This is a genomic window from Thiorhodovibrio winogradskyi (assembly GCF_036208045.1).
Taxonomy (GTDB): Bacteria; Pseudomonadota; Gammaproteobacteria; order Chromatiales; family Chromatiaceae; genus Thiorhodovibrio; species Thiorhodovibrio winogradskyi.
Genome location: NZ_CP121472.1, coordinates 3,780,564 through 4,011,249, shown reverse-complemented (window position 1 = coordinate 4,011,249; position 230,686 = coordinate 3,780,564). Strand labels below are relative to the sequence as shown.

Sequence of the window (230,686 nt, the reverse complement as noted above, 5' to 3'; positions counted from 1 at the left end):
TCCGCCGGGCCTGGGGTCGTACCTTAGCGATACAGCCGCCCCACTGAGGCCAAGCTTGAGACCCTCGGCCGGCGAGTTGAACCATAGGCCCGCGAGCCAGCTGTTGGCGTCGCTTTGGATGCTGCCGTTGAAGTCGCCAGTTAGATAGGCAGCCTCGACATTGTCATCCACTACCGGCTTTCCGGTGGCCAACGAGGCGGATAAGGTGCCAAATGGTTGGTAGAGATCGGTATGCAGGAGAATGCCATCCGATGAAAGGACCAGATTCCGCACCTTATCGAAGTAAACAACCTGTGGCAGAAAAATGCCCGGATGGGTAAAGGGTACATCCCGGGTTTCGTTATATAAGCCGAGACGATTTTTAATTCGACCAAGCTGAATACCAGCCCGGTAGCCTTCATTCGCCACCAGATTGATATCAGCGAGCGCAAAATCAATTTCTGGCGAGCCATCGCTCATGTCCCCGGCACGTCGCGAGAGGATCTGTGCCGCCAGCATGAGACGCGGGCTAAAGCGCAAAGAGCTGTTGATGCCGATCTCGGTAAAACCAAGAGAGCCATCTGGGCTGTCGCCATAATAGCGATTGGTGCTGGTCCAGAGCGCGGCCTGACTGGCAAAGCCATGGATTTGTAGGCGCTCGAACAGGCTGGGGATCGTTGCTTCGCCCCGAGGCTCGGCCACCAGAGCGGCGCTTGTGAGCACCAGGAGGGAGGCAAGAAGCGTGCGTGGCTGATGCAGCATTACTTGATCTCGATGACCTTAACCTGAGCCGAGTCTGGTGTCTTGCTGACATAGCCAAGGGCGCCAGCGGTCTGGCTGACCCGCTTGATCATCTCCTGCTCATTGGCCACTTGCCGCGGCGCCTGACCGGTTCCGGTAAAAACCTGGCGGTCCCAGGTGCGCCTGAGCTGGTAGGGGTAGACGTCCAACACGCGCTTGGCAAAGGACTGATGCAGAGGATTGCTGTCGGGGAGAACAAAGACGGTCACCGGCCGCTTGTCCGGCCACTGCGGCATGCGCATGGTGATCAGCAGGCGTGCGACATTGCGGTCGATACTGGCGAGACTGACGTCGGGGTTGACGATCACTTCCTGTCCCTGGGCCAGTCCGGTCATGAGCGCGAAGCAAAGCGCAAGGGTGCGGAGCAAATGCGCCTTCACCAAGCCGCTGTTAACGGCAGTGACGAATAATCGCGCGGGCTTTGCGAAAGAAGACACGATTGACAGGGTTGCTCAGTCCGTCGCGGCCAATTCGGGCGCGGATGTCGATCCTCACGTTGACCGGCAAGCCGCAAAGATTGCGTGAGAGTGGGTCGAATCAACGCGGGGCGCTGCAGTTTTGCGTTCTTCCAATGCTAAGGGTATCCGCCTGCCGAGGCAACTGATTGTCGTCGTCTGGTGCCGATGCCGTCAAAAGCAGCCTCCAGAATGAGCAGTCGGAGGTCGAGGTGGTATTGTTCGCTGTGATGCTCACCGGTCGAAGCCCCAGGATAACATCCAAGACGAAAAACCAACGCGAACCTTGCTCCCGATGACCGGCTGGGCTATCTTTGGGCGCCGACACCGCAGGGGCGGGTCTAGTTCCTGCTCTGAATACAAACAACACAACGAATGGCAAACAACCGGGCCCACCACCGAAAGCTTCGGGCCCCTTGGGCGTGCTACCCGATGCCTGAGTGCAATTTTCAGGTATCAGAACCCTAGCGAGGACCTTCTCGATGAAAGATTTTCTGATTATTGTCGTGCTTTTGCTGATCGGTGCGGGATGGTTTGCCTTTGTAGGCTATTCCCACGCCACCAAGTTGCGTTACGAGTGCGGTGTTGCCTATCCTTGGTACGATGCCTTCTTCCTTGACACCGATCACTGCCCGGGCGATACGCCGCAGTCCTGATCGATTCAGCAATCTTTAGCTTTATCGTTGTCTTCAGTCATTCCCTCGGTTGTCAATCCGGTCATCCTCCGGATGACTGGTGTTCGGCAGCCGGGGCTGCTTGAGCGACCTGACGAGGCTGCGAGAACCCAGTATCCGCGAGACTTAATGGCAGCGCCTTTGTTTCCGTCATTCATGCTGTTGCGGCGGCTGCCCCGGTTTTTCGCGTGGCGGACCTGGGCTTACGTGCTTGCTTGGGTTCTTGCCTTCATCTTACTGAGCGGATGCGAGACCACGCCTGACACGGAGATTGGCCTGGGCGGCGTGGACGGCACACTGCCGCCGAGCATTCCAGGGCTTAGGTCGCTGCAGGATGGCGGAGCAGCGCAAGAGGCCGCTACCCAGCCCTCGGGTGGCGGGTTTCTTGCTGGCTTCATGGGGGGGGCAAGCTGTCCGGAAGGAGAGTCGAATGATTGTGCCGAACAGGAGGCGACTCAGGCAGACGACTGCCTGCGCCAGGCAATCGAGCTTCCACATCCAACATCTGATCGAGACGCAAGGATGCGCCGGCTGTTGGACTGCGCCGAGCGTCATTACAAGCAAGCGTTGCAGGAATCTGATTCGAAGCAGGGTAGCAACCGACGGGTGGCTTACCATGGTGGATTGCTGCTTACACTGAGCGAAAGGCGGAACCGACTCGATGATAATGCCAGGGAGCCGCGAGTCGGGCGCGAGAATGACAAATTGCTGAAGGCCGCCGATGCCGCGCGCGCCGAGGCACCCGAAAGCGCGCTTGGTTTTCTCTACGGTGCCTCGGCGCGGCTTTTTCGTGCGACCTTACTGGACGATGATAGCAGTCGCTGCGAGGATTTGCGTGAGGCGTCGGCGATGCTGTCAGCCTCGCCGACACCGCCGGAGGCTTTGGAGAGGGAGCAGAAGCGGCTGATCGAACTGGCCGACTCGGAGCTCGAGCGCTGCGCCTTGCTAAAGCAGGCCGCTGCCCGCGGCTCGGACGCTGAGCTGACCTCGGCGGACGTGGATGTGATAATTCAATCGGACGCGATTCAATCGGACTGAGCCGAGGGAGTTGGCGATGCAAGATAGCCTTTACCCCGTGATCGAACCCTACGCGACCGAGTTCGTCGAGGTTGGCGATGGTCATGAACTCCATGTCGAGCAGTGCGGTAATCCTGAGGGATATCCGGCGTTGTTTCTGCATGGCGGACCGGGTGCGGGGTGCAGCCCATCGCATCGGAGATTCTTCGATCCCGCGCGCTACCGAATCATTTTGTTCGATCAACGTGGCTGCGGACGCTCACGGCCGCATGGCAGTGTTGATTTCAATACCACCTGGAACCTGGTGGCGGATATCGAAATTTTGCGGGCACACCTAGGCATCGATCATTGGCTGGTCTTTGGTGGCTCCTGGGGGTCGACCCTGGCCCTGGCCTATGCCGAGCAGCATCCCCAGACCGTGGCAGCCTTGGTGTTACGCGGGATTTTTCTCTGCCGCCCCGAGGAAATTCACTGGTTCTATCAGCAGGGTGCGAGCCGTCTGTTTCCCGACTACTGGCAGGATTATCTTGCCCCGATTCCGCCGGAAGAGCAGGGTGACCTGCTACGCGCCTATGCCGAGCGACTTTTCGGGCCGCCCGGCGATGAACAGACCCGGGCGGCGCGTGCCTGGTCGCTGTGGGAGGGCCGCTGCGCCACTCTGTTGCCGGATCGCGAGTTGCGCGACAGTTTCGCCGCCGATGCCTTTGCGCTGGCCCTGGCGAGGATCGAATGTCACTACTTTTTGCACAACGCCTTTCTGCAGCCGCATCAACTACTCCGGGACATTGATGCCGTGCGTGGCATTCCTGGTGTTATCGTGCACGGTCGCTACGACGCCATCTGCCCGCTGGCCTCTGCCTGGGAGTTGCACCAGGCCTGGCCCGAGGCGGCACTCAAGATTATTCCCGACGCCGGTCACGCCGCCTTCGAGCCCGGCATCGCGCGCGAACTCATCGCCGCGACCGATGGCTTTGCCCAACAGCTGGCATGATAGGCCTGCTCCAGCGCGTCACCCAGGCACGGGTTGATGTGGCTGGGGAGTCGGTTGGTGCCATCGACCAGGGCCTGCTGGTGCTGGTTGCCGTGCAGCCCGAGGATAACGCAGCCCGCGCCGAACGGTTGCTCGGGCGCCTGCTCGGCTACCGCGTCTTCCCCGACAACACCGGGCGCATGAATCTTAGCCTGCGCGACACTGGCGGCGGACTGCTGTTGGTGCCTCAGTTCACCCTGGCGGCCGATACCCGCAAGGGCACACGAGCGAGTTTCACTAGCGCTGCCGCGCCCGAGCTTGGTCAGCGGCTGTTTGCCCATCTGCTCGAATGCGCGCACCAGGCGCATCGGCCGGTGGCAAGCGGACGATTCGGCGCCGACATGCAGGTGAGTTTGACCAACGATGGCCCCGTGACCTTCTGGCTCGAGTCCTGAGGTGCTTTCTGTTGGTATCTGCCTGGTGATGTTTGTTATCTGGTTGCGTCCCAATGATGGCTTGAGCGCAATCCCGGCTGTGATCAGGCCTTGGAAGGGATCGCGCCCGGGCTCGCGTTCAGACCAGCTACCGTCGTGTTGAGCGATAGGAATCCGCCGCGCGGCACGCTACACTGCAAGGTTTACCTTGCCAACTCTTGAGAGGAACATCCGTGCTCGCGCCCCAGCCCAATTTCAGCCGCATTGAGCGGCTTCCGCCCTATGTTTTCAACATTGTCAATGAGTTGAAGGCAGCGGCGCGAGCGCGCGGCGAGGACATCATTGATTTTGGCATGGGCAATCCCGATCAGCCCACGCCCCAGCACATTGTCGATAAGCTGGTCGAGGTCGCCCAGCGCCGCGATACCCATCGCTATTCGGTCTCGCGCGGTATCCCGCGCCTGCGCCGCGCCATTTGCCGCTGGTACCAAGACCGCCATGCTGTCAGCCTCGACCCTGAAAGCCAGGCCATAGTCACCATCGGCAGTAAGGAAGGGCTCGCCCATCTGGCCATGGCCACCATGGCGGCGGGCGACACCGTGCTGGTGCCCAACCCGGCCTATCCCATCCATCCCTATGGCTTCATTATCGCCGGAGCCGATGTCCGCCACGTCAAGCTCACGCCCGAGGTGGATTTTTTCGAGGAACTCCAGCGTGCCATCCTTGACTCCTGGCCGCGGCCGAAGATGCTGGTGCTGAATTTTCCCGGTAATCCCACCGCCCAGTGCGTGGAGTTGGAGTTCTTCGAGAAGGTCATCGATATCGCGCGCGAGCACGGCATCTGGGTGGTGCACGATCTGGCCTATGCCGACATCGTTTTCGACGGTTACAAGGCGCCCTCCATTTTGCAGGTGCCGGGCGCCATCGACTATGCCGTGGAGTTTTTCTCCATGTCAAAAAGCTACAACATGCCGGGTTGGCGCATTGGCTTCATGTGTGGCAATCCGACCATGGTCGCGGCCCTGGCGCGCATCAAGTCCTACCTGGACTACGGCACCTTCACGCCCATTCAGGTTGCTGCCATTCACGCGCTTGAGTCTTCGCAGGACTGTGTGGCTGATATTTGTGACCAATACCAGCGCCGGCGCGATGTGCTCTGCGAGGGGTTGGACGCCGCCGGCTGGCCGGTCGAGAAGCCACGCGCGACCATGTTCGTCTGGGCGCGCATTCCCGAGGCCTATCGTGCCATGGGTTCGCTGGAGTTCGCCAAAAGGCTGTTGCGGGAAGCGAAAGTGGCCGTCTCGCCGGGAATCGGCTTCGGCGACTATGGCGACGATCATGTGCGCTTCGCGCTGATCGAGAACGAACACCGCACTCGCCAGGCGGTGAAAGGTATCAAACACATGATGCGCGAGGATGCGCGGAATGGCTTAGCCGCGACAGCGGCATGAGTGCGCGACCTGTGGCTCTAACACCATAACATTCTGCAAGATTCTGGAGGACGCACTATGGAGCCCGTGAAGATCGGACTCTTGGGCTTGGGCACGGTCGGCGGCGGCACCGTCACCGTGCTGACCGGCAATGCCGAGGAAATCGCCCGCCGCGCGGGCCGCGAGATTCGCATCGCCCACGCGGCGGCGCGCGAATATGACCCGAGCCGTATCCAGGGACTCGAGCGCATCGACACAATCTCCGACGATGCCTTTGCCGTGGTCGATGACCCAGAGATCGATATCGTCATCGAGCTGATCGGCGGCTACTCGCCGGCGCGCGAACTGGTGCTCAAGGCCATCGCGAACGGCAAGCATGTGGTCACCGCCAACAAGGCGCTAATTGCCCTGCATGGCAACGAGATTTTCGCCGCCGCCCAGGCCAAGGGTGTCACTGTGGCGTTCGAGGCCGCCGTGGCGGGTGGCGTGCCCATCATCAAGGCGCTCCGCGAGGGTCTGGCCGCCAACCATGTCGAGTGGATCGCTGGCATCATCAACGGCACCGGCAATTTTATCCTGACCGAAATGCGCGACAAGGGTCGTGCCTTTGCCGAGGTGTTGGCGGAGGCGCAACAGCTTGGCTATGCCGAGGCGGACCCAAGCTTCGATGTCGAAGGAACGGATGCCGCGCACAAGCTGACCATTCTCGGCTCGCTCGCCTTTGGCATCCCGCTGCAATTCGATAAGACCTTCACCGAAGGCATCTCCCGCATCGAGCCCCAGGATGTCGCCTATGCCGCCGAACTCGGCTATCGCATCAAGCACCTTGGCATTGCCCGCCGCGCCGCCGCCGGTATTGAACTGCGGGTGCATCCCACGCTCATCCCGCACCGCCGACTCATCGCCAATGTCGATGGCGTCATGAACGCCGTGCTGGTCAAGTGCGATGCTGTCGGCCCCACCCTATACTACGGCGCCGGCGCTGGCGCCCTGCCAACCGCCTCCGCCGTGGTGGCCGACGTGGTGGATATCACCCGCGCCCTGACCACGGACCCGACCAACAGGGTACCGCATCTCGCCTTCCAGCCCGACGAGCTGAGCGACACCCCGGTGTTGCCAATGGACGCGATAGAGACAGCCTATTACCTGCGTCTGCTCGCGCTCGACCGACCCGGCGTCATGGCCGGAATCGCGGGCATTTTGGGCGAGGAAGGCATTAGCATCGAGGCGATCAAGCAGAAAGAACCGGGCGCGGGCGATACCCATGTGCCCCTGATCATGCTCACCCATCGCATCAAGGAGGGTGACATGAACCGCGCCATTGCTCGTATCGAGGCACTTGAGGCGGTCCAGGGCGCCGTGGTGCGCATTCGCATGGAATCCCTGGAAGGGTGATCCCGGAAGCTTGATCCCGGCTTTGGGCTCACCGCGAAGGATGCCAACTTGGACCAGCAATTCCAAATTCGGGTGTTTCATCTGGTGTAGAAGCGGCTTCCAGCCGCTTCATGACGCGCCAAGATGGCGTGTCTACTGATCACCGGGTCAACAACCGGGGGTTGGAAAACGAAATTTGGAATTGCTGGCCTTGGACAAGAGCCAGCCTGGCCGCATCTTGTCCGCGGACCAATGACAAACCGCAAGGCACAACTCGCAAGGAGCCCCGATGGAAACAGAAGCCGTGACCCAACTCATCCGCGCTGGCCTGCCCGACGCAGAGGTGCAAGTCAGTGGCGATGGCAGTCACTTCGACGCCATTGTCGTGAGCAAGGCATTCGAGGGACTCACACCCATAAAAAAACAACGCCTGGTCATGGACAGCGTGCGCGAGCAAATCGCCAGCGGCGAATTGCATGCGCTGTCCATCAAAACCCTGACCCCGGCGCAGTCAGCCGCCGAGCATCGGTTGTAATCCGGGTAAGGCCCAAAACTCAAACTCATGAGAACTTCTATCTCATGAGAATCCCTATCCCATCGGATTTAGATCTCGACACTTTTGGGGAATGCTGGGCATCGCCCTGAATAGGGCAACTCGCCATGGCCACCATGGAAGGTCATCTCTCCTGTCTCGGCGCAAATCCACACCTCGTCAGCTCCCTGCGCGAAATACAGAAACATTTTGTCGCGCAATTCGCTGAGGCGGTTACTTGGCGAGGCAACTTCAATGACGATTTCCGGTGCGCGTGCATAGGGCGTCGTCACGCCGTGAGCCATGAAGAACTCGCGCGAACACCATACTACATCGGCTACTTTCACGTTCTTGGTTGTCTGAATACTGCACTCGACAAAGGCTTTGCCCGTTGGCAAATGTTGCCTGAGCAGGAACAGAATGGCCGTCTGTAACAGACTGTGAGAATTCGTCGCTGGACTCATCTCAATCTTGCCCCATTCGTTGAGTTCAACCTTGAATGGAAGTTCCGCCAAAACGGGATCAGCGATGACCGAGGACCAGTCCATACTCTCTCCCTCCAGTAGACTGTCAGCTTTGGTGCGAACCCAGCGCTGGCGACTCTGGGATCTGCTGTCGTAAATCATCAAGCCACACTTCCGCCACCGCGTCGCTTGGCGCGCGCCAGTCTCCGCGTGGTGAGAGTGAACCGCCCGAGCTGACTTTTGGCCCATTGGGCATGCAGCTGCGTTTGAACTGACTGCTGCCGAAAAAGCGCCGGACAAAGACCTCGAGCCAGCGGCGAATGCTGCTCAGATCATACTGATGCCTTTCCTCGGCGCTCATGCCCTCCGGCCAGGGCTCGCGGTTGCGATCATGCCAGGCATGCCAAGCGAGAAAGGCCACCTTGCTTGGGCGCAGGCCATAGCGGCTGATGTAATAGAGGTTGAAGTCCTGCAGCTCATAGGGCCCGATGATGTCCTCGCTGCGCTGAATATGCCCCTGCGCATCGGGCGGCACCAGCTCGGGTGAGATTTCCGTCTGCAGAATGCGCAGCAAGACGGCCTTGGTGGCATCATCGAATTGATCGCCCGCGATCAGCCAGCGGATCAGGTACTGAATCAGCGTCTTGCTGACCGAGGCGTTCACATTGTAATGCGACATCTGGTCACCCACGCCATAGGTGGACCAGCCAAGGGCGATCTCCGACAGGTCGCCGGTGCCCAACACCAATGCCCGGTGATGGTTGGCCAGCCGGAACAAATGCGAGCTGCGCTCCCCGGCCTGTACGTTCTCGAAAGTTACATCATGCACCGGCTGTCCATTGGCAAAAGGATGGCCAATATCTTGTAGCATTTGCAGGCAGGAGGGGCGGATGTCGATTTCCGCCGCGGTGACGCCCAGCGCCCGCATCAGCGCCCAAGCGTTGGCGCGGGTCGCCTCACTGGTGGCGAAGCCGGGCAGGGTGTAGGCCAGCACATGGGTGCGCGGCAGACCGAGTCGGTCCATGGTGCGCGCGGCCACCAGCAGCGCCTGGGTCGAATCCAGCCCGCCCGAGACGCCGATCACCAGTTGCTCGATGCCGGCGGCCGTCAGCCGCTTGGTGAGTGCCTGCACCTGAATGTTGTAAGTCTCGTAACAATCCGCATCGCGCGCGCGGCTGTCCGCCGGTACGAATGGAAAGCGCTCGATGCGGCGCTTGAGACCGAGATCGCCGCCTGGCAACTCAGGCGTGAAACCAATCCGTCGCAGCCCGCGCAGGCGCTCGACCTCAGTTGCGGCGGCGTCGGCAAAGCTGGTGCGTCGGCGGCGCTCGGCAATGAGCAAATCCAAATCAATATCAGCCAGAATCATCTGCTCGCCGGGCGCGAAGCGTTCGGACTCAGCCAAGAGTTGGCCGTTTTCGTAAATCACCGCTTGGCCGTCCCAGGCAAGATCCGTGCTCGACTCTCCGGGTCCGGCGGCGGAGTAGAGGTAAGCGGCCAGGCATTTGCTGGATTGGGCCGCGCACAGGGCATTGCGCTCGGCCGCCTTGCCGATGGTGATGTTGCTGGCGGACAGGTTCAGCAGCAGGGTGGCGCCGGCCAGGGCGGCATGGGTGCTGGGTGGGATGGGCGTCCACAGATCCTCGCACAGCTCCAAGTGCAGCACGCAGCCGGGCAGGTCGCGCGCCTCGAACAACAAATCATTGCCGAAAGGGACCGTCTCGCCGAGCAGCCGGATCTCTCGGCTCAGTGCCTCGCGCGCCGGGCTGAACTGGCGCTTTTCGTAGAATTCACGAAAATTGGGCAAGAAACTCTTGGGCACCGCGCCCAGCAGTCGGCCCTGGTGCACCAGCACGGCCGTGTTGAACAATCGCCCATCCACCGCCAGCGGCAAGCCGACCGCCAGCAGGGTGGCAAGGTCGCGGCTGGCCGCGCGCACGTCCTCCAGCGCTGCCAGGCTGGCGTCCAAGAGCGCCTGCTGCTGGAACAGATCCTCATTGCTGTAGGCCGAGAGTCCCAGCTCGGGGAAGAGGGCCACCAAGGCGCCCTGATGCGCGGCCTGCCGGGCAAGGCGCAAGCTGGCGCGGGCGTTGGCAACGGGATCGGCCACGATCACCTCGGGCACGCAGACGGCCACCCGCACCAGCCCCTGGTGGTAGAGGTTGAAAAAATTGCCCGCGGCGGGGCAGGGTGTCTTTGCTTCGGTCATCCGCCAGATTCCGGTGGCGCGGCTGTCACCGCGATGTCTTGGGGCCTTGTGCGTGAAATTTGGCCTTGCAGCTGCAAGCTCAGCTAGTTTCGGTGGCGGCATCGCCGGGGCAGTCGTGGATTGTATCGGCTGTTTTTGGAATTATTATCCTAATTCGTGTACCACGGCCAAGCTCGGAGCGAATCCAAAACCGCCCGCCAAGTTGGGTGCAAATGAAATAGGCCTTGGTTAATCCCAAGCCGCCGCCCATGGTGCGGCGATCCTGTACATTGGACGCCCGGTGACCGTAATCGATCACGAACTCGATTTCATCTTCGGGTATACCCCGGCCAGAATCCTCCACGCTAATGCAAAGTTGGCTGTCATCGCTCCAGATGCCTGCATTGATGCGACCTCCTGGGCTTGTGTATTTGCGTGCATTGGCTAGCAGATCTCGTGCCACATCGATGAGCGCCGCCGGCATGCGGATCAGTGGATCCTCGCTGCTGTGGATTTTAAAGTCGAGGTAATAATCCCGCGACTCCTGCGCGGCGATATTATTGGTGAAACGAAAACGCCCTTTGCTGTTTTTCTCGATCGCACCAAAGACCGCCTGAAAATCCTCGAGCACCCGCGCAATGTCAAACTCTCGCCAGCTGGTAAGTTCGTCAATACGTGCCTTAAGATCGGCAATACGCTTGCGCAGTACCAAAAAAATCGAATCCAAACTCTCCAGCGCATCGCGCACTCTCGCCGAATCACGCAACACCGGCTGGGTGCTAAGGTGCTCATTGATTTGCTGCTCAATTGCCGCCATGTCCTGATCAAGCCCGGCAATACGCACATAGGCTGTATCCGGATTCGACATCTCATTGGCCAGGACGAACAGGCGGTCGATATGGTTCTGAAGGACATTCTCCATTGAGCACAACTCGGCAATGTTGGAGAGTTCCAGATTTAGCACATTCAGGATGTTCAAAAATGAATGCGTATCCAGGGCAACAATCTGCGACCTGTCCAGCTGCAGCGGGCGAGTGATTTCGATTTCTTTCATTCTTGGCGAAATGTCATAAAGTTGATGGCTTGGCTCAGGTTACCACTGGCGCGAAACCTGAAGGTTTTGGGCCGCTGAGCCAGTCTGCTCTAAGACGGATATTGATGTATACCAAGATGCGTTAAAGGAATTTCCCAGCCCTGGCTGTTGCAGGCATTGACCAGAATGCGCTGAATGCTGGCCTGGATGATGGGTGTCATGGAGGCTGCCTCGCCGCCGAGGTCGAGGTGAATCAGATAGTCCAGGGAAGCGCCGCTGGCCTGGGCGAAGAGGACATTGATGGCCTTGATGACCTGCTTGGCCTTTCCTTGGCCGAAGGCATTGTCCAGTGCCGTGGGAAGTTCCTTATCCAGGGCTTCGAGCAGGCGCTTTGGCACCTCGGTGGTGGCGATTGCCTGATGGCGGTAATCGATGCCAAAACGACTGACGACGCGGAATCCCTGTGAGAGCTTGCGCGGATTGAGCGCGACAAAGCCATCGGTGGGGTAGCGCACCTCGGCACCGCCGGGTTCTTGCACAATCACGTTGGCGGGGCTTTGGTGGATGACCTGGCCGAGGCGACCATCGGCCAGCTCGACCCAATCGCCCTGTTCGGTTGGAAACCATGGCTCCTGCTCGCCGGGCGGGCGGGAGATGTGGCCGACCAGATGTTTGACTGGCATCTGCTGGAGGCCGCCGTCAAGCAGCGGGTTGACCAGCCGGGCGGTGAAGGCCAGGGACTCTACGCGATAGGGCAGGCCGTTGAAAACCAGGCGTTCGCCCTCGCGCACCGGGCCGATGTTCAAAATGAGTTTGACTGTCTCGATCTGGCTCGGCAGGGTGTTGATACTGGCCCAACCGATGCCGATCAGGAAGATCAGAATAATGCCGAGCATGAACCAGTCGCCGGCCATGTTGAACACCAGCAGCATGGCGATCAGGCCGCCGAGCACGCTGAAGGCATGCAGCAACAGGGTGGTCAGGCGGGTGCTGAAGCGGTTGTCCGCCGCCGGCGACAGGCGCCGCAGTGCATTGGCGAGCCAGCGCACGCCCAGGAACACCAGCGCGAAGGCGGCGATGGCCATGACCAGATTCAGCCCCCGGGTGCGGAAGAAGCGCTTGGCGTAGCCGGTGGTTTCCTCCAGCACCGACTGGCGTTGCGCCAGGCGGTTGTTGAGTTGCAACTCCAGGGCCGCATAGTTGTTGCTACTGTCGGTGGCGATCCGTTGCCAGTTGTCCAGACGTTCCTGCAGGCGTTCTTGCAGGGCTGGGCTTGGATTTTGCGCCAGCAATTGTTTGAGGCGGGTGCTTGCCTCGGCGGCGAGCCTCTTGCGCTCCTCGACCTCATTCATCTGCGCGCGCAATTCGCCAATGGCGCGTGATTCCTTGGTGGCGTTTTCCAACTCGGCAATGATGGGTTTGAGCAGCTTGCTCAGTTCATCCTGCCAGTTGAAGGGCTTTTCTTCCTCCTCGATAAAAGGGCGCAGGTCGATATTGACGGCGAATTTCTCGAATTGGCGGCGTTGCTCCCCGAGCTCGTCCTTGAGCTTGCGCAGGCGCTCGCTCAGTTCCTGTTGGGTCACGCTGTCCTCGGCGGCGATCAGTTGCCGTTGAACTTCGCCAACCTGTTCCTCCTTGCTGGCCAGGGCGCGGTCGAGGGCTTCAAGGGAGCGCAGTTCATTGGCGCTTGGGCCCCGTTGGCCTTCGCCGAGCAGTGGATCGGAGATGAGGGTGTCGCTTTCTGCTGGCCTGTCGTCTTCCCGCGCTGACTGCCCATCCGGGTTGGTCGCTCCATCGGCCGGTGTGGCGGGCCGCTCCTGGGGCGGTGCGCTTTGGGTGTCGGGCTCGGCGGCAATGTGAGCCGTGATGACCATCAGGCAGAAGCTAAGCAAGAGCTTTGTGAGAGCTCCTGGGCGTAAGCCCGTGGGGGATGACTTTGGATTCAAGATCATGATCGGTTCCTGCCATGCGACTCAGGAGGGTGATATCAGGCCCATCGCACCCGAGGGTGGGCGAGCCTTCGCCAGGGCTGGGATGCTATTGCTGCTCCCATATTACACCGCAAAGCACCTCGAGAAGAACGACGGTGGTTTGGCGCAGTTGTTTGATCACGGCGGCGCGCCCGGAATGGCCGAGGTGCGGCGCCACCCCTTCCGGTGGCAGTTGCTGGAGCACCACGGCGATGAAGCCCTCGGCCTGGTTCTGGCCAAGCTGACCTTGCGCAAGCGCTTGGGAAAAGGGATCGGGGGCGAGTTGGACCAGTGCCGGCAGCGCGGCCTCAAGGCTGCGCTGGTGGTGGGCGAAGCCGCGGAGTTCTGCCCTGATCTGAGCTGGGATCTGAGCTGGGATCTGAGCCGGCTGCAGACCCGGTAGCTGAGCCGGAAGGCGGGCTTTGTGTGCCAGATCGGGCGGGTCGCTGCTGCTCGCGCGCAGCAGTTCGACAACCAGGTCGGGTTTCAGATCACGCAGGCGACCGGGGAGCAGGCGTGGCAGGCGCTCGCGGAATTGGGCGCGGGCTTGCGCGAGGAGTTCCCGTCCCGGCTGGCTGAGTGCTCGCAAGACCACGGCGGCATGGGCGCCGGTGGCGGCATTGCGATGGCTGCCAAGCTGCACCGGAGTAAAGCCGCTGGCGCGCCAGAAAGCCAGCAGCTCCGGGGTGGCTCCGAAGCTGGCGCCAATCAGATCCAACCCATCGGTGGCAGCCTGATGGATCAGCGCCTGGAGCAGCGCGCGGCCATGACCCTGACGCTGTGCCGCCGGATGCACGGCGATGCGCACAATACGCGCGTATTTCAGTCGCGGTGCGTCTGCCAACCCAGCGTGCGCCGACAGGGTTTGAGGCAGCAGATGGCCGCGGGGGCGGCGCTCGCCGGCGAAGATGGCGGCGCTTAAGCTGTCATCGAACCCGCCTTCCTTGGCAACCAGGGCGGTGGCGAGCAGGCTGTCGCCGCGTCTGAGAATGGTCAGACCCAGATTCGGCCCGTCAAGCAGCTGGCGCAGATCGCTCGGGCGGGTCTGATAGTGCGCGAGCAGCAGCAGGCCAAAGACTTGGCGCAGGCGTTCTTCCTGCCGGCTCAATTGCCGGCGATCAATCCATTCGATATGTGGCGGCTGGTCCGCGCTGGCCTTGATCTGCTCATCCGTGGCCGGTTCGGCATCCAGCAGCAGGAGCCGGTCAATCAAGGCTTCGAGCGGGTCGCCGGCGGCGAAGCGCACAGGCTGCTTGAGTTCGAGATGGCGCCAGCCAGGCTTGCGCTGGTCAAGCAGGGGAAAGAAGCGCAGCGCGAAGCCGCGCCCGGTGCCTTCGTAACCCTGGGTGGTGGTGGCAAAAACGATGCGCGGATAGCAATCGAGCAGCGCTTGCACCAGGGGCGCGGGAATGCCAGCGGCTTCGTCCACCAGCAGCAGGTCGGCGTCAGGCTGGTCGCGCAGGAGCTGATCGGGCGGCAGGAAGACCGGGTATCCTCGGCCTGGCTGCTGGCGTGCCTGGGCCTGTGCGAGCAGGGTGCGAGCCGCGCGATAACACGGGGCTGTCACCAGGACGCGTGCTGTTAGGGAGTCGCACCAGTCGGCCGCGGCCAGCCCAAGCGCGGTGGACTTGCCGCGTCCGCGACCAGCGCTGACCACCAGTGGACGCGGGTCGCTTGTTGTCATGAGTTCGCCGATGGCGCCGAGAACTTGCTGCTGCTCAAGGGTGAGTTCTGGGGGGATGCCTGCGGCTATGTTGAAAAAACGCTTTGTTACCGGGGCGAGCTTGGCTTGGCGAATGATTTCGCATCTGCGGCTTGCAGATGCGCCGGTGGGTTCGGGCTGATCGGCAGTGTCCGCGCTCGCGCCTTGGACGATGCGCCGGCTGCCAGGGGCCGTTTCCAGCAGGGCGGCCATGCGGGTGAGAAAGCCATGACCAACAGCGTCCGGCGGGTAGGGATGGGTGGCGATGCGCGTGGCGGCGGGATCGGCGAAATCCGACCAGAGTGCCAGCGGTGGACCGAGCAGCAACAGCAGGCCACCGCCGCGCAGGGCGCCGGCCGCGATGGCCAGGGCGTCGGCGTCCAGGCCGGTAAAGAGATCATAGACAATCAGCTCGGACTCGCTGCCGAGCAGCTTGTGAGCCTCGCTGACCGGCCGGCTTTGCCCCGAGGGGTGGCGGCCAAGCCAATGGACCGGCCAGTCCGAGTGCTGAGCGGCCATGAGGGCGCCAACAATGGCGTGCGCGGTGGCGAGCGTCCATTCAGCCCCGCCTTCAAGCAGCAGCAGCCGGCGTGCGTGACTGGCATGCGCCTGCTGGCGCAGCGCCATGGCCGTGGCGATGCCTTGGTCGTGTAGGGGGGCTGTCTCGGATGCGATAAAGGTGAGTGTGTCTAAAATCGCGGGGATTGATTCGGCCTGGTAGTGGTTGTTCGGAGGTGGCATCAAAGCTGCTTGGCTCTAGTTGAAATGTGCGGAGTGAAAGCGCTGAGCTCCAAGGATGCTCGGGATCATGCCTTATTTGAAGGCCAGAGCCTGAAGCATCATCGCCGGTAAAGTGGCATCCGGTGACCAGAGATGCATGCTGGACGTGTGCGATTGCCTTGGTTAGAATGGCACCGCAAGAGTGGGGAGGCCAATAGTCGCTTGCAGGTCTGTTGGGGCTGCAAGCGTTGCGGAGATTGAATAATCTTTTCGTGGTTATCGTCTGGCCCTGGGTATTGGCCCTGAGCGACAAGTCATTTTTCTGCCGTGCTGGTGACTCAGGACGAAGCTCAAACGCGCCTGAGTTGTTGATTCCTTCCGCGCCCCGCAATGGTGCGTCGATGCGCGCCCGCGGTGCATTGGCCGCCCGCTGCTGGTCGCCGTGGCGATCTTCTTCCAAGCGGGACAGGACAGCGAGGGAGTAACCCTAAAATGTGTGGACTTTGCGGAGAAATCCGCTTCGACGACAAACCCATTGATCTCGCTGCCCTGGCGGCGATCAACGACCACATGGCTCCGCGCGGACCGGACGGCCGCGGGCTGTTTCAGCAGGGCGCGCTGGCGCTCGGCCACCGGCGCCTGAGCATTATCGATCTCAGCACCCATGCCGGCCAGCCCATGGTCGACAATGCCCTGGGCCTGAGCGTGGCCTTCAATGGCTGCATCTACAACTACCAGTCCTTGCGCGATGAACTCATTGGCAAGGGCTATCGGTTCTTCTCCCATGGCGACACCGAGGTGGTGCTCAAGGCCTTTCATGCCTGGGGCGAGCGCTGTGTGGAGCGTTTCCATGGCATGTTCGCCTTCGCGGTGGCGGAGCGCGACAGCGGCCGGTTGACGCTGGTGCGTGATCGCCTGGGCATCAAGCCCTTGTATATCGCCGATATACCAGGTGGACTGCGCTTTGCCTCCAGCTTACCGGCGCTACTGGCCGGCGGTGGCATGGATACCGACCTCGACCCGGTCGCGCTGCACTATTACATGCATTTTCATTCCGTGGTGCCGGCGCCGCACAGCATTGTGCGCGGGGTGCGTAAGCTGCCGCCGGCAAGCATCCGCGTGATCGAACCCAACGGGCGCGCGCGCGAGCATGGCTATTGGGAACCACGCTTCGAGGCTCTGCCCGAGGATGCGGGACGCTCCGAGCAGGATTGGCAGGCACTGGTGCTGGAGGCACTGCGCACCGCCGTCGATCGCCGTCTGGTGGCGGATGTGGATGTCGGGGTGCTGCTCTCCGGTGGGCTGGATTCCAGCCTCATCGTTGGCCTGCTGGCCGAGCAGGGGCAGACCGGGCTCAATACCTTCTCGGTCGGCTTCGAGACCGTCGGCAGCGAGGTGGGTGATGAGTTCCAGTATTCGGACATCATCGCCCGGCACTATGACACCAAGCATCACAAGATCCAGGTCGATTCCAAGGCCAAACTGCTGCCCAATCTGCCCGGCTGCGTGCGCGCCATGGCCGAGCCCATGGTCAGCCATGATGTGATCGGCTTTTATCTGCTCTCCCAGGAAGTCGCCAAGCATGTGAAGGTGGTGCAAAGCGGGCAAGGCGCCGATGAGGTCTTTGGCGGCTACCACTGGTATCCACCCATGGTGGGCAGTACTGATCCGCTGGGGGATTACGCGCGCGCCTTCCGCGACCGCGAGCATGCCGAGTACTGCCAGGCAGTGCATCCGCGCTTTCATGGCGCCGATCACAGCCTTGAGTTCATCCGCGCGCACTTTGCCCAGCCGGGCGCCGAGGCACCGGTCGATAAGGCGTTGCGCATCGATCAAAGCATTATGCTGGTGGATGATCCGGTCAAACGTGTCGATAACATGACCATGGCCTGGGGGCTGGAGGCGCGGGTGCCCTTCCTCGACCACGAGCTGGTCGAGCTGGCGGCGCGGGTGCCGGATGCGCTCAAGCTGGCCGACGGGGGCAAGGGCATTCTCAAGGCCATTGGTCGCAAGGTGATTCCCCCGGAGGTGATCGACCGGCCCAAGGGCTATTTCCCAGTGCCGGCGCTCAAATATCTGCGCGGCGAGGTGCTGGAGATGGTGCGCGGGGTGGTGACCTCCCAGCGCGCGCGCGAGCGCGGGCTGTTTCAATCGGACTATGTCGAGCGGCTGCTGGCGGCGCCCGATGAGCACATCACACCTTTGCGCGGCTCCAAGCTGTGGCAGGTCGCCCTGTTGAATTTATGGCTGGGTGAGCACGGCCTTTAGGCCAAGTCTCGATCTAAATCACGACGGACCGTCCGCCGGTCCCGACGGGGCGAATCCACTTGCCCTTACAATTTGAGCGCGGGAGTATTTATGGCGATCAGAGACCGCACCCATCATCGGCTGGCACGCAAGAATGCGCCGACTCTGACCAATTGGCAGCCGAAGGCGCGGGAGCGGGAGCAGCATGCCCCGGCCAACGACAAGGTGGTCGACTGTGGCTGGGGGCGGCTGATTTTTGGCCAAACCTTCGCCGACCTGGCGCAACTGGCCCGAACTCTGCAGGAAGAACGTCCCGGCAAGCGTGATGTGGCGCTTTATTTGCGCGATCCTCATGTGGTGCTGTCCTTCGCGCCCCAGGATTTATTTCTCGACCCCTCCCACACCTTTCGGCTGTGGCTCGAGCGCTACCATTATTCCTCGCGCCGGCCTAAGGGCTTCATGGTGCGCCTGCTTAACAGCCGCAACGATGCCCAGGCCATTCATCGGCTGTATTGCACACGACGTATGGTGCCGCCACCGCCGGAGTTTATCTGGGAGAAGCATGCCTCGCGGGTGCTGCACTTCTGGGTCGCGGAGGACGTGCAGGACGGTTCCATTCTCGGCGCGGTCAACGGCGTCGATCATGTCGAGGCCTTTGGCGACCGCGAAAACGGCGCCAGTCTGTGGGCGCTGGCGGTTGATGCCCAGGCGCCCTATCCCGGTATCGGCGAGACCCTGGTGCGGCAAGTTGCCGAGTTCTTTCAGGCGCGTGGGCGGTCGTTTCTTGATCTCTCGGTGATGCACGACAACAAGCAGGCCATCCGCCTGTATGAAAAACTCGGCTTCGAGCGGGTTCCGGTGTTCGCGCTCAAGAACAAGAATGCCTTCAACGAGCCCTTATTCATCGGTCGCCAGCCGGTGGCGGATCTCAATATCTACGCCGCCATTATCGTCAACGAGGCGCGCCGGCGCGGCATCGGCACCGAGGTGATCGATGCCGAGGGCGGTTATTTCGCGCTCAGCCTTGGCGGGCGGCGCATTGTCTGCCGCGAATCCCTGAGCGAACTCACCACGGCGGTGGCCATGAGTCGCTGCGATGACAAGGCCGTGACCCATCGGCTGCTGCATCGGGTGGGTCTGCGGGTGCCGGGGCAGATCAAGGTTGAGGCGCTTGATCAGGCCGAGGCCTTTTTGTCCAAGCGCGGCAGTGTGGTGGTCAAGCCGACCCGGGGCGAGCAGGGGGCTGGTATCAGCGTGGATGTGCGCGATGCCGCCGAGTTGGAACGGGCCATCAAACGCGCGCGGCGGATTTCCGATACGGTGATTCTGGAAGAGTTCGTTAGCGGCGATGATTTGCGTATCATTGTGATTGATTTCGAGGTGGTGGCCGCCGCCATTCGCAAGCCGGCGCAGGTCATAGGTACGGGACGGCACAAGGTCGCTGAGTTGATTCACTTGCAAAGCCGCCGTCGTCGTGCCGCGACGGGTGGGGAAAGTTCCATACCGCTCGATGATGAGACAGAGCGCTGCGTGCAACAAGCCGGCTATCGCATGGATGACCTCCTACCCTATGGAGAAGTCTTGCAGGTGCGCAAAACGGCGAATCTGCACACTGGTGGCACCATTCATGATGTCACTGCCAAGCTGCATCCGGCGTTGATCAAAGCCGCCCAAGCCGCGGCGCGGGCGCTGGATATTCCAGTGACCGGGCTGGATTTCATCGTCCCCTCGGTGGCCGGGCCCGAGTATGTCATCATTGAGGCCAACGAACGGCCGGGGCTGGCCAATCATGAGCCCCAGCCAACAGCGGAGCGTTTTGTCGATCTGCTGTTCCCGCAAACCATTCCGCGCGAGGTGCCCGTTTGAAGCAGCTTCCGATCAATCTTGAGTATCTACAGGATATCCTGCTCAAGCTCCTGTTCACGCCTAGTCCCGCGGGTTATACCGACAGAGTGGTCCACCTGGTCTGCGAGGAGCTGGAGCGGCTTGGAGTTTCCTTCGAGCTGACCCGCCGCGGCGCCATTCGCGCCACACTCAAGGGCGAGATGGAAAAGCCCAACAAAGCCGTGGTCGCGCACATCGACACCCTGGGCGCCATGGTCAAGGCGCTCAAGCCAAATGGGCGGCTGGAGTTGGTGCCAGTTGGACACTGGAATTCGCGCTTCGCCGAGGGCGCGCGCTGCACCCTGTTTACCGATATTGGCCAGCATCGTGGTAGCATTTTGCCGTTGAAAGCCTCTGGCCACACTTTTGGTCCGGAAATCGACAACCAGCCTGGTGGCTGGCAGCACGTCGAGTTCCGTATCGACGAGCGAGTATCCAATCTCGCTGATCTGTTGCAGCTTGGTGTGCATGTTGGGGACTTTGTTGCCATCGACACCCAGCCCGAGATTACCGCGACGGGTTTTATCAATTCGCGTCATCTCGACGACAAGGCCGGCGCCGCGGTCTTGCTGGCGGCAGTCAAGGCAACGGTCGAACATAATGTGCGTTTGCCGGTGAACTGCCATCCTCTGTTCACCATTTCGGAGGAAGTCGGCTCGGGTGCCTCCGCCGCTTTGCATAAGGATGTCGCCGAGATGCTCACCATTGACAACGGCACCACGGCACCGGGGCAAAACTCCAGCGAATTTGGCGCCACGATTTGCATGGCCGATATGAGCGGCCCCTTCGACTATCACCTGACCCATCGCATCATTCAAATCTGTCAGGAGTTTCAGATTCCGCACCAGCGCGATATCTTTCGCTACTATCGCTCCGACAGCGCCGCCGCGCTCGAGGCCGGCAACGATGTGCGCACCGCCCTGGTCACCTTCGGCATCGACGCATCGCACGGCTACGAGCGTATCCATCAGGATGCGCTGGAATCCCTGGCCGAGTTGGTCGCCATTTACATGCAGAGTCCACCACTTTATGCACGTGACCGCTACGAGATGGGACCGCGCGCTGGTTTCCCGACAGTGCCGGGTTGAAGGAGCGACCTCATGCCTTGGCCTGCGCGGGACGCAACCGCGCGATCAGACGAAGGATCGTGGCGGCGCCGATCTGTCGGCGGGTGAACGCGCCAGATGGATTTGTCTCAACCCGGCGGGGTGCGATGGTCAAGGAAGGTGCGCCGAAACTGATCGCACTTGCCGAGCAGATCGCGCGCGCTCTTGGGCATGGGCACCCTGGCGCGCACAATGTTGGTCACCAGCGCAGTGCCGGCCGTGAGAATGCGGTTACCCTCCTGGGCCTCATGAATTTCCGTGAGTGAGGGCGCGGGAGAGAGTCGTGGCTGAATGTTTTGCAGCCGGTCGCGTGCCACCACGAAGGCCGGCCAGACCTTGAAAATGGCCGGATCGGTGCGCAGTATCTCGGTTTTGCCTTTGGCTGCCCGGCCAAACTCAAGCAGCAATGGTTTGATGTTGGGCATCTGGGTGCTGCCCTCGAAGGTTGCCATCAGGGTACCAGTGATGCGATCAACATCGCGCATGGTCTGCGCGATCTTGATATAACGGCTCTCGTAGAATGCAGCGATGGGCTGGCTGAAGGCCTTGAAGGGCTCGCCCCAAAGCTCGTCGATGCCTTCATCGCCGCCCCGGTGGCGGACCATCTGGCCAAGGTCCAGGGCCTCGAGCAGGTAATCCCCGCATTCGCGCATCAGCGCATTGTCGTGTTCAATTTCAACCCCGTCTGCCTGAAGCTCGACCAGCTTGGTAAAAATGGCCGTGGCGCGGTTGAACAGGGCGCCGGCCAACATAGCGCCATTGACGCGCTTGCGCTCCGGGTCGTTTTCGCGTTGATAGGCCTCGCGTGCTTCAGCCAAGCGAATGCCCGGGATGTTAATCCCGTGCTCGACATGGTTGAACAACCGCCGTGTCAGTGCCTCGATCAGGCCCTTTTTTGCCTCCAGACTCTCTGGCGGGGGCTCGTAGTGCTTGATCCAGTACCCGTCGAAGTAGACGCAGGTGCGGTTGTCGATCTCCGCGATGGTTCCGTTGCTGATAGCCTGGCTCATGGACGGGGAGCAAGTCTCAATTGCGCGGCAAAAGGCTGAAATTGAAAAATTCCGGGTGAAGACGGCGAGGATAGTCGGCGCATTGTCCGCGCGTCACTCCGGCCAATGCAAGTCGGTTGTGATGTCGACCGGCAGGCCGATGACGAGGTTGGTCGTGAGCTAGGGTACGCAGAGCTTCGGGTGTTCATCTGTTGTGCGTGGCGGATTGGCCTGATTGGTTGCTCGAGCTATGATGCGGCCAATGGACAGGGTTGCCAAATGGTCATTTTGGTCGCCCAATGAATAGCCTAGTTGGTCACCGGTCGTTGTGGATTCGAGTGATGCCTGGGTGCCAGGGTTTCGGCCACAGTCGTGATCAGAGTCGTGATCAGAGTTGCGATAACAGTCCCCTCAACAAGGGCGCAGGTGAAACTATGACAAACAGAATCTATCCCCCTCGGATCGGACGTTATGCGCCCGCGCTGTTCTTCGTGTCCGCTGTCTTAACGGCCCCCGTACTGGCGGACGCAGCTGCAAAAAAGGTGCTTGATGGAACAAACATGGAGTCCGCGGCCGCAACTCAGACAGAAACGTTACCAAAGCCACCGGCCGCGTCCTCCGTGCCGAGTCGTGCCGAGTTGGTCAAGCTCATCGACCGCATGGCGGCCAAGTATGGGCTTGATTCATCCTTGGTGCATGCCATTGTGCGGGCAGAGTCCAATTACAACCCCCATGCAGTCTCGCATGCCGGTGCCGTCGGGCTGATGCAGGTCATGCCGGCAACAGCCGCCGATTATGGCGTGAGTTCGACCGATAAGCTGTTTGATCCCACTATCAACGCGCAAACCGGGACTCGTCACCTCAAGCGCTTGCTTGGAAAATACAGTATCGGCAAGGCGGTGATGGCCTACAACGCGGGTGAAGGCGCGCTTGAGCGAAGTAAAGGTTTTGTGACCTTCGCGGAAACACAGGTCTATACCCACCGGGTGCTGACCTCCTACCTGCGCGGAAAAGGTGTTGAGCCCTACTCGCCAGAAGCGCAAAAACTGACAGGTATTCAACTAACGCCTGCCATGGCGCGGGCGCGGGCTACCCCTTCTTCAAGCATCCAAGCGGTGAACCGCCAAGTCTCCCGCCTCAGGTTGCGACTGGAACCGACCTGGGTGACCAGCCCACTGTCAAAAAATGCGCTCGATCCGCGATTGCATCAAACTGGGCCCAAGAGCAAGCCGATGTTCGTGCTCGAACCGCCCAAGGTTCGCCCTAGGCCCTGATGTTTGCCGGATTCTTGACGGCAGCACCTTGTAGTGCCTGGCAAAGACCTGCCGGAATTTCGACGACTTCTCTGGTGTTTTTTATTAAGATACTGATAAATAAATAGAAAAAAGGTTGGCACGTTAGTCGCTTTCCTGCTGGCAAACCCGAAAACGCCAGCCATCGAGGGAAGTATGATGAGCGCAGCTAACCAAGCCGAAACTCCGAACCTCACACTTGTTGCCTCCAATGCCACGCCCCAACTGAAGGCGCGCGACAGTATCGATGGCGTCGAATTCCTGCAGGCCATCAGCGCATCGCTCGAACTCGATCACGTGGTGCGCACCGCCATGAGCTACCTGAGCGAGCTGGTGGCAATGCGCTCTTGGGAGTATGCATTCCAGTCCGCTCAATTCGAGGCGCCGCTGTTTCAGCTGAGCGATGGTAAGGTCGACCGCCATCGGTTGGAATATACCCTTGGCTCCGCCGGTCAGCCCATGGGCCATCTGACCCTGACGCGCGGGCGTCGCTTCTCCGAGCAAGAGCAGGAGAAAATCGAAGGTCTGCTCGGGCTGGCCGCGCCGGCTCTGCGCAATGCGCTGCGCTTTCGCGAACTCAGCCTGCAGCTCGAGACCGACCCAATGACCGGTCTTGGCAACCGGCGTGCGCTCCATACCCAGGGCGAGCGCTGGCTGGCCGATAGCCTGCGCCAGCACCGCCCGCTGACCATGCTTGCGTTGGATCTGGACCGCTTCAAACCGATCAACGACCAGTTTGGTCACCCCGAGGGCGACCGCCTGCTGTGCGAGGTCGCGCGCGTGCTGCGCGAGAGCACCCGTCCCTCGGATGTCTGCGTGCGCATGGGTGGGGATGAATTCGTCGTGCTGCTGCCGGGCGCCGACCTGACCTGCGCCATGGACTGCGCCGAGCGCATTCGCCAGACTATCTCAGAGATAGAGCTGTCAGTCCCGGATGCGGCCGGGGTGCGCGTCAGCGCCAGCATCGGGCTGGCCATGCATCACGAGGGCATGACCCTGGACCAGCTCTACAATCAGGCTGATAACGCCCTCTATGCCGCCAAGCATGCCGGTAGTAACCGAGTGCTGGCCGGAGGTCGCAGTTCCCTGGCCAAACCCGAGCTGCGCATCGCAGCCGGCTAGTCTCGCCCGCAGCTGGCCGATCTTCCTGGTCGGCCAGTTCTGTTCGGCTAGTTGTGGACATTCTCAGGAATCCTGCCAATCCCGCGCAATCCACTCGCGCGTGATCCAGTCGCTTGGTGGTGGCAGGGTGCGGCTGGCGATGGCGCAGAGAGCATCCGCCCGCGGTCTGGCATGTGCCACCTGGATGTCTGGAGTATCGGGCAGACGGTATCCAGGAAGCCCCCGTCCATCGCGCTTTACGCGCGCCTCCAGCGCCGTCCAGGCGGTAAAAAAGGCGAGCAGACGCTCCTCGGCTTGCAGCTGGCGCAGGCGTTCGGCCTCTGCGTCGCCAAACATGCGCCGGGCAATGCCGAGCGTATCACCCCGATCACACAGAATTTCCGCATCAAGGCCAAGGGGCTCTCGCCAGCGCAACGCCAGCAGGGTCAAATCCCCCGTGGTGCTGAGATTGAATTCCATGCCGGTTCCATCCCCCAATCCATCTCCCAGCCAAGCTCCAGATCCGGCTCCATATCCAACGCCAGATCCGATGGGGGCCGCTGGAGCGGTAATGCGCGGCTTGCCAGTGGCTGAATAGGCGAAGTCGATCGCGGATGCCTCGCAGTCCAGATAAGCGCCAAAAATCCGACGGCAGGCATAATGGGAGAGCAGAAACCGCCGACGCAGATTTGACGCACGCAGCCTTTGTCCGCGCGCGAATTCTGCTGCCGAGAGGGTTGCGCGACAGCGCGCCTCCAGTTCGGGTAGCTCGGCATCGGCATGAATGCGCCACAGATGCAGGTCGCCGGGGCGCGGCAGCGGGAGCGCGGTGTCTCCCCGCGCTCTCAAAGCATTTGCCTGGTGCAAGTCTTTCGGGTGCAAGTCCCTGAGGTGGGCGGATTTCCAGTCGCTGTGCCAGTCAATCAGCGGTGGTGCTTGATCCATCATTGGGTTGGGAGTGTCAGTGAAATCGCGTTGCCCGTGCAAAGTTCAGGTGCAAAGATCTGGTCTAAATTCCAGACCCAAGCCTGAGTCCTCGACGGCTCGGGTCTGGGCGCCGCGCGCCGCCTCGGCGATAATGCCAGGGCCATGAATGCCTCTTCAGTCGCGACTGACCTCTTGCCGGCGATCCAGAGCGCCGAATCGGACCCTCTGCCCGAGGCCGTGATCGAGGCTATCTGTCAAAAAGGCTGCCGTCAGGTGCATGATGACATCGCCCGTTTGGAGCAGAACGACTCCGTGCCTGAAGCCCGCGGGCTAAGTCACGCGCAACGGGTGCGCCTGCTCGCCGAATTGCGTGCCATCATGGCCGTCTATGAGGGGCGCCGCGGGCTCGAGTGACGCCGGCCCTGTTACTGTCTCCAACCATTATCGACAACACGAAAACCACCATCCATGCAGTCCATTACCGATCGCCTGGCCGAAGAACTGGCCGCCCATCCATCCCAAGTTCAAGCGGCCGTGGCGCTGCTCGATGAAGGCGCGACCGTGCCCTTTATCGCCCGTTATCGCAAGGAAGCGACTGGCGGGCTGGATGATATCCAGCTGCGTCTGCTCGAGGAACGCCTGGGCTACCTGCGCGAACTCGAGGAGCGGCGCGCCAGCATCCTGCACAGTATTGACGACCAGGGCAAGCTGAGCGAGGAACTGCGCGAGCAAATCGAGAGCGCCACCACTAAGCAGCAGCTCGAGGATCTCTATCTGCCCTTCAAACCCAAGCGGCGCACCAAGGCGCAAATCGCGCGCGAGGCTGGGCTGGAGCCGCTGGCAGACATGCTGTTGTCCGAGCCCGAGCGTGATCCGACCACCGAGGCCGCGGCCTTTGTCAATGCCGAGAAGGGCGTCGCCGATGCCCTGGCAGCCCTGGAAGGCGCGCGCCAAATCCTCATGGAGCGCTTTGCCGAGCAGCCGGATGTCAGTGGTCGGCTGCGCGCGCGCCTGTGGGAGCAGGGCATTCTGGTCGCGCGCGTCATGGACGGCAAGGAGGCCGAGGGCGCCAAGTTCTCCGATTATTTCGACTACCGCGAGCCGATCGCCAAAATTCCCTCGCACCGCGCGCTGGCGCTGTTTCGCGGGCGCAACCAGGGCATTCTGAGCCTGGAGCTGCTGGCGGGGGAGGGCGATGACCCGGACGCCGATTGTCGTCATCAGATCGCCGCGCACTTTGGTATTGCCGAGCGTGGCCGCGCCGCCGATGCCTGGCTGCTTGAGACGGTGCGCAAGGCTTGGCGCGTCAAACTGCTGGTGCGCCTGGATCTGGATCTCAAAGGGCAGTTGCTCGAAGCCGCCGAGGCCGAGGCCATTCGCGTCTTCGCGATGAATCTCAAGGACCTGCTGCTGGCCGCCCCAGCCGGGCGCCTGGCCACCATCGGGCTGGACCCTGGCCTGCGCACCGGGGTGAAGGTGGCGGTGATCGACAACACCGGGCGGGTCGCGGCCACTGGTACCATCTATCCGCACGCGCCGCGCCAGCAGTGGGATCAATCCATCGCCAGCTTGGCCGAGCTGGCCAGAAAATTCCAGGTTACCCTGGTTAGTATCGGCAATGGCACCGCCTCGCGCGAGACTGATCGTCTGGTGCGCGATCTGATTAAACGCCATCCGGAGCTTGGTCTGCGCTCCATGGTGGTGAGCGAAGCCGGGGCCTCGGTCTATTCCGCCTCGGAATTCGCCTCGCGCGAACTCCCCGAGATGGATGTGTCCCTGCGGGGTGCGGTGTCCATCGCCCGGCGCCTGCAAGACCCACTGGCGGAACTGGTCAAGATCGACCCCAAGGCCATCGGCGTGGGCCAGTACCAGCACGATGTCAATCAGACCGGCCTCGCGCGCAGCCTCGACGCCGTGGTGGAGGACTGCGTGAATGCCGTCGGGGTGGAACTCAATACCGCCTCGGCCCCGTTGCTCTCGCGGGTATCGGGTTTGAATACCAGCCTGGCGGAGAACATTATCCGCTATCGTGAGGAGGCTGGCGCCTTCGACAGCCGCAAGCAGTTGCTCAAGGTGCCGCGCCTGGGCCCCAAGGCCTTCGAGCAGTGTGCTGGCTTTTTACGCATCAACGACGGCAAGGAGCCGCTGGATGCCTCCGCCGTGCACCCGGAAGCCTATCCGCTGGCGCGGCGCATCGCCGAGCGCGTCGGCAAGGACATCAAGACGCTCATCGGCGACAGCGGCACCTTGCGCGGTCTCAAGGCGAAAGACTTCGTCGATGAGCGCTTCGGCGAACCCACGGTGCGCGACATTCTGCTGGAGCTGGAAAAGCCCGGCCGCGATCCGCGTCCTGAATTCCGCGCCGCGACCTTCATGGAGGGGGTCGAAACCCTGGCGGATCTCAAACCCGGCATGGTGCTCGAGGGCACGGTCACCAATGTGACCAACTTCGGCGCCTTCGTTGATATTGGCGTGCATCAGGATGGCCTGGTGCATGTTTCCATGCTGGCGGATCGTTTCGTGCGCGACCCGCACGAGGTGGTCCATTCTGGCCAATTGGTGAAGGTGCGGGTGCTGGAAATTGATCTGGAGCGCAAGCGCATCGCGCTCAGCATGCGTCAGGACAACAGCGAGTCCGGACTGAATCGCGGAGCCGCGGGCGCGAAGGGCGACACTGGCAGGGGCCGGGCGGAGGCTAGGGGCGGCGATCAGCGCAAGGGGTTCTCGCGTCCATCAAGCCCTGGCGGGCGCGATCAGCCGCCATCGCAACCAACGGCGCCCGGAGCCGCCATGGCCGCCGCTTTCGCAAAGGCGCGCAAGCCTTAGGCCGATGTCCCTCACCACTGGTCCCGGTGGTGAAGGCCTTGAGGTGAATTTATTCACCTCCCTGGCTGGGGGATGGCCGGTCGGTTAAAGGCGGCGGGCGGTTTTCGGGCTGTTTGGCAAGTGAATAAACCCGCCGGTGCAGGGCCGCCTTGGCGAGCAGATGGGCACTGACCGGCGCGGTGATGAACAAAAACAGCAGGACCAGCACCTCGTGCAGGCTGATTCCCTCGGTGGTGGTGCTGAAGTAAAGCCCCGAGGCGATCAGCATGCCACTGATGCCAAGGGTGGTGGCCTTGGTGGGCCCGTGCAGCCGGGTATGGAAGTCAGGCAGGCGCAGCAGGCCGATGGAGCCGATCAGGGCGAAAGAGGCGCCAATGAGCACGAAGGCGGAGACCAGGATTTCGACCAGCATGGGCTTGGTTGCTCGGGCGAGTTGGGTGGATCGGGCTGGGGGTTGGTTGGGCTGTTTTATGGGCGTGCTGGCCGGCTTGTGCGTTACTCGATGATATCGCCGCGCAATTGATACTTGCACAGCGCGGCGGTGCCGACAAAGCCCATCATGGCGATGATGAGCGCGACCTCGAAATAGGCCTGGCGGTCGAAGTGGATGCCAAGCAGGACCAGCAGCGCGATGGTGTTGATGTAGAGGGTATCAAGGGCCAGGATGCGATCGGAAGTATCCGGGCCGCGCATCAGTCGCCACAGGTTGAGCAGCAGCGCCAGGGTCATCATTGCCAAGCCAAGTTGCACCGCGATGGTCAGTATCATCGAAAAATCTCCAGCAGCGGCGCTTCGTAGCGCTGTTTTAGGTGTTGGCACAGGCGCTCGGCGTCCTCGGTGTCCAGGCTGTGCACTAGCAGGGTCGAGCGACTATCCGCAGCGGTGCCTTTTTGGTCCGGCGAGGGGGCGATGACATCGACCGAAACAGTGCCCGGCGTGAGCGAAATCACGCTGGCCAGCACGGTGATGGCGAAGGGGTCGGTCAGCTCTAGTGGCAGCTCGACAAAGGCGGGGCGCAGACGCTCGCGCGGTCCAAGAATCAGTACTGCCACCTGAAGATTGGCGATCAGGATATCGCCGAACAGACGCCCGAGAAAGGCCAGCAGCTTGAGCGGCTTGCGCAGGCGTGGCCGTTCCGGCCAGAAATTCGCCGTCAGGCGTGACAGGATCAGGGCCAGGGCCGCGCCCAGCAGGATGTTGCCCGGCCCCAGACTATTGTTCAGCAGCAGCCAGATGGCGAGCAGCGTCAGGCTCAGCAGCGGATGGGGAAACCAGGTGCGCAGCCTGGATCTCAGTCGGGATTGCAGCATCAGTGCTCTCCAGCGGGTCGCGGCACCAGGGGTGCGCTTTGCTCAACCGCGGTGACATAGGTCCGGGCGTCCAGTGTCTGTGCCGCTGTGGCATCTGTCCAGTCAACAATAGGGCCACCCAGAATGACCAACAGTGGGCTCATGCCGAGCAATCCGGTCGCGACCAGCCAGGGTAGTGGTCTTGGCTTGGCCGGGCTGGCCTCGGGACCGCGCCAGAACAGCAAAATACCGGCACGGGTGAGTGTCAGCGTCAGCAGCAGGCTCGAGACCAGTACCATGGTCCAGAGCGGGATGAGCGCGCTTTGGTCATGCGCGGCCATCAGCAATAGGACCTTGCCGATCAGACCGCTGAGCGGTGGCATGCCGGCCACGGCAATGGCACCAAGAAAAAACACCCAGCCAAGCTGATGCGAGGGCGGTGGGCGTTTGCCCTCGCTCAGTCGCGTGCTGCCCTCGCGCGCGCTGGCGATGCGCTCGGCCAGCAGGAAGAGCCCGCCCGTGACCAGGGTGGTGTGCAGCAGATAGTAGAGGCTGGCGCTCAAGCCCGCCGGGGTGGCCAGGGCGATGCCAGCGACCAGGGTGCCGACCGAGACCACCACCAGATAGGCGATCAACTCACGCAACTCATCACTGGCCATGGCCCCCAGGGTGCCGATGGCGATGGTGGCCAGCCCCGCCACCAGCAGCCAGGGTGAGGTCCATTCCAGCATGGGTGTCTCGCCCAGGCCATAGACCAGGGTGGTCAGGCGGATGATGGCGTAAATGCCCACCTTGGTCATGATGGCAAAAAGCGCCGCGACCGCCGCCGAGGCCGCCGCGTAGGTGCCCGGCAGCCAGAAATGCAGTGGAATCACCGCCGCCTTGAGCCCAAAGACGGCAAGCAAGAGCATGGCGGCGACTCGGGCCAGGGTGGCGTCCGCGGCTGGCAGCGCGGCAATGCGGGTGGCCAGATCGGCCATGTTCAGGCTGCCTGTGGCGGCATAGAGGGTGCCCAGGCCAATTAGAAACAGCAGCGAACCGACCAGATTGAGCGCCACATAGTGCAGCGCGGCGCGGGTGCGCTCGGCACCGCCGCCATGCAGCAGCAGGCCATAAGAGGCAATGAGCAGGATCTCGAAGGCGACGAACAGGTTAAACAAATCACCGGTCAGAAAGGCAGCATTGAGACCCAGCAGCTGAAATTGAAAGAGCGCATGGAAATGCCGCCCGGCGCGATCGCCGCCGGTCATGGCATAGGCCAAAGCGAACAGGGCGAGCAGCGCGGTCAGTGCCAGCATCAGCGCCGCAAGCTGGTCGAGCACCAGGGAGATCCCATAGGGCGCCGGCCAGTCGCCGATCAGATACACCTGAATTCCCTGATGACTGGCGCTGTGCAGCAACGCCACGGCAAGGCCAAGCAAGCCCAGGCAGGCCAGCAGGCTCAGCACCCGCTGCAGCCGCAGAGGCGCGCGCCACAGAATCAACAGCAGCGCGCCCGCGATGAGCGGCAGCGCAACAGGCGCGACCAGCAGATGATTCACTGTTCTTCCCCACCCTGCCTGGCATCCACGCGATCCGAGCCCAGGTCATTGAGTGCGCGCAGGGCTAGCACCAGCATGAAGGCGGTCATGGCAAAGCCGATCACAATGGCGGTGAGCACCAGTGCCTGGGGCAAGGGATCGGCGAAGGGGCCGCCCTCATGGATGAGCGGCGCCTGGTTGGTCTGGAGGCCGCCCGAGGCAAAGAGCAGCAGATTGGTCGCGTAGGACAGCAGCGTAAGGCCGAGCACCACCGAAAAGCTGCGCGAGCGCAACAGCAAGTAGACGCCACCGCCGACCAGGAGTCCGATACAAAGCGCGATCAGGGCTTCCATGGAGCGCTCCCGGGGGTGTGGATTTCTGATCCTCGACCCTGTTGGTGTTGGTGGTGGTGTTGGCGATGCCCGCTCAGTCGCCCAAGATTGTCGAGAATTAGCATCACTGTCCCCAGCACCACCAGAAAGACGCCAGCATCAAAGGCCATGGCGCTGGCGAATTCCAGCTCGCCGATCAGCGGTAAGTCCCCATGCCAGAAGGCACTGGTCAGAAAAGGCCGGCCGAAGACCAGAGCCGCCAGACCCGTGCCCAGTGACAACATCAAGCCCGCGCCGATCAGTCGGGTGTAGTTCAGCCGCAGGCGCTCCGCCGACCACTGCTGACCGCTGGCAAGCTGCTGCAGAATCAGCGCGATACCGGCAATCAAGCCGGCAATAAAGCCACCGCCCGGCTCATGGTGTCCGCGCAGCAGCATGAAGACCGCCACCAGCAGCGCCATCGGCAGCAGCGGACGCGAGAGCATGGAGAGAATGACCGGATGGGCATCCGCTGACCAACGGCGACCAAAGAGATCGCGCGGCGGCGTGCGCAGGCGAATGCCGCGCAACATGGCAAAGATACCGGCCGCCGCGATGGCCAGCACGGTGATCTCCCCCAGGGTATCGAAGCCGCGAAAGTCGACCAGAATACCGTTGACCACATTGCCGGCACCGGCGGCCGGCTTGGACGCCGCGAGATAATAGCCGGAGATGCTTGGCGTCTCGGCGCTCAAGATGGCGAAGGCCAACACCGCCGCGCCGCCGCCGGCGCCGACAGCCAGCACTAGGTCGCGCGTGTGCCGCCAGCGCGAGATGCGGGCGGTATCCTGCTGGGGCATGAAGTAGAGCACCAGCAACAGCAAAATGGTGGTTACCACCTCCACCGAGAGCTGTGTCAACGCCAGATCGGGGGCCGAGAAATGCACAAAGGCGAGGCTCACAATCAGCCCAATAACGCCGATCAAAATGGTGGCCTGCAGCCGTTGCCGGCGCAGGCCGACCACGCCAACCAGGGCCACCGCCAGAATGATGGCGCCGCCAATGCTCGGCAGATCGAGCGGGCCGAGCCTGAGGGTCGCGAGCAACCCGGGCAGTGTGCCGGGTTGAAGTTGCAGCATGGCAGGCAGCAGCGGCAAAACAGCCAGTACCAGCACCGAGAGCAGCAGCCAGGCCAGGGAGCCTTGCAGCGACGCCCGGGCGGTCCGTGGCATGCGCGCGCGCGCGAAGCGCTGCATGCCGGCGGCGAGACGCTGAAAGACCGAGGCAGCGCTGGCCGGCGGAAAGAGCCAGTCGTGCAGATTGAACAGGCCACCGCGCATCCGATAGAGCAGCATGCCGCCAATGAGCGCAATCAAGCTCATCAGCAGCGGAAAGGAAAAGCCGTGCCAGATAGCCAGATCATACTTGGGGTCGAAGCCGAGCATGCTGCGCACGCCAAGATCGAGCAAGGGGCGCACGGTTTGCTCGGGAAAAATCCCGACCAGCAGGCAGAGAGCCACCAGAATCTCAATCGGAATCCGCATCCAGCGCGGGGGTTCGTGGGGATTGTGATCGAGATAGCAGGAGCGCCCCCCAAAGAAAACGTCGTGAATAAAGCGCACCGAGTAGGCGACGGCAAAGATGCCACCTGTGGTGGCGGCGACGGGCAGAATCCAGTCCAGATGCCCCAGCCACTCATGATGCACTGTCTCGGCGAAAAACATCTCCTTGCTCAGAAAGCCGTTCAGCAAGGGCACCCCGGCCATGGCGGCGGCGGCCACCATGGCCAGGGTGCCAGTGATGGGCATGAAATACCACAGCCCGGACAGGCGGCGCATGTCGCGGGTGCCGGTCTCGTGATCGATAATGCCAGCGGCCATGAACAGCGAGGCTTTGAACACCGCATGGTTCATGGCATGAAAAAGCCCGGCGACGGCGCCGAGCGGGGTGCCCAGCCCGAACAGAAAGGTGATCAGCCCCAGGTGGCTAATGGTCGAATAGGCCAGCAGCCCCTTGATGTCGTGCTTGAAGATGGCGAAATAGGCGCCGAGCAGAAAGGTGGTCAGCCCCACGCCGCCGACCAGATAGAACCAGGTATCGGTCTCGGCAAAGACCGGAAAAAAGCGCGCGAGCAGGAAAATACCCGCTTTCACCATGGTGGCTGAATGCAGGTAGGCCGACACCGGGGTGGGCGCCGTCATGGCCGCCGGCAGCCAGAAATGGAAGGGAAACTGGGCCGACTTGGTGAAGGCGCCGAGCAGGATCAGCACCAGGATGGGCAGATACAGCGGATGCGCGTGAACTGTGTCGGCCGCCGCCAGCACCTCCGACAGGGCAAAGCTGCCGGCCACGGACCCCAGCAGCAGAAAGCCCGCGAGCAGACAGAGTCCACCGCCAGCGGTGATGACCAGGGCCATGAGCGCGCCGCGTCTGGCCTCGATCGAGCGTGGATCAAAGCCGACCAGCAGGAAGGATGTCAGGCTGGTGAGCTCCCAGAAGACCACCAGCAGCAGCAGATTGTCCGCGAGCACAATGCCGAGCATGGCGCCCTGGAATAGCAGCAAAATGGCAAAAAAGCGCGCGACCTGGTCTGATTTTTCCAGATAAAACCGGGCGTAAAGAATCACCAGCAGCCCAATGCCAAGGATCAGCAGCACAAAGACCATGGCCAGGCCATCGAAACGCAGCGCCAGCGTCAGCCCGATTTGCGCAATCCAGGGTATGGCGACATGCACCTCGCCACCGGCAAAGACATCCGGCGTGTGGCTGAGTGCGATAACCAGTGCCGCGGAGCTGACCAATGCGGCCGCGAAGGCCGCCGCCGCGCCACGGGACGGCTTGGGCGCCAGCCACACCGCGAAGGGCGGCAGCAGGGCACCAATGAAAGGGATCAGGATGATCCAAGCAAGAAAGGTGGCGGGAGGATCAGACACTCAGACAGCAACCGCGCGCGACAACCAAGAGGGGCGAATTAAGCCGTTCCCCCTGTCTTGCGCAGCTTTTCGGTCTCCTCCTCACTGAGGTGACGCGCCTCGTCTTCAAGCATGACTGGGATGTCGTCGCGAATCGGATAAGCAAGCCGCCCGGAGATGGAGATCAGTTCGGACTTGTCCTTATCCAGGACCAGCGGCCCCTTGGTGACGGGGCAGACGAGGATTTCCAGCAGGCGTTTGTCGATCATAATGGCAATGGCTCCGATGAATGGCTGACGGCGATTTTGACCCGTGGGCGATCCGCTCGCCGCAAGAAGCCGGGATCATAGCAAGATGCGGCGGCTGACGGCAGCCGTTCGCGCGCATCCGGTTGGCGCGCTCAGGTTCCGCAAAAGGTATATTGCACCACTTCCTGGGGTTTTGGTGGCGCGCGATAGAATGCGCTGATTTCTGCATCCTCGCCCGCGTCATGCCCGCCATCGGACGCCCTAACAGTCCCCCCATCCATCCAAGGCCGTCGCACCACCGCGAGCAGTCGCTCGAAGGGCTTCATATCCCCCTCCACCGCCGCATCCAGGGCCTGCTCCACGCGGTGATTGCGCGGGATCACGGCAGGATTGGCCTGGCGCATCATTTGGCTGCGCTCGGCATTGGTCCGCGGGTCGCTTGCCAGCCGCTGGTGCCAGCGAGCGAGCCAGTTGGCGCAGGCTTCCCCCGGGTTCCGCCGCTCGACCTCTCGACCCAGCGCCTCGCCGCCATCCTCCGGAGCGGAGCACAGGGCACTAAAGCTGTTGGTGAAGTCCGCCCGATGCCGCGCGAGCAGGTCGAGAAAGTCTTTGATCAGCGTCCTGTCCTCGTTGCGCGCATTGGTGATGCCGAGCTTGCGTCCAAAGCAACTGAGCCAGGCTTGATCAAAGCGCGTTTGGAACAGGTCGAGCGCGGCCGTGGCGCGCGCGGCCGCCTGATCGGATTCTTGTTCCAGGAGCGGTCTGAATGACAGTGCCAGGCTGGAGAGATTCCAATGGGCAATGCGTGCCTGGTTGCCGTAGGCGTAGCGACCACGATAGTCGATGGAACTGAAAACCGTGGTTGGGTCGTAGCTGTCCATGAAGGCGCAGGGGCCGTAGTCGATGGTCTCGCCGATGATGGAGGTATTATCGGTGTTCATGACTCCATGAATAAAGCCGACGCTCATCCAGGCGGCGATGAGATCCGCCTGGCGCGTCGCGACCGCCTCCAGCAGTTCGCCATAGGGCTGTTCCGCCTCGGCCAAGGCCGGATAATGGCGTGCGATAACATAGTCAGCCAACGTCTTGAGTGCTGCCGAGTCCTGTCGCGCGCGAAAGTACTCGAAGGTGCCAACCCGCACATGACTGCCTGCCACGCGGGTCAGAATGGCGCCTGGCAGAGGATGCTCGCGATACACAGGCTCACCAGTGGCGACGGCCGCGAGCCCGCGGGTGGTGGAGATACCGAGCGAATGCATGGCCTCGCTTACTAAGTATTCGCGCAGCACCGGACCCAGCCAAGCGCGCCCGTCGCCAGCACGCGAAAAGGGTGTGCGCCCGGCGCCTTTCAGTTGAATGTCGAAACGCATGCCCCGCGGCGTTACCAACTCGCCAAGCAGTATCGCACGACCATCGCCCAGTTGCGGGACAAAGGAGCCGAACTGGTGCCCAGCATAGGCCATCGCCAAAGGCTCGGCGCCTTCCGGCAGGCGATTGCCGGCGAAGATGTCGGTGGCCTCTTGGTTGCGCAGTTCACTCGGGTTGAGTCCGAGTTGGTGTGCCAGATCCTCGTTCACCTGCAGCAGGGTCGGCCGCGCGACCGCCGTGGGTATCACTCGGGCGTGGAACCGATAAGGCAGGCGGGCGTAGGTGTTATCGAAGGCGAAAATCATTGGCAAGGGCCTCGGCTCGAATGCGGTTGCTCATCGCGCGAACCCCCCCGATCTGTCAAGCTGGTGTAAGGGCTTGGGAGGCTTACAAGTCCGCTGGAATGGACAATCTGGGGGCCGCGCGCGGGAATGAAACCGCGATCGGGCAGTGCCTGCCAGATCGGCTTTTGTGATCGCTTTTGTGATCGCTTTTGTGATCAGGTTCGCATTTATCGGTGTGACCCGGGTGGAGTGTCCTTTGGTCGACTAGACTTTTAAGCAGAACCAAGGGAAAACAACCCAATCGAGAAATGAAATGGCAGCTGACATGAGTGTCGGACTGATGGGCGCAGGCCTCACGGGCATGCAGCGCGGCTATCAGACGGTGACCAACGCGGCAAATACAATCGCCCAGCAAACCATGGTCAATGAGGGGGGCAATGCGGGTCGGGGTGCGAGTACCGATCTGACGCGGCCGCTGGTCAATCTCGGCGTCGGGGAGCGCGCGACCGAGGCCGCGGCAAGCGTCATCCGCACCGCTGATGAGATGGTTGGCACCCTAATTGATCTGATGGCCTGACGCTCATGGTTCTGGTGCCACCCTTGAAGACAACATCCATGGATGTACGCTCACGCACATGGCGCGTCGCTCCCACTCCAGAGGATGAAACTGCTGATTCACAGTGAAGCACCGCCCTATCTGGTGGCAATCAGTGCCTCGGCCGACTCGCGCCGCAGTCGGCTGGCTGGCGGGAAATAACAACTAAAGGTGCTGCCAGTGCCGAGCTCACTGGCAATTCTCAGCTGAGCATCGTGCCGATTCAGCACATGCTTGACAATCGCAAGACCCAGTCCCGTTCCGCCTGACTCGCGCGAACGCGCCTTGTCGATGCGGTAAAAACGCTCGCTCAAACGCGGTAGATGTTCGGCCGCGATCCCCTGACCACTGTCCCTGACCGAGAAGCAGGGGCTGTTGCCCAGCTCCTTCCAGCGAATCCGTACCTCCGTGCCCGCCGGGGTGTGCTTGACGGCATTAAAGACCAGGTTGGAAAAAGCGCTGTAGAGTTCGTTCTGATTGCCCAGCAGTCTGAGGTTCGGGTCCATCTCCAGCGTGATGGGATGGCTGTCACCGCATAGAATTCGTGCCTCCGAGACAATGGCATTGACCAGTTCGGTGACTTCAACAGCCGTGATTTGGGTCGTGCGATGGTCCATTTCCAGGCGCGACAGCATCAGCAAATCCTCAATGATGGAGCGCATACGCTCGCCTTGCTGGCGCATCAGGCTCAGCGGTCGGCGGTGACCAGGTGGCGTCTGAGGCGACTCGCTCAGGCGTTCAAGAAAACCGGTGATGACTGTCAGCGGTGTGCGCAACTCGTGTGAGGCATTGGCGACGAAGTCGCGCCTGATCATATTGAGGTGATACACCTTGGTAATGTCACGCCCAACCACCAGGCGCTGCTTTTTGCGCTCGCCAAAGGGTGTGACGCGCACTGAAAGCATCAAGGACTGGTTGTGCGCAGGGGTCATATCAATCGGACGGCTGTAGTCGCCAGCGCTAATGTATTCTTCCAGTGAGTCGTGTGGAAATACCTCTTTGAGTTGTCGGCCGTCATCGCGCGGAAATTGCACGTTCATTAGGGAAGATGCGGCGGGATTGGCCCATTCCACGCGTCTGCCCTTGTCTAGCACCACCAGTGCATCCGGTACCGAATTGGCAGCCTCACGAAAACGTCTTGTGAAACGCAGCTGGCGTTTGCGCCCTTTGCGTCCGCGCTGCTGATAGCGCGCGATGGTGCGATAAATCTCCCCCCAGAACCCGAGCGGAAAGGGTGGTACCAGCCGATGCTGCTTGCGGATCAAGCGCGCCAAACGCACGAGTAGCAGCAGATGACGCGCCAAATAGGGCAACAGAGCGAGTGCCAGGGCACTGATCCAGTGTAGACCGGCGAGTTGCAGGCCAGCCGCGATGCAAAGTGCGAGCAAGACCATGCCGACTTCCGCGACTGTGTCGCGTGCCAGGTTGTTTCTGAAACGAGCGACCCAGAGATCCAACCAGGGTATCAGCCATCGAAAAACTGTGTTGGGCGGTGATGTAGGACCCGGCGGTTTTGAGTCCTTTGCCTCTGGTTGGCTCATTTGTCCGAGAAGCGGTAGCCAACGCCCCGCACAGTTTGCAGCAGATGTTGATGACCAGTATTTTCGAGCGCTTTTCTCAGGCGCCGAACATGCACATCGACCGTGCGCTCCTCCACATAGACCTGATCACCCCAGACATGATCAAGCAGTTGCGAGCGGCTGAAGGCACGATCGGCATGGGTCATGAAAAAGTGCAGCAGCTTATATTCGGTTGGTGCGATGGTGATGGGTTGGCCATTGGCACTGACGCGATGCCCAATGTGATCAATGCGTAGACCGCCAATCTCAATGTCATCCTGTTGCTGGTCACTCTGACTGCGGCGCAACACGGCCTTGACGCGGGCGACCATTTCGCGCGGTGAGAAAGGCTTGGCGATATAGTCATCGGCCCCGGTATCCAGGCCTTTGACGCGGTCTTCCTCTTCGCCCCGGGCGCTGATCATGATGATGGGGATGTTCTTGGTCCGCGCGCTTTGTTTGAGTTGGGTCGCCAACTCAAGGCCCGAGCGACCCGGCAGCATCCAATCGAGCAGAATCAGGTCTGGCGTATTGTGACCAATCTGCTTGCGGGCTTCATCGGCGTGAGCAGCCTCGAGGACACGAAATTCGGCTTCCTCGAGGCTGAAGCGAATGAGTTCGCGAATGTCAGGTTCGTCGTCTACGATCAGAAGGGTCGGCATCGGGGCTCCTAAGGCTCATGGGGTATTGGCACCCCGAAAAACGAAGCAGCTGTTTCACGCGAAGGTGAACGCATGGCATCGATCAATGGGACCGACCAATGGCATGGGTCAATGTTCGGCAAGAGAGCCAAAGTCTTGTGCAAGCGGGGTGGCCGGTTTGGGCAAGCCAGCGAGCATCAAGGCCATGGGGGTCAAGAGGGTTCGGGCTAGTTTATGGCGAAATGGTTAAAGAATGGTGACAGCCGCGGCGGCTATTCTTGGCGGGCCGAAGCGGTAGAATGCCGTCCAGCTTGCGCTAAAGTGCCCGTGATCCAAAGGGCTCGCGAGTTCCATCCATACAGGAGACGCCATGATCGATCAATCCCAGCTCGCCAGTCTGCGGCGTCCGATCAGCTTTCAGGCTGAGCTGGCAGGGCAGCCACTGCACTTGAATTCAACCTGGGGGCTGTTTTCACCGCGCGAAATCGATGATGGAACCCGGCTGCTGATAGAGCACATGGAGGTTGCGCCCGAGGCTGATTGCCTTGACCTTGGTTGTGGCTACGGACCCATTGGCCTGACCCTGGCGCGCCTGGCCCCCAAGGGGCGGGTGCTCATGGTGGATAAGGATTTTGTCGCTGTGGAGTTCGCACGCAAGAACATCGCGCGCAATGGCTTGCACAATGCCGAGGCACTGCTGAGCAACGGATTCGATCAGATCGAGCCCAAGCGTCGCTTCGATCTGATCGCCAGCAATATCCCGGCAAAAGTCGGCAAGGAGTTGCTCACGCTCTGGTTGTACGACGCGCTCGCGCGTCTTAACTCAGGCGGGGCGCTCTATGTGGTGACCATTAACGGCTTGCGGCAGTTCATCAAGCGGTATCTGGAGGATATCTTTGGTAACTACGACAAGCTCAAGCAAGGGGCGCATTATACAGTCGCGCTCGCCTACCGCCGGTGAGAGCAAGAACAAATATCTCCGATGGCAGGGCATGACCTGCGCAGTCGCAGTGATTCGCCGAGATTGATTCGGCAACCATTATTCGGCTAAAAGCGATTCGTCCAGAGAGGTCGCGTCCGCGGCCAGCCAGTCCCGGGGAACAAGAAAATATTCCATTAGCCGCGACTCCGGGCTGCCGGGCTCGGGATGCCAGTCATAGCGCCAGCTCACATTTGGCGGCAGGGACATCAGAATGGACTCGGTGCGTCCGCAGGATTGCAGCCCAAAGAGCGTGCCCCGATCATAAACCAGGTTGAATTCCACATAACGACCCCTGCGCATCATCTGAAAGGCCCGCTCGCGATCGCCCCAGGGGTGCTCGCGGCGACGCGCGACAATGGGCAAATAGCCGGGCAGGAAGTGCTCGGCGACGGCTTGCATGAAGGCTAAGCTGCGCGCGAAGCCGAAACGGCTGAAGTCATCGAAAAAGAGCCCGCCGATGCCGCGAGCCTCGTCGCGATGCTTGAGATAAAAATAGCGGTCGCACGCGCGCTTGAGCTCCGGGTAAAGCTGGTCGCCAAAGCCGTTGCAGGCCGCGCGCGCGTTGCGATGCCAGTGGCGCGCGTCTTCCTCGAAGCCATAATAGGGCGTTAGATCGAACCCGCCGCCAAACCACCAGAGCGGCTCGGCACCCGGCTTCTGGGCGCTGAAAAAACGCACATTCAGATGGGTGGTCGGCACATAGGGATTACGCGGGTGCAGCACCAGGGACACGCCCATGGCGGAGAAGCTGCGTCCAGCAAGCTCAGGGCGAGCGGCGCTGGCGCTGGCGGGCAAGGCCGCGCCATGCACATGGGAGAAATTGACCCCAGCTTTCTCAAAGAGCGCGCCCTCTTCAAGCACCCGGCTACAACCGCCACCGCCGTTGGGCCGCGTCCAACGGTCCTCACCAAAGACGCCGCCGCCATCCGCCCGCGCGAGCGCCTCGCACAGGCGTGCCTGCAGACTGAGCAAATACTCTTCAACGGCACCGGGGTCGGGTTGATCGATCATGCTGGTCTTGGTCTCGTGGTCCGAGGAAACACCGATGGTACTATAGCGCGCGGCCAGATCAGGCCACCGCTCGCGATCATTGTTCCCTGACCAAGGATTCATGTTCAATATCCACTTTCATTAGCCACTCGTATCAGCTGTTGACTACCCCATGCCCCGCGTCGATACACAGGAATTTTATCAAGAAGCCATTGACCAACACGGGACCACGGCCGAGGGTGTTCACTGGAACTCCCGCCATACCCAAGAGTGTCGCTTCGGCGTGCTGCGGGCTTTGCTGCCGGAGGATATCAGCACACTCACGCTGGTCGATGTTGGCTGCGGCTTTGGCGATCTTCATGGCTACCTCGCCCGTCAGCATGATCTGCCCCGCTGCTATATCGGTCTGGATACCCTTGAAACCATGGTGACAGTCGCGCGCGAACGCACTGGCGAGGATATCCGCCTGCTTGATGCGCTCACCGACCCGCTGCCAGCGGCTGACTATTATTTGTGCAGCGGCGCCATGAATACCCTGACGAAGTACGAAACATTCTGTTTTATCGAGCGCTGTTTCGCGGCCAGTGGTCGAGGCTTTGTCTTCAATTTGCTGCGCGGCGCGGATGACTCCGAGGTGTTCAATTGTCGCCACCCCGATGAAGTCCGCCAGTGGGCCGAGCAGCTCGGTGCCGAGTTCAGCTTCCGTGAGGGCTATTTGCGCGGGGACTTCAGCGTGGCCATGCGTCATCCCTTGAGTTCAGCCTCATTCCCCTAGGCGCAGCATCATGGCCGCGCCTGAAACAACGCCAAGGAGCACAGCGGCGAGGCTGGCCGCGCCCGTGCGCCAGCGCAGGCTGGAGGCGAGGGTGTCCTCGCCTTGGGTGGAAATGATAAAGGGCTGACCCATGGTGCTGGTCTTGCCGACGCGCGGAAGTGGCGGTTTGGCGGCCAGGCGCTGCTCGGCTTGTTCGGCGATTTGATAAGCCTGCTCCCGTGCCGCCTGCCAGTCCCGCGGATCGATCTCGCCGTTCTGGTCGCGGTCGAACTGGCGCATGCGCTCAGGGTCGCGTTTCCACTGACGCAGGAGTTGATTCGCCAGGCGTCGGCGTTCCTGTTCGCCGCGTCTGGGGGTCTCGAAGTAGCCGAGCAGATAGACAGGCTCCCCGGCATGGATGCGCTCCTCGGTCAGACGATAGTTGCGCTCGAGGCCAAAGAAATGGCTGATTGACCGAGCCGGGGATGAGCGGGAGCGATAAAAGCCATGCGGTTCGCGGGTGTTCCAGACATCTTTGTTGCGGAACTTGAGTATGGCGCCGGTGGGGTCGACCAGGCATTCTCCAGTGCTGTCATCAAGCAGAAAGGGATGCTCGGCCTGGCCTTGTTGGATTGTCCGCCAGTTCCTGTGGCGACCGCTGCCGCCTTCTTCCTCGACCTTGTAGCGATACCAGACGCAGGGGGTTTGGGTCAGTGGCGCCAGCAGCGGCTCGCGGCGCACCCGCGCGAAGCCAAACAGCTCGACATAGCCCTGGGCGGCGGAGCGAATCCTGGCCGTGGGTGTATCGACAATGATGCGCAGGTGCCAGAAGCTGCGCAGTCCGTAAGCTAGCGCGACCAGCGCGCTGATAAGGGCCGCGCAGGAAAAGACCCAAAATTCGCCGGTTTCGGCCTGCAAAACCCAGTCGCGAAATGCGTTCATTTTAGCGGTTGGGGCGGGTGGACGATGCCGGTTGCTTGTGCAACGGGGATTTAGTTGGCGCGGAACAGGGTGTCGAGATCCGGGTTGTCACGCGCCTCGCGAAATTTAAGCAGATCGCGTGGACGAAAGCGAAAGCGCCGGGCGATGATGGCGTCGGGAAATTGCTCCAGGCGGATGTTGTGTAGATTCACGCTCTCGTTATAAAGCTCACGGCGGTCGGCGATGCTGTCCTCAAGCTGGGAGATGCGCTGGGAGAGCTGGCGAAAGCCGCGGTTGGCTTTGAGATCCGGATAGTTCTCGGCCAGCGCGAGCAGCTGCCCGAGTCCCGCGCGCAATTCGCTTTCGGCGGGGCCGAGGGCGCGCACGTCGCCACGGTCGGTGGCGCTTAGCACCTGATTGCGCGCACGCACGATGCGCTCAAGGGTGTCTTGCTCATAGCGCATGTACTCTTTGCATAGGGTGACCAACTTGGGAATTTCATCATGGCGCTGCTTGAGCACCACATCGATATTGGACCAGGATTTGGCAACCGTGTGCTTGAGGCGGACCAGGTTGTTGTAGATCAGCACTCCGTATGCAAACACCAGCAGCGTCAGGGCGAGCAAGACGATCAGCGTGATATTCATGTGCTTGCGTGTCTCCTGATGCGAGTCGGGGTGCGCTGCGGGTCAGTTGGCACCCACTGCTGCCGGGGCGGCTGCATTGGCCCCCACCGGCTTGAGCCAAAAGACCATGGGTTTTGGCGATTCCCGCGCTTCGCCGATCTCGCGCCAGTAAAAACTGGTATAGAGACGTGGCTCGCGATAATAGCCCTTTCGGTTCCAGAAGGCGTGCAGGCTGCGAAAATCCATGGGCCGGCGCGGGTCATCATGCGGGCGCTCCACCGCGCAGAAGGCATGGTAGTCGAAACCACCAAGTCGCGCGGCATGACGCTCACGTTCCTCAAAAAACCGGCTGCCGATGCCGCGTCCGCGATATTGCGGGTAAAGGATGGATTCGCCGAGATAAAACACTCGATCCGGATTGATTCCAAAGGCGGCGAAGGGTTCGCGAGCTTCGTCTGGCGCGTGGCGCATGGGAACGGCAGTGGATGCGCCCACCACCTCCTCGCCGTCGGTGGCAAGCACGATGATGCTATCCGGGCTTTCTGAGTAGGTGTGCAGATAGCGAGTTTCGTACTTGTTATCGCCGTCGTACAGATAGGGATACTCACGGAAGACGGCAATGCGTAATGCGGCGACCGCCGGGAGTTTGGCGATCAACTCAGGGCCTGTGAAGGTTGAAACTTGAATATCCTGCGCCATGGGTGTCGAGTATTAGAGTCTTGGAGTCGTGGCAACAATGTCGTGGCGGAGCACCTCTCATCAGCGGCCTTGCCAGGTGCCCGGTCAGTTTGCTTTGGATCGCTTAATCCTGATCCAGTCGTGTCCAGGAGTAATCGGCCTCCAGCCGATAGCTCCCAATAAAGGGATACGGCGATTGACCGCGCCAGTCATTCGGGGAGAGCATTGACCAAAACCTGGTGCCATCCTGCTTGCAATAGAGGTGATAGGCATTGCCTGGCTTGCGCTCAAAGGCACAGACGGCCTGATGCAGCTCTTGCTCCTGCTTGGCTTCTTGCAAAATAGCGCGGGCGCTGTCCTGCAAATGGCGGATTTGATCGGCGATCAGTTCCAGTTTGGCGCTGGTGCGCGCCCCCAGCATGGCCTCGACCCGGCCGAGTTGATCGCGCGGATCGGGGGCATGAAAAGCCGGCGCAAGACGACTGACCGGGTAGCTGGAGCTGTGCGCCGGATGTTGTTCAAGCGCGTTGCCGTCGTCCGCATCGGCGCTCGCCGTTGCCTCGGGCTGGTATTGATCTGCTGAAGTCATTGGGTCGGTTATCATCCTTGCTATGATCAGCCATGTGTCGCCCCCTCGCAAGTCGCTGTCGGTCGTGCGCGGTCATTGCTGCAGGCCGCGACCGCCATCGACGGCAAGAATCTGGCCGGTGATATAAGGCGCGTCGCGGACCAGAAATAAGAGTGTGCGGGCAATATCCCGCGGACTTCCCGGACGTTGCAGCGCCGTGCGCTGCAGAATCTGCTCTTTGGTTGTGTCATCCATGCCTTGCTCTGGCCACAGAATCGCCCCTGGCGCGATGCCATTGACCCGCACCGCCGGGCCAAGCTCACGCGCAAGGGCCTTGACCATCATCGCATTGCCAGCCTTGGCGATGGAGTAAACCGGGTAGGTCTTGAGGGGGCGCTCGGCATGGATATCGACCAGATTGACCACACAGCCGCCACTTGCCGTCAGGAGCGGGGCCAGGGCCTGGGTCAGAAAAAAAGGTGCCCTCAGATTGCTGCCCATCAGGTCATCCCACAGGCTTGGCGTCACTTGCGCGAGCGGGCTCGGGTAGAAGCTCGAGGCATTATTGACCAGAATGTCCAGCCGTTGACGAAAGGCCCGCGTGGCCTGCTCGAGTTGAGCGATGGCGTTCTCGGCATTGAGATCACAGGCAATCAGCTGGACTGAATCCGCGCGCGCGGCCTGGAGTTCCGCCTGCAAAGCCGCCGCCGGCTTGGCCGAATGGCGATAATGCAGCAGCAAATCGCAGCCCTCGGCATGCAGGGCGCGGGCAATTTCAGCACCAATGCGGGCCGCCGCGCCGGTAATGAGCGCAACCTTGCCAGCCAAGGACAGGGCAGCAGAAGTAGGAGGGGAGGGATGAAGCGTCTCGGTCATGGATATTGAACGGATGATGGGCGGATGATGAATGGATCGTGGACAGAAAAAGCTGGGATTCTTGCTGGGCAGTTGACGCCTTTTTTGTCACCGATAGCATGGGACAAGGCCAGTGGTTGATCAAGTATCGGATTCCCAAGCGCTTGCGCATCACCAATCCCTGCTCGCGCTCATCCGGCAGCGGATCGATGCCGCCGAGGGCGCCCTGAGCTTCGATAGCTTCATGGAACTGGCGCTCTACGCGCCCGGGCTTGGCTACTATGTCGCCGGCCTGCCCAAGCTTGGCCCAACAGGAGATTTTGTCACGGCTCCGGAAATCTCTCCGCTCTTCGCGGGTTGTCTCGCCGCGCAGTGCTCGGATGTTTTCACCGCCTTGGGTGGAGGTGACCTGCTGGAATTTGGCGCCGGCAGTGGCGTTCTCGCGGCCGATCTGCTGGCCGAACTGGCGCGGCAACAGAGGTTGCCAGGGCAGTATCTCATTCTCGAGCCGAGTCCGGATCTGCAAGCGCGACAGCGTGCGACCCTTGCTGCCCGGGTGCCAGGGCAGGCGCATCGGGTGCGCTGGCTGACGGCCTTGCCAAGCCACTTTCAGGGCGTGGTCATCGCCAATGAAGTGCTCGATGCCATGCCCGTGCACCGCTTTTGTATCGACAGCCAGGGCGCGCCAGAGGAGGTCTTTGTCTCTTTTGACGAGCAGGACCAGGCACTGACGGAGGTGACGGGGCCGGCCCGCTCCCTTGGCCTGCAACAAGCCGTGCTGCTGCTGCAGTCACGGGGGCTGGCGCTGGAGCCCGGCTATTGCTCGGAGATCAACCTGCGTCTTGCACCCTGGATGCGGGCGCTCGCGCGGGCGATGGATCGCGCACTGGTGTTGCTCATCGACTACGGCTATCCGCGCAAGGAGTACTATCATCGGCAACGCGGCGCTGGAACCCTGATCAGCCATCATCAGCATCGCGCCAACACTGACCCCTTCCAGCGCCTGGGCCTGCAGGATATCAGTGCGCATGTGGATTTTTCCGCCGTGGCCGATGCCGGGAGGGCAGCCGGCTTTGACTTGGCTGGCTACACGAATCAGGCCAATTTTCTCATTGGCTGCGGACTCGACCAACGCATGATGGAGGCGCTTGCCGCGGCCGCTGATCCCGCCTTGCAGATGCGCATCAGCGCTGGCGCGAGGCAGCTCGTCCTGCCCGCCGCCATGGGGGAGCGCTTCCAGGTCCTGGGGCTCGCGCGGGGATTCAATCACCCCTGTCGGGGCTTTGCCGTGCGGGATTTGCGCGGCCGTCTTTGATGTTAGCGCGCATCGACATCCGTCAAACCGCCCAGATGCTGCTCCAGCAGGCGCACGCGGTCGCGCAATTGTTCGATTTCCTCGAGCAGATCGAGCGCCAGCGCCGCGCCGGCCAGGTTGAGGTCGAGATCCCGCTGTAGGCGCAGGGCGCGGCGCGCGCGTTTAATCTCCAGGCCGCTAAAGCACCATTGCTCCGGGCGGTTGCCGCGCGGGTGCAGCATGCCCTCGCCGACCATGCGCTCGACCTGGGGCAGGCTGAGCTGACAGACCTCGGTTAGCTCGGTCACAGTGATGACGGTTCCCTCGTCGAGCAGGGTGCCTTCAATGCACAGGCTCACGTCCGTGGTGGTCGCTCGTTGCGTCATGGTCACACCCCCAATTTGGCGCGTGGGTTGAAGTCTCCAAACTGCTCGGCGAGCTTGCGATAGGCCTTCTGGGCCTGGTCGTCGCTGGCGGGCGGGTTGACGATTTCAAGCTGCACCAAGGCGTCGCCCGGCGTTTTGCCCGGCAGGCCGCGACCTTTCAGGCGCAGGCGCTGATTGCTCTGGGAGCCGGCGGGAATGCGTAGGCTGACGCTGCCGCCGAGCGTGGGCACGGTGACGGTGGCGCCCAGCGCCGCTTCCCAGGGAGCGATGGGCAGGTTCAGGTGAATGTTCTTGCCCTCGGGGCGGAAGATAGGATGGGGGGCGAAGTCCACTTCCAGAAACAAGTCCCCATTGCCGCCGGCACCGGGCGCGCCCTGGCCGGCGAGGCGAATCTGTTGGCCCTGGGTGACGCCGGCTGGAATGCGCACGTTGAGGGTGCGGCCCCTGTCCTCGCTGCCACCGTTGGCGCGTGCTCGCGGGTCTTCCAGGCGAATCTGTTTGCTGGTGCCCTGGTAGGCGTCTTCCAGGGAAATCTGGATGCGAGTGTTCTGGTCCATGCCGCGCTGCCGTTGCTGGGGAGGTTCGCGGCGAAAGCCGCTGCCGAAAATGCTGGCGAAAAAGTCGCTGAACTGGTCGATATCCTCGGCGTTGAATTCCCGCTTGAAGCCGCCGAAGCCGCCGGGACCACCGGGGGGCGGGCGGAAGTCCTGCCCGGCGCGCCAGTTGCTGCCAAGGGCATCGTAGGCGGCGCGCTTTTCCGGGTCTTTCAGCACTTCATTGGCCTCGTTGACCTCCTTGAAGCGCTGTTCGGCCTGGGACTCCTTGCTGACATCCGGATGGTACTTGCGCGCGAGTTTGCGATAGGCGCTTTTGATCTGATCCTGACTGGCGTTGCGCGGCACGCCGAGGATTTTGTAGTAGTCCTTGTATTCCATGAGCGTTCTTAGGTGATATCAGGTGATCTTAACAGATGACCTGATCGAAATAGGGGAAGTGCACGGACTTGCAAGTCCAGCACCCAAAGCTTAAGCCGGGACAGTGCGGCTGCGTGCCCATGCGCGCAGGCGGGCGATTTGTTCATCCATCACCACGGAGAGAGGCTGGGTGCGCTGGAGCTCGGTGGCGATGGCGCGGGTATTAACCCCGCCGCTGTCATCGGCGCGGGCGGCGTAGAGGGCGGAGACCACGGCCTGCTCGATGCCGGCGCCGGAAAAACCATCGGACAGGGCGGCGAGCTGGTCGAGGTCGAAGTGCTCCGGGTTGATGTCGCGCTTGGCCAAATGAATGCGAAAAATCTCGCGCCGCACGCTGGCATCGGGCAGGTCGACGAAAAAGATCTCATCAAAGCGACCCTTGCGCACCAATTCAGGCGGCAGTTGCTTGATGTCGTTGGAGGTGGCCACCAAAAACACCGCCGCCTTGCGTTCCGCCATCCAGGTCAGCAGGGTGCCGATGATACGCCGACCGGTGCCCTCGTCGCTGTTGCCGGCGGCCAAGCCTTTTTCGATTTCATCCAGCCAGAGCACGCAAGGCGCCATGACCTCGGCGGTTTTCAATGACTCGCGCAGATTCCGCTCGGTCTCGCCAATATACTTGTTGTACAGCGCGCCGAAATCCAACCGCAGCAGCGGCACGCCAAAGCGCCCGGCCACTGCCTTGGCCGCCAGGCTCTTGCCGCCGCCCTGCACGCCAAGCAGCATGATGCCACGCGGGTGCTCGATCTTGGGATCATCCGACAAAAAGGGTTCGCGCCGCAGGTCAATCCAGGTTTTGAGATGCTCGAGTCCGGCCACTTCGCCAAAGCCCGCGGTGTCGTATTCAAAGGAGATGCTACCCTCGGGGCTCAGCAACTCATACTTGGCGCGGGTAATTTCCTCCACGTCCGTCTCGGTGATGGCGCCGTCGCGATGGATGGCGTTGCGAATCAAACGCCGCGCGTCGGATTCCGTCACTCCGAGCAAGGTGCGCGAGAGCCGATCGACCGCGCCTCGGTTGGCACGAAAGGCACGACGCGGCCCGGCATGCTGCCAGCGCTGGGCTTCCTCGCGAATCAACGCTAGCAGCCGGCCACGGTTGGGCAGACGCAGGCCGAAGCGGGCGCTCAGATGGCGGAACTCTGGTGGGCTCTCCAATGCGTGGCTGACCAGCACCAGGCGCCGGGCGACCTCGCCGAAGCCTAGCGCGATTTCTTTAATCAGCCGCACATGCAGCGGGTTATCGAGAAAGGGATGAAAATCGAGCAGCAGATAGATGCCGGGCTCGGGGCTCACCTTGATATGGCGCAGCATCTCCGCGGGATCGGCCAGATCCGCTTGGGGACGGGCGGCATACTCGGCGCGCCTCAGGCCGTCGGTCATGGTCCAGCAAAAAAGCGGCACGCCGAACTGAATCGCCAGGCGGCTAAATAACTCGATAATGCGTTGCTCTTCCAGGGACTCGATCAGGAGCACCGGGGTCTCGGAGCGCAGAATCAGGTCGAGGTCGTGCAGATCGGTCATGGTGGCGCCTGCGCCCGTGGAGTAGGGCGGTTGCTGGATTGCCGAGTGACCAGTTTATACCCATCGCGACCGACTTTTTAGTGCCAATGAATGCCAGATGCGGCAGGTTTTTTTGCACATTGCCATTTTCGTGACCGATGTCGTAGTGGTCGGGGCCCGCAAAGGCTAAGGATAATGGTGCAAAGTCTCCCCACGAAGGGGTCATGTTTCGCTAGAATCCAGCGGACGCCAACAGAAACAGCCGACATGGCACACCCACATCAGGCCACGAACATCATGCAAAAAATTCAAGATTTACCCATCTGGGCACGGCTAATCGCTGCTCTGTGGCTGATATTGTTCCCGGCCTGGACGGGCATGATTTTGTGGGCGGCCCAGGAGCAACGCAATACCGCGATCGAGGAGGCCGAAGCCTTCTCCGAGACGCTGCACGAAATGACCATGGCCGGCCTGACCACCTTAATGATCACCGGCATGATCCATCAGCGCGCGGAGTTTCTCGACCAAATCATCGAACTGCGGAATTTAAACGATCTGCGTGTCCTGCGCAGCAAGAATGTGTCGAGCCAATACGGACCGGGTACAGAGGACGAACAGCCGCGCAACGCTGTCGAGCGCCGGGTTCTGGAGACGGGCGAGCCCTTCAGCGAGCTGTCGGACAACCGCAATCGACTGCGTAAGATCATGCCGGTGATCAGTAGCAAGGATTATTTGGGCAAGGATTGCACTCTGTGCCATACCGCATCGCCAGCGGGCTCGGTTTTGGGCGCGGTGTCGCTTGAAATCAGTCTGGAGGATGTGAATCGTCACGTTGATCGCTTCCGGCTGTTGATATTTGTTCTCGCCGTTCTGCTCAGCTTGCCAGTGCTCCTGATGATGTATTTCTTCGTCAAGGTCTTCGTCACCAAGCCCTTGCTTGCGATGACGACCGGACTGCGGGGGATCGCCGAGGGCGATGGTGATCTGACGCGCCGGTTGGATGTGCGAGGCCAGGACGAAATCGGCCGTGCCTCTGGCGCCTTCAATGCCATGATGGACAATTTCCGCGAGCTCATCGCCCGGGTACTGGACGCAACCCGGCAGCTGACCGGTGCCGCGACTGACTTGGCCAAGATTACCGAGCGCACCAACGCGGGTGTGAGCAATCAGCGCAACGAGGTCGATCAGCTCGCCACCGCCATGAACGAAATGAGCGCCACGGCGCAGGAGGTCGCGCGTGGCGCGCAGGATGGCGCCCAGGCGACAGGCGAAGCCAAGACCGCGGCCGACACAGGGACCGAGGTGGTCTCGGGCGCCATGCGTAAGATTGAGCAGCTCGCCGCCGAGGTGCAGCGCGCGGCCGAGGTCATCGCTGAACTGGGCAAGGACAGCCAGCAGATCGGCAGCGTGCTCGATGTCATTCGCGGCATTGCTGAACAGACCAATTTGCTTGCGCTCAACGCGGCGATTGAGGCCGCGCGTGCCGGCGATGCAGGGCGTGGTTTCGCGGTGGTGGCCGATGAGGTGCGTTCGCTCGCCACCCGCACCCAGAGCTCCACCGAGGAAATCCAGGCCATGATCGAGCGCCTGCAGCAGGCCAGCGCTCGCGCGGTCAAGGTCATGGAGCAAAGCCAGCATCATGCGCGGTCGAGCCTGGAAAGCTCGGCCGAGGCGAATCACTCACTCGAGGCCATCACTAAGTCGGTCACAACCATCAATGACGTCAACACCCAGCTTGCCAGCTCCGCCGATGAGCAAAGCGCGGTGGCCGAGGAAATGAACCGCAATGTGACCAGTATCTCCGATGCCGCCGAGGGCAACGCCCAGGCGGCGGCCGAGACCAAGGCCGCTTCCGAGCAACTCAGCGCGTTGGCCAGAGAGCTTGCAACCCTGGTGGAACGGTTTAGAACCTAAAAGCATCACCGCGCCCGCAAGCTTGCCAGGGCGTGCATGCGCCCTGGCTCCAAGTATACTCAGCGCATCCGTCGTTATTCGCCGAATGCCTGCCCATGACGTCTCCAGTTGCTGCCTCCAGGATCCCCGACCCGCCGCTAGCCGGGCTGAACCTGCTGCGCCTGCGGTTTTTTTGCTCGGCGCTCGACCCGATCCGCCTGCCTTTCTTCAGCGGCTCGGCCTGGCGTGGTTTGCTTGGTCACAGCCTGCGCCGCAGTGTCTGCGTCACTCGCGCACCCCAGTGTGACCTTTGACCCTGCGGTCATGGGCGGTAAAGCATGCATCAGAGGCTTACGCATCACGGCTGGCAACATTGTCAGCCTGGTGGCATCCGGTTGCGGATTCGATGAAATTCTCGATGCTTACCCAGATCTGGATGAGAAAGACATCATCGCCGCCATGCGGTTCATTGAGCGCGCGGAGACCGGAGAAAAGACATGGAGTTTAGGCTGACATCTCACGCAAAAAAGCGTTGCCTGAAGCGTCTTATCCGAATCGAATGGATTCGAGAAGCGTTAAACAACCCGATGCGGACGGAGGATGATCCAGACGATGCAAGCCTTGTTCATGCCTTTTATCCTGTTCCTGAGCGAGCTTTCAAAATGTTGCGCGTGGTCTACAACGAAAATCGGAATCCGGTCACCATCGTGACCGCCTTTTTTGACAGCTAAAGGTGCTGACCGATGAAACTAGAGTTCGACCCTGTGGCCGACGCGGCCTATTTCGAGATTTCCGATGCGGATGTGGAGAGCACGCACGAATTGGAACCAGGCATCATGGCGGATTACGATAGCCAGGGCCATCTCGTTGGTATTGAAATTCTATCCGTCAGCCAACGGGTTCAGCAACAACCGCTCGAAAAAGTCGCTTAATCAGAAAATACTGAAAGCTTTACTGCGCAACTGTTGTTTCACGGTAAGCTGTGATCAAAACCATCCTGTCGTACTGCTCATGGGGGCCAACCAATTTTACCAACGCGACCTCGCGCGCATGATGCAACAGTAATAACCAGGGATTATCAATGACCCAACCCATCCTCCTCTGCACCGTCGGCGGCTCGCACCAGCCGATTTTGACCGCCATTCGCGAACTGCAACCCGTCTTTGTGCTCTTCTTTGCCAGCGGGCGCGATCAGGCGACCGGGCAGCCGGGGTCCATGGTCACCATCACCGGCAAGGGCCATCCGGTGGAGGTGCGCCGCGGCGCCGAGGTGGTTGACCATCTGCCGAATATTCCCACCCAGGCAGGCTTGCGCGAGGAGCAATTCCAGGCCGTCGAGGTGCCGACCGACGATCTTGACCAAGCGGTGGCGGCCATGACCAGCGCGATCACAGCCATCGCCGAGCGCTTCCCACAAGCGCGGCTGATCGCCGACTACACCGGCGGCACCAAGACCATGACCGCCGCGCTGGTGATGGCGGCGATCGACAATGATCGCGTCGAGCTGCAACTTATCACCGGCAACCGCGCCGATCTCATCAAGGTGCGGGATGGCAGTCAGGCCGGGCTCGCCGTGAGCAGCGAGGAAATTCGCCTGCGCCGGGCCATGCGGGCCTATCTCAACGCCTGGGATCGCTTCGACCATGCCGAGGCCGCTGCGCTACTAGAAGTCTATCGCCCGCGCTTGGTGAAAGACGCAGGCGAGGTCGCGGTCCCGCTGTTCCAAGCGCTGAAATATCTGAACGCGGTGCAAGACAGCCCCCAACGCACCCCGGCGCGCCTGTGGGATCTCTGGCTCAATGCCCAGCGCCGCGCCGTCCAGTGCCGCTACGATGACGCCGTCGCGCGCGCTTATCGGCTGCTAGAATGGACCGCGCAATGGCTGCTGGAAGGCCAAGGCGTTCTGACTGGCGATCTCAAGCCAGAGCAGATTCCCGCCAGCCTGTCGATCACCGCCAACCCGGACGGCAAGCTCCAGGCCGGGCTGCGCAATGCCTGGGAACTGGCCGCGCACCATCTTGGTGGCGAGGTGGCGGTCTTTGTCGAGGCCGAGCGGAGCCACATGCTTGATCAGCTCACCAAGCGCAATTACTCCATCCTCGCCCATGGCGACCGACCCATCGCCCGTGCTGATTGGGAGGCCTTCGGCGGCTGGATGGCAGGCGCGCTGATCCCGCTGTTCAGCCAGCAGGCCGCGCGCGCAGGACTGAAGAAGCTCGCGCCCCAGCTCCCACAAGCGCCGCTGTGGCGTTGAGGAAGGACTGATCGACTCGAACCAGCCAAGACCCCTTCGGCAACAGATTTAACGCGAGAAAATCGAGTGGCAAAGAAATCAACCAAAACCAAGGCGCGCACCAAGCAATCACCAAAACCCAATCCCGCCCAGATCGAGGCCGTTGAGCGCTTGCTGCGCAATAAGCAGTACCAGGAGGCCGAAGCGCGCGCCCGCGGCCTACTCGAACGTTTTCCAGATTATGGCGGTCTCTACCGGCTGTTGATCGACATCCTGGAGCAGAAGAACGACCACTATGGCGCCGGCGCGGCGGCCTGGCTGTGGGCCCGCAACCGACCGAACAGCGCGCCCGCGCAGGGTGCCTTGCTGCAAAGCGCGGCCAGGCTCGGACTGGTCCATCTCATGCTGAGCACGGCTGAACGTCTGCGCGCCCTCGGCGCGGAGGTACCCGGCCTGCCGCAACCGGACCCCGCGCTGTTGGAGGAAATGCGAACCATGCCAGATGGCCGGATCGCGACCGCGGAGGACATGTTCGCCTTCGACACCGGCAGGCTGTTAATGGGCGCGCGGGACTTCCCCAACGCCATCGCGGTCCTCCAAGGCGTCGAGATCGCCTCGGCACGCAATAATCTTGGCGCGACACTCTTCCACGTTCAGCGGATCGAAGATGCCCTGCAAGCCTTCTCCGCCGGCTGGCAGGCCGATGCCGATAATCTCTTTGCCCTCGGCTGGCTGATCCGGCTGCGCTGCTACCTCGGTGACGAGGATGGCGCGCGCGGCTTGGTCACCCCGCTCGCGGCCGCGACCGCGCGGCGCACCGACGATCTTCTCATGCAACTCGACGCGCTGCTGTTCATGGGCGAGGACGCCGCGGCGCTGGCGGCCTTCGAGCGCGCCAGCAAGCAGTCCTGGTTCAGCGACAAGGAGGGCGCCCCCGACGCCATGGCCCGGGTGCGGCACTTCGCCGCTTGTGCCAGTGCCCGCCGTGGCAACTTAAAACAAGCGCGGCAGTATTGGAAAGAAGCGCTCGCAACCTCTGATTCTTTGCTTGTCGCCCGCGACAACCTTGCGGCCATCAGCGGCTGGAACAACGCCCCGGCCTTTCCGGTCATGTTCGATATGTCCCACAGCTTCCCGGTCAACTGGCTGGAGCAACTCAAACTTGGCACCCAAAGCATCACCCCCCAGGCACTGCAAGACAGGCTGGCGGAACTCACGGCCAGCCCCGCCTATCTCGAGCGCATCTGCCGCGCTGGCGATGTTGGCATGCGCGGTCTCGCCGTACTGCTCTTGCGCGCCCAGGCCACCCGGGGTAACAGCGACGCCGCCAAGCGGCTGAAGGCTTTCATCGCCCTGCCTATCGGCACCGACGAGGATCGCATGGAGATCCTCAATGTCCTGCGCCAGCACCAATTTCTCGCCAAAAACGAGACCGTGGATATCTGGCTGAAAGGACGGCTGCAGTCCATCGTGCTCACCGCCTACGAGATTCATCGGGAAGTGGAGCCACCGGAGCTGCCGCCGCACTTGCAAGCACTGCTCGATGAATCCATCGACAAGAACGCGAACGGCGATATCGCCGGTGCCCAAGCCTGCTTGCGCCAGATCCTCGAACAAACGCCGGACAATCGCACCACGCTCGGAAACCTCGGCCAGCTGCTTATCCACCAGGGCGAGCGCGAGGCGGGCGAGGCCATGCTCAGGCGCGTGATCGCGCTCTATCCGGACTATCTGCACCCGCGCTGCAATCTCGCCAAAGTCTTGATTCGGGACAATCGTCTCGATGAAGCCCAGGACCTGCTCGGCGATCTTCACAAGCGCGAGCGCTTTCACATCCAGGATTACTTCCTGCTGATTGGCACCACCGCCGCGCTCACCGCCGCGCGCGGTGATCCCGTCGCGGCAAAACAAATGGTCGACCAGCTCGAGCCCATGGTCGAGACCGAAGAAGATGCCGCGTACCTGAATGACGTTAACAGCATGGTGATCGCCCACCTTCCCGATCAAGCAATCAACAAGATGGTCGAACAGGTTGGCAAGCTCTTCAAGAGAAAGAAATGAACACCCACATCGTCCTCATCTCCGATCAGGTCATGCAAAACCTGATCCCCATCCTGATGGACAAACCCGCGCGGGTGGTCTTCATCATCACCGCCGTTATGGCGCAACGTGGCGCCGACCGCCGTCTGGCCGAGCAAATCCGCTCCCAGCTCGGCGATGGCGGCTGCGAGATTCTGCGCTTTCCCGACTGCTGAGCGTAAAAACGCTATTCGCCGGAACTATTTTCAAGCTATTTAAAGGACGCTGACTGCCATTGGAATGCGGGACGCCATCCTTGGCGGACTAAGGAGAGCGGGAATCATGAACCACGCGCCCCCCAAGGGGGAGAGACGGACAGGGTTCAGTGGCGGTGCGCGGTAGAGCGGAGTGCGCGCGAGAGGGTATAGCGGGCGTAGCGCTCGGCATCGGCACCGCGACGCGGGGAAGCGCGCTCGAGCAAGCGCTGGTAGAGCGTGGTTGGTGACAGACCGGCCTCGAGTGCGCCGCGGACCCAGCCCCATTCGCGGGCTGACTCCGAGCCGTCGCCGGCGGAGGAAGGCGCGCGTGAGTCCTGTTTGCGAGCGGGCGGTTTCGCCCGAGGCGCAGCGGTCGTTGGCGAAGCTGGCGTCGGATCCCAGACCCGCTCCCGAGGGCCTGGGCGGTGAAGAACATTGACCCACTCCCCGCCGCGTTTGGCATTCTTCATCCCCGCCAGCCGACCGAGATGCTCACCAGAGACTGAGCCCGGATCAGCGCCCACACGCGGAATCAGCCAACGCTGCACCTGGGCGCGCTGTCTCTCATCAAGCGCGCGGGTCAGTTGTAGCCACAGATGACAGCCCCCGAGGGTCGAAGTCCGCACCACCAGGACGGCATAGTGCTTGGCGACGCGGTGCGCCATTGCCGGGGCGACATCATCGAGAAACACCATTGGCCAAGGATAGCCGCGAGCCGGACGGATATAGACATCCGCCCCATGGGCATTGCGCGCCCTGGCCAATCCGAGCGGCAGCTGATCCAAAGCGCGATCCTGGAACCACAGCATCATCGCGCTCGGCGTGCGCACCGCCAGATCCGCGCGCGTGATACCGGCATGGCGCCAAGCGGCGAGCATCATCGCGGTGTGAGAGGCCGCCGTCATCGGGCGTGCGCCGCCTTGGCCCCCGGGCGTTGGCGGGCGTTACCCGGTAACGCGCCAAACACCTCAAGGTACAGCGACTCATCGAGTTGCGGGCGCTCGAGGCGTGCGGCCTGCGCCAGCAACTCCGCGGCCATGGTCGTCAACACCCGATAATTACCCAACGCATGTTCAACGAGCGTCTTCATCAACTCCGGACTCATCAGGCTCGCGTTACCCGCGCACTGCTGCACATGCTCCAGACAAGCCACGAGTGCCTCGCGGCTGGCAGACTCCAGAGTCAGGCGCGCGCGAATGCGGCTGCCCAGCAGCAGCAAATCCTCGCGCCGGAGCATCGCCGCCAGGCGCCCATCGCCGGCGAGAATCACGCTCAACAAGGTGCGCGAGTCAAACTGCATCGAGGTCAGCAGACGCAACTCATTGAGCACCGTCGGATGCATCTCTTGCGCCTCATCAATCAGCAACACCGGGCGCAACAGCGTCGTTTGCAGATGCGCCAACCAACGCTCACGCAGCAACTTAAAGCCACCCCAGCGGTTATGCGGTTTGAGGTCAACGGCAAACAGCTCGCCCATCTCGCGGTAGAAATCCGCCAATTTGGAACTCGGATGGGTAATGGCCCCGACGCTGAGATCGGGCAACTGATGCAGGCGCTCATCGAGCACGCGCAACACCGCGCTTTTGCCGGTGCCGGGATCGCCCTGAATCAAGGCAAAGCCGCCTTCGCGAATCAGGCTCTGCTCAATGCGCCAGCAGAACTGCTCCACCGCTGGGGTCAGATGCAATGCCGCCGTTGGCAGCTCCGGAGAAAACGGATTGAACTTCAGTCCATAGATGGCCAACAGGGTTTTGTTCATGCATCAAACTCCGGATCGTCATGGGTTGGCAGATAGGCCGGCGGCAAGCCGGTGGCGGCATACTCGGCGAGCAACTCGCGCAGCAGCGGTGGCAGGGTCGTGGTGCGTTTGGACGGTGGTGGTGTGCTCGCGCCGTCCAGGCGCCGTCGCTTGCCCGAGGCATTGGCGGCTTTATTCAAGGGATGGAGCCGACACAGCGGTGCGCCACTGTGCGGGTCGATCAGATCCACCGCGCTTAAATCCCAGCGGGCGTAGGCGACGCTGGACGCGGCAGCGAAAGGCCGCACGGATGGCCTCGCTATCCGGACAGGGGCGCCCCACGCTGGGCGCATCCAACGACCGCGCCAGCTGCGTGGCGGCCGTCTCGCTGTGAACCTTGCGGTGGTACTCCTGCTCGACCCAGGCTTGGGTGAGGATGTTCAGCCGCTGCAGGTCGAGCTCCTCGATGTCTTGGAGCATCGCCATCAGGCGGCCTTCGAGCGTCGCCCAAAACCGTTCCTGCTTGGCGTTCTGATAGGGGCTATAAGGCAGCGTTGGTTCGTGCAGGATGCCCAGCGCAAGCAGTCCAGCGGTGAACTCCTCGGCCTGCATCGCGGCGCCGTTGTCGCTCATCAACGCCTGCGGCAGGCCGCGTTTCTGCAACGCCTGGCCCAGACCATGCACCAGCGTCTCGGCCGTCTCATCCAGATACCACTGCAAATGGCAGATCAAGCGGGAATGATCGTCGATGATCGCCAATAGCAGGGGCTTGAACCAGACACCACCGCGGGTCAGGACGTGGCGCGAGCCATGATGGAAGTCCAGATGCCACAAGGCATGGACATACTGGGCTTCATAGCTGCGCACCTCGCAGGCCTCCAGACGCCGGGCGGCCTGTTCGGCACCGGGGGTCTGGCGTGCCACGACCCGGCGGCGGTGCAACCCTTCGCGCTTCATGAAGCGGCGCACGGTGGCGTAGGACGGCAGTGGCCCGAGTGTGTCATCGGCCTCCACCAAGGAGACCAGATTGTCGTAGTGCAGCTGCACCGTCCAACCGGGGTAGTCACGGTATTGCGCCTGGATGGTTTCCATCAGGCGCGCACTCAAGACGCGCGGCGCTCCCGCATCGCGGCGCCGGCGCGCACGCAGTGCCCCGACCGGGTCTTGCACATCGCGCGCGCGGTAGTACCAACGTTCCAAGGTCGCGAAGCTAAAGCGCACCGGCAGGCCGGTCAGCGGATGGCGCCAGGATTTGGCGGCCAGCGCTTGCAGGCGCGCCCCAATGCCAGCCCCCGGCGCGGGATCGGCCAACAAGGGACCAATAATGGCGAAGCGCAACCGCGCCCACCCATCAGGGTCGCCGTGGGCTTGTTCATCCGACATCGGCCTTCTCCTCTCAGGTGTTTTGCACAGAACTGGGAGTCTAGAAGGCGTTGCGTACCGGGGCGATTACATCTTCCGCGGGTCGGCCATGGCCCGCGGCGAGCCTGTCGTTGTCGTGGTCGGGGCGATCAATACCAGCAATTGCACGACACGTTCGGACAACGCGCGGCCGCTTAGGCGTTCGAGCAATGCACTGGGTAGATGGGCGGTGAGGATCGGCGGAAGGAACTGTCCGGCCAATCCCCTCCAACAGCGGGTTTGGACAAACTGCTCCCGCCACCACTGTTGCCAACGGCGCAGGGTTTGGACGCAGACACCGAGTGTCTCAATCAAGCGCTGACGACGCGACGCGCTGAGACCGTGATTGAGCGCAGTGATCAGGACGACAATGACCCCAAGGTAGACCTTGCGGCCGAGAAAACGCACGGACGCCGGGGTGCAGCGCCGCCGACAGCCATCCTCGGCGCAGCAGAAGCTCAGACGGCGCTGGTAGCTCTCATCCAAGACGCCACGCTCACCGCGCGGCTTGCGCGGATAGCAGGCGCGATGCAAGACCCCACCGCAGTCACAGCCGCGCGCGCGCCTCCTCAGCAATCGACTCGTCGATCCGAGTGAGCAGTTGGTAGAAATTGGCGTCGTGTAGAAAGGCGTGACACACTGGTGCTGTCTCCTGGTTTTTGGCGAAATTCGGAGACAGCCCTCTCGGACAACTTTCGTCAAGTTGTTTGAGGGGGTTTTTCGTTTTCCCGAGCCATTTGCGCTGTTCCCAACCCCTTTTGCTCACCTTTTGCTACTCTTTTTGTTTTTGATTGCCGAGCAGTCAGAGGGATGGGCAATCCGCGCTTAGTGATCCCGGCGCTGCTTGGCCAACCAGGCTTCGATGGTGGCAGGATCAAGCCCTTTGAGACGATCCTCAGGATCAAGCCCTTTGAGACGATCTTCGGGATCAAGCCCCTTGAGACGATCCTCGGGAGCGTAACATTGGAGGACTTCTTCAGGGTCGATTTCGCTCAGCGCGCCCTTGAGCCATTCGCGGGCATCGCGGTGCATGTCTTCTTGTGTGTAGGCCATGTATCCTTCTCCCAGGCGAAAATACCCAATGAGATTGTGCAGGTGAATCCCGATGTCGCTGTGCGAGCGATAACTGGCAAAGGCCGCGCGCCACTGTGCTTCATCCGTGGCGAACAGGCCCCAGGGCGCGTTGCGCGGGTGGGGTTCGAGTTGGTTAATCACCACCAGGCGCATGTCGCGGGTGCCAAAGCGCAGGTGATAGATTCCCGCTTTCTCGGTCTTTTGACAACTGCCGGATCGCAATTGTTTGACCAGTTGGCGCGGAAAGCGGGTGGCGATGGCGTAGCAGCGGAAGTCCTCAGCCGGTAATAGCCGGTAGGCTTCCTTGGGCTCCTCCAGCGGTTGGTCTTTGCCTGACTGGCGCTTGCGCAGGGCGCGCAGGGAGGCGACTTTGCGGTAGGTGACGGAATGACTCAGCAGTTCTTCGGCAAACCAGGCGCTGAAGGGCTCGTCGGCGGCTTTGAAGCTCAGCAGGTTGTGCTTGGTCAGGTCTTCCAGTCCATCCGGGCAGTCGTCGGCGGGTCTGCTTGTTGCCTGCGGGGATTGCCCCTGTTCGATGATAAGCACATCCAGGCGCTGGCTACGCAGGGCGAGTTCTTCTTCAGTGCTGACCTGATAGGGCAAACCGATCAGGGCATCGGCCAGGGCTTGGCCGAGAAGTTTGTGCCAGGGGATGCGTTGGTCGCGGCGCATGGTAGCAGTTTAGTCGATCTGCCGGGGGGGGTGGGGGAGGCGATGGCGTGGTGATGGTTGGCTGCCACAGGAAAAACTCGCGAGGCGCGAACCCAGGGGCTGGATGGTGGGGCCAGCGGTCAGGAGGGATCAGTGTGAGGAATTGAGTCTATGTCCCCGGGATTGCGAAAATTAATTCGATCCTGCCCCCTTTGCTTCTGATTCAGTAAACTGTCACCAGAACTCAGAACTTATTCCGGGGGCTGGATGGTGGGAGCCGTGGTCAGGCGGGATCAGTCAGGGGTATTGAGTATACTAATGGGATGGTCCGCCCCGCTCCTACAAACCCGCTGAATCAAGCAAAATAGGCTATCGACAACCATCTAATCGTCAACCGAAGACAGCAGAGAAGAGCCATGAAAAAAGCGAAGAAAAAATCCGTAAAGACGTTTAGCAAAGAACCGGTCGTCACTATTGGTATTGATTTAGCCAAGAACAGCGTACATGTGTTTGGTGTCGACGCCGAGGGTGAAGTGGTGTTCAGCCGCAAGTTGGCACGAAAAGCGTTGAGTCAGTTCATCGCCCAGCAGCCGACCTGTCGCATCGCCATGGAAGCCTGTAGTGGTGCCCACCACTGGGCGCGCACCTTCCAGGGGTTTGGCCATGAGGTGGTGTTGATCGCCCCGCAGCATGTGAAGCCCTTTGTGAAGACGAACAAAAACGATGCCGTCGATGCCGAGGCGATTTGCGAAGCGGCGCCCTGCTCGAACAGGGGCCCGCGTCAATTGTTCGTGCCCATCAAGAACGTTGAACAGCAAGATACCCAGGGTACCCACCGCATGCGCTCGATGGTCATTGATCAGCGCACGGCGCTGGTCAATCAGATCCGGGGGTTGTTGGCCGAATACGGTATTGTCATTGCTCAAGGGCGTGCTGAGCTTATGCGCCGCCTGCCGGACATCCTTGAAGACGCCGAGAATGGACTCAGTGAGCGGTTTCGCGCTGAATTGAATGTTCTCCTCTAGGAGTTGCGTCACATGGATACGCGGGTCAAGCATTATGATACTCAGATTCAGGCCGTTGCCAACACCAATGACTCGGCCCAGCTGTTGATGAGCATTTCCGGCATCGGTCCGCTGGTGGCCACCGCCTTGATCGCCACCTTGGGGGAGAATTGGGGGCTGTTCAATAATGGCCGCGCGCTGGCCGCCTGGCTGGGGCTGGTGCCGCGACAGCACTCCACCGGCGGGAAACCACGCTTGCTCGGCATCAGTAAGCGCGGTGATGTGTATATGCGCAAACTGCTGATCAACGGGGCGCGTGCCCCTGATCTGAACAATGGGCGCTGGGTTGAGAACAAAGACGACGCCCTCAGTCATTGGGCGTGCGGTCTCAAGCAGCGCCGTCATGCCAATGTCGCCGTGGTTGCGATGGCCAACAAGCTCGTGCGCATCGCCTGGGCGGTGATGACCACCGGAAAGGCCTTCGATGCAGCGCGCGGCGCGCTGGCAAAGCCTGCGGCTGTTAATGCGTAACGCCTATCAGCCACGAACCATTCCGATTAACCCGCCCTTATAGGGCAACAACCGAGTTCCACACCACGAGTTGCTAAGAGTGAAAGTCACTGTAATGGCATGAAAGGCACGACCGCCTCGCTGAAAACCTGACGGGGACAGCAGCCAGCTTAAGCTGAGACTGATAGTCTGATTGAGGACGGCGAGGTACGCGAATTCCATTAGGGCACGGGGACCGCAATGCGTCCCGAGATCGATGCCGGATATATGGCCGCAACGTTTCCTTCTACCAAACAGCGATTTTCCTCTTGCATCGCGGGGCGGACCATATATGTCCCCATAATTCCTTATTGATAAAGCGTGAGAATATTTGGGGATACCTCAGGGTCCGTCCCCGTTTTCCCCTTACGCAGATTTCAGCTCTAACCGCCGCTCAATATGCTCCACGCGCCGGCGCAATTCGTCGAGTTCCGACTTGCCGGAATATACCGCTGTTGTCAGTCCGCCGACTTGCTGCCCCAGTGCGGAGAGTTGCAGCTCGATTTGCATCAATCTTTCACCATGGTCAGCTTGCGTTGCGCGAATTGCCCGCAGATGCTCCAGTACTAAATTATTGACATTCTCGCTCATCGCTTGAGGCTCCAATCACTGCGTTTTTCTGCAACCAGCATAGCACCCGCGGCCCCAAAGAAAAACTCGCCCCGAATGAACGGGCGCGGGGTTGGAAGCGGGTGCGGGCATCCTTGCCCTTCAGCTCGGGGGGGGGCCTGGCTTGCAGGTAACGGCCCGGTGGGTGGCTCGACAATTAAATCGACCCTGGCCGTTCGCAGTAACAACAGTAAGTCTAGCGGGTTAAATGAGGACATCCTCCGTCACGCCTGGAATCTTGTCCGGTCCAATGGAGGCAGCCCTGGCATTGACGGGGTGAGCTTCGAGATGATCGAGCAAGGCGAAGGGGTAGAAGGGTTCCTGAAGGGCATCGCAGAGGAACTGCAAGAGAAACGCTACTGTGCCCAACCGGTACGGCGGGTGATGATTCCCAAAGGAGATGGCCGCGAGCGGCCGCTGGGGATACCCACCATCCGTGATCGTGTTGTGCAAATGGCGGTTAAGCTAGTCATCGAGCCGATCTTCGAGGCGGACTTTACGCCGCACTCCTACGGGTTTCGGCCCAAACGCTCGGCCCACGATGCCATCGACGACATTGCCAACGCACTCTGGGCCGGTCACACCCAAGTGATTGACGCTGATCTGTCGAGCGACTTCGACACCATTCCCCACGCTAATTTGATGGCGGTGGTGGCTGAACGCATTGTTGATGGAGCCATCCTGGCGCTCCTGAAACAGTGGCTGAAGGCCCCCGTCATTGGCGTGACTGATCAAGGAAAACGCATGACCGTTGGTGGAGGCAAGGCAAATCGGGTAGGTACAACGCAAGGTGGCGTAATATCCCCTATGTTGTCGAATCTCTACCTGCACTTGCTGGATCGTATTTGGGATCGACATCGGCTGAAACAGAAGCTGGGCGCGCACATTGTCCGTTATGCGGATGATTTTGTCGTGCTCTGCAAGCAGGGTGTGGAAGAGCCGCTGAAGGTCGTCCGCCACGTCGTGGATCGACTGGGTTTGACGCTCAATGAGACGCCCGATTGAGATCAGGCCCATGTGGTGGATGCCAAGGAATCGGGCTTCAACTTTCTGGGCTTTACGCTCCAGATGAGCCGAGGCGCCAAGACCGGCAAATGGTACCCGAACGTGCGCCCGTCGGACAAAGCTGTGGGAAAAATCATGGCAAAAGTGACGGACTTAACACGACGAGAACTGACCTGTATCCCGCTGGACGATGTGGTGGGGAGTGTCAACCGCAGCCTGAGAGGCTGGGCGGGCTACTTCCATTTCCGCAATTCCAGTCTGGCGATGAGTAAGGTCAGAAACCACGCCGAACAGCGGCTGCGAATCCACTTGCGAAAGCGACATAAGGTCAAAAACTGGAAGGCAGGCCATGCCAAATTCCCGTCTCGCGACCTCTATGACCGCCATGGACTGCACAAGCTCCCTAAGGTGCCCGGCTGGAAGACGGTGCATGCCTTGGTGTGAAGAGCATCGGAAAGCCGTGTGCGGGAAAATCGCATGCACGGTTTGATGAGGGAGGGCTGGGAGTCATCGCCATGCCTCGGCTATAAGGCACCGCCAAAGCTGCGGAAAACAGATGAGCTAAAGCGAGTGATGACAACCTGCCCTCTACTCTACCCTTTTGCTACCCCTTTTGCTCCTGACCCCTTTTGCTCACCTTTTGCTACTCTTTTTGTTTTTGATTGCCGAGCAGTCAGAGGGATGGGCAATCCGCGCTTAGTGATCCCGGCGCTGCTTGGCCAACCAGGCTTCGATGGTGGCAGGATCAAGCCCTTTGAGACGATCCTCAGGATCAAGCCCTTTGAGACGATCTTCGGGATCAAGCCCCTTGAGACGATCCTCGGGAGCGTAACATTGGAGGACTTCTTCAGGGTCGATTTCGCTCAGCGCGCCCTTGAGCCATTCGCGGGCATCGCGGTGCATGTCTTCTTGTGTGTAGGCCATGTATCCTTCTCCCAGGCGAAAATACCCAATGAGATTGTGCAGGTGAATCCCGATGTCGCTGTGCGAGCGATAACTGGCAAAGGCCGCGCGCCACTGTGCTTCATCCGTGGCGAACAGGCCCCAGGGCGCGTTGCGCGGGTGGCGTTCGAGTTGGTTGATGACGACCAGGCGCATGTCGCGGGTGCCAAAGCGCAGGTGATAGATTCCCGCTTTCTCGGTCTTTTGACAACTGCCGGATCGCAATTGTTTGACCAGTTGGCGCGGAAAGCGGGTGGCGATGGCGTAGCAGCGGAAGTCCTCAGCCGGTAATAGCCGGTAGGCTTCCTTGGGCTCCTCCAGCGGTTGGTCTTTGCCTGACTGGCGCTTGCGCAGGGCGCGCAGGGAGGCGACTTTGCGGTAGGTGACGGAATGACTCAGCAGTTCTTCGGCAAACCAGGCGCTGAAGGGCTCGTCGGCGGCTTTGAAGCTCAGCAGGTTGTGCTTGGTCAGGTCTTCCAGTCCATCCGGGCAGTCGTCGGCGGGTCTGCTTGTTGCCTGCGGGGATTGCCCCTGTTCGATGATAAGCACATCCAGGCGCTGGCTACGCAGGGCGAGTTCTTCTTCAGTGCTGACCTGATAGGGCAAACCGATCAGGGCATCGGCCAGGGCTTGGCCGAGAAGTTTGTGCCAGGGGATGCGTTGGTCGCGGCGCATGGTAGCAGTTTAGTCGATCTGCCGGGGGGGTGGGGGAGGCGATGGCGTGGTGATGGTTGGCTGCCACAGGAAAAACTCGCGAGGCGCGAACCCAGGGGCTGGATGGTGGGGCCAGCGGTCAGGAGGGATCAGTGTGAGGAATTGAGTCTATGTCCCCGGGATTGCGAAAATTAATTCGATCCTGCCCCCTTTGCTTCTGATTCAGTAAACTGTCACCAGAACTCAGAACTCAGAACTCAGAACTCAGAACTTATTCCGGGGGCTGGATGGTGGGAGCCGTGGTCAGGCGGGATCAGTCAGGGGTATTGAGTATACTAATGGGATGGTCCGCCCCGCTCCTACAAACCCGCTGAATCAAGCAAAATAGGCTATCGACAACCATCTAATCGTCAACCGAAAACTTCAGAGAAGAGCCATGAAAAAAGCGAAGAAAAAATCCGTAAAGACGTTTAGCAAAGAACCGGTCGTCACTATTGGTATTGATTTAGCCAAGAACAGCGTACATGTGTTTGGTGTCGACGCCGAGGGTGAAGTGGTGTTCAGCCGCAAGTTGGCACGAAAAGCGTTGAGTCAGTTCATCGCCCAGCAGCCGACCTGTCGCATCGCCATGGAAGCCTGTAGTGGTGCCCACCACTGGGCGCGCACCTTCCAGGGGTTTGGCCATGAGGTGGTGTTGATCGCCCCGCAGCATGTGAAGCCCTTTGTGAAGACGAACAAAAACGATGCCGTCGATGCCGAGGCGATTTGCGAAGCGGCGCCCTGCTCGAACAGGGGCCCGCGTCAATTGTTCGTGCCCATCAAGAACGTTGAACAGCAAGATACCCAGGGTACCCACCGCATGCGCTCGATGGTCATTGATCAGCGCACGGCGCTGGTCAATCAGATCCGGGGGTTGTTGGCCGAATACGGTATTGTCATTGCTCAAGGGCGTGCTGAGCTTATGCGCCGCCTGCCGGACATCCTTGAAGACGCCGAGAATGGACTCAGTGAGCGGTTTCGCGCTGAATTGAATGTTCTCCTCGAGGAGTTGCGTCACATGGATACGCGGGTCAAGCATTATGATACTCAGATTCAGGCCGTTGCCAACACCAATGACTCGGCCCAGCTGTTGATGAGCATTCCCGGCATCGGTCCGCTGGTGGCCACCGCCTTGATCGCCACCTTGGGCGACAATTGGGGGCTGTTCAATAATGGCCGCGCGCTGGCCGCCTGGCTGGGGCTGATGCCGCGACAGCACTCGACCGGCGGGAAACCACGCTTGCTCGGCATCAGTAAGCGCGGTGATGTGTATATGCGCAAACTGCTAATCAACGGGGCGCGTGCCCCTGATCTGAACAATGGGCGCTGGGTTGAGAACAAAGAAGACGCCCTCAGTCATTGGGCGCGCGGTCTCAAGCAGCGCCGTCATGCCAATGTCGCCGTGGTTGCGATGGCCAACAAGCTCGTGCGCATCGCCTGGGCGGTGATGACCACCGGCAAGGCCTTCGATGCGGCGCGCGGCGCGTTAGCGAAGCCTGCGGCCGTTACCGCGTAACGCCTATCGGCCACGAACCATTCTGATTAACCCGCCCTTATAGGGCAACAACCGAGTTCCACACCACGAGTTGCTAAGAGTGAAAGTCACTGTAATGGCATGAAAGGTACGACCGCCTCGCTGAAAACCTGACGGGGACAGCAGCCAGCTTAAGCTGAGACTGATAGTCTGATTGAGGACGGCGAGGTACGCGAATTCCATTAGGGCACGGGGACCGCAATGCGTCCCGAGATCGATGCCGGATATATGGCCGCAACGTTTCCTTCTACCAAACAGCGATTTTCCTCTTGCATCGCGGGGCGGACCATATATGTCCCCATAATTCCTTATTGATAAAGCGTGAGAATATTTGGGGATACCTCAGGGTCCGTCCCCGTTTTCCCCTTACGCAGATTTCAGCTCTAACCGCCGCTCAATATGCTCCACGCGCCGGCGCAATTCGTCGAGTTCCGACTTGCCGGAATATACCGCTGTTGTCAGTCCGCCGACTTGCTGCCCCAGTGCGGAGAGTTGCAGCTCGATTTGCATCAATCTTTCACCATGGTCAGCTTGCGTTGCGCGAATTGCCCGCAGATGCTCCAGTACTAAATTATTGACATTCTCGCTCATCGCTTGAGGCTCCAATCACTGCGTTTTTCTGCAACCAGCATAGCACCCGCGGCCCCAAAGAAAAACTCGCCCCGAATGAACGGGCGCGGGGTTGGAAGCGGGTGCGGGCATCCTTGCCCTTCAGCTCGGGGGGGGGGGGGGCCTGGCTTGCAGGTAACGGCCCGGTGGGTGGCTCGACAATTAAATCGACCCTGGCCGTTCGCAGTAACAACAGTAAGTCTAGCGGGTTAAATGAGGACATCCTCCGTCACGCCTGGAATCTTGTCCGGTCAAATGGAGGCAGCCCTGGCATTGACGGGGTGAGCTTCGAGATGATCGAGCAAGGCGAAGGGGTAGAAGGGTTCCTGAAGGGCATCGCAGAGGAACTGCAAGAGAAACGCTACTGTGCCCAACCGGTACGGCGGGTGATGATTCCCAAAGGAGATGGCCGCGAGCGGCCGCTGGGGATACCCACCATCCGTGATCGTGTTGTGCAAATGGCGGTTAAGCTGGTCATCGAGCCGATCTTCGAGGCGGACTTTACGCCGCACTCCTACGGGTTTCGGCCCAAACGCTCGGCCCACGATGCCATCGACGACATTGCCAACGCACTCTGGGCCGGTCACACCCAAGTGATTGACGCTGATCTGTCGAGCGACTTCGACACCATTCCCCACGCCAACCTCATGGCGGTGGTCGCTGAACGCATGGTCGATGGAGCCATCCTGGCACTCCTGAAACAGTGGCTGAAAGCCCCCGTCATTGGCGTGAATGATCAAGGAAAACGCATGACTGTCGGTGGAGGGAAAGGCAACCGGGTTGGAACACCGCAAGGTGGAGTAATATCCCCTCTGTTGTCGAATCTCTACCTGCACTTGCTGGATCGTATTTGGGATCGACATCGGCTGAAACAGAAGCTGGGCGCGCACATTGTCCTTTATGCGGATGATTTTGTCGTGCTCTGCAAGCAGGGTGTGGAAGAACCGCTGAAGGTCGTCCGCCACGTCGTGGATCGACTGGGTTTGACGCTCAACGAGACGCCGATTGAGATCAGGGCCCATGTGGTGGATGCCAAGGAATCGGGCTTTAACTTTCTGGGCTTTACGCTCCAGATGAGCCGAGGCACCAAGACCGGCAAATGGTACCCGAACGTGCGCCCGTCGGACAAAGCTGTGGGAAAAATCATGGCAAAAGTGACGGACTTAACACGACGAGAACTGACCTGTATCCCGCTGGACGATGTGGTGGGGAGTGTCAACCGCAGCCTGAGAGGCTGGGCGGGCTACTTCCATTTCCGCAATTCCAGTCTGGCGATGAGTAAGGTCAGAAACCACGCCGAACAGCGGCTGCGAATCCACTTGCGAAAGCGACATAAGGTCAAAAACTGGAAGGCAGGCCATGCCAAAATCCCGTCTCGCGACCTCTATGACCGCCATGGACTGCACAAGCTCCCTAAGGTGCCCGGCTGGAAGACGGTGCATGCCTTGGTGTGAAGAGCATCGGAAAGCCGTGTGCGGGAAAATCGCATGCACGGTTTGATGAGGGAGGGCTGGGAGTCATCGCTACGCCTCGGCTATAAGGCACCGCCAAAGCGGCGGAAAACAGATGAGCTAAAGCGAGTGATGACAACCTGCCCTCTACTCTACCCTTTAAATCAGAGAATCGCGCCGCCCTGGAGAAGTGGGATCGCGCGCTGCTCGGCATTGTGGGCGAGGCCACCCGCAATGAGGTGCCATTTGCCCTGGCGGATTAGCCCCGAAAAAAAATGAAAATACGGGCACCCTAAAAAACCCCTGTTGCCTACAATCTAGCCTGAAAAATCCCTCGTCTCAGTGGAAGATGGTCTCGGGGCTCTCGGCGCTGAGAATGCGCCCCAGCCAAGTGTCGAGTTGCTCAAGCTCCGCCTGTTCGATGCGCTCGCGGTGCGTTTGCACGACCTCGGGGCCAAATTTTTGATCGAGCTGACGCAGCAATGTCCTGACCTCGCCCTTCTGAATCCCGGCTCGCTCAACAGTCGTCACATATGGCATTTGGAATTGCTCCTCATAGGCATAAAGTTCTTGGCGAAATTCTGCTTCTAGCTCTTCAGGAAGACGAATCATCCAATCGATCAGGCGGAAAAGGTCTTCAATCAGCGTGCGCTCATAGCCACGCTCGTACATCAAGCGCATCAGGCGGAATTTCCAGCGTTTCAGTGTCTCGGCATCATCGGCGACTTTGGCCTGAATTTGGGCCATGACCACCAAGGCAAAAACATTGTCGCTCGCTTCCAGCTCGGCCCAGCGCTCGGGGTCAGCGTAGTCGAGCAGTTTGACCATTGGAAAGTCGAATTGCACCCGACAGTCCCACAGCGCCGTGCTGTAGCTGTTGGGGCGGAAACTGCGCTTGGTATCGGCTAGCACCGCCAAGCTCGCGACCGGCACTTGGTAGGCATCGCGGATTTTGTAATTGTAGGTGAACATCCGCACGGCAAAGTCGCTTTGCGGATCGCCTTGCACTTCAACATGGGCCAGCACCCACACCGGCGTGTCATCGCGGCGGGTGACGCCGACCAGCTTATCCGCAGTGCGCCGGGTGGTCTTGGCCTCGCGCACGATCTTCTGGAATTCCTTGTCGAGAAACTGCACGCCCTTTGACCAATCGATCTCGGCATGGATGGCCGGGAACAGCAACTCCAGAAACTCCGTAAAGAACCGCTCCAGCGCTTCTTTCCAGGGGCTGTCGTAGTCGGGTTTGTCGCTGGTGTCTGAGGCTTGGGTGTCGGCTGTCATGTAGGGAGTTTAGCCGATATGGTGCCGTGGGTAGGAGCGGCTTTAGTCGCGAACAGCTCGCCCTGCCAGCCCAAAGGAATTAAGTATACTGTCCCCAGAATTGCTGGAATTGCTGAATTGCTGCCCAGAATTGCTGTTTCTCCATCGCCATGAAGCGCAAGCATTCGCGCACCGCCGGATGCTGAATCTCGTCAGTGGCGCTCACTTCTTCACGGCGGTAATAGCGGATGCGATGCTTATATTCAAAAAACGGCGGCAGATAACGCAGTGTGATAAAGCAGTATTTATTAATTGTCACACTCAGCACCGCGCCATCATGTTCGCGATAGCAGTCTGGATAATCGATGCCGCCACCGAAGAAAGAAATGCGAAACGGGGTACGTGTAATAATCATATTGAAAAAATTTAACGGCTATCAGACGTTCATGTTCTGAGTTGTCCCAATGTCTTTATTTACTCATGTGTTGAATTTTACGCCGATATTGAATGACCCAAGGGCAAGCCGACTTTATCGTAAACTTCGGCCAGCAACAGTTCGGCATCAATCGCTGTAAGCGGCACCTTTTGTCCGACTTGATCGTAGCTTCGCATCATCCAAGCGCCATCATTGGCGCGGGTGTAGAGTTCGGCTCGTACTTGATCTTGGGCGACAAGAAGATAATCCATCAGGCTCGGTAGTGTCCGGTAGTGAGCAAATTTCTTGCCGCGATCATACGCTTCGGTGGAGTCCGACAAGACTTCGACGATAAGAACGGGGTTTGTCACCACATCTCGGCGCCCGTCGAGATACTGATGCTCACCACAGATCGCCATCACATCCGGATAGGCGCTGGCGTCGGCGGTTTCCATGCGCACCTTCAAATCGCCGGAATAGACACAGCAGGGGCGACCTTTAAACTGAATGCCCAATTCTCTGACGATATTGGTTGCAATCAAATTATGCTCGCGCGAGCCACCGGACATGGCGAACACTTCACCACGGACATATTCCGTGCGCATTTCAGTTTGCGCCCGTTCGTTGGCAAGCCAATCTTCAAATGTTAGGTGCAACAAGGGCTGAGCCGACATCTTGGGCCTCCGTTTCAATGACATCCCGCCGATCAGGTACGCCTTCAATCCAGGCTGAATTTGAACCAATTTCCGGCCGGTTCGCTGTGATCACAAGCTCTCATCAAGCGTTGCAGTCGGTCATCAAGACTTAAGTGTCGCACGCAGAGCTTTAACTTAACATTCGTCTCAGTCAGGTAGGGGGGCAGGTCAGGACGCAGATCGTTGATCAGCGCCACTCGCAGTTCCGGAGTTTCGGCGAACAGGCGCTTGAAAACATAATCGTTGGTAGGATCGAGAAGTGCGGGCATGGTTGACTTTAATCCGCTACTGCACAAAGCGCCCCTCCGCATCCCGCCTTGAAATCATCGGTTGATCCAGCGGCCACCAGATGCCAAGCTCCGGGTCGTCCCAGCGATAGGTAAATTGTCCCTTAGGGTTATAGTCAGACCTCCCAAAACCGCCCAAAAAGCCCCCTGATTTTTGGACAGCGCCCAAAGCCCAAAGCGACGCCGCATCAAAGCGGCGCGTCGCCGACCTCAATGCGCAGCCACTTCCCGCCGGGGATCCGCGCGCCCAGACCGGTGAGCTTGCGGCACAGCTGCTCCTGGGCGGCGCGGCGCGCCGGCTGCTGTAGCGGCTCCAGACGGACCACCACCGAGCGGGCATCGCTGCGAATCCAGCCGTGGCAGTTGAGAATCGCATAGAGCAGATCGACCCGATCACTGTCTTTGGCATAGACCGGCTCGAGCCAATCGATGAGTTGGCAGCGGGCATTCCAGACCGAAGAGGTGACGACATCGAACAGATTCTTGCCTTCATTGTCGATCGCCTGAAAGGAGCGGTAATCGCTCAAGGTGCCCACATCGACGCGCTCGGGTAACTGATCGCGTTCGTCCTTCAGCCGCGCCAGCTCCGCCTCGGCGGCGGCGATCTCCGCGGCGATGCGCTGGTGTTTGCTGTTCGCGCGCAAGGTCCCGTCTTTCTTGATCCCAGGCTTGCACTTGGTTTGTTGCTTGTAGAGGCGGTTGAGCTGGGTCTTGATGGCTTGGCATTGTGCATCGATGGCCTTGATCGCCGGATTGGCAATGTCCTGTTTCTCGCTCTCACTCACCCCAAATCCCGGATGGTAATGATAGGGGTGACGCTCCTGGAGGTGCTTGAAGGTATTCTCCGAGGCGCCCCAGCGACTGAGCATGGCGGTGGCGATCGCCACCGGCGTTAGCCCCAGGGCGCCATCCCAGCACACCACACTGGTGCGATGCCCGGTGCGCAGATTCCAGATGACGACCCGGCGCAGTTTGAACGTTGGCTCAGACTCCGCTGCGCAGGGCGCGGGCTTCAGGGGATCGGTGCAGGCCTTCTCCTCCTCGAGCAGCCGGTACTCGGTCCCGTTCAACGTGAGCGTCTCGGTAAAGCTCCCCGCCTCCAACCCACGCAAGCGCGCCGCATCGGCGTTCTTCTCCCAGGTCACAAAGGGCGTGTCGGTGGCGACCAGGGTGGAGAAGAACTCCAGCCCGTCGCCTTCGCGGTCAAACACCTGCAAAGGCATCACGCCCAATCCCTGCTCACGCGCATACTCGCCCAAGGCGAGAATGCGCCCGCGCAGATCGCCTTTGCCTTCCTGAATCTCAAAGCACACCACCCGCCCGCGCGCATCGCAAGTGACCAGATTGGTCTGCCCGGGCGTGGGCATGCGCCGCTGGGTATGGTAGCTGGCATGAACCTTGTGCATGCCGGTATAGGGCAGCAGATGCCCATCGGTGAACCACACATCCGTGCCGACCAAGCCGCGCTGGAGCTGGTCGTCGGAAAACGCCGCCACCAGCACGGCGGCGCGGCCTTGCTTGGCCACCGCATGGAACCAGCCCCAAATAGTCTCCAGGCACGGCAGGGTGCCAATCCCCAGCATCCGCCCGGCCTCGTCACGGCGCACGTGCTTGATCTGCTCGATGGAGCGGATGTTGCTCACGCCCATGAGGGCGAAGACCATGAACAGCTTCCAGCCGTTGCCGAACAGGCGCATTACCCCGCTCAACCAGTGCCATTGGCTGATCAGGACCATGAGGATGGGGAAGATGCCGGCATAGCGGCTGTCTTCCCAGTCATGGTTCTGGGCATAAGGACGCTCGCTTGCCACCACCTCGGTCGGCTGCGATTGAGGTGGTGTCGCCTGCGCGCCAGCCAGGGCCGCACTCAGGGTTTCTTCGATCGCCGGCTCTTGGAGTTCATAGGTCGCCTCCCCGTCCCAGTCCAGCTCGGCCTGTGCCTCACCTTCGGCCTGCTCACGCTTGGCGCGGCGCAGCGCTTCGAGCTCGCGGGCCTTGGAGCCAGGACGGTGCTTGTTGACGTTGAGATGGCGATGGAGTTCCTCGTCCTTGCTTTTCGCGGGACTGTAGCCGTGCAAGAGTCCCTGCACGCCGAATTCCCGGTAGCTCTCGCGGTAGTTGTGCAGGGTCTGGCGACTGAGCTGCAAGGCATCGGCCAAGCGGCTCTGATTGACGCCTTTTTGCATCAGTTCCACGGCCAAGAGGCGACGTTCGGCTTTGTCGCGCAGGTTCACTTGCTTGATCGGGGTGCCGCGATGGTAGAGGGTGCCCAGCGCGCGCGGGCCATGGGGCAGATGCAGCGCATAGCCACCACCAAGCTCGAAACGCACCGCGCGATCCAACGCACCAGCGGGCTCGGCAAGCAACTCGATTTGGGTTACCAGGGAAGCTCCTTGATGAGGATAAAACCACTTCACCCGATCATGCCAAGCTTTCTTTTATTTTTCCAAAATTATTTTTATATAAAATGGATAACTGTGTCAGTGTTTGTCCAAAAAACGACTTCTTGACGTCGGACGGAAATGTCCAAAAAACGTCGGGTAAGACGGAGATTCAAGCGCTTACGTGGGAGGAAAAATCTGGACCTGGGGGGTCTGGCATCGCGGGGCGGACCATATATGTCCCCAGAATTGCGAATTGCTGTCCCCAGAATTGGACCCAGAATTCTTGGAGAAGTGGGATCGCGCGCTGCTCGGCATTGTGGGCGAGGCCACCCGCAATGAGGTGCCATTTGCCCTGGCAGATTAGCTTAGCCCCGAAAAAAATTGAAAATACGGGGACCGGGCACCCTAAAAAAACCCCTGTTGCCTACAATCTAGCCTGAAAAATCCCTCGTCTCAGTGGAAGATGGTCTCGGGGCTGTCGGCGCTGAGGATGCGCCCCAGCCAAGTGTCGAGTTGCTCAAGCTCCGCTTGCTCGATACGCTCGCGGTGCGTTTGCACGGCCTCTGGGCCGAATTTTTGATCGAGCTGGCGCAGCAATGTCCTGGCCTCGCCCTGCTGCACTCCCATCTCCATCCCCTTCTGAATCCCCGCTTGCTCAACAGTCGTCACATATGGCATTTGGTATTGCTCCTCGTAGGCGTAGAGTTCTTGGCGAAATTCTGCTTCCAGCTCTTCAGGAAGACGGATCATCCAATCGATCAGGCGGAAGAGTTCTTCAATCAGCGTGCGCTCATAGCCGCGCTCATACATCAAGCGCATCAAGCGGAATTTCCAGCGTTTCAGGGTCTCGGCATCGTCGGCGACCTTGGCCCGGATTTGGGCCATGACCACCAAGGCAAAAACATTGTCGCTCGCTTCCAGCTCGGCCCAGCGCTCGGGGTCAGCGTAGTCGAGCAGTTTGACCATTGGAAAGTCGAATTGCACCCGACAGTCCCACAGCGCCGTGCTGTAGCTGTTGGGGCGGAAACTGCGCTTGGTATCGGCTAGCACCGCCAAGCTCGCGACCGGCACTTGGTAGGCATCGCGGATTTTGTAATTGTAGGTGAACATCCGCACGGCAAAGTCGCTTTGCGGATCACCTTGCACTTCAACATGGGCCAGCACCCACACCGGCGTGTCATCGCGGCGGGTGACGCCGACCAGCTTATCCGCAGTGCGCCGGGTGGTCTTGGCCTCGCGTACGATCTGCTGGAATTCCTTGTCGAGAAACTGCACGCCCTTTGACCAATCGATCTCGGCATGGATGGCCGGGAACAGCAACTCCAGAAACTCCGGAAAGAATCGCTCCAGCGCTTCTTTCCAGGGGCTGTCGTAGTCGGGTTTGTCGCTGGTGTCGGTGGCTTGGGTGTCGGCTGTCATGTAGGGAGTTTAGCCGATATGGTGCCGTGGGTAGGAGCGGCTTTAGTCGCGAACAGCTCGCCCTGCCAGCCCAAAGGAATTAAGTATACTGTCCCCAAAATCGATAAATGTCCCGTCAAATGTCCCGCTGCGAAAACCCGCCACAATCAGCTCGCATCGAGCGAGGTCAGGTCGGTCGAGTCATGATAGATCTCGATGCCGAGGCGCTCGGCGACCTTGCGCGCTCGGTCATCGATCATTGGCGAGATGACAATCAGGCGCTGGGCCTGGCGATGGTGGCGTTCCTCGTAGAAACGGGCCTTGCGCTCGAAGCTGTACATGCCCGCCTTATCGATCGACGACTTCAGCTCGCAGATCAATAACAGGCCGTTCTGAATGATAATGTCGAGCTCAATCTGCTCCGGGCGGCCGAAGACAACGCCGGTGTCATCGAATTCATTGACGTTGATGACCTCGACACCGAAGCTCACCTCCAAAATGCCGGCCAAGGCATTGCGAAAGGCGCGCTCGGAATGGATGCCCCAGCGCGCGCCGAGGGCACCGATGCCGCGGTCGAATCGTTTCGCTTGCGCCATGATCTCCTCATGCACACGGTCGAAGTGCTGATTGGCTTCCTCCCACTTGCGCGCCTGCTCGGCGCGATCCTGCTCGGCCTGAGCTTTGTGCTCTTCCCACTTGCGATTTTGCTCGTCCCACTTGCGCGCCTGCTCGGCGCGATCCTGCTCGGCCTGAGCTTTGTGCTCTTCCCACTTGCGATTTTGCTCGTCCCACTTGCGCGCCTGCTCAGCCCGGTCGCGCTCGTCTTTGGCTTTTTGCTCTTCCCACCTGCGACTTTGCTCTTCACGATCACGTCGCAACTCGCCAAGCATTTCGTGAAACCAATCTTCGGTTTCACCGCGTTCAGGATGATGTCGGCGCGTCAGTGCGAGGAGCTCATCGCGAAACGGCGCGTCGTTGCGCAGGAGATCGGGCAGCTCCCTTCTAATGGCGTCTTTCAGTGATTCTGCGTTCAATGCATGCGTTTCCTGATGGGCATTCACATTCGGTAAGGATAAGAACCTGTGGTCAGTCTAGCGCGACCAGTGGAAGCCTGGTAGAGCCGCCTAGCGCACCGCCGCCAAGGTCGTCTCGGGTGGTTCCGGCGGTGAGAATTCGCTCGGACCACGCGCGCTCATGGTCTCAACATCCTCGGCATCGTCTTGCTGGTAGCGCTGGCTTCATTCGCGTCAAGGCTGGTTCTGGGCTTTACGCTCCAGATGAGCCGAGGCGCCAAGACCGGCAAATGGGACCCGAACGTGCGCCCGTCGGACAAAGCTGTGGGAAAAATCATGGCAAAAGTGACGGACTTAACACGACGAGAACTGACCTGTATCCCGCTGGACGATGTGGTGGGGAGTGTCAACCGCAGCCTGAGAGGCTGGGCGGGCTACTTCCATTTCCGCAATTCCAGTCTGGCGATGAGTAAGGTCAGAAACCACGCCGAACAGCGGCTGCGAATCCACTTGCGTAAGCGACATAAGGTCAAGAACTGGAAGGCAGGCTATGCCAAATTCCCGTCTCGCGACCTCTATGACCGCCATGGACTGCACAAGCTCCCAAAGGTACCCGGCTGGAAGACGGTGCATGCCTTGGTGTGAAGAGCATCGGAAAGCCGTGTGCGGGAAAATCGCATGCACGGTTTGATGAGGGAGGGCTGGGAGTCATCGCCATGCCTCGGCTATAAGGCACCGCCAAAGCTGCGGAAAACAGATGAGCTAAAGCGAGTGATGACAACCTGCCCTCTACTCTACCCTTTGATTCCTTCGATAGACCCCATGCGCAGTCCCTGCACATCCGCCAGCGACAACCCCGTTAATTCGGCCACCGTGGCATCGTCCAACTGGGTGCGGCGCAACATCGCCATCGCACTTTGCCGACGCCCTTCCTTCTCGCCTTCCTCTCGCGCTTCAAACAACAAGGTCGCCTCGTCACTCAGAGCCTTGGCACGCGATTCTGCCCAATAGCGTGCTTGCTCATCGGCGCTCAAGGTCTGCAATTTCGCATACGCTTGTTGCACCGGGGGATGGGTTAGCTTGCTCATCGTGACCTCCTCGCGCCAATGTTCAAAATAAGCGATCCAGGCCGACAGCCGCTCGGGCAGTTGCTGTAGCTTATCGGCCTTACGCAGTTCGACAATGTTCAGTTGCAGTTCACGCCCAAGCCGCACCTCGGGGCGCTTGGCATCGCGCAGCTCGAAACACCACAGCGCCTGATCTTCATGTTCCGGCTCTTTGAACAGATTGAAATCGAGCAGGTGAATGCCAATGACGGGTTTGAGCTTGTGGTACTCCTCGCCGGCCTCGAGTTGTTCGCTGATCACGCGCGCCAGGTAGAGAATGCCGCGCGCGCTCCAGACGCCGAAGGAGCGCACCTGCATCTCGACATTGTAGCGCCGCCCCTGTTCGTCGACAGCCTTGAGATCAAGGATCAGCCGTTTGCCGCTGAGCCGCTCGGGGCTTAGACGCGCATCCAGCAGGGTGACGGCAACAATCGGAGGCTCATCGACGCGCACGGCGTTGATCAGATCGACCAGCAGCTCGGGTTCTTCGGAGAAAACACGGAAAAAGACATAGTCGTTCTTGGGGTCGAGCAGATCGGAGATAGTCTGCGCTGCGGGCATTGGCGGCCTCTTCTGTAGACTGGACAGACGACCATCATACCGGCTGCCGGTAAGCGCTTCATCCGTCAGCACCGACAAAAAAGTCCCAGAACATCGCCTTGGGGCTTGAAAAAATGGTTGAGATCGGAATTGACGGGGTGAGCTTCGAGATGATCGAGCAAGGCGAAGGGGTAGAAGGGTTCCTGAAGGGCATCGCAGAGGAACTGCAAGAGAAACGCTACTGTGCCCAACCGGTACGGCGGGTGATGATTCCCAAAGGAGATGGCCGCGAGCGGCCGCTGGGGATACCCACCATCCGTGATCGTGTTGTGCAAATGGCGGTTAAGCTGGTCATCGAGCCGATCTTCGAGGCGGACTTTACGCCGCACTCCTACGGGTTTCGGCCCAAACGCTCGGCCCACGATGCCATCGACGACATTGCCAACGCACTCTGGGCCGGTCACACCCAAGTGATTGACGCTGATCTGTCGAGCGACTTCGACACCATTCCCCACGCCAACCTCATGGCGGTGGTCGCTGAACGCATTGTCGATGGAGCCATCCTGGCGCTCCTGAAACAGTGGCTGAAGGCCCCCGTCATTGGCGTGAATGATCAAGGAAAACGCATGACCGTCGGTGGAGGGAAAGGCAACCGGGTCGGAACACCGCAAGGTGGTGTAATATCCCCTCTGTTGTCGAATCTCTACCTGCACTTGCTGGATCGTATCTGGGATCGACATCGGCTGAAACAGAAGCTGGGCGCGCACATTGTCCTTTATGCGGATGATTTTGTCGTGCTCTGCAAGCAGGGTGTGGAAGAGCCGCTGAAGGTCGTCCGCCACGTCGTGGATCGACAGGGTTTGACGCTCAATGAGACGCCCGATTGAGATCAGGCCCATGTGGTGGATGCCAAGGAATCGGGCTTCAACTTTCTGGGCTTTACGCTCCAGATGAGCCGAGGCGCCAAGACCGGCAAATGGTACCCGAACGTGCGCCCGTCGGACAAAGCTGTGGGAAAAATCATGGCAAAAGTGACGGACTTAACACGACGAGAACTGACCTGTATCGGAAGGCAGGCCATGCCAAATTCCCGTCTCGCGACCTCTATGACCGCCATGGACTGCACAAGCTCCCTAAGGTGCCCGGCTGGAAGACGGTGCATGCCTTGGTGTGAAGAGCATCGGAAAGCCGTGTGCGGGAAAATCGCATGCACGGTTTGATGAGGGAGGGCTGGGAGTCATCGCCATGCCTCGGCTATAAGGCACCGCCAAAGCTGCGGAAAACAGATGAGCTAAAGCGAGTGATGACAACCTGCTCTCTACTCTATCCTTTGATTCCAAGGGACGTTGGTTGATGCTGCGAGCGCGGCCCGACAGCCTCAGTGGAAGATGGTCTCGGGTGTCTCGGCGTTGAGGATGCGCTCTGACCATGCCTCAAGCTGCTCCGGCTCGGCGGATTCAATGCGCGGGCGGTAGGTCTCGGCTGAATCAGTGCCGAATTTCCGCGCGAACTGGCGCATCAAGATCGCGGCCTCGCCCTTCTGAATCCCGGCTTGCTCAAATGTGGTGACATAAGGCATTCGATATTGCTCCTCGTAGGCATAAAGTTCTTGGCGAAACTCCGCTTCTAGCTCTTTGGGTAGGCGGATCATCCAGTCGATGAGGCGTAACACCTCTTCAATGAGCGCGCGCTCGTGGCCGCGCTCGTACATCAAGCGCATCAGGCGGAATTTCCAGCGTTTCAGTGTTTCGGCATCATAAGTCACCTTGGCCCGAATCTGCGCCATCACCACCAAGGCAAAGACATTGTCGCTCGCTTCCAGTTCGGCCCAGCGCTCGGGTTCAGCGTAGTCGAGCAGTTTGACCACGGGGAAGCGAAAGACGATCCCGCAGCCCCAGCGGGCGTGGCGAAATGACTTCGGGCGAAAGCTGGGGCTGGTGTCGGTTAAGACCGCCAGGCTGACGACATCGGTTTGGTAACGATCCCGAAGACGGGTCTGGTAGAGAAACATCCGCGCGTTAAAGTCGCTTTCGGCGTCACCCTGGACTTCGACATGGATCAGTACATAAAGATCACTGCCGTCTTTGGCGCGAACCCGCACCAATTTATCGGCATGGCGGCGACCGCGCGGGCTGTTACCGCCGATTTGTTGGAGTTCCTTGTCGAGAAACACCGGCGCCACGCTCCAGTCGATCTGGGCATGGATGGCCGGGAACAGCAGCGCCAGAAACTCCGGAAAGAACCGCTCCAGCGCCTCTTTCCAGGGGCTGTCGTAGTCGGGTTTGTCGCTGGTGTCGGTGGCTTGGGTGTCGGCTGTCATGGGGTGAGTTTAGCCGATTCGGCGCCATGGTTGGGAGGGTTGGGCGCTGCCCGAAAGGAATTAAGTATACTGTCCCCAGAATTGCTTCGAATTGCTTCTGTCCCCAGAATTGCTTGAGGATTTCTTGGTACAGACCACTGGCCACTGAGAACTGTCCCTTCTGGTGGTGTTTCAGCGCGGTCTCAAATCGCTCCGGAACCGAGCTTGGGTGCATGCACGAAACCCGCTTCGATTTCAGTAATTTCTTTGGTTGTGCTGCGGGCCTTTTTCGACGCATATCGTTTTCTCACATCTTTAATCGTCAACGTTTAGTAGGTCAATTAGGGATTGCAAATGTCGTTCATACCGCCTCCATTTGTTTATTGCACGGGTATGAATCGGGGTATTTACTTGCACGCCACTCGCGGTCCTTACCCTCCTGACGGTACGATGAGGAGTCAGGCAATCGGGCGCGAAATCAAGCCCGCAAGAATCGAGTAGCCGGCGTATATGCTTCTCTGGATCTTTGACCAGAGCTTCGTAGCGAACAGAGTGGAGCGCCAGCGGAAGAACCTGCCGCCAATGGTCCATCATTCGTCGGTAGATCTGGTATTCCTCACCCAGCGTAATTAAGTCATCAGCGTAGGCATGACCAGTGTTGAAATCATGCACGTAAATCGACCAACAAGTCGCCGTCGGTTCACGCTCGCAGTGCAGCACAGTCGCCTTGGGAAACATCAATGCGATAAGCCAGAGATAGCGATAATTGTGCGGCATTTTGTCAGTCACTCTCGCCTTAGTGCTGTTCAGATCATTCAGAGCCGCGAGATATTCCTCTGCGAGTGACCAGACTGTTCTAGCGCTTATTGAAATCGATGGCTTTGAAGTTGAACCATTTGACCCGTGCGTTTTTGCGACACGTCTCTCGATATAAGTCTGCCTGACAAGGCTTTCCTCTGAGAGCCGGCGCTCAACAAAAGAGCCAACTAATTGTAGCTCTCCCGCACCAAACACAGATGGATGGCTGGCAAGAATTTGTTCTACAAGTGACGTACCAGAGCGAGGCATTCCGACAATAAAAATTGGTCGCTTGCTGGGATGCCCCCAATCTTGGCATTGATTGAAAAATTCCGCGGTGAATGTTCGCTGGATTCTTTCCAATTGACTTTGTTGTTCAGCAGAGCTCCAAACATGTTCCAGTTCTTCCGCGCGAGCTCTGTGACCTGCCCCAAAATGCCGAAATGCGTCATCCACCAAATCTCGGTCATCGTAGATTTTACCCAATGCGAAATGGCACATTCGGCGACGAGACACTGACACATCATTCTTGCTCAGCGCGCGTTCGAGTGAGTCCGGTGCTGGGTGGTCACGCGGTACAGACCGAATTTGGCAATAGCGCGCAAGGGCATCTATGGCCCCCGGGTCCAGCTCGACCGCGCGTTCGAAGCTATCAGCGGCGGCATTGAGTTTTCCTAGCGCCATCAAAACGCCGCCGCGATTGCCGTAAGCATCGGCGTAAAAGGGCCTGATGGCGAGCGCCGCATCATAGGCGGCCAGTGCATCGTCTAAACACCCTAAATCCGCTAAGGTATTTCCCAAATTGTGATGGCATTCCGCAAGTTGGGGCCGGAGACTCAAGGCTTTGTTAAACGCTCTGCGGGCATCTTCCAATCGTCCGAGTCGACGCAGCACGACGCCGCGATTATTATGCGCCTCGGCGTAATCGGGCTTGATGGTAATCGCTGTCTCGGAGGCTGCAAGCGCTTCACTCCAGCGACCAAGGCATTGCAGCGCATTCGCGCGGTTGTTATGGGCTTCGGCACAGTTTGGCTGGAGGCGAATCGCCGCATCGGTGCAGGCAAGGGATTCGGCGACGCGGCCGATAGCGGTCAGGATATAGCCGCGGTTATTGAGTGATTCGAGATGGTTTGGGTTCAGCTGCAATGCACTTTCGGTAGCTCGAAGTGCCTCGTCAAGATGTCCGAGCACTTTCAAGGCAAGAGCGAGATTCGAGAAATAAATCGCGGAATCTGGCTTTTCAGTAATCGCCTGTTTTATCAGATCAACTGCCCGTTTGTTGTCACCCATTTGATAATGGATCACCCCAAGCAAGTGCAGGGTTTCAGCATGGCGCGGAGCTTCTTGTAATACGGTCTCATACAGTGTGCGCGCCGAAGGTAATTCACCTCTCTGATGATGGATCATCCCGATTTTCAACAGTTCCGACAATGCCGGAGAAGGCTGGAAGGGTTTCATCGGCCTATTTTCCATTGTATATTAGGCTTTGGTTCCACGTTAATTCATGATAAAAAAGAATTTTGAATTTTTTTGCAATGAGGGCATTGAAATCGACAATTCCGTTAAAGAAAATGCAGCCAATGCATGCATGGTAACGCCCTCTCGCAAAAGATGCTCAAGTCAATCGTTGGACGAGATAAGCGTCTGTCATTCAAGCTTCTGAATCCAAAATTGATACATATCTAAAAAGACATTGGGGTTTTCCTGCTCGAACGCGGACCAATATTCGAGATTTGTTGCCGGAAGATCATCGGGGTAACGCTTCCGGTAAGCAGTTAAGATCGCAGGGTCTTTTTCGAATCCAAGAAACTCAAGGCGGTGCGCTCGTAGGAATGTCCGAATCTCGGGCAGGGTCATTTGGTGCTCTTGGCGGTGAAAAAGGAGATCACGACACATGCTTATGCTGTAAAAATCGAGAATTTGGGTAATTTGCCGAAACCTGTCGTCAGTACTTCGTCTCACTATCTCCCGCCGGCAACGCCGAATGTCTTGCGCATTTGTTTTATAACCCATTTCTTTGATGAGCTCACGACCATGCATAATATTGCGGCGTGCTATTGCGCTATAAAGGCCGACTCTCATTAAGCCTAATGGCCGGAGCATCGATATGAGTATTTTCCATCCTTGAAACGGGTCGTGCAAATGGTGCAACACCCCCGCAGCTTCAATAACGTCGAAAGATCGGTCCAAATCTCTGAGGTCTAATATGTCGGCTTGAGCGTAATCGATTGATGTGACCCCAAACTCATCACTCTTGCGCTTTGCATAACTAAGACTGGCATGGCTGAGATCAATCGCCAACACTCGCGCGTTGGAAAATCTTCGTGCTGTCTCGATCGAGTTTTGGCCTGTTCCGCAACCTGCCACGAGAATGTCGGTTCCTTCGGGTTTTTGTATCTGCTGATAGGGCCCACGCGGAAACAAGGCCTTCATTAGTCTGTCAGTAGCTCTTGGTATTCCTTCAGTACCCAATCGACTCCATCGGGGGTAAGGATTCTCCTCGTACTGACTTCGGACGAGAAGAGACACCTGGTCATCAATCCGGGTGAGCTTGGGAATGTTTTCATGCAATGCTTGTTCCGCGGCGGGTTCGCGGAGTTGCTGCGTCAGGACTTCCTCGGCCGCATCTGGCCAACTTTTTTCGAGCAAGTGCATGGCCCCCGCGATTGAATTCAGCGGGAAATAGGCCGACACGATCAGTGGCACGGCTGTCGTGATCTCCGTATCATCATGAAGCGCGGCAGTCAATCGGTCACGCCAAATCCATGCGGTACGTATCTCATCCTCGGTATCGTCGAACAGATATTCGTTGAGAAAACAGTGTTGCGCTAGGGCTGAGGTCAATCGTAAAAAAAATACTGGGGTGTCTGCTGGGTCTGTCATCAAATCTGCGGAATATAGGAGAACTCGCCGTGCGATAGTGAGCGCGCGTTCAAATTCAACATCAGGAATCAAGGATGTTCGCAGCAGCGCCAAGAGCAGCGGATTCTCTGCGAGGGGAGCAAAAGAGCTGACGGCAATTTGCCAATGATCCATTGGCGTCTTGCAAGACTGGGACTTCCTTTCTATCGAGGCAAGTTGTGATAGACATTCTTGGATTCCGGGCTGACACTTGAGCATCGTCGTGGCGGCCGCCGCCAGATCAGTCGGGCGCGTCCAGCCCTCGTTGAGTGCACGGGTTAAAAGGTGATGGACATGCTCGTCGAAACTGCTGAATCTATTGCCTTTTACGCATTGCACAAACAACTGTCGTGCCTCGCGATCATCCCTCAACTCTAAGGACCGAAGAATGACCTGCAGGCCCGCATCTGCACGGCCTTGGGCTACGAGACAACTGGCGAGGGCCTTCAATGTTGGGCCATCGTCCGGTCGATGCCGGAGGGACAATTTTGCCCAGTGCTCGGCCTGCTCCCATTCGCCTTGGGTGGCGTGGTGAAAAGATTTCGCCGACAGGGTATCGGCGTCGGCTGGTCGCAGGCGGATAGAGACATCCAGATGTCTTGCCGCCCTGTCATGACAGCCCCGTTCGTTGAGTACTAGTGCTAGATTTGTGTGTGCTGTAGCGAATTGCGGGTTTATGGCGAGTGCTCGCTCGAAGGACGTTTCCGCCTCGGCTGATCGCTCAAGGCTCTTCAAGATATTGCCCCTATTACAATGTGCTTCAGCAAAGGCTGGGTGGATAGCCAATGCCCTATCATAGGCGGCCAGGGCCTCCTCTTGGCGACCGAGGTCTTTCAGGGCCACCCCACGAGTATTGTGGGCATCAGGCAAGTCTGGCGTGAGCGCAAGTGCTGTATCGCAGGCATCTAAAGCCTCCTGTGTGCGCATCAGAGCGATCAAGACTGCCGCGCGATTGGTGTGCGCATTCGCGAAATCGGGCTTGATCCGGATAGCCTTATCGTAGGCCGCCAGGGCTTCGTCAAGGCGAGCAAGGGCCTTCAACATCAGACCATGATTGGAGTGGTAGGCGGCGTCCTGGTCATTGACCGCGATCGCCTCGGCAACGAATGCGACGCCACGTGCGGTGTCGCCGGTTTGATGACAGGCGACCCCCAACAAATGTAAGGCGTCGGCGTGCCGGGGGGCCTGCTCTAGAATACGACTGTAGAGCTGGGTCGCGGCACCGAGGTCACCCTGGTGATGCTTTTCGAGCGCGGTCTGGAGGAGGGTGTCCAGCGGCTTGCCGGTTTTTGGAGGAAAGCGACTGCCACTATGACCGGCACGCCCCTTTGGCCGTCTTGTTGATCTCTTCATGCTGCCTCCGTCACAATTCAAGCACCGCCGCGATCCGAGACTCGGCGCTTGTCACCGTTTTCTCAACGAAATGCGCCCATCTAGCGCATACTTAGTCAACATGCCAAAACGAAACGAATTCCCCAGGCGATGACTTCAGACGATCGAGCAAACTCGGCGCGCACGGCCGATCGGAAATCGGCAGACAAGTCCGGTGCCAACCAATCGCAAGAGGCGACACGAGCGGCACGGCTTAGCTTTCAACAGCGGCAAGCACTGCTCGAACTGTTTCGCGCTGGCCAGTTTGAGGTTTTGGACGCCAAGTCCGGTGAGCTGATCGCGACTTGCCCCGAGGATCCTTTCCTTTGCAAGGTTCGCGGGACCGCGCTTGCCCAGCTTGGTCAGAGCGACGCTGCGCTCTCAGTGCTGCGCAGCGCGGCATCGCTCAGCCCATTGGACCCGGAAATACCGAACACCATCGGACATGTGCTCCAGCAGCTCAATCGCCATGATGAAGCCATCGCCGCCTTCCAAAAGGCTTTGGAACTTCGACCAGACTACGCCGAGGCCCACTTCAATCTTGGCCTGCTCCTTCAGCGACGCGGCGAGCCGCGCGAGGCCGAGGCGGCTTTCAGGCGCTCGCTCAATCTCGCACCGGATCGTTGTGAGACACATTCTAAGCTTGCCACAACGCTGCGAGACCAAGGTCGTCTCCTGGATGCTGAGCAGGCATTTCGTCGAGCGCTGGAACTGGACCCCGACCACATCGAGTCGCTCAACAATCTCGGGAATTTACTGCTGGAATTGGGTCGCCCCGCCGATGGGTTGCGACAATTCGAGAAGTTAGCTGCCAAGCACCCAAGCCTCGCGGAAGTCCACAACAATCTCGGAAACGTCCACCTGGAACTGAACGATCCACAAAAAGCCGAGGCCAGCTACCGTCGCGCGCTGGCGCTAAATCCAGACCTAGCCGATGCTTGGAGCAACCTGGGAAGCTTAGTTGGTCAGCTCGGCCGCCTTGAGGAGGCTGAGGATGACCTGCGACGCGCCCTAACACTCAATCCCGCAAGCGCGAAGACCCACTATAGTCTTGGAACCATCTTCGAGCATGCCTCGACACGCGAAGATGCCGCTCAGAGCTATCGACAAGCATTAAGTTTAGCCTCCGCACCCGCCAAGGTCCAAAGTAACGCGCTTTTCAGCCTCGCTTACGGAAGCCTCGCCAGTCCGCGGGTCTTGCGGGAATGCGCCGAGAACTGGGAGCACGCGACCCTCTCCGCCATGGAGCGCGATCTTGCCCGCCAGAGAGTCTTCACTACCCCAGACCGGGCCGGCCGCTCGCTTCGGATCGGATTGCTGTCCGCCGAGTTCGGCAAGCACCCGGTCGCGAACTTTCTGCAGTCCTGGTTGCCGCATGTCGATCGCGACCGCTTTGATTTGATCATGTACCCGACGATCGATCGCGGGGAGGCGGAAGTTGGACATTTCCGGAATCTCGCCGACGCCTGGCACCCCGTCGTCGGTCTGAGCGACGAACAGGCTGCGGAGCGGATTCGCGCCGACAGAATCGATATTCTCATCGATACGAGCGGTCACACCGCTAACAACCGCTTGGGTGTCATCGCCCATCGCGCCGCGCCGGTGCAGTGCCACTATATCGGCTATTTCGGCACCACCGGTCTCACGGAAATGGACTGGCTGCTTGCCGACGCTAGCCTGTTACCCCCGCATCTCGACGAGCACTTCACCGAGAATATCTGGCGCCTCCCACGCCCCTGGTTGGCTTACCGTGCCCCAGAAGAGTTGGCAAACACTGCTTGGCAGCCGGATCCGAGCGGAACCCTGTGGCTCGGCAGCTTCAATAATCTCGATAAAGTCACGACAGAAACGCTGGGATTATGGGCGCAGGTCATGGTCGCATTGCCAGCAGGCAAGTTGCTGCTGAAACAGGCCAAGGCCGCGAATCCTGCCGTCCAGGCGCGCGTTATCAGCACCTTAGCCGCGCAGGGCATCACGGCGAACCGGATCACATTCCTACCGCCGGCTCCCTCATGGCGTGAGCACATGGCGCAATACGATCGGCTCGATATCGCCTTGGAAACGCTGCCCTACAATGGCGGCACCACGGCCTTCGAGGCGCTGTGGATGGGAGTCCCCTTGATCACTCTCGCCGGCGGAACCACCCTGAACAGCCGCCTGGGCACAGCGATCCTGAGCGGCTTTGGTCGCCGGGAGTGGATCGCCGACAATCCGGAGGACTACGTGCGCAAAGTGGTTGGCCTTGCTCGCGATCGCGACGCGCGTCTTGCGATGCGCGCGCGACAGCGCGACCAATTGCAGCACAGCCCACTGTGTGATGGCATCGGCCTAGCCCGCGCACTCGAGAGCGCCTTCGAGGACATGTTCGACCTCTGGCGAGACGGGTCAGCGAATCGGAATCAAAGATCCGCCGTCAAACCGGCGCTAGGGCCTGTCGCCGCGAGCAATAAGCCCTGCCAGCCCCGAGGACTCGATCAGGCGGACAGTAACGAGAAAGCCGACCCGGCAGCGTCATCATCAGCCGCGTACGACCATGAAACACTGCTGCGGCTTTGGGCGACCGGCCCTCTGCCGGCGCTCGAACAGGCGGCGCGCCAAGCCACCGAACAATCGCCATCCGATAGTCTGGCGTGGAAGATTCTCGGCGGTGCCTTGATCAAGCTGGGTCAACTCGAGCCAGCATGCGCCGCCCTGCAACAAGCGCTGGTGCTCGACGATCAGGACGCCGACAGCCACAGCATGCATGGGCATGTGCTCACTCGACTCGGAGCGACCCAAGCAGCGTTGACGGCATACGCCCGCGCCATCGAGCTGGCACCGCACCACACCGCCGCCTTGTTCAATCGGGGCAGCCTGCACAGTGAGATGAAGCAATGGGAGGCGGCCGAGCACGATTTCCGGCAGGTCATCGCTTTGGACGCGGATCATTCCCAAGCGCTGCTCGGTTTGGGCTTTGTCCTGAGCGCGACGGGCAGACTGCTTGAAGCCGAGTCTGTTTTGCGCTCGGCGCTGCAACCTAATCCTCGTTCACTTGATGCCCACAACCTGCTCGGCCATGTCTTGAAGGATCTCAGACGGGCGCGCGAAGCGGAAACCTGCTATCGCGCGGCATTGTCGTTGGATCCAAACAATCTCAGCGCGCTCGCCAGCCTTGGCGGACTCGGCCCCGCACTCGGCAAACTGCGGGAAGCCGAGCAGTACCTGCGCACAGCGATCGCGATCCGCGGCGACTTCCCGCAAGCGCACTGGAATCTTGGGCAAGTCTTGAGCGCGCTTGGGCAACCGCATGCGGCGGAACAATGTTTCCGGCGCGCATTGGCGATTGAGCCGGGCAACGCGCATCTGGTGAGCGACCTGCTGTTTACCACCAATTATGCCGTGACAAAGGACGCCGCTCGCCTGCGCCAGGAAGCCGAAGGCTGGGAGCGAGCCGTGCTCAGCGCCGGGGTGCGAGAAGCCGCCAAGAGACAGACCTTCACCCCATCATCCCGCGCTCATCGGCCGCTGCGTTTGGGGCTTTTGTCCGCTGAGCTCGGAGATCACTCGGTCGCGTTTTTCCTGCGGCCCTGGCTGCGGAACCTGGATCGCCAAAGATTCCAGGTCATTATGTATCCGACAAAACCTAGGCCTGAATCAGCATCTCGGGCGCTTCGAGCCCTCTCGGATGAATGGACACCTTTGATCGGACGCAGCGACGAGGATGCCGCGGCGCGCATTCGCGCCGATCGGATCGACATTCTTGTCGAGACCAGCGGCCACACCAGTTCCAATCGTCTCGGCGTGATCGCACGTCGCGCCGCTCCCGTCCAGTGTCACTACGTCGGCTATTTTGGAACCACTGGTCTGAGCGAAATGGACTGGTTCATGGCCGACGAGGTGCTGATCCCGCCGGCGCTCGAGCGGGGTTTCAGCGAGCGCATCTGGCGCCTCCCTCGGCCCTGGCTCGCCTACGACACCCCCGAGAATGCTCCCGCCCCCGACTGGCAGCCCGCGGCCGATGGTACGCTCTGGCTCGGTAGCTTCAATAACTTCAACAAAGTCCGTGACGAAAGCCTGCTACTGTGGGCGAGGGTGCTGCGGGAGTTACCCCAAGCCCGCCTGCTCCTCAAGCAACCCTTGGCAACAGATCCAATCGTTAAGCAACGCATCCGCGATACTTTATCGCGAGCAGGCCTCATCGAGGATCGGGTCGTCTTCGCTGATCCGACTGATACCTGGCAAGCGCACATGGCGCAGTACAACCGCCTGGACATCGCGCTCGATACCTATCCGCTGACCAGCGGCACCACCGCCTTCGAGACACTCTGGATGGGAGTGCCGCTGGTCACCTTGACCGGCGCCACCATGGCAGGTCGCATGAGCGCATCCATCCTGACCGGTCTCGGCCGGACAGAATGGATCGCCACCAATGAAGACGATTATGTCGCGATTGTGGTTGCGCTCGCCCAGGACATTGATCGCCGTCGCCATCTGCGCGCCGAACAGCGCGAGCGGATGTGCAACAGCCCTTTGTGCGACAGTGCCGGTTTGGCCCAGGCGCTCGCGGACGCCTTCGAGGGGATGTTCGATCACTGGTTGGAACGACAAGGCGCGCAGCCTAAGTCGATACAACTTGTCGACAGCGGAAAGCCGGAGAGCGCGGCTGACGACCCGGCCCACCATCATGTGACCGCGGCCGATGAAAACGCGGAGCTGTTGAATCGACTGTGGCACGAGGGCCGCTTCAGCGAGCTCGAGCGCGCCGCGCGAGCAGCCACCGCGCAAGCGCCCGGCAGCCCGGTCGGCTGGAAGATGCTGGGCGCCGCCCTGCTCCATGGCGGACAGCAGGCGCAAGCCATTACCGCGCTGGAGCGCGCAATCGCGCTGGATGATCGGGATGCGGACGCGCACAACCTCCTCGGTTGCGCCCTAACGAATACCGGGCAACACCAACAGGCGCGGGACGCCTTGGACAAGGCCATTGCGCTGCAACCCGAACGCGCCAGTTTTTTCCACAATCGTGGTCATGTCAGCGATCTTCTCGCGCGCAAAGAAGACGCCGAAGCGTACTATCAACGCGCGCTCGCCCTGCAACCCGACTACACCCCGGCCTGGCTCAGCCTCGGCGCCCTGTACAACGAAATCGGCCGCTATCGCGAGGCGGAAGAGTGCCTGCGCGCCGCGATCAAGCAGCAGCCAGAGTCCGCCGATGCGCACAACCTGCTCGGGCAGATCCTCAGGGAGCAGAAGGACTTCGTCGAGTCCGAATCCAGCTATCACGCCGCGCTGATCGCGAACCCAACCCACGTGCCGACGCTGTGTAATCTCGGCGGCTTGTATCGCCAATGGGGGCGGCTCGAACAGGCGGAGCGGCTATTGCGCCGCGCCATCGCCCATCAGGCGGATGACCATCGCGCCCACAATCAACGGGGCTTGATCCTGCAAGACCTCGGTCGGATTGAAGAGGCTGAAGCCTGCTTTCGCCGTGCACTCCAAATCAAGCCGCACGATGCCAATAGCTATAGCAACCTTCTGTTTACTCTCGGCTATACCGGCAGCCGCGACCCCCGGTCGTTGCGCGTGCTCGCGGAAGGCTGGGAACAAACCGTATTGAGCCCCGCCGAGCGCGACGCGGCACGCCACCGTCGCGCCAACATTAGGCCTCGCAATGGGCGGGCCTTGCGCGTCGGGCTCCTTTCCGCCGAGCTTGGCACCCATGCCGTGGCCTTTTTTCTGCGCTCCTGGATTGGCGCGCTGAACCGCGATCGGGTGCAGCTGTGGATGTATCCAACCAAGGCGCGGCCAGAAGCGGAAACCGACGACTTGCGCACCATGGCGGCGGCCTGGGTGCCCCTCGTTGGTGTCGACGACCAAGAGGCCGCGGCGCGCATTCGCGCCGATGGTATCGACATCCTGATCGACACCAGTGGCCACACCGCCGCGAATCGCCTGGGGATCGTCGCCCGCCGCGCCGCGCCGGTGCAATGTCACTACATCGGTTACTTTGGCACCACCGGACTCAGCGAGATGGATTGGTTTCTCGCCGATGCCAGCTTGATTCCCCCCCAGCTCGACGAACAATTTACCGAGGGTGTCTGGCGCCTGCCGCGTCCCTGGCTGGCCTACCAGATGCCACCCGACATCCCCGAGCCCGTCTGGCAGCCTGACCCCGACGGCACCCTCTGGCTCGGCAGCTTCAACAATCTGACCAAGGTGCGCGAGCCCACCCTGCAGCTGTGGGCAAAGGTCTTACATCAACTCCCCGAGGCAAAACTGCTGCTCAAGCAAGCGAGACACGCGGATGCCGCCACCCAGGCGCGCATTCAATCCGGCCTGACGAGCGCCGGAATCGACGGCAACCGCATTGTTTTCGTCGAGCCGACCGACTCCTGGCGCGAGCACATGCTGCAGTACAGCCGGCTGGACGTCGCTCTGGAAACAATTCCTTACAACAGCGGAACCACTGCGTTCGACGCGCTCAGCATGGGTATCCCCATCATCGCTCTAGGCGATGGTAGCTGCATGAGTGCGCGCATGGGCGCCGCGATCCTGAAAGGACTCGACCGGTCCGAGTGGATTGCCGCCGATAGCGAGCACTACGTCACAAAGGTCGTTGCCCTGGCGCGCGACCGTGATGCCCGCGAGACCCTGCGGTTCCACTTGCGCGAGCAGATGCGCGCGAGCCCCCTGTGCGATGGCGCCGGGTTGGCACGTGCGCTGGAGGATGCCTTCGAGCAGATGTTCGATCAGCGCTCGGGCGCTGACCAAGGCCCGCGGGACAGCGCAAAACCGCCTAAGACGCCCAATCATTGCCTGCCCCCCATCAAGGCGCCCGCGCCGCCGAATGTCGCGACAGCCAAAGCCAAAAAAAAGCAGCGACACCGCAAGCGCAAGTCATCGCGGCCTGGCTCAAAGAACGCGTCTATTGATCAAGCAACGCGCAACCAGTTGCTTAACCTACTCGCGCAACAGCGTTTCGCGGAGGCTGACCAGGCCACGCAAGAATTGGTCGAGCGCGCGCCAGGCGATGGTCTCGCCTGGACGCTGCGCGCCAGTGCCTTGGCCGCGCTTGGCCGGCATCAGGCGGCCCTGGCCGCCATCGAGCAAGCCATTCGCTTCGCACCCGACGACCCTGATCCCTATAACATCAAGGGCGGGATCTGGCTGACGCTTGGTGAGGCTGAAAAAGCCATCCCAGCTTTCGAGGCCGCGCTTGCACGGCGCCCGCATCACGCCAAGGCGCTCTATAACTTGGCCTGCGCCTGCCACCAACTCGGCCGGACCACCGAGGCTGAGCAGCATTACCTCGCCGCGATTGAGCAGGCCCCGCGACTGGCCAAGGCCCACAACAACTTTGGCAGTTTGCTCGTCGCGCAGGGCCGTCTCGCCGAGGCCGAGCACTGCTTGCGCCAGGCCATCGACTGCGATCCGACCCTCGTCGATGCCCATGTCAATCTCGGCAACCTTTTGGAAGAAACGAACCGTCGCCCCGAGGCGATCGCCAGTTATCAACAAGCACTTGCTTTGGACCCAAACCGGGCCTCGGCGCACTGTAACCTCGGCGTGACTCTGCGCAACCTCAACCGGCTCGAGGAATCCGAGCACTGTTATCGCCAGGCGCTCGCGCTGCGCCCCGACTATGCCGATGCCATCGGCAACCTTGCCTGGACCTTGCATTCCCAAGGGCGCTTTCGCGAGGCGCTCGATCACTACCGACGAGCGCTCAGCATCGACCCTCGCAATGGCCGCATCCACAGTAACCTGCTGTTTACGCTGAGCAGCACTGACCTCTTCTCCCCCGGCGACCTGCGTCGCGAGGCCGAGGCCTGGGAACTGGGCGTCCTGAGTGAGGCCGAGCGCCAAGCCGCCCGGCGGCAGAGGTTCGACCTTCCTGCCGCCGGATCCAAGCGCCCCTTGCGCCTGGGCATTCTATCCGCCGAGCTCGGCAAGCATCCGGTCGCGCTCTTCTTGCGGCCCTGGCTGCGCGCGCTGGATCGCGATCAAATCAGCGTGCACATGTACCCGACAAAGCACCGACTGGAAGCAGAAAGCCAATCCTTGCGCGCACTCGCCGATAGTTGGATCCCCATGATCGGACTCAGCGATCAGGACGCCGTCGCGCGCATCCGTGCCGATCACATCGACGTCCTGATCGAAACCAGCGGCCATACCGCCGATAACCGCCTGGGCGTGATCGCGCGCCGCGCCGCCCCGGTGCAATGTCATTACATTGGATACTATGGCACCACCGGCCTGACCGAGATGGATTGGTTCATCGCCGACGAGCACCTCGTCCCCCCGGCGCTTGACGCCATCTTCACCGAGCGCGTCTGGCGGTTGCCGCGTCCATGGCTGGCTTACGACATCCCCGAAGACGCGCCCGAGCCGACCCGTGCTCCAGCCGAGGACGATTCATTGTGGCTTGGTTGCTTCAATAATCTCGCCAAGGTGGGCGAGCAAAGCCTGCGCCTGTGGGCGAAAGTGCTGCAAGCCCTGCCGACGGCCAAGCTGCTGCTCAAGGATGGCAAGGCGACAGATCCGAAAACCCAAGACCGCATCCTGGCCTTTCTGGGGGCGGTTGGCGTGACAGCAGAGCGCATTCGTTTTGCCGGCACCAGCCCGAGCTGGACCGAGCACATGGCGCAATACAACCGGCTCGACATTGCTCTGGACCCCCTACCTCTCAATAGCGGCACCACCGCCTTCGATACCCTCTGGATGGGCGTGCCACTGGTGACCCTGGCCGGTGACCGCATGGGCGGGCGCATGGGTACGGCTATTCTCTCTGGCCTTGGCCAAGCGGACTGGATTGCCCATGACGAGGACGAGTATGTCGCCATCGTTGCCCGTCTAGCGCAAGCGGCGGACATGCGTCAGACTCTGCGCCATACTCAACGCCAACGCATGCAGCAAAGTCCGCTGTGCGATGGTGGGGGGTTAGCCAGTGCCTTGGAGCACGCCTTTTTTCGGATGCTGGCCGAAGCAATGGACCTCGACAACAACTGAATGGCGCTTTGCTGGCCGCCCGAAGACTCACGGCGCAATCAAACTGGAACCCGACATGCAGCCACGCACCAATCGAATTCGCAACCCGGATACTGTAACGTCTTTTTGTGCGCCAGAGCCAATCATGCGCCTCGCGGAAGCCCGGACCCGCGTATCCGCCGCCTTGAGCCGCTGGAAGACCGACGATCCGAGCCTTGCCAACCGCGTTGCCGATGCAATCGCCCAGGAATTTCCCGACCAGGCGCCGCCCGATTCCTTTTGGGACACGGCATCGTCATCCGCTTTTCGCGATTTCTTCGTCTGGGGCCACGATCACGACTTTGGCTGTGGGCGTGTTCGAACTGGGGCCATGTCCACGCGCCACCTGGAAATTACGGCGGAGGCGATGCAGCACGGTCTTCTTCCGGCGGATCTATCCGGCGCGGGAGTCCTGGACGTCGGTTGCTGGAGCGGAGGCGATGCCCTGGTGCTCGAAGGTCTGGGCGCGCGAGTGACCGCGATCGAGGAGCACCCCATCGCCGCCAAGGCCGCCAAGCGGCTGTTTGAGCTGATTGGTTCCAGTACCCAGGTGATCGAATCCAGCCTCTACGCCGAGCGCGGCGACTGGGCTCAATCTTTCGACCAAGTCTATTGCTCTGGCGTCATCTACCATGTGACCGACCCCTTGCTCTTTACGCGTATCCTGTTCGCTTACTTGAAACCGGGCGGCAGCTTGCTGCTCGAGACCAAAGCGCTCACCGGTGCGGACGGACTCTGCGATTACTCCGGCACCATGGAAAAGGGTTGGAATTGGTATGCTCCGGATGAGATCGTGCTCGGCCGCTGGCTTGTAGATGCGGGATTCGATCCGGCGCAAGTCCAAGTGCTGCGCCGCGCTAACGGTCGCTTGCTCGGGTGGGCTAGAAAAATGGCCCCTTCTGCGCTTCGGGAGACGGCAGGGTTTTCGCGACCCGGGAGTTGGCTGGAGCAAGAGGTTTGATGGCGATGCAGCAGGCTGCCAACCATTCACACGTCATCATTCAGGCCGAGGGAGTATGCGAGATACCGGAGAGCACCGTCATCGGTGCTGGCTGCGTCCTCCATGTCGGCCGAGAGGGCAGGCTGCAAATCGGCGAATGCAACCGCTTCGCCCCCAATGTCAGCCTTCATATCGCGCACGGCTGGATGGTCACCGGTAAGGATGTTTCCTTTGGCGCTGGCTGTCAGATCTCCGAGCCATGGGGAGGAATAGCAATCGGCGACGACTGTCAGATTTCCAGCGGCGTGCTGATCGGCGGCCAGCCTCGGGGTCCGGTTCATCCTGAGCACGAGGATAGTCTCCAGCCACTCGATCACCAACAAATCAGAATCGAAGATGGGGCATGGATTGGTATGGGCGCCATCATTCACCCAGGTGTTACCATCGGCGCCCATGCGATCGTCGGCAGTGGCTCTGTCGTGACCCGCAGCATACCGCCGAACACAGTAGCTTGGGGCTCTCCCTGTCGCGTTCGTCGCATGCGACACGGCTCCGGGCTTTTCGGTCCAACAACCGATGGGACGGTTCGACTGCACATTGGCTGCGGATCTCGCTATATCCCGGGCTTCTTTCATTTGGATGCGCAGCCCTACCCGCATGTTGATCTGGTCACCGATGTCGCGCGACTCGATGAGATTCCCGACGCGACGGCGGATCTGATCTACGCCTCCCATGTGCTCGAGCACTTCGGCCGCTGGGAATTCCGTGCCACGCTCGCGGAATGGCGACGGGTGTTGAAGCCTGGCGGTCGCCTGCGACTCTCGGTGCCGGACTTCGCGGTCTGCGCCAAGCTCTACTACGAGCGCGGCCTTGCGGATGGACTGAACGGCTTGATCGGCCTCGTCTGTGGGGGGCAGCGAGATGAATACGACTTTCACCGCATGATCTTCGACGAGCCCTTTCTGACCCATGAGCTCCAGGGTCTCGGCTTCCGCCATATTCACCGCTGGAACTGGCGGGAGACTGAGCACGCCGACGTCGACGATTACTCCCAGGCTCATCTGCCGCATCTGGATAAGGAGACCGGCACCCTGGTGAGCCTCAATCTGGAGGCCACCCGATGACCGAGGGCTGGATTCCGTCCGAGCGCGGCTACCTGATCGACGATCTCTGTCGCAATCTCGCCCGCGTCTCGGCGAACGAAGGCTGGTTTCGCCAAATCTGGCTTGGCGTCGAGCTCTGGCAGATGCCGGAGGATCTCATCCGCCTGCAAGCCCTGATCTGGGACGTCAAGCCGGACTGGATCGTGGAGACCGGCACCAAGTTTGGGGGGTCCGCTATTTTCTTCGCCTCCCTGTTACAGCTTAGCGGCGGGCGGCCGGACGCCGGGGTGGTGTCGGTCGATGTGCGATTATCGGACGAGGTGCGCGATCAGATCGCGCGGCATCCGCAGGGCGGCCGGGTGCGTGCCTTGATCGAGGGCGATGCCGCCGATCCGGCGGTGATCGCCGAAATTGCCGCGCAGCTCGAGAGCAGCCCCGGTCGCGTGCTGGTCTTCCTCGACGATAATCATAACGCCGACCATGTCTACCAGGAGATGATCGGGTACGCCCCCCTGGTCTCCGTGGGCAGTTATCTGGTGGTCGCCGACACCGTGTTCGCGGATTTGGCAGGCACGCCGGTTGGCCAAACCACCGAGAAATACCCCGACGTTGCCCGCTCCAACCCCCGCGTTGCCATCGAGCGCTTTCTCGCCGAGCGGGGCGATTTTGAACGCAAACCTGCGCCGATCCCCCATGGTCCAGGCAACTTTCTCGATGCCTTCTTGCAGCGTGTTTGTTGAGCCGGCAGCGCGACCGGGCTGGTCGCTCGACACCGTGCTTTTGGCTAGGCGGATGGGAGCGCAACATGGCCTTAAGTCTGCAACCCGCCCGCCGATAAACTTCCTGAACGAAGCACATTGAGGCCGGCCCCAACGGCTGAGCTCCTGACCTGGACGCCGAACAGTCCGTCCAAGCAGCGAGCCCCACCGGAGGATCCATCGGCCCAAGACCTGCGATACAGCGGCCGATGACGAGTCTCGACAGCTCGTAGCGGCTCATCACGGCAAGCACCAACATGGAGAGCCATCATGCCCCAAGTCATCAACACGAACGTCGCATCACTCAATGCCCAGCGCAATCTGAACAAATCCCAGGAGATGATGAACCAGGTCATGGCGCGTTTGTCCTCCGGCCTGCGCATCAACAGCGCCAAGGACGACGCCGCCGGTATGGCGATTTCGGATCGTTTCACCTCCCAGATCAAAGGCATCAACCAGGCCACCCGCAACGCCAACGACGGCATTTCCATGTCCCAGGTCGCCGAGGGCGCCATGGGCGAGATGAACACCAACCTGCAGCGTCTGCGTGAATTGTCCATTCAGTCCGCCAATGCCACCAATAGCGCCAGCGACCGCAAGGCGCTAAACGAGGAAGCCCAACAGCTGATAGCCGAGATCGGCCGCATCTCCGAGCAGACCGAGTTCAACGGTACCAAACTGCTCGATGGCACCATGGACAAGCAAATTTTCCAGATTGGCGCCAATGCTGGCCAAACCTTCGAGATGTCCATCGGCAAGATGAGCACCGATAAACTCGGCGGCGGGGAAGCCGCCACCGCGAGTGCCGTCGGCAGCGACAATGCCCTGGCTTCCGGCGATTTACTGATCAACGGTGTGGCCATCAGCGGCTCATCGGCATCCGACGACACGGCATCCACCGATGCAGCGGCCTCCAGCTCGATCGCCAAGGTCGCGGCCATCAACAAACATACTGCCGAGACCGGCGTCGTCGCGACAGTCAATGCAACCGTCGCCGCGGGCTCCAAGCAAGAGCTACCCAGCTCGGCAACCAACGGTACTATTACTATCAATGGCGTCACCACCGAGAACATCGGCATCGGTGCCGGCGATGCGGAAGGTAACCGCAAGGCGGTCATTGAGGCGGTCAACGCCATCTCCGGCGAGACCGGCGTTACCGCCGTTGATACCGGGCGTGCGGAAACCGGTATCAATTTGGTGGCGGCGGATGGACGTAACATTGAGATTTCTTTCGATACGCTGACCTCGGCGAACACTGGTGTCGCTGCCGCGGACACCTATGAAGGTGGCTATAACCTTCGGTCGGTTGACAGCACCCCGATCTCCATTACCGCTGGAACCGGTGACATCGCCAATGCCGGCCTAGCCGAAGGTGTCTACCAGGCCAATACCGCGACCGTCTCCTCGCTGACGCGGCAAAGCGATTCGGCCTTTGTCGGCACTGGCGACATTTCAAGCGGCGCTGATCTATCTGGCGCCAACGCCCATACCTTCGACATCTCGCTGTCCGGCGGTGACGCCGTGACCGTGGTTCTTGATACGGACATGTCCGCCGACCAGACTGATCTTGTCGATGGCTTGCAAACTGCCATCGACGACGCGATCGGCAGTGGCATCGTCACCGTCGGCTTCAGTGACGATACCGGAGACGACGCCATCAAGCATCTCACGCTCATGTCCAATGAGCGGGTCGAGATCACTAATGTCGGTGCGATCGATGGGGGTACTGATGATGCGCTGCTCACGGCGCTCGAAGGCGCCGAGTTCGGCGGCCCAGACGCGCTGCGCGAAGGCGACTTAGTGATCAATGGCGTCGCTATCCAGGCGGCCAAGGCCTCGGACGACACCTTCTCCAACTCGGACGCCGTTAGCAGCAACAAGGCCGCAAGCGGTATCGCGGTCGCCGCCGCCATTAACGCCTCATCGGCCGAAACCGGCGTCACCGCCACGGTGCAAGCCACCGAAGTCGATGGCGGTTCCGGGACCGCTAGCACGGCAACCGACCGCGCCGGCGTGCAAGGGGCCGTCTACATCAACGGCGGGGTCTTCTCGATGACCTTGACCGACGATGCCGAGAAGGACCGTGCCACGGCGCTGGCGGAGATCAACGCCATCTCTGGCAAGACCGGCGTCACCGCCGAGGACACCGGCACCGGCCTGAAGCTCACCGCCGCCGATGGGCGCAACATCTCCATCGTCATCGACACCAACGCCGAGGCTAATGCCGGCTCGCTTTCCGATGGCGGTCTGAACAAATCCATCGATTTCTCCGGGGTGGAGATTGGCCTGGATGCCAGCCAAGACGGTATTGTCGAATATGACGTCACGGCCATGCTAAATGGCGTCGTCACCGGTAACTCGACCGTTACGCCGCTGGATATCGAAGCGTCGGACTACACAGAATTGGCAAACCGACTCGCAACAACCACAACATCTAAGGTCACCCTGAGCGCGGCCGGCCAATTCACCGTGGCCGCTGGTCAGAACGGCTCGGCTGAGCTCGAGGCGATGGGCTTCCAGGTCGGCACCTTCGGCGGCACCGATGGTGGGCAGTTCTTGAAGGATATCGACATCTCCACGGTGGAGGGCGCGACCAAGGCGCTGGAGGCGGTCGACAATGCCCTCTCGACCATCAACAGCGAGCGCGGTAACCTCGGTGCGGTGCAGAACCGGCTGACCTCGACCATCTCGGCCTTGTCCATCACCTCGGAGAACCTGAGCGCCTCGCGCAGCCGCATCCAGGATGCTGACTTCGCGGCCGAGACGGCGCAGCTCAGCAAGCTGCAGGTGATGCAACAGGCGGGTGTGGCCATGTTGTCCCAGGCCAATGCCTCGACGCAGAACGTGCTGTCGCTGCTGAGATAGGCTAGGCTTTGACTAGCGCATGATGGGCGGGTGGTGGGCCGGTGCAAGGCCGGCCCACCCGCTAACTCCAGACTGGAGTTCTTTACCGAGGACTTAATCATGGAAACCTTGCAAGGCTTAACCGGTCTGACGTCGCCGAACCCCATGCCAAGGCGCGACACCTCGGACCAAAGCACCAAAGGAGCCGCGCCAACGGAGATGCAACCACCGGCCAACAGCGCGGCCTCAGCCGCGCCCCAAGTGGTGATGCAGCCGGGCGAGAGTGGCAAGACCAACACCGAGCATCGCGGCCAGAATGATCAGCCTCCGCCGCGCGAGGAACTCGAAGGCGCGGTGCAGCAGATCAACAAGTTCGTCGAATCCATGCAGCGCTCGCTGGAATTCGCGCTCGATGAAGAAGGCGAGCAGATGGTGGTGAAGATCAAGGACGCCGACGGCGAGGTGGTCAAGCAGTTGCCGCCCGAGTCGGTGTTGGAACTCAGACGCCGTTTGACGGAAGTCGAAGGCATGATTTTCAAGGATCCGGAGGGATTCTTGGTCAAGGATCAGGCTTAGAATCCGCGCCCCCGCGTGGGCGCGCGGAGGTCAGCCTGACGCAGCAGCAACGGAGGATTTACCATGGCAACCATTACATCGACCGGCCTCGGCTCGGGCGTTGAAGTCAATAGCATTGTTCCACAGCTGGTTGCCGCCGAGCGCAAGCCGACCGAGACCCGCCTGGATCGGCAGGAAGCGGAGCTGCAGGCGAAGGTTTCCACCTGGGGCACCATCAAGAGCGCGTTCTCTGAGTTCCAGAACAGCCTGTCCGCGCTCAAGCTGCCGAACACCTTCCAGAAGGTCGCCGCCAGCTCTAGCGACGAGGGCGCACTCGGTGTATCGGCGGCGGCCAATGCCGATGTCGGCCGCTATGCCATCGAGGTGGAAAAGCTCGCGCAGAATCACACCCTCGCCTCCATGCGTTTCAGTGATCCGACCGACACCGTCGGCAGCGGGACGCTGACGCTCAAATTCGGCACCACGGACTATGATGCCGGCACCGACACCTATAACGATTTTACACAAAACCCGGATTCGTCCACCGCCACCATTATTATCGACTCGTCCAACAACACGCTGAACGGCCTGCGCGACGCCATCAACGAGGCCGGCATCGGCGTGCAGGCGAGCATTATCAACGATGGCGATGGCTATCGGCTGGTGATGAACACCGAGGACGGTGGCGCGGACAACAGCCTGCAGATCAGTGTGGCCGACAGCGACGGCAATCACACCGACACCACGGGCCTGTCGGCGCTGGCCTTCAACGCCAGCGCGACCAACATGGATCAGACCCTCGCCGCCCAGGATGCCGAGATGCTGATCAACGGCCTGCGGGTGACCAGCGACAGCAATACGGTCACCAGCGCGCTTAAAGGGGTCACGCTCAATCTGAATGCCGCCCAGGATGGCAAGGTGATCCAGGTCAACCTGAGCAAGGACAGCAGCGCGGCGACCTCGGCGCTCGAGAACTTTATCACCAAGTTCAATGAGCTGAACGACACCGTCAGCTCGGCCGCGGACTATGATCCGGCCACCGGCGTCGGCGGCATCCTGCAAAGCGATGCCCTGGTGCGCGGCGCCATGTCGCAGGTGCGCATGCAGCTGATGTCGGCGGTCGAGGGGCTGAACGGCTCGGTTCGCAGCCTGGTCGATATTGGTATCCGCACCCAGGCCGACGGCACACTGAAGTTCGACAGCGACAAATTCAAGAGCGCCATGCAGGCGGACCCGACCGGGGTCGCCGGGCTGTTCGCGTCCCAGGGGACGACCTCCGACAGCGGCATCCGCTATCAGGCTAGCACGGCGGACACCCAGGTGGGCAGCTACGCCGTAGAGATCACCCAGATGGCGACCCAGGGCCGCTTCGAGGGCGGCACCCTGCTCAGCACCGTGGTCGACGCGAGCAACGATAGCTTCAAGATCAATGTCGACGGTACCGAGTCCGGCGCCATTACGCTGACGCAGGGAACCTACACGACGGCGGAACTGGTCGCCGAGTTGCAGACCCGCATCAATGGCGACAGCGCCCTGAGCGCGGCCGGTGTCAGTGTCGACGTCAGCTTTAATGCCGGCGACAACCGCTTGGAAATGACCTCCAAGCAATACGGCGCGGTCGCGGGTATTGCCTTGCTCGATGTCGAGGGCAGCGGCCTTGGCCTGGACGACGGCCTCGGCTATGCCGGGCAGGATGTGGCCGGCACCGTCGGTGGCTACGCGGCCACTGGCAACGGCCAGGCGCTGACGGTGACCGAGGGGGAGGCCAAGGGCCTGTCGGTGACGGCCGAGAGCGGAGCCACGGGCTCACGCGGCAGCGTGAACTTTAGCCGTGGCATGATGCAAGGGCTCGATCAAATCCTGAGCGGCCTGTTGAGCACCGGCGGCACCATCAACGCCCGCACCGAGGGGCTGCAGCGCAGCCTGAGCAAAATTGGCGAGGACCGCGCGGCGCTGGATATGAAGATGGAGAAATACGAGGCGCGGCTGTTCCAGCAATTCAACGCCATGGACCTGGTGGTCGCTCAGTTTAAGTCCACCAGCAGTTATCTGACACAACAGATGACCGCCATGCCCTATGCCAACCTGGGCAACAATTAACCGCCTGGTTGGGTGAGCGCGCGCGCCATGGGCACTGCAGGAACCCATTCCGAGCCCGCCGAACGCACCCTTGAGCGGGTGATGACGTTGACGCGGGATCTGCTCGAGCGCGCGCAAGCCGGTGACTGGGAGGATTTTCCCGAACGGCAAGCGCGGCGCGATGCCGCGCTGCATGCGCTGCTCGACCCGGAACCCCGGCTTCCAGCGGAGCGCCTGCGCGAACCTCTCGCCGAGCTGCAGGCGATGGACCGGCAGTTGATCGCGCTCACGGAGAGCCAGCGCGACAGGCTGCAACAGGAACTTTTGCAGCTGATGCGCGGGCGCAAGTCGGCTCGCGCCTATCTTGGACAATAATGACAGGCTTTACCTAGAGGGAAGGGGGCAACAATGGGCGATACATCTTGCTTGAAAACTTGGGCAGGCTTCGCTTTGCCAAACCGACCCGGTACCCCGGATGGCCGGCGCGCGCGCGGCGAGACGCTGCTGCTCGCGGAGTATTACCAGCGGATTCGCCGGCACATTGATTGGCAGCTCGACTGGGATGCTCCAGATGACCCGGCGGCTTTTACGATCCTGGTAACGGATCGGCAAGGGACTCGGGTTGTGCGTCAACTGAGCGGGCGCGATGCGATGGCGTGCTTGCGGGCGGCCAACTAATTTTCAATTGCTGCTGTCTTATCCCCAAAGGGCCGATTTAAGCTATTATGTACGCCATGCGCAAAGAAATTAACAGCTATCGAGAGTCTGGCCAGCTGGCGGAGGTGTTGGACGCGGATCCTCACCGCCTGATTCAAATGTTGCTAGACGCCACGCTGGAGAGTATTGCCGTTGCCAGTGGCGCGATGAAGGCGAGCAATTACAAGCTCAAGGGTGAGCAACTCGGCCGGGCTATCTCCATTATCAACAATCTGGCCGCGATTCTCGACTACGAAAAGGGCGGGGATCTTGCCGCCCAGCTTGGCTCTCTGTACGACTACATGATCCGCCGGTTGCTCGAGGGGAGCGCCGCCAATGATGTGGAAGCGCTCGCCGAGGTGGCCCGCCTGATGCGGGAAATCAAGTCCGGCTGGGATGCGGTGCCAGAGCAATTACGTTTAATGGGCAAGAGCACCGCGGCACCGGCCACCTAGCCCCTGTCAGCCCCCTTTCAAGCCGGTTTCAAGCCCGCTTCAACTTCAACCCCCCCTGGGGCCGGCAAAATCCTGCATGAAGTCTGCCAGCGTCTCCACGGCTGATTCCGTGACCGCGTTGTAAATGGATGCCCGGATCCCACCGAGCGAGCGGTGCCCTTGTAAACCGCTAAAGCCGGCCTCGCTCGACTGGCGGAGAAAAGCGGCCTCAAGTTCGGGTGTCGCCAGGTTGAACACCACATTCATCTCGGACCGATGCGCGCCTGGCGCCCAGCCACGGTAAAACCCCTGACTCTTGTCAATCACCTGGTAGAGCCGGGCGGCTTTGCGCTGATTGATGCGCGCCATGGCCTGCAAGCCACCGATCTGGTGCAACAGCCAGCGCGTCACCAGCATCACAACGTAGATCGCGAATACGGGCGGGGTGTTGTAGATGGAGCGTGCCTTGAGGTGGGCGCGGTAGTCGAGCACGGGTGGTAGCTGGGGTGGCAGTTGGTCTGGCATCTGATCGAGTAACTCGGGCCGCAAAATGACGACGGTCACGCCTGCTGGGCCGAGGTTTTTTTGCGCATGGGCGTAGATCAGGTCAAAGCGGCTGGGGTCGAAGGGTCGGGAGAGAAAGTCGGACGACATGTCGCACACGCGAGGAACTGTATCGAGTCCGGCAATCCGATGAAATTGCAGACCCTCGACTGTCTCGTTCGATACATAGTGGAAATAGGCGGCATCCTCGCAATAGGGCAAGGCCGCCACCTCTGGCAGCGCGCGAAAGCGCCCGGGCTCACCGTCCCAGAGCAGGCGTACCCTGCCTTCAAGCCGCGCCGGTGGGATGGATTTCGCGCTCCAGTAGCCGGTGCGCAGGTAATCGGCCGTTCGGCCCGAACCGCGCAGCAGGGTCATTGGGATCATCGAGAACTGCAGGGTCGCGCCCCCCTGCAAGAAGAGCACCGCATGGGTGTCCGGGAGCCCCAGTAGCCGGCGGATGTTGTTTTCGGTCTCGGCGACCACCTCGGCAAACCAGTCGGACCGATGGCTGATACCGAGAATCGACAGGCCAACATCCGGCACCTCAATCATGGCCTGCTCGGCCGCCGCGAGCACGGACGCGGGCAAGGCGCCTGGCCCGCCGGAGAAGTTGAGTGCGTTCCTGTCGCGATCAGGCAAGCGGGGGCGGTCGCGCTCGCCCATCTAGCCGGGGCCGCCGTTTTGGGTTGCTCTTTGGGTTGTTGGGGTCAGACTTGGCGGCTTGCGCTCGGCGGCCTCGAGCAGCATGACGCGAAAGGCCGCGAAGATGTCCGCCATGGCCGGCTGTTTGTACGGGAAAATGTCGAAAGGGTCCATTGCGTGTACAACCATGGCGGCATCCACCTCAAACACCAGCAGACGACCATCGGCGCTCTCGGCGCAGTCGATCCCGAAGTAGTCGAGCCCCACGGCCTGTTGGATCGCGGCCAGGGCCTGGGAATGACGGGTCGCGAAGCCCTGATTGAAGTTTGCCATGAAAGCGGCTTCCTCCGCGCGTTTCTCGGCGCTCTCGGCCATGCCAGCGTTCAGGTAGTGGATCATCCAGGTGTCGGATACCGCCATGTGGCAGGCGAATGGGCGGCCCTGGATAAAGACCAGGCGATATTTGCGGTAGCGGCCGTCAGGACTGCGATAGTCGATGAACGGGGAGACAAAAAAGGCATCTCCTGGCATCTGGGTGAGGGCCTGGGTCAGGTCTTCGGGAGAGTCGAGCTTGACCATGTCCTGCCCGGCATGGGAGTCGGTTGGACGCAGGATGAGCGGGAATGCCAGTGTCGCCGGCGGCCCGTTCTCAAGCGCGGCGCGCGCGACGCGATCGGTGGGGGGGACGCTGAGGCCGGGCAATGACCTGAGACCCTGGTAGACGAGATCCCTGCTGAGTGGGTCAAGCGGTCCGGGCGCGTTAACAACGGGACGTGGCCAACCCGCGATCAGCGGCCGCCAGGCGTTCAGGATGGGCCTGTTGGCGTCGGACTCGCCGATCGCGACAAACAGCAGGTCATGCTCGGGGATGTGCGAGGGATTGAGCGTGGTGGCCGAGGCGAAGTAGAGGAGCAGCTCGATATCTGAGTCTTCCAGCAGGCACTCCAGCGGGACGTTGCCCATGATGGCGCCGGGGGCCATGATCGCCAGCACCCGCGTGCGGACGGGCTTGGCCGCTGGAATTCGGTAGGTGCGGCAGAGTTTGAGGGCTTCGGCCTGGAGTTGCAGCGCGAGATGCGCGTCGCCACGAAATTGAATAATCGTCGAGGCATCGAGCAGCGCGGCCGCGTCCTCGGGGTTTTGGGTGGCCTGATCGAGGAGTGATTGGCCCAGCACGCCAAGGTCCTCGCCCGAGAGATGCCGACGCAGCAGCGCCGCGAGTCCAAGGATGTCTTGCATCAGTCACCGTCCTCCGGGGTTGAATTGTTTGGGTTGCCGCGCGAATGCCTGGTCACTTTTTTGGGTTCACCATCCTGGGTTCACCATCCTGGGTTCACCATCCTGGGGTCACCCGGCCCGGGTCACACCATTGGTTGCCGCCCGCGAAAGCAGGCGCTAGTCAGCACTTGGAATATGCACTTGGAATGAGCACTTGGGTCGCCGTATTGCTCAGCGCCTGGTCCAGGGCAAGGCGCAAAGCGGCTTTGGCGCCATGGTCGCCATGCACCAGGCGGATCTCGCGTGGTGGCTTGGGGATGCCGCGCACGAAGTCGATCAGATTGCGTTGGTCGGCGTGGGCGGAATAGCCGCCGATGGTGTGAATTTGGGCGCGGATGTCGATCCGCTCGCCATCGAGTATCACATAGCCACCGCGCGGACCATAACGCTGGATGTCACGCCCCGGGGTGCCGGCGGCCTGGTAGCCAACAAAGAGCACATCATGGCGCGGGTCGCCGAGCATGGCCTTGAGGTAATTGACCATGCGCCCGCCGGCGCACATGCCGCTGGCGGCGATGACCACGGCCGGCTGGCGGCTGTGGGCGAGGTAATTGACCATGCGCTGGTGGGCGTCGTGATTGTCCACGGTGACCAGCTGCTCGAAGGCGAGCGGATGGCGACCGGCGCCGAGACGCGCCTGGGCCTCGACATCCCAGTGTTCGCGCAGGCGCCGGTAGCCGCGGGTGAAGTCGGCCGCGAGCGGGGAGTCGAGGACGATTTGTAATTGGCCCCAGGCCGGGTTGCTGTCTGCCAGGTCATGGAAGAGGGCTTCCAGCTCATAGAGCAGTTCCTGGGTGCGGCCAATGCTAAAGGCCGGAATGAGCACTGTGCCGCCATCGCCCAAGGCATGCTCAATGGCCGCGCGCAGGCGCTCGGCGCGGGTGGCGCGGTCCTGATGGTTGCTGTCGCCATAGGTGCTTTCCAGCACCAGCACATCGGCTTTCTCGGGCGCTTGCGGACCGGGCAGCAGGGGTGTGTCGGGCGCGCCCAGATCGCCGGAGAAGACGACTCGTTGGGCGTCGTCACTCCCGCCCTCGCCAAGCAGATCGCACTCGACATAGGCTGAACCGAGAATATGTCCGGCCGCTTGCAGGCGCAGGCGCAGTCTGTCGCTTACCTGGTGCCACTGACCATAGGGTAGGGCGATGGTGCGTTCCCTGACCACTGCCAACACTTGTTCAATCAATTTGCGATTGCGGGTGACGCCGATCTCCAGCGCATCCTCCAGCACCAGCGGCAGCAACTCGGCCGATGGCTGGCTGCACAGAATCGGCCCGCGATAACCGGCGGCGAGCAGATAGGGCAGCCGGCCGCAGTGGTCGATATGGATGTGGGTTAGGACCAGGGCGCGGATGGGCGCGGTGTCAAAGCCGATCTCGAGCTGATCGGCGCCGGCGCCATCCGGTCCTGCTTCCGCGCCCTGAAAGAGGCCGCAGTCAATGAGCAGGGCGCCGCCGTCATCAAGGCGCAATTCATGGCAGGAGCCGGTGACACCATCAATGGCGCCATGATGGATGATGCGCATGCCCTTGTTGCTCAGGCTTCCTCGGCCATCCGCTCTGGCTTGCTGCTTGGCGGCGGCATCGGCATGCCAACCTGGATGCTGCCCTGGGCTTCCGGACGCGGGCCAGTGCCGCCACAGCCGCCGGGCTGGCATTTGGCGGTGCCGGGTGGCAGGTCGCTGATGTCCTCCAGTTGCTGATTGCCACCGCCACAAGCCTTGGGCATGGCGCCTGAAATCGTCGGTGCCGGGGTGCCAGCTGGAGCAGCGCCGGGGCGCTTGGCTGGCGGTGCCTTTTTCCAGGCGTTGTGATCCGGTTCGACGATCTTGGACTTGCTCTTGTCGTAATCGAATTTAATCAGCTTCTTAAACAGCGGCCCCCAGTAGTTCTGCTGGCCGAGCTGATAGAAACGCCGCTCCATGGCGCTCTTGAAGAAGGCCTTGATGCAGCCGATCAGATAGCGGCGGCGGAAGGGATCCTTGACCCAGGGATACTGGAACAGCATCCGCTTCATGTAGAAGCGCCGATAGTTGGCCATGACGCCGTCGAGTAGCTCGGCGCGGTCGATCTTGTCCGGCTTCATGATGGGCGAGACGAAGTTGTATTTGGAGTAGTCGAACACCTCGACCTTGTCCCCCATCTCGGCGAACATGTCCGAGAACGGCCATGGGGTGTACATCGACCAGTTGGCCATGTCGGCGCCCCAGTCCATGACGTACTGATAGGTCTCCTCGAGCGTCTCGCGTGTCTCGTTCTCGAGTCCGACGATGAACTGCGCCTCGGTGACGATGCCGTTTTGCTGCAACAGCTGCACCGCGCGCTTGTTTTGCTCGATGGTGGTCTCCTTGACGAAACGGTCGAGGTTGAGCTGCGCGGCGGCCTCGGTGCCGAGTGAGACATGCACCAGACCGGCCTTGCGGTAGAAGGGCAGCAGATCCTCGTCGCGCATGACGTCGGTCACGCGAGTGTTGATGCCCCAGTGGATGCCCAGATCGCGGTCGATGAGTTCCTGACAGAAGTCCACGAACATCTTCTTGTTGATCTGGGGCTCCTCGTCGGCCAGGATGAAGAAGCCGACCCCATGCACCTTCACCAGTTCCTCGATCTCATCGACCATGCGCTTGGGATCGCGCACGCGATAGTCGCGCCAGAACTTCCACTGCGAGCAGAAGCTACAGGTGAAGGGGCAGCCGCGCGCCATGTTGGGAGTCGCGACCGGCACGCCGAGCGGGATGTAGATGTATTTCTTCCACTCCAGGATGCCCCAGTCCGGCCAGATCTTGTCCACATCACTGATGGACGGCTCGGCCTCGGTGGCGACAACGGCACCATTATCATCAAGGAAGGCGATGCCGCGCACCGACTCGCGCTCGGTCGGCCAGCGGCCCTCGTCGATGCAGCGCACTAGGTTGAGCGTCACGGCCTCGCCCTCGCCACGCACGATGGCGTCGATCCAGGGCGCCTCGCCCAGCACCTGGTTGTACATGAAGGTGCCGTGGATGCCGCCGAGTACGGTGATGGCGCTTGGATGCTCTTCCTTGGCGATTTGCAGCACGCGCTGGGCGGCGTAGATCATCGGCGTCATGGACGTGGTGGCGATGATGTCCGGCTGGGCGGCGCGGATGGCCGCGCGCATCTGGTCATCGTCGAGCTGGTCCACCAGGCCATCGATGAACTGATAATCCTGATAGCCGCCTGACTTTAGATAGCCGGCGATATAGGCAACCCAGGCCGGTGACCAGTTGCCGGCGATGTCGGCGGCACCGGCGCTGTAATTGGGATGAACGAACAAAATGCGCATGCTGATCTCCGCAGGATTGAACCAAGAGCGGTTCCGCTAACTTGACCGGGTATAGCAGCAAATTCGCCACGGGCTGTCAAACCTTTGGGGTTGGTCTTTCGGGTTGGGCTGGTCAGTGGAGCACATCCTTGAGCGATTCGGCGTCGAGGATGCGGTCCGACCATTCTAGGAATTAGCTCCGGATCGGCGGCGGCGATGTCGGCGCGGGTGGCGTCATCCAGCGGGCCGAAACGGCGATCAAGTTGCCGCAAGAGCACGCCCGCGGCGCCCTGTTTCATGCCCTTTTCGATTCCAAGGCGTTCCACCGAGGTGAGGTAACGCATGTGCTTGCCCCTCTCGATTTGTTCCAGTTGATGCCAGAGCTGATGCTCCAGGGCGTCGGAATAAAAAATACCAGGCTGAGAAGCTGCTTCCGAGGTCCATGTCCCTTCAAGCTCGCGGCCATGGCTGGCCGGCTGCTGCCTGAGGCGGCATACTGGCGCGCATGAAATTGAAGGATCTTGGGTCGTCGGCGGTTGCTGTGACGTCAGCGCGGGAAGGTGCGGCGCTCGCCCATGGCGGGCGCTTGCTGGCGGCGGCGGCGCGCTTTGGCATTCCCGCCTCGGACTGGCTCGACCTCTCCACTGGCGTCAACCCCAACGGTTGGCCCGTGCCCGCGGTGCCGGCGTCCTGCTGGCAGCGCTTGCCGGAAGATGACGATGGGCTGGAGACCGCCGCGCGTGCCTACTATGGCGGTGCCGCGCTGTTGCCGGTGGCGGGTTCCCAGGCGGCCATTCAGGTGCTGCCCCGCTTGCGCCAGCAGTTGCAAGGGCGCTCGCGTGTGGCCGTCCTGACCCCCGGCTATGCCGAGCACGCCGCTGCCTGGCGCGGCGCGGGGCATCTAGTCAGCGTGATTGATGCGCTTGGCCCTGCCGACGCCATCGCGGCGCGCATCGATGCCGCCCTGGCCGATAGCGAGGTGCTGGTGTTGATCCATCCCAACAATCCGAGCGGGCTGCGCCTGCCTGCCGATCAACTGCTCGACTGGCACCGGCGCCTGGCCGCGCGCGGTGGCTGGTTGCTGGTCGATGAAGCCTTCATGGATGCCACGCCCGGTCAGAGCCTGGCGGCGCATGGCCCGCGCCCTGGGCTGATTGTGCTGCGCTCCTTGGGCAAGTTTTTCGGGCTGGCCGGGGCGCGTGTCGGTTTCGTGCTGGGGGAGCCCGCGCTGCTCGCCTCACTGCGCGCGCTGCTTGGACCGTGGTCTGTCAGCGGCCCGGCGCGCTGGGTGGCGACGCGGGCGCTGGAGGATCGTGCCTGGCAAGCGCACACCCGGGCTGAACTGACCCGGTCTGGCCAGCGCCTATGCGATCTCCTTGATCAGCACGGCCTGACCCCAACCGCCAGTTGCGCGCTCTTTGCCTGGGTATGCACCGACAGGGCCGAGACACGCTGGCGACAACTGGCGGCTCAGGGCATCCTGACGCGGCTTTTCGACGCGCCCGCAAGCCTGCGCTTTGGTCTGCCGGGCGGGGAGGACGCTTGGCAACGGCTTGCGCATGCGTTGCAGGCGTAGGGTGGATAAGCCCGAAGGGCGCATCCACCAAAAAGATGCCATCCCGATATATTCCGCGGGTGGATGCGCTCCGCTTATCCACCCTACGCGCTAATAGCTTGTTTTCGAAGCTGGAAAAGGCCGAAGGGCGCGTCCACCAAATACAGATTGACCCAAATCACCAACTGGCTTGAACCCCATACCAACTCAACACAGGCACCAGCATGCACAGCGATCTCTCAACAAAAACCATCCCCACCGATGAGCGCCTGATCATGGCGCTGGATGTGCCAGACGCCGAGGCGGCGCGCGAGTTGGTGCGCGCCATCGGCCCCGCCTGCCGGTTTTACAAAATCGGGCTGGAGCTGTTCATGGCCGGCGGCTACTTCGAGCTGGTCGAATGGCTGCGCGGTGAGGGCAAGCGGGTGTTTTGCGATCTCAAATTCTTCGATGTGCCCGAGACCGTCGCCCGCGCCGTGCGGCGGCTGCGCGAGCGGCAGGTGGATTTCGCCACCGTGCATGGCAACGACACCATGCTCGAAGCCGCCGCGCGGGAGAAGGGCGAGACCATGAAGATTCTCGCCGTGACCGTGCTCACCAGCCTCGACCGCTCCGATCTCGACGCCCTTGGCTTTGTCTGCGATGTCGAGGAGCTGGTTCTCGCGCGCGCGCGCAAGGCGTTGCGTCTGGGCTGTGATGGGGTGATTTCCTCGGGGCTTGAGGCGCCGCGCTTGCGTGCCGAGTTGGGGGAGAATTTTCTGGTGGTGACGCCTGGCATTCGCCCGGTCGACAATCGCCCGGTCGATGATCAGAAGCGCACGGTGGATATCGAGCAGGCCTTTCGTAATGGCGCGGATTATGTCGTTATCGGCCGGCCGATTCGCGATGCCGCTGATCCGCGTGTCGCGGCCGAGGAGGCCCAGCGGCAGATCGCGGCTGTGTTTGGCTGACGGGCCTGGTTTACCGAGTTAGCCTGATATGGAATTTTTCGCCAAAGCCGCCTGTCATCTAACACCCGAGACGCTGCAACAACGCCTGAGCGGCCCCGAGCTGGCTGCCTGGTGCCCGTCCATCGACCGGGTGCTCTGGTGGGACGGTGAACAGGGTGACATCTACTGCCTCTGGGGCCAGTTTCGCGTGCGGCGTGAGTGCATTCGCGACGGGCTGCGCTTCACCCTGCCTGGTTGCCCCAACGCCCTGGCCTGGACCCTGACCTGCGAGCCGGCTGATTCCGCCAATCCTGGCGTCCTGGTGCACTGCACCATTAATCGCAGCGAGCATGAGCCCGACTTCATCGAATCCATCGAGCTGTTCGTCGATGACTGGCGCTCCGGGCTTGAGCGCCAGGGTTGAGTTCGCGCCAAGGCGGTCCCCCGCGGGTAGCTGTGGGGTGCGTTGCTCGGACCACTGGAGCAACCCCGCATCGCCGAGGTGACGGCGCGCGGCCCGACCGAGCACGCCACAAATGGTCGCCATGGCGGGTTCGATCTGCTCGCGCGCGGCCTCGATGTTGGCATGGAGCGCACGATAGCGCCCCTCGCGATTCAAATACTCCATCAGTGCCAGCAGACAGGTGGTTTTGCCGGTCTGGCGTGGGGCGTGTAACAGGAAGTATTTCTTGCGCTCGATCAGGGTCAGAATTTCATCCATGTCCCAGCGCCCGAGCGGCGGCAGATGATAGTGCTCCTGCGCGCGGATGGGGCCTTAGGTGTTGAAGAATTTCATGGCGATGCTCAAAGCGCGCGGCGGCTCAGCCCAGAAAAATTCGCTCAAGCGCGCCGCGGCTTGGATTGCCGTTGTTGTCCTCGGCGACCAGGAAATAGCGGATATCGCCCAGGCCGGGCGGTAGCTCGGCGGTGAAATAATGCGCGGTGACGCGCGCGCCGGTTTCACACGGATAGGGACCATGGTCGGTCATCTCGATGCGCTGCTCGCTGCTTTGGTCACCCGAGGCGGGCCGCAGATGCAGGGTCATGCGGGCAATGCCGGAGAGATCATAGGCAAAGCAATGGACAGTCGCCTCGCGCGGGGCGGGTTCGAGTCCATTGGGTCGCCATTGCTGGCCGCCGGGATTCTCGGGCGTGACCCAGGGCGGAAAGAGCGTTGGGCCGGTTTTGTCGCTGTTGGCGTCGGCCATGCGCTGGAACTCGGTCCCGGCCAGGGACCAGGCCTGGTTGGCGGCGCGGGTGACCTGCCCGTCCCAGACGCTCTGGCCAGTCCAGTACCAGTAGTCGCTCGCCTCGGCGGTGAGCATCAGGCGCACCAGCTTGGGCAGCAGTGGGTGCTCGGGTTCGCTGTCTTCGAGCGAATGCACGGCGTTTTGCAAGGCGGTCAGCACGGCCCAGGAGTTGAGATCGGGCGAGTAGGGCTCGCGATAGCGGCTGAACCACTTCATGAATTGCGGATCGCCATTGTCGGCGCCACTCCAGGAGCCGGGCTCCAGATGCACCGCCTGGGTCGGATCGGGCGGGAAGCGGTCGAGGTAGTCGGTGATGGTGGTCAGCTCGAAGCGCGGGTCGCCCTTGAGCCAGTCGAGCAGGGCGGCGGTGTTGTGCCGGTAGTAGCTCTCGGCGCCGCCGCCGTGGTTGTCGCCGTCGGAATGCAGCAGGAAGAAAGGCGGGTGCTTGGGGTCGAACTGGCCGTGGCGTTCAAGCTGGGCATGGACCTGGCCAAAAACATCCGGGTATTGCAAGGCACCGAAACCGCCGCGCGCGTCCTCGTTGCCGATATAGCGTTCCGCTGGCACGCCGATGATTTTGTGCTCGGCGCCTTCCGGGTCGATGTAGGCCAGATACTCGGGTTTGAGCAGGCTGGGCGCGATCTCCGAGCCGGTCCAGACATTGCCGAGGCGCAGCCAGTCGCTGGCGGGTGGATTGCTCTGCTCGGCCGGATTGGGCGGTAGCATGCCCTCGGTCGGGCCGCCGTAGGGGTAGTCGCGGCAGGCGCGGTAGCGATGGATGGAATCGTAAATCACGGCGCGAATGCCGGCCTGGTTGAGCGCCGGGATGATGCGCGGATGAAAGGCGGTTTCGGGCGGGAACAGGTTATCCGAGGCCGGGGCGCCGAAGACACGGGCGATGAGTGCGCGGTGTTGCTGGATGTGCCGCACGATGTTGCGCGCGGGGATCAGCGGCATCAGCGGGTGGAAGAAGCCAAAGGCGCAAAGATCCAATCGGCGGTTGCCGCTGGCGGTGGTCAGGCTGGCAACCTGGCGCAGTTTAATGGCCCAGTCGCTAAAGCGTCCACCGGCGCGACCGGTTTCAGCACAGCGCTCGAGTTGTTCGATCAGCGAGCCGCTCCAGCTGCAGCTCAGGCCGGCGTGGGGCAGTCCGGAGTCTTCATACTGGCGGATGGCGGCGGGGACAAAGTCCGTGTATGGTCCGCCACGGGTGCCGAAGATGCCGTCTTTTTCACCATCCCAGTAGTCGGGATCGGCGGCATCGTAGTAGGGCTGATGCATGTGTTTGTGGATGCCGAAGTGGAGTTTCGGCAGGTCCTTGCCGGCGCTGATGCGCGGGGCGGTGGCGACCTGGCTGGCCGCTGCTGGGTTGGGCGCGGCGGGCGCTGGAGTCGCGGCCGCGCGCACCAGTTGCAGGGCACGAAAGGTCTTGATCCAGTCATCGCCGCCGGCGCGGGTGAAGTTGGCCTGGCGGCAGCCTTCGATCTGCACCTGGACCTCGCCTTCGCTCAGCAGGCCGGCGGGGATTCCGGCGCGGTATTGATAGCCTTGCTCGGGATCATCGGTAAGCCAGACGATTTGCTGGTTGCGAAACAGATGTTCGCGCCCGTGCTGACGCAGGATGACTTGCGGGAAGGGAATGGCGCCATTGGCGGTCAGGGTGACGCTGAAGGCGGGGTTGCTGCCGGCGTCATCGCACAGAAGTTCCGACGGCAGGTCGATGGCAAGAAACTGGGTGAAGATGTTATCCATGGAGCTGAAAATTCCTTTGGTTTGTTGGGGTCCCGGATCGCGACCTTGACCAAAACCTCCGTAGCGGCGGCAATTCCACATGTGCCTGTATCTGGGGTGTGGAAGCGGCTTCCAGCCGCTTCATGACACGCAAGTCTCTATTGTCGCAGAGTTGTGGCCGTGGAGCGCAACCGCTTTGTCAGCTTGTGGTGAGCGGGTTGGTCGCGGCCGCGATCAGCGCCTGGCCCAGAGCGATGCCGCCGTCGTTGGCCGGGACTTGGTGATGGGAGAGAACGCGCAAGCCAGCGCTTTCCGCCTGATGGATGACGGATGTGAGCAGAATGCGGTTCTGGAAGCTGCCGCCGGACAGGGCGAGGGTGTCGAGACCCTGTTCGCGCGCCACATCCAGGCTCAGGTCGGTCAATGCGGTGGCGAAACCCTGGTGAAAGCGCGCGGCGATGCGCGCGGGCGGGACGCCATGGCTCAGGTCATTGAGCAGGGCTTGCCACATGGGCGTGGGATCGAGCTGGATGCCCTCTGGTGTGTGCAGGCGGGCAAAGGGATAGCCGTCGCCGGTCGACTGGCCCTTTGTGCCCGGGATGTTCCAGTCGGTGCGTGCCAGTGCCTCGAGTTCCATCGCCGCCTGGCCTTCGTAAGCGATCTCTTTGGTGTGGAGGCCAAGGGCGGCGGCCAGGGCATCGAACAGGCGTCCGGTCGAGGAACTCCGGGGCGAGTTGATGCCGGCGTCCAGCATGCGCAGCAGCGCGGGGATGGGTGCCTCGGCCAGACCGGGAAGACGCCTGAGCGCTGGCCATTGCGCGCAAGCTTGTTCCCAGCCGAAGGCGGTGTGGATGTGGGCGATCAGATTGCGCCAGGGCTCCTTGGCCGCGCGGTCGCCACCGGGCAGGGGCGTGGGGCGCAGCCAGGCGAGGCGGCTGCAGTCTTGATAGTTCGCGCGCAGCAGTTCGCCGCCCCAGAGTGTCCCGTCCTTGCCATGGCCCAGGCCGTCGAGCGCCAACCCGAGGACGGAGCCGGCGTCGCGCGCCCAGGCGTTGTCGGCCAGTACGGCGGCGATGTGGGCGTGGTGGTGTTGGACCTCGATCAGCGGCAGCGCCAGTTCGGCGGCCAGGCGACGACCAAGCGTGCTGCCGCGATAGTCCGGATGGCGGTCGATGGCGATGCGGCTTGGTTGGTGCTGGAAAAGTTCGCGGTAGAGTTTTAGGGTGCGTTCAAATGCGCGCAGGGTCGCGGGTTCGTCGAGATCACCGAGGTGTTGTGACAGAATCAGTCGCGGCGCATCAAGCAGGCAGAAGGTGTTTTTCAGCTCCCCGCCCAGCGCCAGCACGGGTGGCGCGTCATGAAATCCATCGGGCACCAGCAGCGGGGCCGGCGCGAAGCCGCGCGCGCGTCGCAGCAGACGCGGCTGTCCGGCATCGACGCGCGCGACCGAGTCATCAAGCCGGTTGAGGATGTCGCGATCATGCAGCAGCAGGGCATCGGCCAGGGGCGCGAGGCGGGTGCGGGCCTCGGTATTGTCAATGGCCTGGGGCTCATCGCTCCGATTGCCGCTGGTCATGACCAGCGGCTGTTCCCAGTGCGCGAGGAGCAACAGATGCAGTGGACTGTAGGGCAGCATGAAGCCGAGACTGGCCTGCCCTGGGGCGATGCCAGGCGCGAGCGCCGCCCGGGTGGGGGCTGGGTGCCGAGCCTCAAGCAGCACGATGGGCGCGGCTGGGGATTGGAGCAGGGCCGCTTCCTGTGGGCTGAGGGTGCAATAGCGACGCATGACAGCGAGATCGCGCGCCATCAGGGCGAAGGGTTTGGCGTCGCGTGCCTTGCGCTGGCGCAGGCGCGCGACGGCTTGGTGATTGGTGGCATCGCAGGCGAGGTGAAAACCGCCGATACCCTTGATGGCGAGAATCCGCCCGCCTGCGAGCATCTCGCTGGCGGCGGCGATGGCGTCCTGGCAGCCAAGAGCGGCCGGGTCGAGCCTCTGGCCGTCTGAGTCTTCCAACCACAGCTTGGGTCCGCAGCTCGGGCAGGCGTTGGGCTGGGCATGAAAGCGGCGGTCCGCGGGGTTGTTGTATTCGGCCAGGCAATCCGGGCATAGCGGAAAGCGGGCCATGCTGGTGTTGGCTCTATCGTAGGGAATGGCCCGTACAATGCTGAGCCTGGGGCCGCAATGGGTGCAGTTGGTGAAGGGGTAGCGGTAGCGTCGGTTGCTCCGCGCGGCGATGTCCGTGGCACAGGCCGGGCAGGTGGTGGCATCGGGCACCACGCCCGTGTGGACCTCGGTGGTGGCGCTGGCAATAATGCGGAATTCGCCCGCCGGCGGCGGTTGGCTTTTCTCTGCGGGCTGGGGGTTGCGCTCAAGTGCGTCGATACGCGCGAGTGGCGGGATGTCGGTTCGCAGGCGCTGGCAGAAGGCATCGGCCGTGGTGGAGTCCGGCGCCCACAGGCGAATCAGTACGCCGTCGCCGTCGTTGCGCACGTCGCCCAGGCAGCCCAGGCGGTTTGCCAGATGCCAGACGTGCGGGCGAAAGCCGACGCCTTGCACCAGGCCGCGTATCCGCAGGTGTTCGACCCGATAATCATGGGGCCAGGATAAACCGGGCGCCTGATCGCGAGACAGGTGATCACCAGAGCCGTGGTCACCAGATAGGCGCTCACCAGGAAAAGCAGGGGATTCGGTCAGACTGATAACCGGCGGTGAGAAAAGGGGGTATGAGAACGGATGGTCCGGGCGGCAGGATTTGAACCTGCGACCCCCACAACCCCATTGTGGTGCGCTACCAGACTGCGCTACGCCCGGAAAACGATGCAGCATAATGGCGGGTGCCGAGCTTGTCAATTTGCTCGTAGCCGCTCCCTGGCTTTTTCGGCCTTTGCTTGTCTGGTCTGCCCGCGGCTTGATCTTGGGAGGCAGCGTCCGGATCTCCCGGGGCCTGGACTGATGAATCCCCGCGCCCGGCAAAACCGAGGGTTGGCTGCAGGGTTTTGGCTGTGCAAAACACCGAATTGCATTAGACTCAAAGCGTGGCAAACCGAGCGAGCGAAGAGTATAGGGAATGGACGGGAAACACCATGGCCGTAACTGAATCCAAGCGTATGTTAAATGGCGACAGTGTTCTGGCAATGAAACCGGATCATCAGCAGGAGCAGAAAGTGAACTCCAGGCAGGAGTTCATCAGGCTGTTTGGCATCCTGATTTTGATCATTGCTTTATTGACCGCCCTTGGCTCATACCTTTTCTATCGCACCGAGTTGGTGGACACGGCGGCAGTGGTTCAGCAGAGTAGGGCGGAGGTCGCGGACCATGGCACGACCGGTACTGGGCCAGCGACTGGGCCAGCGCCTGACCTGGCATTGCGGCCTGGCGCGCCCATTGGATCAGGTGCATCTGGCGCCGCGGCCGAGCATCGGGGCAATATGATACGTCTGTGGTTCTTTTCCCTGACCTTCTTTGTGCTCATGGCGGTGGGTGCCTGGTTTTTCGCCGATGCGCGGGTGAAATGGCGGCGGGAGCAGAAACGCGTGCAGGAGTTGGCAAATTTCGACCCTGTGACGGAGTTGCCCAACCGCGCCTTGTTTTTTGATCGGCTCGAGCGCATTCATCTCCATTCGGCCAGGTATCGAAGGCGCTACGGTCTGATTCTGCTTGACCTCGACGGTTTCGGCGAGGTGAACGAAAAGTTTGGCTACAACGACGGTGATCGACTGCTGGTTCGCGTCGGGCGCATGTTGACCAACAGCCTGCGCACTTCCGATACGGTGGCCCGGGTTGGGGGCGATGAGTTCGCGGTGCTCCTCTCGGAAGTCAACGGCGTGGAGGCGGCCATGATGCTCGGGCGCAAGGTGGTCGGCGCTATGGCCGCGCCCATTCGCCTGTCGAGCGGCGAGGCTGAAATCACGGCAAGCGTGGGTGTGGCGGTGTTTCCCGAGCATGCCGGCAGTGTCGATGACATGCTGCGAGCCGCCGACGAGGCAATGGATCGCGCCAAGCGCGAGGGCCAGGGGCGGTGCCTGATGGCGCTGTCGGCCGATGAATATCCGAGCGCGGAGCAACTGGCCGCCGGTTTGGTCATGGAGGACAGGTCACGGCATTGAGGCATGCAGCGCTCCGGCCGCGGTCGTGCAATCCAGGGTTGAAAACCCACGAGTCTAAACAGCAGCAGCATACCGCCATGGGCTCTGAGATGTCTGATACCCTCGTCTCGAGAAAAGAACACAGTCTTTATCATCTCGTGTTCAATAACAGCCTGATCGGCATTTTCGTGGTGGATTGCGACAGGCGCATCATCGAGATCAATGAGCGCGCCTGCAAGCTGTTTGGCTATGAGGCCACGGCCTTGCTGGGTGAGTCGGTGGAAGTTTTGCACATCTCGCCTGCGTCTTTTCAGCGCTTCGGCAAGGAAGTCTTCTCACGTATCCACAGCACTGGCGTGGCCGATGTGCGCTATCAGCTCAAGCGCGCAAATGGCGAGGTGTTTCAAGCCGCGCTCTCGGGTCGGCCGCTGAATGGCGTTGATCGTGCCGAGGGCGTCATCTGGGTCATCGACGATATTTCCCGGACCTCCCGCGCCGAGGGCGCGCTGCGCGCGAGCGAAGAACGCTTCGCGCTGGCGGTGGCCGGCTCCAACGCGGGCATCTGGGACTGGGATATTCCCACCAACCGCATTTATTTCTCGCCACGCTGGAAAGAGCTCATCGGCTATGCCGATGCCGAAATTCCCAACCGCTTTGAAGAGTGGGCGGCGCGGGTGCATCCAGAGGATCTGCCCGGAGCCAACGCGGCCATCGAGGCGCATCTGCGGGGCGCGACCGATCTGCTCGCGACCGAATTTCGCATGCGCTGCAAGGACGGCTCCTGGCGTTGGATTCTCGGACGTGGGCTGTGCGTGCGCGACGAGCAGGGACGGCCGCTGCGCATGGCCGGCTCCCATAGCGATATCGACGCGCGTCGCCGGGCAGAGGACCGGGCGCGCGCGCAGGAGGCGCGTCTGGCCGCGGTGCTTGATACCGTGCAGACAGGCATTGTGGTGATTGACCATGATCTGCGCGAGGTGGTTGATGCCAACGAACAGGCGGCGCGGATCCTGGGTTTGGTGCGCGAGGAGCTGATTGGTACTCTCTGTAGCGATCATCTCTGCCTGAATCCGGACCACTGTCCCTTTGAATCGGGGACGCCCGAGACCTGGCGCTCGATCTCCAATCAAGAGGCGGTTTTCGTGCGCGCCGATGGCACTCAAGTCAGTGTGCTCAAAAGTCTGGCCCCGCTCAAATTGCAGGATAGCAACCTGCTGATTGAGAGCTTCGTCGACATCACGCCCCTAAAGGAGACCGAGCAGGCACTGCGGCTGGCCAAGGAGGAAGCTGAATCCGCGGCGCTCGCCAAGAGCGAATTCCTGGCTAAGATGAGTCACGAGATTCGCACGCCGATGAATTCCATTCTCGGCATGACCAAGCTCACGCTTGACAGTCGGCTCGATACCGAGCAGCGCGAAAATCTTGAAATCGTCGATGCCGCGGCCGAGGCGCTGCTGGCTTTGATCGACGACATTCTCGATTTCTCCAAGCTCGAAGCGCATCGGGTCATGCTCGATCCTATTGATTTCGACCTCAGCGTGCTGTTCGAGGAAGTGCTCGATGGCTTTGCCTTGCGCGCCGCCGAAAAAGAGCTGGAGCTGATTGAGTTTATTGATCCACGGGTGCCTCTTGGCCTCAAAGGTGACACCCAGCGCTTACGCCAGGTGCTGATTAATCTGCTTGGCAATGCCATCAAATTCACCGCCAGCGGCGAGGTGGTGCTGAGCGTGGAGCCGGCATCCGAGCAGCCCGGCCCCGATGACCCCCCGGTGCGGCCGGGGCCAGGGGTGCGGGTCAAATGGCTGCGTTTTGCCGTGCGGGATACTGGGGTAGGAGTGGCGCCGGAGAAACAGGCCAACATTTTTTCGGCCTTTCAACAGGCCGATAACAGCGTCACTCGAGAATACGGTGGCACCGGTCTTGGCCTGAGTATCAGTCGTCAGTTGGTCGAGCTGATGGGCGGGCGCCTTGAGCTGACCAGTAGGCTGGGGCAGGGTAGCGAATTCAGTTTTCTGCTGCCGCTGGAGCCCGCCAGCAGTCCGGTGCCCAGTGCCAGCCTGACCGCCCCGGAGTTGCGTGGCCTGCGTTGTTTGGTGGTGGATGACAACAGTGCCAATCGGCGGCTGCTGGTCAAGACCCTGAACGGCTGGGGCTGCAGACCGCATGCTGTCTCAGGTGGGGCGGATGCGCTGGCGGATTTGCAACAGGCCAATGACGCCGGCGATCCCTTCCGTCTGGTGCTGCTCGATTTGCTGATGCCAGGCATGGATGGCGAACAAACAGCGCATGCCATCCAAGGGGACGGTCGCTGCGGCGCGCCCGATATTCTGCTGCTGGCATCGGCCAGTGTGCGCGGTCAGGCCGCGCGTCTGCGCACCCTGGGCGTGCGGAGTTTACTCATCAAGCCGGTCAAGCATCGCCAACTGCTGCGTGCCATGACCCAGGCGCTGACGCTGCCCCAAGGGACGCTCGATGCCGTCAGCCTGTCCGCCAGCTCCAAAGTGGTCAGTCAGTCGCCGCGCTTTGCCGGCGCCAGGGTGTTGCTGGCGGAAGATCGCTTGTTCAATCGCAAGGTGGCGGTGTCCTATCTGTCGCGCTTCGGCATTGAGGTGATGACCGCGGTCAATGGCTTGCAGGCGCTGGAGCTATCGCGCACCTGTGTCTTCGACCTGATTTTCATGGATCTGCAGATGCCGCGCATGGATGGCTATCAGGCCACTGTCGCCATCCGCGATGAGCCCGGCCATCTCAACCGCAACACGCCCATTGTGGCCATGACCGCCCAGGCACTGGAGGGAGATCGCGAGAAGTGCCTGCAAGCTGGCATGGACGACTACCTGAGCAAGCCCATTCGCTTGGAGCTGCTCGAGCGTGCGCTCAGACGCTGGCTGAACGATGCCGAGCGGCGCCCGCGTCTGTCTGTCGAGCCGTCAGCCGCTGGGCCGGCGGCTGGGCCGGCGGCTGAGTCGGCGGCGCAGGATCCCCGCTCGAGTGCGGTTCCTAAGGCCCTGCCGGCTGAGCTTGAGTCCCTGTTTGAGGATGATCCCGAGGGACTGGCCGATCTGCTGCGCACCTTCGTCAGCGATTGCCGGGCAGACTTGGACGCGCTGCTTGGCGCCTGGCGCGACCGTGATATCCCGCGCATGCAAGGTCGTTTGCATGCGCTCAAAGGCTTGGTGGCCAATCTGGGGTTCGCGGCGCTGGCCGAGCGTCTGGCCGCGGCACAGGAAGCGGTGCAGGCCGTTGAGTTCAAGCAGACGCCGGACACCGGGCTCGATATGGCCGCCTTGGATGTCCCCCTGGCCGAGGCGCGGGAGGCGGTCATCGCGTTGATTGATAGCCTGGATACCGAGGCGGTGAGTGATCCTCTCAGCTAATGCGCACCCGATTGCGTCCCTCGGTCTTGGCAAGATAGAGCGCGGCGTCGGCGATATCGATCATGGCGGCGAGCGAGCTGCTTTTGTTTAGGGTCGCGCCTAGGCTGGCGGTCACCCGCAGTACCTCATTGCCGTTCGGGATTTCAAGGGAGGCAATTGCAAAGCGAATGCGCTCGAGTTCCTCGGCAAGCCGTGCGGATGCACGCTCGCCATGGATCAGCAGGCAGAACTCCTCGCCGCCATAGCGAACCAGCAGGTCATCCTGGTGCGCGGACTTGCGCATGGCGGTGGCAACGCGCTGCAACACCCGGTCGCCGATAAAATGCCCGTGTGTGTCATTAACCTGCTTAAAGTGGTCGATATCGATGATCACCGCCGCAAATCCTGAGTCCCGCTCCTTGGCCTGCTCGTAAGCCTTGGTGCCGACGTCGAACAGATAGCGCCGGTTATGAAGTTGGGTGAGGAAATCGCGCACGGCCGAATCGCGCACGAGGTGAATAAACTCCAGGGTTTCGACATTCTGGGTAATGCGGCAGTAGAACTCCTCGATCAAAAAAGGCTTGGCGATGAAGTCATTGGCGCCGGCCTTGAGCAGCTTGGCCGAGGTGATGGGCGCGCTTTGGTCCGAAAAACCAATGATGCCGAGTTGATTGCGGTCGAAATGACGGCGCGCCTGGGTGATCAGCGTTTGACCGTCCATCTTGGGCATGTGAAAGTCCGTCAGCATCAGACGGATGTCAAGATGTTGATGCAGCAGCTTGAGGGCTTCTTCGCCGTCCTCGGCTTCAATCGTTTGATAGCGGTGAGTGCGCAGCAGTTCTTTCAGGTACAACCGAAAACCCTTGGAGTCATCGACAATCAGCACCTTGATCCGATGATTGCGATGAACCCGCCTGACCAGCCGGGCGACATAGTCGATCTCGCTCGGGTTGGTCTTGAGTACGTAGTCGATGACATTGGGCTTGGTGAGAATGCGCCCGCGCAGGCTGTCGTCCATGAAGCCGGTCAGCACGATAATGGGAATGCCCGCTTCCGCCACCAGGTCGACAACCTCGCCGTCGGGTGCATCCGGCAGGTTGAGATCGAGAATGCCGACGAAATACTCTTTTGGCTGGTCGCGAATCAGCCGGCGGGCCTCTTCAAGCGAGCCCGCGCTGGCCACCTGAATATCGGCGATGTCATGAATGGCCTCGGCGAGATACTGTCGCAGTGAACGGCTATCTTCGACGAGTAGTGCTCTTTCAGTATTTGATCTGTTGGTTGAGTGGCTTTCACCCTGAGTATGGCGATAAGTCATCGTGGAAGTTCATCGTGGATATGGATGTGCGAATTTTGGCCATTATACCCCCTGCCCATGGGGATTGCCGCCGAGGCTTGTGGCTGTTGGCGCGGATTATTCAGGGTTTTTACGTTAGATGCGACCTGGCCGCGACGGGATGTCGGGGGGTAAGCTGACGGAGCGGCAAGATTGCATTGCGCGCGGGCCGGCGGTTTGGACTAAAATCGCCGATTGCCCTGTGACAGACTGGTTAACAATCATGCCTGATGCCTCTGCCGCTGACGCGGCCCTCGCGACCTATCCGCTGCTTGCGCAAATTCAGGACCCGGCCGATCTGCGGTCGATGTCGAGCGAGCAGCTCAAGCAACTGGCCGCGGAACTACGCGGCTTCCTGATCGACAGCGTCTCGCGCACCGGCGGTCATCTGGCCGCTGGCTTGGGTGTGGTGGAACTGACCATTGCGCTGCATCATGTGTTCGATACTCCGCATGATCGCCTGGTGTGGGATGTGGGGCATCAGGCTTATCCGCACAAAATCCTCACCGGGCGGCGTGATCGCATGCACCGCATGCGTATGAAAGGCGGCTTGTCCGGCTTCCCCAAGCGCAGCGAGAGCCGCTACGACACCTTTGGCGTCGGCCATTCCAGCACCTCGATTAGCGCGGCGCTGGGCATGTCCATCGCCGCGCGCGTGAAGGGCGAGCGCCGGCAGGTGATCGCGGTGATTGGTGATGGCTCGCTCGGCGCGGGCATGGCGTTCGAGGCCTTGAACCACGGCGGCCCGCTCGATCCGGATTTGCTGGTGATCCTCAACGACAACGAGATGTCCATCTCCCCGCCCGTGGGCGCCATCAGTCGGCATCTCTCGCGACTGCTCTCAAGCCGGGTCTACACCAGCGTGCGCGAGGGCAGCAAGAGCGCGCTGCGCGGCATGCCGCATCTGCGCCACCTGGTCGGGCGCTGGGAAGAGCACATGAAAGGCATGGTGATGCCAAGCACCATGTTCGAGGAGATGGGCTTTAATTATATCGGGCCCATTGATGGCCATGACATGGATGATCTCATTGCCACGCTGAACAACATGAAAGCCATGCCCGGGCCGCGCTTTCTGCATGTGTCCACACAAAAAGGCCATGGCTACGAGCCGGCCGAGGGGCAGCCGGTGCAATTTCATGGCGTCACCCCCTTTGACTCGAAAACCGGGCGGATGCATAAGAAGGCCGGCGGCAAGACCTACACGCAGATATTTGGCGACTGGCTGTGCGAGGCCGCCGAGATCGAGCCGCGCTTGCTGGCCATCACCCCGGCCATGCGCGAGGGCTCGGGCATGGTGGCTTTCTCCGAGCGTTTCCCGGAGCGCTACTTCGACGTTGGCATTGCCGAGCAGCACGCCGTGACCCTGGCCGCCGGCATGGCCTGCGAGGGCATGAAGCCGGTGGTGGCCATTTACTCAACCTTTCTGCAGCGCGCCTATGATCAGCTCGTGCACGATGTCTGTCTGCAGGGGCTGGATGTGACCTTCGCGGTTGATCGCGCCGGCTTGGTTGGCGCCGATGGCGCGACCCATGCCGGCAGTTTCGACTTGAGCTATAGCCGGCCTCTGCCCAACCTGATCATCATGGCCCCGGCGGATGAAAACGAATGCCGGCGTATGCTGCAAACCGCGCTTGAGCATCCGGGGCCGGCCATGGTGCGTTACCCGCGCGGCTGTGGGCCCGGGGTGGAGATCGACCCAAGCGCGCCTGTGTTGACCATTGGCGAGGGTGAGATGTTGCACCAGGGTGAGCAGGTGGCCTTGCTTGGCTTCGGCAGTCGGGTCTTCCCGGCGTTGGAAGTGGGGGAGGAGCTGAATGCCACCGTGGCCAACATGCGCTTCGTCAAGCCACTCGATGAACGCCTGATTCTGGATTTGGCCGACCGACACCAACTGCTGATCACCATTGAGGAGAATGTCATCGCTGGCGGCGCGGGCTCGGCGGTCTCGGAGCTCTTGTCCGCCCATGGTCTGATGGTGCGCTGCGTGCATCTCGGTCTGCCGGATTTCTGTCAGGAGCAGGCCAGCCATGGTGAGCAGCTCCATGTTTGCGGTTTGGATACATCCGGTATTCGCGATGCGGTGCTGAGTGAAATGGCGGATCTGGGGCTGAATCCAAAGTCGCGACCAGCCTTGGCACAGGCGCAGGCTTAGCCCCAATGCACATCGAGCCCATCCCGGCTTTCGCGGATAACTACATCTGGGTGTTGCATCAGCCGCAAGACTCGCGAGTTGTCGTGGTCGATCCAGGCGATGCGCGGCCGGTTCTGGACTTTCTTGCCGTGCGGCGGCTGGAGCTGGCGGCCATTCTGATCACTCACCATCACCGCGACCATATCGGTGGGGTGGCGGCGCTGCAGTCGGCCTGGCCGCGCGCCGAGGTGTTGGCGCCAGAAGATCCGCGCATTCCGGGCGCGACGCGGCGCCTGGGCGAGGGCGAGCGCTTCAGACTGCCGGGTCTGGAGTTTGACCTCCAGGTGCTGGCGGTGCCTGGGCATACCTCCAGCCACATTGCTTATCTCAGGGTCGACGCGGATCAGCCGGCGCTGTTCTGTGGTGATACCCTCTTCAGTGTTGGTTGCGGGCGGGTGTTCGACGGAACGCCCGAACAACTGGCCGCTTCGCTGCGTCGAATTGCCGCACTGGCCCCCGAGACCCTCTGCTATTGCGCGCATGAATATACACTCGAGAACCTAGGTTTCGCGCGCTGGGTGGAGCCTGAAAATCCGGCACTGGCCGAGCGCGCCACGGAGGCCGAGCGGCTGCGCGCAGCTCAACAGCCCACAGTGCCGTCCAGCCTGGCCGTGGAGCTTAAGACCAATCCCTTCCTGCGCGTCGATCAGCCCGGTGTCATCGCCGCCGCCGAGCGCGCGGCCGGCCACCAGCTCAATGGCCCAACCGAGGTCTTTGCCGCGCTGCGTCGGTGGAAGGATGAGGACTACGACTGATGCTCCCGGGCTGCCGCGGCACGGAGAAGGCGCGTCATTAATAGAGCGGTCCTAGCCATAGACCCAGCAGCAGGGTTAGGCTGCTGGCGACGGTAATTAGCACGTTGTCGTCAATTGGCCCGAATTCAAACGGCTCTACAGCAGTGGCCACCAGCGCCGAGAGCACCCCCCACAGCGGCATGGCCGGCTGAGCATGAAGTCCCGCCGCATAGCCGATCGGTAGGCACACAAGCAGCATGAATACATTGCCGATGAGGTTTTTCGAGCGCCGGCGAATCAGCGCATTGCGCGCGATGCCGGTCACCCCGTCGCCAAAGGCCATGTAGAGCGCCGGCACAATGGCGAGCCAGGGGTCATTGAGCAGCCACCAGAGCGCGGAGACCGACAGCGCCCACATCAGGGCGAACTTCACGTCGTTGCGATTTTCTGGTGTCTGAAACCAGTAGAAGCGCCAGCCGCTCTGATGCGTGGCCCAAGTCAAGGCCGTCAGCAAAAGCCCTGAAATCAATGGCAGCCAGGGGCTGGTGAATACCAAGGGGACCGCGAGCGAGCCGACGCCCCCAGCGGCCATGTGAACAATTTTGCGGTTGTAGTAGACGGCGCGAATTGGCTCCATGCCGCGCGCGAGCATCCAGCGGTAGGGCAGGCGGGTCAGGAACAGAATGCCCAGCACATAGAGGCTTAGCAACAGGGCCCAGAGAAATTGCGACATTCTTGCTCCGATGGTCCGTCGCTAGACGGACCATCATTTGATTAGGCAACTAGTGTCCGGTCGCGATCAGCTATCGGACGAGGACTGTGCCGGTGCGCTCTGATAGGGGTAGTAATAGCCCCCGTAAGGATAGCCATAGCCACCATAGGGGTAGCCATGGTAAGGAGCATAACCACCATGGTACGGATAGTAACCGCCGTAGTACGGATAGTAACCGCCATGGTAGGGGTAATAGCCGCCATACCAGGGATTTCCGCCCCAGGGGCCGCCCGACCAGGGCCACCAAAAGGCCTGCGCTGGCAGGCTGGCGAGAGCGCCCGCGCCGGCGATCAGGGCTGCCGCTAAACCGAATTTGAGTTTGTTGGGCTTGAGTCTATTGGTCATGATCTAACCCTCAACGGTGAACGGATAAACGACGGGAGCCCGCATCGACTGACATGATCGACTGGAGTGATCGACAGGGACCGGGTCCCGCGCAAAGTTATAGCGCGCCCCGTCATTTGTATCAAGATGTCGTTTGCGCTTGGCCGCGGGCAAATGGCTCGGGCAAAGGGCGCGAACAGCACAGCTGTGCGGTGCGTCGCGGCGGTCAGCCGAGGCCTTGAATCCGTTCGATGGTCGCCAGCAGTTCGAGCCGGTCGATTGGCTTGGAGGCATAGGCATCCATGCCTTGTGCCAAAAAACGCTCCTCGTCTCCGCGCATGGCATGGGCGGTCATGGCGATGATGGGGACGCGCGCGCGTTCCGCTCCAGCGGCTCCGTCGCGGATCGCTTGGGTGGTCTCGAGTCCGTTCATGCCCGGCATTTGGACATCCATCAATAAGGCATCGAAGGCGGTGCCGCGCAGCGCCTCGAGCGCTTCCAGGCCATTGTTGGCGCACTGGACGCGGTGACCGGATTTCTCGAGCAGGCGTCGCGCGACCAGCAGATTGGTTGGCTCATCGTCGACTACCAGCAGATGCAGGGATGCGCGCTTGGTCTCCACGACCACATTCTCGCTTGCGGCCAGCAGGGGAGTGGTCTGTGAGTTGACAGCCTGCAATGGCAGTGTGAAGCGCACGGTGGTGCCAAATCCAAGGGTGCTTTTAACCTCAATGTGGCCATCCATGAGTCCGAGCAGGCGCTGCACAATGGACAGGCCAAGCCCCGCGCCCTGCGAGACTGATCCTGGCTTGGGCGAAGATTGGAAAAAGGGCTGAAAGACCCGCTCGATGTCCTCGGGCGGAATCCCGCGGCCGGTGTCGCGCACCTCAAAGGCGATGCGCGCCGGTGCCGAGTCAGTCGCGAGAAAGGGGCTTAGGGTCACGGAAACCTGCCCGCCATCGGAGTATTTAATGGCGTTGCCGACCAGATTGAGCAGCACCTGGCGCAAGCGCAACTCGTCGCCGAGGATCCGTTCCGGCAAGCCTGGCAGAATCTCGATGGCAAGAGTCAGTCCTTTCTCGGTGGCGGCCAGGCTGAAGATGTCCATCACCGCTTCGCGCAGATCCGCGAGCCGCAAGGGCGCTGGCGTCAGACTCAGCTTGCCGGCCTCGATGCGTGATAGATCGAGAATGTCTGTCAGCAGCGCTTCCAGACGCTTGGAGCAGCTGAGCGCGGTGCAGGTGTATTCGCCCTGTTCCTTGGTCAGCCGGGTTTCCTCAAGCAATTGCAGCATGCCGAGCACGCCATTGAGGGGTGTGCGGATCTCGTGGCTCATGTTGGCCAGGAACTCGCTTTTGGCGCGACTCGCCGCCTGCGCTTCCTCGCTGGCGCGTCGCAGCGCCTGCTCGGTGGCCTTGGCTTTGGTGATGTCCTCGACCAGGGTCAAGAAGTACAGCGGTTGGCCCTGGTTGTCGCGGATCAGACTGACCGACAGACGGCCCCAGACCGAGGTCCGGTCAGCGCGCAGATAGCGCTTGTCGAGGTGGGTTTCGGCGATCTCGCCGGTCAGCAGTTTGGCGGCTAGGTCGCGCGTTCCGGCGAGATCGTCGGGATAGGTGATGTCGGCAACGCTCATGTTCCGCATCTGTGCTTGGGTGTAGCCAAGAAAGCGGCACATGGCGGCATTGGCGCGCTGATAACGCAGATCGAGCGAGACGATGCCGGCACCAACCGGCGACTCATCGAAGGTGAGGCGAAAGCGCGCCTCGCTCTCGCGCAGCTCAGCTTCCGCGGCCTTGCGCTGCGCGACTTCCTCGCGTAGGCGTAGGGTTGCCTCGGCCAGTTCCGCGGCTTGACGCTCGGCCTGGTAGCGCAGCCCGGTCTCCTGTGTCTGCGCGGACTGCAATCGCAGCAGTTTGATTTGCCGCTCCACCACGGCCGCGCGCATTTGCTCGGTCTCGGGGTTGCCACCAGTCGGTGGCAGTCGCGCCGAGATCCAGTCGCGATAATGGATCTCCATTGCCTGGAGCTTGGCCTTCGCGCCCCAACGAGCAAAGGCATCATAGGCTTGCTGCCAGCAGCCCTGGGCGACTCTGTCGTTGTCCTGGGACTCCCAGAACCAGGCCGCGCGTTCGGCGATAAACCCTTCCCAATGCAAAAAACGTCCGGCCTGTGCCAGACCGGTGGCGGTCACGTATTTGTGCATGGCTCGCGGGGCATCGCCGTGCAGACGCGCCAGTTCTGCCTCCGCCAGGGTGGTCATGGGGGAAAAATTCGCGGGGTTTTGCGCGCCCCAGCGCTGCAGCCGGCCCAGTATTGTGATGAGTTCGTCGTTCCACCGATGCTGGCGGGCTGGGTCGACCCAGGGGTAGAGCGCGCTCAGGGTCAGAAAGCGTGAGTACAGATGCATGGGCCAGGGCAAGAGTCCCTGGGTGCCGACCATGTAAAGCGCGGGTTCCACCTCCTCGGCGACGGTCAGGGCGTCCGCGTGGCGGCCAAGCAGCAACAGAGTGAAGCTTTTAAGAATGCGGTAAATGCATAGGACTTGGGGGTTGTCGTGCGCGGTGACTCGCTCTAGCCAGTCGTTCTCCGCGCTTGTGCGCCTGGCTTGCTCCGTGTCGATCTTGCTCAGGCTGTCGATGATCAACAGTCCACCCTCGAGCAGGTCGATCGCCCACTGATTGAAGCGGGTGCGGCTGAACTTAAGCGACTCCTCGGTTTCTTCACGCAGGGTGGTCAGTTCTATCCCCTGGAAAAACCGGCAATACATCCTGTGCCCAAAGGCATAAGCGGCGTATTGCAGATTGCCGGCGCGCAGACCGATATCATAGGCTTGTGCATAGTCGGCGCTGCTGCGCTCAAGGTGCTCGAACCAAAAGCGCGCCGAGCTGCCGATCATCAGCCGAAAGACACTCTGGTCCGAGGGGGCCTGAAAGTGCTGGCCCATGAGTTGCTCGGCCAGGTCGCTGAAGGCCCGGGCGGTGGCGAAATCATCCTCCACCCAGATCATCAGGCCGGCGAAAGCGGTGTGGCTATAGCCAATCTGCGGTAGGTTGCCATGACGCAGGGTCAGGTTGACCACCATGGGCACGATGACAGACCACAGTCGCTGATGAGCGCGGTAGCAAGGCGGGCCCATGGCGATCAGCAGGCAGCCGACCATGCCTTGGGTCGAGTCGGTCATCGGCGCGCGTTCAGCCAGGGTGGCGATGGGTTGACCCGCCAGTTGCTCGGCCAGGGTGGCGCGCACCCGCGCAATCTCGGCATCCCGCGCCGCCTCGAAGTCGGCGGCTGGCAGGCTGACGCCGAGCGCGGCCAGGGCTTCGCGGCCGGCCGCGATGGCATCCGCATAGCGCGCCTGAAGGGTGTATTGGACGATGAGTCCATTGAGCACTTGGGCCCGTTCCAGGGCGCTGCCGGCACGTTCGGCGGCCTGCCGCAGCAAGCGCTCGGCCAAGGCGTGATCACCCTCGAGGAACTCGCTGCCCGCCCAGTCTTGCGACAAATCCATGGCCGTTTGATGGTGGTTGTGCCATACCCAGTCGGCAAAGGCCTCCTCTTCAAGCAAGGCGGCCGCCGCGCGGTGATAACGCAGTGCGCCACGGTAGGCGGTGGCAGCCCGTGCCTGGCGCGCGGTTGCAAGGTTCAGCTCTAGTAGCCGTAGCTTCTCGTCGCGATTCTCGATCAGCTCCTGGCCGGCGTCTAACAGCTCAGCCAATTCGAATAGGCGCTCGGTCACCACCGTCGGGGGTAGCTCGCGCAGCAGGGTGCGCCCAATGTCGAGCTTGGTCGCCCTGAGGCTGGCCGGGTCGATGAGTCCATGTGCGGCTTGCTGTACCCGGTCATGGACAAAACGCACCCAGTAGTCGGCCTCTTTGCCATGTGCGGGATCTGTTATCTCATCACTGTCGCCGCGGCTGTCCGTGAGCAACAGCAAGCCGGCGTCGATTTCCTCGCGCAGCAAGTCAAGACACTGGCTTGCCGGACGACCACTGAGCAGAGCAAGATCGGCAAGGGCAAAGCGATTGCCCAGGCAGGCAGCCCGCACCAGGAGTGCGCGCTGCGCAGGAGCAAGCTGACGAAAGCGGTGGGCGAGGAATTCCACCACATCGCCTTCCAGCGCCATGGCATCGAAGTCCTCGGGCGACCACTGCCAGCGCTGCTGGTCAGGGTCGAAGGCCAGTAGACCCGCCTCATGGATAAAACCAAGGAAGGCACGCATGAACAGGGGGTTGCCCTGGGTATGCCGATGCATCATGTGGGCCAGTTCGGCCGGTTCGGCCAGTGTCGGCTCGAGGGTGGCAAGCAGAAAATCCTGCTGGGCCGATAATCCAAGGGGTCGTACCGCCAGCGTCTTGATGGGCCGATGTTGGTGTTTCAGACTGCCCAGGGTGGCGCGAAAGGGATGGGCCTCATCCACTTCGTCATCGCGGTAGGCGGCAATCAGCAGCAGATAGCGCAGTGTGGTGCCGATCTCGAGTGATTCAAGCACGGCGAGGGAGGCCGCGTCCGCCCACTGCCAGTCGTCGATGAAAATGACCAGTGGATGTTCCGGTTGGCACAGGGGCGCAAGAAACCGCCGCAGCACGGTCGCGAAACGGTGGCGTGCTTCCAACGGACTGATATCCGGCGGTGGCGCTGGTGTGCCGAGCAGAGGCGTAAGCTCGGGTGCAAGGCCGGTGAGCAGATGCCCGAAATCGCCCACAGCGGCCTGTAGTCGTGCCGGCCAATCCACTCCGCTGCTATTGTCTTCGGTTAGTGACCGGCCCAGGCTGGCGAGCGCCTGACGCATGGCCAGATGGGGCACACCCTGTTGGTACTGACTGAATTTGCCTGCGCAGAATCGCCCGTTGCTGGCCAGCACGGGTTGTTTGAGCTGTTGGACAAGCGCTGTTTTGCCCACCCCGGACGGACCCGGGACCAGGAGTATCTCCCCGGTGCCTTGTGCGATTCGCGCAAAGGCGTCAAGCAGGACGCCACGCTCGCTGTCGCGACCATAAAGGTGTTCGGGAATGATCAAGGGTCGAGGAGGGAGGGAGGATCGATGGGGCATGGTGGTCGCGGTTATCGGCAGGTCGATGGCTGGCCTTTGGGTCAGCGCAAGGCCGAGCCCGGAAAGCTTGGGAAAAGCTTGGGGGAAAATTTGGGGGAAAAATTTGGGGGAAAAATTGGGGGGAAAAATTGGGGGGAAAACTTGGACTAGACTCAGAGCACTGTCGCGAACCGTATTTCTGCCTTTAAGAATAACACTCGCGCGGATTTACGTCACAGAATACACCAGCATTATAGGAAGGAACACTGGTTGGTCAGTGGTCGGTCGGTGGGTCGGCTCGCGCCACTGGCTGCTGTGAGCGGGCGGTAGCACCGGATATCAGGGGGACGACAAGGCCGTCTGTCGCCGCCAGTAGCCCGTCATTTCCAGATAGCCACGGCCGATGTTGGTGGCTTTTGTGTTGGTGGCCTGGATGGGTTCCTCAAACACGCGCACCGCGCCTTCCCAGTAGATAGTCTGAGTGGAGCGGCGGGCGTCGAGTTCCTGATCGTCCATCAGCGGGACCAGTCGCAGGCGCTGGCCGGGGAGTTCGAGAGTCCATTCGACGGGGTACTGGGTGCCGGTGCGTGGCGACTGCCAGAAGCGCTCTGGGGTGAACTGGATTTCGTCCGGCCTCAGAATACGCGCTGGCTGGCCCGGGCGGGTGCCTGGGGGAATGAGACTGCCGCCGGCCCAGAGCGTGGAGCCATCGGCGTGGCGCATGCGATAGGCCATCAGCGAGCCGCCGTCGTGCAGGTTGATCCCGATCCAGTCCCAGCCGGCCGCCTGCTCTGGCAGGTAGGCGGTTGACCATTCATGATCCAGCCAAGCTTGGCCGCTGACCTTCAGGCTCTGGTCGCCGAGGCGCAGGCTGCCGGCTACCTCAAGTCGCGGGCGACTGTAGTAATAACTGGCATCCTTGGGATCCGGGCTTTTCTGGCTGAAGCCGGCCTGGCCATTGAGCACTGGCGGGGCGGGTGGCACCAGATGCAGGTCAAAGCCAAAGTCCTCGCTGTCGACGCGGGTGCGATAACCATCCGGATCGCGCTTGAGCAGCCAGTCGCCGATCCATGCGTGGGTATCTTCGCGGGAGAGTCCGGCCAGTGGCGGGAGTTCGCGCGTGGCGCGCTCATCGTGCAGCAAATGGCCGGTGTCTGGATCAGCCAGGGCGGCATGGGCCAGGATCAGTTGCCGGGGCGCGAAGCGGCTGGGATTGTCGGCGCCAATGCCGGTCGCGGAGCGGAAGAAGGTGACTTGAAAGCCGCGTTCGCGGCCATGGTTGTCGGTCAGCCAGCCGGTGATGTACCACCATTCGGTGCGATAGTCCGGATGCGCGCCAAAGTCACGCGGGAAGCGGAGTTCGCGTTCTGGCGTGACGGGGGTGAAGTCCACAGGCTCGCTTGCCGGTGTTGGCATGGGGAACAGCAGCAGCGGCAGCAGGGGCAGGCAGAGCGCCGCGAGCAAGGTGCGTGCTCGCTGCCTCATGCCGACTGAAGAGGGCATACCCAGCATCACCAATCCTCCCGCACGGCCAGCACCGCGTCCTGTCGCATGGCCCGGGCGCCGGCGAAGCGCGCCGCCGCGGCGGCGAGCAGGATCATGGCGGCGGCAAACAGGCTCAGCAGTCCCACCGGAACCGCCAGTTCCATGCTCCAGTGGAAGCTTTGGCGGTTGATGACCTCGATCAGCACCCAGGCGATGGCGCCACCAGCGACCAGTCCAACCACCACCGCGAGCAGGGCGGCGAGCGCGGCCTCCAGCCCCAGCAGTCGGCCGATGTCGCGCCGGCGCAGTCCCAGATGGCGCAGGATGCCGAATTCCCGCCGCCGGCTGCTGGCCAGGGCCGCGAAAGTGGTGGCAATGCCGAACAGGCCAATCAGCACCGCGACTCCTTCCATTAAATAGGTCACGAGAAAGGTGCGGTCGAAAATGGTCAATATCATGGCGCGCAGGTCATTGGGCAGAATCATCTCGCTGAGCGACTCGCCCAGGGTGTCGCGAATCGCCCGCATCAGTGCCTCCGGATCGGCGTCGGGCAGCAGCATCAGGCCCAGATCATTGGTCAGTGGGTCGCCGCTCAGGGCGCGGTAATGGTCCATGCGGATGACGACCGAGCCTTGCGCGCGGGCATAGTCGCGCCAGATGCCGGCGATGACAAAGGGGCGAGGCTTTCCGCCCAGGGGCAGTTCCAGCCGGTCATTGACGCCCAGGCGCCATTGGTCGGCCAGGGCCTCGGAGATCCAGGCCGGTGCCTCGCCTGTTTCTGGCCCTTGCAGGTCGCCCGCGACCAGTGGCAAGCCGCCAGCTCCGTCCACCCGGCGGGCGATCAGGCTGACCGCCGGGCGCGCGGCATCGAGCCGCAGGCTGTCAAAGCGCACCGGGTAGATGTCTCGCACCCCGGGCAGGGCGCGCACCTGCTCGACCTGCCCGGGGCTGAGAAAGCCACTGGCGCTCGAATCGGACGCGCGCAGATACAGATCCGCTGGCAACATGCGTGTGAGCCAGTCATCCACCGAACCGCGAAAGGAATCGACCATCACCGCCATGGAGGCGGCCAGGGCGACGCTTGCCACCACGCCGGCGCCGGCCACCACCGTCTGCCCGGGGGCGGCGGTCAAACGTGCTTGCGCCAGTCTGGGCAGCGGACCGCTGATCCACGCGAGTCCAAGGCGCGGCCAGCCAATCAAGCGGGTGACGCCGGGCAGGGCCAGCAGCGCGGTGAGCAGAATCAGCAGGACTGCCGCATAGCCGAAGACCGGAATCCCCCACAGTGGCGGCAGGGTGCAGAGCGCGGCGGCAAGCAAGGCGGCGGCGCTGGTCCAGCCCCAGCGCGCGCGTGCGCGGAAGGCGGCGGCCTCGTCTCCGGCCTTGAGCGCCTGGGCAGGCGCGGCCTGGGCCGCTTCGCGCGCTGGCAACCAGGCGCCGGCCAGCCCAGCGGCCAGGCCCAGGGCCAGGTAAAACAGGGTGGCCAACCATTGCCAGCTTAAACGCGGATTCAGGCCACGGAAGAAGCCGGCACCCAGATCGCCGCCCACCGCGGCGAATGCCAGGGCGGCAAGCAGATAAGCCAGCAGGGCTCCGATCAGGCCGCCGAGCAGCCCGAGCAGCGCGCCCTCGGCCAGCAGTCCGCGCCACAACTCGGCGCGCGTCAGCCCAAGCGCGCGCAGAAAGGCCAGCTCCCGACGGCGGCGCACCACTGCCAGCCACTGAGTGGAGAAGACCAGAAATCCACCGGTCAGCAGCGCGATGGTGGCGAGCATGGTGAGATTGACGCGGTAGGCGCGTGTCAGTCCCAGGGATTCCGCCGCGGCCTCCTCCGGGGGCAGAACTGTGAGCCCGGGTGGCAGGCGCGCGCCGATGGCCTCGCGCGCTCGCGCCGGGGGCAGATCCTGGCGCAGGCGCAGATCGACCCGGGTCAGGACCCCAAGGCGCGCGAACTGACGTTGGGCGCCGGCGATGTCCATCACCGCCACTTCCTGCCCGACACCGGCGGAGGGGAGGGTCCCGGCGATGCGCAAGTCGCGCTCCTCGGTGCCAGCCTGCAGAGTCAGGGTGTCGCCGGGCTGGAGCTCCAGCCTTTCGGCGGCGGCCGGGCTGAGGAAGAGCGCATCCTCGCGCAGGGTGGCGAGCAGGTCTGGATCGGCTTCCCTGGTGTCCGCGTTCGCGCTGGCCGATGCCAGATCCGATGCCTGATCCGATACCTGATCCGGTGCCGGGTCTGGCGCCGATTCTGGCGCTGGTCCGGGTACCGGCATCAAGGCTGGATTCACCGCCGCGAGTCGCAGCACATCAACTCCCAGAATCCGCAGGCTGTCGCGCTCCGATGAACGCCCGGGCCGGCGCGCGCGCACCTCCAAAACCGGGCTGGCGGCGGCCACCTCGGGCAGTTGGGCGATCTCGGCAAACAGCCGATCATCGAAGCCACTCGCGCCGGCCAGCACCTGGAGATCGGCCTGGCCGTTCAGTAGTCGCACGCCGCGCTCGAATTCATCCAAGGCGCCACGGTGAATCAACTGCACCGCCAGCCCCAGCGCCACACCCAGGGCAATGGCGAGTACCGAGAGCACCGTCGGCAGTCGCCGCCGCCACAGGCTGGCGAGAAAGAGATGGCGGAGGGTGGCGGGCATAATGCAAACAAGCTCCAGCTCAAAAGATTACGAAAGGATCAGCAATGAAAAATTTGGGTGTTGCATCTGGTGTAGAAGCGGCTTCCAGCCGCTTCATGACGCGCCAAGCTGGCGTGTCTATTGATGACCGGGCCAACAACAGGGCGCTGGAAATGAAATTTGGAATCGCTGTACAAATAATTGTTTTTTTAGATCTATGTTGACAGCTTTTATCAGGTTCGTCCCCTATTTCCAGGTGGTGACCCGATCATCCGTTATCCCGAGCCTTTGCATGGCTTGCACCATGGCTGCGAGTTGCTGCGAGGTGCCGGCCAGGTAGTAGCTGGCGTTGCCGGGCTCCGGCAGGTCGGCCTGGATCAAGGCCTGGAGGTCCTTGGGGTTGGCGTTGATCAGTGGGGTGAAGAAAAAGTGATCCAGCGCGTCCTTCAGCGCGCGGCACCAGCCTTCGAGATAAAAACCCTCGGTGCCCGGGGTCGACCAGTACAGATGCAGGCTAGCGGCGGTGTCGATGGAAACGGCGTGCTCGATCAGACTCTTGATCGGAGCAATGCCGTCGCCAAAAGCGATGAAGACCGCCGGAGATGAATCAGCCTCACGCAGCACGAAATCGCCATGGGGTCCCTTGATCAGCACGGGCACCCGACTGAGTGGGCGACTGAAGACGGCATCGCTGAAGGCATCGCGACCCCGGCGAACGTAGAAGTAGAGATGACGCCCGTTGCATGGGCAACTGGCGATGGGCAGTTCGGTTTCGGTGCCGTCCTCAAGACGCAGCCGCGCGGACTGCCCGGCCATGAAGCGCAGCGTCTGGGTGCGGGGCGCTTGCACCTGCAGCAGTATGAGATCGGGGTTCTGGGGCTCGAGGTTGCGGATTTGGGCGCGGATTTCCTGCTCGGGTAAATCCGCGCTCGAATGTGCCTCGGCGGCTTCCAGCACCAGGTCGGTGACTGCCGTGTGGCAGCAGGCGAGCAGGTAACCCAGCTGTTGCTCGCGGGCGCCGAGCACATAGTCGTGGTCACGCAGCTTCCACACCTCGCCTGATACCACCCGCGCCTTGCAAGAGCCGCAGTTGCCGTTGGCGCAACCGTAGTTCATGCGCAGCCCCGCGCGCACGGCCGCGCCGAGAATGGACTCCGAGCCCTCGACAAAGAACTCATGCCCGCTCGGGATCACCTTGACGCTCGCCGACATCAGGCGCAGGAGGTTGTCTTTCGCGAACAGCCGTCGGCGCGCCTCGGACTCGGGTGCTTCCGCCAGGGCGGCGCATTGCGCGTCCAGCCAGCCGAGCAGACGCTCGCGCGTATCGCGCTCGGGGATGACCTTGGTCAATTGGGTGCGCAAATCAGCAATCAAGCGCTGCAGTCCATCGGCGCGATTGGCCTGCGCGGAGAGGGCATCGCTAAGCGCGTGCAGGCGCGAGAGCAGCACCTCGGGACTGGGTAATTGATGGTCCTGATCATTGTCGCGCGGCACCGCGTTGTCCCGGATTTGCTGCACCTGATCAAGTATGCCGCTGTGTTCCAGGCTGACGCTGGGGTAGATGCGCAAGAGATCCTGCACCCGCACCTGACCCTCGAAGGTCTCGATTTCACCCTGGCGGATGCGCGCTTGCAGGGTGCCGCGGCTCACGCCGGCCAGACGCGCGGCGCGCGAGAGACTGAGCAAATCGATCATGGTCGGGGCTCCCTTTGGGGTGATGGATCGGCGGGGATGTTGTCATGCGCGCCCTCATTCTCGCGCCGCTGCTGCTGTTGTGCCAGCGCCCAATGGACATGCTCACGGATCAGGTCGCTTGGATGGTCGCCGCGGGCTTGGAGCGCCTGGCGCACGGCGGGGGAGGGTGCGGCGTTACCCAGTGCCACGGCGATGTTGCGCAGCCAGCGCTGATGGCCGATGCGGCGGATGGCGCTGCCCTCGGTGCGCTTGAGAAATTCCGCTTCATCCCAGCCAAAGAGCACGATCAGACTGGCAGTGTCCAGACCCTGGCGGGGACGGAAGTCGGCCTCCGTCGTCAGCCGTGCGAAGCGGTTCCAGGGGCAGACGAGCTGGCAGTCGTCGCAGCCATAAATGCGGTTGCCAAGCAATGGGCGCAGCGGCGCGGGAATGGCGCCGGCCAGCTCAATGGTCAGATAGGAGATGCACAGGCGTGCATCCAATTCATAAGGCTTGACGATGGCGCCGGTGGGGCAGATCTCCATGCAGGCCTGGCAGCGTCCGCAATGGCTGGGCAGGGGTTGATTGACGGGCAGCGGCAGATCGACATAGAGCTCGCCCAGAAAAAACCAGGAGCCGGCGCGCGGATGGATCAGGTTGGTGTGCTTGCCAATCCAGCCCAGGCCCGCGGCTTGTGCCAGTGGCTTTTCCATCACGGGCGCCGAGTCGACCAGTGGGCGCCACTGGAAGGGGCCAGTCTCGGCCTCGATGCGCAGGGCGAGCTGTTTGAGTCGCGCGCGCAGCAGCTTGTGGTAATCGCGCCCGAGCGCGTAACGGGAAATAAAGGCCTGGATGGGATGGTCACAGGCGGCCTTGGTGTCCTCCAGCGCTTCTGGCAGGTAGTCCATGCGCGCGCAGATGACTCTGATTGTACCCGGCAGCAGTTCGCCCGGGCGGCTGCGTTTACGCCCATGACGGGCCATGTAGTCCATCTCGCCATGCCAGCCCCGTGCGAGCCAGTCGCGCAAATAGGTCTCGGGGCCGCTCAGCTCGCAGCCGGCGATGCCAACTTGCTGAAAGCCGAGTTCCAGACCCCAAGTCTTGATGCGATTGGCGAGGGTGGTGGGTGTCAAGCCGTGGTGTTCCTTGAATAGATGGAAGATCACTAATCTTCCCGTTGTAGCACACAATCACCCATATCGGCGTCCTGATCGCTTGTCATCATAGCGGTGCCTACCTATGCTGCTGGTCCAAGACGTAAAGACGGACCAACAGCCAGCTTGATTCACTACAGCCGGGGGCACATCACTATTCTTGATCGGCCAGGACTTGATGTCTATGTGTGCGAGTGCTACGAGGTGGCGCGATGAGAATTCGCGTGTTTCCTTCCGGATCGGATATTGGCCTGGCATTAGGTGCGCTCTTGACCCGGATTTTCACACAAGTCCGCGATTAAACAATGCGTGCAACGCGGGCGCCGTGCGGTGCAGGTGTAGCGTCCGTGCAGGATCAGCCAGTGGTGGGCATCTTTGAGGAATTCCCGAGGAACCAGGCGCAGCAGTTGCTGTTCCACCGCGAGTGGTGTTTTGCCCTGGGCAATGCGGGTGCGGTTGGCGACGCGAAAGATGTGGGTGTCGACGGCGATGGTAGGCTCGCCGAAGGCGGTATTGAGGATGACGTTGGCGGTTTTTCGTCCCACGCCGGGCAGTGCTTCGAGTGCGGAGCGCTCGCGTGGCACTTCTCCCTGGTGACTTTCTGTCAAGATGGCGCAGGTTTTGATGATGTTCTTGGCCTTGGTATTGAACAGACCAATGGTGCGGATGTGTTCGCTCAAGGCGGCTTCGCCAAGTGCAAGCATGGTTTTTGGTGTGTTGGCCAGCGTAAAGAGCTTTTCGGTGGCTTTGTTGACGCTCTTGTCCGTGGTCTGGGCGGACAGGATCACGGCGATCAGCAATTCAAAGGGAGAGTGATAGATCAATTCCGTGGTGGGCTTTGGATTCGCCGCACGCAGGCGGGTGAAGATTTCAGTGCGTTTGGCCTTGTTCATCTGGTTTTGATCGCTGGTGATGATGTCAGTTATGTAGACTGTTATGTGGATCGCCTTCAATTTTTCTGTGCGGCAGTCGCAGGCTGAAACCGAGACTATCTGCTGCGCGTCAGTGTCGCGAGCATGCGTGATGCCGGCATTCTCGATGGGATATGCTGGTGGCGCCGCTGTGGGCCATTGTGCTCGATACCGATCCATTCCGGGTTCCTGTCCAGCGCCACGAGGATTTTGTAATTCCTGCGGGTGGGGCGAATCGATGGCGCCGGTTCGCGAGCTTCATTCCGATAGCAAGCGGTTGTCAGCTGAAGTATGATGTTTGGCCGATTCGCTGATCAACGGCCAGGGATCAGGTCGTCAGTCTTGCGATTTCTTGGCGGCAGCGGTCAACATCCTTAAGCTCATCGCTGGTCCGCACGCGAGTTCTTACCGTGAAATAGCCACTTCATTGTCCTGAGTGGTCATGCCCCATGAGGGCTAAGGTAAAACAGCAGCTTCATTCTCTGGGGTGCCGCCGCACTTCGACTGTTAGAACGGGTGCGTCACAGCGCCAAGGCGTATAGGTTCAGCAAAGCTATGTCGACTCATCAAGAGCCTGCCACAGATCAAGCCATGACTGATCAACAGGGTCTCCCAAATCCCCAAAATCCGCCAGGTCAACCAAATCAGCAGGATCTGCCGCCGGCACCAATGGTGCCGGATGGCGTCAAGGGGCGCTATATCGTTGCTGTTGGTGCCTCGGCTGGCGGGCTCGATGCGCTGGAGCGGTTTTTTCAGGCACTGCCGGAGCGCTCCGGTGCTGCCTATGTGGTGATTCAGCATTTATCACCCGATCACAAGAGCATGATGGCGAATCTGCTCGCACGGCACACATTGATGCCGGTGGTGACGGTTGAGGATGGGATGAAGATCGAGGCCGATAAGGTTTTTCTGATTCCACCCGCCAGCATGATGAGCATCACCAACAATGAACTGCGCCTGAGTCCCAAGAACCCCCGTGGCCTGACCCTGCCGATCGATCTCTTCTTCACCGCCTTGGCGCGGGAACACGGGAAATATGCCATTGCCGTTGTGCTCTCCGGCACCGGCTCGGATGGCACCCGGGGTTCCGTGGCCATTAATGACGCGGGCGGTTTTTTGCTGGCACAGGAGCCTGAAACGGCCAAGTTCGACGGCATGCCCCGCAGTGCCATCGCCACCGGCCTGGTCGACGCCATCCTGCCGCCGGAGGAGCTCGGCCCGCGCGTTCTTGATCATATCAGCCAGGTTTCGCGTATCAATATCCGTGGCACTCGGCCGGTGGTCGGCTACGACAAGGACAACGCGCTCGAGGAGACCATGCACCTGCTCTACCACCAGGGCGGGATCAATTTTCGTGAATACAAACCCGCCACCGTCATGCGCCGCATTGAGCGACGCATGCAAGTGCGCCATGTGCCGGACCTGGAAAACTACGCCCGTCTGCTCGATGGCGACCGCACTGAACTCAACGCCTTGCGTCGCGAGTTGTTGATACCGGTCACCAACTTTTTCCGCGACCCGGAATCCTTCGAGACTTTGGCACAGAATGCCATCCAGACCATCGTGCGGGAGCGGGGTGAAGCACAGGCCATCCGTGCCTGGGTGCCTGGTGCTTCCACCGGCGAGGAGGCTTACTCCATCGCCATTTTGTTTGCCGAGGCGTTCGAGCGCCATAAGCGCTGGCCAAACTTTAAACTGTTCGCGACCGATGTCGAGCAGCACAATGTGGATGTCGGCAGTGCTGGGGTTTTCTCCGAGGCGATCACCGCCGAGGTCTCGCCCGAGCGCCTAGAGCGCTGGTTCTACAAGCGCGGCAATCATTTCGTGGTGAAGAATGAAATCCGCCAGAGCATTGTGTTTGCGCGCCACAATCTGCTCGAAGACCCACCCTTTACCCGCATGGATCTGGTCACCTGCCGCAATCTGCTGATTTATTTCCGCAGCGAGGCACAGGAGCGAGCCCTGCGGCGGTTGCAATATGCCCTGGCGCCTGGGGGCTTTTTGTTCCTGGGTTCGAGCGAGACCCTGGCCGGGTTGCAGTCGGATTTCACCTCGGTGAGTTCCAAGCACAAGATTTACCGTATTTTGCGGCATGTGTCCCTGCCGCTCGACTCAAGCTCCGCGTCCATGGGGCGCTTCTCCTCCATGGCCGGCAAGCCGCGGCCGGTGGCCAAGCCGGGTCGCGGCATGACGGATGCCGTCGCCATCGACGCCGGACAAACCCTGCTGTTGCGTAGCTACGCACCCAATACCTTGCTGCTGAACGCCAACAACGAATTGCTACACGTGTTTGGTGATGTGGGACGTTATTTGCGCTTTAGCGAAGGGGCCGTGTCCCTGGACTTGCCTAAGCTCTTGCCACCACAGATCGCGCCCGTGGCCCAGGCCCTGCTACATAAGGTTTCTCGAGCTGGCGAGCCCTTGCGTTCCGATACCGTGAACTTGAAGCTGTCCGATGGGGAGGTCGAGCGTTTAAGGCTGGTTGTGCGTCAGGTCGAGATCGAACAGCGCGAGCCCTATCTCTTGCTGTCGTTCGAGCCGCAGTTACAAGAGGTGTCCAACACGGCTGCCGCTGGTGGCATGGAGACCATGAACCTGGATCGCGAGACCGCTGATCGGGTAGAGAATCTCGAACGTGAGTTGGCCGCCACGCGCGAGAGTCTCCAAGCCACCATTGAGGAACTGGAAACCGCGAACGAGGAACTTCAGGCCACCAACGAGGAACTCATGGCCTCGAATGAGGAGCTGCAAAGCTCCAACGAGGAGTTGCAATCGGTCAATGAGGAACTCTATACCGTTAACGCGGAAAACCAGGAGAAGATTGAAATTCTTAATCGGCTTAATGCCGATCTTGACGGTATGGCCAAGGCGGCGGCCATCGCGACTGTTTTTGTCGACTCCGATCTGCGCTTGACACGTTTCACGCCCGAGGCAACCGGGCTGTTTAAAATTCGCGACGGCGATCTTGGTCGCCATATCGACGATTTCAGCAATCTTCTCAATTATCCGACATTCATTGAGGAGCTGCGCAAGACCATCATCAACGGTGAGATGCTGCAACGCGAGATCACCGCCGGCAATGGGCGGATTTATCTCGTCCGGGTGCTGCCCTACGCGGTGCGTCGGGGTGATCCGCGCGGTGCCGTGGCGACCTTTATCGATGTCACCACTCTGCATGACATTAAGCGTCTGCAAGCTGTGTTGGACTCTCTACCCGAGAGTGTCGCGGTGCTGGATTCACTGGGTAAGATCACCATGGTCAATGATGCCTGGCGGAAATTCGCGCGCGATGCGGGTGATCAGGATCTGGAGCGCTTTGGGGTCGGCCTGAATTATCTCGATGCTTGCGAGGTCGATGACGACATCAGGGACGAGCAGTTCGTGCGTGAGTCAAGATTGGGGATAGAATCGGTTCTTTCAGGAGAAAAGAATGGATTCTCGATGGGATACAAATGCTGTCTGGACAATCGCGACCATGCGTTCATGATGCATGTCTCGCCGATTCGTCATCCAGCGGGGGGCTTAATTATCAGTCACGTTGATCTGACGCAAACGCTGAATGACCATCCGGATGTTAACACGGAGGATGGCAAAGGCTAAAGGGCTGCCCAGCGAGCACTATGCGCTGTCTTCACTGCATCTGCCCCGCGTGTTTCTTGGGGCGCCCGCTTTCGAGGCGATGAATGAACCAAGATGATCAAAATTTCGGGTTCAGGCATGAAGAAACCGATATCGAGCAGGCTTATACAGTGCGTGAGAGGGCGCTGCAGGCGCTTCGCGACGGGCGCTTCGATCTTGCCGAGGAGGTGCTGGCGCGGGGCGAGCTGAAGCTTGAAACCGTGGTTGAGAATCTTCGCATCTATCATGCCGAGCTTCTCATCCAGAACGAGGAACTGCGCCGCAGCGAAGGCGAGCGTGAAGAGGCCCTTGGACGTTTCACGACCTTTTTCAATTCGCTCCCTATTGCCGAATTGATCGTCGATGCGCAGGGCTTGATCATGGATGCCAACCCGGAGGCCAGCCGGGTCTTTGCGCTCAAGCCGACACATCTGCATCAGCATTTCTTTGTCCGCCTGGTGGATGAAAAAGACCGTGGTCAGGTCATTCAGGCCTGGTCTCGCCTCGACACAGATCAAACCGTGATGCTGGCTGGGCTGCGTTTTCGCGGTGACGGCGACGAACTCTTTGTTGGCGACCTGCATGTCGCGCGTCTGAGCCTTGAGCGTGATAACCGGCGACGTTTTTTATGCGCCGTGCTTGATCGCACCGAAGAGGACAAGCAACGCCGTGACCTCAATACCGCCTACGAACGATTACGCGACAGCGAGGAACGCTATCGCGTGCTTGCTGAGTTTAGCCCGGACTGGGAATACTGGTCCTCGACCGAGGGCGATTTTCTCTATGTGTCCCCCGCTTGTGAGCAAGTCACAGGATTTCCCGCAGAAGATTTTCTCGAGGATGCCAATCTGCTCAAGCGCTTGATTCACACGGATGATCAGTCGAACTGGTTGGTGCATTTCAATCGCGAGTGCATGGAACCCGCTGACACTCAGCAGCGACTGGAATTCAGGCTTTTTGATCGCAATGGTGGGCTGCATTGGATCGAACATGTCTGCGCGCCTGTTTCCATGGGTGATGGGCGCCAACTCGGGCGTCGCGGGGTCAATCGCGACATCACCGAGCGCAAACTGGCCGAGGATGCGCGCGCGCGTAGCGATGCGCTTCTGCGGGCGATGGGACGCATGGCGCGTGTCGGCGGTTGGGAGCTTGACGCGGCAAGTGGTCAAATGCTGTGGACGGACTCGACCCGCGAGATTCACCAGGTTCGTGGGAACTATGAGCCTAGTCTGGTGCAGGCCATCGGCTTTTTTGATCCACAGTATCGCGATGAGGTGCAACATGCCATTGAACGCGCTTTGCGCGAGGGCGTGGCTTTTTCGCTTGAAGCCCGGCTGAGCACCGCCAAGGGGCAGCCCCTGTGGGTGAAGCTGGCCGGTGATCCTGTCTATCTGGACGGGGAAGTCACCAAACTGATCGGTTCGCTGCAGGACATTACCGAGAGGGTCGAGGCCGATCAAGCGCTGCGCGAGCATGAACTTCAGTATCGGGCGCTGTTTGAGTCGGCGAGTGAAGGCATGAGCCTGTTGGTTGATGGGCGCTTTATCAAATTCAACCAGGCGGCGCTGCGCATGCTCGGGTACCAGGATGAGTCCGCGCTTCTTGGCCGTCGCCCCTGGGAGCTGTCGCCCGCGACCCAGTCCGATGGTGAGTCATCGCTCGCCAAGGCCAAGGTACTGATAGCGCAGACTCTCGCGACCGGATCGACGCAAACTGATTGGTATCATCAGCGCGAGGATGGCAGCACCATCACGGTCGAGCTGAATCTGAGTCGCATCGAGTTGCAAGGCAAGCCGGCGTTGCTTGCCGCCTGGCGCGACATGACCTCCGAGCGAGCCGCGCGGGAGCGCGAAGTGCGTTCGCAGACAGTATTTGAAAAGACCTCCGAGGGAATTGTCTTCACCGACGCTAAAACGCGCGTCCTCATGGTCAACCCGGCCTTTACCGAGATCACCGGGTATGGCGAGAATGAAGTGCTGGGTGAGACGCCGCGACTGCTCCAGTCTGGTCGGCATGACAAGGCTTTTTACCAGGCCATGTGGGCGTCTATCAATGAGACCGGTTCCTGGCGTGGCGAGTTCTGGAACCGCCGCAAAAGCGGGGAAATCTATCCGCAGCAGTCGACCATCAGCGCGGTACACAATGATGCCGGCGAACTGACCGGTTATATCGGCGTCTTTGGTGACTTGAGCAATCTGCGTCGCTCGGAGGAAGCACTCTACCAGCTTGCGCATCATGATGTTTTGACCGGGCTGCCCAATCGCTCCTTGTTGCGCGCGAGCCTGGAGCAGTCCTTGGCGCGTGCGCGCCGCGGCGAGACATTGCTGGCGCTGCTGTTTTTCGATCTCGATCTGTTCAAGAATATCAATGAGACCCTGGGGCATCCGGTTGGGGATCGTCTGCTCCAGCATGTCGCGGGCGAACTCCAAAAGACCCTGGGCGAGGATTGTCTGGTCGCGCGCGTGGGTGGGGACGAGTTCATGCTGGTTGCCGAGGATCTAACTGATCCCAGCGACGCGGCCCGGCTGGCGGTGCGTATTCTGAACTGTTTCTCCGAGCCTTTTTCAGCCGATGGACGCGAGCTGTTCATCACGGCCAGCATTGGTATCAGTCTGTATCCATCCGATGGCGGAACCATCGAGGAATTGCAGAGCCATGCCGACCTTGCCATGTATCAGGCCAAGGAGTATGGCCGCAACACCTATCGCTTTTTTGAGGCCACCATGACGGCCGGCGTCAGTGATCGGTTGCAGCTGGAGTCAGCCCTGCGCGGAGCCCTGGCGCGCAATCAGATGTGGCTGGCTTATCAGCCGCAGATTTCCCTTGATGATGAGTCACTGATCGGTGTCGAGGCCTTGCTGCGCTGGGAGAATCCTGAGCTGGGCGCGGTCTCTCCCGGTGTGTTCATCCCCATTGCCGAGGAGATTGGACTGATTCGCGAGATTGGCGACTGGGTGCTGGAGCAGGCGGTGCGGCAGCTTGCACAATGGGACCAGGCGGGGGTTAGGATTCCGCGTCTCGCCATCAATCTGGCAATGCCCCAGATCGAGAGTCACGAACTGGTCGCGCAGGTACAAGCGGTTCTGGAGCGGGAGGGGGTGAGCCCAGAGCGCATTGAGCTCGAAGTGACCGAATCCATGCTGATGCGCCATCTCGATCAGGTCAGGTCGAACCTCGAGGCTTTGCGCAACATGGGCGTTTGTCTGGCGATCGATGACTTCGGTTCGGGTTACTCCTCGCTGCGGTATTTAAAGCGGCTACCCATTCACCGGCTAAAGATTGATCGCTCCTTTGTCGAGCATCTGACGCAGGATGCCAATGACGACGCCATTGTGCGCGCCGTCATTGTTCTTGGTCGGAGTCTCGGCCTCGCGGTGCTGGCGGAGGGAGTGGAAACCCGCGCGCAGGCGGATTTTCTCGCCACCGAGGGTTGCCATGAGGTTCAGGGCTTTTTGTTCGGACGCCCAGTGCCGCCGGAGGACATTCTCGCGCGCGCGCGGACATGAACCCCTCTGAAAGCCCTCCGCTCCGTGGTCCCAGGGTGCCCGAGTTGCTGCGCTCGGCGCGCTTGCTCGGGCCGCTCGTGTCGGTGCCGGTGGCGCTCCTGGTTGCAGTTCTGGTGTTAATCCTGCATTGGCTTGGTCTGCCGCCAGACGCAGGGGCTTGGCTCCTTGCGGTGTTGCTGGCCTTGGGGATTGCGTTCGGTGCTGCGCTGGTGGTGGGGCAACGTTTGTATTCGCAGTTGTTGCGCCCGCTCGCGCATCTGGAGGGGTCAGTCGCGCGCGTGTGCCAGGGCGAACCTGGTGCGAGTGAATCCCTGCGTCATGCGGGTGTGCTCGCCAATATGGCGCGCGACATCGGCAGCCTGAACGCCGAGCTGACTGATCTGTACGAAGACATGGACGCGCGCGTGGCGCGCCAAACCACCCGGCTCGCGCAAAAAACCGCCTCGCTCAAAATTCTCTACGATGTCGCCGCCGGCATCACCACGGCCGATAGTCTCGAGGAGATGCTGCTGCGCTTTTTGCGTGTTCTCAAAGAGATGGTCAATGGTCGAGCGGCCACGGTGCGGTTATTGATGCCGGATGGTCAGCAGCGTCTGATTGGTTCCATCGGTCTGGATAATGACCTCATCGCCAGCGCGGATAAGTCGCCGGTTGATCTGTGTCTGTGCGGCACTGTGCTGGTTCCCGGCGAGATTCTGTGCGACCACGATGCCCGCTATTGTTCGCGTATCTATGGGCGGCGGATGTTCGCAAGCAACGAGATAGAGGTGGTGACAGTGCCGCTGCAGCATCACGATGAGTTGTTTGGCGCCTATACCATTTTTGTTGATCGCCCTGGCGTCTCGGTGCGTGAGGATATTCTGGAGTTGCTGCGCACCATCGGCCAGCACATCGGCGTGGCCATCGCCAAGCATCGCTCGGATGAAGAAGCGCGGCGGCTGTCGATTGTCGAGGAACGCAGTACCCTGGGTCACGAGTTGCACGACTCCCTGGCGCAGACGCTGGCGAGCCTGCGGCTGAAAGTGCGGATGCTCGAGGATGCCCTGGTGGATGTGAGCTTGCCAAAGGATGCGCGGGTCGATCTCAATCGCCTGCGCAATGGCATCGATGAGGCCCACAACGAGCTACGCGAGCTGCTTTCGAGCTTTCGCGCGCCGCTTGATCGGCGCGGCTTGCTGCCGGCGCTGGAACATCTCGCCCAGCGATTTCGGCAGGAGACGGATATTCCAACCTTTTTTCAAGTGAGTTGTCGCCATCTCGAGCTCTCGGCAGCCGAGGAGTTGCACATCGTGCGCATTGCCCAGGAGGCGCTGAATAATGTGCGTAAACACGCGGATGCGCGCACTGTGCGGATGTTGCTCATGCAGGAGCCGGATGGTCGCATTGCCCTGCTGGTTGAAGACGATGGCGTCGGTTTTGTTGAACCAGACCATCAGGGACGGCCGGGGGAGCATATCGGACTATCCATTCTTGAGGAACGGGCGCGACGGATCGGCGCCGAGCTGAGCATCGAGACCGAGCCAGGGGAGGGCACCCGGGTGGAATTGCGCTTTGGCTCTGGTCAGGGCGGCGTCTATCCGCTGGGCACTCCGGCGCGGCGGGCCGCCTGATGCGCGTGCTGCTGATCGATGACCACGCGCTCTTTCGTGTCGGGCTGCTGGAACTACTCGAGCGCCGTGGTATCGAGGTGATTGATGCCGTGGGCGATTGGGAAGTGGGCCTGCGCCTGGCGCGCGATTGCGGTCCGGACGTGGTGCTGCTTGATTTGCGCATGCCGGTGATGAGCGGTATCGATGTGCTCAAACGTATGCGTGTCGATGGCATTGATAGGCGCGTTGCCATGCTAACCACTAGCACCGACGAGCGCGATCTGATCGGCTCGTTGCAGGCCGGCGCCAATGGCTACCTCCTCAAGGATATGGAACCGGACGAATTGGTTGCCGCATTGCGCGATATCCTTGCCGGGGAAACCGTGGTGGCGAAAGAATTGACCGGCGTTCTGGCGCGCGCCGTGCGCGATGAGAACAGCGCACCAGCGAAAGAACCGCGCTTTTCCGATTTGACCCCGCGTGAGATGGAGATTCTCTGTCAGCTCGCGGCCGGGCTCAGCAACAAAGCCATCGCGCGTGAACTCGGTATTACCGACGGCACCGTGAAGCTGCATGTCAAAGCCATTTTACGCAAGCTCGAGGTGCGTTCTCGGGTCGAGGCGGCGGTGATCGCGGTGGAACGCGGCCTGTGTTCAGATCAGACAAGCTAGTCTGATGCTGATTGAAGCGCCGATGCATCTTGCAGCACTTGAAGGAACCACGACTTCGACGATGAAAAAATTTATTGAGCTCATTCAGCACTGTCTGACCGACGTGCGCGAGATCATGCCATGGGATCTGGAGGAGCGCCTGGGGGAGAATCCCGATTTGCTCATTCTTGATGTGCGCGAGCCGGATGAATTCGATGCCATGCATATTACCGGCTCCATTCATGTGCCACGAGGCATTTTGGAATCTGCCTGCGAATGGGATTATGAGGAGACGGTCCCGGAGTTGGTGGAGGCGCGTGATCGCGAGATCGTGGTCGTCTGTCGCTCGGGTAACCGAAGCGTGTTGGCGGCCCATTCGATGCAGGTGTTGGGCTACTCCAATGTGGTCTCACTGCAAACCGGTTTGCGTGGCTGGAAAGACTACGACCAACCCCTAGTGACCGGCGCCGGCGAGGATGTCGATCTCGACGACGCCGATGTCTATTTCACCCCCGTGGTGCGTCCCGAGCAGCTCAAGCCGCGTTCAATGCGTTGAGGTCTTGAGATAGCCGATAGCCGCGGTTGTGAAGGGCCGCGGTGTGAGTCCAAGCCGGCTGAAGCCGTCCTCGGCGCAACAGTTACCGGCGACCAGCATCTTGAGCTGATCACGGGTGACAGGGAACCATGCGAAGCGCTCCATGACAGCGGCCACCGGGGCAATCAGCATGACTGGCGCCGGGAGCATGGTCTTTTTCTTGCCGCTGGCCGTGGCAATGGTGGTCAAAATCTCCTTCCAGCTGACCTCCTTGGGGCCGCACAGCGCATAGGTCTGACCGATGGTATCGGCGCGCGCGAGTGCTGTTGCAAAGGCGGCGGCCACATCCCCGACCCACACCGGCCCGAGCTTGAATTGCCCAGCCTTCAGCGGTAGCAGGCCCTGGTAAAACAGCGGCGCCGGCACCGGGCTGTCGATCAGCTCCGCTTTGAGTTGGCTACAAAATTCCATGCGGCCCTTGGGGTCGCCGAAAATCACCGACGGGCGGAAAATACTCCACTCAAGTCCCGAGGCCTTGAGCGCCGCCTCGGCCTGGAGTTTGGTGCGTTGATAAGGTGTTTCCCCGGCATCAATGCCGTTGGCGCTCATCAGCAGGAATCGCGTCACGCCAGCTTCCTTCGCGGCGGCGATGCTGCGTTCGACACCTAGAAACTGCAGCAGCTCGAAGGTGATGCCCGCGGCTGCGTTCTCGCGCAGCAGTCCGACCAGGTAGATCACAGCGTCACTCCCGGCGATGCAGACGCGCAGGCTGTCAGGGTCTTCTAGCCGGCCTTCGACTTGGGTGCAGTGCGGATGTTCGACCGCCTTGGCGGCGCTGCCCGGGCGTACCAGCAGCCGCAGCTCATGACCATCCGCCAGCAGGCGATCAACAATCGCCTGGCCGACAAAACCGGTACCGCCGATGAGACTGATTTTCATGGGTCGATCTCCTGAATCGAGTCGTCATTTCGAGGCACCATCCCAGCGGACGGCGCGCTGTTTGTTGTGCGGGATGCTATAACTGTGATCGCTGGTGATAGCCGGTCAGCCGCTTTGTTGCCTATTGTCGGATTGCTCCAGCAACCTCGGAGGCAGTTGGGCAGGATGCCTGCGCGAAGATGTGGACATTTGGCTCTTACCCTTGGTCATTAGCAGGCCAGACGGAATCGCGCGACCACTAACAGGCGACTTGGGAGCCGGGATGGAGGTTATGCACGCCGGATCGCATTTGGCGCCGTTTGAATAATTATTCAAGCGTCGGCTCATCTGGCGGAACTTCTTTTTGATTTCAACAAAGGCGGCGGCGATGGCGTCATCGGCGCTCTTGCGCGCCTGGCGCACAATGATCTGTTGGCGATCGGCAACGGATGTGCGCAACTCGCAGCGCACGCGGTGACCTTTGAGAGCGTCAAACTCCTCCCCGATGTGGGCAATGAGCTCGATGCGATAACTGGGAAACCGGGCCAGAAATGCCTCGGCTTGAGAGCGAATGTGACGGCACAACTGGCCATCGAGGGCGAGCATGTCCCCTTGAATCTCTACGTGCATTCAAAACCTCGTGAATGATGCTACTCGTTAGCGTCACTGTGGCGCTGCTTGGTTCTTTTTGGCCCATCTTGCCTGCGCTTGCAAGCATTGTTTCTGTCCGCCCATAGTCTTGGACGTCCGGTAAAATCATCATGCTTTCTTTTGGCTTGCATTTTTTATGCGCTAAACTTTATCAAGTCTAGTCGTGATCAATGTTGTATTGACAGCATTTTATAGCTGATCTAGCTAGCGTCTGGGGGCAAGTATCAGGGGTACTGGTATCGGTGCCACCTTGAGTGGGGGCTGTCCATCCTGGGTGCCCCATGGTAGCGACCCCAAGGTAGCCACCGATGAGATCAGGAGGTCAGTACCATGAACAATGCTACCTGCCGCCCTTGCGGCGAAGCGCCCGGACTCAGTCGCTCACTTGCTTCACCTGGTCGCTTACGACGCCAACTGGTGACTCTGATGCTGGCCGGGACTCTGGCCGGGACTCTGGTCTGGACTCTGGTCTGGACTCTGGTCTGGACTCTGGTCTGGGCTCTGGCCGAGACGCTGATGATAGCTTTGTGCATGCCTCGACCTCGCAAAGCGAGGTGCGTCTTGCGTCTCTGAGCCAGTCCTAGTGGCGCAAGCGACTTTTTGGTGCAGGCACCTTTATGACCGGGCCGCTGGTGGCGCAGCAGATGTCCGAAAATGGAAATTCGCCTTTTGGTGAACTTTGATGCAAAATGCCGGGTCGGAATAGGCGGCATGGGCCGCTCTTCCGAACCTAAGGCAAGCCCTGGGGCCTGGTCGCCCCAATGGCCCATGGAATCTTGTCGCGCACTGGCGCGACTTCAAGTTTATCGCTAGTTTAGGAGACGACAAATGTCCGATAAGCCAATGAATCAGAGCCGTCGTGATGCCGTCAAACTCGTTCTCGGTGGTTTGGCCACGGTGCCTCTGATGAACCTGGTCGGCATGGCCGCTGCTCAGGCCGAGGAACTGCCGCATGTCGATCCGGCCACTGATCCGACCGCGCAGGCCCTAAAATACGTCAATGACGCGACCAAGTCAGAGCGCGAGCAGGCTAAGCGCGACGGTTTGCCACCAAACGAGCAGCACTGTGCCAACTGTCAGTTCGTGCTGGCTGATTCCGGCGAGTGGCGTCCTTGCAGCCTGTTCCCAGGCAAAGCCATCAACGAGAATGGTTGGTGCTCATCCTGGACTCTCAAGGCTGCTTGATCGTTTCGGGTCTCTTCGCGACCATCTCGACGGGGGTCGCATCTTCAGATGCGGCCCCTATGATCCATCGAGTTATCGACCCATTATTGACCCGTTATTGACCCAGTCGATCATTTAGCTTGTTCTTCTAGGCGATCATTCGCAAAACTGCCCCTCTCACTTTTCAGTGACTGCCTGCTCTGACCGCCTAATCCTAATCTTTCCGCCCCGATTGATTGCCTCACCCGATTGATTGCCTCAGGGTTGGGGTTCTATCATGAGTTCCTGGTGTGAGCTCTGCCTTGTGTAAGCTCCTGTTTAGCGGGCTATGTTGGCTTCGCTTCAGTCTGTTGGCCCTCTCCAGGTTCAAGTCTGGTTCAGGTTCGGCTCAGGTTCGGCTCAGTGTGGTTCTCTCACCAGGGCGACCATCCATCCTGTCATGTTCCATCCGGGGCCCCGGTGTCTGGTGCATGCGGTTTTTCAGTCAGTATCATCGATCAACAGATGACGAATTCAACTTATGCCGCGGCGGCATCGGAAAAACGCCATATAATGCTGCGCGCGCTCATTTGGGCCATTGTTGGCGTCATTTACGCGCCACTTTTCGTGGCACTTGAAGATCTCTTCCGTTTGGCGAATCTTGGCTCTTGGGCCTTTGTCCCTGCGGCGGCCCTGGCTGGTGGTGCTGGCTCCATGTTGTACGGCGCGCGTCAGGTCGCTGTTGCCGCGAGCCTGATCGGAGTGTCGACCGGGTCCATCATACTGCTGGTTCCAGGTGCCGCGACGGCCCTGTGGCAGCCTGCTTTTGTCGGCTTGGTGGCGGGCATCGCTGGGGGGTTCTTTGTCAGTTTTCCGAGTGCCTGCACCTCTCATGTTGTCGCGAAGGCGGTGGCAGGCATGGCTTCTGGTGCCTTCTGCGGTGCCTTGCTGGCGCTGGCAGCACCCTATTTCCCGGTAGTAGGACAGCTTGAGATTGTCACCGTGGCCTTTTTAGTGTCCGTCAATGGTGTCATCTATGTCGTGACAATCCGGCCTTGGGTGCGTTTCCTTGCAGGGGTGGATGGGCTGGATAACCGTTGGAAAGAGGCGCTTGTGATCGGTGTGGTCTCCATGCTAACAGCCGCAAGCGTTTGGATTGTGTCAAAGTCGATTGCCGGCGATGTCTCCAGTCCAATGGCGATGGCGCTGATGGCCTTACCCGACAGTTTGCCAGGCACGCTGATGGCGGGCGCGGTTGCTGGCGCCATTACAGGGGCGTTGCTCGAGATTTTTCGTTTTCGCTGGGTGTTTGATGTTTAAAGCGATGAGGTGTGCAGATTCTCTCTTGAGCGCGCCGCTTGGTCTGGTGGGGAATGCCATCGGCAAGTTATTTGATTCTTGGTCAAGGTACGATGTCAGCGCGCAGCAAAAGCAGCCAGCGCTGGCTTGAGCGCCAACGGCGTGACCCTTATGTCAAGCAGGCGCAGGCCCAGGGTTATCGCTCGCGAGCAGCCTATAAGCTGATCGAAATCGACACCAAGGACCGGCTGCTGCGACCGGGAATGCGGGTGCTTGATTTGGGCGCTGCCCCAGGTGGCTGGTCGCAGGTGGTGGCCGCGCGCCTTGGGGGGCGTGGGCAGGTGATTGCCCTCGATCTGCTGCCGATGGACCCCTTGCCGGGTGTGGTCTTCGTTCAGGGCGATTTTACCGAGGACTTGCTCCTTGAGCGGATCGACTTGGTTCTGGATGGAGAACTCCTTGACCTTGTGCTTTCCGACATGGCCCCAAATGTTTCTGGCATGCGGGCGGTGGATCAGCCGCGATCTATCTATCTTTGCGAGTTGGCGCTGGACTTGGCGACCAGAGTGCTGCAATCTGGAGGTCATCTGGTGGTCAAGACATTTCAAGGTGAGGGCTTTGACCCACTCGTGCGCGAACTGCGCCGCTGTTTCGAGCGGGTGGTGACGCGCAAGCCGGATGCCTCCCGGGCTAACAGCCGTGAGACCTACCTGGTTGCCAAGGGTTTTCGCCCAGCTTGCCGGGCAGTCACCAAAACAGGTCCGGGTCAAGGCCCTGTTAGTGTAGGGGCTTAGGCTGATGCGACAGGCTGACTTTGGCTTTGCGCGTCTACCTGTGTCAGGATGCGGGGGTGGCAACCCGGGTTGATCACCCGGTATTGATCAATACCGCCTGATCGACTCAATAATCGACTCAATAATCGACTCAATTATTGACTCAATAATTAAGTCAATGATCGACAAGGTGTCCGGCCATGCCGGACGATTTTCGGAGAGACTGCGTCTGTGAGTGATATGGCAAAGAATCTGCTTTTGTGGGTGGTCATAGCGATTGTGCTGATGTCCGTCTTTAACAATTTCACCACGGCTCCAACCACGCCGCGGACCATGGCCTACTCGGATTTTCTCGAGCAGGTGCAGCAAGGTCAGGTTAGGGAAGTGGTGGTCAAGGGACGTACCATTGAGGGGGAAAGCGTCGACGGTCGCCGCTTCACCACCTACAGTCCGGGCGATGACGGCTTGGTGGGTGATCTGCTTAATAACAATGTCGAGATCAAGGCCGCGCCGCCGGAGAAGCAGTCACTGCTGATGCAGATCCTGATCAACTGGTTCCCGCTATTCATTCTGATCGGCCTGTGGATTTTCTTCATGCGCCAGATGCAGGGCGGCGCCGGCGGTCGCGGGGCCATGTCCTTCGGCAAGAGCAAGGCGCGCATGCTGAGCGAGGATCAGGTCAAGGTGACCTTCGCGGATGTCGCCGGGGCCGAAGAGGCCAAGGACGAAGTGGTCGAGGTTGTCGATTTCCTCAAAGATCCGTCGAAATTTCAAAAGCTTGGCGGAAAAATTCCCAAGGGTGTGCTCATGGTGGGGCCGCCCGGCACGGGTAAGACGCTGCTTGCGCGCGCCATCGCTGGCGAGGCCAAGGTGCCTTTCTTCACCATCTCAGGCTCGGACTTTGTCGAGATGTTTGTGGGTGTTGGTGCCTCGCGCGTGCGGGATATGTTCGAGCAGGCCAAGAAGCATGCTCCTTGCATTATCTTCATCGACGAAATCGACGCCGTTGGTCGTCATCGCGGCGCCGGTCTCGGCGGTGGTCATGACGAGCGCGAGCAGACGCTCAACCAATTGCTGGTGGAGATGGACGGCTTCGAGGGCACCGAGGGCATTATTGTCATCGCCGCCACCAACAGGCCCGATGTGCTTGATCCGGCCTTGTTGCGTCCCGGTCGTTTCGATCGTCAGGTGGTGGTGCCCCTGCCCGACGTGCGCGGACGCGAGCAAATTCTGAAGGTCCACATGCGTAAGGTGCCAACCGCCGAGGATGTGAAGGCATCCATCATCGCGCGTGGCACGCCCGGCTTCTCGGGTGCCGATCTGGCCAATTTGGTCAATGAGGCAGCGCTTTTCGCCGCGCGCTCCAACAAGCGTTTGGTGGATATGCAGGATCTGGAAAAGGCCAAGGACAAAATCATGATGGGTGCCGAGCGGCGCTCCATGGTGATGTCCGATGACGAGAAAAAGCTCACGGCTTATCACGAGTCTGGTCACGCCATCGTTGGACGCCTGGTGCCCCAGCATGACCCGGTGCACAAGGTCAGTATCATTCCGCGCGGTCGGGCGTTGGGCGTGACCCTGTTCCTGCCGGAGGATGATCGCTTCAGCTACAGTAAGCAGCGGCTCGAGAGTCAGATCTCCAGTCTCTTTGGCGGGCGTATCGCCGAGGAATTGATCTTTGGACCAGAAATGGTCACCACCGGTGCCTCGAACGACATTCAGCGTGCCACCGAGCTGGCGCGCAACATGGTCACCCGTTGGGGTCTGTCCGACCGGCTCGGTCCGCTGTCCTACGGGGAGGACGAACAAGAGGTCTTTCTCGGTCATTCTGTCACTCAGCACAAATCGGTCTCGGATGAAACCTCGCATGTGATCGACGAGGAAGTGCGCAGCGTGATTGATCGAAATTACGAGCGTGCCAAGCATCTGTTGAACGAAAACATGGAGAAACTCCATCACATGGCGGCGGCCTTGATTAAGTACGAAACCATCGATCTTGATCAAATCAACGACATCATGGATGGCCGTGATCCGCGTCCACCCAAGGACTGGGATAACGATACCCAACGCCCGCCAGGTGGCAGCGCCAAGGCACCCGCGACCGCGAATGAGGACGGCAAGGCTGTCAGCGGCATTGGTCCTATCGGCGATCCCGCGGGCGAGCATTGACGCCACATCCAAGTCAGGTCTCAGTGATGGGCGTGCTCAATGTCACGCCCGACTCCTTCTCTGATGGCGGGCGCCATGCCGATGCCCAGGCCGCCTGTGACCATGCCCATGCGATGGCCGAGGCGGGGGCGGCGATCATCGATATCGGCGGTGAGTCGACGCGGCCTGGCGCCGCCGCAATTAGTGGCGCCGAGCAGTTGCGACGGGTGATTCCCGTGATTGCCAGGATCGCGTCGACTCTGGAGACCGTGATCTCGGTCGATACCTCCGATCCTTTGGTCATGCGTGAAGCCGTCGCCGCTGGCGCCGGTATGATCAATGACATCCGTGCATTGCAGGCGCCTGGCGCCATGGAAGCGGCCTCCGAGTTACAAGTGCCGGTGGTGCTGATGCACATGCAGGGCGAGCCCAAGACGATGCAGCAGCAACCGGACTATACCGATGTGGTCGCTGAGGTCGCGGGCTTTCTGCAATCGCGCATGAATGCCGCCCAAGATGCCGGCATTCCATTCGAGCGACTGCTGATAGACCCGGGATTTGGTTTCGGCAAGCGCCTGGAGCATAATCTGCAACTCTTGGCGCGACTTGAGTCCATTGTGGCACTGGGGGCGCCGGTGCTGGTGGGGCTGTCGCGTAAATCCATGCTCGGCGCCGTGACTGGCGCGGATCTGAACGAGCGTCTACCGGCGGGCCTGGCAGCCGCCGTCATGGCGGTGGAGCGGGGCGCGGCCATTGTACGGACGCATGATGTTGCCGCGACCGTGCAGGCCATGAAGATGGTCCAGGCGACGCGCATCGCGGCCTAGGTCGCTTCCCGTCAAACAGCCGCTTCATCCCGCGGTTTGGTGCCGCACTCTGAGCTTTATTGACACATCAGCTCGCCACGTCGAGCTTGATATCTTGGTAAAAGACAAGCGCATGCGAAAATACTTCGGAACCGATGGGATTCGCGGCCGTGTGGGTGACCCAAGCGTTAGCCCGGACTTTGTGCTCAAACTCGGCTGGGCCGCCGGGCGGGTGTTGGCGCGCCATGGCAATGGTCGCAAGGTGCTGATCGGCAAGGACACTCGAATTTCTGGCTATATGTTTGAATCCGCCTTGGAGGCGGGACTGGTCGCGGCCGGATTGGATATCCGTCTGCTCGGTCCCATGCCGACCCCAGGTGTGGCCTATCTGACCCGCACGCTGCGCGCGGTGGCGGGAATTGTTATCACCGCATCCCATAATCCCTACCAGGACAACGGTATTAAGTTCTTCTCCGGGTCCGGGGATAAGTTGCCTGATGAAACCGAGCGCGCGATTGAAGAAGAACTCGAACTGCCGCTTGAGGCAGTGACCGCGAGCGAGCTTGGCAAAGCCAAACGGGTCGAGGATGCAAGCGGACGTTATATCGAGTTCTGCAAAAGTACGGTGCCGGCTTGGTTTTCTCTAAAGGGTTTGAGGATTGTGGTGGATTGCGCTCATGGTGCGACTTACAACATAGCGCCTTATGTGTTCGATGAGCTTGGCGCGCAAGTTGTTAGCCTGGGTGTCGATCCGGATGGCTTCAATATCAACCAATCCGTTGGATCCTTGCATCCGGAAACCTTGCAGCAGACTGTCCGGCGGGAACAGGCCGATCTGGGCATCGCTTTCGATGGTGATGGCGACCGGGTGCTGATGGTGGATGCCAACGGGCGTCTGATCGATGGTGATGTGCTGCTCTATCTGATCGCCAAGTCGCGTCTGGAGATGGGCTGTCTTAAGGGGCCCGTGGTTGGTACCCTGATGAGCAATCTCGCACTTGAGCAGGCCCTGCGGCAACTGGGTATCGACTTTGCGCGGGTGAAGGTTGGGGATCGTTATATCATGGAGCGGCTCAAGGCGGATGATGGCATTCTTGGGGGGGAGCCCTCCGGTCATATCATTTGCCGGGACCGCACCTCTACCGGTGATGGCATCATCGCCGCCCTGCAGGTGTTGGCGGCACTGGCGAGCTCAGAGCAAAGCCTGGCGGATGGCGCGAACGCAGTGGCGCATTATCCGCAGGCGCTGATCAACCTGCGTTTGGAAAAACAGGGCGATGTCATTAACCGACCTGAGGTGCAGCATGCGGTGCGTGCGGTTGAGGAGCGTTTGGGCGAGCAGGGTCGGGTACTTCTGCGGCCATCGGGTACCGAGCCTGTCGTGCGGGTGATGGTGGAAGGTCGCGACCGCGATCAGGTTGAAAAGATGGCAGCAGAGCTTGCAGATTGTGTTCGCGCGCAAGTGAGTGCCTGACAACCAGCGGCTGATCACCAACGCTTTAACCAGGACGATTCCGCAGAGCAGAAACCCATGGCAACATCCACCAGCATCCATGGCATGTGGTCCTCGCGATTTGCCTTTATTCTCGCGGCCAGTGGCTCGGCGGTGGGGCTTGGTAACATATGGCGCTTCCCTTATACGGCGGGCGAGTATGGGGGCGGTGCCTTTGTGCTGGTTTATTTGCTGTGCGTGGCGGTCATCGGTATTCCCATCATGATGGCCGAAGTCATGCTTGGCCGCCGTGGCCGGCAAAGCCCAATCAACACCATGCGCGCATTGGCGCAGGCCCAGCAGGCGCCCGTCATCTGGCAACTTGTCGGCTGGCTTGGCATCCTGTCCGGTTTTCTCATTCTGTCCTTTTACAGTGTCGTGGCCGGTTGGACCCTGGCCTATGTGCTGCGGGCCGGCACTGGCGCCTTTTCGTCGATTGACGCGGCCGGTTCGGCACAAGTGTTCTCTGCCTTGATCGCTGATCCTTGGCAGCTCTTCCTGTGGCACAGCGTTTTTATGATCATGGTCGGGCTGGTGGTGGCGCGTGGTGTGACCAGCGGTTTGGAGCAGGCCGTGCGCTTTTTAATGCCGGCGCTTTTCGTGCTGCTGATCCTGATGGTGGCCTACGCTGCTCAGACCGGGGCCTTCATGCAGGGGCTCGATTATCTGTTTCGGCCCGATTTTCTCGAGTTCCAAGGGCGCGCTGGCGAGGCGATTCTGAGCGCCATGGGCCAGGCATTTTTTAGCCTCAGTTTAGGGATGGGGGCCATCATGATGTATGGCTCCTATCTCAGTAGCCAGGCATCCATTACTCAGAACATTGTTATAATTGCCGGAATGGATACTCTGGTTGCCTTGCTCGCAGGCATGGCCATCTTTCCCATTGTGTTGGCTAATGGTCTCGCGCCTGGCAGCGGCCCAGGTTTGATTTTCGAGACCTTGCCGATTGCCTTTGGCCAGATGCCGGGTGGGCAAATTTTCGCGGTGCTGTTTTTTGTGCTGCTGTTGTTCGCGGCCTGGACTTCAGCCATTTCGCTGCTCGAGCCGCTCACCGCCTGGCTAGTTGAAAACCGTGGCTGGCAGCGCCCGGTGGCTGCCCTCATGGGGACGGCGTTGATCTGGCTCTTGGGCATTGCCTGCCTGCTGTCGCTCAATCTGTGGTCGGAGATTAAACTCTTCGGAAAAGGCTTTTTCGATCTGTTCGACTATGCCACGTCCAATATCTTGCTGCCCGTGGGCGGGGTTCTCATTGCCATTTTCGCCGGGTGGGTGCTAAATCGACAGGTTGCGGCGGAAGAACTCACGGGCGGCGAACACCCTGGCTACCACCTCTGGCGTTTCCTGATTCGCTATGTCTCGCCAGTCGGCGTGACCATTGTTTTTCTAAATGCTATTGGATTGATTTAACGTGCCTGTCATTAAGAAAAGCGCGCTCGTCGCTCACTCGGCGGCTGACATGTTTCAGCTTGTCGCCGATGTGGAAGGCTATCCAAAATTTTTACCCTGGTGCCACGCCACCCAGCTCTTGTCTCGCACCGAGGAGGAGATCTGCGGTCGTATCGAGGTCTCGCGTCTGGGTATCCATCAGGCATTTTCGACCTGCAACCGCATAGACCCCCCACATCGGATGGATATCGACCTCAAAGACGGCCCTTTTCGGAAATTGACCGGGGCCTGGGTTTTTACCTCATTGCGCGATGATGCCTGCAAGGTGGAACTGGAGCTGGAATTTGAGTTTTCTGGCCGGATGATCGACCGCGCTTTTGGCGCCGTCTTTGGCCAAATCGCGGGCTCGCTGGTCGATGCCTTCTGCAAACGAGCCGATGAGGTGTATGGTGGCTGAGAAGACTGTAACGGATACGGCCAAGGCTGGCGGTGCGAACTCCGATCCGACCATTGAGGTGGAGGTTGTTTACGCGCGCCAGGCAGCGCAGACTTTGCTGAAAGTCAAGGGTGCGCCAGGGCTGACGGCTGGCCAAGCCATCGAACAGTCAGGAGTTCTGCGCGCACGACCCGAAATCGACCTGAGCGTGAATAAGCTCGGGATTTTCGGTAAGCCAATCAAGGCTGACCAGTCTCTGGCCGATGGTGACCGGGTTGAGATCTATACGCCACTGATTGCCGATCCCAAGCAGGCGAAGAAAAAACAGGCCGCGAGTCGGGCGGCAGCCCAGGAAAAGACCGAGGCAACCGCCAATTCGAGCCCTACCAGTTCGTTCCCAGCCAGTTCGTCCCCAGCCAGTTCGTCCCCAGCCAGTTCGTCCCTAGATAGCAAAATCAGTTAGACCGAAATCAGTTCGAGCTCTTTGGGCCAACGGCATTGAGCGCTTTGTTGAGCAAGCCACGGTTGTTCTTCCAATCTGGCACTTCCACCATGATTTCGCGCTCTTCTTCCGTCGCGACCAAGCGGGCTGGATTGGGCTCGAAGTCTCCCTGAATACGCGTTAGTTCATCGCCATTGAACCAGAGCGTGAGCTTGCGTTCTTCCATTGGGCGATGCCCTCGCCTGATGGTGTAGAGGTAGTCCCAACGGTCGGTATGAAAGATGTCAGTCAGCAGGGGTGTGCCAAGCAGGTAACGCACCTGCGCCTGGGTCATGCCAAGCTCTAGGCGGTCGACCATGTCCTCGGTGATGAGGTTGCCCTGCTGTACGGTCATTTTGTAGACGAACGGCAGACCAGAGAGCTTGGCGCCTTTTTCGTGCTCCGGTTTGTTCCGCTTGCCCGCGCAGCCACCGAGGGTGATGGTCAGCAGGCCAACCAGGGCTATGGCTGTTATAATGATGAGAAGCCTTCGCATTGATTCTTCACTTCGCGTAGCGCCATTGCAAACCTGAATGATACCCCAGTCATGATGCGTTCGACATTCCCCGTCCGAAATTCCGTTGTCCACTATCCAAGCGTCAGTCGTCTTGTGGCTGGAGTTGCCTGACATGAACCAGAGTCAGCAAATTAAAGAGGCTGGTTTGAAGGTGACGGTGCCCAGGGTCAAGATTCTGAGCATCCTCCAGACGACTCAGCAACGCCATCTCAGTGCCGAGGATGTTTACAAGGAGCTTCTGGCCGCCGGCGAGGATATAGGTCTGGCAACCGTCTACCGGGTGCTCACCCAATTCGAGTCGGCCGGTCTTCTTGTCCGCCATCACTTTGAAGGTGGGCAGTCGGTGTTCGAGCTGAACCGAGGCAGTCACCACGATCACCTGGTCTGCCTGAAATGCGGCCTGATTCTGGAGTTTGTCGAAGAGGTCATCGAAGAGCGTCAGCGCGCCATTGCCGAGCAGAAGGGCTTTAAGATCGAAGACCACTCGCTGGTTATCTACGGTATCTGTCCCAACTGCCAAAGCCGCGAGTCCTAGTGTCACGTCGGTTGCCAGGGCTCTGAGCAACAGCTGATGAACGCCCATGAGGTGCCCCTTGGCAGGTTGCTCTTGCCAGATGGCGAGCTTTCCCGCAGCGATCTCGATGTCCGCGCTGAGGCCCTGGCGGCTGAATTGCGTCGCCAGGGCCTCGCCCGTGGTGATTTGGTGATCTGCCCGGTTGGTGACGCGACCGCCGAATTTGTGGTGATGCAGATCGCATTGGCCCGCAACCACTGCGCACTGCTGCCGATTGACAACCAGCTCGATACCACCGAACTGCGCCAACTCGCGGCCCAGACGGGCGTCGATTGGGTTTGGGAGCCGACCCACCCAACCACCCAGCGGCGCGGCCAGGGTCAGATGGACCATGGACACTTGCTCTCGACCGGCCTGGCACCCAAGCAGTCACGATCGGCGGATGCGGACTCGGCGGATGCAGGGCAGGGATCCGCATTGGCGCTTGTCGTGCGGACCAGCGGCAGTAGCGGCGGTTGCAAGGCGGCAATGCTGAGCGCCGCCGCCTTGCAAACATCCTGCGAGCGCATCAATCAGCGGCTTGGGCTTGGGTGCGAGGACTTGTGGCTGTGCGCCTTGCCGCGGCAGCATATTGGCGGCCTGGCCATTGGTTATCGCTGCGCCCTGGCGGGGGCGGGAATGCTCTTGCACGGGCGCTTCGATGCCGCGCGTGTCGCGGCGGACCTGTGGCGACATCCAGTGACGCACCTGTCGCTGGTGCCGGCGATGCTTGCACGACTGCTCGCGCAATGCCCGCGGCCTCCGCAGTGGCTGCGAGTCGTGCTGATTGGCGGTCAGGCACTGGATCGCGGACTCGCGCGGCGGGCGCTTGTGGCTGGCTGGCCCCTGCTCCTGGGCTATGGGATGACCGAAACCTGTTCCTTCATCGCCAGCCGGGTGCTTGATGAACATGGAGAGCAGAGCTTGCAGCCCTTGCCCGATGTCCAGCTTGAGGCCCCTCGGTGCGCCCGTGAGTCTGGCGCTTTACCCCTGCGCTTGCGCGCGCCCATGCTGATGTTGGGCTATGCCAATCCTGAGCGCCGTCCGGGTCTTGGACTGGACGATCAAGGCTGGCTGCAAACGGCTGATCTAGCCTGCCTGAAGGACACATCTTTTCTGCGCATCATGGGGCGCGCGGATGATCAACTGGTCATCGCGGGCGTTAATGTGCAGCCTGGGTTGATCGAAGAGTCCATTAGCGATCTCGAGGGTGTGTCGCAATGTGCCTTGGTGGGAGTGCCTGAGCCGGTCTGGGGGCAGACGCTGGTGGCGCTCTATCAGGGAAGCATCGGTGTCGATGCGCTCGAATGCTGGTGCCGTGAGCATCTGCCAAGTCCACAACGCCCGCGGCTGTTGGTTCCAATCAAGGATTGGCCGCTGTTGGCATCGGGCAAGGAGGATCGCACCCGGCTGCGCGAGATCGCCACCAAAACACTGAGCGCCAAAGGCGCGCATTTGAATGTGCCCCTTGAACAGACGCACACCGGCGTTGGTGGGAGTGCCTGATGTCTTGGCTGAAGCATCGATCTCGCCGCCGGCCGCTCGTCCTGCGGTTATGGATGGCACTGCTGGCTGGCGGACTTTTTCTAATCGGCTATCAGTGGGGTAATCAGTGGCAACCGCGCCATGAACAGGCGCCCGTGATTGAGGGCGTGATGCTGCGCCCGCCAGTGCCTTTGCCAGACTGGGAGCTGGAGAACGAAGCCGGGCAGGTGTTTGGCTCGGAGCAGCTCACGGGGCGCTGGGTGCTGCTGGGCATTGCTTCCATTGATGACGTTTCCGGTCATCTGAGCATGACGCGCATGCTGGAGGTGTTCAATCGCTTGGCGGATCTCCCGGCTTTGCGCGAGCAATTCAGCTTGGTGTTGGTCAGTCCGCGCATGGATGCAGCCTTGGCACAGGGCTTTCGCCGGCTGCTTGCCCAGACCTGGGTCTTGTCCGGCACGCCGGAGCAGCTTGCTCGATTGCGGGCCATGTTAACCGGGCCGTCCGCTGACACTGAAACTCTGATATCCGCCACCCAAGCTGGCGAAGCCGAGCCGGATGCTCAGCCTCCTGGGTTATCCGGAGCTGACCCTAACCCGCAAACAGCCACCTTCTATCTGATCGATCCCAAGGCTGAGCTGATCGCTATTTTTCCCGCCGCGCAGTCACCGGCCGGGATTGCGCGCGACATCCGGCATCTGTCCGAGCTCAATGCGCAGGAGTTCTAAGTTGAGTTCATCCCTGAGTTCATCCCTGAGTTCATCCTGGAATTCATTGTCGAATGCAGCCGCTCACGTGCGTGCGGTACTGAGCGCGCGCTTATTTGTCTGGCTGCAATATGTGCTGCCGCAGCATTGGCTCTCACGGTTTATGTTGCGCCTGACCCGGCTGCGTCTTGGGCCAATCACTCACTGGCTGATCCGGCGATTTGTCGCGCACTATGGTGTCAATTTAAGCGAGGCGGCCGAGTCCAGGGTCGCGTCCTACGCGAGCTTCAATGCCTTTTTCACGCGCGCGCTGGCGCCGCACGCGCGGCCACTTAGCGAGGATCCAAGGGCGCTGCTGAGTCCAGTCGATGCCTGGGTGAGCGAGGCGGGCCTCATCGAGGGCGAGCGTCTGCTCCAGTGCAAAGGACAAGAGTATTCCCTGCCAGCGCTGCTTGGCGATGCCGAGGTGGCGGTCTTCTTTCGTGATGGGCTGTTCGTCACCCTCTATCTGTCTCCACGAGATTACCACAGAATACACATGCCGATGACAGGGCGTTTGACCCGGATGCTGCATGTGCCGGGCCGTTTGTTCAGCGTCAATCCCACCACGGTCAAGGGAGTGCCAGGGTTGTTCGCGCGCAATGAGCGGGTGCTGACCCTGTTTGAAACCGACATCGGCCTGGTCGGCATGGTGCTGGTCGGTGCGATTTTTGTTGGAAGCATTCAAACCCGCTGGGCGGGCGAGGTGACACCACCGCGTGGGCGGGTGCTGACGCGCACGGACTATCCGCCTGGCTCGCCACCAACGGACCCATTGGCGCCGTCGGCGGATAACCCCTTGGCACCCATAGTCCTGGCTCGTGGCGAAGAAATGGGACGCTTCAATATGGGCTCGACCGTTATTGTGCTGCTGCCGCCAGGCGCCGCCGAGCTCTTGCCAGAGCTGCTCCCTGGTGCCAGGGTGTATTGCCGCGCGCCCATTGGACGGCGGCTGCGTTGATTAGCCACAACTGCTTTAATGAGCCCCAACTGCTGAGCGGTCGGCGGCTGAGCAGTCGGTTTCTGAACGAGATGGTGGCCATTGTTCCTTCCGTTGGCACTCTGTCTGGGTAAAATTAGGGGTTTTCCCTATACGGGTTTTCCTGTATCCTCGCGGTCATCAAATGTGTGACTGAGTTCCGCTTTTTGCATTGTTACGTGCTCTTTATTGGCTTTTTGTTTTTTGATTCAAAGAGTTCTTAAGGGCGCTTTCAGCACGCGGAGCAGATGCTAGCGAGGATTTCCGCATGAAGACCAATTTCTTTCCCACCTTTATCGCCCCCATCCATTTTATCCGCCAACTGCCTCTGGTGATTGTGGGCTTTGTGATGCTCATCATGGCGCTGCCCGGTATGGCGGCAGTGAAGGCCGCACCGGGGATGGTGCAGAGTGGTATCGCCTCCTTCTACCACGACAGCCTGCATGGAAATAAAACGGCAAGTGGACAGGTGTACGATAAGAACCGCGTGAGTGCCGCGCACAAAAGCTTACCGCTCGGAACCAAGGTGAAGGTGACCGATCTTGAGACGGGCCGCTCCATTGTGGTGAAAATCAACGACCGCGGACCTTTCGTTAGGGGACGTGTCATTGATCTCTCGCGGCGCGCGGCGGCTAAGTTGGACATGATCACTCGCGGCGTCACCCGTGTCGAGGTCGAGGTGTTGAGCATGCCGAATGCTGGTGCCTAAACCCCTGTTGGGTGACACAACCACCTGAAAGGCAAGGCCTGACGGCAGAATTTATTCCTTAGAGCTCAAGTCTGCCCTGAGTTCAACGATTGCCCGGTTGGTTGCCATGCCCTAGCTTGGCGATCCGATTGGGTTTTTTTTGTCTTGGGTGTTCGTGGCTCGGGCGATCCTGGCTTGGCGTAATGATGAAAATCCTTGCCGGGATTTGGAATCCGCATTGTCCTTCGGGGCAACTATTGCAACAATAAGAGATCTGAAATCGAAAGCTCTTGGCTTTCCCAGCCTGCTTTGGTTGAGTCTGACCGGCATTCGATTTTACGTTTTTTTTAATTGTTCAAGGAGTTGTCATGATGCGTGTCTCTTTTTTAATCGCGACTGGTTTTCTTTCTGTCTCGGTGCTGCCCGGGGTTGCAATGGCGCAGCAGAATGCCGCCATGATGGACGCCTACCTGGCGAAGAGGTTGATTCAGGATTTCACCCAGGAACTCCAGGGTGAGCTCAAGGGCGCGATGAAGGATGGCGGGCCTGTCGCCGCTGTTGCTATTTGCAAGGACAAGGCGCCTGGAATTGCTGATTCCTTGTCGCAACAAAGTGGCTGGGACATTGGGCGGACCAGCCTGAAACCGCGCAATGTCGAGCGCAACAGCCCCGATCTTTGGGAGCAGCGGGTGCTGCGGCAGTTCGAGGATCGTGCTCGCGCGGGGGAAAACCCCAATGCCATCACCTATGCCGAGGTCGTTGATGACAAAGATGGCAAGAGTTATCGCTTCATGAAGGCGATTCCCACGGCCGAGGTCTGTCTGGCCTGCCACGGCAAGGAGATCAGTCCCGAGATCGCGGCTGCATTGGATGCGGCCTATCCTCAAGATCAAGCTCGGGGCTACCAGGAGGGCGACCTGCGCGGTGCTTTTTCGCTCAAAAAACCGCTCTGAGCGCTTGAAATAGTGCCAGCTCTGGCCAAAATCTCTAGCTTTATTTCCCAATTGGGGCACTCCTCTGTGCCCCAGTCTATTCCCATGGCATTTCCCATCGCATCCCCATGGCATCAATAGACCACCTGCTCGAAGACATCCCCCGGCAACATCCCCGGAGACACCAATGGATAAACCCACCTTCGACGTGCTTTTCTCGGGGGACTTGGCAGGCTCGGCATCGTCCGAGCATGTCAAGCAACGACTGGCGCAGATGTTTAAGCTCAATGAGGCCAGTGTGGAGCGTCTATTCAGCGGTCAAAGAGTCTTTGTCAAGCGTGGCCTTGATCACGCAACGGCTGAGCGTTTCCGAGAGGTTTTCAACCAGGCCGGCGCCTTGGCGGAGGTGGTGCGGGTGGGTGGTGAGCCGGATGAAGTGTTTCGGTTCGATGATTCCGATGACGAATCCGACGCCCTCGCGTCCTCGGGGACAGAACGCGCGACCCCATCACCTTCATCCGCTCCTGCTGCTGGGGCAGTGACGCCCAGCACCGGATCTTTGTCGGTCGCGCCGGTCGGTGCCGAACTTGAGGAGTTGTCCGATCGTGGGCCGGAGCAGAATCCGGATATCAGCAAGCTCAGCCTGGTTCCGGGCGATGATTGGTCGCTTGAGGATTGCGCACCGCCTCCGCTCGCGCAGCCAATTCCCGACATTGATTCCATGGAATTGGAGCCAGAGTCAAAGGCGCCTGATAACGCTTAGTCAAGGCTGGTTATCAGATGTGGGCGAATCAATGTGCCCCCTATGTAAAATCACCCTATGTAAAATCACCCTATGTAAAATCACCCTATGTAAAATCACCCTATGTAAAATCATAGGCTCCGACATGGCTCGCCCTTGTGCCACTGTGTTGTCATCCCTGACCAAGAGGAATTTTCCGCGCGCATGAACCAGCAAGTCACATCGGATCTTCATTCTCATATTGTCATCGGTGGTGGCATCAGTGGTCTGGGTGCTGCATTTTTTGCCTCCGCCGCTGGCACCCAGAGCTTGGTGCTTGAACAACATGATCGTGTAGGCGGGTGCATGAACACCCAGCGCTTTGATGGGCTGGAAGATTTCTGGGTCGAGGCAGGCAGCCATAGCTGCTTTAACAGTTACGGCCACTTGCTCACGATCATGGAGCAGATTGGCATTCTGGGGCAGATTCAGGCCAAAGCCAAGGCGAGTTACCGGCTTTGGAAGGGGGGTAAGCGGATATCCATCCTCTCCGCGCTGCATCCATTTGAGTTGGTCACATCGCTGATAAAGTTGTCCAGGCTCGATAAGGAAGCGCTAAGCGTATACGAGTACTATGGCAAGGGCTTGGGCCGCAAGAATTACAGCGATGTCTTTGGTCCAGCCTTTCGCTCGGTGATCTGCCAGACGGCCGATGACTATCCGGCAGCGGCCTTGTTCCGCAAGAAGCCGCGCCGCAAAGAGGTATTGCGCAGTTTTACCATGCCCGGCGGATTGGCGGAGATTCCCCGGGCGCTGGCTGCGCTGGAGGACATTGAGGTGCGTGTGGGTGCCGCCGTTCGGAGTCTAAGCCCGGATGCGGGAGCTTACCAAATTGTGCTCGATAATGGCGAGATGCTGCGCGCCGCGCGCGTCACTCTGGCGGTGCCGCCCGATGTGGCAACCCGGTTGCTGCAAGAAGTGGCACCTGCCGCGGCAAAGGCCACTGAACGCATTGGTGTTGCCGAGATCGATTCCTTGCTGCTGGCCTTCAACCGGCAGGATTTGACAGTGCCGAGGATGGCCGGTTTGATTAGCGTGGACGGCCCTTTCCTGTCAGCTGTGTCGCGGGATTTTCTCGAGCATCCGCGCTACCGTGGATTCGCTTTCCATTTCCCCGCTGGTCGACTCGAGCCCGCGCAGCAGGTCGCGGCTGCCTGTCAGGCGCTGGATGTGGCGCCGGCCAAAGTGGCTGCCGTGCGCCACGAGCGCAATCGCCTGCCAAGTTTGCGCACAGGTCACTGGGATCTGATCGCGGAATTGGACCGCGCGCTGGCGTCCACTGGTGGGTCACCCTTGGCCGTGACCGGCAATTGGTTTCTGGGGGTCTCGATTGAGGACTGTCTGACCCGTAGTCACAGCGAGATGTCGCGACTCTTTGCGGGGGTAGGTCAATGAGGCATTGGTCATCGATCAGCTCGCCCAGGGGGTTGGGGTTGGCTGCCGGGCTCTCGGTATTGCTGCTGGCGCCATCAAGCCTCTGGGCCGAGCGTATTGGCGAGGTGAGCACCAAGTTCAAGCTGGTGGGGCCAAATGACAAGGTTGTCATCGAGGTGTTTCAAGATCCTGACATTCCAGGAGTGGCCTGTTACCTTAGTCGCGCCGAGACGGGCGGAATGAGCGGCGCCGTCGGTTTGGCCGAGGATACTTCCGATGCTTCCCTGGCGTGCCGCCAGGTAGGGCCGGTTAGCTTGCCGGAGGACATTGCCAGCGGCAAAAGGAACGGTGACGAAGTTTTTAAAAAGCGCATCTCGCTCCTGACCAAGACCATGCAGGTCGTGCGCTTTTATGACGCGCCGCGCAACACCTTGGTGTATCTCTCCTACAGTGATCGCATTATCGAGGGTTCGCCAAAGAACAGCACCTCGGTGGTGGTGATCAGACCCTGGTCCGGTGCGGACCTGACTGGGATCCAGACTGGGATCCAGGCTGGGGCCGATGGTGACCTCTGAGTGGATGGCGGCCGCGGCTTTCAGCCACTAATGGCCCGAATCTGATCGACTTGCGTGCGCAGGGCCCAGGTCGCGGCCTGGGGATCGGCCGCGGCACAAATGGCCGAGACCACTGCTAGACCTTGGGCGCCCGCGGCTATCACATCTTTGGCATGCTCGGCACGCAGACCACCGATGGCCACCTTGGGCAATGCTGCTGCCTCACGGCAGATGGCACGCAAACCATCAAAGCCCAGCGGCTTGGCATGGTCAGCCTTGGTCGCGGTGGCGAATACCGGACCAACACCCAGATAGTCGATTAACCTGGGGTTGGCCGCGCGGGCCAACGCGGGGGTTTCCACTGACAGCCCGATAATGGCCTGGTTGCCAAGCCGGGCGCGGGCGGCCGCCGGATCGGCATCGCGCTGACCAAGATGCAGCCCATCAGCGCCAATAGCTAGGGCAACCTCAATGCGGTCGTTCACAATCAGCAGCGCTGCGTGCGAGTTGATTGCGGCTTTGAGTGCCTTGCCCAGCGCAATGAGTTCGGCATCGCTAGCAGTTTTATCGCGCAGTTGCACCATGGTCGCGCCGCCTGCAACCGCCGCTTTGGCAGTGGCAAGAACGCCACGTGGGCCGCAGAGCCGCGGATCCGTCACCAGATAGACGCCAAGATCGAAGGATTTCATGTCGCTGTTCCTGTCCCAGCGCCAATCTTCTCCTGCATCGCCGCCTGCGTTGACGGCGAGTCGGCTCGGGCCATGGTCTCGATCCGCGCGGCGCGGTCGAGGTCGTCCGCTGTCATCAAAGCCAGGGCATCAATGAAGGCGACAGCAAAGGAGCCCGGCCCCCGCACCGACCAGCGCTCATCGGTGGCGGCCCATTCACCAGCGGCGCCATAGTAGGACAATGCTGCCAGGGTGCCCTCGTAGGGGTCGCAGCCAGCGCCGAGAAAACCGCCAACAATGCCGGTCAGCGAGCAGCCGAGCGCCGTGACCCTGGGCATCAGCGGATGGCCATTGCAGATGTGTGCGGCTCTGCGTCCATCTGTCACCCAATCCATGGGTCCAGTGACGGCGACAACGGCATTGTGTCGTTTGGCCAAAGCAACTGCGATTGCCGCGGCGGCCGCAACGGGATTATTGGCATCGACTCCGCGGCCCTTCACCTCGGCGGCGGCGTCCACTTCGGCGTTATTGCCGAGCGCGAGAATTTCCGAGGCGTTACCACGTATTACCGTGGGCTGTAACTCCAGCAGCCTGGTCGCCGCCTCGCGACGAAAACGGGTTGCGCCCGCCGCGACTGGGTCAAGCACCCATGGGCGTTGGTGGCTGCGCGCCGCCTCCGCCGCGCTCAGCATGGCCTCCAGCCAGGGGCGTGACAGAGTGCCGATATTGATGGTGAGCGCACTGGCAATGGCGGCGAATTCCGCCACCTCCTCGGGGGCATGCACCATGGCCGGTGAGCAGCCCGCGGCCAGCAGGATATTGGCCATGGGGTTCATGGCGACATAATTGGTGATGTTATGCACCAGGGGCGCTTGGTTGCGCAGGCGATGCAGGGCATCGCCGGGATGAATGGCGGACATTGGAGGCTCTCCTGAGCAAGGGGGCGCTGCGCCAAGGTGAAGCGCGCTTGGAGGGCAGTTTAGCGCAGGTCGCTTAGAATCATGCGTTCAAACTCTGCAATGCGTACCTGCTGCCCATCGAGTGTGCGAAAACCGCGCCCCTTGATGTCTCCGCGACGCGCCTGGTAGCGGTCAATCGCGCCGGTGGCGGGATTGACTACCTGAATGTCGATAATCTCTTGGGCACGCTGCCATTGATGAACGACCGACCAGGCGCTGCCAGTCAGAATGATCGCGATCATGCTCCAGGCGCCGATGCGCAAGGCCCGCCAGGGCAGGGCGGTTTTGGCCTTTGGCGACAGGGTCATGGTCGATTTGGCGCGACTCTGACGCAGGGCTGCGTAGGCGGCAATCACCACGGCGATGGTTAATAACAGTTTGGCAAGCATGACTGAGCTTTCGCGTGAAACAAGCCTGATATTCCAGGGTGGCCGCCACCCTGAGGGATGGGATCAGAGCACCCAAAAGCAGCGCGCGGACCCATACCCTAGCACGATGACCGGGGGGCGAAAAATGTCGCGGCGAATGCCTGGGAGTGTCAGTCCGGTCTTTGGCTTGCGTCTGGGTGGTCGACCAGAATCCGACATTGGGCCTGGGATGGTTATACTCTGGTGATGAGGCATAGGCGCGCGGGTGCCGGAGTTCGCAGCCATGCCGCCGGACAGGTGCTAACAGAAACAGGCCAACGAATGATGACAGCGATGACAGACAGAGCTTTCTGTGAAGCCGCCTATCAGCTCGGGTTATTGTCATTTACGCAGATACTGGATCTCTTACTTGAGACGTCGGGGGAGCGGGTCGCCTCGCTGGTGCAAGGTTGTCATGAGCGACGACTGCTGACGGCTGCCCAGTTTGAGCAGCTTGAGCAACATCTCGCGGACCAGACCGGGGTCGACGCCCTAACCATGGCCGATCCGCCGGACAGGATGCCAGATGAAGACCAGGCTAAGCCATTGGAGCAGACCTTGACCCTGCACTGGGAGGAGGGTGAAGCCTCCAATCGCGGAGTCGAACGCGGCGAGAGCGATGAGGTTCAGCTTGCCGAGCAGGCTGGCCGCTATCTGGGGCAGAAAGAACTTGGTCGCGGCGGCATGGGCATTGTTTACTGCGTGCAGGATGTCGCCATGAAGCGCCGGGTCGCGCTCAAGGAAGTCCTGCCTGATCTGGCGGCGGATGAATCCATGGCCGACTACCTGCCGGATTTGCGCCGCCGCTTTGTGCGCGAAGCCGAGCTGACCGCCGTCTTGCAGCATCCGGGCATTGTGCCCGTCTATGAGATAGGTCGGCGTCGCGCCTCGGGCGAGGCCTATTACACCATGAAGTTGGTCGAGGGACGCACCCTGGCCGAGGCAATCAAAAAGGCAGCGGGTTTGGAGGAGCGTTTGGCCTTGTTGCCCAATTTTATCGATGTGTGCCAGACCCTAGCATACGCACATCGCCATGGTGTTATCCACCGAGACCTCAAGCCGGCCAATATCATTATTGGCGAGTTTGGTGAGACCTATGTGCTTGACTGGGGGCTTGCGCGCCGACTAAACCCATCGACGGAGGCATTGTCCGAGTCGCCCTGCAAGCCGCCGCTCGCGCAGGCGCCCGAACAGGGTCAGGTGTCGCCGGATGCGCAACCGCCGGGCAAGGCCGCCAATTTAACCGGGCATGGCGTCGGAACCCCTTACTATATGTCGCCCGAGCAGGCACTCGGGCAGCTCGAAGAGATCGACACACGTTCCGATATCTACTCCTTGGGCGCCATTCTGTTTGAGATTCTGACCGGACGAAAGATCAAGTCCTATCGCGATGTCGTAAAATTGGAGGACATTTTGTCGCGGGGGGACGGCAGCCCAGATGGCGCGGACCTGGCGCTGTCTTTACCTGACGAGCTGATCGCCATTTGTAAGCGGGCGATGGCGCTCAAGAAATCGCAACGTTTCGGCGACGCCCAGACACTCGCCTTTGCTATTCAGCATGTGCAAACTGGTGCCGAGGTTGTGCTGGAACAACTCGCGGAGGCGGTACACATTGCCTATGTGACCGAGCGCACGGCCCAGGGTTGGCGCTATGGTCCGGTGCGCGATGATGCGCGCAAGGAAAACCCAACCTTGATCCCCTACAGCGAACTCAGCGAAGAAGAGAAGGAACTCGATCGAGTGAGCGCCAGGCAGACCATCCATGCGCTGCGCAAATTGGGCTACATCCTGGCGCGAGAAAGAAAGCTATTTCCCGTCTGAACGGCTAACCAGAAGCCGGCTGCTCGGAGTGGTGTCCGAGCAAGTTGCTTCTCGTACAGTTTGCAGGGGACCAGGTTGGGAGTGCCTGATAGAAGATCACCGAATAGCCTCTGGTTTTTGAGGCGCCGCACGGCGAAACTATTACCTTAGGTAATATGCACAATTTGATATTATGTGTAAGTCAGTCAAATAATGTGCTCAACTTGTTCAAATCAAGTTGTATCACCTATTAGTCCGACTCGCTTGTGCGCGCTTGGTGTTCCTCTTCTTCAGCCTGGCGCGCGTTTTTGCGTGACGATGTGATCTGGTAGTAAAACAACCAGATGACAAAAACAAAGAAGCCGATCATTTCGAGTTGCGCGTAGGAGTGTAGTTGCATCCGATTGGTTCTCCATTCTGGCTTGAGGAACAAGTTAGATTGAGGGCAGTAGACAAATTGAGAGCCACCGCTTGATGTGTCCGGGTGACTCAGCGAGGGAGTGAATCAGGGCCTCCAGATCCGGATCGCCTGGGCTCGGCCGAGCGTCCCGACTTTAGGGCGATTTGGTCTGGTAGAGCTCCCTCAGCTCTTTAAGTTGGGGCGCCTTATGATGTCGGAACCGGTGATGACCGTGCGGATTCAGGGGTTATTGCCGAGAGACTGGAAGCCGATGGCGGTTGTCCGCGAGGTTAAAGATCGCTAGACTTCCGCGCTTGCGGTGCCGATTATCAAGGCGGATGGCGCGTTCAAGCAGCAGTCCGTCCGCTGGCCAAGGCCAATGTCCTTGCCCGACACCCTTAATTGACGTCGTTCAGGCAGTCACTAAAGTTCAGGCAGTTAGGTCGTTTAGATCGAGCCGTTCAGGCCGTTTTTGTCTTACTTCCAGCCGCATTTTCAGCTCCGAGTTCCCAATGACCGAGTACGCGCTCATTTTGGTCAGCACTGTGCTGGTCAATAATTTTGTTTTGGTTAAATTTTTGGGCCTCTGCCCCTTCATGGGGGTGTCCAAGAAGCTCGAGACCGCCATTGGCATGGGACTGGCCACCACCTTTGTGCTGACCCTGTCCTCGGTCACCTCCTGGGTGGTCAACGCCTTCCTGCTGGAACCTCTTGGCATCGAGTATCTGCGCACCATCGCCTTTATCCTGGTCATTGCCGTGGTGGTGCAGTTCACCGAGACCGTCATGCACAAGACCAGCCCGGTGCTCTATCAGGTGTTGGGCATTTTCCTGCCACTGATTACCACCAACTGCGCGGTGCTCGGCGTGGCGCTGCTCAACCTTCAGGAGCAGCGTGGTTTTCTCGAGGCCACCCTCTACGGTTTCGGCGCGGCCATTGGATTTTCCCTGGTGCTGGCCTTGTTCGCGGCGATGCGCGAACGGGTGGCGGTGGCCGATGTGCCGGAACCTTTCCAGGGCAGCCCCATTGCCCTGATCACCGCCGGGTTGATGTCGCTGGCCTTCATGGGGTTTGCTGGGCTGGTTTCGAATTGACGCGCTCGGCCGGGCATCACGGGTCTCGTGACATAAGGCGAATGATTTTGCCCCCACGGGCGCGCCACTGACCACCGTTTGGAAAGGGGAATAAACACCATGCTGGTTGCCATCGGAGCCGTTGCAGCGCTTGCCGTGATTTTTGGCCTGCTGCTTGGTTACTCCGCCATTCGTTTTCATATTGACGGCGATCCCATCGCCGATCAGGCCGAGGCGCTGCTGCCGCAGAGCCAATGCGGCCAATGCGGTTATCCGGGTTGTCGACCCTATGCCGAGGCGGTGGCCTCGGGCGAGGCCGACATTAACCTGTGCGCGCCAGGCGGGGAGGGAACCATGTTGGCCCTGGCCGATCTGCTCGGGCGCGAGCCGGTGGCCCTAGGCGAGGTGGTATCCAAGCCCAAGGCGCTGGCGGTGATCGACGAGCAGGACTGCATCGGCTGCACCAAGTGCCTGCAATCCTGCCCGGTGGATGCCATTGTTGGCGCGGCCAAGCATTTGCACGCGGTCATTGCCAGTGAGTGCACCAATTGCGAGCTGTGCGTGCCAACCTGTCCGGTCGAGTGCATTCACCTGGTCCCGGTGCGGGAGAATCTCTCGAACTGGAAATGGCCTTACCCTCAATCCTCCTATCCTGAATCCATGGCGATGGCGGCTTCCACTCTGGTCTCGCGGCCGACGGTGGAAAGCGCCAATCAAGGCGCCGATCAGGATTCCGACTCGGGTGCCGATCAGGGTGCCGATCAGGGGTCGGGCCATCATCCCAACCAGCATCCCAATCAGCGTTCGGGCCAAGCGTCGCACGAGCGCGCGGCGGCCTGATCAGCACAAGTGTTGCCGAGATGACACAAAGCAAGCAAACAAAGACCCAGGCCACCAGGCCAGCGCCCAAACTCTGGAAGTTCCATGGCGGGGTGCATCTGCCGGATGAAAAGGCCCTGTCGAATCAGACTGGCGTGGCCGCGGCGGTTTTGCCCAAGCGCTTGGTCATTCCACTGTCCCAGCACATCGGAGCGCCGGCGCGGCCCTGCGTGCAGGTGGGGGACCATGTCTTTAAAGGTCAGATGATTGGCGAGCCCCAGGGTTATGTCAGCGCGCCCGTGCATGCCTCCAGCTCAGGGACAGTGGTGGCCATTGAGCCGCACGCCATGCCGCATCCATCAGGCTTGCCGGCGCCGGCGATCATCATCGAGACCGACGGTCAGGACACCTGGGCACCCGATCTACCCGAGCCGGTGGCGGATTTTCATCAGCTCGATGCCGATGCGCTGCGCGCGCGCATTCGCCTGGCTGGTGCGGTCGGGCTTGGCGGCGCCTCCTTTCCCACCAGCGTCAAGCTCAATCCGGGCAAGGATCAGCCCATTGATACCCTGGTGCTGAATGGTGTGGAGTGCGAGCCCTATATCACCTGTGACGACCTGCTGATGCGCGATCGCGCGGCGGATATCATCACGGGCGCGCGCATTATTTTGCATTTGCTCGGCGCCGAGCGCTGCCTGATCGGCATCGAGGACAACAAGCCCGAGGCCATCGCGGCCATGCGCCAGGCGGTGGCCGAACAACAGGCCCAGACTCAGGCGCGCATCGAGGTGCTGGCCATACCCACGCTCTACCCGAGCGGCGGCGAGAAACAGCTGATCCGCATCCTGACCGGTCAGGAGGTGCCCAGCCACGGCATCCCGGCGCAGATCGGCATTGTGTGCCAGAACGTCGGAACAGTAGCGGCGATCACCGATGCGGTACTGCGTGGCCATCCACTGGTGGAACGCTATGTCACCGTCACCGGGCGCGGCATCGCGCGGCCAGGGAATTTTCGCGTGCGTGTCGGCACCCTGGCGAGCGAGTTGATCGCGGCTAGTGGCGGCTACTCGGGCGAACTGGCCAAGCTCATCGCCGGTGGCCCCATGATGGGCGTCAACCTCCAGAGTGACCGGGTGCCCATCACCAAGGCCACCAACTGTATTCTGGCGCTGACCCCGGCCGAATCACCAGACCCTGGCCCGGCCATGCCCTGCATCCGCTGCGGCCAGTGCGCGCAAGCCTGTCCGGCCAATCTGCTGCCGCAGCAAATGTACTGGCACGCGCGGGCAAAAGACCTCGACAAGGTGCAGGATTACAATTTGTTCGACTGCATTGAATGCGGCTGCTGCGCCCATGTCTGCCCCGCGCACATCCCGCTGGTGCAATACTATCGCTTCGCCAAGAATGAAAGCTGGGCGCGCGAGCGCGAGAAGCAGGCCTCCGAGCGCGCCAAGCAGCGCCACGAGGCCCGCGAGGCCCGGCTGGAGCGCCAGGAGCGCGAGCGCAAGGCCAAGCTGCGCAAGAAAAAGGAAGCCATCACGCCCAAGACCAAGACGGTGCCGGGCAAGTCGGCCGCCGTGGGCGGGGCCGGGCAGAGCGGAGGGTCAGTCCCCCCGACCGCACCTGAATCGGCGCAACAGTCAACGGAGCGCACAGCCGCCAAGCCGCGGACCGAAACCGCCGGGAGCGAGACATAATGGCCGGGTCTCTGACATCCTCGCCCCACAGCGCGCGCCCTTATCGCGTCGATCAGGTCATGCTCCAGGTGTGCCTGGCGCTGATTCCTGGCACCATCGCCATGGTCTGGTTCTTCGGCTGGGGCGTGATCATCAACATGGCCCTCGCCAGCGTCTTCGCCCTGGGTGCCGAGGCGTTGATGGTGAAAGCCCGTGGCCGCCCGGCACTGCCCGCCATCCGCGACCTGAGTGCCCTGGTCACGGCGCTCTTGTTCGCCATCACGGTACCGCCGACCCTGCCCTGGTGGCTGACGCTGCTTGGCATTCTGTTTGCCATTGTCATCGTCAAGCAACTCTATGGCGGTATCGGCTACAATCCTTTTAATCCGGCCATGGCGGGTTATGTCTTCTTGCTGATTTCCTATCCGGTCGCCACCACCACCTGGCTGCCGGCCGATGTGCCAGCCTTGCTCGAGGCCAAGGATTTGGTGCATCTGTCATTCGTGGATTCAGCACGGCTGATCTTCACCGGCGCCCTGCCGCCCGAACTCAGCTGGGATGCCGTCAGCGCGGCCACGCCGCTTGATGACATGCGCACCCGGCTCGACTCCAATGTGTTAATGGCGGAGATCCGCCAAAGCCCCTTGTGGGGTTTCGTTGGCGGTCAGGGTTGGGAATGGGTGGCCCTGGGCTTTCTGCTTGGCGGGCTTTATCTGATGTTTATCCGCGTCATCAGCTGGCACATTCCGGTGAGCTTGCTCGCTAGCCTGGCAGTGCTGGCCGGCTTGTTCTGGCTGTTTGATCCCAATCATTTTCCCGCGCCCTGGTTCCATTTGTTCTCGGGCGGCGCCATGCTCGGAGCCTTCTTTATCGCCACGGATCCAGTCAGCGCCGCCACCACCAAACGTGGGCAACTGGTGTTCGGCGCCCTGATTGGCGTGGTGGTTTTTGTGATCCGTACCTGGGGTGGCTACCCGGATGCCGTCGCCTTTGGCGTCTTGCTGCTGAACATCGCCGCCCCCACGATTGATCACTACACCCAGCCGCGCGTCTTTGGCCATGGCCGTCGGACCTGAATCAGCGTTTCCTCGGAGGATTGAGCGATGAAAACCACACCCATTTTGATTGCCGGCTTCGTCCTTGGTGCCTTCTCCGTGGCGGGTGTCGGCCTGGTGGCGGTCACCCATGCGATGACCGATCATCAAATCGCCGAGAACCGGCGCAACGCCATGCTGAGCAAGCTCGAAGCCATAGTGCCCGCCGGGCGGCTGAAGAATGATCCGCTGGCTGATCGCATTGAGGTGAGCGTCCCTGAGTTGCTCGGTGGTCAGACGACTGAAATCTTTCGCGTGCGCGACGGCGATGATCCCGTTGCGCTGATCTTGCAACCTGTGGTGCCTGACGGCTACGCCGGCCCCATCCGCCTGCTGGTCTCGGTGCTGCCCGATGGCACCCTGGGTGGGGTGCGTGTGCTGGAGCATCATGAAACTCCAGGCCTGGGCGACAAGATCGATGAGAAAAAGTCCGATTGGATCATCAAGGAGTTCACCGGCAAGTCCATCGGCAATCCGCCGGCGGAGCAATGGCATGTGAAGCGCGACGGCGGGGTGTTCGATCAATTCACTGGCGCTACCATCACCCCGCGTTCCATCGTCGAGGCGGTCTACAACACCCTGACCTATGTCGACCAGGAGGAACAGCGTCTTTATGCCGAGCCGGCCATGGGCGCCGGGGATGCAATGCCACCCGCCAAACCACACCAGGCGAGCCCACAAGCGACCGATCAGGCCGGGATTGATCAGGCCAGAAGTGATCAAGCGCCAACAACTTCGGCTCGCGCCACACCCCTGACTGTCACAGATCGCGCGGGAGCCTCCTGATGGCCGATACAACCTACGGATCCCTGGTCAGCGACGGCCTGTGGAGCAACAATCAGGCGCTGGTCGCCATGCTCGGGCTATGCCCACTGCTGGCGGTCACCACCACGGCCACCAATGGACTCGGCATGGGCCTGGCCACGACCGCGGTCCTGGTGCTGTCCAACGGTACTGTCTCCCTGATCCGCAATCTGGTGCGCCCGGAAGTGCGCCTGCCGGTCTTCGTGCTGGTCATCGCGTCTTTCGTGACGGCGGTGGAACTGACCATGCAGGCCTATCTGTACGAACTCTATCTGGTGCTGGGGCTGTTCATCCCGCTGATCGTGACCAACTGCGCCATCATCGGCCGCGCCGAGGCGTTCGCCTCCAAGGCCAGGTTGGACCAAGCCCTGGTCGATGGCTTGGCCATGGGCGCGGGTTTTACCCTGGTGCTGATGGTTTTGGGCGGCATCCGCGAGTTTCTCGGGCAGGGGACCCTCTTCCACCAGGCGGAGCTGCTACTCGGACCCGCCGCGGCCGGCTTTGGCCTGTCGCTGGGCGAGAACTTCCAGGGTGCGCTGCTGGCGATCCTGCCGCCCGGGGCCTTTATTGGTCTGGGAATGCTGATTGCACTCAAGAAGGTGATCGACAAAGGTGCCGAACGGCGGCGTGCCAAACAACCAAGTCCCAAGCAACCAAGCCCCAGCGTCGCTGTGTCTGAACAGGAGGCGCCACTCGCGGCGGGCTAGTTGGCGGGCTGTTCGGCGACTGGGGGGACCTTTCTCAAATACCCAACTCATCGAACAGGGCGTCATCCACCTCTGACTGAATGGCGGCGCTCTCCTTGCTGGCGCCGCCATTGTGCTGTTCGGCCAGGATGCGGTCAGGGTCGGTTTCCTCGCGCTCGAAGTCATGGAGCTTAATAAACTCCGTCTTGTCCATGGCTAGCTCCAGGTAGAACATTTTGTTCTCCCTGGTTTTGAAGGCGACGCGTCGCGCCTGGGGGCGGTCGAGATTGGTGTCGATGCTAACCATGACCTCCTTGTTAATGGTGAGCATCTTGGGCTGGTTTTGGGTGATGGAAACCAGCAGTTCATGGCCGACATTGCCGGTAAAATCCCCAACGATCTGGTTCATCAACTCGCCGAGCATGTTGCCGACTTCCTCCGAGGTATGCTGAGTGGCAAGTTCCGACTCCGGCATGCCCATGTGGATCATGTAGGCGCGATAGATTTCCATCGCCGATTCGGCCGAGAAGTTAATCACCACTAGGCCGGAAAATCCGCCGTCGAAGAGCACAAAGCAGCCAATATCCGGACGCAGACAGGTGCGGGTGATCTTCTGCACCATGGGTGAGTAGCTGATGCCGGTGTTGGTGGCGGTGGAGAGTACCTTGGTGACCGAGGAGCAGAGCATGGCCAGAATGGCTTCGGTCGAGATGATTTTGGGTCTTGCCATGGCGTGGGCCTCGGGCAGCAGGGTGGGCGGTTCCGACTCGGAACCGCGACAAACTCAGGCCACGTCGAGACTGGTCCGTGCGGAAAGGGGCAAGGCCGTTTAAAACGAAGCTGAGAACTGGATGGTGAGCCCAGCGTGGCTGGGCATCGACAGCTTCTCAGTATAGCCTAAAGCTTGAGATGAGCGGGCTCTTGGCCCAAGCGAAACGGTGAACTGACCCGTAAATGAATGTCACCAAGAATAATGGGGAATGACGGGTCATGATGGCGCCCTGTGAGCATTCCCTGGAACTCTGTCCCCCGGAACTCTATTCCCCGCAGTTCTATCCCCCAGAAATCTATTCAGGTGTTGCCGTGCTGCTGTCTGGGTTTTCTTCCCGGCCGGGCAGCATCCAGCCGGCGATTAGCAGCAGCACAATGCCGCTGATGGAGATCCAATACCAGCCGGGCAGTCGCACTGGACCCCATTGGTAGACCGCGCCGGCGCTGATCATGACGCCATTGGGTACGGGGCGAATCCAGCTGATGCCGTAGGGCAGGGCGCCTTCGCTCTGATGCACGGCCGTGGCGGTGGAGGCGACTTTCAGCGCATCCGCGGTTTCAATCAGGTCGACATGTAGCAGATGGCCGTCGGTGCCAATCCACAGGTGCTGCGGACGATCCTGGGTGGCCGGTGCCAGATAGAGCGCCAGCACTCGCGTCTTGCCATGCTCGGCATCGAGCGGTTGCCAGGTGTCGCCTGGCCGGGATTGCCAAAACAGCCCAGATTTAGTGCCGGCAATGAGCTTGCCACCCTCGGTGACGGCAAAGCTGTAGACATAGGCGTCCCGCGGCAGGCCCTGATTATTGGCTGGCCAGTCGTTGCCCATGGCCTCCACTGTAGTGCTGTGCACGCCAGCCCCCACGGTGCCGGCGTGCAGGTAGGTCTGTCCCTGATTGTTTTGCCTGATGAAGCGATAAACATTCATCCCGGCGTTGAGCAGTTGGTTGCCCTCGGGCGCGAGCAAATGGATGCCCCGGTCGTTGCCGATGACCAAGCCGAGGGGTGTTTGCATCAGATCCCCCACGCGTTCGGAGAATTGGGTGCCAGGCGGGGGGTTGTAGAGTCCAGCGCCGGTGCCAACCGGGTGCTTGGCCGGATCGCCGATGATGGTGGTGATGGGATGGCCGCCGAAGTCGAGCGGTAGGTGCTGCCACAGGCCGTCCTGATAGCGCCAAACTTCGCCGGCGGAGGTTCCGGCCAGCAGAGGCTGGGACTGGGCATCCTTCGGGTCGGTGCCGCCGCCGGCAAGGTCGGTCACATGGCCAGTGTAGGCCGGGCTGTTGCGCTCGAGCCGCTCGCCACCCGGGAGCAGCGGACCGGCAATGGTGAGGATCAGGCCAAGCAGGGCGACAGCCAGGGCTATGGATTTGTTTTGTTGCGCGGTCATGTCCTGCATCCTCTCAGCGGTGGGGGGCTTGTCACGGCGCCTTCAGGCGCGCCTCAAGGTGATTTGCTCGAGTGTCTCACGCTTGCGATAGACCGTGCCCTGAAAGCTGGCCAGGGTGTCGTCGGTTTCGTTCGAGATACGGATTTGGTAGGTCGCGAGCTTGGGGTTGAAGGCAATCTCCTCGGCATCGGCGAACAGGGTACCGGAGCTGACGCCCTTATGGTAAGCGATGGAGACATTGATGCCGAGGGCGATCTGACCATGAGAGTTGGATGCCACGGCAAAGGCCAGATCGGCCAGGGCGAAGATGGCCCCGCCATGCACGATGCCGACGCCGTTGAGATGGCGCTGATCGATCTCCAATTTGGCGCGGGCGCGCCCGGGGCCGACCTCAAGCAGCTCAATACCGAGGTGGTTGGCGAAGTGATCGCCGCTGAAGTATTGCCGCACCATGGCTTCATCCATGCTCAATGTCTCCGCTTTAAGTAGGATCCTGTCGTTTCGGCTAAGGCTCAATCGCTGCCTTCGCGCCGGTCAATCACCCGCTTGGCCTTGCCGACAAAACGCTCCAGACTGCGTGGCTCCACCAACTCCACCTTGGCGCGAATGCCGGCGATCGCGTGGATCTCTTGAGCGATGCGGTCGCGCAACGCCTGCATGCGGTCCATGCGATCCGAGAAGGTCTCGCGCTGGATTTCCACCTTCACCGTCAGTTCATCCATTGATCTGCCTGGGGTGCCAGGGCGCTCGACCTCAATCAGATAGTGGGCGGTGGTGCCCTCGACCCGCAACAGCGCTTCCTCGATCTGCGAGGGGAAGAGATTGACTCCACGGATAATCAGCATGTCATCGCTGCGCCCGCTGATCCGGCTCATCCGCAGGCTGGTGCGCCCGCACGGGCAGGGGCCGCGATACAGGCGGGCGATGTCGCGGGTGCGATAGCGCAGCAGTGGCATGGCCTCGCGCGTCAGGGTGGTGATGACCAACTCGCCGGGCTCGCCCTCGGGCACGGGCTCGAGTGTGTCTGGGTCCAGGCATTCGACCAGGAAATGATCGTCCTGGATGTGCATGCCGTTGCGCTCGGCGCATTCGCCGCTGACGCCTGGGCCGATGACCTCGGACAACCCGTAGTTGTTAAAGGCCTGGATGTCGAGCTGCTGTTCGATCTCCAGGCGCAGATCCTCGGTCCAGGGTTCGCCGCCAAAGTGACCGAAGCGGATCGGCAGGCCGCGCGGGTCGATACCCAGTTCGCGCGCGCCATCGGCGATGGTCAGCGCATAGCTCGGGGTGCAGATGAGCACCTCGGGGTCGAGGTCGCGCATGATGGTGAGCTGGCGGCGCGTGTTACCAGCCGCCGCCGGAATAATGGCCGCGCCGACGCGCTCAATGCCGTAGTGCAGACCAAAGCCGCCGGTAAATAGTCCGTAGCCGAAGGCCACCTGCACCGTGTGCTGGGGTTGCAGCCCGCCGGCGACCAGAAAGCGCGCGCACAGATCGGCCCAGAGCGCGAGATCGCCTTTGGTGTAGGCAACAAAGGTCGGCGTGCCCGTGGTGCCGGAGGAGCCGTGAATACGCGCGACCTCGGCGCGAGGGACGGTCAGGAAACCAAAGGGATGATGGCGGCGCAGGTCGTCCTTGGTGGTGAAGGGCAGGCGGCGCAGGTCGTCGAGCGAGCGGATGCGTTGGGGGCCGAGATCCTGGCGCTCAAAATAGGCGCGATAGAAAGGCACGGTCGCGACCCGCTCGACCAGGGCGCGCAGGCGCTCAATCTGCAGTGCCTGGCGTTGTTCGGCGGCCTGGGTCTCGGCGACCGGATCCCAGATGCTCGCGGACGCGGTCTGGCTTGAGAAGGCGCCTTGGGACGACGAGGAGGACTGGAGAGACTGAGAACTGGGCATGCGCTCAGGCGTCGGCATGAATCAGCTCATCGCTGTCGAGTGCGCGTATGCCCTGATCGAGCAGTACCTTGATCGCCTGATCCGGGTCCTCGAAGCGAAAAATCAGAATCGCCTTGCCTGGGCGATAGGACGAGAAGGCGTACATGTATTCGATATTGACACCAGCCTGGTCGAGCACCTTGAGCACTTCGGCCAGGCCGCCAGGTCGGTCTTCGACATCCACGGCGACGACCTCGGTCAGGTTGGCCACCCAACCGCCGTCGTCCAGCACCTGCCGGGCCTTGTCCCAGTCGCGCACAATAAGTCGCAGAATGCCAAACTGCGCGGTGTCGGCCAGCGATAGTGTCAGGATGTTAATGCCAGCGGCGGCGATGGCCTCCAGCGGCGCATCCAGCCGGCCTGGGCGGTTTTCGAGAAAGAGCGAGAGTTGTTGGAGTTTCATGAGGCAAGTTCCAGTGGATTGGAGCTGACAAGTCCCGACGCTTCGGCGTCGTCTTCTGGTCGAGCAGGGACGAGCAGACGAGCCGATATAGACATTTAGTCCCCGCGTCTGTCGATCACCCGCTTGGCCTTGCCCTGGCTGCGCTCGATGCTGCGCGGCTCGACCAGGCGCAGGGTAACGCGGATGCCGATAATGCGCTCAATGGCCTGGCCCAAGCGGGCGCGCACCTCTTCCATGGCGCGCACCTCGTCGCTAAAGACCTCGGGCGTGACCTCGACCTCGACTGTCATTTGATCCAGCCCCTGCTCGCGGGTCAGGATGATCTGATAGTGCGGCAGGGTGCCCTCGACCGCCAGCAGCGCGGCCTCGACCTGGCTGGGGTACACATTAACGCCACGCAGAATGATCATGTCGTCCGAGCGGCGGCCAATGCGGCGGATGCGCCGAATACTGCGCCCACAGGAGCAGGGCTCGGGGATGATGCGGGTGATGTCGCGCGTGCGATAGCGGATCACCGGCATGGCTTTCTTGCTCAGGGTGGTGATGACCAGTTCGCCCTCCTCGCCGTCGGGCAGCACCGCGCCACTTTCGGGGTCGATAATCTCCGGGTAGAAATGATCCTCGAACACATGCAGCCCGTCCTGCGCCTCGCATTCGCTCGCCACCCCGGGGCCGATGATTTCCGACAGGCCGTAGATGTCGTAGGCCTTGATGCCGGCGGCCTCCTCGATGCGCGCGCGCATGGCATCCGACCAGGGCTCGGCGCCGAAGACTCCAACCTTGAGCGGCATGTCGCGCAGATCGGCGCCCAAATCGGCGGCGCGCTCAATCAGGTAGGTGAAATAGCTCGGCGTGGCGCACAGGGCCGTGACGCCGAAATCACGCATCACCATGATCTGACGGTCGGTGTTACCGCCGGAGATGGGAATGACGGTGGCGCCCAGGGTCTCGGCGCCGTAGTGGGCGCCCAGGCCGCCGGTGAAGAGGCCGTAACCGAAGGCATTTTGCAGAATATCGCCGCGATGCAGCCCGCAGGAGGCGAAGGTACGGGTCATCACCTCGGCCCAGACTTTGAGGTCTTCTTGGGTGTAGGCCACCACAATCGGCTTGCCGGTGGTGCCGGATGAGGCATGCAGACGCACGATATCCGACATGGGGCTGGCAAAGAGCCCGAAGGGATAGGTGTCGCGCAGATCGGTCTTGATCATGAAGGGCAGGCGCGCGATGTCGGCGAGACCTTGGATGCTCTCGGGTGTGAGCTTGCGCTCCCGCATCCGGGTGCGAAACAGCTCGACATGCTCGTAGGCACGGCCGATAACCGCGCGCAGACGGCGCAGCTGAACCTCTTTCAGGCGCTTGTCGGGCAGAAAATCCGGTGCGCTGGCCGGGTGAAAACCGCCGGCGTCGTCGTTCCAGAGCGCGTTGTGCATGGGGACTCCGTCCAAAATCAGTCAGGCGAAAATCAATCAGGTTGAGCGCAGCGGCGCCCGAGCTCGAAGGCTTCGTCGTTGATGCGATGCAGCTTCTCGGCCAGATGCGCGTGCATGGCATTGAGCCAATGGTCCTCGTCGATCTCCAGCACGCCAGACAGGGCGCCGAGCATGGCGACATTTAGGCTCTTTTTGTTCTTGAGCGCATCGGGCGGGATGACATCGGTGGTCAGCAGCACGCCCTCGGCGCGCAACAGCGGACGGTTGATTTCGATCTGGGTCGGTTCGAGCACCAGCAGCACATCGGCCTCGCCCGCCGGCACCATGGGGCTCAGCACCCGCTCGCCAAAGCGCACGTCGCTGGTCACCGAACCACCGCGCTGGCTCATGCCGTGCAGTTCGCTTTTCTTGACATCAAAGCCGGCGCGAAAAGCCGCCTCGGCGAGAATATCCGACGCTGTGATGATGCCCTGGCCGCCGAGGCCGGCAATGACGATATTGGTGGTGCTGTGGGTGGATGTCATGGTTACCGTATAGGGCGAAATGCATTCGCCCCGTCTGATGGATGTGAATGGAATCGACGCCTGGTCTCGTGATCTTCAGGCTGCCGGCGCCGCGGTGCAATGTTGATCCGCTGCCTTTTCATACAGCCGAATTTTGGGCGCGGCCAGCACGCAGGGCTGACGCACGATCATCAGCGCGGTTTCATCGCGCGCCAGGCACTCGGCGATGCGGGCTTTGAGATCGATATTCTTGGCGGATTCGTCGATGAGGTCCACATGCGCGATCCCCATGGCACGGGCGACGGCGGCGAAATCCATGCGATGGGCGCGGCTGTGGTCGATTGCCCGTCCGGTGCCGGGGTGCTCCTGTTGACCGGTCATGGCGGTGGTTTCATTGTCGAGAATCATCACCAGATGCCCAGTCGGCGGCGGATTGTAGGCCATCTCGGCCAGACCCGTCAGGCCGGAATGCACAAAGGTGGAGTCGCCAATCACGCTGACCACCCGGCGCGCCTGGTCCGGTGGCAGCGCATGACGCAGCCCCAGCCCAGCGGTAATGCTCGCGCCCATGCACACGCAGGTGTCCATGGCCGAAAAGGGCGGCAGCACGCCCAGGGTGTAGCAGCCAATGTCGCCGGCGACAATGCAGTCAAGATCGCGCAGCGCATGAAAGACGGTGCGATGCGAACAACCGGGGCAGAGTTCCGGCGGCTTGCCCTTGGGCGGGGTCGGTTCCTCGCTGTCATCGCCGGCGACGATACGGCGCACCCGCGCGACATCCAGCTCGCTGAAACGAAAGCGCTCGGTCTTGCCTTCAACCGGGATGCCGGCGGCGCGCACTTCCTCGACCAGCACCGGGTCGCCTTCCTCGATCACCAGCACGCGCTCGAATTGGGAGGCGAAGTCACGGATGCGTCCGATCGGCAGCGGGTAGGTCAGCCCAAAGCTGAAATGACTGGCCTCGGGCGCCGCCTCGCGTGCGTGCATGGCGCTGATACCGGTGGAAATGATGCCGAGCGAGCGGCTGCCCATCTCGGTCTGCATCGGCCCCTCGGCCTCGTTCCAGGCAGCAATGTCGGCGAGCTTGGCGCGCAGCCGATGATGCGCGGGCTTGGCATAGGCCGGGATCATGACCCGCGCCGGGACATCGCGGCGGAAATCGGCCACCCGGGGCGCGATGGGCGCGCGTGGCAGCACCGGTGTGAGGGAATGACACACCCGGGTGGTCAGGCGCAGCAGCACCGGGATCTTCCAGCGCTCGGACAGCTCATAGCCGAGCCAGGTGAAATCATAGGCCTGCTGCGAATCGACCGGCTCCAGCATCGGGATACCAGCGGCGCGCGCATAGCGGCGGTTGTCCTGCTCGTTTTGGCTGGAGGCCATGCCGGGGTCATCGGCCGAGACAATGATCAGTCCGCCATCGACATCGGTGTAGGTGGCGGTGAACAAGGCATCCGCCGCGACATTCAGCCCGACGTGCTTCATGGTCGCCAGTGCCCGCGCGCCGGCGAAGGCGACGCCGATGGCGACCTCCAGCGCGGTTTTCTCGTTCGGCGACCATTGCGCGCGCCCGCCCAAGCGATCAAGGGTTTCGAGGATTTCCGTCGAGGGCGTGCCGGGGTAGCCGATGCCAAGCGCGGTGCCGGCATGCAGGGCCGCGAGAGCCACGGCATCGTCGCCGCTTAGGAGCTGGCGGGATTTGGTCAGGGAGTCTGTCATGGTGCGGAAACTCTGTCTTCAAGCGATTCTTGCGATGATTATCAGCGCAACCTCTGGCAGCGGCAACCCATGGGCGGGATGGCCGCCAGCAACCTGGGGTTGGCCAAACAAAGGGATGTGCCCGGGCCTACCAGGCCAGGTTGATTTCCGCGCGCACGAAGTAGCTGTTGTCGCGGCGATCCTTGGCGTAGTAATTGCCAGGCAGCAGGTATTCGGCGACCAGATGACCGGAGAGGTGTTTGTTCACTTTGGTCTTGATCCAACTGGTGAACAAATGCCCGCGAAACTTGCCGTCATCGGTGATGTTGGCGAGCTGGGACGCGGTGCGGGTGCTGTTCTCATTGGCCCAGAGTGCGTGGTAATTGACGGTGACCGTGGTGGTGTCGTGCGCTAGGGCGCCCCAGCCGATATTCAGCCGTTGCAGGTTGGTGGCTTCGGCGACGCGGCTTTCAAGCGGCCACTGATAGACCATCAATTCGCTCCACTGCGGCCAGCGAGCCCAGAGCGGATCGAAGGCCTGATCGGTGCCGCTGTCGGGATCATTGCCCGAGAGATATTCGTACTCAAAGTGCACCGACTGCTTGAGCGGTCCGCCAAGCAAATAACCGAGGCGCCCGTTGAAGCCAAAGGCGCTGAGATCGGCGTCGTTGCGCGTGCCCCATTCGTAGATTGTCTCGGCGCGCAGGCTCCAGGTGTCCGTCAGTTTGGTGTCGATGCGAGCGCCAAGACCATGGATGTCGCCGGTGTCGGACGGGGAGGGGAAGGGTGCGCCATTGTTCTTGCGCAGGCTGTCGAGACCAGGGACGTAATTGGTCAGCTTCTCGCGGTTGTGCTTGTAGATGAAATAACCGTCGACCAGACCATCTTGCAGCAGGCTTTTGTTGCGCAAGTAGAGGATCGCCCCCGTCTCATACTGCTCGGTCTGGTCTTCGATGTCATCATTCAGGGGCTGTGGGAAGCGCCCGGTATCAGCGTCCTGGTCGATGTAAACGAGGTCAATGGTGGTGTCGATCGCCTCGAGTTCATAGGTCGCGCGGGCGGCATCGAAGTAGATGGTGCGCGAGCCATCGAGCGGGGTGCCGTCAAGGATCAGCCAGCCGTTGCCAAAGATGAGATCCTGGCGACCAAGTTTGAAGGTCAGTGGCAGGCTGGCAATGGGCTTGAGATCGACATTGAGTTGATCGAACAGGATGCCGCCGCTGTACCAGTCCTCGAATCCGGGCAGAGGGTAGCTGTTCGTATCGGGCTGCCCATAGTGACGGCCTTCCCAGATCAGCCGCGTGTTGATGCCAAACTGCTCATTGGGCTTGTAATTACCCCACAAGCGCAGGCGCAGGCGCTGAAAATTGCGATCCGCGGTGGCGCTATTGTTATCGAGCCCCACATTGCCGATATAGATTTGGCGCAGGCGCAGATCCGCGCCCCAGTCGAAAGGATTGCTGGCTTGCTCTGGTGCGGCCAATGCGGCAGTGGATAGCAGGGTGGCGACGAGCAGGCCAGACTGGCGTGGATTAAAGGTCATGATCAGCTTTCCTCTCTTCAATCGCCCAGTCACGGTCGATAGGTGTCACTTCATCGGGCGCGGCATTGCGGCGCGCCAGGCCGTAGATCAAGGAGACAATGGTCATCAGGATGCAGCCAAGATAGGCGATGATGACCCAGGGATCGGGGATGCCAAGCATGGTGGTTTCCTCGGTTAAGAAGCGGATACGCGGTAGCGATTGCGATTGCTGGCACTCGCGAAACATTGTTCCAGATGTGCCTCATCTGGTTTTCGGGTCAAGGCACTGACGATAATCAGCGTCAGTGCCGACAATGGCAGCGCGATCACAATAGGGTCCACCACCGGCCAATTGGGTACATCCGCGAGCAGACTCGGTTTGCCGCCGGTGACCAGTTGCACCAGCCCGATGGCCTTGGCCTCGGCGCTTTTGATGAACACCAGCCAGAAGGCCGAGACGCCGAAACCAACGCTCATGGACGCCAGTGCTCCAGCGCGGGTGACGCCCTTGAAAAAGAGCCCGCCAATAAAGGCTGGCATGAAGGCGGCCGCGCACAGGCCAAAGAAAATCGCGGTGAAGCGCGCGATCACATAGCCCTCGCGAACCGTGTAGCTGATGGTCACGGCCACCAAGAGCCCAACAACCACCGCCAGGCGCATGGCCAGCAAACTGGGCTCGCTGCCATGCGGCTTGCGGCTGATTTGCTCATAGAGATCCCGCCCGGCCGCGGTACCGATAGTATGGAACTGACTCGACATGGTGCTCATGGCCGCTGCTAGCATGGCGAGAAAGAAAATGATCCCGAACCAGTGGGGCAAGGCGGTGGAGATGAAGGTGGGAATAATCTGATCGGCCTCGCCCTTCACATAGGTGATGATGGACGAGCGTCCGGAGACCAGCTCGAAGGACTCACCGCTGGCATCCGCCGCCTGCTCGCGGGTGGTGATGATGAGCGGCACCACGGCGGGTTTCTCGTCCTTGCCCAGGATGGGCGTCCAGGCACCGACGTCGTTTTGGCGCATCAGGCCGACCATGGCGCGGTCCTTCTCGGTATCCATCACCTGTTCCACCTGGCCTTTCAACAGTGGTCCATGCTGGGCAAACCAGGCATTCGACAGGCTGCCAACGATAAAGGGCGTGCCTGTCATCAGCATGATAAAGACCGCGCCAATGGGCACCGCGCGGTCGAGTTCGCGCCGGCTGCGCACCGTCATGAAGCGCACCGCGAGCTGCGGTTGCGCCAGCACGCCGATGCCGACACCCAGAATGATGGTGCTGACCACAATCCACCACAGGTTGTAGCTGTTCGCGCCCCAGCCAAAGGCGGGCATTTCCGTCCAGCCCTGATGGCCAATGGCCTGCAGCTTGGCCGGCACCATGTCCGCCATGTCGGTCAGGAAGCGATGCGCCTCACCGATGCCACCAAGTTGGCTGTAGGTATACCAGAGAAGGAAAATCATGGCCGTGATCATCACGAATCCTTGCAGGGTATCGGTGTACATCACGGCCTTGAGCCCGCCGGGCACCACATAGGCGGCGGTGATGAGGGCAAAGATCAGCAGCGCGACCTCGAAGTCGATGCCAAACTGGGTGGCGGCGAAAATGCTGCCGCCGGTCATCACAGCAGCTGAGTAAAGCGGCATGAACAAAAACACCAGGGCCCCGGCGAAAATCTGCACCGCCCGGCTCTGATAACGCAGTCCCAGCAGCTCACCGAAGGTGTGGGCACCGAGGCGATGCCCCATGCGTCGGGTGGGCTCGCCCAAAAAGACAAAGGCGATGAAAATGCCCACGCCAATGTTCAAAAAAGTGAGCCACAGCAGGCTCATGCCAAAGAGCCCGGCGACTCCACCAAAGCCGACGATGGCCGCCGTGGAGATGAAGGTCGCTCCGTAGGAGACGGCCATGATGATGGGGTGCGCGGAGCGCCCACCAACCAGAAAATCCGCCGCCGAGCGGGTGCCGCGGTAACCCAGCCAGCCGAGGTAGCCGGTGGCGATCACATAGAGAAGAATGACCAGAATGTCGATCCAGCCAAGCCCGGACTGTCCTGTCATGCGTGCCCCCTCGAGTCGCGCCCGCGGGCGCTTTATGTCATTGTTGCGGAGTTTCCGTGACGCTTGTCACAAAGTTGTCGTCAAGCTGGCGCGGCACCATACGCAAAACGCAAGTCCATTTCATGGACCTGGCGCAATAAAACCTTCATTTTTTCAGGTTTTGATCTTTTTCGATGTGGGCCAATGGTCGCTGGACTGAACAGAGGAAGACCAGGGTGCGACCAGGGTGCGAACAGGTTGCTAACAGGAGACGAACACAAGATGGAAAGCTTCAAGGTGGTGCGACCCGAGCATCTGAACCACTATGGCTACCTTTTTGGTGGTTTTTTGCTCAAATGGGTGGACGAGATCTCCTGGATCGCGGCGAGTCGCGACTACCCAGGTTGCCGCTTTGTCACAGTCGCCATGGACAATGTCGAGTTCCATTGCAGCGCCCGCCAAGGCATGGTGCTGCGCTTTGATGCCAGCGAGAGCCGGCGCGGCACCACCTCGGTCGCCTACCGGGTAACGGTCTTCAGCGATGACCTGGACACCGGCGCCGAGACGCAGATCTTCTCCACATGTGTCACCTTTGTGCGCCTGGATGCGAGTGGCGAGAAAATGCCTTTACCCGCACCCAGCACCCCTGAAGTGCTCTAAACGGGCGGAGCTAATGATGCCGAGCCTGTCGCTGCAAAGCCTCCAACCCCGCCATGGGCTGGCGTCGGTTGATCTGGATATTCCCGCCGGAGCGCTGGTGTTGCTGTCGGGCCCCTCGGGCTCGGGCAAAAGCCTGCTGCTGCGCGCGATTGCCGACCTCGATCCGCACCAGGGACGGGTGCATCTTGGTAGGCAGGCGCTTTCCGCCATGGCGCCGGCGGACTGGCGCCGGCGGGTCGGCCTGCTGCTGGCGGACTCCGGCTGGTGGGCGGAGCGCGTTGGTGCCCATTTTCCGGTCCCGGCCGATCTGGCCAATCAGGCCGAGCTGGCTCATCAGACCCAGCAGGAAAGCGCATTGGCTCCCACTGTTGCCTTGCTTGAGGCAGTTGGATTTTCTCCAGAGGTGCTCGACTGGCCGGTCGCACGCCTGTCTACTGGCGAGCGCCAGCGCCTGGCCCTGGCGCGCTTGCTAGCCAACCGGCCCGAGGCGCTGCTGCTCGACGAACCCACGGCCAATCTTGACCCAAGCAATCGCGAACGGGTGGAATCCCTGGTGCTTGACTACCGCGAAACTCAGCAGGCCGCCGTGCTTTGGGTCAGCCATGATCCCGAACAGCGTGCCCGTCTGGCGGCACGCACCGGCGCGCGGCGCTTGCTGATTGACGCGCGGCGCCTGGTGGAGGAATCATGAATCTCATCCTGCTCAGGCCCTGGGATCTCGGTCTGGCCGCCCTGTTGGTGCTGCTGCTGGCCTGGCTGTCCTGGCGGTTGCATCTGGGGGTGGAAAAGCGTGTGCTCATTGCCGCCGCGCGCAGCACGGTGCAACTCATGCTGCTCGGGCTGGTGCTGGGTAGCCTGTTCGCCACCACCCATCCCTGGCTGATCGGTGCCCTGGCCGTGGTGATGCTCTCGGTGGCCGGCTGGGAGGTGCGCGCGCGGCAAAAGCGCCGCTATCGCGGCTTCTGGGGCTATGGCATTGGCGCGCTGTCGATGTTTCTGTCGTCCTTTAGTATCACAGTGCTGGCGTTGACGGTCATCATTCGGGTTGAACCCTGGTATCAGCCGCAGTATCTGATTCCGCTGCTCGGCATGCTGCTCGGCAATACCATGACCGGGGTGGCGGTGGCGCTGGACAATCTCACCCGGCAGGCCAGCGACGGGCGCGCGCTCATCGAGGCGCGGCTGCTGCTCGGCGCGCGCTGGGATGAGGCCATCGGCGAGATGCGCCGCGATGCCCTGCGCTCCGGGCTGATTCCCATCGTCAATGCCATGGCCACCGCCGGTTTGGTCAGCCTGCCAGGCATGATGACCGGACAGATTCTCGCTGGCAGTCCACCGCTGGAGGCGGCAAAATATCAACTGCTTATTATGTTTCTGATTGCTGGCGGAACAGGGCTCGGCAGCCTGACGGCGGTCTGGATTGGGTCGCGGCGGCTGTTCGATGAGCGCGAGCGTTTGCGGTTGGATCGCCTGGGTCAAGGGTAATCACTCTCCACCAGCAATTCCACATTTGGGTGTTTCATCTGGTGTAGAAGCGGCTTCCAGCTGCTTCATGACTCGCCAAGATGCGCGTCTACTGATGATCGGGCTAATAACCAGACGTTGGAAAACGAAATGTGGAATTGCTGACTCTCCATCGAGTGCCGAGCTCTTGGTACCGATCACCGGGTACCGATCACCGGGTACCGAGATCTGGTTCCGAGTGACCAAGGTGTTGCCGGCATTGATCAACACACCACCTGCCGAGGGCATGGACCATGACGGTTATCTGGAATCGCGCCTCACTCATCCGGCTTGTGCCAGCCATCCTGCTATTGGGCGGCTGTGGTCAGTCCGGCCCCGACTTGGCCCTCGGCACCCTGGAGCGCGACCGCATCGCCCTGACCGCGACCGTGGCCGAGGTGATAGTCGCGCTGCCGGTGGCCGAAGGTACTCAGGTGACCGATGGCACCCTGCTCGCGCGCCTGAACGACCAGGTGCAGCAGGCCACGGTGGCGCGGGCCGCGGCCGAGGTCGAGCAGGCCAGGGCGCGGCTTGCGAAATTGCGCAATGGCCCGCGCCCGCAGGAGATCGCCGCGGCGCGCGCCAAGGTTGATGGCGCCGAGGCCGAACTGCGCGAGGCGGAAATCACCTACCAGCGCAACAAAGAGCTGATCGAGCGGAAATCCGTGAGCAAGGCCGAGCTTGATCGCACCCTGGCGCTGCGCGATGCCGCCCAAGCCTCCCTGGGGCAGGCCGAGCAGGCACTGGCCGAGCTGAACGCCGGCTCGCGCAAAGAGGATCTGGCCGCCGCCGAGGCCGAGCTGAGCGCGGCCGAAGCCCAACACGACTACGAGCAGGCGCGACTGGCCGAGCTGAGCATCACCGCCACCCGCGATGGTGTGCTCGACAGTCTGCCGTGGAATCTCGGTGAGCGGGTGACCCTTGGCAGCCCGGTGGCGGTGATGCTGGCCGGCGCGGCACCCTATGCCCGGGTCTATGTGCCCGAGCCCCATCGGGTCAAGGTTAAGCAGGGGGATCGGCTTAGAGTCAGAATCGACGGCCTGGCCGAACCCATCGCCGGCGAGGTGCGCTGGATTAGCGCCGAGCCGGCTTTCACTCCCTACTACGCCTTGAATGCCGAGGATCGCAGCCGGCTGATGTATCTGGCCGAAGTCCAGCTGCCCGACAGTGCCGCCGACCTGCCCAATGGGGTGCCGGTGCAGGTTGAGCTGCCGTGAACCGGCTCTCAGGTGAGGTCACCGGCTCAGTCACCAACCTGGCTGCCAATGAAGGCGCCAGTGCTGAGACCAGTGCCGAGACCAGCGCAGGCACCCGTCCGGCCGTCGGCGAGCCGGCCATCCGGGCGCGCGGCCTGAGCCGTCGCTTCGGCGATCTGCTTGCCGTCGATGGGCTGGATATTGATGTCGCCCCGCGCAGCATTTACGGCTTTCTTGGGCCCAATGGCTGCGGCAAGACCACCACGGTGCGTCTGCTGACCGGGCTGCTCACGCCATCGGCCGGCGAGGTGACAGTGCTCGGTCACCGCCTGCCGGCCGAGGCCGAGGTCCTCAAGCGGCGCATCGGCTACATGACGCAGAAGTTCTCCCTCTATGAAGACCTGACGGTGCGTGAGAACCTGCGCTTTGTCGCCAGCATCTATGGCCTGCCGCCGCGCGAGTCCCGCTCGCGCATCGCCGAACTGCTCGCCACCTATGCGCTTGAGCGGCTCCAGCACCAGCGCGCCGGCAGCATGAGCGGCGGTCAGCGCCAGCGTCTAAGCCTGGCGGCCGCCATCCTGCATCGCCCGGCGCTCTTGTTTCTCGACGAACCCACCTCGGCGGTCGACCCTGAAAACCGCCGCGACTTCTGGGAGCGGCTGTTTGATCTGATCGACGCCGGTGCCACTATTTTGGTCTCCACCCACTACATGGACGAAGCCGAGCGCTGCCATCGCCTGGCGATTCTGGAAGCCGGTCGTAAGTGCGCCGACGGCTCGCCAGCTGAATTGATGGCCGCCATGGGCGCCCGAGTGCTGGAAGTTGAAGGGCCGGGTCTGCGCCAGCTCAAGAGCGAACTGATCGCGCTGCCCGAAATCCTCTCCGCTGCTCAACTCGGTAGCCGGCTGCGGGTGTTGGTGAGCGATGAGGTCGCCGAGCCCGCGGCTTGGCTGCGCGCTCTGCCTCAAGCCAGCGGGCTGACGCACATCGACCCGGTGCGCCCAAGCCTGGAGGATGTCTTCGTGACCTGCACCGGAACTGGGGCTGGGTCTGATCGGGGAGGGCCTGACACCGGATCTGGATCTGGCCGAACTGCCGATCCAGCCGCCGAGCCAATCGAGACACTGAACCACCCATGAACGCCGCCCGCCGCATTCTCGCCATCCTGACCAAGGAGCTACTGCAACTGCGCCGCGACCGCATTACCCTGGCCATGGTCATCATGATCCCGCTGATTCAGCTCATGCTGTTCGGCTACGCCATCAACACCAAGGTGCGTGACATCCCCGCCGCCCTGGTCGACCAGAGCGGCAGCGCTCTCGGGAGGGTGCTCGCCCAAACGGTGCAAGCCACCCAGGTGGTGCGCTTCATTGAGCAGCATGCCGATATTCCCTCTGCCGAGGATGCCCTGCGTGAGGGCCGGGTGCGCGCGGTTCTAATCATTCCCGCTGATCTGGCGCGGCGCGTTGCCCGCAGCGGTAGTGTGCGCCCGGACCTGGCCACGCCGCCCGCCACTGATCAGGAACTCAGTCGCCCGGTGGCGCAATGGCTGGTGGACGGCTCGGATACCGTGATTGCCGGCGCCATCAAAGGGCTGCGCGCCATGCCGCTGGCTGAATTACTGCGCCAGCCGGTTAACCGCGCCACGCCGACCTTTGCCGTGGCGTTGCTGTTCAATCCGGCGCAGCGCTCGGCGATCAATATCGTGCCCGGCTTGGTCGGGGTGATACTGACCATGACCATGATCATGTTTACCTCGGCCGCCATTGTGCGCGAGCGCGAACGCGGCAACATGGAAATGCTGATCAACACCCCAGTGCGGCCCATCGAGCTGATGATCGGCAAGATCCTGCCCTATATCGCCATCGGTCTGGTGCAGGCGGGGATTATCCTAGGGCTGGGTTATCTGGTGTTTTCCGTGCCCTTGCAGGGCAGCCTGTTGGCGCTGGCGGTGCTAACCCTGGTGTTTATCGGCGCCAGCTTGTCGCTGGGGCTGGTGCTCTCCACCATCGCCAAGAGCCAGTTGCAGGCCACCCAGATGACGATTTTTATCCTGCTGCCGTCCATCCTGCTCTCGGGCTTCATGTTCCCCTACGAGGGCATGCCGCTGGCTGCCCAGTACATCGCCGAGGCGCTGCCGGCGACCCATTTCATTCGCGCCATTCGCGCCGTGCTGCTGCGCGACGCCGATCTCATGGACATCCAGGAAGACAGCCTCTGGCTGCTCGGTTTCATGCTCATCGGCCTGGTGGTCGCCTCCCTGCGCTTCAGTAAGCGCCTGGATTGATTGGCGCTGTATGGTGCGGGGCCGCGCCTTAGCTTATTTTGGCGTTATCATTGAGCGGTTGATGATTGGCGCGGAGTCTTGACGCCAGGTTGCCGACCTGGCAGGGATACGGTCTGAACGTCATTGCTGTGCGGACTCGCCGCACTGCCCCTAATTGCCCCGTTTGGCCCGCTAGGATGACGAGAGACGGAGACGAAGACGAATACGAAGAAGAAGGAGCCGGATGATGAAATTCCTGTTCTATGCCTGTGCAATCTTATTGGTTTTGTTCTTAAACGCTTGTAGCCCCAACCCGATCAGCTCGCGTGGTGCTTACCCGGCGACATCTTGTCCTTGTTATAGCAGTAGAAACTGCTTCGGCCCACGGGGCGGGCGTTATTGTGTCAACGCTAGGGGTCTCCGTGTATTCCGATAATTGATTATTCGGCCTCAACCCCGATGCGTTGTATTGACGCGTTTTGGTTGGGGCTCTGTTTTCCCAGAAGGTGCCCTAATCGAGAACTCGTTCGCTCGCCTGCTTTACATAGGCATCCGGCACCAGCTCTTTCAGGCCGCTGGTGGTCAGTTCCTGTTGGGCCGCCGCCGCGCTTTGGTAAGGGCCGAGCATGACAACATAAAGTCCTGGGGTCAGGCCCCGGTAAAAGGCAGTCTCCGACACAATCAGCCGCTCCGAGGGAAAATTCCGCTCAATGGTGCCCGCGAGCAGGTTCGCCTCGTTGAGGCCTGCTTGAGTTTCGGGCAGGCTGCCGAGGATCACGAACCAGCCCGGGTCCGATGCCCTGGACGATGCAAAGGGGGCGAGGGTTATCAGCAGGGTCAATACGAGAAGCAGCCAGGGCTGGTGGTCTTGGTCAAAACGGATCTTCGGTAACGCAGGCATGGGTCAATCTCTTGAGTGCGTGGCACCAGGTGCCGGGAGTTGGCAGCAGGAACCCATCATCGACAAATCCCGAATGCGGTCAACTGCTATGTTCGCAATCATGCGCGGTGGTTCAATCCCTGCGTTGTTAGCGCTTTGCTGCTTCGCGCTTATAAAATCGACGCCATCAGCACATTTCAGGCACAAGCGCGAGCAACTGCTGCGCGTGCTTCAACCCCCTTCAACCTGAGTGACGAAGGTCGGCCTCTGGCCGAGATACCGGTGATAGGGGTCGCGGGCGACTGATCTCGGCTAGCCGGGCTTCTAGTGCGATTCGCGCGCGCGTCTCTTGCCGCTCGCGTGCTTCCGCCGCTTGCCAGGCCTGGTCGATTTCCGCGTAATTGGGCAGATCATGGCCGGTGCTTGGGTCGTGAAAGCGCAGTGTCTCGCCGCGCAGATGTAATTCCAACCCAAGCACCTCGCTGACGAAAGAATACCTTTGCCCGAAAGGCGAGGGGCGGCGAATCGGACGGTACTCGCCCTCGCTGAGGCGCAACCCCTGCAAGCGCGGCTTGAGGTAATCATCCGTTGGATCGTACTGCCAGTATTCCTGCACGCCGAGGTAGGCATAAAGGCCGCGCTTACTGCCCTGATTCTCGCCGCGCGTGCTTGCTGAGGTGATTTCCAGTCCGAACGCGGGCGGCTGGTTGTCCTCCAGCCAAAGCTTGTAGGTGCGCCGCTCGCGCTTGGCCACCCCAAAAACGACGAAGCAGTCCGGCGCCACACAGGCACGCGGGTTGCCTTCTTCGGAGTAGAGCAACAGATTGCCGGAGACATAAACATCCTTGCGGTCGTGAAAATGGCGCTCAAGAGCCTCGATGGCATAGGTCAGGTAACGGCGCTGAACATCGCTCTCCGCCAAGGGCTCATACGTCGCTCTCCGGGTAATGAATCTCGGCGTCGGGAAAGGCCTCGGCCAGGAGTGGATAGGGCATGAAGCGCCTCCCTGATGTGAGGCTGGAACGAGTGATGAAAGCCTGTTTCTAGCATCATGGCGCGATGGCGGGCGTCGGCCCGCGTGCCGTCAGCAATTCCAAATTTGCTGTTCTGATGGGACGCTAGTCCCCCGAGCTCATCGATGTTGCCGGTCTGGCGCTATGCGTCCGTGTTGACCCCGAGGAGCACGAAGCCACCGAGCGCGCGGCCGAGATCGCCGGAATAGGCGGCGAGCGCGACCGAGGCGACGACCCCGATCAGCGTGTCATGCTTGCGCTGGATCACGGCAATCGTGCCCCCGGCGCCGGCTGCGACCGCGGCGAGGAGGCTGTACCAGCCGGTGCGAACGCGCTCCTCGAGCAGCGGTTTCGCGACCAGGTTCGCAGCGCTCGAGAGGATATCGGTGAGGTTGCACACCCAGGTGGTCACGACCGCGGCAGCGATGGCCAGCACCAGCCCAGCGAACAGCACGAGGAGTGCGCGTCCTGCCGTCAGTGGCATGATCGACGTCCTCATGTTGGCCTGCGAGCACGATCGCCGCTGCGGCGATGACATGGACCTGATGGCGGATCTCGCGCTCGGAGCCCGCGCCCGATGCGCCGCTTCGGGAGCAGCAAGATCACGACGCCGTCGTTCCCGCGCAATTGCGTTTCCAACGAAGCGCGGCGATAAGCGGTCAGGCTCTCGTCGATGTGGATCAGGACGTTGGCTAGCTAAATGTTTATGTTGTCTTTCTCTCTGATGTCTTCGCGTTGATGGTCGGGCTGCACCGGAGAGCAGCAAACTCTGTGCCCGGATGCGTCGCGTTAGGAATCCATCTTGCCCAGCTTCAAACCGTGGCGCCGCGAGTTGAGTTAAGTCCAAGTTGAGCCTTGGTGCTCACCGTCCAAGCGTGTGGAATCTGTTCCTGCTTGTCTCGATTGAGCCGGCCCGCAGGCTCGGCCGGTACTGCTGTCGGTTTTGCAGTCATGATCCAGATTGCGGCCAGCAGCGGCACGATGGCCAAGATCCCCCACCCGGTCCAGCGTCGGGCGCCACGCCAATACTCTGCTGGAATCTCGCCAGTGGCCTCGAAGCGGCTGGCCTGGCGCGCTTGGCGGATCTGGGTCGGGATCAGAATCAGCGCCCAGAGCAGCCCCGAGATGCCAAACAGGATCTGACCCCAGACCAGCCAATGCACGCCGAAGGGGTCAAGCCCCGCGACCCAGGCCATGCCGAAGCCACCGATCAGGATCAGCACCACACCTCCGAGCGTGAACCACCAATCGGTCAAGGTGACCAAGCGCTGGCCAAAGGCGATCACCGACGGCTGACCGGTGCGGTCGGCACCCAGCTTCCAGGCCAGGGTCACGATGACATTGCCGACCAGGAGCACAACGCCGAATAGATGGACGGCTTTCAGAACGGCATAGAGCAAGGCCATCTCCGTTGATTAATGCCCGTTAGTCGGCGTCCAGCCGAGCCCCCCGACATGATGCGGTTGAGAGAACACGAAGTCGCGCTCGCTGACCTGCGTGTGACAGTCGAAGCAGTCCTTGGCCGGGTCGATGTCCATCGCTGAGCCGTCCGGCGTCAGCAGTGCGAAGCGCCAGCCGCCGGTCTCCTCGGCGCCCTCGACCTTCTCCATCAGGGCGATCGCCTTGCCCTCGCCCTCGTTGCGAATTGGACCATCGCGGGTGATCTCGTAGACCAGGCCGACGAACTCGGCGCCGACGGGATAGGGTCCACCCTGCAGGAATGCCTCAATGCCTGCCTTGTTGAGATAGAAGTGATGGAAACCGTGCAACAGATCCTCGGGGTCATCAATGGCGATGGCATTGATGAACTGGTAGTCGTCGAGATTCTTTGGCATTGCGCTGCTGTCGTCTTGCTGTGGCTCGGCCATTGTTGTGGCTGCGGCGAATAGGGCCGTAAGCGCGATCAGGTAGGGGAAGGTCTTGGATCGAGACATGATGTCACTCCACTTAAGTTGAGTGTTGACTAGGAGTTTTGACTAGGTTGAGTCTTGGGCTGGGTTAGGCCGCGATCGATCAGCTTGCCCGAGCAGATTAAGCAGAAGTCGTGCCAGATTTGCGGGTGCGCACATGCGGCTGTGATCCTAGGTCATCGATCAGCTGCTAGACGTTCGATCAAAGGTGGCGTTCATCTGGCCGGCTCCCTCGCAGCCCGGGGTGGCGATGCAGGTGATCTCGGTGGCGCCGAGCCTGATGCGGTCGCCGTCATGGTGCCGATGCAGCTTTGGCGGCGGCGGGGAGGCCTAGACCTCGCCGGTGCGATCAGCCGTGGCTGGCGCCTGTCGCGCGCTGCCAGAAATCGGCCTCCTCGGCCATTACATGGATCTTGATAACATAGACCAGGTTTTGCATCGGCCCGAGCTTGAGTCGCTGAACCTGGTGCTGGGGCTCGGAACGATCTCCATTGCCTCGGGTGCTGTTCCTTAGGGCACTGCCCCCTCGGGCGTTGCCTGATAGCCTAGCATTCAGCTCATCCCTCACTCATGCTCCCGGTCGGTGTCCGATTCTTGGCGAGTTGGTCCACCGTGCGGTGGGCTTACATCCCTGTCACCATGGCGGTGAAGAAGATCAGCGCATCGGGATGTCCGCTCGCGAGGGCGGTCATGGCCAGGTCGGGGCAGAACCCAACCAGGCCCAAGCCGACACCAAAGAGCGCGGCGCCAATGAGCAGCCGTTGATCGATGTCGTTACGGGTCGGGATGTGGAACTCGGTATCGAACAGCGGGCTCGAGCGCTGCTTGATTCAAGGGTAGAGCAGCAGTTAGACACCGGCCGAGCCGACCATCACCAGGATCAGGCTCGGATCCCAGTCGCAACCGAGATCAAGAAAACCAATGCCCTTTTCGGCAATGTCATGCCGGAGACACCAAGACCCACCGCGAACAGAGCGCCGGAGAGGAAGACGACGAGATAGCCAAGCATCAGAAGCCCTCCCAGACATGCCGGACCGTGGTCGCGGTAGTGATCGCGAAGCCGACGAAGACCGCGCTCGCGACCAGTGATCGCGGCGCTAGCCGACCGACGCCGCAGACCCCATGGCCGCTGGTGCAGCCGGTGCCGATGCGGGTGCCGATGCCGACCAGGAAGCCACCGAGGATAATCGTCGAATTCGAGACGTCGAAGCGCAAATCCATCGCCGCTGGCTGCGGCAGCAGGATCAGGGCCGCTCCGGTCATGAGTCCGGCCAGAAAGACCGCGCGCCAAAGCGTGTCACCCTGCTGCGGCCTGAGCAAGCCGCCCATGATGCCGCTGATGCGGCCGTTGAAGGCGATGCGGCCGTTGAAATAGAGTAATGCGATAGTGGCGAAACTGATCAGTACCCCGCCGATCGTTGACAGGACTGGTGTGTAGCCTTCCATCATGAACAACCTCTCGCTAACAAGACCAGCTCCAGTGATCAGCAACAAGCGGGCCAGCTCATGGCCCCAGCTCATGGCCACTGAGGTTGGATGAGGCTGGATCTGGGTTTGCAGCTTGTCGAGGCTGAGGTGGCTGATCAGTCGTGGGTCAATACAACCCGTCGCTGGTGGATATGGGCAATGGTTGAGGGGATGCTTGCGCTCTGGGTAGGCATTGAACTTGTTAAACCTCGCGGAAATTGGTTCTGGTATCAAGTTTGCTGGCAACTTACTACCGGTTGCTACCGCAAAGGCGGCTGACAAGCAGCCATCAATCACGAACCGACACGGAGACTTCCTGATGCCCGATACCCATTCCACCATCCCGCGTATCCGCCGCAAGGCTTGGCTTGCCGTCCCGTCAGGCTTGCTCGGCGCCGCGCTGAGCTTGCCACTCGCTGCTGAGTCGACCTTGGGGGAAAGCATGATGCAAGACCGTGATGGCAATAGCGTTGGCGCGGTGCTGCTGAGCGAGACCCCCAACGGGGTGTTATTGCACGCGCGCCTCGGTGGACTACCGGCGGGGGTGCATGCCTTCCATATCCACGAGACGGGTGCCTGCGATCCGCCCTTCGATTCCGCGGGCGGTCATCTCACCGCCGAGGAGGCCAATGCCCACGGCTATCTAGTCGAAGATGGGCCGCACCTTGGTGACATGCCCAACATCCACATCCCCGAAAACGGCCGGCTCGAGATCGAGGTGATGACCCGCGTCTCGGACATGGATAAGCAGCTCTTTGATCGCGACAGCGCCGCCCTGGTGATCCACGAGGGCGCCGATGATTACCACTCGCAGCCTTCGGGCGCGGCCGGACCGCGCATCGCCTGTGGTGTGATCGAAAAGCGCGACACTTAAGCGCGATACTCAGCGCTGTTCCGCGAGAGGGTCTGAGCGCATGCCAAAAGAGCTCCATTCACCGAGTGCAACCAATGCGCCACCCAACGAGGCCTACCAGCGCGCGGTGCAGCTGCTGCAGGCCTGCAAGAGTCCGCACGGCTTCGTCGCGTCGCCGATCAAGCACCGCAATTATCACCGGATCTGGGCGCGCGACGGCGCCATCATCGCCTTGGCGGCGCTGCTCATCGGCGATCAGGGGCTGCGTGAGGCCGCGGGCAGAACCTTCATTACCCTGGCTCAGCATCAGGGGCCGCATGGCGAGATCCCGAGCAACGTCGATCCCATCGCCGGGCGCGTCAGCTACGGCGGCACCGCCGGGCGCATCGATGCCAATCTCTGGTTTCTGATCGGCTGCGGCGAGTATTGGCGTGCCACGGGTGACGAGGCGTTCCTGAATCGGATGACCCCCGTGATCGAGAAGATCCGTTTCCTGCTCGGCGCCTGGGAACTCAACAACCGCGGACTGCTCTATATCCCGCTGACCGGCGACTGGGCGGACGAGTATCTGCGCAATGGCTATGTGCTCTATGACCAGCTGCTCTATCTCCAGGCGCAGCGTACGCTGGCCAAGGTCCACGAGTCGGTGCACGGCTCAGCCGATCACGCGCTGACCGAGCGGATCAGCCGCCTGCGACATCTGATTCGCTGCAACTATTGGTTTGCCGAGGACGACGACAGCCCGCTTCCGGATGATGTCTACCACGAGGTCCTGTACCGCAAGGGACTCCAGGCGGCATCGCATTGCCGCAACCGCCATTGGATGGCGTCCTTCTCACCGGCCGGCTACAGCTATCGTTTCGATGCCTTGGCCAATGTGCTGGCATCCTTGCTCGGTGTTGCCGATGAGGCCCAGCGGCAACGGGTGGATGAGTTCATTGCGGATGGTATTGCCCAGAAGCTCGTCCAGGACAGCGATCAGGACAGCGACCAGGACATCAAGCAGGACATCAATCATCACAGCGACCATGATTGGCACGGCCGCAAGGCGGCCTTGCTGCCTGCGTTCCATCCTGTCATCCATCCCGTCGACGATGACTGGGAAGACCTGCAGATGATGTTCTCGTATAGCTTCAAGAACGAGCCCTACGAGTACCACAACGGCGGGCTCTGGCCGATGGTGACGGGCTTCTATGTCTGCGACCTGGCGCGTCGGGGTCTGCAGGAGCAAGCCCAGCGTTTCCTCGACGGCATCAACCGTGCCAATGCATTGCCGATGGACGGTGAGCCATGGGGCTTCGCCGAGTACATCCATGGCCGCGACCTGACACCCCGCGGCACCCGTCATCAAGGCTGGAGCGCGGCTGCCGCCATCATCGGTCAACATGCGCTCGATGGGCAGGCACCGTTCTGCCTTGATCTGATCGAGGAGTCTAACGACAAGCCCCGGACTCAGGGTCGGGTCTCAGGGTCGGCAAGGAAGGGTGACAACGCTCGAACTGCTCGGCGGCTAGGACGATGACGCCGATGGCGTCCTTGCCCGACTTGCCGCGCCTCACCCATTGCGTCTCACCAATGTGCCGGCTGTGCAAGTGCAAGCGGGCGTTTTGCCCCGTTGGTCGGGGCATTGGCCCCACCCTCGGGCAGCGGCTCGACCCTGTTCTCGGCAATCTGTCCGAAGTCTGGCCGTTTGGCGAGGCTGGCCTTTCTCTTGCAGCCTTTCTCTTGCAAATAATCTCTTGCAAATGACTTCTGACTCGACGAGGCCTTGGCCGCCAGCGCGCACAGGCCCGTCAATCCTTGCCATCCGTGCCAATCATCAAAGGGATTCCGCAATGCCGAATCAGCAACTCGCCAAGCTCAAGGATCACGGCCAGCGCTTCTGGCTCGATAGTCTGTCACGCGACATGCTCGACAACGGCCAGCTCGCAGCGCGCATCCGCGCCTGCGATCTGCTGCTGCCGGTGTATGAAGCGAGCGACGGCCGCGACGGTTTTGTCAGCCTCGATGTCTCACCCCACCTGGCCTATGATCCGCTCGCGACCCTGCGTCAGGCACGCGCGCTGTGGGACCGGGTCGGTCGCCCCAACCTGTTCATCAAGGTGCCTGGCACACCGCAGGGGCTACAGGCGGTCGAGACGCTGCTGATCGCTACCTGCACGATTTTCGCCTGCGCGACGCGCAAGGCCGCAGCTTGGTCGAGCACGGCGGCATCTGGCTATTGGAGTTGAACAAATTCCACACCGAACGGGTCAACACCGAGCAAGAACGGGCCGCCAAGGAACTCGCCCTGGCCGAGCTTGAGCGTCTCAAGGCGCAACTGAGCGGTTCGACGGACGAACGGTGACCTGAGTCTCCAAGGGCCATCTGGTACTAATCCTCTGGAAGGCGCTGATCAAGCACCATCGAATCTCGAGCCAGCAGCTCGAGCGCGAAATGCTGATCGTGGCATGACCTTGGCGCGCTTCTTCGGGATCTCGTCTAGGCTGATCTCCTCGGCCTCGAACGGAATCCGCCCAGCGTAGATATGCCAGGTCTCGTCGCTGACACGTCATCCAACGAAAAGTCAATGTGGCCGAAAAACTGCTTGGATGATGCCAAATGCACCTATCCTCATAGTTCTAAGGAGCCACCCTCTATGGATGCCAGTTCGATCTGGCCGGCATTGCTGTTGACGCTGCTTGCCGGCCTCGCCACTGCGATTGGCAGCGCGATCGCCTTCTTTGCTCCTCGCGCGGATACCCGCTTCCTCGGGATCTCACTCGGGTTCTCGGCGGGGGTGATGATCTACGTCTCCTTCGTCGAGCTGCTACCGTCCGGCGTCGACGCGCTCGAGGAGATCAGTCGCAGTGCTCACACCACAGCCGTCGTGGCCTTGTTTGTCGGCATGCTGCTGGTCGCGGTCATTGATCGCTCGGTTCCGCTCGGCTACAACCCGCATGAGATGCGCCCTCGCGACAGGCTGGATTCTCCCGGCTCGCAGGGCCCGCCTAGCAGCGCGGCAAACGTGGAGGCTTCTGGCAGTGCGGAAACCGACACCAGGGGAAAGGAGGCGGTTGGCGCCGAGCCGTTGATGAAGGTCGGTCTGCTCACCGCGGCGGTCATCACGCTGCACAATCTGCCCGAAGGGCTAGCGACATTGCTGACCTCGATGCAGGATATCCATCTCGGGATGCCGGTCGCGCTTGCGGTGGGTATTCACAATATTCCTGAAGGGATCGCGGTCTCGGTGCCGGTCTACTACGCGACCGGCAGCCGCTGGCAGGCGTTCGGTTGGTCCGCGTTGTCGGGGCTCTCGGAGCCGGTCGGCGCGCTGCTCGGCCTGCTGTTGTTGTCCAGCTTTTGGTCCCAGGCCCTGCTCGGTCTCTCACTGGCGGCCGTCGCCGGGATCATGATCTTCATCTCCTTCGACGTGCTGCTGCCATCGGCCGAGACCTATGGTGAGCATCATCCAACTGTGTATGCGCTGGTCGCTGGCATGGCGGTGATGGCGCTCAGCCTGCTGCTGCTCTGAGCCCAGGCTGATCCTGATCCCTCGGCAATCGCCAAAAGGAAGTCGTGCTCGATGCGGTGATCCCAGATGCGCGAGGAGATCCGCTTGCCGTCCTCCCAGGTATCGAGCTCGGCGCTCAGGTAGAAGAGTCCGAGCTCGAAGCGGCCATCGCCGTGTGCCAAGGCAATTTAAGCCATGGTGCCGGTCCCCATCCAGGCACGCAGCAGGGCGCCGGCGCCGTAGGCAAGCACCGCGGCGCCGCCGCCGGTGAGTAGGGTCTCGAGGCCGGAGCGGAACCGCGACTGATCCAACATCCAGCCCTTGGCGATACCGACGCAGAGGAACGCCAGCGAGGTCGCGGCGATGCTGACGACGCCCAGAATGATGACCACCAGGCTCGAGAAGCCGCCGCCGACGGCGCCAGCGACGACCGCGAAGCTGGTGATGCCGCCGTCAATCGCGCCCAGCACCGCATCACCGAGGTGGCCTGTGCGTGAGCATCCTCCTTGAGCATCAAAACCAACCACAGTCACGCCGGACGCGAGGTCGAATTACGATGCCGCTCTTTCCGCGGGGCCGTATTCGCGAACGCTGCGACATTGCCGCAACCAGGCGCCCGAAGCCTTAACCGAAGTCATGGATGGGGCATGGGTATTTTGCACCAGCTCTGGTTGTTATCACCCAATCCAACTCTGGCAGTTGGTGCTGAGCCAACCAGGGGATTGCGGCGACGTGCGGGGGGTAATGCGCCGATCAGGGTTCATTTCGCCAGATGCGGTCTCTATCTGTCTCTATGCGCGCACCCATCCGCGCCCTATCGGTGATCCTCGAAATGGCTCACCACCACCAGAGCACCATCGCCGCTGCCAGCAGCGTCAACCCAAGCGCCATATAGCGATAGTTCAGATACCAGGGCGTGTCGGCCAGCTCTTGGCTCTCCTGCCGCCATAGCGCTGGACGCCAGGTGCAGCGCTGGACCTTCTCCGGGTCAGGCGGCGCGGTCGCCAGGCTCACGATGACCAGGATCAAGGCGCTCAAGGCGAACATGATTCCGGCCGCATAGAGGTACTGGATCGACAGCAAGTCGAGCAGCTCGTTGGCGGCCCATCCCAGGATACCCAGGGGCACGCCGATGAGCAGCGTCGCCAGCGCACCGGCGGCATTGGCCCGCGGCCAGAAGATGCCGATAATGAATACCGCCGTCACCGGTGGTGTGATGTAGGACATGAACGACTGCAGATACTGCCAGAGGGTGGGAAACTGCAGCACGATCGGTGACCACAGGATCGCCGCGATCATGAAACCGACCGTGGACCAGCGGCCCAAACGGGCCAGCCCTTGATCACTGGTCCGTGGGCGGAAGGTGCGCACGAAGTCCATCGTGAACAGGGTTGCCGAGGAGTTGAAGATCGCCTCCAGGCTGGACAGGATCGCGGCGACGAAGGCAGCCAGCAGGAGTCCACGGAGGCCCACCGGCAGCAGGTCGACGATCATGGTCGGAAACACCAGATCCGGCCGCTCGAGGTCCGGGTAGAGGGCGACCGCCAGCACCCCGGGCATGACCAGGATGAACAGATTCGGCAGCTTCAGCAGCCCGGCGAACAGCGCGCCCCAGCGGCCGTGATCGAGGTTTTGGGCGCCGAGTGCGCGCTGAACGACGAACTGATTCGTGCACCAGAAATAGGTACCGATGACGAGCACCCCGGTAAGGATGCCCGGCCAGGGCAGCAGATCATCGTCGGCGGGTCGGATCAGATGCAGTGCATCGGGAGGTGCCGCTTGCACCACCGCATCCCAGGACGGCACCGCCTGCCAGGCCAACACCAGCACCAGTATGCCGCCGACCATGATCATGGCGGCTTGAAGCGCATCGTTGATGACGACTGCGCCAAGGCCACCAAAGAAGATATAGACCCCGGCGATCAGCGCGCCAGCCGCGAGCAGCGGCCACGTCGGCACCGACGGGAACAAGGCCTGGCCGACCACGGCGCCGGCGTAGAGCGATGCCGGCGCGTCGATCAACGTCACGGCGACGAGCAGGAAGCCCGAGAACGCGAGCCGCGGCTGGCGGCCAAAGCGCTCTTCGAGGAATTGCGGGGCGGTGTAGATGCGCGCGCGCAGGTAGAGCGGCAGCAGGAACATAACGAACAGCACCAGGATCACCGCCGGCAGCCATTCGTAGTGATAGACGGCGATGCCGTCGTTGTAGCCGCTGCCGGGCAGGCCGACGAAGCTGCCGCCGCTCATGTTGGCGACATAGAAGGACAGACCGATGATGAACCAGCGCAGCGCCCGGCCGCCGAGGAAGTAGCCCTCGGCGCCTTGGCGGGCGGTGCGTGCGGCCCACCAGCCGAACAGGATGCGCGTGCCGATCACATAGACGGCGACGACCGCCAGGTCCCAGGGGCTGATCTGAATGTTTGGCATGGCGTTCTCCACTCACAGAAGGCTAGTCATCAGAGATGGCGACTCGGAGATGACCCTTGTCATCGCGCTCGGCGGGCATGGGATCCGAGGCGGATAGACCCCAGCCTTGCGCTCGAGACGTCACGGGCGATGTCCTGCAGCAGCCGGGCTTCTGTGAAAGCAAAGGACGTGCCCACTATGGAGCGCGGAGACAGCCCCAGCTCGCCCTGTGCGCTGGCAAGCCCAGGTCTTGCTGGCCCACAATTTGCTTATTGGTAATTAGACCGGTGATCGGTGACCGACGCGCAACCCGCGATAACAAGAGGAGACCATCATGGCAGCAAACGACCAACGCTCTGAGATTGGCCTCATCGGCCTGGCCGTGATGGGCCAGAACTTGGCGCTCAACATCGCCGACCATGGCTTTCGCATCTCGGTCTACAACCGCACCACCGAGAAGATGCAGGCCTTCGTCGACAAGCATCCAGACACGCCCGGCGGACTGGTCGGTTGCGAGACGCTGGAGGCATTGGTGAACTCGCTGAAGCGACCGCGCAAGATCGTCGTCATGGTCAAGGCTGGCAGCGGGACCGACGCCGTCATCGATCAGCTTGCACCACTGCTTGACGAGGGCGACATCCTTGTCGACTTAGAAAACAAAAAGTGTACAAACACAATCGCGCGAGAGCAGCGGCTCGCCGGGCGCAGGCTGCGCTTCATCGGTAGCGGTATCTCCGGCGGCGAGGAGGGCGCGCGCTTTGGGCCCTCGCTGATGCCCGGCGGGCAGAAAGATGCCTGGAAGGAGGTGGAGCCGGTCTGGTCCGCAATCGCTGCCAAGGTCGATCCCGACACGTGCAAGCCGCTGCTTGGCGCCAAGCCCGGCAGGCCTGTGCAGGGTGGCGAGCCCTGTACGGCCTACATCGGCTCGGACGGCGCCGGTCACTATGTCAAGATGCTGCATAACGGCATCGAGTACGGGGACATGCAGATGATCTGCGAGGCCTATCGGCATGAGCCCGAGCTGGCCAATCTGCTGCTTGCTCCGCATTTCAAGGAGGCCATCGATAGCGCTCAGCACCACTGGCGCAAGGTCGTCGCCTTGGCGGCGCAGCACGGTGTGACGGCGCCGACCTTCGCCGCGTCGCTCGCCTATTATGACAGCTATCGCTCGGCGCGCCTGCCGCAGAAACTGCTCCAGGCCCAGCGCGATTACTTTGGCGCCCACACTTATGAACGGGTTTATCAACTCCGTGGGTGCTTCTTCCACATCGACCGGCCCGATCCGAAGCGGCCTCAGCGCGGGGCTTGACGTTTGAGATTGTGTTGGACAAACAGAATCCCCTCTGATCCTCTGATCCACAGGGCTTTCGCGGCGCCCGGCGGCTTGCCCCGGGGATGGTTTCTGTCTATCGTCGATCACCGCGGTTAACCACGGAGTCCCTTGCTTGTTCGCTCAGACAACGCCCCTGAAGTTGGACTCGGCCCACGACCTCCATGCCGCCTTGTTCAATGCCATGACCGATGGTGTGCTGGTGGTGAATCGCCAGGGCCTGATCATCGACTGCAATCCCGCCTTTCATCGCCGCCTTGGCTATCGCAAGGACGAACTCACGGGACGCTCGGTGACCACGCTCGATCCTCCAGAATTTGCAGCCCAGGTGCCGCGGCGGCTGGCCGAGATCGAGCAACAGGGGCAGGCCACCTTCGAGACCGCCCACTATCGCAAGGACGGTTCGGTCATGCCGGTTGAACTCAACGCCCGCTCCTTCCAGGTGGGTAGTGAGCTGGTGTTCTTCAGCGTGGTGCGCGACATCAGCGAGCGCAAGGAGATGGAGACACGGCTGCATGAAGGCATCGAGACCTATGAGGCCGCCGTCAATACCACGACCCTGGGGTTTTGGATGGTGGACATGGACGGGTGCTTCCTGGAAGTCAACGCGGCCTATCTGAAGCTGTCAGGCTACAGTCGCGATGAGTTCTTGAGGCTGCGAATCCCCGATATCGAGGCCCTCGAGCAGCCAGCGGAAACAGCCCGCCATATCGCCCAAATCATCAGGGACGGCTCCGACCGCTTTCGCAGCGAGCATCGTCGCCAGGATGGCAGCCGGTGGCCGGTGGAGGTGGTGACCAGTTTCTCGCGCGTGCAGGGCGGGCGCTTCTTCGTCTTCATCGAGGATATCAGCGAGCGGGTGGTGCAAGAACATCGCCTGCAACTCGCGGCCCGGGTGTTTGACACCATGGACCAGGCAGTGGTGGTGACCGACGCAAGCAACCGCATCGTCTCGATCAATCCGGCGGCTGTGCGCATCACGGGTTACACCTTTGACGAGGTGCGTGGCAAGGATCCCAGCATCTTCGCCTCCGGGCGTCATGATCGCGCCTTCTATGACGCCATGTGGGCGTCCTTGCATGCTTCCCGACACTGGGAGGGCGAGATCTGGGATCGGCGCAAGGACGGCACCCTCTACGCCAAATGGCTCGGCATCAATGCGATCCACGATAGCCAGGGCGCGCTCTATCAATACGTTTCGGTGTTCTCTGATATTACCGAGCGCAAAAAGACCGAGGAACTGGTCTGGCGCCAGGCCAACTTCGACGCCCTGACCGGGTTACCCAACCGGCATTTGTTCTACGAGCGCCTGGAGCAAGAGATCAAGAAAGCGGGGCGCACGCGGCAAGGCATCGCTGTGCTGTTCATCGACCTCGACCGCTTCAAGGAGGTCAATGACAGCCTTGGTCATGCCAAGGGCGACGCGCTCCTGGCGCAGGCCGCCGGCCGCATCGGCGCCAAGGTGCGCGAGAGCGATACCGTCGCGCGCCTCGGTGGCGACGAGTTCACGGTCGTTCTACCGAACTTCGGTGATCGTGCCAACCTCGAACGCATCGCCCGGGAGCTGATTATGACCCTCGCCGAGCCTTATGAATTGGGCGATGACGACCGAGGGTATATCTCCGCCAGTATCGGCATTACCCTGTTTCCAGACGACGCCGACAATCTCGATGGCTTACTCAAGCACGCGGATCAGGCGATGTATGTGGCCAAGGCCGAGGGGCGCAACCGCTTTGGCTACTTCACGGCGACCATGCAGCGTGAGGCGCGCGAGAAGGCTGCCCTGGCCAAGGATCTGCGCCAGGCGCTCGGGCGCGGTGAGTTGGAGGTCTACTATCAGCCGATTGTCGACATGACCGACGAGGTCATTGTCAAGGCCGAGGCCTTGCTGCGTTGGTACCACCCCGAGCGTGGCTTGGTCAGTCCCATGGTTTTCATTCCCCTGGCCGAGGAGCTCGGTCTCATCCATGAGATCGGCCAGTGGGTGTTTGGCCAGGCGCTTGCCGCTGTCGCGCGTTGGCGTGACATGCATGACCGCATCATTCAGGTGAGCGTCAACCGATCGCCGATTCAGTTCGAGAAGCCGAACCAGCCCTGTTGCACGGACGAATTACGCCGCTTCGATCTTCCCGGCCATAGCATCACCGTGGAGATTACCGAGGGATCCCTGCTGAGCCAATCCAAGCACATCGAGCAGCAACTGCTGGAGTTCAGGAATGCAGGCATCGAAGTGTCCATCGACGATTTCGGCACCGGTTTCTCGGCCTTGTCCTATCTGCGTCGGTTCGATATCGACTACCTGAAGATCGACCGGTCCTTCATCTCCGACCTCGCCGAGGACGACGCCAACACCGCGCTGACAGAGGCGATCATCGTGATGGCGCACAAGCTCGGCATCCAAACCATTGCCGAGGGCGTGGAAACCGAGCGGCAGAGGGATCTGCTGCGGCAGTTCGGCTGCGATTACGCCCAAGGGTATCTCTACGCACCTGCGCTGCAGATGGATGCGTTCGAGCAGCTCCTGGGCGCAGCGTGATTGGGCCAGCGGATGTGCTGGCCTAATTACACAGTGCCCAGCGTTTGGGCGATTTGCCGAAGGCCCTGCCTGAGATAGCATGCCATCAGCGTCTTGATTTCGCCACGACCTCGCGGATGGCCTTCGTGAGCTCCACGATCTCGACCGGCTTGGCGACATGACCCTGCATGCCGGCGTCGAGGAAGCGCTCGTGATCGCTGCCCATGCTTGTGGCGGTGAGCGCGAGGATCGGAACCCGTTGATGACGGGGACCGGCATCGCCGCGTCGGATCGCGGCAGTGGTGGCGAACCCGTCCATCACCGGCATGTGGATATCCAGTAGCACCAGGTCAAAGTCCGCGTCCGGGGCTTGCAGGACAGCCAGCGCGGCGGAGCCGTCTTCAGCCAGGCTGACCCGCGCGCCTTGCTTGGTCAGCAGACGGGAGAGCAGCAGCCGGTTGGTTTTTTCATCATCCACACCCAGTATGTGCAGTCCATCAAGATGCTTGATATCCGCGGCCACGGACGCCCGAGCAGGGTCTTCTGCCGCCGCCGTGGCTAACGCCTCGGCGAAGGGCAGTGAAATGGCAAATTCGGTGCCCTTGCCCAGTTCGCTGCCGACACAGAGGGAGCCACCCATGCGTTGGACTAGGTTCTTGACGATGGACAGTCCGAGCCCGACGCCATCGGCCGACTGGGTCACTAGGTTCTCGGCTTGAACGAAGGGATCGAAGAGTGCTTCCAACTGCTCCTCGGCCATGCCCAGACCAGTGTCCTTGACGAGGAACAGAATCACCCATTCCTTGCCCCGTCCGCGCCCGAGCGACAGGGCTTCGACACGCACGTGCCCGCCTTGGGCGAATTTGATCGCGTTGCCGATGATATTGCCAAGAATCTGATGCAAGCGCGTCGTGTCCCCGAGCAGGCGGGGCGGGGCATTGGCGGCCAGCGAGACGCTCAGCCTGACCTGATTGCGGCGCGCGACCGGTGTGAAGAGTTGTTCGACGGCGCGGACAAACTCGCCCAGATCGAACGGCTGCCGCAGGAGCGAGAGATGGCCGGACTCGACCTTGGAGAGATCAAGAATGTCGCCGATCAAGCGGGTCAAACGGCGCGAGGCATGGATGGCCTGCTCAATGTAATCGCGTTGCTCGTCGGTGACTCTGGTGTCGGCCAGCACATCGAGCAGACCCACGATGCCGTTCAGCGGGGTGCGCAGTTCATGGCTCATGTTGGCCAGGAAGCGGCTCTTGATCCGGTTGGCCGCTTGCGCCTGTTCGCTCGAGGTCCGCAGCGCCTGTTCCATGCGCTTGCGCTCGGTGACGATGCGAAAGTACACCGCCAGCCCGGCCGGAGATGGGTAGGCGTGGACCTCGTACCAGGTGTCGAAGGGCTCGAAATAAGCCTCGAAGGCGATGGGCACCTGCTCGTGCAGCGCCCGGCGGTATTGGTGGTCGAATTCGGTGTTGACCGCCCGCGGAAAGAGATCCCACAGATTGCGGCCCAGGGTGTCGTCGCGACAGGCGAGCCCCAGCAGCGTCATGGCCTTGTTGTTGAGGTAGGTCAGATTAAAGTCCCGATCAACCTCAAAGAAGGCGTCCGTGGTGCTTTCCAAGATATCCAGCACATGCTGATGCTCCTCGCGCGCGCGGGCCTCGGCGGCTTTGAGTGCGGTCACCTCGAGCACGGAGCCATAAAGGCAGGTGACCTTGCCGGCGTCATCGCACTGGACATGGCCGCAGGCGATGACGCGGATTTCGCTTCCGTCCGGGCGGATGCGGCGAAGCTCGAGTTCATAGGGTTGGTGGTGGTTCAGTGCCATCTGCACGGCGGCATCCAAGCGCGCGCCGTCCTCGGCGAGGTAGAGCGCGAGGTGGCTTGGGTAATCCGGCAGCGGTGAGCCGACTTCGAGCCCCATGATGCGATACAGCTGATCGGACCACTGGATTCTGTTGGTGCGCGGGTCCCACTCCCAGTCGCCGACATGCGCGAAGCGCTGCGCCTCGGACAGCCGCCAGCTGGTGTGTTTCAGTGCCTCCTCGGTCTGCTTGCGCTCGGTGATGTCACGCGCGATCAGGATCACCTGTGCCGTGCTCGGGTCTGTTGGGGCCGCCGGCGATAAGGACAGAAGGACGATACGCTGGTCAATGCTCACCTCCAACTCCGCGGAGGTGCCGGCCAAGGCGCGCGCGCAGCCCTCCTTAAGCGGTTGGAGCAGTGTCTCGGGGTAGAGCGCATGCAGCGGCTGACCAATGGCCTGTTCGGGATCGAGATCTAGCAGTCGCAAACCTTGTCCCTGAATGAACAGCGTCCGCAGCGCTGCGTCGAGCAGCTGAATCCAGCCATCGGGATAGGCCTTGAGCGCGGCGGTCAGCAGGCACTTGCGCGCATGGACATCCTGGCAGTATGCCGCGACGCGCGCCTGGTGCTCGTGTGGTGGCCCGGACTCGGCGGGGACTGGGGTGGTCATGTCGACTTCCTCATCAGGTGGGATAAGGGACGATCAGGTGCTGCAAACGGGAAGAATGCGATGGATTGAGAGCTAGATCATCGCTCACGATGTTCGCACCAAAGGCGCGTCACTCGAAACATTTTGCCATTCTGGATTAATCACTTGCGGGACTTTAGCACAGATGGAATGATCAGTCTTTGGCGTGACCTTGCTCCCTCGGGCGTGACCTTGCTCCGTCAACCGAAAGCCTGGTCGGCCCCATGGCCTGTTCGCAGTCTAGCTGTCAGTCGTCATCCCGCCTGGCGACCAATCGCTCTAGTTCACCCAATTGATCAATGGTTGCCTCGAATTCAATCGGCCGGCAACAGACCGGACAATCCTCGATATAGCGATGGCTGGTCCAGCCATCGACCTCGGTTATCAGGGTTTCGCCGCAATACGGACATTGCACGGTGGTTTGTTCAAGCATCTGCTTTGGCGAGGAGGCTCGCTAGTGAATTCCTGATCATTGATGATCGGGCCGGACATCATCGTCCCGATTGGAAGAACTTGGACAGCAACACCCGCGCCAACCAGACGCCAAAGGCGCGTTTGATGCGAAGTCAGGCTAGCCTTGATTGAGCATTGATCTCGCCGTTGGCCAGGGTATAGGCGGCGCTGCGTCCGCCGCCTGGCAGGCGGTACAGCAGGCCGAGCGCCAAGAGTTCGCGAATATCACGCGACGCCGTGTCCGACGAGCAGTGCGCGATCGACGCCCAGCGGCGATTGGTGAGCTTGCCCTCGAAGCCATCGAGCAAACGGTTAGTGACTTTGGCCTGCCGCGCATTGAGTGGCGTCCCCGCCCATCGTTGCCAGAAGCGGGCCTTTGCCAGAACTTGGTCAAGCCGCTGTTCGGCGGTCGCGATGGCTTGTTCCAAGGTGGCGAGAAACCATTGCAATCATTCGCTGACATCCAGGGTCAGATGACCTGATCTCGATCTGCCGCTTGATTTGACCTGACTGGAGGAAAAATCGTGTTGAATCGGCCTATTAGAAAGCCACACCGGGACCGAGCCGGTCGCAAGGTCACAGCGTTGCTGGATTTTGCGAAGATATCCTTGCAGCGCCGCGGAGGAGCCCGCGGCGAGTCCGATCCCACTTGCACCTTGCGTCCAAACCGATGCCACAAATGCAGTTGCCGTTATTTCCCCATGGAGTCACGGAGATCACCGACAACTTGGCTTTCAGCAAAGAAGACGAGGCCATTTGGAATTGCCCAAATGTTATTACGGTCTCGACCAAATTGCCCCGTCACTAGGTCGCCCGTGAGCGGCTGTGTCTGTGTGCCACGACCGATGACTGGGTCAATGCCATGGATGGTCAGAACTTCTTGGTTATCAACCCTGACTACCGTCAACTCGACGGCCAGGTCCGCTCCGTTACCGAAAAACTCACCCGGCGTCTGGCGCGTTTCGGGGAGATGACGCTCGATGACACCATCGAGCCCACGCATGTCGAGCCCTTTGTGCGCAAAAAGCCGCACTGCGGGAGGAGATCGAAACGCTGCAACAGGATCTCGATCAGCTCAAGGCACAGCGCAAGGAAACGCCGAAGCATATCAGCGTCGATGAACTGCCAGAAGATGCGCGCTTTCGTCAGCTGGCAACGCGCAGCAAGCAACTGATCGATAGTGTAAAGATGATTGCCTACCGCGCCGAAACGGCCATGTCCAATAGCTTGCAGGACGAAACCGTGCTGTCCCGAATTGACAAGCCGTAGAGGGATTTACCCTCGATTCTGGACATTTCCGTCCGACTCGTTCAAACTGCCTGCCTATGTTGATTGACGAGGCAGCCCCCTGAACTTGCACGACATCACCCTGCGTGCGGTCGCCCCAGATGAAGAGGCGCGCTTCAAAGCATTGCTCGAGGCGTATCACTACCTGGGCGCGGCGGCAAAAATCGGTCACACCCTCTGGTATGTCGCCATCTGGCGGGATCAGTGGTTGGCGTTGCTGGTGCTGAGCGCCGCGGCCTGGAAGTGCGCGGCTCGCGATCAGTGGATCGGCTGGGATCGCCGCTACCAGTTCGACCGCCTGCATCTGATCGCCAACAACGCCCGCTTTCTCATTCTGCCCCAGTGGCATGTGCCCAATCTCGCCTCCAAGGTGCTGTCGCTGTGCGAGCGCCAGGTCAGCACTGATTGGCAGACCCGCTTCGGTTATCCGCTGTGGTTGCTGGAGACCTTCGTCGATCCGCGCCGCTTTACCGGCACCTGCTATCGCGCGGCCAACTGGCTGGAGGTCGGGCAGACGCGCGGGTACCGCCGCACGCGCGCCGGCTACAGCCAGCAGCCCGATGGCGCCAAGCGGGTGTTTGTCCGCCCCTTGATCGGGCAGGTCCAAGCACGCTTGTCCGACCCAAGACGCCATTCTCGCGCTCACCCGACAGCAGGGTCTTCTCGAAACCCTTGTCTCCGAGAAATTGCAGGCTCTGGTTGTGCTGGGTATCGCTAACAGCCGCATGAAGGACTATTTCAACTTGTGGGTACTGTCTTGGCACAGCACGTTTGACGGCGCGGCCCTGGCTGGGGCCATTCATGCAACCTTCGCGCGGCGCGCGACGCTAATTCCCGCCGATGTGCCCTTCGGATTGCGCACGGCCTTTGCTTTGGGATAGCCAGAAACAAACCCAGTGGCGGGCGTTCCTGGCCAAGAATGCACTGAAACCCGTCGAGCTGAACGCTGTTCTCTCCCGGCTGCGGCTGTTTCTCGAGCCTCCCTTGCAGGCTGCGCGGTTGGAACAGCCTTGGACCGCCCATTGGCATCCGGATGTTGGCTGGCGGTGAAGCCTGGTTTGTCCCTTCCGCTTTGATGGACAAGGATAGAAGAAAACAGCATGAGCATCATCACGACCGACGCGAGGCCCAGGCGTTGTCGACAGAAATCATCGCGCGACGGGCGTTGTTTGACGCCTCAGGCTCGCACCGCAACCCGGTCCATCGTGACTCCCTTGCCCGGGGCTTGACGCAGATCCGGTAGAAACACCGCAAGCAGGCCGATCAGCGGCAGAAAGGCGCACATCAGGTAGACCCGGACAATGCCCCCAGAGATCGGTGAGCTGCCCCAATACGGCAGCACCAATACCGCCCAGTCCGAAGGCGAACCCAGTCGAGCCCGCGCACGTCCAGCGCGAGCCGTTCGTCGCCAGCAGCGGGTGATTCCGCTTCCGGCTCGAACTCCAAGAGCACCAGCCCGTCGGATTCATGCACGGAACCGGTCGGCGGGCGAGCCTCCGGCGGCGAGGGCGATTGGGGGGCGAGCGATTGGGCCGGGGGCCACGGGAATGAATAAGCCGTGACGGCATCGCATTGGCTGAGGTCAGGAAGGTCGTGCGAGGCGCCAGGAGTTGCAGCCATGATGGACCCTCAGAAATCCGTGGAGTGAATCCACAGATCGAAGGGCAACACAAAACCACAGGGTGTCACTCATCCATTGCGACGACAGGCAAGTCACCTGGTTGATGTCCTCCCGTTTCGCACCGGGGCGGCGCCGGAAGCCCCCCTTGCGCCATGGCTGTCTCAAGCACCGCACGCAGGGCCTTGGCGTCGATGGGTTTGGACAAATAATCATCCATGCCGGCGTCGAGGTACTTTTCCCGATCACCCCGCATGGCATTGGCGGTCAGGGCGACAATGCGCACCGATGGATTTAGATCGCCGTGTTGGTTTTCCCGAATTTTTTGGGTGGTTTCGATGCCGCCCATTTCCGGCATGGCGGCATCCATGAACACCAAGTCGAAGGGCTGACGGCGCAGTTTGTCCAGTGCCTGAAGCCCGTTCGCGGCAGCCTCGATCTGATGCCCCAGCTTCGTCAGCATCATGCTCAGCACCTTGACATTGGTCGCTTCGTCATCAACCACCAGGATCTGTAACACCCGGGTCGGCGCTTGCCCGGTCGAGGGCGGGCGTTGTGCCGGTTGGCTAGCCTGCGCTGGCTCGGTCGCCGTGCCCACGGCGACGTCAAACCGCGCCACGGTACCCTGGCCCAGGGTGCTGGTGATGCTCACCTGTCCGCCCATCAGATCGACCAGGCGTTTAACAATCGCAAGCCCCAGGCCAGTGCCCTGAAAGCGCCGGGTGCTGGCGTCTTCCACCTGGCTGAAGGACTCGAAAATGTCGGCGAGCCGATCCGCGGGGATGCCGATGCCGGTGTCGGTGACCGTGAATTCCAGGCGCATTTGCGTCTGGTCGGTTGTCTGCTCGGTTGGGGACAGAGCGCGGGTGCTCAAGCGCACCTCACCCCGCTCGGTGAACTTAATGGCGTTGCCGAGCAGATTGAACAGCACCTGGCGCAGCCGGGCGACATCGCCAACCACCCATGCCGGCAGATCCGGCGCGATGTCCGTGTGCAGGGCCAGGCCCTTGGATTGGGCTTGATGAGCAAAAGCCGCCGGGACCGATTGCAGCAGGTCAGGAAGGTCGAAGGCTTCCCGCGCAAGCCTGAGCTTGCCGGCTTCAATTTTTGAGAAATCGAGAATGTCTTTGATGACGGTCAGCAAGGTCCGCGAGGAACTGATGGCGATGCCGACCGCTTCCGCCAGCGCCGGCTCCAGCGCGGCCTCCTCCAAAATGTGGAGCATACCGAGCACGCCATTGAGCGGTGTGCGCAGCTCATGGCTCATGTTGGCGAGGAACATCGACTTCGCCTGGCTGGCGGCCTCGGCTTGCTCTTTGGCCTGGCGCAGGGCGTCCTCGTTGCGCTTCTGTTCGGTGACATCAAGCGCCGCACCGTACATCCGCGCCACCTGGCCGGATGCGTCCAGCCGGGGTTGGCCTTTGGCGCTGATGTAGCGTACTTCGCCCGTATCTTGGCGAACAATGCGGTGCTCAATCACATAGTCCCGACCTTCCTCCAGTACCTTGGCCCAGGCCTGTTCAATGGCGGCTCGATCCTCCGGATGCGCGATGGGAAGCAGTTCTTGCATTCGAGGCGTCGGGTTGTCGGTCCCATGAATCAAGCACCAGTTCTCGGAGACCAAAAATCTCTCTGCGGCGATATCCCATTCCCAGGCTCCCACGCCGGCGAGCTTTTCCGCTTCCCGCAGAATAAACTGGCTTTTCTCCAAGCGCCTCTGAGCCTGCATGCGTTCGGTAATGTCCTCGATAAAGGTGAGACCGAGCCCTTCTCCATCCTCCTGATTGGGGAACAGGGTGCTGGTGATGTTCACCCAGCACAGGGTGTTGTCCTTGCGGATGTAGCGCTTCTCCAGGGAGTAGGAGCGAATGCGGTTCGTTAATAACTGCTCGATCAAGGTCCATTGGCGTGCCGCATCGTCCGGATGGGTAAAGGACGCGAAGCACTGACCGATGAGTTCACGCTTGGAGTAACCGAGAATGTCGGTCAGCGCCTGGTTGCATTCTTTTAGCACGCCCTTGGCATCGGCAATGGCCACCCCAAGCGGGGCAAACTCCACCATGGAGCGAAACTTGCGTTCGCTCTCTTTGAGATGTGCAGTGAGGCGATTGCGTTCGGTCACATCCCGGCTGACCGTGCCGATAAAGAGCGGCTGTCCAGTCACTGGATCGTCGACGCGAAAGGCTTCGACATGCATCTCGATCAGGCGGTCGTCGGTGAAGTGCTGGAAGCGAATCTCGCACGAGAAACGCCCCTTCTCCAGCAGTTCCGCGATGCACTCCTTGCCGCTGGCGCGATCCTCGGGCCAAAGAAAATCAGTAATCCGAATGTTGGCGATGTCGCTGTCGGCGGTTAAACCGACCAGGCGCCGACCGGCGGGGTTGAGATAGAGCGCATGGCCGTCGAGATCGGAGATGCCGACAAAGTCTGGCGAACAGGCGGCAATCGCCTCCAGACGCAAGCGCTCTTGCTCCAGTTGCTTCTGGCGCGTGATGTCGATGTGGGAGCCAATGATCCGCACCGGCTTGCCGGTCTTGTCTCGGTGAGCCGTGGCCTGCGACAGAATCCAGCGGTACTGGCCGTTTTTGTGGCGGAAGCGAAACACACCTTCATAACCCTTCCCGGGTGTGTGAAGCATTGCTTCGAGATCAGCCAGGGGTTTGCCCTTATCATCTGGATGAACGCGGCTTGTCCATTCCTCCAGGGTATCGCCAATGTCTTCCTCGGTGCAGCCGATTTGTCGCGCCCACTCGGCGGAAAAGTGGATGTTGTCGGTGGTCAGATCCCAATCCCACAGGCCGACATTGGCGGATCGAATAGCTTGTTCCAGGTGTTCCTTGGCTTGTTGCAGGGCAATTTCCGCCTGTTTGTGCTCGGTGATGTCCTGAAAGGCGCCGGTGAGTTTGACCACCTCACCATCCTGGATGACTGGAAGACCGATGGAGCGGGTCCACAGGTGCCGCCCCTTGGCTGTGATCAGCCGCAATTGGACATCATAGGGTTGCGCCTGTTCCAGAGCCGCCCGCACCACCGCGGTGATCTTCGGCTGATGCTCCGGGTGATAGAACGCGATGCCCGTCTGGACATCGGGCGCCTGGCCGACTGGCAGCTCATGAATGGCAAAGGTTTGCTCGGTCCAGGTCAGCTCCATGGTGCGGGCGTCAAGCTCCCAGCCGCCGACTTGCGCCATTTCTCCGATGTGCTGGAGTTGGTTCTTCTGTTGCTTGAGTTCTTCTTCGGCCAGCGCCTGGTTGGTCATATCACGTGCCAGGTTGACCAAACCGATGACTTGGCCCTCGGGGTCGCGCAAGGGGTGATAGACGACGTCCATGTATCGACGCCCCAAGGACGGAGACTCAAACCAGTCCGAATAGCGGGCGACCTCTCCGGCCAGACAGCGATCAAGGCGCGCTTTCATCTGGCTGGAAAACATCGCCTCCCCGAACAACTCGGGGACCGAGCGGCCGATGAGCTCCTCCTTGGGTCGACCCCAGAAGCGCTCATAAGCCGTGTTGACGTGCTTGTAAACGTATTTGACGTCCAGAACCCCGAGGGCATCGTCGGTGATCTGCTCCAGGGCGTTGCACCAGCGCAACGCACCCGGCATGGGCTCGCCGCGGCTTGAATCATCGACATTGCCGGCGCTCTCCAACTCAGCGATGCGTCCGCGGAGATGATTCAGCTCGTCGATCAACTCCTGCTTGGTCTTGTGCTGGTCTGTGGACATAGCATCACTCTGCTTGAGTGGATTGGACGTCATTTGAGATTGATTGAGGCTGAGTCTACATATAAAAACAGCTGGTGCCGAATAAGTCGCCAAACAGTGCTGCCTCGCTCAATGGCGGACCGGATGAGCCGCTGGCCATGTGCCCTGTCAGCCTCAGGCTGAAGCCGAATCGGCGCGCGGTCGTGGCGCGACCAGGTCGATCAGCGTCGCCACGGCTGTCCAGTTGCGATTTGACGTATTTGGCTCACCATCCTTACCGGAAGACGTGCGACGACGTCTCGGCAGACTGGCTGGACGGCGCATGGATCAGGATGGGGTGCTCATGATCGAGGTCCATCGTTTCCGAATGCGCGAGCGCAACCGGGCGGAAGCGCGCGAACGCCTCGCTGAGTTGATCCGCCAGGCGACCCATCGTCCGAAGCCGTGCATCGCCACAAGTCCGTCACGCGCCGCCAAGGAACGACGGCTGACCGCGAAGAAATTTCGCGGTCGGCTCAAGCAAGGCAGATCCCGTCAACCCGCCGACGACTAGCGGTGCCGGGCAAACCGAGCCCTCGCAAGAGGACTGGGACCATGAGGACTGGCCGTCATTAAGACCGGATGATGAAACGGCCGTCAGAGCGATCAGGACATGGCATCACGCAGCGCTTTGCTGGCCTGAATGATGACGCTTCCTGTCGGGACGCCGATGTCCTCGGCAATCACCGAGCACTTGGCTTGCAGCAGGAAGCAAATGGGCGCATCGACCCCGCTCAGCGTCTCGTAATTGGCCTGGCCCTTGGCGATAATGAGCCGAGCACGGTTGAAGCGCTCGCGGAAGTCTGGCGAGCATAGCCGAAGCGGTGCGCCCATGGCATCGCATCCGGTATCGATGATGTCCGCGACCTGGTCCAAACCGGCGGCGATGGCGTCCTCGCGGGTCGCGTCGTTCAGCACTGGGCCAGCCTTGACGGCATAGGTCACGGGAATGGACAGCGCCTCGATCAGCACGCGGTCGAAGACCGTCTCGCCGGCATTGTCGGCCAGATACAGCACCTCATCCACGCGCTCAAGCGCACCGCGCAATACCGCCAGATCATTGATGGGCGGCGTGGCGTCAAGCACGCGCCCGAGGGTTTCTTCCAGATCGAAGGTCTCGGCGACACCATGGTCGATGATGTTGCCGGCGATGGCGATGCGCACAGCTGTGCGGAGAGGATCCTCGGCTTCCTGAACTCGCTCGCGCAGCGCCGGCAGCAGGGTCAGAGCCTGCGCGGTGGCCTCGCGTTTCACCTCAAGGTAGGGATCGGGAGCCCGCGCTCGCTCGCGCACCAGTCGATGAATGCGCTCGCCCATCTCCGGTGGGGTCGCGTCGCTGGTCAGCGTGTGCAGAGCGGTCATGGTCTCTTCCAGGATCGCCCGCTGCAGTTCGGGCGACGCCCCAGCGCGGCGGGACGCGCTCAGCGCCTGACGCAGGAAGCAGGGCCAACAGTCGAGATAGATTCGCATGGCGCGCCAGTCCTAACGCTGGCGCTTCTGCTGCAGCAATTGATCATGGTAAGACCCCTCGCGCAGCAGCTTGGCGCCGCAATGAGGGCAGCGATTGTCTTGGCAAGGCACACCAGCGCGGTGGGCGCCGCGATGGTCGCACTTCGGGCAGATGCAGTCGCCGCCCGCTCCCATGTTGTGGCTTTGTTGCTGGGGCATGTTGGAACCTCCGCGTCGCTATATCCGATCAATCCTCTCAGGATTCTCCGAGGAGGTGGGAGTCGCCGCATTGATAAATCGCGTTTTGGTGCTTGTTGGCTGACGGACGTTGGCCGTCCGGGATCGATCCCTGATGGTCTTCGCGTGGTTACGGCGGCGAGAACGGTCCACAGTCGGGCAACCCATAGCCCCAGCGCCATGGCAGGCCGGTGCAAGGACCATAGCCCTTGCGCACCGAGCGGTACATCAGATCAGCTAGCAGTGCGCAGAGCTGTTCAACCTGCTCATCTCGCAACCCATCATGCGCCTTCAGCGTCTCTGTTCAGTGTGTGGCGGTCTCGATCACGCAGTCGCGCGGCACCTGATCAGCGCGCAACCGCGGTTCAGGTCGGCAGCACCCGCGTAAGGCGGATCATCAGCAAGCCGAGCAGAGCGCCGGCCGGAATGGTCACCCAGCCGAACAGGAACAGACTAAAACCGCTGAAGACCGCCGCGCCAGCCAGTGCCTGGATTGGGTTCATCGGCGGCTCGCCCAGCGAGCTTGTCGTGCCGAACCAGAGATAATCCAGATTCGCACACAGAATCAGCAGGTACCAGCACAAGTAATGCGCCAGAATGCCAGCCAGCGCGCCGGTTAGGATACCGGTCCGAATGCCGGCATGGCCGTGCGTCGCGGCCCGGCGCTCAATGAGCCAGTACCACAGGCTAATGCCGGTTAGGAAGGCGGCAAGCGTCGCGCAAATAGGCAATAGATCCCAGCCGTCGCCGATGGCCGAATGAACCGCATAAGCACCGACCGCCAGTCCAACGAGAGCGTACAGCAACCCAAACTGCAGCGCACGGCGGCCGGATGGGTTAAGCGCCGTCATCTCGCTTCGGCCTCCAGTTTGCCGCGCGCCTCGGCGAGGGTTGCCTTCCAACAGGCATCCAAGGCAGCGTTGACGCCACGGCAACCCCGCACCACCTGCTCGGCCCAATCCAGGTATTCGCGCTTGCGTGCCAGCGGCCAATCGGCCGGCGGATCGGCGAGAATGTCGCGGACATTGGCGATCTTGTCGGCGATCTTCAGTTGCTTGGCGGCCGCCGAAGCTTGCGCGGAATGTTCGATTTGCAGCGCCTTACGCTCCTGTTTCGGCAGCGACTTATCATCCGTCACCTCCGCCACCAAGGCGCTGATGGTGGGGCCAAAAGTTTGTTCCAACTCGGTCAGGGTGGTCTCGGTGTCTTCGACCGTGTCGTGCAGCAGGGCGGCGGCCAGCAGTTCTGACCTGGTCGACGGCTGGCAAGGCCATGGGAGATCAACGGGCGCGCCGCTAGGCGCGCCCGAGAGTTGGTCATTCAGTCTGTTGCAGTTACGTGCCTGTGGCTGAGGCGGCACTGAAGGGCTTTGGTGCGCCGTCTGCTGCCTCGTCTGTTGTTGGTTTCGCGTTGTCGTCCGAATCGTCTGAGGTCGGAAGATGGCGAAAATGTTCCTCAATTGCCGCGCGCAAATCCTGATGTCCAACCTGGGTATGGCAACTCACGCACTGATCGGGTTGCTCCTCGGCAAAGTAGGCCTTGTGCGCGGCCAAAGCGGCCTCGTCGCCTTGGGTGGCCTGTTTGAGCGCGCCATGGCAGCGAAGACAGCCGGAATCGTAGACAAAATCGCCACGGTCTTCCAGGTTGCCGATCCAGTCCACCGGATCTAACCAGGAGATGCCTTGGGTCATGGCATCGTGCAGACCGGTTTGTACCTTGGCAACAAGGTAGTTCCTCGGCGAATCATGGGGTAAATGGCAATCCGTGCATTGGGCGACAACGCCACCGGCGTTGTTGCCACCATGGACATCCTTGGCGTGGGTTTCGGCAAAGGGCGTCATGCTGTGACAACTGGTGCAGAATGGCGCGTCCGAGGTTTGTTGAATGACCGTCTCGGTGCCGACCCAGGACATGGCCATCACGGCGGGTACCAGCACAATCAGCAGTAACAACGAAAGTCCCAGGCGACTGGATAGTAGCCGGGATAGAAAGCGAAACATGGGCAAACTCCTCGGTCAATGTTGAATGTTGAATGTTGAATGGGGGAAAGCGCCCGCATGGGCTTGGCGGGCGCCTTTTGGTGGATCAGTGACGGGTGGATCCGAGATTGGCTGATCAGAGAACCGACCGGTTGCCATCAAGGCGCGCTTTGCTCGGAGACCCCTTTAAGCGCGGCGCCGGCGAGGGTCGGATCACCACTGCCAAGGCTCAGATCCCCCAGCGAGACCACGCCGATACAGCGGTTGCTGTGATCGAGCACCATCAGCCGTCGCACCTGGCGCTCGTGCATCAGCTGCGCGGCGGCCTCAATGTCCGCGTCGGCGTATTGAAAGTCGACGCCCGGATTCATGATGTCGGCCACGGCTGTTTCCGGCGGATAGCCGCTGGCGAGTCCGCGCACCGTGATGTCGCGATCAGTCAGGGTGCCGATGATCTGGTTTTCCTCGATCACCGGCAGAAAGCCCACATCTTGATCGCGCATCAGGCTGGCGGCCTCGGCCATGGATGCGCTTTGGCCAATGGCATGAAAGTTCGGGGTCATGATGTCTTGGACTTGCATCGGAGCTTCTCCTGTTGTGGCCTTGGGTTCTCTCCTCTTAGCAAAGGGAATGCCAAATGGCCAGGGCGCACGGCAAATCCGTTCTAACCAACAGGCGCGACACGGGCAGCGCGGGGCATTGAGTTTGCCGTCATGCCCAGATAATCGAAGACACGGCGGACTTTGCGCGCGAGCTTCTCGATGGTGGCTGCCACGGAATCCTTGGATTTCGTTTTGATCAGACCGGCGGCAAACCGGCGCAGTCGGGTGATGTTTTCTGGTCCATGGCCGGTGCGGATGGTGCAGCGATCCTCATCCCAGTTCCAGTCGAGGATCCAGTGATGGGCTTCAATGCCCCAATGCCCACGGTTGAAGGCGAGCAGGCGCTTAGGGCTTGCACTCTCAGGGGTATGATCCGTGACGCCGAAGACTGTCTCGACGGAGGTCTTGTCGGTTTTTTTCTCAGTGGTGGTGCGCTCAATGGCGAAGACCTGCCCGACATGGGGGAAATCGAGATAGTTGTTCAGCGCCGTGGAGGTCCAAATCGCGCGGCTTTCGATACGCCCATGCGCAAGGTCCGATGACTCGCGAAAATCCGGCTCGCCCCGCGCCTGGAAAAGCAGGCGGATGTCGGCAACCAGCGTGGGCTGATTCTCTTTGGCGATAAAGACGTAATGCGCGCCCCGTTCGATGAGATACTCAGCGAGCGAGCGCTGGGTGAGCAGGGCGTCGGCGGTGAGGGTCTTGTCAGTGAGGTCGAGGGAGTCGAGCACCGGGATGGCCATCCCGATCTCGTTGGTTTGCTTCAGTTCATCACTGCCATTGACAGGCAAAGCACCGACTTTTTTTGGGTGTGACAGACCTTGGAGTCATGTCCAACGACACCGAGGATGTGGGTCTGGCGTCCCTCGGCGTCGATGGCATTGCACATCGTCTTGCCATCAATGGCCAGGCCCTCGTCCTCGGCGCCCATCTGCGCATTCCAGCCCTGCAGCGCCCCATCAAGGGCGTCGGGATCGACCCGGGTGAGGACATCGCGGATGCGCGTGCGGCTGGGCACCTCATAGCGACCGTTGCGATAACGGCAACCAAAGCGCGCCCGGGCCGCCTGGCTGAGATCCTTCGCCCAAGCGGCGATGGCCTTATAACCACGCGCCCCGCACAGCACCGCCGCGGCGGAGATCGCAAGAACCACCGGCAAGGGATGACGCCGGCCTTGGCCGCGACGCGGATCAGGGACATCGGCAAAGAACGCAGGAAGCGAACGCATCTGTTGTGCGGAGATCATGAGTTTTGGGGCTCCATAGCGATACTGGGAATCGAGTCTTGGGTCGGACAAGCGTGCTTGGACCTGCCCGATCAAGGGGCGGACAAACACCCGCTTGGCGCCATCGGGCTGCTGGCTGTAGCCGGCGCGCGTGCGTCGGTACCCGCGCGTCTGCCCGACCTCCAGCCAGTTGGCCGCGCGATAGCAGGTGCCGGTAAAGCGGCGCGGATCGACGAAGGTCTCCAGCAACCACAGCGGATAACCGAAGCGGGTCTGCCAATCAGTGCTGACCTGGCGCTCGCACAGCGACAGCACCTTGGAGGCGAGATTGGGCACATGCCACTGGGGCAGAATGAGAAAGCGGGCGTTGTTGGCGATCAGATGCAGGCGGTCGAACTGGTAGCGGCGATCCCAGCCGATCCACTGATCGCGAGCCGCGCACTTCCAGGCCGCGGCGCTCAGCACCAGCAACGCCAACCACTGATCCCGCCAGATGGCGACATACCAGAGGGTGTGACCGATTTTTGCCGCCGCGCCCAGGTAGTGATACGCCTCGAGCAATGCTTTGAAGCGCGCCTCTTCATCTGGGGCGACCGCACGCAGGGTGATGTCGTGCAAGTTCAGGGGGCTGCCTCGTCAATCAACATAGGCAGGCAGTTTGAACGAGTCGGACGGAAATGTCCAGAATCGAGGGTAAATACTTCTACGGCTTGTCAATTAGGGCTAGCACGGTTTCGCCCTGGGCCAGGGCGCCCCTTGGTTGACTGAAGCGCGGCGCGCCAGACTCGGGGTTGGCCCAAATGGACCGAGACTCGGGGAAAGCCCCGGAGCTGCCCGGTGCCCGCTCAGATCGCCGGTCACCAGGTCAAAATCGCCAGTCCGGCCAGATAAAACCCCAACACCGCCACGCTCTCGAAGCCAATATTCCCCCAGCCATGGCGTTGGCGCTGAATCAGCCCGAGCAGCAGGATGGCGGTGAGCAGGATCGCCAGACTGATCAAAAACAACGGCGCCGGGCCGATGGCGTGATAGATCGAGCCCTCGCGATAGGCGCCGTCGGCTAGCACCAAAAAGAGCACATCGAAGGTATTGCCGCCGATGATGCCGCTCACCGCCAGCGTCAGCGCACCCTGGCGCACGGCGGCGACCGTGGTGACCAGCTCGGGCAGGGAGGTGGCCACGGCGGTGAACAG

The 230,686-nt window shown here is 61.2% G+C and carries 198 protein-coding genes, 1 tRNA gene and 6 pseudogenes (2 of these 205 only partly in view); 100 read left to right on the top strand and 105 right to left on the bottom strand.

Features of this window, described 5'->3' with window-relative positions:
- Together Thiowin_RS18340 and Thiowin_RS18335 are read right to left on the bottom strand one after the other, a co-directional pair.
- Positions 1-741, bottom strand: partial view of a hypothetical protein gene (locus Thiowin_RS18340; protein WP_328984406.1) — the 5' portion only. It extends 480 nt beyond the left edge of the window; only the first 741 of its 1,221 coding nucleotides appear in the window; it begins with the start codon at positions 739-741; the stop codon falls past the left edge of the window.
- Entirely contained in the window at positions 741-1,217 is a 477-nt protein-coding gene (locus Thiowin_RS18335) for a hypothetical protein (protein WP_328984405.1), read from the bottom strand. Before Thiowin_RS18335 ends, Thiowin_RS18340 begins: the two co-directional genes overlap by 1 nt.
- Positions 1,218-1,717: 500 nt before the next feature.
- Here Thiowin_RS18335 and Thiowin_RS18330 point away from each other — a divergent pair, with 500 nt between their 5' ends.
- From Thiowin_RS18330 to Thiowin_RS18300, 7 genes are all read left to right on the top strand, one after another.
- A complete protein-coding gene (locus Thiowin_RS18330) occupies positions 1,718-1,891 on the top strand; it encodes a hypothetical protein (protein ID WP_328984404.1) in 174 nt (57 codons plus the stop codon).
- A gap of 225 nt (positions 1,892-2,116) precedes the next feature.
- On the top strand, positions 2,117-2,947 hold the full coding sequence (locus tag Thiowin_RS18325; protein ID WP_328984403.1) for a hypothetical protein: 831 nt from the start codon (positions 2,117-2,119) through the stop codon (positions 2,945-2,947).
- 16 nt (positions 2,948-2,963) lie between these two features.
- Positions 2,964-3,917 (top strand): prolyl aminopeptidase, encoded by a 954-nt coding sequence (gene pip / locus Thiowin_RS18320; protein ID WP_328984402.1) that lies wholly within the window; start codon positions 2,964-2,966, stop codon positions 3,915-3,917.
- Entirely contained in the window at positions 3,914-4,351 is a 438-nt protein-coding gene (gene dtd, locus Thiowin_RS18315) for a D-aminoacyl-tRNA deacylase (RefSeq protein ID WP_328984401.1), read from the top strand. The genes pip and dtd overlap by 4 nt, the downstream gene beginning before the upstream one ends.
- Before the next feature lie 212 nt (positions 4,352-4,563).
- Entirely contained in the window at positions 4,564-5,781 is a 1,218-nt protein-coding gene (alaC, locus tag Thiowin_RS18310) for an alanine transaminase (protein ID WP_328984400.1), read from the top strand.
- Between the two features lie 57 nt (positions 5,782-5,838).
- Complete coding sequence (locus Thiowin_RS18305) at positions 5,839-7,155, top strand: homoserine dehydrogenase (RefSeq protein WP_328984399.1); 1,317 nt, start codon at positions 5,839-5,841, stop codon at positions 7,153-7,155.
- A 268-nt stretch (positions 7,156-7,423) separates the two neighbouring features.
- On the top strand, positions 7,424-7,669 hold the full coding sequence (locus Thiowin_RS18300) for a BolA family protein (protein WP_328984398.1): 246 nt from the start codon (positions 7,424-7,426) through the stop codon (positions 7,667-7,669).
- Positions 7,670-7,737: 68 nt separating this feature from the next.
- On the opposite strand, the gene Thiowin_RS18295 is transcribed toward Thiowin_RS18300, so the two are convergent.
- The 5 genes from Thiowin_RS18295 to Thiowin_RS18275 all read right to left on the bottom strand — a co-directional run bounded on the left by Thiowin_RS18295 (position 7,738) and on the right by Thiowin_RS18275 (position 15,764).
- A complete protein-coding gene (locus tag Thiowin_RS18295; RefSeq protein ID WP_328984397.1) occupies positions 7,738-8,214 on the bottom strand; it encodes a Uma2 family endonuclease in 477 nt (158 codons plus the stop codon).
- A 22-nt stretch (positions 8,215-8,236) separates the two neighbouring features.
- The gene (locus Thiowin_RS18290) at positions 8,237-10,339 is read right to left on the bottom strand and encodes an NAD(+) synthase (protein WP_328984396.1); all 2,103 of its coding nucleotides are present in this window, start codon (positions 10,337-10,339) and stop codon (positions 8,237-8,239) included.
- Between the two features lie 79 nt (positions 10,340-10,418).
- The gene (locus Thiowin_RS18285) at positions 10,419-11,372 is read right to left on the bottom strand and encodes a sensor histidine kinase (protein WP_328984395.1); all 954 of its coding nucleotides are present in this window, start codon (positions 11,370-11,372) and stop codon (positions 10,419-10,421) included.
- Positions 11,373-11,461: 89 nt separating this feature from the next.
- The gene (locus Thiowin_RS18280) at positions 11,462-13,243 is read right to left on the bottom strand and encodes an AAA family ATPase (protein WP_328984394.1); all 1,782 of its coding nucleotides are present in this window, start codon (positions 13,241-13,243) and stop codon (positions 11,462-11,464) included.
- A gap of 145 nt (positions 13,244-13,388) precedes the next feature.
- Positions 13,389-15,764 carry a tRNA(Met) cytidine acetyltransferase TmcA gene (locus Thiowin_RS18275; RefSeq protein ID WP_328984393.1) on the bottom strand — a complete coding sequence of 792 codons (2,376 nt, stop codon included), beginning with the start codon at positions 15,762-15,764 and terminating at the stop codon, positions 13,389-13,391.
- Between the two features lie 471 nt (positions 15,765-16,235).
- On the opposite strand from Thiowin_RS18275, the gene Thiowin_RS18270 reads away from it, so the two are divergent.
- The 3 genes from Thiowin_RS18270 (at position 16,236) to Thiowin_RS18260 (ending at position 20,962) form a co-directional block, all read left to right on the top strand.
- A complete protein-coding gene (locus Thiowin_RS18270) occupies positions 16,236-18,011 on the top strand; it encodes an N-acetylglutaminylglutamine amidotransferase (RefSeq protein ID WP_328984392.1) in 1,776 nt (591 codons plus the stop codon).
- A 90-nt stretch (positions 18,012-18,101) separates the two neighbouring features.
- Positions 18,102-19,856: an N-acetylglutaminylglutamine synthetase gene (ngg, locus tag Thiowin_RS18265; protein WP_328984391.1), complete on the top strand. Its 1,755-nt coding sequence runs from the start codon at positions 18,102-18,104 to the stop codon at positions 19,854-19,856.
- Complete coding sequence (locus Thiowin_RS18260) at positions 19,853-20,962, top strand: osmoprotectant NAGGN system M42 family peptidase (protein WP_328984390.1); 1,110 nt, start codon at positions 19,853-19,855, stop codon at positions 20,960-20,962. Before ngg ends, Thiowin_RS18260 begins: the two co-directional genes overlap by 4 nt.
- Before the next feature lie 107 nt (positions 20,963-21,069).
- Here the strand turns inward: Thiowin_RS18260 and Thiowin_RS18255 are convergent, their stop codons facing one another.
- Entirely contained in the window at positions 21,070-21,990 is a 921-nt protein-coding gene (locus Thiowin_RS18255; RefSeq protein ID WP_328984389.1) for a hypothetical protein, read from the bottom strand.
- Between the two features lie 413 nt (positions 21,991-22,403).
- Between Thiowin_RS18255 and Thiowin_RS18250 the strand changes: the two genes are divergently transcribed.
- Together Thiowin_RS18250 and Thiowin_RS18245 are read left to right on the top strand one after the other, a co-directional pair.
- Positions 22,404-23,243, top strand: coding sequence for a lytic transglycosylase domain-containing protein (locus tag Thiowin_RS18250; protein ID WP_328984387.1), 840 nt, complete (start codon positions 22,404-22,406; stop codon positions 23,241-23,243).
- 174 nt (positions 23,244-23,417) lie between these two features.
- A complete protein-coding gene (locus tag Thiowin_RS18245; protein WP_328984386.1) occupies positions 23,418-24,383 on the top strand; it encodes a GGDEF domain-containing protein in 966 nt (321 codons plus the stop codon).
- Between the two features lie 63 nt (positions 24,384-24,446).
- On the opposite strand, the gene Thiowin_RS18240 is transcribed toward Thiowin_RS18245, so the two are convergent.
- Positions 24,447-25,310, bottom strand: a complete 864-nt coding sequence (locus Thiowin_RS18240) for a 4'-phosphopantetheinyl transferase family protein (RefSeq protein ID WP_328984385.1) — start codon at positions 25,308-25,310, stop codon at positions 24,447-24,449.
- 141 nt (positions 25,311-25,451) lie between these two features.
- Here Thiowin_RS18240 and Thiowin_RS18235 point away from each other — a divergent pair, with 141 nt between their 5' ends.
- Entirely contained in the window at positions 25,452-25,703 is a 252-nt protein-coding gene (locus Thiowin_RS18235) for a hypothetical protein (RefSeq protein WP_328984384.1), read from the top strand.
- Positions 25,704-25,757: 54 nt separating this feature from the next.
- Positions 25,758-28,115 (top strand): Tex family protein, encoded by a 2,358-nt coding sequence (locus Thiowin_RS18230; RefSeq protein WP_328984383.1) that lies wholly within the window; start codon positions 25,758-25,760, stop codon positions 28,113-28,115.
- A gap of 49 nt (positions 28,116-28,164) precedes the next feature.
- Here Thiowin_RS18230 and Thiowin_RS18225 read toward each other — a convergent pair whose 3' ends face one another.
- The 8 genes from Thiowin_RS18225 to Thiowin_RS18190 all read right to left on the bottom strand — a co-directional run bounded on the left by Thiowin_RS18225 (position 28,165) and on the right by Thiowin_RS18190 (position 36,068).
- Positions 28,165-28,527 (bottom strand): Na+/H+ antiporter subunit G, encoded by a 363-nt coding sequence (locus Thiowin_RS18225; RefSeq protein WP_328984382.1) that lies wholly within the window; start codon positions 28,525-28,527, stop codon positions 28,165-28,167.
- Positions 28,528-28,610: 83 nt separating this feature from the next.
- Positions 28,611-28,883 (bottom strand): K+/H+ antiporter subunit F, encoded by a 273-nt coding sequence (locus tag Thiowin_RS18220; RefSeq protein ID WP_328984381.1) that lies wholly within the window; start codon positions 28,881-28,883, stop codon positions 28,611-28,613.
- The gene (locus Thiowin_RS18215; protein WP_328984380.1) at positions 28,880-29,425 is read right to left on the bottom strand and encodes a Na+/H+ antiporter subunit E; all 546 of its coding nucleotides are present in this window, start codon (positions 29,423-29,425) and stop codon (positions 28,880-28,882) included. Before Thiowin_RS18215 ends, Thiowin_RS18220 begins: the two co-directional genes overlap by 4 nt.
- Positions 29,425-30,945 (bottom strand): monovalent cation/H+ antiporter subunit D, encoded by a 1,521-nt coding sequence (locus Thiowin_RS18210; protein ID WP_328984379.1) that lies wholly within the window; start codon positions 30,943-30,945, stop codon positions 29,425-29,427. The genes Thiowin_RS18215 and Thiowin_RS18210 overlap by 1 nt, the downstream gene beginning before the upstream one ends.
- Entirely contained in the window at positions 30,942-31,277 is a 336-nt protein-coding gene (locus tag Thiowin_RS18205) for a Na+/H+ antiporter subunit C (protein WP_328984378.1), read from the bottom strand. Before Thiowin_RS18205 ends, Thiowin_RS18210 begins: the two co-directional genes overlap by 4 nt.
- Positions 31,265-34,168 carry a monovalent cation/H+ antiporter subunit A gene (locus Thiowin_RS18200; RefSeq protein ID WP_328984377.1) on the bottom strand — a complete coding sequence of 968 codons (2,904 nt, stop codon included), beginning with the start codon at positions 34,166-34,168 and terminating at the stop codon, positions 31,265-31,267. Before Thiowin_RS18200 ends, Thiowin_RS18205 begins: the two co-directional genes overlap by 13 nt.
- 38 nt (positions 34,169-34,206) lie before the next feature.
- Positions 34,207-34,413: a Trm112 family protein gene (locus tag Thiowin_RS18195; protein ID WP_328988122.1), complete on the bottom strand. Its 207-nt coding sequence runs from the start codon at positions 34,411-34,413 to the stop codon at positions 34,207-34,209.
- Between the two features lie 134 nt (positions 34,414-34,547).
- Entirely contained in the window at positions 34,548-36,068 is a 1,521-nt protein-coding gene (locus Thiowin_RS18190; protein ID WP_328984376.1) for a protein adenylyltransferase SelO, read from the bottom strand.
- Positions 36,069-36,360: 292 nt separating this feature from the next.
- Here Thiowin_RS18190 and Thiowin_RS18185 point away from each other — a divergent pair, with 292 nt between their 5' ends.
- Positions 36,361-36,624 (top strand): hypothetical protein, encoded by a 264-nt coding sequence (locus Thiowin_RS18185; protein WP_328984375.1) that lies wholly within the window; start codon positions 36,361-36,363, stop codon positions 36,622-36,624.
- A gap of 116 nt (positions 36,625-36,740) precedes the next feature.
- On the opposite strand, the gene phoR is transcribed toward Thiowin_RS18185, so the two are convergent.
- A complete protein-coding gene (gene phoR, locus Thiowin_RS18180; protein WP_328984374.1) occupies positions 36,741-38,036 on the bottom strand; it encodes a phosphate regulon sensor histidine kinase PhoR in 1,296 nt (431 codons plus the stop codon).
- 143 nt (positions 38,037-38,179) lie between these two features.
- Positions 38,180-38,863, bottom strand: a complete 684-nt coding sequence (phoB, locus tag Thiowin_RS18175; RefSeq protein ID WP_328984373.1) for a phosphate regulon transcriptional regulator PhoB — start codon at positions 38,861-38,863, stop codon at positions 38,180-38,182.
- 349 nt (positions 38,864-39,212) lie between these two features.
- On the opposite strand from phoB, the gene Thiowin_RS18170 reads away from it, so the two are divergent.
- On the top strand, positions 39,213-39,803 hold the full coding sequence (locus tag Thiowin_RS18170) for a class I SAM-dependent methyltransferase (RefSeq protein ID WP_328984372.1): 591 nt from the start codon (positions 39,213-39,215) through the stop codon (positions 39,801-39,803).
- Between the two features lie 78 nt (positions 39,804-39,881).
- Here Thiowin_RS18170 and hemF read toward each other — a convergent pair whose 3' ends face one another.
- Positions 39,882-40,835: an oxygen-dependent coproporphyrinogen oxidase gene (gene hemF, locus Thiowin_RS18165; protein ID WP_328988121.1), complete on the bottom strand. Its 954-nt coding sequence runs from the start codon at positions 40,833-40,835 to the stop codon at positions 39,882-39,884.
- Positions 40,836-40,986: 151 nt separating this feature from the next.
- Between hemF and Thiowin_RS18160 the strand changes: the two genes are divergently transcribed.
- Positions 40,987-41,589 carry a class I SAM-dependent methyltransferase gene (locus tag Thiowin_RS18160; protein WP_328984371.1) on the top strand — a complete coding sequence of 201 codons (603 nt, stop codon included), beginning with the start codon at positions 40,987-40,989 and terminating at the stop codon, positions 41,587-41,589.
- On the opposite strand, the gene Thiowin_RS18155 is transcribed toward Thiowin_RS18160, so the two are convergent.
- From Thiowin_RS18155 to Thiowin_RS18135, 5 genes are all read right to left on the bottom strand, one after another.
- Positions 41,578-42,510, bottom strand: coding sequence for a GIDE domain-containing protein (locus tag Thiowin_RS18155; RefSeq protein WP_328984370.1), 933 nt, complete (start codon positions 42,508-42,510; stop codon positions 41,578-41,580). The two genes, Thiowin_RS18160 and Thiowin_RS18155, sit on opposite strands and share 12 nt — an antisense overlap.
- A gap of 50 nt (positions 42,511-42,560) precedes the next feature.
- Positions 42,561-43,136, bottom strand: coding sequence for a LemA family protein (locus Thiowin_RS18150; RefSeq protein WP_328984369.1), 576 nt, complete (start codon positions 43,134-43,136; stop codon positions 42,561-42,563).
- A gap of 42 nt (positions 43,137-43,178) precedes the next feature.
- Entirely contained in the window at positions 43,179-43,772 is a 594-nt protein-coding gene (locus tag Thiowin_RS18145; protein ID WP_408034104.1) for a GNAT family N-acetyltransferase, read from the bottom strand.
- 145 nt (positions 43,773-43,917) lie between these two features.
- Entirely contained in the window at positions 43,918-44,382 is a 465-nt protein-coding gene (locus Thiowin_RS18140; RefSeq protein WP_328984367.1) for a DUF2452 domain-containing protein, read from the bottom strand.
- A 72-nt stretch (positions 44,383-44,454) separates the two neighbouring features.
- Positions 44,455-45,237, bottom strand: coding sequence for a pteridine reductase (locus Thiowin_RS18135; protein ID WP_328984366.1), 783 nt, complete (start codon positions 45,235-45,237; stop codon positions 44,455-44,457).
- Between the two features lie 112 nt (positions 45,238-45,349).
- On the opposite strand from Thiowin_RS18135, the gene Thiowin_RS18130 reads away from it, so the two are divergent.
- A complete protein-coding gene (locus Thiowin_RS18130) occupies positions 45,350-46,531 on the top strand; it encodes a class I SAM-dependent methyltransferase (protein WP_328984365.1) in 1,182 nt (393 codons plus the stop codon).
- A 2-nt stretch (positions 46,532-46,533) separates the two neighbouring features.
- Here the strand turns inward: Thiowin_RS18130 and Thiowin_RS18125 are convergent, their stop codons facing one another.
- From Thiowin_RS18125 to Thiowin_RS18115, 3 genes are all read right to left on the bottom strand, one after another.
- Positions 46,534-46,896, bottom strand: coding sequence for a chaperone modulator CbpM (locus tag Thiowin_RS18125; protein ID WP_328984364.1), 363 nt, complete (start codon positions 46,894-46,896; stop codon positions 46,534-46,536).
- A gap of 2 nt (positions 46,897-46,898) precedes the next feature.
- Positions 46,899-47,831 carry a DnaJ C-terminal domain-containing protein gene (locus tag Thiowin_RS18120; RefSeq protein ID WP_328984363.1) on the bottom strand — a complete coding sequence of 311 codons (933 nt, stop codon included), beginning with the start codon at positions 47,829-47,831 and terminating at the stop codon, positions 46,899-46,901.
- Positions 47,832-47,921: 90 nt separating this feature from the next.
- The gene (locus tag Thiowin_RS18115) at positions 47,922-49,394 is read right to left on the bottom strand and encodes an AAA family ATPase (protein WP_328984362.1); all 1,473 of its coding nucleotides are present in this window, start codon (positions 49,392-49,394) and stop codon (positions 47,922-47,924) included.
- Positions 49,395-49,670: 276 nt separating this feature from the next.
- On the opposite strand from Thiowin_RS18115, the gene Thiowin_RS18110 reads away from it, so the two are divergent.
- The 8 genes from Thiowin_RS18110 (at position 49,671) to Thiowin_RS18075 (ending at position 55,754) form a co-directional block, all read left to right on the top strand.
- A complete protein-coding gene (locus tag Thiowin_RS18110) occupies positions 49,671-51,287 on the top strand; it encodes a methyl-accepting chemotaxis protein (RefSeq protein WP_328984361.1) in 1,617 nt (538 codons plus the stop codon).
- Positions 51,288-51,382: 95 nt separating this feature from the next.
- Complete coding sequence (locus tag Thiowin_RS18105; protein WP_328984360.1) at positions 51,383-51,580, top strand: hypothetical protein; 198 nt, start codon at positions 51,383-51,385, stop codon at positions 51,578-51,580.
- Positions 51,581-51,590: 10 nt separating this feature from the next.
- Positions 51,591-51,779, top strand: coding sequence for a DUF433 domain-containing protein (locus Thiowin_RS18100; protein ID WP_328984359.1), 189 nt, complete (start codon positions 51,591-51,593; stop codon positions 51,777-51,779).
- Positions 51,764-51,997, top strand: a complete 234-nt coding sequence (locus tag Thiowin_RS18095; RefSeq protein ID WP_328984358.1) for a DUF4258 domain-containing protein — start codon at positions 51,764-51,766, stop codon at positions 51,995-51,997. Before Thiowin_RS18100 ends, Thiowin_RS18095 begins: the two co-directional genes overlap by 16 nt.
- A 12-nt stretch (positions 51,998-52,009) precedes the next feature.
- Entirely contained in the window at positions 52,010-52,198 is a 189-nt protein-coding gene (locus Thiowin_RS18090) for a DUF2283 domain-containing protein (protein WP_328984357.1), read from the top strand.
- Positions 52,199-52,347: 149 nt separating this feature from the next.
- Positions 52,348-53,520 (top strand): TIGR02710 family CRISPR-associated CARF protein, encoded by a 1,173-nt coding sequence (locus Thiowin_RS18085; RefSeq protein WP_328984356.1) that lies wholly within the window; start codon positions 52,348-52,350, stop codon positions 53,518-53,520.
- A 66-nt stretch (positions 53,521-53,586) separates the two neighbouring features.
- Positions 53,587-55,560 (top strand): tetratricopeptide repeat protein, encoded by a 1,974-nt coding sequence (locus Thiowin_RS18080; protein WP_328984355.1) that lies wholly within the window; start codon positions 53,587-53,589, stop codon positions 55,558-55,560.
- Entirely contained in the window at positions 55,557-55,754 is a 198-nt protein-coding gene (locus Thiowin_RS18075; RefSeq protein WP_328984354.1) for a hypothetical protein, read from the top strand. The genes Thiowin_RS18080 and Thiowin_RS18075 overlap by 4 nt, the downstream gene beginning before the upstream one ends.
- Positions 55,755-55,900: 146 nt before the next feature.
- On the opposite strand, the gene Thiowin_RS18070 is transcribed toward Thiowin_RS18075, so the two are convergent.
- The 5 genes and pseudogenes from Thiowin_RS18070 to Thiowin_RS18050 all read right to left on the bottom strand — a co-directional run bounded on the left by Thiowin_RS18070 (position 55,901) and on the right by Thiowin_RS18050 (position 60,660).
- Entirely contained in the window at positions 55,901-56,680 is a 780-nt protein-coding gene (locus Thiowin_RS18070) for a DNA-primase RepB domain-containing protein (protein ID WP_328984353.1), read from the bottom strand.
- Positions 56,677-57,534 carry an ExeA family protein gene (locus Thiowin_RS18065; protein ID WP_328984352.1) on the bottom strand — a complete coding sequence of 286 codons (858 nt, stop codon included), beginning with the start codon at positions 57,532-57,534 and terminating at the stop codon, positions 56,677-56,679. Before Thiowin_RS18065 ends, Thiowin_RS18070 begins: the two co-directional genes overlap by 4 nt.
- A pseudogene (locus Thiowin_RS18060) lies at positions 57,531-58,896 on the bottom strand (DDE-type integrase/transposase/recombinase). Before Thiowin_RS18060 ends, Thiowin_RS18065 begins: the two are co-directional and overlap by 4 nt.
- 66 nt (positions 58,897-58,962) lie before the next feature.
- Positions 58,963-59,448: a hypothetical protein gene (locus tag Thiowin_RS18055; RefSeq protein ID WP_328984351.1), complete on the bottom strand. Its 486-nt coding sequence runs from the start codon at positions 59,446-59,448 to the stop codon at positions 58,963-58,965.
- Between the two features lie 291 nt (positions 59,449-59,739).
- A complete protein-coding gene (locus Thiowin_RS18050; RefSeq protein WP_328984350.1) occupies positions 59,740-60,660 on the bottom strand; it encodes a hypothetical protein in 921 nt (306 codons plus the stop codon).
- 395 nt (positions 60,661-61,055) lie between these two features.
- Here Thiowin_RS18050 and Thiowin_RS18045 point away from each other — a divergent pair.
- Positions 61,056-62,174: pseudogene (locus tag Thiowin_RS18045) on the top strand (IS110 family RNA-guided transposase).
- Positions 62,175-62,558: 384 nt separating this feature from the next.
- On the opposite strand, the gene Thiowin_RS18040 reads toward Thiowin_RS18045, so the two are convergent.
- The gene (locus Thiowin_RS18040; protein ID WP_328984346.1) at positions 62,559-62,783 is read right to left on the bottom strand and encodes a hypothetical protein; all 225 of its coding nucleotides are present in this window, start codon (positions 62,781-62,783) and stop codon (positions 62,559-62,561) included.
- Between the two features lie 306 nt (positions 62,784-63,089).
- Here Thiowin_RS18040 and Thiowin_RS18035 point away from each other — a divergent pair, with 306 nt between their 5' ends.
- Together Thiowin_RS18035 and Thiowin_RS18030 are read left to right on the top strand one after the other, a co-directional pair.
- Positions 63,090-63,806, top strand: a complete 717-nt coding sequence (locus tag Thiowin_RS18035) for a reverse transcriptase domain-containing protein (RefSeq protein ID WP_328984349.1) — start codon at positions 63,090-63,092, stop codon at positions 63,804-63,806.
- Between the two features lie 15 nt (positions 63,807-63,821).
- The gene (locus tag Thiowin_RS18030; protein WP_328983446.1) at positions 63,822-64,250 is read left to right on the top strand and encodes a group II intron maturase-specific domain-containing protein; all 429 of its coding nucleotides are present in this window, start codon (positions 63,822-63,824) and stop codon (positions 64,248-64,250) included.
- 252 nt (positions 64,251-64,502) lie between these two features.
- Here Thiowin_RS18030 and Thiowin_RS18025 read toward each other — a convergent pair whose 3' ends face one another.
- The gene (locus Thiowin_RS18025; protein WP_328984348.1) at positions 64,503-65,423 is read right to left on the bottom strand and encodes a hypothetical protein; all 921 of its coding nucleotides are present in this window, start codon (positions 65,421-65,423) and stop codon (positions 64,503-64,505) included.
- Between the two features lie 415 nt (positions 65,424-65,838).
- On the opposite strand from Thiowin_RS18025, the gene Thiowin_RS18020 reads away from it, so the two are divergent.
- On the top strand, positions 65,839-66,957 hold the full coding sequence (locus Thiowin_RS18020) for an IS110 family RNA-guided transposase (RefSeq protein ID WP_328984347.1): 1,119 nt from the start codon (positions 65,839-65,841) through the stop codon (positions 66,955-66,957).
- A 384-nt stretch (positions 66,958-67,341) separates the two neighbouring features.
- On the opposite strand, the gene Thiowin_RS18015 is transcribed toward Thiowin_RS18020, so the two are convergent.
- Positions 67,342-67,566 (bottom strand): hypothetical protein, encoded by a 225-nt coding sequence (locus Thiowin_RS18015; RefSeq protein WP_328984346.1) that lies wholly within the window; start codon positions 67,564-67,566, stop codon positions 67,342-67,344.
- A 113-nt stretch (positions 67,567-67,679) separates the two neighbouring features.
- Here Thiowin_RS18015 and ltrA point away from each other — a divergent pair, with 113 nt between their 5' ends.
- On the top strand, positions 67,680-69,038 hold the full coding sequence (gene ltrA, locus Thiowin_RS18010; protein WP_328984345.1) for a group II intron reverse transcriptase/maturase: 1,359 nt from the start codon (positions 67,680-67,682) through the stop codon (positions 69,036-69,038).
- 336 nt (positions 69,039-69,374) lie between these two features.
- On the opposite strand, the gene Thiowin_RS18005 is transcribed toward ltrA, so the two are convergent.
- The 7 genes and pseudogenes from Thiowin_RS18005 to Thiowin_RS17975 all read right to left on the bottom strand — a co-directional run bounded on the left by Thiowin_RS18005 (position 69,375) and on the right by Thiowin_RS17975 (position 76,508).
- Entirely contained in the window at positions 69,375-70,316 is a 942-nt protein-coding gene (locus Thiowin_RS18005) for an RpnC/YadD family protein (protein ID WP_328984344.1), read from the bottom strand.
- A 79-nt stretch (positions 70,317-70,395) separates the two neighbouring features.
- Complete coding sequence (locus tag Thiowin_RS18000) at positions 70,396-70,710, bottom strand: hypothetical protein (protein ID WP_328984343.1); 315 nt, start codon at positions 70,708-70,710, stop codon at positions 70,396-70,398.
- A gap of 77 nt (positions 70,711-70,787) precedes the next feature.
- Positions 70,788-71,384, bottom strand: a complete 597-nt coding sequence (locus Thiowin_RS17995; RefSeq protein WP_328984342.1) for a Uma2 family endonuclease — start codon at positions 71,382-71,384, stop codon at positions 70,788-70,790.
- Between the two features lie 182 nt (positions 71,385-71,566).
- A pseudogene (locus Thiowin_RS25585) lies at positions 71,567-71,674 on the bottom strand (Rpn family recombination-promoting nuclease/putative transposase); the annotation flags it as partial.
- Between the two features lie 206 nt (positions 71,675-71,880).
- Complete coding sequence (locus Thiowin_RS17985) at positions 71,881-74,109, bottom strand: helix-turn-helix domain-containing protein (protein WP_328984341.1); 2,229 nt, start codon at positions 74,107-74,109, stop codon at positions 71,881-71,883.
- Between the two features lie 420 nt (positions 74,110-74,529).
- Positions 74,530-75,495: an RpnC/YadD family protein gene (locus Thiowin_RS17980; protein WP_328984340.1), complete on the bottom strand. Its 966-nt coding sequence runs from the start codon at positions 75,493-75,495 to the stop codon at positions 74,530-74,532.
- A gap of 146 nt (positions 75,496-75,641) precedes the next feature.
- Positions 75,642-76,508: a PD-(D/E)XK nuclease family protein gene (locus Thiowin_RS17975; protein WP_328984339.1), complete on the bottom strand. Its 867-nt coding sequence runs from the start codon at positions 76,506-76,508 to the stop codon at positions 75,642-75,644.
- 315 nt (positions 76,509-76,823) lie between these two features.
- On the opposite strand from Thiowin_RS17975, the gene Thiowin_RS17970 reads away from it, so the two are divergent.
- Complete coding sequence (locus Thiowin_RS17970; RefSeq protein WP_328984338.1) at positions 76,824-77,132, top strand: group II intron maturase-specific domain-containing protein; 309 nt, start codon at positions 76,824-76,826, stop codon at positions 77,130-77,132.
- 149 nt (positions 77,133-77,281) lie between these two features.
- Here Thiowin_RS17970 and Thiowin_RS17965 read toward each other — a convergent pair whose 3' ends face one another.
- On the bottom strand, positions 77,282-78,154 hold the full coding sequence (locus Thiowin_RS17965; protein ID WP_328984337.1) for an Rpn family recombination-promoting nuclease/putative transposase: 873 nt from the start codon (positions 78,152-78,154) through the stop codon (positions 77,282-77,284).
- Positions 78,155-78,267: 113 nt separating this feature from the next.
- On the opposite strand from Thiowin_RS17965, the gene Thiowin_RS17960 reads away from it, so the two are divergent.
- Positions 78,268-79,020: a reverse transcriptase domain-containing protein gene (locus tag Thiowin_RS17960; protein WP_328984336.1), complete on the top strand. Its 753-nt coding sequence runs from the start codon at positions 78,268-78,270 to the stop codon at positions 79,018-79,020.
- 491 nt (positions 79,021-79,511) lie between these two features.
- Here Thiowin_RS17960 and Thiowin_RS17955 read toward each other — a convergent pair whose 3' ends face one another.
- The 3 genes from Thiowin_RS17955 to Thiowin_RS17945 all read right to left on the bottom strand — a co-directional run bounded on the left by Thiowin_RS17955 (position 79,512) and on the right by Thiowin_RS17945 (position 85,484).
- Positions 79,512-80,453: a DUF4351 domain-containing protein gene (locus Thiowin_RS17955; protein WP_328984335.1), complete on the bottom strand. Its 942-nt coding sequence runs from the start codon at positions 80,451-80,453 to the stop codon at positions 79,512-79,514.
- Positions 80,454-80,747: 294 nt separating this feature from the next.
- Positions 80,748-82,688, bottom strand: coding sequence for a tetratricopeptide repeat protein (locus tag Thiowin_RS17950; RefSeq protein WP_328984334.1), 1,941 nt, complete (start codon positions 82,686-82,688; stop codon positions 80,748-80,750).
- A gap of 189 nt (positions 82,689-82,877) precedes the next feature.
- Positions 82,878-85,484: a tetratricopeptide repeat protein gene (locus Thiowin_RS17945; RefSeq protein ID WP_328984333.1), complete on the bottom strand. Its 2,607-nt coding sequence runs from the start codon at positions 85,482-85,484 to the stop codon at positions 82,878-82,880.
- A gap of 129 nt (positions 85,485-85,613) precedes the next feature.
- Between Thiowin_RS17945 and Thiowin_RS17940 the strand changes: the two genes are divergently transcribed.
- The 11 genes and pseudogenes from Thiowin_RS17940 to fliS all read left to right on the top strand — a co-directional run bounded on the left by Thiowin_RS17940 (position 85,614) and on the right by fliS (position 103,935).
- Positions 85,614-94,487: an O-linked N-acetylglucosamine transferase family protein gene (locus Thiowin_RS17940; RefSeq protein WP_328984332.1), complete on the top strand. Its 8,874-nt coding sequence runs from the start codon at positions 85,614-85,616 to the stop codon at positions 94,485-94,487.
- A 124-nt stretch (positions 94,488-94,611) separates the two neighbouring features.
- Complete coding sequence (locus Thiowin_RS17935) at positions 94,612-95,466, top strand: class I SAM-dependent methyltransferase (protein WP_328984331.1); 855 nt, start codon at positions 94,612-94,614, stop codon at positions 95,464-95,466.
- Positions 95,466-95,888: pseudogene (locus Thiowin_RS17930) on the top strand (acyltransferase); the annotation flags it as partial. The gene Thiowin_RS17935 and the pseudogene Thiowin_RS17930, both read left to right, overlap by 1 nt.
- Before the next feature lie 96 nt (positions 95,889-95,984).
- A complete protein-coding gene (locus Thiowin_RS17925) occupies positions 95,985-96,569 on the top strand; it encodes a class I SAM-dependent methyltransferase (protein WP_328988120.1) in 585 nt (194 codons plus the stop codon).
- Positions 96,566-97,288 carry a CmcI family methyltransferase gene (locus tag Thiowin_RS17920; RefSeq protein WP_328984330.1) on the top strand — a complete coding sequence of 241 codons (723 nt, stop codon included), beginning with the start codon at positions 96,566-96,568 and terminating at the stop codon, positions 97,286-97,288. Before Thiowin_RS17925 ends, Thiowin_RS17920 begins: the two co-directional genes overlap by 4 nt.
- Positions 97,289-97,576: 288 nt before the next feature.
- Positions 97,577-100,171 (top strand): flagellin N-terminal helical domain-containing protein, encoded by a 2,595-nt coding sequence (locus Thiowin_RS17915; protein WP_328984329.1) that lies wholly within the window; start codon positions 97,577-97,579, stop codon positions 100,169-100,171.
- A gap of 99 nt (positions 100,172-100,270) precedes the next feature.
- The gene (locus Thiowin_RS17910; RefSeq protein ID WP_328984328.1) at positions 100,271-100,726 is read left to right on the top strand and encodes a flagellar protein FlaG; all 456 of its coding nucleotides are present in this window, start codon (positions 100,271-100,273) and stop codon (positions 100,724-100,726) included.
- 63 nt (positions 100,727-100,789) lie between these two features.
- Positions 100,790-102,805, top strand: coding sequence for a flagellar filament capping protein FliD (gene fliD, locus Thiowin_RS17905; protein WP_328984327.1), 2,016 nt, complete (start codon positions 100,790-100,792; stop codon positions 102,803-102,805).
- A gap of 27 nt (positions 102,806-102,832) precedes the next feature.
- Positions 102,833-103,159 carry a flagellar protein FliT gene (locus Thiowin_RS17900; protein ID WP_328984326.1) on the top strand — a complete coding sequence of 109 codons (327 nt, stop codon included), beginning with the start codon at positions 102,833-102,835 and terminating at the stop codon, positions 103,157-103,159.
- A 75-nt stretch (positions 103,160-103,234) separates the two neighbouring features.
- Positions 103,235-103,462 carry a hypothetical protein gene (locus Thiowin_RS17895; protein ID WP_328984325.1) on the top strand — a complete coding sequence of 76 codons (228 nt, stop codon included), beginning with the start codon at positions 103,235-103,237 and terminating at the stop codon, positions 103,460-103,462.
- 47 nt (positions 103,463-103,509) lie between these two features.
- Positions 103,510-103,935, top strand: a complete 426-nt coding sequence (fliS, locus tag Thiowin_RS17890; protein ID WP_328984324.1) for a flagellar export chaperone FliS — start codon at positions 103,510-103,512, stop codon at positions 103,933-103,935.
- A gap of 45 nt (positions 103,936-103,980) precedes the next feature.
- On the opposite strand, the gene Thiowin_RS17885 is transcribed toward fliS, so the two are convergent.
- The 4 genes from Thiowin_RS17885 to bchE all read right to left on the bottom strand — a co-directional run bounded on the left by Thiowin_RS17885 (position 103,981) and on the right by bchE (position 109,683).
- Positions 103,981-105,123 (bottom strand): phosphoserine transaminase, encoded by a 1,143-nt coding sequence (locus Thiowin_RS17885; protein ID WP_328984323.1) that lies wholly within the window; start codon positions 105,121-105,123, stop codon positions 103,981-103,983.
- Positions 105,124-106,341 carry an ATP-grasp domain-containing protein gene (locus Thiowin_RS17880; protein WP_328984322.1) on the bottom strand — a complete coding sequence of 406 codons (1,218 nt, stop codon included), beginning with the start codon at positions 106,339-106,341 and terminating at the stop codon, positions 105,124-105,126. It lies immediately after the preceding gene.
- Between the two features lie 160 nt (positions 106,342-106,501).
- On the bottom strand, positions 106,502-107,905 hold the full coding sequence (locus Thiowin_RS17875; RefSeq protein ID WP_328984321.1) for an MBL fold metallo-hydrolase: 1,404 nt from the start codon (positions 107,903-107,905) through the stop codon (positions 106,502-106,504).
- A gap of 11 nt (positions 107,906-107,916) precedes the next feature.
- The gene (gene bchE, locus Thiowin_RS17870) at positions 107,917-109,683 is read right to left on the bottom strand and encodes a magnesium-protoporphyrin IX monomethyl ester anaerobic oxidative cyclase (protein ID WP_328984320.1); all 1,767 of its coding nucleotides are present in this window, start codon (positions 109,681-109,683) and stop codon (positions 107,917-107,919) included.
- A 565-nt stretch (positions 109,684-110,248) separates the two neighbouring features.
- On the opposite strand from bchE, the gene cobD reads away from it, so the two are divergent.
- The 4 genes from cobD (at position 110,249) to Thiowin_RS17850 (ending at position 112,822) form a co-directional block, all read left to right on the top strand.
- Positions 110,249-111,238, top strand: a complete 990-nt coding sequence (gene cobD, locus Thiowin_RS17865) for a threonine-phosphate decarboxylase CobD (protein ID WP_328988119.1) — start codon at positions 110,249-110,251, stop codon at positions 111,236-111,238.
- Between the two features lie 203 nt (positions 111,239-111,441).
- Positions 111,442-112,167: an orotidine-5'-phosphate decarboxylase gene (gene pyrF, locus Thiowin_RS17860; protein WP_328984319.1), complete on the top strand. Its 726-nt coding sequence runs from the start codon at positions 111,442-111,444 to the stop codon at positions 112,165-112,167.
- A 28-nt stretch (positions 112,168-112,195) separates the two neighbouring features.
- The gene (locus tag Thiowin_RS17855) at positions 112,196-112,570 is read left to right on the top strand and encodes a hypothetical protein (protein WP_328984318.1); all 375 of its coding nucleotides are present in this window, start codon (positions 112,196-112,198) and stop codon (positions 112,568-112,570) included.
- A 42-nt stretch (positions 112,571-112,612) separates the two neighbouring features.
- Positions 112,613-112,822, top strand: a complete 210-nt coding sequence (locus Thiowin_RS17850; RefSeq protein ID WP_328984317.1) for a hypothetical protein — start codon at positions 112,613-112,615, stop codon at positions 112,820-112,822.
- A 145-nt stretch (positions 112,823-112,967) separates the two neighbouring features.
- On the opposite strand, the gene Thiowin_RS17845 is transcribed toward Thiowin_RS17850, so the two are convergent.
- From Thiowin_RS17845 to Thiowin_RS17835, 3 genes are all read right to left on the bottom strand, one after another.
- The gene (locus Thiowin_RS17845) at positions 112,968-115,148 is read right to left on the bottom strand and encodes a glycosyl hydrolase family 57 (RefSeq protein WP_328984316.1); all 2,181 of its coding nucleotides are present in this window, start codon (positions 115,146-115,148) and stop codon (positions 112,968-112,970) included.
- A gap of 178 nt (positions 115,149-115,326) precedes the next feature.
- Positions 115,327-117,684: a carbamoyltransferase HypF gene (hypF, locus tag Thiowin_RS17840; RefSeq protein ID WP_408034103.1), complete on the bottom strand. Its 2,358-nt coding sequence runs from the start codon at positions 117,682-117,684 to the stop codon at positions 115,327-115,329.
- Between the two features lie 178 nt (positions 117,685-117,862).
- A tRNA-Pro gene (locus tag Thiowin_RS17835) sits at positions 117,863-117,939 on the bottom strand.
- A 353-nt stretch (positions 117,940-118,292) separates the two neighbouring features.
- Between Thiowin_RS17835 and Thiowin_RS17830 the strand changes: the two genes are divergently transcribed.
- Both Thiowin_RS17830 and Thiowin_RS17825 read left to right on the top strand, forming a co-directional pair.
- Positions 118,293-119,234, top strand: a complete 942-nt coding sequence (locus Thiowin_RS17830; RefSeq protein WP_328984315.1) for a GGDEF domain-containing protein — start codon at positions 118,293-118,295, stop codon at positions 119,232-119,234.
- 89 nt (positions 119,235-119,323) lie between these two features.
- A complete protein-coding gene (locus Thiowin_RS17825; protein ID WP_328984314.1) occupies positions 119,324-122,590 on the top strand; it encodes a PAS domain S-box protein in 3,267 nt (1,088 codons plus the stop codon).
- Here Thiowin_RS17825 and Thiowin_RS17820 read toward each other — a convergent pair.
- Positions 122,583-123,887 (bottom strand): diguanylate cyclase, encoded by a 1,305-nt coding sequence (locus Thiowin_RS17820; RefSeq protein ID WP_328984313.1) that lies wholly within the window; start codon positions 123,885-123,887, stop codon positions 122,583-122,585. The genes Thiowin_RS17825 and Thiowin_RS17820 overlap by 8 nt on opposite strands.
- Before the next feature lie 241 nt (positions 123,888-124,128).
- On the opposite strand from Thiowin_RS17820, the gene dxs reads away from it, so the two are divergent.
- Together dxs and gloB are read left to right on the top strand one after the other, a co-directional pair.
- Positions 124,129-126,057, top strand: a complete 1,929-nt coding sequence (gene dxs / locus Thiowin_RS17815; protein ID WP_328984312.1) for a 1-deoxy-D-xylulose-5-phosphate synthase — start codon at positions 124,129-124,131, stop codon at positions 126,055-126,057.
- 5 nt (positions 126,058-126,062) lie between these two features.
- Positions 126,063-126,851 (top strand): hydroxyacylglutathione hydrolase, encoded by a 789-nt coding sequence (gene gloB, locus Thiowin_RS17810; protein WP_328984311.1) that lies wholly within the window; start codon positions 126,063-126,065, stop codon positions 126,849-126,851.
- A gap of 37 nt (positions 126,852-126,888) precedes the next feature.
- Here gloB and Thiowin_RS17805 read toward each other — a convergent pair whose 3' ends face one another.
- The 5 genes from Thiowin_RS17805 to Thiowin_RS17785 all read right to left on the bottom strand — a co-directional run bounded on the left by Thiowin_RS17805 (position 126,889) and on the right by Thiowin_RS17785 (position 137,085).
- Positions 126,889-127,563 (bottom strand): hypothetical protein, encoded by a 675-nt coding sequence (locus tag Thiowin_RS17805; protein ID WP_328984310.1) that lies wholly within the window; start codon positions 127,561-127,563, stop codon positions 126,889-126,891.
- Positions 127,564-127,629: 66 nt separating this feature from the next.
- On the bottom strand, positions 127,630-127,947 hold the full coding sequence (locus Thiowin_RS17800) for a sulfur globule protein CV3 (RefSeq protein ID WP_328984309.1): 318 nt from the start codon (positions 127,945-127,947) through the stop codon (positions 127,630-127,632).
- Between the two features lie 205 nt (positions 127,948-128,152).
- Positions 128,153-132,979, bottom strand: coding sequence for a hybrid sensor histidine kinase/response regulator (locus tag Thiowin_RS17795; protein WP_328984308.1), 4,827 nt, complete (start codon positions 132,977-132,979; stop codon positions 128,153-128,155).
- A 318-nt stretch (positions 132,980-133,297) separates the two neighbouring features.
- Positions 133,298-134,470: a lipocalin-like domain-containing protein gene (locus Thiowin_RS17790; protein ID WP_328984307.1), complete on the bottom strand. Its 1,173-nt coding sequence runs from the start codon at positions 134,468-134,470 to the stop codon at positions 133,298-133,300.
- Positions 134,470-137,085, bottom strand: coding sequence for an FtsX-like permease family protein (locus Thiowin_RS17785; protein WP_328984306.1), 2,616 nt, complete (start codon positions 137,083-137,085; stop codon positions 134,470-134,472). The genes Thiowin_RS17790 and Thiowin_RS17785 overlap by 1 nt, the downstream gene beginning before the upstream one ends.
- A 44-nt stretch (positions 137,086-137,129) precedes the next feature.
- Here Thiowin_RS17785 and Thiowin_RS17780 point away from each other — a divergent pair, with 44 nt between their 5' ends.
- Complete coding sequence (locus Thiowin_RS17780; protein WP_328984305.1) at positions 137,130-137,288, top strand: hypothetical protein; 159 nt, start codon at positions 137,130-137,132, stop codon at positions 137,286-137,288.
- 22 nt (positions 137,289-137,310) lie between these two features.
- On the opposite strand, the gene Thiowin_RS17775 is transcribed toward Thiowin_RS17780, so the two are convergent.
- Positions 137,311-138,759, bottom strand: a complete 1,449-nt coding sequence (locus Thiowin_RS17775; RefSeq protein WP_328984304.1) for a 2Fe-2S iron-sulfur cluster-binding protein — start codon at positions 138,757-138,759, stop codon at positions 137,311-137,313.
- The gene (gene queG / locus Thiowin_RS17770; protein WP_328984303.1) at positions 138,756-139,871 is read right to left on the bottom strand and encodes a tRNA epoxyqueuosine(34) reductase QueG; all 1,116 of its coding nucleotides are present in this window, start codon (positions 139,869-139,871) and stop codon (positions 138,756-138,758) included. Before queG ends, Thiowin_RS17775 begins: the two co-directional genes overlap by 4 nt.
- A gap of 102 nt (positions 139,872-139,973) precedes the next feature.
- Here queG and Thiowin_RS25430 point away from each other — a divergent pair.
- A pseudogene (locus Thiowin_RS25430) lies at positions 139,974-140,108 on the top strand (Crp/Fnr family transcriptional regulator); the annotation flags it as partial.
- Positions 140,109-140,149: 41 nt separating this feature from the next.
- Here the strand turns inward: Thiowin_RS25430 and nth are convergent.
- Positions 140,150-140,785: an endonuclease III gene (gene nth, locus Thiowin_RS17765; RefSeq protein ID WP_328984302.1), complete on the bottom strand. Its 636-nt coding sequence runs from the start codon at positions 140,783-140,785 to the stop codon at positions 140,150-140,152.
- Positions 140,786-141,472: 687 nt separating this feature from the next.
- On the opposite strand from nth, the gene Thiowin_RS17760 reads away from it, so the two are divergent.
- The 5 genes from Thiowin_RS17760 (at position 141,473) to Thiowin_RS17740 (ending at position 150,722) form a co-directional block, all read left to right on the top strand.
- Entirely contained in the window at positions 141,473-144,403 is a 2,931-nt protein-coding gene (locus Thiowin_RS17760) for a chemotaxis protein CheB (protein ID WP_328988116.1), read from the top strand.
- Positions 144,404-144,486: 83 nt separating this feature from the next.
- Complete coding sequence (locus Thiowin_RS17755; protein ID WP_328984301.1) at positions 144,487-147,927, top strand: EAL domain-containing protein; 3,441 nt, start codon at positions 144,487-144,489, stop codon at positions 147,925-147,927.
- Complete coding sequence (locus tag Thiowin_RS17750) at positions 147,924-149,537, top strand: ATP-binding protein (protein WP_328984300.1); 1,614 nt, start codon at positions 147,924-147,926, stop codon at positions 149,535-149,537. The genes Thiowin_RS17755 and Thiowin_RS17750 overlap by 4 nt, the downstream gene beginning before the upstream one ends.
- Positions 149,537-150,187 carry a response regulator gene (locus tag Thiowin_RS17745; RefSeq protein WP_328984299.1) on the top strand — a complete coding sequence of 217 codons (651 nt, stop codon included), beginning with the start codon at positions 149,537-149,539 and terminating at the stop codon, positions 150,185-150,187. The genes Thiowin_RS17750 and Thiowin_RS17745 overlap by 1 nt, the downstream gene beginning before the upstream one ends.
- 61 nt (positions 150,188-150,248) lie before the next feature.
- The gene (locus tag Thiowin_RS17740) at positions 150,249-150,722 is read left to right on the top strand and encodes a rhodanese-like domain-containing protein (RefSeq protein ID WP_328984298.1); all 474 of its coding nucleotides are present in this window, start codon (positions 150,249-150,251) and stop codon (positions 150,720-150,722) included.
- Here Thiowin_RS17740 and Thiowin_RS17735 read toward each other — a convergent pair.
- Positions 150,711-151,640, bottom strand: a complete 930-nt coding sequence (locus tag Thiowin_RS17735) for an NAD(P)H-binding protein (protein ID WP_328984297.1) — start codon at positions 151,638-151,640, stop codon at positions 150,711-150,713. The two genes, Thiowin_RS17740 and Thiowin_RS17735, sit on opposite strands and share 12 nt — an antisense overlap.
- Before the next feature lie 105 nt (positions 151,641-151,745).
- Positions 151,746-152,249 carry a hypothetical protein gene (locus tag Thiowin_RS17730; protein ID WP_328984296.1) on the bottom strand — a complete coding sequence of 168 codons (504 nt, stop codon included), beginning with the start codon at positions 152,247-152,249 and terminating at the stop codon, positions 151,746-151,748.
- 849 nt (positions 152,250-153,098) lie between these two features.
- Between Thiowin_RS17730 and Thiowin_RS17725 the strand changes: the two genes are divergently transcribed.
- The 9 genes from Thiowin_RS17725 to Thiowin_RS17685 all read left to right on the top strand — a co-directional run bounded on the left by Thiowin_RS17725 (position 153,099) and on the right by Thiowin_RS17685 (position 162,216).
- Positions 153,099-153,455, top strand: a complete 357-nt coding sequence (locus Thiowin_RS17725) for a high-potential iron-sulfur protein (RefSeq protein ID WP_328984295.1) — start codon at positions 153,099-153,101, stop codon at positions 153,453-153,455.
- A 483-nt stretch (positions 153,456-153,938) separates the two neighbouring features.
- The gene (locus Thiowin_RS17720) at positions 153,939-154,733 is read left to right on the top strand and encodes a hypothetical protein (protein ID WP_328984294.1); all 795 of its coding nucleotides are present in this window, start codon (positions 153,939-153,941) and stop codon (positions 154,731-154,733) included.
- 92 nt (positions 154,734-154,825) lie between these two features.
- Complete coding sequence (gene rlmE, locus Thiowin_RS17715) at positions 154,826-155,506, top strand: 23S rRNA (uridine(2552)-2'-O)-methyltransferase RlmE (protein WP_328984293.1); 681 nt, start codon at positions 154,826-154,828, stop codon at positions 155,504-155,506.
- A gap of 219 nt (positions 155,507-155,725) precedes the next feature.
- Positions 155,726-157,654: an ATP-dependent zinc metalloprotease FtsH gene (ftsH, locus tag Thiowin_RS17710; RefSeq protein ID WP_328988115.1), complete on the top strand. Its 1,929-nt coding sequence runs from the start codon at positions 155,726-155,728 to the stop codon at positions 157,652-157,654.
- 26 nt (positions 157,655-157,680) lie between these two features.
- The gene (gene folP / locus Thiowin_RS17705) at positions 157,681-158,460 is read left to right on the top strand and encodes a dihydropteroate synthase (RefSeq protein ID WP_328984292.1); all 780 of its coding nucleotides are present in this window, start codon (positions 157,681-157,683) and stop codon (positions 158,458-158,460) included.
- Between the two features lie 112 nt (positions 158,461-158,572).
- The gene (glmM, locus tag Thiowin_RS17700; protein ID WP_328984291.1) at positions 158,573-159,913 is read left to right on the top strand and encodes a phosphoglucosamine mutase; all 1,341 of its coding nucleotides are present in this window, start codon (positions 158,573-158,575) and stop codon (positions 159,911-159,913) included.
- A gap of 57 nt (positions 159,914-159,970) precedes the next feature.
- Positions 159,971-161,338, top strand: a complete 1,368-nt coding sequence (locus tag Thiowin_RS17695) for a sodium-dependent transporter (protein ID WP_328984290.1) — start codon at positions 159,971-159,973, stop codon at positions 161,336-161,338.
- Positions 161,339-161,387: 49 nt separating this feature from the next.
- On the top strand, positions 161,388-161,774 hold the full coding sequence (locus Thiowin_RS17690; RefSeq protein ID WP_408034102.1) for a type II toxin-antitoxin system RatA family toxin: 387 nt from the start codon (positions 161,388-161,390) through the stop codon (positions 161,772-161,774).
- A complete protein-coding gene (locus Thiowin_RS17685; RefSeq protein ID WP_328984288.1) occupies positions 161,764-162,216 on the top strand; it encodes an RnfH family protein in 453 nt (150 codons plus the stop codon). The genes Thiowin_RS17690 and Thiowin_RS17685 overlap by 11 nt, the downstream gene beginning before the upstream one ends.
- Positions 162,217-162,223: 7 nt before the next feature.
- Here the strand turns inward: Thiowin_RS17685 and Thiowin_RS17680 are convergent, their stop codons facing one another.
- The gene (locus tag Thiowin_RS17680) at positions 162,224-162,730 is read right to left on the bottom strand and encodes an outer membrane protein assembly factor BamE (RefSeq protein WP_328984287.1); all 507 of its coding nucleotides are present in this window, start codon (positions 162,728-162,730) and stop codon (positions 162,224-162,226) included.
- A 133-nt stretch (positions 162,731-162,863) separates the two neighbouring features.
- Between Thiowin_RS17680 and fur the strand changes: the two genes are divergently transcribed.
- The 9 genes from fur (at position 162,864) to Thiowin_RS17635 (ending at position 170,864) form a co-directional block, all read left to right on the top strand.
- Positions 162,864-163,286, top strand: coding sequence for a ferric iron uptake transcriptional regulator (gene fur, locus Thiowin_RS17675; RefSeq protein WP_328984286.1), 423 nt, complete (start codon positions 162,864-162,866; stop codon positions 163,284-163,286).
- A 36-nt stretch (positions 163,287-163,322) separates the two neighbouring features.
- Complete coding sequence (locus Thiowin_RS17670) at positions 163,323-164,810, top strand: class I adenylate-forming enzyme family protein (RefSeq protein ID WP_328984285.1); 1,488 nt, start codon at positions 163,323-163,325, stop codon at positions 164,808-164,810.
- A 53-nt stretch (positions 164,811-164,863) separates the two neighbouring features.
- A complete protein-coding gene (locus tag Thiowin_RS17665) occupies positions 164,864-165,517 on the top strand; it encodes an SCO family protein (protein WP_328984284.1) in 654 nt (217 codons plus the stop codon).
- A gap of 67 nt (positions 165,518-165,584) precedes the next feature.
- A complete protein-coding gene (gene asd, locus Thiowin_RS17660; protein ID WP_328984283.1) occupies positions 165,585-166,496 on the top strand; it encodes an archaetidylserine decarboxylase in 912 nt (303 codons plus the stop codon).
- Between the two features lie 286 nt (positions 166,497-166,782).
- Positions 166,783-167,223 (top strand): septal ring lytic transglycosylase RlpA family protein, encoded by a 441-nt coding sequence (locus Thiowin_RS17655; RefSeq protein ID WP_328984282.1) that lies wholly within the window; start codon positions 166,783-166,785, stop codon positions 167,221-167,223.
- Between the two features lie 347 nt (positions 167,224-167,570).
- On the top strand, positions 167,571-168,155 hold the full coding sequence (locus Thiowin_RS17650; RefSeq protein ID WP_328984281.1) for a Tll0287-like domain-containing protein: 585 nt from the start codon (positions 167,571-167,573) through the stop codon (positions 168,153-168,155).
- A gap of 166 nt (positions 168,156-168,321) precedes the next feature.
- Positions 168,322-168,897: a hypothetical protein gene (locus Thiowin_RS17645; RefSeq protein WP_328984280.1), complete on the top strand. Its 576-nt coding sequence runs from the start codon at positions 168,322-168,324 to the stop codon at positions 168,895-168,897.
- A 183-nt stretch (positions 168,898-169,080) separates the two neighbouring features.
- On the top strand, positions 169,081-170,310 hold the full coding sequence (locus tag Thiowin_RS17640) for a protoporphyrinogen/coproporphyrinogen oxidase (RefSeq protein ID WP_328984279.1): 1,230 nt from the start codon (positions 169,081-169,083) through the stop codon (positions 170,308-170,310).
- A complete protein-coding gene (locus tag Thiowin_RS17635; RefSeq protein WP_408034101.1) occupies positions 170,307-170,864 on the top strand; it encodes a CreA family protein in 558 nt (185 codons plus the stop codon). The genes Thiowin_RS17640 and Thiowin_RS17635 overlap by 4 nt, the downstream gene beginning before the upstream one ends.
- Positions 170,865-170,884: 20 nt before the next feature.
- Here the strand turns inward: Thiowin_RS17635 and thiE are convergent, their stop codons facing one another.
- Genes thiE through Thiowin_RS17620 form a run of 3 tightly spaced genes read right to left on the bottom strand, consistent with a single transcriptional unit; the run spans position 170,885 to position 172,859 of the window.
- Positions 170,885-171,532 (bottom strand): thiamine phosphate synthase, encoded by a 648-nt coding sequence (gene thiE, locus Thiowin_RS17630; RefSeq protein ID WP_328984278.1) that lies wholly within the window; start codon positions 171,530-171,532, stop codon positions 170,885-170,887.
- Positions 171,529-172,431, bottom strand: a complete 903-nt coding sequence (gene thiM / locus Thiowin_RS17625) for a hydroxyethylthiazole kinase (protein ID WP_328984277.1) — start codon at positions 172,429-172,431, stop codon at positions 171,529-171,531. Before thiM ends, thiE begins: the two co-directional genes overlap by 4 nt.
- A 59-nt stretch (positions 172,432-172,490) precedes the next feature.
- Positions 172,491-172,859 (bottom strand): hypothetical protein, encoded by a 369-nt coding sequence (locus Thiowin_RS17620; RefSeq protein ID WP_328984276.1) that lies wholly within the window; start codon positions 172,857-172,859, stop codon positions 172,491-172,493.
- Positions 172,860-173,171: 312 nt separating this feature from the next.
- On the opposite strand from Thiowin_RS17620, the gene Thiowin_RS17615 reads away from it, so the two are divergent.
- Positions 173,172-174,698 carry a protein kinase domain-containing protein gene (locus Thiowin_RS17615; protein WP_328984275.1) on the top strand — a complete coding sequence of 509 codons (1,527 nt, stop codon included), beginning with the start codon at positions 173,172-173,174 and terminating at the stop codon, positions 174,696-174,698.
- A gap of 229 nt (positions 174,699-174,927) precedes the next feature.
- Here the strand turns inward: Thiowin_RS17615 and Thiowin_RS17610 are convergent, their stop codons facing one another.
- Complete coding sequence (locus Thiowin_RS17610; protein WP_328984274.1) at positions 174,928-175,077, bottom strand: hypothetical protein; 150 nt, start codon at positions 175,075-175,077, stop codon at positions 174,928-174,930.
- A 512-nt stretch (positions 175,078-175,589) separates the two neighbouring features.
- Between Thiowin_RS17610 and rsxA the strand changes: the two genes are divergently transcribed.
- From rsxA to Thiowin_RS17580, 6 genes and pseudogenes are all read left to right on the top strand, one after another.
- Entirely contained in the window at positions 175,590-176,171 is a 582-nt protein-coding gene (rsxA, locus tag Thiowin_RS17605; protein ID WP_328984273.1) for an electron transport complex subunit RsxA, read from the top strand.
- Positions 176,172-176,270: 99 nt separating this feature from the next.
- Positions 176,271-176,804 (top strand): annotated as a pseudogene (gene rsxB / locus Thiowin_RS17600) (electron transport complex subunit RsxB); the annotation flags it as partial.
- A gap of 206 nt (positions 176,805-177,010) precedes the next feature.
- Positions 177,011-178,666, top strand: coding sequence for an electron transport complex subunit RsxC (gene rsxC, locus Thiowin_RS17595; RefSeq protein WP_328984272.1), 1,656 nt, complete (start codon positions 177,011-177,013; stop codon positions 178,664-178,666).
- Positions 178,666-179,721, top strand: a complete 1,056-nt coding sequence (gene rsxD, locus Thiowin_RS17590) for an electron transport complex subunit RsxD (RefSeq protein ID WP_328984271.1) — start codon at positions 178,666-178,668, stop codon at positions 179,719-179,721. Before rsxC ends, rsxD begins: the two co-directional genes overlap by 1 nt.
- Positions 179,722-179,748: 27 nt before the next feature.
- A complete protein-coding gene (gene rsxG, locus Thiowin_RS17585) occupies positions 179,749-180,525 on the top strand; it encodes an electron transport complex subunit RsxG (protein ID WP_328984270.1) in 777 nt (258 codons plus the stop codon).
- Positions 180,525-181,250, top strand: a complete 726-nt coding sequence (locus Thiowin_RS17580; RefSeq protein WP_328984269.1) for an electron transport complex subunit E — start codon at positions 180,525-180,527, stop codon at positions 181,248-181,250. Before rsxG ends, Thiowin_RS17580 begins: the two co-directional genes overlap by 1 nt.
- 34 nt (positions 181,251-181,284) lie before the next feature.
- Here Thiowin_RS17580 and Thiowin_RS17575 read toward each other — a convergent pair whose 3' ends face one another.
- The 11 genes from Thiowin_RS17575 to Thiowin_RS17525 all read right to left on the bottom strand — a co-directional run bounded on the left by Thiowin_RS17575 (position 181,285) and on the right by Thiowin_RS17525 (position 192,939).
- Positions 181,285-181,959: a DUF3334 family protein gene (locus Thiowin_RS17575; RefSeq protein ID WP_328984268.1), complete on the bottom strand. Its 675-nt coding sequence runs from the start codon at positions 181,957-181,959 to the stop codon at positions 181,285-181,287.
- Positions 181,960-182,296: 337 nt separating this feature from the next.
- The gene (locus Thiowin_RS17570; RefSeq protein WP_328984267.1) at positions 182,297-183,388 is read right to left on the bottom strand and encodes a ligand-binding sensor domain-containing protein; all 1,092 of its coding nucleotides are present in this window, start codon (positions 183,386-183,388) and stop codon (positions 182,297-182,299) included.
- A gap of 42 nt (positions 183,389-183,430) precedes the next feature.
- A complete protein-coding gene (locus Thiowin_RS17565) occupies positions 183,431-183,853 on the bottom strand; it encodes a PaaI family thioesterase (protein ID WP_328984266.1) in 423 nt (140 codons plus the stop codon).
- A gap of 47 nt (positions 183,854-183,900) precedes the next feature.
- Complete coding sequence (locus Thiowin_RS17560; protein ID WP_328984265.1) at positions 183,901-185,304, bottom strand: phenylacetate--CoA ligase family protein; 1,404 nt, start codon at positions 185,302-185,304, stop codon at positions 183,901-183,903.
- Positions 185,291-185,728, bottom strand: coding sequence for an ACT domain-containing protein (locus Thiowin_RS17555; protein ID WP_328984264.1), 438 nt, complete (start codon positions 185,726-185,728; stop codon positions 185,291-185,293). The genes Thiowin_RS17560 and Thiowin_RS17555 overlap by 14 nt, the downstream gene beginning before the upstream one ends.
- Before the next feature lie 95 nt (positions 185,729-185,823).
- Positions 185,824-187,158 carry a phenylacetate--CoA ligase family protein gene (locus tag Thiowin_RS17550; RefSeq protein WP_328984263.1) on the bottom strand — a complete coding sequence of 445 codons (1,335 nt, stop codon included), beginning with the start codon at positions 187,156-187,158 and terminating at the stop codon, positions 185,824-185,826.
- 32 nt (positions 187,159-187,190) lie between these two features.
- Positions 187,191-187,682, bottom strand: coding sequence for an indolepyruvate oxidoreductase subunit beta (locus tag Thiowin_RS17545; RefSeq protein WP_328984262.1), 492 nt, complete (start codon positions 187,680-187,682; stop codon positions 187,191-187,193).
- 75 nt (positions 187,683-187,757) lie between these two features.
- Positions 187,758-189,380, bottom strand: coding sequence for a thiamine pyrophosphate-dependent enzyme (locus Thiowin_RS17540; protein ID WP_328984261.1), 1,623 nt, complete (start codon positions 189,378-189,380; stop codon positions 187,758-187,760).
- Positions 189,381-189,507: 127 nt separating this feature from the next.
- Positions 189,508-190,902: an alginate export family protein gene (locus tag Thiowin_RS17535; protein ID WP_328984260.1), complete on the bottom strand. Its 1,395-nt coding sequence runs from the start codon at positions 190,900-190,902 to the stop codon at positions 189,508-189,510.
- The gene (locus Thiowin_RS17530) at positions 190,892-191,062 is read right to left on the bottom strand and encodes a symporter small accessory protein (RefSeq protein ID WP_328984259.1); all 171 of its coding nucleotides are present in this window, start codon (positions 191,060-191,062) and stop codon (positions 190,892-190,894) included. Before Thiowin_RS17530 ends, Thiowin_RS17535 begins: the two co-directional genes overlap by 11 nt.
- A gap of 14 nt (positions 191,063-191,076) precedes the next feature.
- Complete coding sequence (locus Thiowin_RS17525) at positions 191,077-192,939, bottom strand: sodium:solute symporter family protein (protein ID WP_328984258.1); 1,863 nt, start codon at positions 192,937-192,939, stop codon at positions 191,077-191,079.
- 261 nt (positions 192,940-193,200) lie between these two features.
- On the opposite strand from Thiowin_RS17525, the gene Thiowin_RS17520 reads away from it, so the two are divergent.
- From Thiowin_RS17520 to Thiowin_RS17495, 6 genes are all read left to right on the top strand, one after another.
- Positions 193,201-193,578 (top strand): acyl-CoA thioesterase, encoded by a 378-nt coding sequence (locus Thiowin_RS17520; protein ID WP_328984257.1) that lies wholly within the window; start codon positions 193,201-193,203, stop codon positions 193,576-193,578.
- A gap of 16 nt (positions 193,579-193,594) precedes the next feature.
- Positions 193,595-194,269: an ABC transporter ATP-binding protein gene (locus Thiowin_RS17515; RefSeq protein WP_328988113.1), complete on the top strand. Its 675-nt coding sequence runs from the start codon at positions 193,595-193,597 to the stop codon at positions 194,267-194,269.
- Positions 194,266-195,063 carry an ABC transporter permease gene (locus Thiowin_RS17510; RefSeq protein ID WP_328984256.1) on the top strand — a complete coding sequence of 266 codons (798 nt, stop codon included), beginning with the start codon at positions 194,266-194,268 and terminating at the stop codon, positions 195,061-195,063. The genes Thiowin_RS17515 and Thiowin_RS17510 overlap by 4 nt, the downstream gene beginning before the upstream one ends.
- A 272-nt stretch (positions 195,064-195,335) precedes the next feature.
- Positions 195,336-196,298: an HlyD family secretion protein gene (locus Thiowin_RS17505; RefSeq protein WP_328984255.1), complete on the top strand. Its 963-nt coding sequence runs from the start codon at positions 195,336-195,338 to the stop codon at positions 196,296-196,298.
- Positions 196,295-197,416 carry an ABC transporter ATP-binding protein gene (locus Thiowin_RS17500; RefSeq protein ID WP_328984254.1) on the top strand — a complete coding sequence of 374 codons (1,122 nt, stop codon included), beginning with the start codon at positions 196,295-196,297 and terminating at the stop codon, positions 197,414-197,416. The genes Thiowin_RS17505 and Thiowin_RS17500 overlap by 4 nt, the downstream gene beginning before the upstream one ends.
- Positions 197,413-198,564: an ABC transporter permease gene (locus Thiowin_RS17495; RefSeq protein ID WP_328984253.1), complete on the top strand. Its 1,152-nt coding sequence runs from the start codon at positions 197,413-197,415 to the stop codon at positions 198,562-198,564. Before Thiowin_RS17500 ends, Thiowin_RS17495 begins: the two co-directional genes overlap by 4 nt.
- A 490-nt stretch (positions 198,565-199,054) precedes the next feature.
- Here Thiowin_RS17495 and Thiowin_RS17490 read toward each other — a convergent pair whose 3' ends face one another.
- From Thiowin_RS17490 to Thiowin_RS17460, 7 genes are all read right to left on the bottom strand, one after another.
- Entirely contained in the window at positions 199,055-199,444 is a 390-nt protein-coding gene (locus tag Thiowin_RS17490; RefSeq protein ID WP_328984252.1) for a hypothetical protein, read from the bottom strand.
- A 220-nt stretch (positions 199,445-199,664) separates the two neighbouring features.
- On the bottom strand, positions 199,665-200,345 hold the full coding sequence (locus Thiowin_RS17485; RefSeq protein ID WP_328984251.1) for a Uma2 family endonuclease: 681 nt from the start codon (positions 200,343-200,345) through the stop codon (positions 199,665-199,667).
- A 233-nt stretch (positions 200,346-200,578) separates the two neighbouring features.
- Positions 200,579-200,920 (bottom strand): DUF389 domain-containing protein, encoded by a 342-nt coding sequence (locus Thiowin_RS17480; protein WP_328984250.1) that lies wholly within the window; start codon positions 200,918-200,920, stop codon positions 200,579-200,581.
- A gap of 328 nt (positions 200,921-201,248) precedes the next feature.
- Positions 201,249-201,836 (bottom strand): DUF2269 family protein, encoded by a 588-nt coding sequence (locus tag Thiowin_RS17475; RefSeq protein WP_328984249.1) that lies wholly within the window; start codon positions 201,834-201,836, stop codon positions 201,249-201,251.
- A gap of 15 nt (positions 201,837-201,851) precedes the next feature.
- A complete protein-coding gene (locus Thiowin_RS17470; RefSeq protein WP_328984248.1) occupies positions 201,852-202,370 on the bottom strand; it encodes a cytochrome P460 family protein in 519 nt (172 codons plus the stop codon).
- A 599-nt stretch (positions 202,371-202,969) separates the two neighbouring features.
- A complete protein-coding gene (locus Thiowin_RS25425; RefSeq protein WP_408034230.1) occupies positions 202,970-203,116 on the bottom strand; it encodes a DUF6691 family protein in 147 nt (48 codons plus the stop codon).
- 238 nt (positions 203,117-203,354) lie between these two features.
- Positions 203,355-203,795 (bottom strand): YeeE/YedE family protein, encoded by a 441-nt coding sequence (locus tag Thiowin_RS17460; protein ID WP_328984246.1) that lies wholly within the window; start codon positions 203,793-203,795, stop codon positions 203,355-203,357.
- Positions 203,796-204,132: 337 nt separating this feature from the next.
- Here Thiowin_RS17460 and Thiowin_RS17455 point away from each other — a divergent pair, with 337 nt between their 5' ends.
- From Thiowin_RS17455 to zupT, 4 genes are all read left to right on the top strand, one after another.
- The gene (locus tag Thiowin_RS17455) at positions 204,133-204,687 is read left to right on the top strand and encodes a superoxide dismutase family protein (protein WP_328984245.1); all 555 of its coding nucleotides are present in this window, start codon (positions 204,133-204,135) and stop codon (positions 204,685-204,687) included.
- 40 nt (positions 204,688-204,727) lie between these two features.
- Positions 204,728-206,188, top strand: a complete 1,461-nt coding sequence (locus tag Thiowin_RS17450) for an amylo-alpha-1,6-glucosidase (protein WP_328984244.1) — start codon at positions 204,728-204,730, stop codon at positions 206,186-206,188.
- A 313-nt stretch (positions 206,189-206,501) separates the two neighbouring features.
- Entirely contained in the window at positions 206,502-206,897 is a 396-nt protein-coding gene (locus tag Thiowin_RS17445) for a transaldolase family protein (RefSeq protein ID WP_328984243.1), read from the top strand.
- Positions 206,898-207,304: 407 nt separating this feature from the next.
- Positions 207,305-208,180 carry a zinc transporter ZupT gene (zupT, locus tag Thiowin_RS17440; RefSeq protein ID WP_328984242.1) on the top strand — a complete coding sequence of 292 codons (876 nt, stop codon included), beginning with the start codon at positions 207,305-207,307 and terminating at the stop codon, positions 208,178-208,180.
- A gap of 167 nt (positions 208,181-208,347) precedes the next feature.
- On the opposite strand, the gene Thiowin_RS17435 is transcribed toward zupT, so the two are convergent.
- Both Thiowin_RS17435 and Thiowin_RS17430 read right to left on the bottom strand, forming a co-directional pair.
- Positions 208,348-208,692, bottom strand: coding sequence for a VIT1/CCC1 transporter family protein (locus Thiowin_RS17435; protein WP_328984241.1), 345 nt, complete (start codon positions 208,690-208,692; stop codon positions 208,348-208,350).
- A gap of 304 nt (positions 208,693-208,996) precedes the next feature.
- On the bottom strand, positions 208,997-210,586 hold the full coding sequence (locus Thiowin_RS17430; RefSeq protein WP_328984240.1) for a sodium:solute symporter: 1,590 nt from the start codon (positions 210,584-210,586) through the stop codon (positions 208,997-208,999).
- A gap of 313 nt (positions 210,587-210,899) precedes the next feature.
- Between Thiowin_RS17430 and Thiowin_RS17425 the strand changes: the two genes are divergently transcribed.
- On the top strand, positions 210,900-211,874 hold the full coding sequence (locus Thiowin_RS17425; protein ID WP_328984239.1) for an NAD(P)-binding domain-containing protein: 975 nt from the start codon (positions 210,900-210,902) through the stop codon (positions 211,872-211,874).
- Positions 211,875-212,010: 136 nt separating this feature from the next.
- A complete protein-coding gene (locus tag Thiowin_RS17420) occupies positions 212,011-214,431 on the top strand; it encodes a sensor domain-containing protein (RefSeq protein WP_328984238.1) in 2,421 nt (806 codons plus the stop codon).
- Positions 214,432-214,516: 85 nt separating this feature from the next.
- Here Thiowin_RS17420 and Thiowin_RS17415 read toward each other — a convergent pair whose 3' ends face one another.
- The 4 genes from Thiowin_RS17415 to Thiowin_RS17400 form a co-directional block, all read right to left on the bottom strand.
- The gene (locus Thiowin_RS17415; RefSeq protein WP_328984237.1) at positions 214,517-216,880 is read right to left on the bottom strand and encodes a PAS domain-containing protein; all 2,364 of its coding nucleotides are present in this window, start codon (positions 216,878-216,880) and stop codon (positions 214,517-214,519) included.
- Positions 216,881-217,145: 265 nt separating this feature from the next.
- Positions 217,146-217,331, bottom strand: coding sequence for a CPXCG motif-containing cysteine-rich protein (locus tag Thiowin_RS17410; RefSeq protein ID WP_328984236.1), 186 nt, complete (start codon positions 217,329-217,331; stop codon positions 217,146-217,148).
- Between the two features lie 133 nt (positions 217,332-217,464).
- Positions 217,465-217,800: a Fic family protein gene (locus tag Thiowin_RS17405; RefSeq protein ID WP_328984235.1), complete on the bottom strand. Its 336-nt coding sequence runs from the start codon at positions 217,798-217,800 to the stop codon at positions 217,465-217,467.
- A 242-nt stretch (positions 217,801-218,042) separates the two neighbouring features.
- Positions 218,043-218,354 carry a hypothetical protein gene (locus tag Thiowin_RS17400; protein ID WP_328984234.1) on the bottom strand — a complete coding sequence of 104 codons (312 nt, stop codon included), beginning with the start codon at positions 218,352-218,354 and terminating at the stop codon, positions 218,043-218,045.
- A 29-nt stretch (positions 218,355-218,383) separates the two neighbouring features.
- Between Thiowin_RS17400 and Thiowin_RS25420 the strand changes: the two genes are divergently transcribed.
- The 3 genes from Thiowin_RS25420 (at position 218,384) to Thiowin_RS17390 (ending at position 219,519) form a co-directional block, all read left to right on the top strand.
- Positions 218,384-218,620 (top strand): putative transposase, encoded by a 237-nt coding sequence (locus tag Thiowin_RS25420; RefSeq protein WP_408034229.1) that lies wholly within the window; start codon positions 218,384-218,386, stop codon positions 218,618-218,620.
- An 85-nt stretch (positions 218,621-218,705) separates the two neighbouring features.
- On the top strand, positions 218,706-219,356 hold the full coding sequence (locus Thiowin_RS17395) for a Druantia anti-phage system protein DruA (protein WP_328984233.1): 651 nt from the start codon (positions 218,706-218,708) through the stop codon (positions 219,354-219,356).
- Positions 219,340-219,519, top strand: a complete 180-nt coding sequence (locus Thiowin_RS17390) for a hypothetical protein (RefSeq protein WP_328984232.1) — start codon at positions 219,340-219,342, stop codon at positions 219,517-219,519. Before Thiowin_RS17395 ends, Thiowin_RS17390 begins: the two co-directional genes overlap by 17 nt.
- Before the next feature lie 296 nt (positions 219,520-219,815).
- Here Thiowin_RS17390 and Thiowin_RS17385 read toward each other — a convergent pair whose 3' ends face one another.
- Both Thiowin_RS17385 and Thiowin_RS17380 read right to left on the bottom strand, forming a co-directional pair.
- Positions 219,816-219,983 (bottom strand): hypothetical protein, encoded by a 168-nt coding sequence (locus Thiowin_RS17385; protein ID WP_328984231.1) that lies wholly within the window; start codon positions 219,981-219,983, stop codon positions 219,816-219,818.
- Between the two features lie 340 nt (positions 219,984-220,323).
- Positions 220,324-223,983: a PAS domain S-box protein gene (locus Thiowin_RS17380; RefSeq protein WP_328984230.1), complete on the bottom strand. Its 3,660-nt coding sequence runs from the start codon at positions 223,981-223,983 to the stop codon at positions 220,324-220,326.
- Positions 223,984-224,122: 139 nt separating this feature from the next.
- On the opposite strand from Thiowin_RS17380, the gene arfB reads away from it, so the two are divergent.
- Positions 224,123-224,515: an alternative ribosome rescue aminoacyl-tRNA hydrolase ArfB gene (arfB, locus tag Thiowin_RS17375; protein ID WP_328984229.1), complete on the top strand. Its 393-nt coding sequence runs from the start codon at positions 224,123-224,125 to the stop codon at positions 224,513-224,515.
- Between the two features lie 92 nt (positions 224,516-224,607).
- On the opposite strand, the gene Thiowin_RS17370 is transcribed toward arfB, so the two are convergent.
- The 9 genes from Thiowin_RS17370 to Thiowin_RS17330 all read right to left on the bottom strand — a co-directional run.
- The gene (locus tag Thiowin_RS17370; RefSeq protein ID WP_328984228.1) at positions 224,608-225,471 is read right to left on the bottom strand and encodes a damage-control phosphatase ARMT1 family protein; all 864 of its coding nucleotides are present in this window, start codon (positions 225,469-225,471) and stop codon (positions 224,608-224,610) included.
- A gap of 12 nt (positions 225,472-225,483) precedes the next feature.
- Complete coding sequence (locus tag Thiowin_RS17365) at positions 225,484-225,669, bottom strand: ferredoxin (protein WP_328984227.1); 186 nt, start codon at positions 225,667-225,669, stop codon at positions 225,484-225,486.
- Between the two features lie 383 nt (positions 225,670-226,052).
- Positions 226,053-226,538 carry a hypothetical protein gene (locus Thiowin_RS17360; protein ID WP_328984226.1) on the bottom strand — a complete coding sequence of 162 codons (486 nt, stop codon included), beginning with the start codon at positions 226,536-226,538 and terminating at the stop codon, positions 226,053-226,055.
- Positions 226,535-227,047 carry an HD domain-containing protein gene (locus Thiowin_RS17355; protein ID WP_328984225.1) on the bottom strand — a complete coding sequence of 171 codons (513 nt, stop codon included), beginning with the start codon at positions 227,045-227,047 and terminating at the stop codon, positions 226,535-226,537. The genes Thiowin_RS17360 and Thiowin_RS17355 overlap by 4 nt, the downstream gene beginning before the upstream one ends.
- Positions 227,022-227,687 carry a cytochrome c3 family protein gene (locus Thiowin_RS17350; protein ID WP_328984224.1) on the bottom strand — a complete coding sequence of 222 codons (666 nt, stop codon included), beginning with the start codon at positions 227,685-227,687 and terminating at the stop codon, positions 227,022-227,024. Before Thiowin_RS17350 ends, Thiowin_RS17355 begins: the two co-directional genes overlap by 26 nt.
- A gap of 137 nt (positions 227,688-227,824) precedes the next feature.
- Positions 227,825-228,247: a CBS domain-containing protein gene (locus Thiowin_RS17345; RefSeq protein WP_328984223.1), complete on the bottom strand. Its 423-nt coding sequence runs from the start codon at positions 228,245-228,247 to the stop codon at positions 227,825-227,827.
- 83 nt (positions 228,248-228,330) lie between these two features.
- Positions 228,331-229,011, bottom strand: coding sequence for an ISAs1 family transposase (locus Thiowin_RS17340; RefSeq protein WP_328983484.1), 681 nt, complete (start codon positions 229,009-229,011; stop codon positions 228,331-228,333).
- Between the two features lie 20 nt (positions 229,012-229,031).
- Positions 229,032-230,111, bottom strand: a complete 1,080-nt coding sequence (locus Thiowin_RS17335; protein ID WP_328983442.1) for a Druantia anti-phage system protein DruA — start codon at positions 230,109-230,111, stop codon at positions 229,032-229,034.
- Positions 230,112-230,350: 239 nt separating this feature from the next.
- On the bottom strand, positions 230,351-230,686 hold the 3' portion of the coding sequence (locus Thiowin_RS17330; protein ID WP_328984222.1) for a sodium:calcium antiporter. 693 nt of this gene lie beyond the right edge of the window; 336 of the gene's 1,029 nt are visible here — the last part of the coding sequence; its start codon lies beyond the right edge, outside the window; its stop codon occupies positions 230,351-230,353.

Coding starts and splice junctions, on each gene's coding strand:
- Thiowin_RS17685 (WP_328984288.1), top strand. CDS start 161,764: ATGGTGGCTGAGAAGACTGTAACGGATACGGCCAAGGCTGGCGGTGCG.
- Thiowin_RS18160 (WP_328984371.1), top strand. CDS start 40,987: ATGCCCCGCGTCGATACACAGGAATTTTATCAAGAAGCCATTGACCAA.
- Thiowin_RS18085 (WP_328984356.1), top strand. CDS start 52,348: ATGACCCAACCCATCCTCCTCTGCACCGTCGGCGGCTCGCACCAGCCG.
- rsxA (WP_328984273.1), top strand. CDS start 175,590: ATGACCGAGTACGCGCTCATTTTGGTCAGCACTGTGCTGGTCAATAAT.
- dxs (WP_328984312.1), top strand. CDS start 124,129: ATGCCTGATGCCTCTGCCGCTGACGCGGCCCTCGCGACCTATCCGCTG.
- Thiowin_RS17470 (WP_328984248.1), bottom strand. CDS start 202,370: ATGTCTCGATCCAAGACCTTCCCCTACCTGATCGCGCTTACGGCCCTA.
- Thiowin_RS18220 (WP_328984381.1), bottom strand. CDS start 28,883: ATGATACTGACCATCGCGGTGCAACTTGGCTTGGCAATGATGACCCTG.
- Thiowin_RS17445 (WP_328984243.1), top strand. CDS start 206,502: ATGCCGAATCAGCAACTCGCCAAGCTCAAGGATCACGGCCAGCGCTTC.
- Thiowin_RS18015 (WP_328984346.1), bottom strand. CDS start 67,566: ATGAGCGAGAATGTCAATAATTTAGTACTGGAGCATCTGCGGGCAATT.
- Thiowin_RS17535 (WP_328984260.1), bottom strand. CDS start 190,902: ATGACCTTTAATCCACGCCAGTCTGGCCTGCTCGTCGCCACCCTGCTA.
- rsxC (WP_328984272.1), top strand. CDS start 177,011: ATGACACAAAGCAAGCAAACAAAGACCCAGGCCACCAGGCCAGCGCCC.
- Thiowin_RS18255 (WP_328984389.1), bottom strand. CDS start 21,990: ATGAGCCAGGCTATCAGCAACGGAACCATCGCGGAGATCGACAACCGC.
- Thiowin_RS17565 (WP_328984266.1), bottom strand. CDS start 183,853: ATGGATGAAGCCATGGTGCGGCAATACTTCAGCGGCGATCACTTCGCC.
- Thiowin_RS17530 (WP_328984259.1), bottom strand. CDS start 191,062: ATGCTTGGCATCCCCGATCCCTGGGTCATCATCGCCTATCTTGGCTGC.
- Thiowin_RS17690 (WP_408034102.1), top strand. CDS start 161,388: ATGTTTCAGCTTGTCGCCGATGTGGAAGGCTATCCAAAATTTTTACCC.
- Thiowin_RS17525 (WP_328984258.1), bottom strand. CDS start 192,939: ATGACAGGACAGTCCGGGCTTGGCTGGATCGACATTCTGGTCATTCTT.
- Thiowin_RS18235 (WP_328984384.1), top strand. CDS start 25,452: ATGAATGCCTCTTCAGTCGCGACTGACCTCTTGCCGGCGATCCAGAGC.
- ngg (WP_328984391.1), top strand. CDS start 18,102: ATGGCGATCAGAGACCGCACCCATCATCGGCTGGCACGCAAGAATGCG.
- fliS (WP_328984324.1), top strand. CDS start 103,510: ATGTACGCCATGCGCAAAGAAATTAACAGCTATCGAGAGTCTGGCCAG.
- Thiowin_RS17755 (WP_328984301.1), top strand. CDS start 144,487: ATGAACCAAGATGATCAAAATTTCGGGTTCAGGCATGAAGAAACCGAT.
- Thiowin_RS18240 (WP_328984385.1), bottom strand. CDS start 25,310: ATGATGGATCAAGCACCACCGCTGATTGACTGGCACAGCGACTGGAAA.
- nth (WP_328984302.1), bottom strand. CDS start 140,785: ATGAACAAGGCCAAACGCACTGAAATCTTCACCCGCCTGCGTGCGGCG.
- Thiowin_RS17415 (WP_328984237.1), bottom strand. CDS start 216,880: ATGACCACCCCAGTCCCCGCCGAGTCCGGGCCACCACACGAGCACCAG.
- Thiowin_RS18005 (WP_328984344.1), bottom strand. CDS start 70,316: ATGACAGCCGACACCCAAGCCTCAGACACCAGCGACAAACCCGACTAC.
- Thiowin_RS17365 (WP_328984227.1), bottom strand. CDS start 225,669: ATGCCCCAGCAACAAAGCCACAACATGGGAGCGGGCGGCGACTGCATC.
- Thiowin_RS17740 (WP_328984298.1), top strand. CDS start 150,249: ATGAAAAAATTTATTGAGCTCATTCAGCACTGTCTGACCGACGTGCGC.
- Thiowin_RS17555 (WP_328984264.1), bottom strand. CDS start 185,728: ATGAAACTCCAACAACTCTCGCTCTTTCTCGAAAACCGCCCAGGCCGG.
- Thiowin_RS17820 (WP_328984313.1), bottom strand. CDS start 123,887: ATGACTTATCGCCATACTCAGGGTGAAAGCCACTCAACCAACAGATCA.
- Thiowin_RS17380 (WP_328984230.1), bottom strand. CDS start 223,983: ATGTCCACAGACCAGCACAAGACCAAGCAGGAGTTGATCGACGAGCTG.
- Thiowin_RS18040 (WP_328984346.1), bottom strand. CDS start 62,783: ATGAGCGAGAATGTCAATAATTTAGTACTGGAGCATCTGCGGGCAATT.
- Thiowin_RS17725 (WP_328984295.1), top strand. CDS start 153,099: ATGTCCGATAAGCCAATGAATCAGAGCCGTCGTGATGCCGTCAAACTC.
- Thiowin_RS18110 (WP_328984361.1), top strand. CDS start 49,671: ATGCAAAAAATTCAAGATTTACCCATCTGGGCACGGCTAATCGCTGCT.
- Thiowin_RS17745 (WP_328984299.1), top strand. CDS start 149,537: ATGCGCGTGCTGCTGATCGATGACCACGCGCTCTTTCGTGTCGGGCTG.
- Thiowin_RS17945 (WP_328984333.1), bottom strand. CDS start 85,484: ATGAAGAGATCAACAAGACGGCCAAAGGGGCGTGCCGGTCATAGTGGC.
- Thiowin_RS17760 (WP_328988116.1), top strand. CDS start 141,473: ATGGTGCCGGATGGCGTCAAGGGGCGCTATATCGTTGCTGTTGGTGCC.
- Thiowin_RS17665 (WP_328984284.1), top strand. CDS start 164,864: ATGGCACTGCTGGCTGGCGGACTTTTTCTAATCGGCTATCAGTGGGGT.
- Thiowin_RS18300 (WP_328984398.1), top strand. CDS start 7,424: ATGGAAACAGAAGCCGTGACCCAACTCATCCGCGCTGGCCTGCCCGAC.
- Thiowin_RS17910 (WP_328984328.1), top strand. CDS start 100,271: ATGGAAACCTTGCAAGGCTTAACCGGTCTGACGTCGCCGAACCCCATG.
- Thiowin_RS17425 (WP_328984239.1), top strand. CDS start 210,900: ATGGCAGCAAACGACCAACGCTCTGAGATTGGCCTCATCGGCCTGGCC.
- Thiowin_RS17790 (WP_328984307.1), bottom strand. CDS start 134,470: ATGCTGGGTATGCCCTCTTCAGTCGGCATGAGGCAGCGAGCACGCACC.
- fliD (WP_328984327.1), top strand. CDS start 100,790: ATGGCAACCATTACATCGACCGGCCTCGGCTCGGGCGTTGAAGTCAAT.
- Thiowin_RS17785 (WP_328984306.1), bottom strand. CDS start 137,085: ATGCCCGCCACCCTCCGCCATCTCTTTCTCGCCAGCCTGTGGCGGCGG.
- Thiowin_RS17410 (WP_328984236.1), bottom strand. CDS start 217,331: ATGCTTGAACAAACCACCGTGCAATGTCCGTATTGCGGCGAAACCCTG.
- Thiowin_RS17655 (WP_328984282.1), top strand. CDS start 166,783: ATGAAGACCAATTTCTTTCCCACCTTTATCGCCCCCATCCATTTTATC.
- Thiowin_RS18290 (WP_328984396.1), bottom strand. CDS start 10,339: ATGACCGAAGCAAAGACACCCTGCCCCGCCGCGGGCAATTTTTTCAAC.
- Thiowin_RS17640 (WP_328984279.1), top strand. CDS start 169,081: ATGAACCAGCAAGTCACATCGGATCTTCATTCTCATATTGTCATCGGT.
- Thiowin_RS17520 (WP_328984257.1), top strand. CDS start 193,201: ATGGAAAGCTTCAAGGTGGTGCGACCCGAGCATCTGAACCACTATGGC.
- Thiowin_RS18020 (WP_328984347.1), top strand. CDS start 65,839: ATGAAAAAAGCGAAGAAAAAATCCGTAAAGACGTTTAGCAAAGAACCG.
- Thiowin_RS17680 (WP_328984287.1), bottom strand. CDS start 162,730: ATGCGAAGGCTTCTCATCATTATAACAGCCATAGCCCTGGTTGGCCTG.
- Thiowin_RS17650 (WP_328984281.1), top strand. CDS start 167,571: ATGATGCGTGTCTCTTTTTTAATCGCGACTGGTTTTCTTTCTGTCTCG.
- Thiowin_RS17750 (WP_328984300.1), top strand. CDS start 147,924: ATGAACCCCTCTGAAAGCCCTCCGCTCCGTGGTCCCAGGGTGCCCGAG.
- Thiowin_RS17965 (WP_328984337.1), bottom strand. CDS start 78,154: ATGCCCGCAGCGCAGACTATCTCCGATCTGCTCGACCCCAAGAACGAC.
- Thiowin_RS17545 (WP_328984262.1), bottom strand. CDS start 187,682: ATGACATCCACCCACAGCACCACCAATATCGTCATTGCCGGCCTCGGC.
- Thiowin_RS18305 (WP_328984399.1), top strand. CDS start 5,839: ATGGAGCCCGTGAAGATCGGACTCTTGGGCTTGGGCACGGTCGGCGGC.
- Thiowin_RS17455 (WP_328984245.1), top strand. CDS start 204,133: ATGCCCGATACCCATTCCACCATCCCGCGTATCCGCCGCAAGGCTTGG.
- Thiowin_RS18070 (WP_328984353.1), bottom strand. CDS start 56,680: ATGACGGCGGCCTCTCACACCGCGATGATGCTCGCCGCTTGGCGCCAT.
- Thiowin_RS17550 (WP_328984263.1), bottom strand. CDS start 187,158: ATGCACAACGCGCTCTGGAACGACGACGCCGGCGGTTTTCACCCGGCC.
- Thiowin_RS18245 (WP_328984386.1), top strand. CDS start 23,418: ATGATGAGCGCAGCTAACCAAGCCGAAACTCCGAACCTCACACTTGTT.
- Thiowin_RS18170 (WP_328984372.1), top strand. CDS start 39,213: ATGATCGATCAATCCCAGCTCGCCAGTCTGCGGCGTCCGATCAGCTTT.
- ftsH (WP_328988115.1), top strand. CDS start 155,726: ATGGCAAAGAATCTGCTTTTGTGGGTGGTCATAGCGATTGTGCTGATG.
- thiM (WP_328984277.1), bottom strand. CDS start 172,431: ATGTCCGCCATTCATCCCGGCGATGCCCTGCATCGCCTGCGCAACCAA.
- Thiowin_RS17695 (WP_328984290.1), top strand. CDS start 159,971: ATGGCAACATCCACCAGCATCCATGGCATGTGGTCCTCGCGATTTGCC.
- Thiowin_RS17515 (WP_328988113.1), top strand. CDS start 193,595: ATGCCGAGCCTGTCGCTGCAAAGCCTCCAACCCCGCCATGGGCTGGCG.
- Thiowin_RS17635 (WP_408034101.1), top strand. CDS start 170,307: ATGAGGCATTGGTCATCGATCAGCTCGCCCAGGGGGTTGGGGTTGGCT.
- Thiowin_RS17575 (WP_328984268.1), bottom strand. CDS start 181,959: ATGGCAAGACCCAAAATCATCTCGACCGAAGCCATTCTGGCCATGCTC.
- Thiowin_RS18150 (WP_328984369.1), bottom strand. CDS start 43,136: ATGAATATCACGCTGATCGTCTTGCTCGCCCTGACGCTGCTGGTGTTT.
- Thiowin_RS17885 (WP_328984323.1), bottom strand. CDS start 105,123: ATGGGCGAGCGCGACCGCCCCCGCTTGCCTGATCGCGACAGGAACGCA.
- Thiowin_RS17995 (WP_328984342.1), bottom strand. CDS start 71,384: ATGTCGGCTCAGCCCTTGTTGCACCTAACATTTGAAGATTGGCTTGCC.
- Thiowin_RS17795 (WP_328984308.1), bottom strand. CDS start 132,979: ATGCCCCATCGATCCTCCCTCCCTCCTCGACCCTTGATCATTCCCGAA.
- Thiowin_RS18295 (WP_328984397.1), bottom strand. CDS start 8,214: ATGGACTGGTCCTCGGTCATCGCTGATCCCGTTTTGGCGGAACTTCCA.
- fur (WP_328984286.1), top strand. CDS start 162,864: ATGAACCAGAGTCAGCAAATTAAAGAGGCTGGTTTGAAGGTGACGGTG.
- Thiowin_RS17610 (WP_328984274.1), bottom strand. CDS start 175,077: ATGCAACTACACTCCTACGCGCAACTCGAAATGATCGGCTTCTTTGTT.
- Thiowin_RS17980 (WP_328984340.1), bottom strand. CDS start 75,495: ATGACAGCCGACACCCAAGCCACCGACACCAGCGACAAACCCGACTAC.
- Thiowin_RS18115 (WP_328984362.1), bottom strand. CDS start 49,394: ATGACCGATCTGCACGACCTCGACCTGATTCTGCGCTCCGAGACCCCG.
- Thiowin_RS17880 (WP_328984322.1), bottom strand. CDS start 106,341: ATGCAAGACATCCTTGGACTCGCGGCGCTGCTGCGTCGGCATCTCTCG.
- Thiowin_RS17490 (WP_328984252.1), bottom strand. CDS start 199,444: ATGCCTGCGTTACCGAAGATCCGTTTTGACCAAGACCACCAGCCCTGG.
- Thiowin_RS18025 (WP_328984348.1), bottom strand. CDS start 65,423: ATGCGCCGCGACCAACGCATCCCCTGGCACAAACTTCTCGGCCAAGCC.
- Thiowin_RS17920 (WP_328984330.1), top strand. CDS start 96,566: ATGACCGAGGGCTGGATTCCGTCCGAGCGCGGCTACCTGATCGACGAT.
- Thiowin_RS18190 (WP_328984376.1), bottom strand. CDS start 36,068: ATGATTTTCGCCTTCGATAACACCTACGCCCGCCTGCCTTATCGGTTC.
- Thiowin_RS17400 (WP_328984234.1), bottom strand. CDS start 218,354: ATGCGTGGGCTCGATGGTGTCATCGAGCGTCATCTCCCCGAAACGCGC.
- Thiowin_RS17360 (WP_328984226.1), bottom strand. CDS start 226,538: ATGACGGCGCTTAACCCATCCGGCCGCCGTGCGCTGCAGTTTGGGTTG.
- Thiowin_RS17560 (WP_328984265.1), bottom strand. CDS start 185,304: ATGCCGACGCCTGAGCGCATGCCCAGTTCTCAGTCTCTCCAGTCCTCC.
- Thiowin_RS18225 (WP_328984382.1), bottom strand. CDS start 28,527: ATGCTGGTCGAAATCCTGGTCTCCGCCTTCGTGCTCATTGGCGCCTCT.
- Thiowin_RS18000 (WP_328984343.1), bottom strand. CDS start 70,710: ATGATTATTACACGTACCCCGTTTCGCATTTCTTTCTTCGGTGGCGGC.
- thiE (WP_328984278.1), bottom strand. CDS start 171,532: ATGAAATCCTTCGATCTTGGCGTCTATCTGGTGACGGATCCGCGGCTC.
- Thiowin_RS17580 (WP_328984269.1), top strand. CDS start 180,525: ATGGCCGATACAACCTACGGATCCCTGGTCAGCGACGGCCTGTGGAGC.
- phoR (WP_328984374.1), bottom strand. CDS start 38,036: ATGGTCTTGCTCGCACTTTGCATCGCGGCTGGCCTGCAACTCGCCGGT.
- Thiowin_RS18205 (WP_328984378.1), bottom strand. CDS start 31,277: ATGGAAGCCCTGATCGCGCTTTGTATCGGACTCCTGGTCGGCGGTGGC.
- Thiowin_RS17955 (WP_328984335.1), bottom strand. CDS start 80,453: ATGACAGCCGACACCCAAGCCACCGACACCAGCGACAAACCCGACTAC.
- Thiowin_RS17370 (WP_328984228.1), bottom strand. CDS start 225,471: ATGCGAATCTATCTCGACTGTTGGCCCTGCTTCCTGCGTCAGGCGCTG.
- Thiowin_RS17450 (WP_328984244.1), top strand. CDS start 204,728: ATGCCAAAAGAGCTCCATTCACCGAGTGCAACCAATGCGCCACCCAAC.
- Thiowin_RS18050 (WP_328984350.1), bottom strand. CDS start 60,660: ATGCGCCGCGACCAACGCATCCCCTGGCACAAACTTCTCGGCCAAGCC.
- pip (WP_328984402.1), top strand. CDS start 2,964: ATGCAAGATAGCCTTTACCCCGTGATCGAACCCTACGCGACCGAGTTC.
- Thiowin_RS18075 (WP_328984354.1), top strand. CDS start 55,557: ATGAACACCCACATCGTCCTCATCTCCGATCAGGTCATGCAAAACCTG.
- Thiowin_RS17505 (WP_328984255.1), top strand. CDS start 195,336: ATGACGGTTATCTGGAATCGCGCCTCACTCATCCGGCTTGTGCCAGCC.
- Thiowin_RS17570 (WP_328984267.1), bottom strand. CDS start 183,388: ATGACCGCGCAACAAAACAAATCCATAGCCCTGGCTGTCGCCCTGCTT.
- Thiowin_RS17875 (WP_328984321.1), bottom strand. CDS start 107,905: ATGCGCATCATCCATCATGGCGCCATTGATGGTGTCACCGGCTCCTGC.
- Thiowin_RS18275 (WP_328984393.1), bottom strand. CDS start 15,764: ATGCCACCTCCGAACAACCACTACCAGGCCGAATCAATCCCCGCGATT.
- Thiowin_RS18035 (WP_328984349.1), top strand. CDS start 63,090: ATGATCGAGCAAGGCGAAGGGGTAGAAGGGTTCCTGAAGGGCATCGCA.
- zupT (WP_328984242.1), top strand. CDS start 207,305: ATGGATGCCAGTTCGATCTGGCCGGCATTGCTGTTGACGCTGCTTGCC.
- Thiowin_RS17480 (WP_328984250.1), bottom strand. CDS start 200,920: ATGCCACTGACGGCAGGACGCGCACTCCTCGTGCTGTTCGCTGGGCTG.
- Thiowin_RS17730 (WP_328984296.1), bottom strand. CDS start 152,249: ATGCACGTAGAGATTCAAGGGGACATGCTCGCCCTCGATGGCCAGTTG.
- Thiowin_RS18065 (WP_328984352.1), bottom strand. CDS start 57,534: ATGAACAAAACCCTGTTGGCCATCTATGGACTGAAGTTCAATCCGTTT.
- Thiowin_RS17900 (WP_328984326.1), top strand. CDS start 102,833: ATGGGCACTGCAGGAACCCATTCCGAGCCCGCCGAACGCACCCTTGAG.
- Thiowin_RS18270 (WP_328984392.1), top strand. CDS start 16,236: ATGTGTGGACTTTGCGGAGAAATCCGCTTCGACGACAAACCCATTGAT.
- phoB (WP_328984373.1), bottom strand. CDS start 38,863: ATGCCGACCCTTCTGATCGTAGACGACGAACCTGACATTCGCGAACTC.
- Thiowin_RS17940 (WP_328984332.1), top strand. CDS start 85,614: ATGACTTCAGACGATCGAGCAAACTCGGCGCGCACGGCCGATCGGAAA.
- Thiowin_RS17510 (WP_328984256.1), top strand. CDS start 194,266: ATGAATCTCATCCTGCTCAGGCCCTGGGATCTCGGTCTGGCCGCCCTG.
- Thiowin_RS17620 (WP_328984276.1), bottom strand. CDS start 172,859: ATGCTTGCCAAACTGTTATTAACCATCGCCGTGGTGATTGCCGCCTAC.
- glmM (WP_328984291.1), top strand. CDS start 158,573: ATGCGAAAATACTTCGGAACCGATGGGATTCGCGGCCGTGTGGGTGAC.
- Thiowin_RS18105 (WP_328984360.1), top strand. CDS start 51,383: ATGACGTCTCCAGTTGCTGCCTCCAGGATCCCCGACCCGCCGCTAGCC.
- Thiowin_RS17720 (WP_328984294.1), top strand. CDS start 153,939: ATGACGAATTCAACTTATGCCGCGGCGGCATCGGAAAAACGCCATATA.
- Thiowin_RS17350 (WP_328984224.1), bottom strand. CDS start 227,687: ATGTTTCGCTTTCTATCCCGGCTACTATCCAGTCGCCTGGGACTTTCG.
- Thiowin_RS17735 (WP_328984297.1), bottom strand. CDS start 151,640: ATGAAAATCAGTCTCATCGGCGGTACCGGTTTTGTCGGCCAGGCGATT.
- Thiowin_RS17780 (WP_328984305.1), top strand. CDS start 137,130: ATGAAAAATTTGGGTGTTGCATCTGGTGTAGAAGCGGCTTCCAGCCGC.
- hemF (WP_328988121.1), bottom strand. CDS start 40,835: ATGATCGATCAACCCGACCCCGGTGCCGTTGAAGAGTATTTGCTCAGT.
- Thiowin_RS17925 (WP_328988120.1), top strand. CDS start 95,985: ATGCGACACGGCTCCGGGCTTTTCGGTCCAACAACCGATGGGACGGTT.
- Thiowin_RS18330 (WP_328984404.1), top strand. CDS start 1,718: ATGAAAGATTTTCTGATTATTGTCGTGCTTTTGCTGATCGGTGCGGGA.
- Thiowin_RS17855 (WP_328984318.1), top strand. CDS start 112,196: ATGGAATTTTTCGCCAAAGCCGCCTGTCATCTAACACCCGAGACGCTG.
- Thiowin_RS17845 (WP_328984316.1), bottom strand. CDS start 115,148: ATGGATAACATCTTCACCCAGTTTCTTGCCATCGACCTGCCGTCGGAA.
- Thiowin_RS18215 (WP_328984380.1), bottom strand. CDS start 29,425: ATGCTGCAATCCCGACTGAGATCCAGGCTGCGCACCTGGTTTCCCCAT.
- rsxD (WP_328984271.1), top strand. CDS start 178,666: ATGGCCGGGTCTCTGACATCCTCGCCCCACAGCGCGCGCCCTTATCGC.
- rsxG (WP_328984270.1), top strand. CDS start 179,749: ATGAAAACCACACCCATTTTGATTGCCGGCTTCGTCCTTGGTGCCTTC.
- Thiowin_RS17645 (WP_328984280.1), top strand. CDS start 168,322: ATGGATAAACCCACCTTCGACGTGCTTTTCTCGGGGGACTTGGCAGGC.
- pyrF (WP_328984319.1), top strand. CDS start 111,442: ATGCACAGCGATCTCTCAACAAAAACCATCCCCACCGATGAGCGCCTG.
- Thiowin_RS17800 (WP_328984309.1), bottom strand. CDS start 127,947: ATGACCAATAGACTCAAGCCCAACAAACTCAAATTCGGTTTAGCGGCA.
- Thiowin_RS17825 (WP_328984314.1), top strand. CDS start 119,324: ATGTCTGATACCCTCGTCTCGAGAAAAGAACACAGTCTTTATCATCTC.
- Thiowin_RS18140 (WP_328984367.1), bottom strand. CDS start 44,382: ATGACTTCAGCAGATCAATACCAGCCCGAGGCAACGGCGAGCGCCGAT.
- Thiowin_RS18095 (WP_328984358.1), top strand. CDS start 51,764: ATGGAGTTTAGGCTGACATCTCACGCAAAAAAGCGTTGCCTGAAGCGT.
- Thiowin_RS18090 (WP_328984357.1), top strand. CDS start 52,010: ATGAAACTAGAGTTCGACCCTGTGGCCGACGCGGCCTATTTCGAGATT.
- Thiowin_RS17960 (WP_328984336.1), top strand. CDS start 78,268: ATGGTTGAGATCGGAATTGACGGGGTGAGCTTCGAGATGATCGAGCAA.
- Thiowin_RS17970 (WP_328984338.1), top strand. CDS start 76,824: ATGGCAAAAGTGACGGACTTAACACGACGAGAACTGACCTGTATCCCG.
- Thiowin_RS17950 (WP_328984334.1), bottom strand. CDS start 82,688: ATGAAACCCTTCCAGCCTTCTCCGGCATTGTCGGAACTGTTGAAAATC.
- Thiowin_RS18125 (WP_328984364.1), bottom strand. CDS start 46,896: ATGACGCAACGAGCGACCACCACGGACGTGAGCCTGTGCATTGAAGGC.
- gloB (WP_328984311.1), top strand. CDS start 126,063: ATGCACATCGAGCCCATCCCGGCTTTCGCGGATAACTACATCTGGGTG.
- Thiowin_RS18135 (WP_328984366.1), bottom strand. CDS start 45,237: ATGACCGAGACGCTTCATCCCTCCCCTCCTACTTCTGCTGCCCTGTCC.
- Thiowin_RS18230 (WP_328984383.1), top strand. CDS start 25,758: ATGCAGTCCATTACCGATCGCCTGGCCGAAGAACTGGCCGCCCATCCA.
- Thiowin_RS17540 (WP_328984261.1), bottom strand. CDS start 189,380: ATGACAGACTCCCTGACCAAATCCCGCCAGCTCCTAAGCGGCGACGAT.
- Thiowin_RS17460 (WP_328984246.1), bottom strand. CDS start 203,795: ATGATGGAAGGCTACACACCAGTCCTGTCAACGATCGGCGGGGTACTG.
- Thiowin_RS18250 (WP_328984387.1), top strand. CDS start 22,404: ATGACAAACAGAATCTATCCCCCTCGGATCGGACGTTATGCGCCCGCG.
- Thiowin_RS18185 (WP_328984375.1), top strand. CDS start 36,361: ATGGCAGCTGACATGAGTGTCGGACTGATGGGCGCAGGCCTCACGGGC.
- bchE (WP_328984320.1), bottom strand. CDS start 109,683: ATGCGCATTTTGTTCGTTCATCCCAATTACAGCGCCGGTGCCGCCGAC.
- Thiowin_RS17495 (WP_328984253.1), top strand. CDS start 197,413: ATGAACGCCGCCCGCCGCATTCTCGCCATCCTGACCAAGGAGCTACTG.
- Thiowin_RS17340 (WP_328983484.1), bottom strand. CDS start 229,011: ATGGCCATCCCGGTGCTCGACTCCCTCGACCTCACTGACAAGACCCTC.
- Thiowin_RS18155 (WP_328984370.1), bottom strand. CDS start 42,510: ATGAACGCATTTCGCGACTGGGTTTTGCAGGCCGAAACCGGCGAATTT.
- Thiowin_RS17775 (WP_328984304.1), bottom strand. CDS start 138,759: ATGATCGATTTGCTCAGTCTCTCGCGCGCCGCGCGTCTGGCCGGCGTG.
- Thiowin_RS17805 (WP_328984310.1), bottom strand. CDS start 127,563: ATGTCGCAATTTCTCTGGGCCCTGTTGCTAAGCCTCTATGTGCTGGGC.
- Thiowin_RS17935 (WP_328984331.1), top strand. CDS start 94,612: ATGCGCCTCGCGGAAGCCCGGACCCGCGTATCCGCCGCCTTGAGCCGC.
- dtd (WP_328984401.1), top strand. CDS start 3,914: ATGATAGGCCTGCTCCAGCGCGTCACCCAGGCACGGGTTGATGTGGCT.
- folP (WP_328984292.1), top strand. CDS start 157,681: ATGGGCGTGCTCAATGTCACGCCCGACTCCTTCTCTGATGGCGGGCGC.
- Thiowin_RS17430 (WP_328984240.1), bottom strand. CDS start 210,586: ATGCCAAACATTCAGATCAGCCCCTGGGACCTGGCGGTCGTCGCCGTC.
- Thiowin_RS17345 (WP_328984223.1), bottom strand. CDS start 228,247: ATGCAAGTCCAAGACATCATGACCCCGAACTTTCATGCCATTGGCCAA.
- Thiowin_RS17670 (WP_328984285.1), top strand. CDS start 163,323: ATGAACGCCCATGAGGTGCCCCTTGGCAGGTTGCTCTTGCCAGATGGC.
- Thiowin_RS18120 (WP_328984363.1), bottom strand. CDS start 47,831: ATGGAATACAAGGACTACTACAAAATCCTCGGCGTGCCGCGCAACGCC.
- Thiowin_RS18285 (WP_328984395.1), bottom strand. CDS start 11,372: ATGAAAGAAATCGAAATCACTCGCCCGCTGCAGCTGGACAGGTCGCAG.
- rlmE (WP_328984293.1), top strand. CDS start 154,826: ATGTCAGCGCGCAGCAAAAGCAGCCAGCGCTGGCTTGAGCGCCAACGG.
- Thiowin_RS18100 (WP_328984359.1), top strand. CDS start 51,591: ATGGGCGGTAAAGCATGCATCAGAGGCTTACGCATCACGGCTGGCAAC.
- Thiowin_RS17615 (WP_328984275.1), top strand. CDS start 173,172: ATGACAGACAGAGCTTTCTGTGAAGCCGCCTATCAGCTCGGGTTATTG.
- Thiowin_RS17915 (WP_328984329.1), top strand. CDS start 97,577: ATGCCCCAAGTCATCAACACGAACGTCGCATCACTCAATGCCCAGCGC.